Origin of the sequence: Shewanella sp. BJSY2023SW001 (assembly GCF_047314685.1) — a bacterium.
GTDB classification, from domain to species: domain Bacteria; phylum Pseudomonadota; class Gammaproteobacteria; order Enterobacterales; family Shewanellaceae; genus Shewanella; species Shewanella indica.
In genome coordinates, this window is sequence record NZ_JBKORF010000082.1 from 55,634 (window position 1) to 225,000 (window position 169,367).

General features: G+C 51.1%; 129 protein-coding genes, 3 tRNA genes, 1 rRNA gene, 1 other RNA gene, 2 pseudogenes and 1 other annotated feature (2 of these 137 running past the window's edge). Of the genes and pseudogenes, 74 read left to right on the plus strand and 62 right to left on the minus strand.

Annotated features, from left to right (window positions below):
• Both ACMHXH_RS18975 and ACMHXH_RS18980 read right to left on the minus strand, forming a co-directional pair.
• Positions 1 to 389 carry the 5' portion of an AraC family transcriptional regulator gene (locus tag ACMHXH_RS18975; RefSeq protein ID WP_234501446.1) on the minus strand. 145 nt of this gene lie to the left of the window's left edge, so only the first 389 of its 534 coding nucleotides appear in the window; the start codon lies at positions 387 to 389; its stop codon lies off the left edge, out of view.
• A 258-nt stretch (positions 390 to 647) separates the two neighbouring features.
• Positions 648 to 1,109, minus strand: a complete 462-nt coding sequence (locus tag ACMHXH_RS18980) for a carboxymuconolactone decarboxylase family protein (RefSeq protein WP_144361134.1) — start codon at positions 1,107 to 1,109, stop codon at positions 648 to 650.
• 242 nt (positions 1,110 to 1,351) lie between these two features.
• Here ACMHXH_RS18980 and htpG point away from each other — a divergent pair, with 242 nt between their 5' ends.
• The 5 genes from htpG (at position 1,352) to ACMHXH_RS19005 (ending at position 7,584) form a co-directional block, all read left to right on the plus strand.
• Positions 1,352 to 3,265, plus strand: coding sequence for a molecular chaperone HtpG (gene htpG / locus ACMHXH_RS18985; RefSeq protein WP_226683873.1), 1,914 nt, complete (start codon positions 1,352 to 1,354; stop codon positions 3,263 to 3,265).
• A 70-nt stretch (positions 3,266 to 3,335) separates the two neighbouring features.
• Positions 3,336 to 4,181, plus strand: coding sequence for a tetratricopeptide repeat protein (locus ACMHXH_RS18990; RefSeq protein ID WP_071476472.1), 846 nt, complete (start codon positions 3,336 to 3,338; stop codon positions 4,179 to 4,181).
• Positions 4,182 to 4,368: 187 nt separating this feature from the next.
• Positions 4,369 to 5,013: an adenylate kinase gene (adk, locus tag ACMHXH_RS18995; protein WP_039033860.1), complete on the plus strand. Its 645-nt coding sequence runs from the start codon at positions 4,369 to 4,371 to the stop codon at positions 5,011 to 5,013.
• A gap of 112 nt (positions 5,014 to 5,125) precedes the next feature.
• Positions 5,126 to 6,130 carry a ferrochelatase gene (gene hemH / locus ACMHXH_RS19000; RefSeq protein WP_335912038.1) on the plus strand — a complete coding sequence of 335 codons (1,005 nt, stop codon included), beginning with the start codon at positions 5,126 to 5,128 and terminating at the stop codon, positions 6,128 to 6,130.
• A gap of 149 nt (positions 6,131 to 6,279) precedes the next feature.
• On the plus strand, positions 6,280 to 7,584 hold the full coding sequence (locus tag ACMHXH_RS19005; protein WP_039033862.1) for an inosine/guanosine kinase: 1,305 nt from the start codon (positions 6,280 to 6,282) through the stop codon (positions 7,582 to 7,584).
• 109 nt (positions 7,585 to 7,693) lie between these two features.
• Here the strand turns inward: ACMHXH_RS19005 and ACMHXH_RS19010 are convergent, their stop codons facing one another.
• Positions 7,694 to 9,046, minus strand: a complete 1,353-nt coding sequence (locus ACMHXH_RS19010) for a dicarboxylate/amino acid:cation symporter (protein ID WP_039033863.1) — start codon at positions 9,044 to 9,046, stop codon at positions 7,694 to 7,696.
• Between the two features lie 220 nt (positions 9,047 to 9,266).
• Here ACMHXH_RS19010 and ACMHXH_RS19015 point away from each other — a divergent pair, with 220 nt between their 5' ends.
• On the plus strand, positions 9,267 to 11,711 hold the full coding sequence (locus ACMHXH_RS19015; protein ID WP_335912042.1) for an Ig-like domain-containing protein: 2,445 nt from the start codon (positions 9,267 to 9,269) through the stop codon (positions 11,709 to 11,711).
• Positions 11,712 to 11,969: 258 nt separating this feature from the next.
• Positions 11,970 to 12,605, plus strand: coding sequence for a hypothetical protein (locus tag ACMHXH_RS19020; protein ID WP_335912045.1), 636 nt, complete (start codon positions 11,970 to 11,972; stop codon positions 12,603 to 12,605).
• 396 nt (positions 12,606 to 13,001) lie between these two features.
• Here the strand turns inward: ACMHXH_RS19020 and panP are convergent, their stop codons facing one another.
• From panP to ACMHXH_RS19095, 15 genes are all read right to left on the minus strand, one after another.
• A complete protein-coding gene (gene panP / locus ACMHXH_RS19025) occupies positions 13,002 to 14,648 on the minus strand; it encodes a pyridoxal-dependent aspartate 1-decarboxylase PanP (protein WP_335912047.1) in 1,647 nt (548 codons plus the stop codon).
• 140 nt (positions 14,649 to 14,788) lie between these two features.
• Positions 14,789 to 15,949 (minus strand): glycerate kinase, encoded by a 1,161-nt coding sequence (locus ACMHXH_RS19030; protein ID WP_319619894.1) that lies wholly within the window; start codon positions 15,947 to 15,949, stop codon positions 14,789 to 14,791.
• Between the two features lie 54 nt (positions 15,950 to 16,003).
• Positions 16,004 to 17,362 carry a GntP family permease gene (locus ACMHXH_RS19035; protein ID WP_039033868.1) on the minus strand — a complete coding sequence of 453 codons (1,359 nt, stop codon included), beginning with the start codon at positions 17,360 to 17,362 and terminating at the stop codon, positions 16,004 to 16,006.
• Positions 17,363 to 17,518: 156 nt separating this feature from the next.
• Complete coding sequence (locus tag ACMHXH_RS19040) at positions 17,519 to 18,667, minus strand: sugar diacid recognition domain-containing protein (protein WP_071476467.1); 1,149 nt, start codon at positions 18,665 to 18,667, stop codon at positions 17,519 to 17,521.
• A gap of 216 nt (positions 18,668 to 18,883) precedes the next feature.
• Complete coding sequence (locus ACMHXH_RS19045) at positions 18,884 to 19,504, minus strand: uracil-DNA glycosylase family protein (protein WP_144361129.1); 621 nt, start codon at positions 19,502 to 19,504, stop codon at positions 18,884 to 18,886.
• Between the two features lie 78 nt (positions 19,505 to 19,582).
• Positions 19,583 to 20,161 (minus strand): hypothetical protein, encoded by a 579-nt coding sequence (locus ACMHXH_RS19050; RefSeq protein WP_335912050.1) that lies wholly within the window; start codon positions 20,159 to 20,161, stop codon positions 19,583 to 19,585.
• 200 nt (positions 20,162 to 20,361) lie between these two features.
• On the minus strand, positions 20,362 to 21,450 hold the full coding sequence (locus ACMHXH_RS19055) for a M35 family metallo-endopeptidase (RefSeq protein ID WP_226683864.1): 1,089 nt from the start codon (positions 21,448 to 21,450) through the stop codon (positions 20,362 to 20,364).
• A 186-nt stretch (positions 21,451 to 21,636) separates the two neighbouring features.
• Entirely contained in the window at positions 21,637 to 23,724 is a 2,088-nt protein-coding gene (locus ACMHXH_RS19060) for an MtrB/PioB family decaheme-associated outer membrane protein (protein ID WP_039033872.1), read from the minus strand.
• Between the two features lie 12 nt (positions 23,725 to 23,736).
• Positions 23,737 to 24,735 (minus strand): DmsE family decaheme c-type cytochrome, encoded by a 999-nt coding sequence (locus tag ACMHXH_RS19065; protein WP_039033873.1) that lies wholly within the window; start codon positions 24,733 to 24,735, stop codon positions 23,737 to 23,739.
• A 58-nt stretch (positions 24,736 to 24,793) separates the two neighbouring features.
• On the minus strand, positions 24,794 to 26,773 hold the full coding sequence (locus ACMHXH_RS19070; protein WP_335912051.1) for an OmcA/MtrC family decaheme c-type cytochrome: 1,980 nt from the start codon (positions 26,771 to 26,773) through the stop codon (positions 24,794 to 24,796).
• Between the two features lie 310 nt (positions 26,774 to 27,083).
• Positions 27,084 to 29,222, minus strand: a complete 2,139-nt coding sequence (locus ACMHXH_RS19075) for an OmcA/MtrC family decaheme c-type cytochrome (RefSeq protein WP_335912052.1) — start codon at positions 29,220 to 29,222, stop codon at positions 27,084 to 27,086.
• A 302-nt stretch (positions 29,223 to 29,524) separates the two neighbouring features.
• Positions 29,525 to 31,711 carry an OmcA/MtrC family decaheme c-type cytochrome gene (locus tag ACMHXH_RS19080; RefSeq protein ID WP_052248033.1) on the minus strand — a complete coding sequence of 729 codons (2,187 nt, stop codon included), beginning with the start codon at positions 31,709 to 31,711 and terminating at the stop codon, positions 29,525 to 29,527.
• A 95-nt stretch (positions 31,712 to 31,806) separates the two neighbouring features.
• Positions 31,807 to 33,738 carry an OmcA/MtrC family decaheme c-type cytochrome gene (locus ACMHXH_RS19085; RefSeq protein ID WP_413738477.1) on the minus strand — a complete coding sequence of 644 codons (1,932 nt, stop codon included), beginning with the start codon at positions 33,736 to 33,738 and terminating at the stop codon, positions 31,807 to 31,809.
• A gap of 19 nt (positions 33,739 to 33,757) precedes the next feature.
• A complete protein-coding gene (locus tag ACMHXH_RS19090; protein ID WP_335912054.1) occupies positions 33,758 to 35,869 on the minus strand; it encodes an MtrB/PioB family decaheme-associated outer membrane protein in 2,112 nt (703 codons plus the stop codon).
• A 10-nt stretch (positions 35,870 to 35,879) separates the two neighbouring features.
• Entirely contained in the window at positions 35,880 to 36,863 is a 984-nt protein-coding gene (locus ACMHXH_RS19095; RefSeq protein ID WP_039033877.1) for a DmsE family decaheme c-type cytochrome, read from the minus strand.
• A gap of 428 nt (positions 36,864 to 37,291) precedes the next feature.
• On the opposite strand from ACMHXH_RS19095, the gene ACMHXH_RS19100 reads away from it, so the two are divergent.
• From ACMHXH_RS19100 to glnS, 3 genes are all read left to right on the plus strand, one after another.
• On the plus strand, positions 37,292 to 37,531 hold the full coding sequence (locus tag ACMHXH_RS19100; RefSeq protein ID WP_039033911.1) for a FeoA family protein: 240 nt from the start codon (positions 37,292 to 37,294) through the stop codon (positions 37,529 to 37,531).
• Entirely contained in the window at positions 37,524 to 39,818 is a 2,295-nt protein-coding gene (gene feoB, locus ACMHXH_RS19105) for a Fe(2+) transporter permease subunit FeoB (RefSeq protein ID WP_071476457.1), read from the plus strand. The genes ACMHXH_RS19100 and feoB overlap by 8 nt, the downstream gene beginning before the upstream one ends.
• Before the next feature lie 163 nt (positions 39,819 to 39,981).
• Positions 39,982 to 41,652, plus strand: coding sequence for a glutamine--tRNA ligase (glnS, locus tag ACMHXH_RS19110; RefSeq protein ID WP_335912056.1), 1,671 nt, complete (start codon positions 39,982 to 39,984; stop codon positions 41,650 to 41,652).
• A 63-nt stretch (positions 41,653 to 41,715) separates the two neighbouring features.
• On the opposite strand, the gene ACMHXH_RS19115 is transcribed toward glnS, so the two are convergent.
• Positions 41,716 to 42,312, minus strand: coding sequence for a Yip1 family protein (locus tag ACMHXH_RS19115; protein ID WP_039033881.1), 597 nt, complete (start codon positions 42,310 to 42,312; stop codon positions 41,716 to 41,718).
• A gap of 187 nt (positions 42,313 to 42,499) precedes the next feature.
• Between ACMHXH_RS19115 and miaE the strand changes: the two genes are divergently transcribed.
• The gene (gene miaE, locus ACMHXH_RS19120; protein ID WP_234501451.1) at positions 42,500 to 43,264 is read left to right on the plus strand and encodes a tRNA isopentenyl-2-thiomethyl-A-37 hydroxylase MiaE; all 765 of its coding nucleotides are present in this window, start codon (positions 42,500 to 42,502) and stop codon (positions 43,262 to 43,264) included.
• 153 nt (positions 43,265 to 43,417) lie between these two features.
• Here miaE and ACMHXH_RS19125 read toward each other — a convergent pair whose 3' ends face one another.
• Positions 43,418 to 44,155 carry a UDP-2,3-diacylglucosamine diphosphatase gene (locus tag ACMHXH_RS19125; RefSeq protein WP_071476455.1) on the minus strand — a complete coding sequence of 246 codons (738 nt, stop codon included), beginning with the start codon at positions 44,153 to 44,155 and terminating at the stop codon, positions 43,418 to 43,420.
• 10 nt (positions 44,156 to 44,165) lie between these two features.
• Entirely contained in the window at positions 44,166 to 44,660 is a 495-nt protein-coding gene (locus tag ACMHXH_RS19130) for a peptidylprolyl isomerase (protein WP_039033884.1), read from the minus strand.
• 144 nt (positions 44,661 to 44,804) lie between these two features.
• On the opposite strand from ACMHXH_RS19130, the gene cysS reads away from it, so the two are divergent.
• A complete protein-coding gene (gene cysS, locus ACMHXH_RS19135) occupies positions 44,805 to 46,184 on the plus strand; it encodes a cysteine--tRNA ligase (protein WP_162206698.1) in 1,380 nt (459 codons plus the stop codon).
• 101 nt (positions 46,185 to 46,285) lie between these two features.
• On the opposite strand, the gene folD is transcribed toward cysS, so the two are convergent.
• Positions 46,286 to 47,140, minus strand: a complete 855-nt coding sequence (gene folD, locus ACMHXH_RS19140; RefSeq protein ID WP_039033886.1) for a bifunctional methylenetetrahydrofolate dehydrogenase/methenyltetrahydrofolate cyclohydrolase FolD — start codon at positions 47,138 to 47,140, stop codon at positions 46,286 to 46,288.
• Between the two features lie 238 nt (positions 47,141 to 47,378).
• Here folD and ACMHXH_RS19145 point away from each other — a divergent pair.
• The 9 genes from ACMHXH_RS19145 to ACMHXH_RS19185 all read left to right on the plus strand — a co-directional run bounded on the left by ACMHXH_RS19145 (position 47,379) and on the right by ACMHXH_RS19185 (position 56,389).
• Positions 47,379 to 47,455, plus strand: a tRNA-Pro gene (locus tag ACMHXH_RS19145).
• A gap of 67 nt (positions 47,456 to 47,522) precedes the next feature.
• A tRNA-Arg gene (locus ACMHXH_RS19150) sits at positions 47,523 to 47,599 on the plus strand.
• A 9-nt stretch (positions 47,600 to 47,608) separates the two neighbouring features.
• Positions 47,609 to 47,684 (plus strand) — tRNA-His (locus tag ACMHXH_RS19155).
• Between the two features lie 246 nt (positions 47,685 to 47,930).
• The gene (tig, locus tag ACMHXH_RS19160) at positions 47,931 to 49,235 is read left to right on the plus strand and encodes a trigger factor (RefSeq protein ID WP_039033887.1); all 1,305 of its coding nucleotides are present in this window, start codon (positions 47,931 to 47,933) and stop codon (positions 49,233 to 49,235) included.
• Positions 49,236 to 49,326: 91 nt separating this feature from the next.
• Positions 49,327 to 49,935, plus strand: coding sequence for an ATP-dependent Clp endopeptidase proteolytic subunit ClpP (clpP, locus tag ACMHXH_RS19165; protein WP_039033912.1), 609 nt, complete (start codon positions 49,327 to 49,329; stop codon positions 49,933 to 49,935).
• Between the two features lie 88 nt (positions 49,936 to 50,023).
• A complete protein-coding gene (gene clpX / locus ACMHXH_RS19170) occupies positions 50,024 to 51,304 on the plus strand; it encodes an ATP-dependent protease ATP-binding subunit ClpX (RefSeq protein ID WP_039033888.1) in 1,281 nt (426 codons plus the stop codon).
• Between the two features lie 129 nt (positions 51,305 to 51,433).
• Complete coding sequence (lon, locus tag ACMHXH_RS19175) at positions 51,434 to 53,791, plus strand: endopeptidase La (protein ID WP_039033889.1); 2,358 nt, start codon at positions 51,434 to 51,436, stop codon at positions 53,789 to 53,791.
• Positions 53,792 to 54,048: 257 nt separating this feature from the next.
• Complete coding sequence (gene hupB, locus ACMHXH_RS19180) at positions 54,049 to 54,321, plus strand: nucleoid-associated protein HU-beta (RefSeq protein WP_025010704.1); 273 nt, start codon at positions 54,049 to 54,051, stop codon at positions 54,319 to 54,321.
• Between the two features lie 208 nt (positions 54,322 to 54,529).
• Entirely contained in the window at positions 54,530 to 56,389 is a 1,860-nt protein-coding gene (locus ACMHXH_RS19185; RefSeq protein ID WP_071476453.1) for a SurA N-terminal domain-containing protein, read from the plus strand.
• 117 nt (positions 56,390 to 56,506) lie between these two features.
• On the opposite strand, the gene ACMHXH_RS19190 is transcribed toward ACMHXH_RS19185, so the two are convergent.
• The 9 genes from ACMHXH_RS19190 to pspF all read right to left on the minus strand — a co-directional run bounded on the left by ACMHXH_RS19190 (position 56,507) and on the right by pspF (position 65,207).
• Positions 56,507 to 56,848: a hypothetical protein gene (locus ACMHXH_RS19190; RefSeq protein WP_335908757.1), complete on the minus strand. Its 342-nt coding sequence runs from the start codon at positions 56,846 to 56,848 to the stop codon at positions 56,507 to 56,509.
• A gap of 3 nt (positions 56,849 to 56,851) precedes the next feature.
• Complete coding sequence (locus ACMHXH_RS19195; protein WP_025010701.1) at positions 56,852 to 57,064, minus strand: TOBE domain-containing protein; 213 nt, start codon at positions 57,062 to 57,064, stop codon at positions 56,852 to 56,854.
• A 229-nt stretch (positions 57,065 to 57,293) separates the two neighbouring features.
• The gene (gene fabV / locus ACMHXH_RS19200) at positions 57,294 to 58,496 is read right to left on the minus strand and encodes an enoyl-ACP reductase FabV (RefSeq protein WP_039033891.1); all 1,203 of its coding nucleotides are present in this window, start codon (positions 58,494 to 58,496) and stop codon (positions 57,294 to 57,296) included.
• A 116-nt stretch (positions 58,497 to 58,612) separates the two neighbouring features.
• Entirely contained in the window at positions 58,613 to 59,398 is a 786-nt protein-coding gene (locus ACMHXH_RS19205; protein WP_039033892.1) for an ATP-binding cassette domain-containing protein, read from the minus strand.
• Entirely contained in the window at positions 59,379 to 60,386 is a 1,008-nt protein-coding gene (locus ACMHXH_RS19210; protein ID WP_039033893.1) for an oligopeptide/dipeptide ABC transporter ATP-binding protein, read from the minus strand. Before ACMHXH_RS19210 ends, ACMHXH_RS19205 begins: the two co-directional genes overlap by 20 nt.
• A 2-nt stretch (positions 60,387 to 60,388) precedes the next feature.
• Complete coding sequence (locus ACMHXH_RS19215; protein ID WP_039033894.1) at positions 60,389 to 61,279, minus strand: ABC transporter permease subunit; 891 nt, start codon at positions 61,277 to 61,279, stop codon at positions 60,389 to 60,391.
• Positions 61,266 to 62,297, minus strand: coding sequence for an ABC transporter permease (locus ACMHXH_RS19220; RefSeq protein WP_039033913.1), 1,032 nt, complete (start codon positions 62,295 to 62,297; stop codon positions 61,266 to 61,268). Before ACMHXH_RS19220 ends, ACMHXH_RS19215 begins: the two co-directional genes overlap by 14 nt.
• The gene (locus ACMHXH_RS19225) at positions 62,297 to 63,901 is read right to left on the minus strand and encodes an ABC transporter substrate-binding protein (RefSeq protein WP_226683883.1); all 1,605 of its coding nucleotides are present in this window, start codon (positions 63,899 to 63,901) and stop codon (positions 62,297 to 62,299) included. The genes ACMHXH_RS19220 and ACMHXH_RS19225 overlap by 1 nt, the downstream gene beginning before the upstream one ends.
• A gap of 226 nt (positions 63,902 to 64,127) precedes the next feature.
• Positions 64,128 to 65,207, minus strand: a complete 1,080-nt coding sequence (pspF, locus tag ACMHXH_RS19230) for a phage shock protein operon transcriptional activator (protein WP_039033896.1) — start codon at positions 65,205 to 65,207, stop codon at positions 64,128 to 64,130.
• 179 nt (positions 65,208 to 65,386) lie between these two features.
• Between pspF and pspA the strand changes: the two genes are divergently transcribed.
• The 6 genes from pspA (at position 65,387) to ACMHXH_RS19260 (ending at position 70,657) form a co-directional block, all read left to right on the plus strand.
• Positions 65,387 to 66,070: a phage shock protein PspA gene (gene pspA, locus ACMHXH_RS19235; RefSeq protein ID WP_039033897.1), complete on the plus strand. Its 684-nt coding sequence runs from the start codon at positions 65,387 to 65,389 to the stop codon at positions 66,068 to 66,070.
• A gap of 20 nt (positions 66,071 to 66,090) precedes the next feature.
• Complete coding sequence (gene pspB / locus ACMHXH_RS19240; RefSeq protein ID WP_025011223.1) at positions 66,091 to 66,324, plus strand: envelope stress response membrane protein PspB; 234 nt, start codon at positions 66,091 to 66,093, stop codon at positions 66,322 to 66,324.
• A complete protein-coding gene (pspC, locus tag ACMHXH_RS19245; RefSeq protein WP_039033898.1) occupies positions 66,317 to 66,706 on the plus strand; it encodes an envelope stress response membrane protein PspC in 390 nt (129 codons plus the stop codon). The genes pspB and pspC overlap by 8 nt, the downstream gene beginning before the upstream one ends.
• Positions 66,707 to 66,760: 54 nt before the next feature.
• Entirely contained in the window at positions 66,761 to 68,197 is a 1,437-nt protein-coding gene (locus tag ACMHXH_RS19250) for a YcjX family protein (protein ID WP_215774217.1), read from the plus strand.
• 3 nt (positions 68,198 to 68,200) lie between these two features.
• Entirely contained in the window at positions 68,201 to 69,334 is a 1,134-nt protein-coding gene (locus tag ACMHXH_RS19255) for a TIGR01620 family protein (protein WP_335912070.1), read from the plus strand.
• 129 nt (positions 69,335 to 69,463) lie between these two features.
• On the plus strand, positions 69,464 to 70,657 hold the full coding sequence (locus ACMHXH_RS19260) for a trans-sulfuration enzyme family protein (protein WP_039033900.1): 1,194 nt from the start codon (positions 69,464 to 69,466) through the stop codon (positions 70,655 to 70,657).
• 48 nt (positions 70,658 to 70,705) lie between these two features.
• Here the strand turns inward: ACMHXH_RS19260 and ACMHXH_RS19265 are convergent, their stop codons facing one another.
• A complete protein-coding gene (locus ACMHXH_RS19265) occupies positions 70,706 to 72,100 on the minus strand; it encodes a DASS family sodium-coupled anion symporter (RefSeq protein ID WP_039033901.1) in 1,395 nt (464 codons plus the stop codon).
• Positions 72,101 to 72,478: 378 nt separating this feature from the next.
• On the opposite strand from ACMHXH_RS19265, the gene ACMHXH_RS19270 reads away from it, so the two are divergent.
• From ACMHXH_RS19270 to ACMHXH_RS19290, 5 genes and pseudogenes are all read left to right on the plus strand, one after another.
• Positions 72,479 to 72,787 (plus strand): ComEA family DNA-binding protein, encoded by a 309-nt coding sequence (locus tag ACMHXH_RS19270; protein ID WP_039033902.1) that lies wholly within the window; start codon positions 72,479 to 72,481, stop codon positions 72,785 to 72,787.
• Positions 72,788 to 72,930: 143 nt separating this feature from the next.
• Positions 72,931 to 73,027: signal recognition particle sRNA small type (gene ffs, locus ACMHXH_RS19275), an RNA gene on the plus strand.
• Positions 73,015 to 73,281 (plus strand): annotated as a pseudogene (locus tag ACMHXH_RS19280) (DUF6538 domain-containing protein); the annotation flags it as partial. The gene ffs and the pseudogene ACMHXH_RS19280, both read left to right, overlap by 13 nt.
• Positions 73,282 to 73,419: 138 nt before the next feature.
• On the plus strand, positions 73,420 to 74,340 hold the full coding sequence (locus tag ACMHXH_RS19285; RefSeq protein ID WP_413738503.1) for a site-specific integrase: 921 nt from the start codon (positions 73,420 to 73,422) through the stop codon (positions 74,338 to 74,340).
• Between the two features lie 854 nt (positions 74,341 to 75,194).
• Positions 75,195 to 79,616 (plus strand): SslE/AcfD family lipoprotein zinc metalloprotease, encoded by a 4,422-nt coding sequence (locus ACMHXH_RS19290; protein WP_413738482.1) that lies wholly within the window; start codon positions 75,195 to 75,197, stop codon positions 79,614 to 79,616.
• A gap of 346 nt (positions 79,617 to 79,962) precedes the next feature.
• Here the strand turns inward: ACMHXH_RS19290 and astB are convergent, their stop codons facing one another.
• Positions 79,963 to 81,297, minus strand: coding sequence for an N-succinylarginine dihydrolase (astB, locus tag ACMHXH_RS19295; RefSeq protein ID WP_039035874.1), 1,335 nt, complete (start codon positions 81,295 to 81,297; stop codon positions 79,963 to 79,965).
• 337 nt (positions 81,298 to 81,634) lie between these two features.
• Here astB and topA point away from each other — a divergent pair, with 337 nt between their 5' ends.
• Positions 81,635 to 84,274 carry a type I DNA topoisomerase gene (gene topA, locus ACMHXH_RS19300; protein WP_039035873.1) on the plus strand — a complete coding sequence of 880 codons (2,640 nt, stop codon included), beginning with the start codon at positions 81,635 to 81,637 and terminating at the stop codon, positions 84,272 to 84,274.
• Positions 84,275 to 84,516: 242 nt separating this feature from the next.
• On the opposite strand, the gene ACMHXH_RS19305 is transcribed toward topA, so the two are convergent.
• Entirely contained in the window at positions 84,517 to 85,296 is a 780-nt protein-coding gene (locus tag ACMHXH_RS19305) for a hypothetical protein (protein ID WP_039035872.1), read from the minus strand.
• 227 nt (positions 85,297 to 85,523) lie between these two features.
• Here ACMHXH_RS19305 and cysB point away from each other — a divergent pair, with 227 nt between their 5' ends.
• From cysB to ACMHXH_RS19320, 3 genes are all read left to right on the plus strand, one after another.
• A complete protein-coding gene (gene cysB / locus ACMHXH_RS19310; RefSeq protein ID WP_039035871.1) occupies positions 85,524 to 86,498 on the plus strand; it encodes an HTH-type transcriptional regulator CysB in 975 nt (324 codons plus the stop codon).
• Positions 86,499 to 86,806: 308 nt separating this feature from the next.
• Positions 86,807 to 87,970, plus strand: coding sequence for a nucleotide sugar dehydrogenase (locus tag ACMHXH_RS19315; protein WP_039035870.1), 1,164 nt, complete (start codon positions 86,807 to 86,809; stop codon positions 87,968 to 87,970).
• Positions 87,971 to 88,010: 40 nt separating this feature from the next.
• Positions 88,011 to 89,012, plus strand: coding sequence for an NAD-dependent epimerase (locus ACMHXH_RS19320; protein ID WP_039035869.1), 1,002 nt, complete (start codon positions 88,011 to 88,013; stop codon positions 89,010 to 89,012).
• A 79-nt stretch (positions 89,013 to 89,091) separates the two neighbouring features.
• Here ACMHXH_RS19320 and ACMHXH_RS19325 read toward each other — a convergent pair whose 3' ends face one another.
• A complete protein-coding gene (locus ACMHXH_RS19325; RefSeq protein WP_039035868.1) occupies positions 89,092 to 89,565 on the minus strand; it encodes a copper resistance protein NlpE in 474 nt (157 codons plus the stop codon).
• 210 nt (positions 89,566 to 89,775) lie between these two features.
• Here ACMHXH_RS19325 and rfbC point away from each other — a divergent pair, with 210 nt between their 5' ends.
• The 3 genes from rfbC to ACMHXH_RS19340 all read left to right on the plus strand — a co-directional run bounded on the left by rfbC (position 89,776) and on the right by ACMHXH_RS19340 (position 93,522).
• Positions 89,776 to 90,339 carry a dTDP-4-dehydrorhamnose 3,5-epimerase gene (gene rfbC, locus ACMHXH_RS19330; RefSeq protein WP_039035867.1) on the plus strand — a complete coding sequence of 188 codons (564 nt, stop codon included), beginning with the start codon at positions 89,776 to 89,778 and terminating at the stop codon, positions 90,337 to 90,339.
• 303 nt (positions 90,340 to 90,642) lie between these two features.
• A complete protein-coding gene (gene katG / locus ACMHXH_RS19335; protein WP_335912091.1) occupies positions 90,643 to 92,886 on the plus strand; it encodes a catalase/peroxidase HPI in 2,244 nt (747 codons plus the stop codon).
• Between the two features lie 387 nt (positions 92,887 to 93,273).
• Positions 93,274 to 93,522, plus strand: coding sequence for a DUF3297 family protein (locus ACMHXH_RS19340; protein ID WP_025011888.1), 249 nt, complete (start codon positions 93,274 to 93,276; stop codon positions 93,520 to 93,522).
• 418 nt (positions 93,523 to 93,940) lie between these two features.
• On the opposite strand, the gene ACMHXH_RS19345 is transcribed toward ACMHXH_RS19340, so the two are convergent.
• The 10 genes from ACMHXH_RS19345 to ACMHXH_RS19390 form a co-directional block, all read right to left on the minus strand.
• Positions 93,941 to 94,585: a DUF799 domain-containing protein gene (locus tag ACMHXH_RS19345; protein WP_039035865.1), complete on the minus strand. Its 645-nt coding sequence runs from the start codon at positions 94,583 to 94,585 to the stop codon at positions 93,941 to 93,943.
• Positions 94,582 to 94,941, minus strand: coding sequence for a DUF4810 domain-containing protein (locus tag ACMHXH_RS19350; RefSeq protein ID WP_039035864.1), 360 nt, complete (start codon positions 94,939 to 94,941; stop codon positions 94,582 to 94,584). The genes ACMHXH_RS19345 and ACMHXH_RS19350 overlap by 4 nt, the downstream gene beginning before the upstream one ends.
• On the minus strand, positions 94,938 to 95,258 hold the full coding sequence (locus ACMHXH_RS19355; RefSeq protein WP_335912092.1) for a hypothetical protein: 321 nt from the start codon (positions 95,256 to 95,258) through the stop codon (positions 94,938 to 94,940). Before ACMHXH_RS19355 ends, ACMHXH_RS19350 begins: the two co-directional genes overlap by 4 nt.
• Positions 95,258 to 96,226 (minus strand): CsgG/HfaB family protein, encoded by a 969-nt coding sequence (locus tag ACMHXH_RS19360; protein WP_039035862.1) that lies wholly within the window; start codon positions 96,224 to 96,226, stop codon positions 95,258 to 95,260. The genes ACMHXH_RS19355 and ACMHXH_RS19360 overlap by 1 nt, the downstream gene beginning before the upstream one ends.
• A gap of 364 nt (positions 96,227 to 96,590) precedes the next feature.
• Complete coding sequence (gene trpA / locus ACMHXH_RS19365) at positions 96,591 to 97,394, minus strand: tryptophan synthase subunit alpha (RefSeq protein ID WP_335912093.1); 804 nt, start codon at positions 97,392 to 97,394, stop codon at positions 96,591 to 96,593.
• A complete protein-coding gene (gene trpB / locus ACMHXH_RS19370; RefSeq protein ID WP_062793538.1) occupies positions 97,391 to 98,620 on the minus strand; it encodes a tryptophan synthase subunit beta in 1,230 nt (409 codons plus the stop codon). The genes trpA and trpB overlap by 4 nt, the downstream gene beginning before the upstream one ends.
• Positions 98,621 to 98,678: 58 nt before the next feature.
• Complete coding sequence (gene trpCF / locus ACMHXH_RS19375) at positions 98,679 to 100,067, minus strand: bifunctional indole-3-glycerol-phosphate synthase TrpC/phosphoribosylanthranilate isomerase TrpF (protein WP_335912094.1); 1,389 nt, start codon at positions 100,065 to 100,067, stop codon at positions 98,679 to 98,681.
• Positions 100,064 to 101,140: an anthranilate phosphoribosyltransferase gene (gene trpD / locus ACMHXH_RS19380; protein WP_335912095.1), complete on the minus strand. Its 1,077-nt coding sequence runs from the start codon at positions 101,138 to 101,140 to the stop codon at positions 100,064 to 100,066. The genes trpCF and trpD overlap by 4 nt, the downstream gene beginning before the upstream one ends.
• The gene (locus tag ACMHXH_RS19385; RefSeq protein WP_071477071.1) at positions 101,133 to 101,735 is read right to left on the minus strand and encodes an aminodeoxychorismate/anthranilate synthase component II; all 603 of its coding nucleotides are present in this window, start codon (positions 101,733 to 101,735) and stop codon (positions 101,133 to 101,135) included. The genes trpD and ACMHXH_RS19385 overlap by 8 nt, the downstream gene beginning before the upstream one ends.
• On the minus strand, positions 101,732 to 103,291 hold the full coding sequence (locus ACMHXH_RS19390; RefSeq protein ID WP_335912096.1) for an anthranilate synthase component 1: 1,560 nt from the start codon (positions 103,289 to 103,291) through the stop codon (positions 101,732 to 101,734). Before ACMHXH_RS19390 ends, ACMHXH_RS19385 begins: the two co-directional genes overlap by 4 nt.
• 59 nt (positions 103,292 to 103,350) lie before the next feature.
• Positions 103,351 to 103,464, minus strand: a sequence feature (Trp leader region).
• A gap of 182 nt (positions 103,465 to 103,646) precedes the next feature.
• Between ACMHXH_RS19390 and rnm the strand changes: the two genes are divergently transcribed.
• From rnm to ACMHXH_RS19435, 9 genes are all read left to right on the plus strand, one after another.
• A complete protein-coding gene (rnm, locus tag ACMHXH_RS19395) occupies positions 103,647 to 104,507 on the plus strand; it encodes an RNase RNM (protein WP_025886778.1) in 861 nt (286 codons plus the stop codon).
• Positions 104,504 to 105,124, plus strand: coding sequence for an L-threonylcarbamoyladenylate synthase (locus tag ACMHXH_RS19400; RefSeq protein ID WP_025010668.1), 621 nt, complete (start codon positions 104,504 to 104,506; stop codon positions 105,122 to 105,124). The genes rnm and ACMHXH_RS19400 overlap by 4 nt, the downstream gene beginning before the upstream one ends.
• Positions 105,125 to 105,201: 77 nt before the next feature.
• Positions 105,202 to 105,993 (plus strand): segregation and condensation protein A, encoded by a 792-nt coding sequence (locus tag ACMHXH_RS19405; RefSeq protein ID WP_071477069.1) that lies wholly within the window; start codon positions 105,202 to 105,204, stop codon positions 105,991 to 105,993.
• Between the two features lie 11 nt (positions 105,994 to 106,004).
• On the plus strand, positions 106,005 to 106,595 hold the full coding sequence (gene scpB, locus ACMHXH_RS19410) for an SMC-Scp complex subunit ScpB (protein ID WP_025010666.1): 591 nt from the start codon (positions 106,005 to 106,007) through the stop codon (positions 106,593 to 106,595).
• Positions 106,596 to 107,468 (plus strand): 23S rRNA pseudouridine(2605) synthase RluB, encoded by an 873-nt coding sequence (gene rluB / locus ACMHXH_RS19415; protein ID WP_144361107.1) that lies wholly within the window; start codon positions 106,596 to 106,598, stop codon positions 107,466 to 107,468.
• A gap of 306 nt (positions 107,469 to 107,774) precedes the next feature.
• Positions 107,775 to 108,749: a sialidase family protein gene (locus tag ACMHXH_RS19420; RefSeq protein WP_335912098.1), complete on the plus strand. Its 975-nt coding sequence runs from the start codon at positions 107,775 to 107,777 to the stop codon at positions 108,747 to 108,749.
• 707 nt (positions 108,750 to 109,456) lie between these two features.
• Positions 109,457 to 109,822, plus strand: coding sequence for a cupin domain-containing protein (locus ACMHXH_RS19425; RefSeq protein ID WP_071477067.1), 366 nt, complete (start codon positions 109,457 to 109,459; stop codon positions 109,820 to 109,822).
• 117 nt (positions 109,823 to 109,939) lie between these two features.
• Positions 109,940 to 111,556, plus strand: coding sequence for a TIGR04141 family sporadically distributed protein (locus tag ACMHXH_RS19430; RefSeq protein ID WP_413738489.1), 1,617 nt, complete (start codon positions 109,940 to 109,942; stop codon positions 111,554 to 111,556).
• 531 nt (positions 111,557 to 112,087) lie between these two features.
• Entirely contained in the window at positions 112,088 to 113,077 is a 990-nt protein-coding gene (locus ACMHXH_RS19435) for a transposase (RefSeq protein WP_413738491.1), read from the plus strand.
• A gap of 410 nt (positions 113,078 to 113,487) precedes the next feature.
• Here ACMHXH_RS19435 and ACMHXH_RS19440 read toward each other — a convergent pair whose 3' ends face one another.
• From ACMHXH_RS19440 to dinG, 6 genes are all read right to left on the minus strand, one after another.
• Positions 113,488 to 113,778 carry a late competence development ComFB family protein gene (locus tag ACMHXH_RS19440; RefSeq protein WP_039036194.1) on the minus strand — a complete coding sequence of 97 codons (291 nt, stop codon included), beginning with the start codon at positions 113,776 to 113,778 and terminating at the stop codon, positions 113,488 to 113,490.
• 63 nt (positions 113,779 to 113,841) lie between these two features.
• Positions 113,842 to 114,747: a histone deacetylase gene (locus ACMHXH_RS19445; RefSeq protein ID WP_071476155.1), complete on the minus strand. Its 906-nt coding sequence runs from the start codon at positions 114,745 to 114,747 to the stop codon at positions 113,842 to 113,844.
• A 3-nt stretch (positions 114,748 to 114,750) separates the two neighbouring features.
• On the minus strand, positions 114,751 to 115,446 hold the full coding sequence (locus ACMHXH_RS19450) for a DUF2057 domain-containing protein (protein ID WP_335912836.1): 696 nt from the start codon (positions 115,444 to 115,446) through the stop codon (positions 114,751 to 114,753).
• Between the two features lie 9 nt (positions 115,447 to 115,455).
• Positions 115,456 to 116,118: a primosomal replication protein gene (locus tag ACMHXH_RS19455; protein ID WP_039035593.1), complete on the minus strand. Its 663-nt coding sequence runs from the start codon at positions 116,116 to 116,118 to the stop codon at positions 115,456 to 115,458.
• Positions 116,115 to 116,888 (minus strand): TSUP family transporter, encoded by a 774-nt coding sequence (locus ACMHXH_RS19460; protein ID WP_039035594.1) that lies wholly within the window; start codon positions 116,886 to 116,888, stop codon positions 116,115 to 116,117. The genes ACMHXH_RS19455 and ACMHXH_RS19460 overlap by 4 nt, the downstream gene beginning before the upstream one ends.
• Before the next feature lie 21 nt (positions 116,889 to 116,909).
• On the minus strand, positions 116,910 to 118,982 hold the full coding sequence (gene dinG, locus ACMHXH_RS19465; protein ID WP_039035595.1) for an ATP-dependent DNA helicase DinG: 2,073 nt from the start codon (positions 118,980 to 118,982) through the stop codon (positions 116,910 to 116,912).
• A gap of 86 nt (positions 118,983 to 119,068) precedes the next feature.
• On the opposite strand from dinG, the gene ACMHXH_RS19470 reads away from it, so the two are divergent.
• The 9 genes from ACMHXH_RS19470 (at position 119,069) to ACMHXH_RS19510 (ending at position 131,664) form a co-directional block, all read left to right on the plus strand.
• On the plus strand, positions 119,069 to 121,438 hold the full coding sequence (locus ACMHXH_RS19470; protein WP_335912834.1) for a DNA polymerase II: 2,370 nt from the start codon (positions 119,069 to 119,071) through the stop codon (positions 121,436 to 121,438).
• A gap of 214 nt (positions 121,439 to 121,652) precedes the next feature.
• Positions 121,653 to 122,861 carry a porin gene (locus ACMHXH_RS19475; RefSeq protein ID WP_039035597.1) on the plus strand — a complete coding sequence of 403 codons (1,209 nt, stop codon included), beginning with the start codon at positions 121,653 to 121,655 and terminating at the stop codon, positions 122,859 to 122,861.
• A gap of 418 nt (positions 122,862 to 123,279) precedes the next feature.
• Positions 123,280 to 126,033 carry a TonB-dependent receptor gene (locus ACMHXH_RS19480; RefSeq protein ID WP_101053414.1) on the plus strand — a complete coding sequence of 918 codons (2,754 nt, stop codon included), beginning with the start codon at positions 123,280 to 123,282 and terminating at the stop codon, positions 126,031 to 126,033.
• Between the two features lie 674 nt (positions 126,034 to 126,707).
• Positions 126,708 to 127,490, plus strand: a complete 783-nt coding sequence (locus ACMHXH_RS19485; protein WP_039035598.1) for a DUF3450 domain-containing protein — start codon at positions 126,708 to 126,710, stop codon at positions 127,488 to 127,490.
• Positions 127,490 to 128,845, plus strand: coding sequence for a MotA/TolQ/ExbB proton channel family protein (locus tag ACMHXH_RS19490; protein WP_039035599.1), 1,356 nt, complete (start codon positions 127,490 to 127,492; stop codon positions 128,843 to 128,845). Before ACMHXH_RS19485 ends, ACMHXH_RS19490 begins: the two co-directional genes overlap by 1 nt.
• Positions 128,845 to 129,372: a MotA/TolQ/ExbB proton channel family protein gene (locus ACMHXH_RS19495; RefSeq protein WP_082014355.1), complete on the plus strand. Its 528-nt coding sequence runs from the start codon at positions 128,845 to 128,847 to the stop codon at positions 129,370 to 129,372. The genes ACMHXH_RS19490 and ACMHXH_RS19495 overlap by 1 nt, the downstream gene beginning before the upstream one ends.
• A 13-nt stretch (positions 129,373 to 129,385) precedes the next feature.
• Positions 129,386 to 129,790 (plus strand): ExbD/TolR family protein, encoded by a 405-nt coding sequence (locus ACMHXH_RS19500; protein WP_025011238.1) that lies wholly within the window; start codon positions 129,386 to 129,388, stop codon positions 129,788 to 129,790.
• A 1-nt stretch (position 129,791) separates the two neighbouring features.
• Positions 129,792 to 130,412 (plus strand): energy transducer TonB, encoded by a 621-nt coding sequence (locus tag ACMHXH_RS19505; protein ID WP_039035600.1) that lies wholly within the window; start codon positions 129,792 to 129,794, stop codon positions 130,410 to 130,412.
• A gap of 1 nt (position 130,413) precedes the next feature.
• Positions 130,414 to 131,664, plus strand: coding sequence for a tetratricopeptide repeat protein (locus tag ACMHXH_RS19510; RefSeq protein WP_039035601.1), 1,251 nt, complete (start codon positions 130,414 to 130,416; stop codon positions 131,662 to 131,664).
• 663 nt (positions 131,665 to 132,327) lie between these two features.
• On the opposite strand, the gene ACMHXH_RS19515 is transcribed toward ACMHXH_RS19510, so the two are convergent.
• The gene (locus ACMHXH_RS19515; protein WP_335912831.1) at positions 132,328 to 134,970 is read right to left on the minus strand and encodes an SO2930 family diheme c-type cytochrome; all 2,643 of its coding nucleotides are present in this window, start codon (positions 134,968 to 134,970) and stop codon (positions 132,328 to 132,330) included.
• 238 nt (positions 134,971 to 135,208) lie between these two features.
• Between ACMHXH_RS19515 and ACMHXH_RS19520 the strand changes: the two genes are divergently transcribed.
• Positions 135,209 to 135,928, plus strand: a complete 720-nt coding sequence (locus ACMHXH_RS19520; RefSeq protein WP_234501168.1) for a suppressor of fused domain protein — start codon at positions 135,209 to 135,211, stop codon at positions 135,926 to 135,928.
• Between the two features lie 96 nt (positions 135,929 to 136,024).
• Here ACMHXH_RS19520 and ACMHXH_RS19525 read toward each other — a convergent pair whose 3' ends face one another.
• On the minus strand, positions 136,025 to 137,086 hold the full coding sequence (locus ACMHXH_RS19525) for a DUF3083 family protein (protein ID WP_039035604.1): 1,062 nt from the start codon (positions 137,084 to 137,086) through the stop codon (positions 136,025 to 136,027).
• A gap of 277 nt (positions 137,087 to 137,363) precedes the next feature.
• Here ACMHXH_RS19525 and ACMHXH_RS19530 point away from each other — a divergent pair.
• A pseudogene (locus ACMHXH_RS19530) lies at positions 137,364 to 137,794 on the plus strand (GNAT family N-acetyltransferase).
• A 63-nt stretch (positions 137,795 to 137,857) separates the two neighbouring features.
• Here the strand turns inward: ACMHXH_RS19530 and ACMHXH_RS19535 are convergent.
• A complete protein-coding gene (locus ACMHXH_RS19535; protein WP_052248247.1) occupies positions 137,858 to 138,532 on the minus strand; it encodes an arylesterase in 675 nt (224 codons plus the stop codon).
• Here ACMHXH_RS19535 and ACMHXH_RS19540 point away from each other — a divergent pair.
• Both ACMHXH_RS19540 and ACMHXH_RS19545 read left to right on the plus strand, forming a co-directional pair.
• Positions 138,471 to 139,283: an ABC transporter ATP-binding protein gene (locus ACMHXH_RS19540; protein ID WP_082014356.1), complete on the plus strand. Its 813-nt coding sequence runs from the start codon at positions 138,471 to 138,473 to the stop codon at positions 139,281 to 139,283. The genes ACMHXH_RS19535 and ACMHXH_RS19540 overlap by 62 nt on opposite strands.
• A complete protein-coding gene (locus ACMHXH_RS19545) occupies positions 139,283 to 141,736 on the plus strand; it encodes an ABC transporter permease (protein WP_335912829.1) in 2,454 nt (817 codons plus the stop codon). Before ACMHXH_RS19540 ends, ACMHXH_RS19545 begins: the two co-directional genes overlap by 1 nt.
• Positions 141,737 to 142,315: 579 nt before the next feature.
• Here ACMHXH_RS19545 and ACMHXH_RS19550 read toward each other — a convergent pair.
• The 3 genes from ACMHXH_RS19550 to ACMHXH_RS19560 form a co-directional block, all read right to left on the minus strand.
• Positions 142,316 to 142,849: a hypothetical protein gene (locus tag ACMHXH_RS19550; protein WP_413738495.1), complete on the minus strand. Its 534-nt coding sequence runs from the start codon at positions 142,847 to 142,849 to the stop codon at positions 142,316 to 142,318.
• Positions 142,850 to 143,003: 154 nt separating this feature from the next.
• The gene (locus tag ACMHXH_RS19555) at positions 143,004 to 147,251 is read right to left on the minus strand and encodes an EAL domain-containing protein (protein ID WP_413738497.1); all 4,248 of its coding nucleotides are present in this window, start codon (positions 147,249 to 147,251) and stop codon (positions 143,004 to 143,006) included.
• Between the two features lie 286 nt (positions 147,252 to 147,537).
• Positions 147,538 to 150,327, minus strand: coding sequence for an insulinase family protein (locus ACMHXH_RS19560; RefSeq protein ID WP_215773032.1), 2,790 nt, complete (start codon positions 150,325 to 150,327; stop codon positions 147,538 to 147,540).
• A 172-nt stretch (positions 150,328 to 150,499) separates the two neighbouring features.
• Here ACMHXH_RS19560 and sixA point away from each other — a divergent pair, with 172 nt between their 5' ends.
• Positions 150,500 to 150,970 carry a phosphohistidine phosphatase SixA gene (gene sixA / locus ACMHXH_RS19565; RefSeq protein WP_039035609.1) on the plus strand — a complete coding sequence of 157 codons (471 nt, stop codon included), beginning with the start codon at positions 150,500 to 150,502 and terminating at the stop codon, positions 150,968 to 150,970.
• Positions 150,971 to 151,140: 170 nt separating this feature from the next.
• Here sixA and smrB read toward each other — a convergent pair whose 3' ends face one another.
• Positions 151,141 to 151,671 carry an endonuclease SmrB gene (gene smrB, locus ACMHXH_RS19570; RefSeq protein ID WP_039035610.1) on the minus strand — a complete coding sequence of 177 codons (531 nt, stop codon included), beginning with the start codon at positions 151,669 to 151,671 and terminating at the stop codon, positions 151,141 to 151,143.
• A gap of 84 nt (positions 151,672 to 151,755) precedes the next feature.
• Between smrB and prmB the strand changes: the two genes are divergently transcribed.
• The 6 genes from prmB to ACMHXH_RS19600 all read left to right on the plus strand — a co-directional run bounded on the left by prmB (position 151,756) and on the right by ACMHXH_RS19600 (position 157,913).
• Positions 151,756 to 152,700 (plus strand): 50S ribosomal protein L3 N(5)-glutamine methyltransferase, encoded by a 945-nt coding sequence (gene prmB / locus ACMHXH_RS19575; protein WP_039035611.1) that lies wholly within the window; start codon positions 151,756 to 151,758, stop codon positions 152,698 to 152,700.
• Between the two features lie 96 nt (positions 152,701 to 152,796).
• On the plus strand, positions 152,797 to 153,891 hold the full coding sequence (gene aroC / locus ACMHXH_RS19580; protein WP_335912881.1) for a chorismate synthase: 1,095 nt from the start codon (positions 152,797 to 152,799) through the stop codon (positions 153,889 to 153,891).
• A complete protein-coding gene (locus tag ACMHXH_RS19585) occupies positions 153,892 to 155,079 on the plus strand; it encodes an MFS transporter (protein WP_039035613.1) in 1,188 nt (395 codons plus the stop codon). It begins immediately after the preceding gene.
• Positions 155,080 to 155,121: 42 nt separating this feature from the next.
• Positions 155,122 to 156,249 (plus strand): ATP-NAD kinase family protein, encoded by a 1,128-nt coding sequence (locus tag ACMHXH_RS19590; protein WP_071476167.1) that lies wholly within the window; start codon positions 155,122 to 155,124, stop codon positions 156,247 to 156,249.
• Positions 156,250 to 156,252: 3 nt separating this feature from the next.
• Positions 156,253 to 156,522 (plus strand): YfcL family protein, encoded by a 270-nt coding sequence (locus ACMHXH_RS19595; protein WP_039035615.1) that lies wholly within the window; start codon positions 156,253 to 156,255, stop codon positions 156,520 to 156,522.
• A gap of 374 nt (positions 156,523 to 156,896) precedes the next feature.
• Entirely contained in the window at positions 156,897 to 157,913 is a 1,017-nt protein-coding gene (locus tag ACMHXH_RS19600; protein ID WP_335912880.1) for a DUF3137 domain-containing protein, read from the plus strand.
• 156 nt (positions 157,914 to 158,069) lie between these two features.
• On the opposite strand, the gene rnt is transcribed toward ACMHXH_RS19600, so the two are convergent.
• Complete coding sequence (rnt, locus tag ACMHXH_RS19605; RefSeq protein WP_039035617.1) at positions 158,070 to 158,738, minus strand: ribonuclease T; 669 nt, start codon at positions 158,736 to 158,738, stop codon at positions 158,070 to 158,072.
• Positions 158,739 to 158,879: 141 nt separating this feature from the next.
• Between rnt and ACMHXH_RS19610 the strand changes: the two genes are divergently transcribed.
• A complete protein-coding gene (locus tag ACMHXH_RS19610) occupies positions 158,880 to 159,752 on the plus strand; it encodes a flagellar protein MotY (protein ID WP_039035618.1) in 873 nt (290 codons plus the stop codon).
• A 231-nt stretch (positions 159,753 to 159,983) separates the two neighbouring features.
• Here ACMHXH_RS19610 and ACMHXH_RS19615 read toward each other — a convergent pair whose 3' ends face one another.
• The 3 genes from ACMHXH_RS19615 to ACMHXH_RS19625 all read right to left on the minus strand — a co-directional run bounded on the left by ACMHXH_RS19615 (position 159,984) and on the right by ACMHXH_RS19625 (position 164,403).
• Positions 159,984 to 161,060, minus strand: a complete 1,077-nt coding sequence (locus tag ACMHXH_RS19615; protein ID WP_039035619.1) for a ketoacyl-ACP synthase III — start codon at positions 161,058 to 161,060, stop codon at positions 159,984 to 159,986.
• Between the two features lie 87 nt (positions 161,061 to 161,147).
• Positions 161,148 to 161,819: a GntR family transcriptional regulator gene (locus ACMHXH_RS19620; RefSeq protein WP_039035620.1), complete on the minus strand. Its 672-nt coding sequence runs from the start codon at positions 161,817 to 161,819 to the stop codon at positions 161,148 to 161,150.
• Between the two features lie 256 nt (positions 161,820 to 162,075).
• Positions 162,076 to 164,403, minus strand: a complete 2,328-nt coding sequence (locus ACMHXH_RS19625) for an OmcA/MtrC family decaheme c-type cytochrome (RefSeq protein ID WP_335912879.1) — start codon at positions 164,401 to 164,403, stop codon at positions 162,076 to 162,078.
• Positions 164,404 to 164,744: 341 nt separating this feature from the next.
• Here ACMHXH_RS19625 and ACMHXH_RS19630 point away from each other — a divergent pair, with 341 nt between their 5' ends.
• The 5 genes from ACMHXH_RS19630 to ACMHXH_RS19650 form a co-directional block, all read left to right on the plus strand.
• Positions 164,745 to 165,389 (plus strand): 4Fe-4S dicluster domain-containing protein, encoded by a 645-nt coding sequence (locus ACMHXH_RS19630; RefSeq protein WP_039035623.1) that lies wholly within the window; start codon positions 164,745 to 164,747, stop codon positions 165,387 to 165,389.
• A gap of 14 nt (positions 165,390 to 165,403) precedes the next feature.
• The gene (locus ACMHXH_RS19635) at positions 165,404 to 167,527 is read left to right on the plus strand and encodes an aldehyde ferredoxin oxidoreductase (protein WP_071476170.1); all 2,124 of its coding nucleotides are present in this window, start codon (positions 165,404 to 165,406) and stop codon (positions 167,525 to 167,527) included.
• 3 nt (positions 167,528 to 167,530) lie between these two features.
• Positions 167,531 to 168,055, plus strand: a complete 525-nt coding sequence (locus tag ACMHXH_RS19640) for a hypothetical protein (RefSeq protein ID WP_071476171.1) — start codon at positions 167,531 to 167,533, stop codon at positions 168,053 to 168,055.
• A 193-nt stretch (positions 168,056 to 168,248) separates the two neighbouring features.
• On the plus strand, positions 168,249 to 168,803 hold the full coding sequence (gmhB, locus tag ACMHXH_RS19645; protein ID WP_039035626.1) for a D-glycero-beta-D-manno-heptose 1,7-bisphosphate 7-phosphatase: 555 nt from the start codon (positions 168,249 to 168,251) through the stop codon (positions 168,801 to 168,803).
• A gap of 327 nt (positions 168,804 to 169,130) precedes the next feature.
• Positions 169,131 to 169,367 (plus strand): 16S ribosomal RNA (locus ACMHXH_RS19650); it runs 1,308 nt beyond the window's last position.

Below are 169,367 nucleotides of genomic sequence, written 5' to 3' on the forward strand. Positions count from 1 at the left end.
GATGTTGATGGTGCCAGCCGGAGTTGTTCCATTGCCTGCTTGACCCGAATAACGCGTTGATAATATTTAGGGGTCATCCCCATCCAGCTCTGGAAGTGGCGTTCTATTTGACGTAATCCCAAAGTGGTTTCTTTGGCATGCTTGTGGTGTGTATGCCGGAGGACTTCCTGGACCCTTTGATGGCTTTCACTACGGCTGACGATATGTTGCCGAGTAAACTGATACATGGTGCGGATGCGGGGATAGTGGCCACTGCAGGCACAGAGCTGCAAATATAGTGGGCTAAGCAGAGTATGGATATCAGTTTCCCGCTCACTACGGACAGGGTTGTCGAAGCGTTTTCCCAGGCATTGATAGCCCATAGCTGGATGAAAGCGGATGCCTGCCATTTGGGTCCCCGGCGGCATGATGATGTTTTGGGAAGTCTGGCTAGTAGGCAACAAAATAATCCCCGGAGGATGCCATATCCCATCAAAAAACACCTCTGGGCCAAAATTGAACAGGATACCGCTGCCGGCGTCGCCCAGCAGTAATCGAACAATCGGCTCCCTATGCCTTGTCGATACGCCAACAGACCATATAGCTTGAATATCTGCTGCGATATTGCCTTTGGGGGAAAATAGTTTTAAGTCCATACGCAACCTGAATCACTTGGGCTGGTAATTGCCGACCTCGGGTTTAAATACTTTAACGATACGGTTCCAACTATTGATGGCATTGATGGCTATGGTCAAATCTGTCATCGCCTGAGGGCCGAAACAATCCAGCACCTGTTGGTACTCTTCATCGCTGACACCCAAACCTGCGGTCAGTTGCTCGGCCCAACCGAGGGCAATACCTTCCGCAGTGCTGTAAATAGGCATGTCCCGCCAGGCATTGAGACCAAAAATTCGTTCGGCTTTTTCACCATACTTCAGCGCGTCTTTACTGTGCATGTCAATACAAAAGGCGCATTGATTAATCTGTGAGACTCTGAGTTTGACCAGTTCCCAGATGGTTATAGACATGGTCTTCGATGAACTGAATTGGTGGTGGAAGTAGCGTTCCTGTTGGTATAGAAGTTCCAAGGCTTGTGGCGCAGCATTAGCATAGTTGAGTCGTTTCATCATGATATCTCCTGAGAGGGGTTTCCAGACGATAACCGGACAAAGCGGACAAAGATTGCATATTTTCGACACAGATGGAAAACGGCAATTGGTGCTGGACTATTTTCAGAGTTCACTTCGGGCTATTTTTTCTGCGGCTGTTATCGGTCTGTGTCATCCCGCCCTTGAATTTGAAAATCGCATCCCCATTTAATTAAACAACTCAAGTTGGTTTAACCTATTGCGATAAACAAGGGAAGCTATTCATGTCACATCAAGAAACTCATGGTTTTCAAACTGAAGTCAAACAACTTTTGCATTTGATGATCCACTCTTTGTACTCCAACAAGGAGATTTTCTTGCGTGAATTGGTATCCAATGCCGCCGATGCCGCCGACAAACTGCGTTATCTGGCGCTTACCAACGACGCGCTTTATGAAGGTGATGGCGAGCTCAGGGTACGTATCAGTACCGATAAGGAAAAGGGCACTATTACCATTGAAGACAATGGTATAGGTATGACCCGTGACGGCGTTATCGAGCATTTGGGTACCATTGCCAAGTCAGGCACGTCAGAATTCTTCAAAAACCTCTCCGGCGATGCCGCCAAAGACTCGCAGTTGATTGGCCAGTTCGGTGTGGGTTTCTACTCGGCCTTTATTGTGGCCGACAAGGTAACGGTAAGAACTCGCGCTGCCGGTCACAAGGCCGATGAGGGCGTGCAATGGCAGTCTGCCGGTGAAGGCGACTTTACCGTTGAAAACATAGTTAAAGAGAGCCGCGGTACCGAGATTACTTTGCATCTGCGCGAAGAGGAAAAAGAGTTTGCCGATGACTGGCGTTTGCGCTCTATCATCACCAAGTACTCAGATCATATCTCCATTCCGGTAGAGATGTGGCAGGAAGGTTCGCCCGAGTCCGAAGGCCCGGATGGTGAAAAAATTCCGGCGACTGAAGGTCAATGGCAAGTGATGAACAAGGCCACCGCGCTTTGGACCCGCAACAAGTCTGAGATTTCCGATGAAGAATATCGGGAGTTTTACAAGCATATCTCCCATGACTTCAGCGATCCTCTGCTGTGGAGTCACAACCGGGTTGAAGGTAAGCAGGAATACACCAGCTTGCTGTACATTCCTTCCAAGGCGCCTTGGGACCTTTGGAACCGGGATCGCAAGCAGGGTCTGCAACTCTTTGTTCAGCGCGTATTTATCATGGATGACGCCGAGCAGTTTATGCCTTCTTACCTGCGTTTCGTCAAAGGTCTTATCGACTCCAACGATCTGCCGCTGAACGTCTCCCGGGAGATACTGCAGGACAACAAGGTGACCCAAGCCATGCGCACGGCCATTACCAAGCGGGTGCTGGGCATGTTGGAGAAACTGGCTAAAGACGACAGCGACAAGTACCAGCAGTTCTGGGCTGAGTTCGGCCAGGTACTGAAAGAGGGCCCGGCAGAGGATTGGAGCAACCGCGAGCGTGTGGCCGGCTTGCTGCGTTTTGCCTCGACCCACAATGACACTGCGGCGCAAACTGTATCGCTGGATGATTACATCGGCCGCATGAAGGAAGGTCAGAGCAAGATTTACTATATTGTTGCCGACAGCTATGAGGCGGCGGCCCACAGTCCGCATCTGGAGCTGCTGCGTAAGAAGGGCATCGAAGTGCTGTTGATGTCTGACCGCATCGACGAGTGGCTCATCAACCACCTGACAGAGTACAAGGAAAAGGCGCTGCACTCTGTGACTCGCGGCGAGCTGGATCTCGGTGAGCTGGAAGATGAGAATGAAAAGGCCGAACAGGAAAAACTGGCGGCCGAATCCGAGTCTTTGCTCAAGCGTATCAAAGAGGCGCTGGGTGATAAGGTCAAGGATGTACGGGTGACCACGCGTTTGACCGACACTCCAGCCTGTGTGGTGGCCGGTGAAGGCGAGATGTCGAGCCAGATGATCAAGCTGATGCAGGCCGCCGGCCAACAGGTGCCGGAAGTCAAACCAACATTTGAGCTGAACCCGACGCACCCGCTGGTGGCCAGACTCAATGACGAGACAGATGAAAGCCGCTTTACTGACTGGAGTAACCTGTTGTTGCAACAGGCAATGCTGTCAGAAAAGGGCAGCCTGGCTGACCCATCTGAGTTTATCCGCTTGATGAACCAGATGTTGCTTGCCAACCTTAAGTAAGCCAATCAAAAAAGGGCCTTTATGGCCCTTTTTTACTCGGGTATAGCCCGACCATCCAACAAGGATTGCTATGGAAACACGTATCGAACTGACCCGCGACAACATTCAACAGGTGGTGGAAGCCTCGAAACAACAGTTGGTCGCGTTGGTCTTCTGGGCGCAGCAAAGCCCGGAGAGTCTGGGGCTACTCGGCACCATGGAAACATTGGCAAACCGTTATCAGGGGCAACTGCTGCTGGCGGCCGTCAACTGCGAAACTGAAATGGAAATCGCCTCCTATTTCCAGATCCAGAGCTTGCCGACCACTTTGTTGCTCAGTCAGGGCCAGCCGGTTGATGGCTTTGCCGGGGTGCAGGACGAGTCGCAAATTCAGGCCATGCTGGATAAACATCTGCCTGCCGCCTGGGAGCTGAAACTTGCTGACGCCAGAGAATTACTCGCCGGAGGCGATGCCGCCGCAGCCCTGGTGTTGCTGAAGGAGGCCTATGGCGAGCACAATGGCGCCGAGGTGGCTTTGCCTTATGCTGATGCATGCCTGTTAAGCGGTGATATTGCCGCTGCCAAAAGCCTGCTTGCCGGCATCAAGCTTGAAGATCAGGATGCTTATTACGCCAGTTTGCAGGCCAAACTCAAGTTGGCGGAAGAGGCGGCTGATACGCCGGAAATCCGTTCTTTACAACAAGCGCTCGAAGCAGCTCCGGGAGACCTGGGTTTACTTGGCAAGCTGGCAACGGCATTGCATCAGGCGCACAGGGATGAAGAGGCCCTTGAGTTGCTTTTTGCTCAACTGCAGCAAGATCTCAACGCCGGTAATGGTGAATTGAAACAGCAGTTTCTGACGATACTTTCAGCCCTTGGTCAGGGGAATACACTGGCGAGCAGCTATCGTCGCAAGCTTTATAGTTTACTCTACTGATAGAGTTAAGCTTGGCAGGCCAAGCCTCTGCCTGAGCGGTTTTGACCGCTTTTAACAGGTCAGAGCTGTCAGGTTTTTTTGGCGTTTCTGTGGCTAAAGTCGAAGCCAAAGGCCTTCTCATGGGCGGCCAGATGTGCGAAGATCGCCGCCCTAACAAGAATATCAATGCGAAAAGAGGACTCTTGATATGCGCATTATCCTATTGGGCGCCCCTGGTGCCGGTAAAGGTACCCAGGCTCAGTTCATCATGGAAAAGTATGGCATTCCACAGATCTCAACCGGCGATATGCTGCGTGCAGCCGTAAAGGCCGGTACGCCTTTGGGACTGGAAGCCAAGAAGGTGATGGACGCCGGACAATTGGTTTCAGATGAGCTGATCATAGGTCTGGTTAAAGAGCGCATTACTCAGGACGACTGCGCCAAGGGATTCCTGCTGGATGGTTTCCCACGCACTATTCCACAAGCTGATGCCATGGTGGCTAACGGTATCCATGTTGATCATGTGATTGAGATTGATGTACCGGACGAAGAAATCGTTAAACGTATGAGCGGTCGCCGGGTGCATCCTGGTTCTGGCCGGGTTTACCATGTGGTCTTCAATCCGCCAAAAGAAGACGGCAAGGATGATGTAACAGGTGAAGAACTGGTTATCCGCCCGGATGATGAAGAGAGCACAGTACGCAAGCGCCTGGGCATCTATCACGAACAGACCATGCCGCTGGTGGATTACTATGGTGCCATGGCGGCCAAGGGTGATACCAAGTACAGTAAATTCGACGGTACCCAAAGCGTTGCTTCCGTCAGCGAAGCCATTGTGAAGGCGCTGGGCTGATTAATTATCAGAACCGGTTCTCATAATCGAAAAAAGCCCGCAATTGCGGGCTTTTTTTATGGTTTTAGCGGTGTTAACTTGGCGCCATCTCTCTCGGAACAGGAATAATACAGTGCAGGATACCCGTCCTCCATTCGGTGTGCTTTTGGTTAACTTGGGTACTCCCGCTGCGCCAACCAAAGCGGCAGTACGTACTTTTTTGAAACAGTTCCTCAGCGATCAACGTGTGGTGGATCTGTCCCCTTGGCTGTGGCAACCCCTGTTACAAGGTATTATTCTCAATACCCGTCCGGCGAAAGTCGCCAAGTTGTATCAATCTATTTGGCAGGCGGAAGGATCACCTTTAATGGTGGTCAGTAAACAGCAGAGACAAGCTCTGGCAGATTTGCTTCGGGAGCAAGTTGGCTGTCATATTCCTGTTGAGCTGGGGATGAGCTATGGCTGCCCATCTTTGAGTGATGGCCTAACGGCATTGAAAGATGCCGGTGTTGATAAGGTTTTGGTGTTGCCTCTTTATCCTCAATATTCCTGCTCCACTGTGGCCAGTGTGTTTGATGGTGTTGCCGCGGCGTTGAAAATGGAGCGTAATCTGCCTGAACTGAGGTTTGTGCGCGATTACCACGACAAGCCAGGTTATATTCAGGCCCTGGCCGATAGTGTTCGTACCCATTGGCAGCGAGAAGGGCGGGGACAAAGGCTGCTGATGTCGTTTCATGGGGTGCCCGAGCGTTACATTAAGGAGGGGGATCCTTATCGTAGTCAATGTGAAACCACGGCTAAGTTGTTGGCCACCGAGCTTGGCCTGGGGGAAGGTGAATGGCAGCTGTGCTTCCAATCCCGTTTTGGCAAGGAGCCTTGGCTAACGCCCTATACCGATGAGCTGCTCGAATCTTTGCCGGGACAGGGGGTTCATTCGGTCGATATTATGAGTCCCGCCTTTGCCGCCGACTGCCTGGAAACACTGGAAGAGATAGCTCAAGGAGGCCGCGAAAGCTTTCTTGAAGCCGGTGGGAAACAATATCAATTTATCCCTTGTCTCAATGCGCAATCGGCTCATATGTGTTTTTTGGCCGAGTTGGTGAAGTTTCACACTGAAAATTGGTATCAAGCCCGTTAGCGTACACTGGTGTGGCGGTGGATTTGTGATAGAATCTGCCGCCATTTAAAGTGGTCGCTGGCAGCTCCGTCAGCCTGACTTAAGATCATTATCAGGAAAGTGTACCCAAACGGTACACTACTCAGGGACGATGAAAATGAGAGCCCAATATGAAATTTCCCGGTCAGCGTAAATCCAAACACTATTTTCCGGTCAAAACCCGTGATCCTTTGCTGGCGCAGTTGACTCAGCAGCCACAACCTTTCAGTACCTGGATTTCAGGTATAGATCAAACTTTGGTGGATATCGAAGCCAAGGTCGAAGATGAACTGCTGCAGCGTTACAACTTACCCAAAGGCAACTCGACTCTGATTGATGATGCCAGTGCCCACCAGCTGTATCATGAGCTCAAAAGCCGTGAGTTGGTCAGCGATGAGTTTGCCGGCGGCACTATCGGTAATACCATTCACAACTACTCAATTCTGGCCGATGACAGATCTGTGCTCTTTGGTGTGATGAGCAAGCATATTGAAGTAGGTAGTTATGCCTACCGCTATTTGTGCAACACTTCGTCCAAGGTGGATCTTAACTACTTACAGCCGGTTGAAGGTCCGATAGGTCGCTGCTTTACCCTGATCTCCGATGACGGTGAGCGTACTTTTGCCATCAGCAAGGGCTCAATGGACAAGTTAAGCCCGGAGTTTATCGATAAAGAAGTGATCCAGGGCAGTTCTGCTTTGGTGTTGACCGCTTATCTGATGCGGGCCAGTGATGGCGATCAGATAGGTGAAGCGGCGCTGACAGCCATTCGCTACGCCCAGGAAGCCGAAGTACCTGTGGTACTGACCTTGGGAACCCGTTTCCTGATTGCCGAAGATCCCAAATGGTGGCAGGATTTTATTCGCCAACATGTGACTGTGCTGGCAATGAATGAAGATGAAGGTGAGGCGTTGACCGGATTTGCCGATCCTTTACTGGCCAGTGAAGCGGCACTTGAATGGTGTGACATGGTGTTGACGACTGCGGGTGCTTCGGGACTTTACACCGCAGGTTATACCGATGACGCCGAGAAACGCGAGACGGCCCATACTCTGCTGCCCGGCGCTATTCCTGAATTCAATCGTTATGAGTTCTCCCGTCCGAAATTGAAAAATGATTGTGATAAACCCATCAAGGTATATGCCCATATTTCGCCTTACATGGGCGGGCCGGAGAAAATTCACAATACCAACGGCGCCGGTGATGGTGCTCTGTCTGCACTCCTGCATGACTTGGCAGCCAATACTTTCCACAAGACCAATGTACCGGGCTCCAGTAAGCATAAGCGCGATGGCTTGTGTTATTCCTCATTTTCACAGATCTGTAAGTATGCCAACCGGGTCGCTTATGAAGTGTTGGCTCAGCATAGTCCGCGCCTATCAAGGGGGTTACCCGAGCGGGAAGATAGCCTGGAAGAAGCCTACTGGGAGCGTTAAGTTTGGCTCCGCTTATCTCGATGGGTTAAATCAAATCCGTTAATATAGAAGAGGGCGTCCGAATGGACGCCCTCTTTGAATTTTGCTTTCAGCGAATTCAGCTTACTCCTTACATGGGAGTATGGTGTTCCTTATGGAAGCTGACATTGGTTTTACCGGCTTTTGGGTCGTTGAAGGTTTCTTCATTGAACTCATTTTCCGACTTGGCGATCACCACGGTTGCGACAGTATCACCTGTGACGTTCACCGCGGTGCGGACCATATCCAGCAATCTATCGACCCCGATAATCAGTGCTATACCATCTACCGGCAAGCCTACTTGATTGAGCACCATGGCCAGCATCACCAGACCCACTCCCGGTACCCCGGCTGTGCCGATAGAGGCCAGGGTGGCCGTGACAACCACGGTAATATAGTCGGTAATCGTTAGGTCGATACCGTAAACCTGAGCGATAAATACCGTTGCCACTCCCTGCATGATGGCTGTGCCATCCATATTGATGGTAGCGCCCAAGGGTAAGGTGAACGAGGCTATCTTGTTATCGACGCCCAGGCGATGCTCGGCCGTCTCGATAGTGACCGGCAGAGTGGCGTTGGAACTGGCAGTACTGAAGGCAAACAGCTGCACGTCGCGCATCTTACGGATAAAGGTGAACGGATTCAGTCCTGACAGTAGATTGAGCAGAATAGGATAAGTGACAAAAGCATGGACCAGCAGTACACCCAGTACCACAAAGAAGTAAGCGACCACACTACCGAAAGTTTCTACGCCGAGTGTCAGTGCCAGTTTACCCATAAGGGCAAATACCCCGTAAGGCGCTAGATGCATGATTAGGGTCACCACTTTCATGATGACTTCATTGAGGTCTTCAAACAGCGCCGCAACCCGCTTGCCTTTGTCGCCCACATGAGAGATGGCAAAACCAAAGATCACCGCAAAGATAATGATCTGCAGCATATTGCCTTCGCTCATCGCCTGCATCGGGTTGGTGGGTACTATGTTAATCAATACTTCCGCCAGGCTGGGAGCATCTTTGGCTTCAAAACTGTTGCCTGCGGTAGACATGCTGCTGTGGCCGGGATGGATCATCACTGCCGCCATAATTGACAGTGTTAGAGCTATAGCGGTGGTAAAAAGGTAGAAAGCGATGGTTTTGCCACCCAAACGCCCCAGTTTTGAGGGATCACTGAGTGAGCTGGTACCGCAAACCAGAGAAATAAAGACCAAGGGCACTACCAGCATTTTCAAGCTGGAAATGAAGATAGTACCGACGACATTAAGAAAGCCTTCGGTGATGTAATCCCGCACAAAGATGAAATAGGGATCTTGCTGGACTTGAGGTGAATCCAGCTCACCAGCGGGGAAAAAAGCTCTCAGAAGAAGACCGACAATGATACCGGCTGCCATGCCAATAAGGATCTTACCTGTCAGGCCCATTTTCTTGGTTGGAGTGAATGCCATAAATTTTCCTGTTTAATTCTTGTACTTTTGTAATTTGGCGCACTAAAGCCTAGCAAGAAAGCTCTCTTGAGGAAATGGCATGCAGGTTAAATATTGATATTGATAATTGCCAGCTATGCTCACATGTTGTGGAAATGTTTACTGAAAATTATACAATGTTGCTCTATAAGTAATACAGATGAATGTAATTTGTGATTATTGAGTAATGGGGAGTCTGACAATGAAGTCAGCGTTTAAGTTTTGCTTCACTCTAATATGTAGTTTTCTTTTATTTGCCTGTGGTGGGGGTGGCAGTATTTCCGACGGTGGAGATGGCACAACGCCGACTCTGCCTACAGATACTTATACCATCAGTCTCAAGTTAACCGATGCCAATGGTGATCCTTTATCGGAAGTCTCCAATGCCGTACCGGGGAAACTGGTTGCTACGTTGAGCAAAAACGCTGTGCCATTCCAGGGCGGAAGAATTGTCTTCTCCGTTGAAGGTCAAGGTGTATTGGCTTCCGACAGTGGGGTTTCGGATGCACAAGGTGTGGTGCGAATAGATCTCTTGCCCGGCGATAAGTTGGGTTCGGGGACTGTAACAGCCCGGTATACTCCTGGCAGTGGCGATGGTGCTGAAGCTCAAGTCTCATTCAATACCAAAGGTGATGGTGGCGTCGATACCGGGGGAGCTCAGATATCCTTGGTGCTTGTTGCTAATCCTGACAGTACAATCCCTTTGGAAGCGATCACCTCATTAACGCCGGGCTATTTGGTGGCCAATGTCACCGGGATTTCCAAACAGACCATTGTCAAGTTTACCAGTGACAGGGGGGAAATCCCCATAGATACGGCGGCCACAGATAATGGTAAGGCCTATGTTCAGATCTTGGCCGGTACTCAGCCTGGAGCCGGGATTGCAACCGCGACTTTACTGTCCGGTGAAGAGACATCCCTGGTATTTAAAGTCGGTGCAACCAATGTGTTTATGGGCAGCGGCTCGCCATTTCAGGATGGGGTGGCAGCTGTGGCACCAGCCGTTGTCTCTGCTGGTGGTACAGCGAGTGTCAGCGTGACATTGCAGGATGATAACGGTAATCCTTTTGTCGAGCCTGCCGAAGTTATGTTTACTTCAGTCTGTGCCGGTAAAACGCCTTTGGAAGCGGAAATCAGTTCACCTGTTATTGCAGTTAATGGTGTCGCTACCAGCACTTATCTCGCCAAAGGCTGTGTCGGTGATGATACTATCAATATCAGTGCTAATGTCGGAGGCAAATCACTGACGGCCAAAGCTGTGGTCAATGTGTTACCGGCGAGTGTGGGCAGTATCTTTTTCATGGATGCGACTCCGCAAACTATCCGCTTAAAAGGCACGGGTGGTGCGGAATCGTCAACTGTTAGATTTAAAGTGCTGGATAAGAACAACAATCCTGTAAGTAATCAAAGAGTTAATTTTTCCCTCAATACAGACGTCGGTGGTATAGAGATAGATCCTGTTTTCGCGACGACTAATGCACAAGGGATAGCCCAAACTGTGATTAATTCAGGAACCGTATCGACTTCAGTCAGGGTAACCGCTGAAGTGGATGGCAGTTTGCCATTGATTTCGTCCCAGTCCAGCCAATTGGTGATTTCGACCGGCCTTCCGGATCAGGATTCCTTCTCTCTTTCTGCTGATAACTATAACCCGGAAGGTTGGAATTATGATGGCGTTGAAGTCAAAGTGACTGCCAGGTTGGCAGATGCTTTCAACAACCCGGTTCCGGATGGCACTGCAGTTAGCTTTACCACAGAAGGTGGCGTCATTGAGTCTTCATGCACAACAGCAGCCGGTGCTTGTACCGTGACCTGGACCAGCCAAAACCCTCGCCCTACAGGCAACACCCTTGGGGGGGGAGAACAACCCTCCCTGGATAACCTTGGTCAACCCTATGGCGGACGGGTAACTATTTTGGCCACGGCAATTGGAGAAGAGTCGTTCCCGGATCTCAATGGTAATGGACGATTCGACCTTGATGAATGGAACGACTTCAAGAGTAAACCAGATGTTTCCGGCCGTCCCTTTGATTTATCGGAAGCCTTCGTCGACCATAATGAAGATGATATGTATGACAGAGCGCTAACCGGTGGAGAGTTAGAGACTTTTGTGGACTTTAATAATAGCGGTAGCTTTGATGGGGCGGATGGCGTCTATAACGGTAGTCTTTGCCGGCTTGATGACAGTAATAATCCTCACGAAGGGTGCTCAGCAACCGACAAGTCGCTCAATGTCAGGGCTTCTATTGTATTGGTGATGTCGGGTAGTGACCCGGTTGCTTCAACTCCTGAAATTACGGATAGCTGTACTGATGATAAGAACCAAGTGGATGTTTGTGACGGCCTCAATGACAACCAGACCTTGGATATCATAGGTAAATCCGTTGGCGCGGTATCAATCATTGTCGGGGATCTTCATAATCAACCCTTGCCATCCGGGACGAGTATCACTTTCAGCACCTCAGCAGGTAGTTTGGCGAGTAAGGGTAACTTTACTGTACTCTCAACCAATCAAAATAGCGCATTGGAGTATAGTGTGATGGTGAAAGGTGCCGACCAAGCCGATGCCGGAAGTCTGCTGATTGAAATCACCACCCCTAATGGAGTCTCTACCATCCTGCCCAGTATTCCCGTGGTTATTCATTAAGGGAACAGATAACTCTCTGATAAGCGACCCAAGTGCCTGATGGAAAAATCAGGCACTTTTTTTGAATTCATCGTGGCACTCCGGCCTGCAATCTACCAAGAGTTATGGGGGGATCAATTTTAATATCTCGGTTTTAATCTCTTTGTTTTGTCCCTTTGTTTTGTCTCTTGGTTTTGTTACTGTTCCGGCCCATTGTTGAGTCACTAAAGTCCGTGGACTACTGAATTTTCAAACCTTCAGATATTTAAGGGAATAAAAATGAGTGTTTCGATGTATCGCAATATGATTTGGTTGGTCGTAGAAAGCACAGATCTGGATGGAATCGTTGACCAGCTAAAGGGAGAGGCGGATATCAGGTCCATCAGCGATTTTGGTTCTGCAGGCGATCTGAAGCTTATCTGGAAAACTTCACATCTGGTTGTCGCGGATCTTGATGGGCTTATCTACCTTGGTGGTTGGGGCTTGCCGTTTCGCCAGTATGGCCTCAGGGACAGTATGGAAATGCTGGATGAATGCCTACGCAACCTTTCAGAGTTCGCCGCTAGGTTAAGCCAGAGATTTGGAAAAACTTATGGCTTCGGTGACCATCAGGGAGGTATATACAATTTTTGGTTTATGGCGGAAGACGGTCAGGTAACAAGAAAATATGCCGTGTATCATGACGGGCTTTATGAATATGACCAAAGCTACATCTCGGCGGGTGAACCCACGGAGGCAGAGGTACAAGCCGCTAAACATTGTTATATTAATGGCTTGTCTACAGGGGGATGTTATCCGGATGACGCGAACGTTCGGGAAATTGCCACCAATTGGGTGCTTGATCCGCAGCAGTTTTCGCAACGGTTGATCAGAGCCAAGTTGATTGAGTGGAGCCTGAGAAAGCCCGTGGTATGAGAAGGTGAAATATAAGCAGTGGGCAATCCAGGTGTGGCTTACAGACCTGTCTGCTATGTTGAACTTCTTGCAAAGGACTAGGGCCATTTGCTGCGAACCACGCCTTGCATCCAGGCCCGTAAGCCGACGCATAGCACACATGGGACTTGTTCGCACCTTCCTTAGATGAGTGCACTTGCAGTAAACATGTTTATTTTTAGAAGAGTAAAGAGTTTATTGCCTGTGTTCATTTAAGCGGCAGTTTTCAAGTCAACCCAGAGTGGCAAGATAGAGATCAAGGACTTTCCGTAGATGCGCCCTTGAATGCCACCGATATGATAGTGGGGCTGCTCAAAAGTGTACGGGGGCGGGAAAACGGCATGCAGGGCGTGACTCGGCACCGCCCTCAATAAATGTTCAGTTGCAAGCTTGTTTTAGTACTTGAAGTAGCCCGGTTTCAGAAGCTGCCAGCTCAGTTTGTTCGTTTAATACATCTGCCAGTATGGTGTCTGTGGTCAGCGGGTTGGCCAGCACCACCCGGAATACAGTCACGGTTTCTCTGTGATAACGGGCGGGTTGGATCCGGGTGCGGGACACAAAAGATTTGCCTTGTTCACGTTGTTTCTTCTGAATGGCACGAGTCAGGTCATCAAGAATGCCATTGATCTCTTTGACCTTTTCAAGATTACCCTGGGCCAATTGCCGGTTCAGAGCGGTTTGTGCCCAAGAGGGGCACCAACGGTAGGTGAGCAGACACAACTCGGGCGCACTCACCAGTTCAAATTCGCTGTGTTGCTCAATCAAGCCGGCAAAGAAACGGGCCTTTTCCAGCGAATTATTGATCAGTATTTCATAGCCTTCCTTGCCGATTATCTGCATGCAGGCATGCACCAGCATGGCCATTCCGGGACGGGAACCTTCCAGAGTCTGGCTGCCCAAATCCTTGGAACCTTTACGCAAAATATATTCGGCATGATGCACTATCGCCCGCGCCAGTTCAGGCTGTTTGAACAGCACCATACCGGCACCCATAGGAACATACATCTGTTTATGGGCATCTATGGTCACTGAGTCTGCCAGTTCTATCCCTTTGAGCAGATGGCGATATTTGCTGGATAACAAGCTGGCTCCGCCCCAGGCGGCATCAACATGAAAGTGGCAATTGAGCTCGGTTGCCAACTCGGCCAGCTCAGGCAGAGGGTCTATATTACCGGTTTCTGTGGTGCCGGCGACGCCGACTATCGCCATGACTCGGATGCCCTGTTGGGCCAGCTTGGTGGCCGCCTCGCGCATGGCGTTGACATCGACCTTATTGTTGGCATCGGTCGCGATTGAAACTATGTTATCCCGGCCAATGCCCAACAGATCGGCAGCTTTGCCCAGGGAGTAATGGCCGCGCTCGGACACCAGTATCGCCAGGCTCTTCCAACCGTAGTGGCAGAGCGCCGCGCCCAAGCCTTCGCGATTGATACCGCGAAATTCACCGTCAGCCTTGAGCAGTTGGTTACGGGCAATCCACAGGGCGGTGATATTGGCCACAGTGCCGCCGGAGCAGAAAGCTCCCAGAGCATGATTGGCGCTGTGCATCCACTGGTGGTAGAAGTCGGTGGTTTGGCCATAAATGAGGTGATGCATCATCCCCAGCACCTGCCGCTCCAGGGGAGTGAAGGCCTTGGAGGTTTCGATTTTGACCAGATTCTGATTCAGGCCCACCATCATTTTCGACAAGGGCAACACGAAGTAGGGCAGCGCCGATGTCATATGGCCGATAAAGCTGGGGGCGGCGGTGTGTACTGAATGCGCCACCAAATTCTGCATCATCTCTTCAGTGTAGTCAGAAACAAATCTGGGTTGACGCGGGATTTCAAAGGCCTGGAAATCCTTTTCGATTTCACTCAGGGGCTTTTCCAGCGCGGCAATATTTTGGGTCAGGAAACCGGCGAGATCTTCAGACAATGCCTGCTCTATGCGGCTCAGGGTCGATTCCGGTGCTTCGGGCACGGTAAAGATACGCATCAGAGAGTTTTCTGAGGCGGTGGCCTGGCGTTGTTTGCTGGCGGTCATTGGGCTTTGGTCTCACACTGTATCTGCCTGTGTCTGCACAGGTCTTGAAATGGCAGCTCACTTTACTGCAAGGATTGCGGTCAGACAAGTTGAAACTGAAGCGAAAAAGCAGCGGGCCAAGGAGGTTGACCCGCGAAAAATCAATTGGCGTTATTCAGTTGCAGAGCCAGCAGAGCGGCGATATTGCTTGAGGTGCGCTGCAGATTGGCTCTGGCTTCGGCCAGCGCCTTGGGCAAGTTGCAGGCCGAGGGAATGATATCAAAAATGGCGCTCATTCCCTGCTCCAGCACCAGCTCTGAACCCGCGCCCAGACAGCCGGCAATACCAATCACGGGAATGTTGCGCGCCTTTGCCAGGCGCAAAACTCCCATGGGTGTCTTGCCATAGATGGTTTGTCCATCAATGCGTCCCTCGCCGGTGATAACCAGTGCGGCGCCTTCAAGTTTGGCATCAAGTCTGACAGCCTGCATGACTATGTCGATACCGGGGCGCAGCTCTGCGTCCAGAAATGCCATCACCCCAAGTCCCATGCCACCGGCGGCGCCGGCACCACTTTGCAGGCGCTTATCTTCAAAGCCGCTCTGAACCAGAATATCGGCAAAGTGGCCAAGGGCAGCGTCAAGCTCGGCGACCATTTCCTCAGTGGCTCCCTTTTGCGGCCCGAATACCGCCGAAGCGCCGCGCTCGCCACATAAAGGGTTGTCCACATCACAGGCCACTTCAAAATGGCAGTCAGTGAGCGCCGGATGCAGTTGGCTGCAGTCAAGTGTTGCCAAGGCCGCGAGTGCCGCCCCCCCCGGGCCTATCTCCAGCCCGGCACTATCCAATAGTTTAGCGCCCAGCGCCTTGGCCATACCGGCGCCGCCATCATTGGTGGCACTGCCGCCAAGGCCGATGATGAAGTGGCGAATGCCACGCTCTATGGCATCGATAATCAGCTCGCCGGTGCCGTAACTTGTGGTCAGCCTTGGATTGCGAAGCGCCGGGCTGACATGATGCAGCCCGGAGGCGGCCGCCATTTCGATAACTGCAGTTCTGGCGCCATGAGTGCCTTCTGTACCCAGAATACCGTAATGGGCCTTCACAGCTTGTCCGAGTGGGCCACAGACTTCAAGCTCGACCAGGTGACCGTTGGTCGCATCGACCATAGATTGCACTGTGCCTTCGCCGCCGTCGGCCACCGGCACTTTGAGGTACTCGGCATCCGGCAGCCTGAGTTTAAAGCCTGCTTCAATTTCATTGGCTACTTCGAGGGCGCTCAGGCTTTCCTTGAAGGAATCCGGTGCTATCACTATTTTCATCTGATTTCCTGTACAACGGGCTGCCGGTGAAACCGGCAGCAGCAAGGGAAGAGTTTAGAGCAGAACCAGGCTAAGCAGCCAGACGAAGATGATGGCGGTGATCCCCTGAATTAGGGTCGCCATAGTCTGAGCCCGGTAGGCCTGGGCTACGCTCATACGGCTAAACTGAGTGACTACCCAGAAGAAGCTGTCGTTGGCGTGGGACACTGTCATGGCTCCGGCGCCTATGGCCATGACGGTCAGCACCCGGCCCATTTCGCTGCCAAGGCCGATATCACCCAACATGGGAGCCACCAGAGCCGAAGTGGCTACCAGCGCCACTGTGGAGGAGCCTTGAGCCGACTTCAGTGCCGCCGCCACCAGGAAGGGCATAAAGATACCTATACCCAGAGCCGACAGTGAAGTACCGATAAAGTCACCGATAGGCGTGGCTTTGATTACAGCGCCAAAAGCGCCGCCGGCACCGGTAATCAGCAGTATGGGGGCGGCAACGGCCAGGCCCTGTGAGATACGCTCGGAAAACTCTTTGACCTTGTTGTCGCCCTTGAGCAGCAAGAGTGACAGCCCCAAGCCTATCATCAAGGCATTGAGTGGTTGGCCGAGGAAATGGAACAGGCTGAACAGCATGCCTTCACCCATGGGCTTGGAAGGGAAGGCGGCGATAGAACCAAGGCAGATCAGCAAAATAGGAACAAAAATAGGTGAGAACGCCGCCAAGGGGCTTGGCAGCTTGCCATAAGCAGCCTTGAGTGTTTCAAATTCTTCGGCAGAAGCCTTGAGCTCTTCGGCGCCTTCGCCATCCGGCTCAGTGTTCATAAAGCGGTTGGCCCAGAGCAAACCTGCGAAGGCGGCAACGGCAGAAACCAGAATGCCTACTGCAATCACCAGCCCCAGGCTGGCTTCCAGTTGCAGGTTACCGGCGGCGGCAATCGGGCCGGGAGTAGGCGGCACAAAGGTGTGGGTAGCATAGAGGCCGGTGGCCAGGGCGACGCTCATGGCAACGCTGGAAACCTGCATTCTATTGGCCAGAGACTGTTTCAGGCTGTTGAGGATCACAAAGCCTGAGTCACAAAACACTGGGATGGAAACGATATAACCTATGATGGACATGGTCAGAGTCGGGAAGCGCTGCCCGAGCACCTTAATGACCACATCGGCCATGGTGATGGCCGCGCCGCTCTTTTCCAGCACTGTGCCTATGATAGTTCCCAGGACTATCACCAGTCCTATATAACCAAGAATACCTCCAAAACCACCACTGATGGTTTTGGCGATTTCCCCGGCGGGCAGGCCGAATCCGAAGGCGGCGATAAATGACGCCAGCAGCAGCGTCAAAAAGGGGTGTAGTTTAAATGTTGAGGTGGCGATGACAATAAAGATGATCACCGCCAATAGTACTAGTACCAGGCTCATAAGTGTCCCTTATTGGGTCGTTATTTATGTAGGGGTTGGGGCGCCGGCGCGAAGGCGGGCTGGCGATTATTATCCCAGTTGCCGCGCCGTGATGGCTTTAGGGGAAAATACGGAATTCCCCCCTGAAAGTGGTTAGTTTTTTGTGCGTATGCACAATTATTTGTGTTCCAGGCGACTGAGGACCTCTCCCAGGTAGAGTTGCAGTAATCCATCCAGGCTTTGCAGCTCTATGCCGGTGATCTCACTGATACGTTCCAGACGATACCTCAGGGTATTACGGTGAATAAACAATGCCTTGGCACATTGTTGCTGGTCACCGAAGTGTTGCAGATAGGCGCTCAGTGTACGCAGCAACAGCCCCTTTTTGTCATGCTGCTGCAGTTTGCGAAAGGGCGCTGCCAGCTCCTGACCGCGCCAGCTATTAACCAGCCCGGACAACAATACTGCCAGCGCGTGATCCTGATAGAGGTACTTGGTCTTTTCCGGCGCGCGCTTTTTCCCTAATTTCAGGGTTTCCAGCGCAGTTTGATATGAACGCCGAATACCGCCTTCACCGGGAAAAAAATGCCCCAGCGCGATTTTGAGTCGGCCTTGGGTGTCGGCCGGCAAACGGGCAAGCAGTTTCTCGATTCGCAGATCCTCAAGCGCCGGATCCCAGCTACGACCATCGAGAAAGGCGGGTTTGAGGATCACCAACTGATCCATGGCGGTCATGGCCACCAGGTTGTCCCTTTGCGGATACTCGAGTAAACGCTGGATTTCCTTGAGATCAGTGGCCTTGCTTTCGCCTTTGGCGAGTTCTATCACGGCGGCAACTCTGGGTTTTTGCAGATCTATCTGCAGCTGGGCGGCCCAGGCACAAAAATCGCTTTCGCTATAACTGTCACGTTTCAGCAGTTGCAGAATAAACTCTTCCCGCTGGCGTTTATGCCAGAGATCCAGCTCGAGGGAGTTGGCTTGCTCGACCATCATTTCGGCGGTCATTTTCAACAGCTCACCATAGTGCAGCAGCTCTGCCGGATTACCGGTAATGCCGACAACGCCGATTATCTTGCCGTGGTAGTGCAGCGGCAGGTTGATCCCGGGTTTGACGCCGTGCAGGCTGTGGCGACTGCCTTCATCTATCACCACAGTGCGGTTTTGGGCTATGGCCAGAAGGGCGCCTTCATGGACACTGTTGAGTCGCTGCTTGTCGCCGGAGCCGAGGATCACCCCTTGACTGTTCATCACATTGATATTGTGGTCGATGATATTCATGGTGCGATCCACTATCTGCTGCGCGGTCGCGGCGTCGAGAAAATACATGCGAGCCTCTAGGGTCTGTTGACCTTTCATGGTTGAATTTTGCTCGTACTAGACGCGTTTTAATCGCGACGCAAGGTATGCAGCCTAGGGGCCTAGGTAAATACCTTGCAACAAAGAGTAAAGCGCGTCTAGCCGAGCCCTTTGGGTAGCATTTGTCGTTGTTTGGTATAAAAAACGACAAAAGCTGCAAAAACCATCTTCAAGGGTCAACAGACCCTAATGTGCTAATAACTCGGCGACTCTCTGCCTGAGCCTGGGTAACAGGTTTTGCTCAAATTCCGGGTGCTGTTTAAACCAGAGGCGATTACGCGGACTCGGGTGAGGCAGCACCAGTTTTGTCGGCCACAGCGAGTCAGCTTCTGCCACGGCGGTACTGACAGGCGCCTTGGCCAGTGGACTGCCCTTGAGGTGCCAGGCCATGGCGTATTTGCCGAGGATCAGTGTCAGCTCGATATTGGGCAGGGCGGCAAAAAGCCTTGGGTGCCAGGTGGCTGAGCATTCTGGCCGCGGCGGCATATCACCCTGTTTGCGCCCCTGTTTTTCAACCGTTCCCGGATAGCAAAATCCCATGGGAATGACGGCAAACAGCCTGGGGTCATAAAACTGCTCGCGGCTCACCCCCAGCCACTGCCTTAGTCGGTCGCCGCTGGCATCGTCAAAGGGCAGGCCACGCTCATGGGTTATCCTGCCGGGCGCTTGCCCCGCGATTAAAATCCTGGCGTCAGGGTGGGCCTGCAGTATCGGCTTGGGCAGCAATGGCAGTTTATCCCGGCACAGGGTGCAGGCTCGCACCTCATCGAGTAGCGGAAAATCACTGGGCAGAGCGGCAGTTTTCATTATATTTCCTGGTTTTTGATGGATATCAGACCCTACTTAGGCTTCGAAAACTTGGCTCCGAAAATCAGGCTTCGAAAATCAGGCACCGAAAAAGTGTTGCCAGGCCTGAAAGCCTTCATACAATGTCAGCCCCAGCGCCGCCAGTATTAACACTATCCGGCTGAACTTAAAGCCGTTTTCTTTACGCTGTTGCCAATCGCTAGCACTCCAGGCGATAAGCATCGCCGGGATAGTCAGTGGCCAGATGATATTGGCCAGCAGCAACAATAAGGCAGAGGTTGCCAGCAAGCGCCAACCGGCCTGAGGCCCGGCGACTTTGGCCGAGTTTTTCAGTTGCAGTGGCAATAACGCCAGTGCCACGGCTATCAACACCAGACCGAAGTTCATACTGAGATCGGCAACAGAGGCATGATCCCAGAGGACAAGTAACAGGGTCATGAGCGGAATGGGCAAGGCCCAATAGATATGGCTGCGGACAAACCCTGGGCGGCTATATTGGCCGTTGAAGTAAAAAACCAGCTGCAGTAGCAGGTTAACCAGAGTAAAACCACCCAGCACCAGTATGGTAAACACCCCGGCCATTAAACCCTCGGGTTGTGCGGCAATGGCCGATAGCGGAAAAAGGGCGACCAAGGCACAAGGATATTTCAACTTCATCAATAGATTCTCATCATAAAGGCTGCGCCTTACATTGGCTTAAAGGCGAAAGGCTTGCAAGTGCTTGATGGCCGTTATGGGATGGCTCTGAGACTATGAGGAAAAAAGGGGCAGTTCCGTCCGCCCAAGCTCACAAGGTAACAGGGAGGTGGGCCGGGGGAACCGGCCCACGAAAGGTAAACTAATCTGCTGTAGCTTCCTTAATTTTGAAAGGGAGTATTTTCAGCAAAGTATTCGTGACTGTCGGCGTTTTGAATCGCCTGGGCCGGGTTACTCAGGGCCAGCGATTTGGCGCCACTTTGGCCGTAGACAATGTCATCGGTTCCCGCCACCACATTGAAGTGGCTCATTTCATGGACTATGGTGCCGCCCTTGGAGTCGGTGCCCGATACCGGTGCGCTCCAGAAGGCGTTACACATGTAGATCTTGTAGGGTTGAGTCGGGTAAACGTAGGCGTAATAACTCTTCTTACAGCTGCAATCGAAGGTGAGTGGCTGATTGTTCAAGGCCGAGTCTATGGCACTGAAGTTACTGCTGACGCTATTCCAGCGGCTGCTGTTGTAGCTGCCAAACCAGGTGGCATAACGCACCGAGCTTGAAGGGTTGTTGTTGCTCGCGAGGTATTGCTTGCTGTCGGCCGCCATGGTACGGGCGGCGTCCAGTCCCGCCAGAATATCGCTCTGTTGGGAATTGCTGCAACGGCCGGTAAAGCTGATACCGTCAGGCGCCGCGTTGCCATCGCCACTGCCGGGTTTACCCTTGTTGACGCCGGACTTGAATTCACGGCCTTCCACATAGAAGCTGACCGGATCTGAATGTATCCCTTCTATCCCTAAGCGGGCCAGCTTCTTTTGTTGGCCCGGGTTGGGGGAGAAGAGTTGCAACGAACTGACATCATAGCTTATCTCGTAGTTGCCACTGCTGCTCATGTCGTAAAGTGAGGACAACTCTACCTGATAGGACACACTCTCACCGGATTTGAGCTTGATATAGTCCTGCTTGCCGGGCGCCGGGCGTTTGAAATGGGCGCCCAGATAGTGGCGCTCAAGGCCATCGGCATTGACTTTGAACAGGGATTCTTCCACTCCATCAGCGGCTGTGTACCACTTGAGCAGTTTTACCGGCTGGTTGGCGTCATTGGTCAGGGTCACAGTGACCAACACGTTATCACTGGCCTTATAGCTCTGCTGGCTCATCTCCAGGCTGGCACGAATGCCATCGGCCAGCACGCTGGTACTGGAAAGGGCCGCGAGCAAGGCTATTCCTTGTAGTGTATGAGTGATTCTCATGCCATTGTCCTCAGGTCATATAATCTTAATTGTTATATTTGTTACAAAAATGTAACGCTTGCAGTGTAAGCTGCAAAAAGGGCCGCTGGCAAGAGGAATTTTACCGAATGCTTGTTGGTTTGAGGTGAAGGCGGGAAGAGATAAAAAAGCCCGCGAAAGCGGGCTTTTGAACGTTAAGAGTGAGAATTACAGACGGTAGTTGACGCTCAACATGATCAGGTGAGCCGTGTAGTCATGGCTGTTGTCACCAAAGCTGACCAGGTTCCAGATACCATCCGGGGCGATATCGTTACCTGCGTCGTTGTCCTCGTATTTCTCCATCTTGTAGTCAAGACGCAGCGCCATTTTCTCAGTAGCCTGATACTGGGCATAGAGGTTGACGTTGTGCACTTTGGCATAGTAATCGCCATAGTCGCCTGTGATGCCTTGGCGTACCTGAGTGCTGGAATCCGAGTCAGAGTAGGTGTAATCCAGCCCCAGACGCAGTTTCTTCTCCAGCAGGTTGTCGTAGGCCAAACCGGCCCCTATGACATCTACCTTGTCTTCCACGGTTCCTGTCCAGGTGACAGTGCTGAAGTTGCTGCTGCCGGCCTGATCTGAGTCTATGGTCTGATGGTTGTAGAAGGCGCTCAGGCTGAGATCGTCTGTCAGCAAATAGCTGATACTGGCGTCATAGCTGAGGTCTTTGGATTCAGTCAGACCGATAACCGTGTTGTTGTAGTCATCCAGCGCATAGCGGGCACCGAAATCCAGGGTCAGGGTGTCGGTAGGGCTGTGAGTTACCCTGGCTTCAACCTGAGTGCGCTTGCGGTCGGCCAGATTGTATTTGCGCAGCAACTTGTTGGACTCGGAAGAGGTCCACTCAGATGCTTCGTACTCTGAGCCATCGCGCTTGCCATAGCTGCCCTTGATCCACATATTCCAGTGTTCAAAGCTGTTGAGACTGAAACGGGCCCAAACGCTGTTCTCGTCGGTGATTTCCCTGTCCTGATAGCTGCGTTCATCACGACGGTAGTCATAACCTGCGTCCAACTTCATGCCGTTGGCAATCCGGTAATCCATGGCCAACTTGGCCTTGTGACTGGTGTTGTCATAAGGGGTGTTGTAGGCCACACGACCACTGACGTTATTGATACTGATCTGGGTCCATTCCTGGATCTGGGTCTGGTTGTCCCTGTCATAGTAATCATAACTGCCGCTGATCCGCAGATTGCGGGTGGCGCGTTTGACCGCCTTGAGGTTCATCCCCAGGATATCGACTTTGCCGTCCAGGGATTCCTGCGGCAATTGATAGCCGTAACCCGAGGTGATAAAGGCTTCATCCTGGGTCATCTGTCCGGCAAACAAACGGCCGCTGACCACGGCGCCTTTCTGGGAAAATTGGCCGCTCAAGGTCACAGTGTGGGACTCGTTATCCGGATCCAGGCTCATATAGCCCGCCCTTTGGGCACCAAAGGTTGGGTTGAAGGCGTTGTCGAATCTCAAGGTCTGGATATCATTCTTGAAGAATGAACCATTGTAGTTGAGTGCGGTAAACCAGTTGTCACCCTTGAGTTTGATCCCTGCCTCGACGGTATCTGTGGTGTAATCCACAGGCTCGGCCAGCATCATTGACTGGTTGAAGAAGCTGCCGGACGCAGTTTTCAGGCCGGTTTTTTCTTCGCGCATATAGGTGACATAGGTGCTCCACAGCTCCTCACCCTGATATTCAAGACCCAGGCCTGCGCGCTTGCGCTTGAGCGACAGCTCCAGTGGGCTCAGGCTGTCATACAGCATGGGCATTTCGCTGCTGCCACCGGCTGTCTGCCAGTTAGCCGGCAGTGTCAGGTTGCCGCTGCCTGCTCCCAGGTAAGGACTCATAGCAGAGTCAGTTTTATAGGTGTGGATCTGACGGTAGTTCAGGTTGATGTTGTACTGCCCGAGTTTACCGGCATTGATATCGACCCGGCCGTTTTCCATCCCCAGGTTATCGGCTTCGATACTGGCTCGATAGCCGTTTTCACCGCGATAGCTCAGGTCAGCGTCCACCTTGCCGGCAAAGTCATCTTCGGCGGCAAAGGCGTTGGCAGAACGGATATCGTCAGAGTCGTTATAGCCAACTCCGGCGCCAATAGTGCCGGATACACCGGTTTCACTGACGCAGCCCTTACAGCTCCAGGCCGAGAATTTAACCTTTTCGGTATTGGCGTTGGCCAGGTCATAACCGTCGGCGGCCATCGCCAGGCTGGCAGGAGCCAGCAGAGCCAGGGTGATCAAATTAAGTTTGAATTTCATCTTCCCGCCTCCTTAGCGTTGGAACAACTTGCCGGATGGATGGTTGGAACCATGGATCTGGCTGTGACAGTTCAGGCAACTGCGACCACCGGTAAAGGCGTTGTCGTTGACCTGAGAACCCATGCCTGTGTTACCCAGATAGGCACGGCTGGCGTGACCATCGCTGGCGTGACACTGTTGACACAGTTGCGGCGCACGGGTCTTCAGCATGCCATCGTTAACACTGCCGTGTGGGTTGTGGCAAGTGACACAATTCTCAGTGACGGGTGCATGCTCCCAGAGTTTTGGGCCGCGCTTCTCCGCATGGCAACTGTAACAAGTGTCATTGACTGATGCCTTGTTCAGATCGGCGTCTGTGGTGCTACCGTGAGGATTGTGACAGTCGCTGCACACCATCTGTGCCCACTTCAGCGGATGGCTGGAACGCTTGTTCATATCAGCCTTTTGCTTGGTGTGACAGCTGGTACAGACTTCCATCTCAGTGTTCTTGGAGAGCACTGGGTCTTTGGCGGTATGCACGCTGTGGCAAGAAGCACAGGCGACATCGGCATTGTCATGGTGACCGCCGTTCCAGGACATACGCTTGTCATCCTGGTGACAGGAAAGACAGACGCTGTTCTGCTTGTCGGCCGCCAGGGTTGAACCCTTACCGAAGGTAATCATGGGTTCGTTACCGCCACGGTTGTGTTTGCCCATAGGGCCGTGACAGGCTTCGCACTGAAGTCCGGCCATAGGACTCTTGCTGGAGTCGATGGCGCCGTGAACCCCTTTGAACAGGTCCATGACTTTCTCTGATTTCTTGTGGCACATCAGACAGGAGTCGGCACCCTTGGGAGAGTAGCTGCCTTCGGCAAACTTCTGATCCAAGGTAGCTTCCACTTCTTCCGGGCTCATTTTGGCGTCCCACTTGGAGGCGTGAGCCACCTGGGTGATACCAAAAGATAACACTGCCGTCGCCAGGAGGGCGCTTAGCAGTGTTGGTATATTTTTGCTGATTCTCATATTAGGCATCCTTAATTTGTCCAAACCCTTGAAAGACGGGGGAGGGGACTCCCCCGGCCTGGGCAAATTACATCTTCACCTGAGTGTGATCTGCGGCGGTTGGCTTGTGGCAGTAGAAACAGGTTTCCAGCTGCGCAGCCTGGTTGGCAGCGGTGTAATCACCATCTACCACAGCGCCGTAGGCTTCCAGTTGCTCCTTGGTATGTACCATGTAGTCACTACCCACAACGTGGCAGGAGGTACAAGTGGCCGTGATAGGCGTGGTGTACATTTCTTTTGCGGTTGCCAGAGCGCCCTTGTTCTTGAAGGCGTCAAGATTCAGGTCGTTGTGACAGGCTGAACAGTTGCCACCGATCAGGCCGTGAGCCTTTTCAATGTGGGTCTTGTGCAGTTTCATCTCCAATGCGCCTTTGTTGGCACCGCTGGCGTATGTACCATCAGGAGTATGACAGGCCACACAGCCATCAACACCGACGGTGAGCTTGCCGTTTACTTCGCGGCCCAGCTGTTCTGTCATTACAAAGCCTGAGTGGTGGCCTTTGTGCAGTTCGAAGGTGTCACTGTGACAGCCCTGACAGGTAGCGAAGTCCACTGAGTCGATATGACGGTGACTAGGTGCATCACCTGACTTGGTACCGAAGGCCAGTTGAGCTTTCATGCTGGTAGTGGTAACACCATCGGCGCAGGCGATGAGCTCGCTGCCTTGGCTGCACATTTCCAGACCGATAAAGCTGAAGGCGGTATCGGCATCACCGGCACCGAAAGGCAGATCCTGAACGGTGAATTGCAGCTTGCCGTCAACCAGAGTCACGGCGTCCTGCAGCTGGCCGTCTTTAACCAGATCTTTGGCAACCTTGGCTTTACCGCTTCCAGGGCTGACGTTGTAGCCCATGACAGGGAAGTTAGGGCCCACGTTGGTGATGGTTTCCAGACGCTTGATCTTGGCCAGTTCCTTGTTGGCATCCAGCGCATTGCCGGCCTTGTCCAACAGGGTCACAGTCAGAGTGGCACTGTTGTCGGCGCTGCCGGTCAGTTCGGCGGCCAGACCGCGCTGAGCGATAACGGCGCGCTTATCAGCGGTTACACCTGTATGCAGTTCTTCTGTCCACTTGCTGTTGTGACAGGCGATACAGTTGGAGTTGTCGGTTTGTTGGCTGTGGCCTTGGCCTGCAGCAAAATCTATGTTGCTGTGGCAGCTACCGCAACTTGCCGCAGTAGGCACTTTGGACCAGTTGCCCCAATCGGGCGTCAGCTCGACATTGGTGTCGTTGTGACAGGATTGGCAGCTGTTAAGCGCATCCAGCCCCAGGTCCTTGTGCTTGGCGTGAATAAGGGCATTGAACTCTTTTCCTTCACCAACCCGACCAGGAGTGTGGCAAGTGGCGCAATAGTTGACGTCAGGATAGGCACCTTTATGTTTGACGTCGGCCAAGTCACCGTGACAGGTATTACAGCTATCAGTACTCACCAGCATGCGGCTGTATGCGGCAGCACCTGAGTTGGCACTGAAGTCGACGAAGGCGTTGCTGTTGGGGATCAGAGTGCCGTCAGGCAGTGGTGTGTTGTAAGCGCGCAGCAGTACCCGCTGGGCCAGCTCAGGGTTGAAGCTGATGCTATCTTTACTCAGTTCATTGAGTGTCTTGCTGAAGGTGTAGCTGTAGCTACCGTTTTTGTGGTCAACGAAAGTACCTGCGCAGCTGCTGCTTACAGTGCAGTCTTCGTTGCCGAAATACTGCCACTGAGAGGCGTTACCGGCACCGGTTGCGCCTTCCGGCAGCAACTGAGCGGCGGCGAAGCGGAACTTCTGCAGGCCAACTACCGGCATATCGTCTTCGTTGGTCACGGTAAATTCAACCGTTGGGATACCGTCTTTGACAACGGCCTGCTCAAAGCTGAAATGCAGTGCTTTGATTTCGCCAGCCGGCTCGCCGCCTGGGTTACCTGGATTACCATCGTTGCCATCATCGCCACCACAGCCACCTAAGGCCAGAGTAGCTGCACTGGCTGCCAGCAGCAGTGCGATTCTGGTTTTTTGTGCGTTCATCATCTTGTTCCCTGCAATAGTGGAAGTATCTGGTTTAGGGAGTGGTTGATTTGAGTCAACCAAATTGATTATGTAATTGGCCCTTAACCCGATACCGGAAATAGGATTTCCCCTTGAAAAGGCTAACTCAAGCAGGGCCGAAAAGCTGCATAACTGGTGTTAATGTGTGACTTGGATCTTTCTATTTATAAAGAGGTATTTGAGCTGGTAGGAAAAACTTAATCTCGATCAAAAAAACGCTGTTTTTTAATTCGATTTTAACAATTTGGCAGATAAAAAAAGAGAGGCCGCAGCCTCTCTTTAGGGTTAAGTTTTAGTGGCTGAAGCCCCAGTTGGAGTGAGCTTCCAACAGCTGGGAGTCTGTATGACAGGTAGAACAGGCTTCTTGGCCTTTCTGGGCGTCATAATCACTTGCAGCTACACCGTGGCCTGTACCTATCACACCACCATTGGTCACTATGTGGTTGATAGTGGTTTCACTCAGGCCGTATGGCGGCTGGTGACAGCTGGCGCAGGCGGCAGTCTGTGGTGATACCAGAGTCTGTTCTGTGCCATCGTCAGTCTTGCCGAAGGCAACCGGAGCGGCATCGGCGGCAATTTTCTTCAGTGAGAAGCCGTCTTTACCGTGACAGGTCTGACAGTCTGTCTTCTTGAAGAAGCCGTTGTCTGAGCTGTCATACAGGTAGTGCTTGGAGTGCACTATATACGCCAGGTTGGATGAGCCGTCACCCTTCTTGTCGCGGGTTCCGTTATGGCAGGAGGCACAACCGTCGATGTCGTTGGAGAAACGGTGCTTGATGGCAGTAGTGTGACACTGCTGACAAGCTGTCATGTCGGCATGTTGCACCCTTGGCGTCTTGTCGACTTTGCTGCCATCCAGATTGAAGTAAACCGTGTCAGATGGTACGTAAGGGCCGGAGTTAGGGATAACACCGTCTGCGATTGGCTCGCAGTCGGCTACAGCGCCTTTGCCATCGAAGCAGACATGCAGCTGGCTGCTCAAGGCCACTTTGACCTCAGGTGTACCCATGACTTCGGCTACTTTAAAGTCGCCATCGCTGAAGGTGACATCTATGCTGCCGTCGGCGCCTGCACTGAAATAGCGATAGCCAACTTTTTGGTAATTAACCAGGAAGTCGTCTTTGACCACGCCGTTGAAGACGATGGCGCTGGTGTCACCACCATATTTATATGGGCTGGAGTCTATCTGCGCCAGCGTTACATTGGTGTCGCCGTGTTTGACCGTCATATTGGCCGTGACTGTTTTGCTGGCCTCATCATAGGTCATGCTATTGAAAATGACGCGGGTCTTGGCAGCTTGGGCACTGTCGTTGTTGCTGTAGTGAGCGCGCTCGGCACCACGGGCACCATCAGGATCATTGTGGCAGGAGACACAGTTCAGTTTGTCTTCTTTAATCTGGCTATTTTCCGCATCCCAGTGCCAGGAAGGTACGGCATATGGGCTGTTGTGACAGTTCAGACAGGTTGCGGAATCCTTGTCGGCTTTCCAGGCATCGGCCATCGCCAGGTTTTCATCTGGTTGGTGGCAGGTCTGACAGTTGCTGGCTGATTGCGGGAAAATACCGTTGTAGAAGGCATGACTGTGCACTTCGTGTGCCATGCCCTTGATGGAGCCATCGAGTTTGTGGCTGCCGATCACTTGGCCATTTTCGTCCTTGTCATCCTTCATGTAGCTGTTGTAGTCGGTGTGACAGAAGGTACAGCTTTCCAGAGTGACGTGTTTGCCGCCGTGCATAGCCAGTGCGCCATCATGACCGGGTCTGTGACAGCTTTGGCAGGTTTCATCGGCGATAATCGGCTTGGGTTTGGCCTGAGTAGTATCGGAAGAGGGTTGCCAGTAGAAGAAACTGTTGTTAACCAGATTAACGTTGGCTGCATTGGCTGTCTTGATGCCAAGATAAATACCGTTGACCATGTCGGCCTTGTAGTCGTATTTACCCAGAGTATCTATGGCTTTGTTCAGTTTCAGTGTGTAGGTGCCGTCCTGATTGTCGGTCAGACAATCTTCACAGTTTTTACCCTGGAAGTAGGAAGAGCCAGTGTAGAAGCCATCACCTTTGTCTTTGTTAAAGTAGCTCAGCCAGATTTCTCTCGCTTGGCCTTCTTTATCGGTCAGACCTTCAATCTCATCTTCGCTGCCGACACGGCCGAAGGAGACTGCACCTATGTCAGTGTTTTTCAGACCAAAGACGGCGGCGCCGTTGGCATCAGACAAGCTGAAGTTGATTGTCAGGAAGCCGTTAGTGTCTACAGACGCGGAATTAATCTTGGATTTCAGCGTGTTGACTTTGCTTATAGGTGTGCCGACAGGACCTGGCTTACCTGGTTCGCCATCTGAACCGTCGCTGCCACAACCGGCCAGCATCAGAGACAGCAAACCGGCACCCAACATCGCTTTCGTCGCGGCATTGAAATTAAACCGTTTCATCATGATATTTCCCTGCAAGTGATTTTAATCATCACTAACCAGAGGTTAAATAAGAATAAATCTCATCAACCATGGAAAGTGTGTGGAATTATTTTTCCAAGGCCAAGGCTACCCAAGTGGTGGGGATTAATCAGTCACTTTAGATGGGTTATGTGATTAAGATCCGACTATTTCTTTAGGGGTATACCGCTAGATCAAAAAAAGTTAATCCTGATCAAAAAAACGTGTTTTTTGAAAGAGTTTTTAACGAATTTTGCTGCATAAAAAAGGGAGGCAAAAGCCTCCCTTTGGTAGCAATGTTGAGTTTAATTGCCGTGTGCGTTCATCAGCTGAGCCGGGGTGTGACAGGTGGCACAGGCCTCTTTGGCACGGTTACGGACATCGGCTTCATCCATGCCATCCAGAATACCGCCGTTGGCCTGAATATGCGATTTGGCGGCATCACTCAGGTACTGTTGGTGGCAGCTCAAACAGGAGCCGGCATCTGAGGAAACCCAGATATCCGCGCCGCCATTGCTGATGTCACCATAACGCCAGACGCGATCCGGTGACCGCCCCAGAGTGATACCTGTGACGCTGCCGGAAGACTCGGCATGACAGGTGGCACAATCGGTTTTCAGCACAGTGCCGGACTTAAGCCCTGCATACTTGAGGAAGTGGCCCTCACGCTCGTGTGCCTTCCAGGCGAAGCTTGAAGGGATTTTTCCGCCGGGATAATCGGCGTCATTACGCAGTGTCTTATCCGGTGTATGACAGGTCTGGCAGTTGACGCCATTGTCATAGTGATGGATCTCCTTGCCATGACAACTCTGACACTTGGTCGGATCTATGATGGCGCGGCGGGCCATGGCATCCATACTGCTGTCGACACCATTGTTACCCCAGACAAAGCGGTAGGGCTCCTGCTGGATAGCCACAGAGCGAACTCCATCGGTTGCGCAGTCCGTCAGTTGAATATCGGCAACACCATAACCGCCGTTATTGAAGCAGGCTTCCAGTGCCGACCAGATTTCAAAGCTCTTGCCATCCGGGCTTGCCGGCATATCAAACGCCGGAGTCAGAGTATAGCTCTTGCTGGTGGCGTCAAAGCTGCCTTCACTGAGACGAATACGGCGCTGGCTGTAGGAGGCTTCGTTATAGGCAGGGTAGTCCTTGTCTATATCCCAGCCGACTATCATACGGCTGCTCTGATCGATAAAGCTTTGCTCCATGGCGTTACCGTCTTTATCCAACACCTGCACTTTAAAGGTCATCTTACCGGCGTTGCTGCTGACCTCCAACACCTTGACGCTCAGCTCTGCCGCCAGAGTGTAAGCTTGCATCACATCACCGTGGCGTTTGGCTGCGCTGCCGGTACCGTGATAGGTATTGTCAGTGTTGTGGCAAGCCATACAATCAGTGCTGGAGTGGTGGGATGAAGGTTTTTCTGTGTGACAGGCGACACAGGCAGTATTGCTCTTCTCGGCCTTGAATAGGTCGGCATTGGCCGGAGCGCCACTGCCTTCCTGGTGACAGACGCTACAGTCTGAAGCCGGCTTACGGGGGAAGCCGACCACACCATAGTCGTGGACGCTGCCGCCATAACCGACGATCTTGTATGGCGCTGGCACTTCGTTGCCGTCGGCATCATAGGTGTGACGCTCTGCGCCGCGGTGAATGGCGTGGATCAAATAGGTGAACTCCACGCTGTTACCCGACTCAGGATCTCCTGAGGTCGCAGTATGGCAGGAGGCGCAGTTTTCCAGCGCTATCCGCCGTCCGCCGTGCAGCTCCAGGCTGTCCGGTTGGTGACAGGTGTAACAGGCATCTATGGTGACTACATTGCGGGTCTGAATGCCTTCTGTCTTGCCGCTGGACGGTTGCCAATCATAATGGGCATTGGCGGTAATTTGAGGCAGTTTCAGTTCCAGCGTGGCCCTTTGAGTGGCATCGGCATCATAAGCTATGGCCAGTGGCTCTGTGACTTCGGCAATATTGACCTGATAACTATAGCTATAACTGCCGTCACCATTGTCGACCAGGCAGGTTTCACAGGCACTGGCGGCTTCGACTCCAGCCTGATACTGAGGCGATGGACTGAGGTTGTCCACCCCATCGGGAACCGATGATGGTTGTTTGAGGCTATTGATATAAGCTTGCCATTGGAATCCCCAGTCGGCTTCTCTGGCTTCTTCGCCTTCACCTATGGTTTCGGTCACATGTGTCAGCTGAGCGATACCAAATCTGAGGTCATAGTCTTTGTTCAGACCCAGCACTGCCACACCATTGGCGTTGGTCAACATAAAGTCGACCGTGACCTTACCTGCTTCCACTTTGGCGTCGGTAAACTTGACCTTGAGTGTGGGAGTGGCATCGATATTCACTCCGATCACGCCGTCCTTACCGTCTTCGCCATCCTTGCCGTCACTGCCACATGCCATCAGCGTCAGCGACATCAGAGTGGCCAATGCCAGGCGGGTATGCCCTTTAACCAGTCTTGAGCTTTTCATCATTATTTCCCTGCATTGCTTTGATTGCACGACTGAGCCAGTGTTTAAAGACCGGCTCTTTCCTGTTATTGCCGCCCTTAAAGGGCGGCTTATTGTTGTTACTGAGCGATAGGATGCACCTTGGTGACATCGGCCAGGCCACCCTGCCCATGACAGGTGGCGCAGCTTTCCGTTCCTGCCTTGGCATCGGCTTCAGCGCCTTGGAACACGGCCCCTTGTTGTGTCATATGGTTGCGGGCACTGTCGCTCTGGTGGCAGTTACTGCAGATTGCCGCCGTGGGGCTGGTGAAGCTGCCGTCATTCAGGCTCAAGGGTTGCACTGCCGATTTGAGCGGCAGCGCCATACTCAACACGCCATTTTCATCTTTGCTGTGGCAGTGAGCACAGTTGCCTATGTTCCCTGGGAACTGCAGCGTCTCGAATCCTTCGTAGCGTGCCGAGTGCAACGCATGGATCAGCTGTTTGAAGTCGGCGCTGCTCGCTGATGGATTGGCAGCAGTGGCATCGGCTTGCATATTGGGGTTGTGGCACAGCTGACACTGACCGGCCAAGTCGTTGCGAGCACCGTGGAAGTTCAATTGCTGATCGCCATGACAGCTGCCACAGGTTTCATTGCTGACCACCTGGCGCCTCCCGGCCGTGGTGAGCCCGGCCATGTTGAATGACTGGTGGCTCGACTTGATAACCAGCACACTGGCGGCGTTGTCACTGCAGTCGACCAGCATGCCTTGGCTGGCACAGACGCGACCCTGAATCGCCAGGGTACCGGCATCGGCTTCACTGCCGGCGGGAATGGTCAGTCCATCCAACTGATACTGATAGACACCATTACTGCCGGACAGCGGCGCCACTTCATGTACCCTAATTGAACGGGCAGAGCGGGTGGCATAATCAAAGCTGGTGCCCCAGTTGGCATAGACTCTGAGATCGCTGACAAACACCTGTTTTTCGGCGCTGTCGTTATAGGCTGCACCTGTCTGCGGGTTACTCAGCTTGAGCGAGAAACTCAAACTGGTGCCGCTGACACTGGCGTTGGTGACCTCGGCCTTGAATTGCCCAAGGGCCGCCAGGTTCTCCTGATTGGCGTGGACTTCACGGGTCCAATCCGGATTGTGGCAGGCGACACAATTGCTGTTATCCGCTTGCGCCGGGTGACCTTCGCCTTTGACGAAGTCGATATCGTTATGACAGCTGCCACAGGACTCCATAGTTGGCACCCGGAACCAGTTGTGTTGTTCGCTGAGGGTTTCGTCCTCTTTATGACAGGTCTGACAGTCAGACAAGGGTTTGGGGAATCCGGCCAGGTGCTTGGCATGGATCATTTGCGGGAAGATGTTTTCCGGATTGCTAACCCGAGTGGCATTGTGGCAGGTGACACAGGTTTCCACCTGGTTATAGTTACCGCCGTGAAACGCCAGGTCATTGTGACAGCTGTTACAGGTGTCGATGGAGACAATGTTGCGGCTGTAGGCCGGAGCACCCGCAGGTGGCTGCCAGTCGTAATGGTCATTGGTTACCGGCAATGCGGTGCCATCTGCCAGCGTATCACCACCGAGTTTGATCACCACTCTGTGGGTGGCGCCGGTGATTTCAGCTATCTCATTCATACCGTCGAAAGGGGCACTGAAACTGTAGGAGTAGTTGCCATTTTTATGGTCAACATAGGTGCCCGGACAGCTGCTGGAGCAAGTCTCTGAAGTGAAATACTGCCATTCACTGCTGTTGCCGGCCCCACTGCTGCCTTCCGGCAACAACTGCGCGGCAATGAAGCGCCCTGAGGGGATACCGACTACCGGCTCATCATCCTGATTGGTGACCCGGTAATCTACCCGGGTAATGCCCTCTTCGAGGGCTGTTTCCTTGACCTCAATATTGAGCTTACTGATATTCATTGCCGGTTCGCCGCCCGGTTCGCCGGGGGGGCCCGGGTTGCCATCATCACCACCGCAACCTGAGAGAGCCAACATGGCGGTCAGCAGGGGCGCGCCTAGGTAAAACAGGGGAGTTTTTGGGGTGTATTCCTTTGACATCGCTCTTCGCCTCTTGCTCTTATAGGGAGTAACTCAGTGTCAGCCCCAGATAGTGGGCGTTATAGTCCTGGCCAAGATCTCCAAAGCTGAGTACGTTGGGGATGCTATCCGGGGTTAATCCCTGATTGAGCCAGTCACTGTCCTGATAGTGTTCAAACAACCAATCCAGCCTCAATGCCATCTTGTCGCTGAAGTGATACTTGGCAAAGGCGTTGAAGGTATGGCGACGTGAATAGTAATCGCCGTAATCCAGAGTGAGCCCCTGGCTGACATCCGTCTCGCTTTCGCCTTTTGAATATTGCCAGTCGAAGCCCAGATCCAGTTGTTTATCCAGCAATTCGTTATAGTAGATGCCGAACCCGGCGACAGTGCTGCTGTCGCTGGCACGGCTGTACCAACCGCTGGGGCCGAAAGAGGCAGAGCCGGTTTGATCTGTATCCTGCCAGTCCTGATTGAGCCAGGCATTGAGGCCAAACTGGGCTGAGAATTGATAGTTGCCACTGAGGCCGTAGCCCCAACTGCTGACTTCATCCAGGCCGATAAGCGTCTCATCGTAGTCCTGCTGCTTATGATTCAGCGCCAGGCTGAACGACAGGGCATCGCTGAAGCGGTAATCGTTTTGCAGTCGCAAGAGGGTTTGTTTTCTATCCGCCAGCCAATACTGACGCATCCAAGGATTATTGGGGCTTTGGCTCAGCTCGGATGTCTGATAACTGCCGCCACTGCGCTCACTGAGTTCACCTTTGAACCACAACTGCCAATCGCGGCTGGCACGCAGGTTCAGCTTGGCAAACACGCTGGATTGGAACAGGGATTCGCGCGCCAGATCGCTATAGCTGTGGTGCTCATACTCGTAACCTGCGTCAAGAGACAGGGCGCGGGTAAAACGGTAGTTGAAGGCGATATCGGCTCTTTGGCGGGTGTGGTCATAGGCCGCGGGCGTGGCGCTGCCCTGGTGCCAGCTGTCACTGCTCACCTGCGGCCAGTCTTTAAGTTGTGTCTTGTTTTCCCGGTCGCGATAGTCGTAACCACCGCGAACAGACAAGCCTCTGCTGAGGCGAGCGGCATACTTGAGTTTGAGTTCCAGTACATCGACCTGCATGTCGCCATCGATTGCGGGCAACTGAGGTGAAGGACCATTGATGGTGGCCGGTAACAGCGCCTGATCCTGAGTCATGCGGGTGAATGCCGTGTGCATCAATATTTGATGTCCGGCCTCGGATAACTGCAGATCGGCGCCGACTCTCAATGCCTTGTTATCCGGATTGTCGGCGAGTTGGCCATTATAGGCGGCCCCGAATGTGGGAAAGAAGGCGTTTTCCCAATAGAGTGCCTGATAGTCGTTACTGTATTGGCTCAGGGTCGAATTGAATCCGGCCAGCCAGCCTTTTCCTTTGAAATAGAGTTTGGCTTCAAGCTCGTCGGTACTGTCATCCACTCGGGTGGCCAATGCCATGGAGTTGGTAAGAAAGTTGCCGTTGGTTTGGCGGGTGCCATCGCGTTGCTCGTGACGGTAATTGAGCCCCGCCTTATAAAAGCTGCCCAGGTAATGGGCATCCAGCGTGAAGCGATCCCGCTTCATTTCCAGTCGCTGGCTTGTCAGGCTGTCATAAAGCCCAGGCATTTGCGAAGTGAGGGCTGCTGCTTGCCAGTTGTCCGGCAACATCAGTCTGTTGTCCTGATTGATATAGGGGCTCATGCCATTGTCCGGGCCGAAGTTGGCCAAGGCGCGATAACCAAGACGGATATCAAATTGGCCGGGTCTTCCCATGCTCAGGCTGGCGCTGCCGGTGTCGTAGCCCAGTTTGTCGGCTTCAATGTGGGTGCGGTAACCCCGCTCACCATAAAAGACGACATCACCGCCAAGGTGCCCGGTGGCGCCATCGGCATCTGTGCCACTAGTATTGGCAAACACAGCATTGTCGCCGTCATTGTAGGCCACACCGGCTTCAAGCGTGCCGCGGCTTTCCTGTGGCAACTTGCACTGGCCGCAACTCCACTTGTCCTGTTTGAGCTCGGTGCGATTGACCTGTTGCAGCGAATAGCCACCGGCCCAGGCAGGCTGCATCACGCAGGCTATGGTGAGCGCCAGCAGTGACAGTTTCATCTGTGTCTGTTTCTCGATAACCATACTCAGCTCCTTATCGCTGCAAGAGTTTGCCGGATGGATGGTTGGAACCATGCACCTGGGTGTGGCAGTTCAGGCAGGAGTTGCCGGCGTTATAGGCGTTGGGCATCAAGCCGGTTTGCTCATTGGCCGGGAAGTAGGCTCTGGCTGCATGGCCGTCGGAGGCATGGCACTGCTGACACAACTGAGGCGGTTTGGCCAGCAGCATGGCTTCGTTGACGCTGCCATGAGGGTTGTGACAGCTGGCGCAGTTGTCTGTAACCGGAGCGTGTTCCCACAGCTTGGGCCCACGCTTCTCGGCGTGGCAGCTGTAACAGTTTTCGTTGACCGTCATCTGTTTCAAGCTGGCATCCCCCAAGCTGCCGTGAGGATTGTGGCAGTCGCTGCAGACCATCTGCTCTGTGCGTATCGGATGAGCGGAGCGTTTGTGAATGTCGGCACGTTGCTCTGAGTGACAACTGCTGCAAACGGCGACTTCGGTTTCACGGCTCTGGATGGGATCCTGGCCTGTGTGCACTTGGTGACAGCTGGCACAGGAGACTCCGGCGGTGTCGTGGTGGCTGGCACTCCAGCCCAGGCGTTGTTCATCCTGGTGGCAACTGAGGCAGACGCTGTTCTGTTTGTCGGTCGGTACCGGCGAGTCGGCACCAAAGGTGATCATCGGCTCCTTACCACCGCGGTTGTGTTTTCCCATGGGGCCGTGGCAGGCTTCGCATTGCAGATCGGCCATCGGAGATTGAGCAACATTGGGGTTGCCGTGGACACCATCAAAAAGCGCCATCACTTTCTGGTTCTTTTTGTGGCACATCAGGCAGCTGTCAGCACCCTTGGGAGAATATTTTCCTTCAGCAAACTTGGCATCCAGAATGGCTTCAACCTCGGTCGGATCCTTGTCGTCCCATGGGGTGGCTTCGGCCACAAAGGCCAACAAAAACAATAAGGGGAGAGCGCAACCCAACCCCCAAAGGTTTGGTTTACTCGAGTTATCCATTTTCATCATTCCATCCTGAGCGCGTTCATTGCCGATTTATAGTTATTGGGCATGCTTCAGTAATTTACTGAATTGCTAATGTTAAAGAATAGAGCAAAAAAATGACAAGGCGATAACTTTTTAATGATGCTTATGTATAAAGAAGGCTGATTTAAAAAAGAAAACAACAAAGTGTGATCTGCGCCACATTTTGTTGTGCCGCTCTTTAAGCTGAAATTGGGATCTGAAGCAGAAAAATACCGGATTCAGTTTCGGTTATTTGCGCTTAAGCGGTTTATTCCCGAGCGCTTTTGTCTCATAATAGCCAACACAATTGAAAACTATTATCGTTACCAGTTGAAAAGCTTGATCCAGATAAAGTTCTTATTTGACGGTTTCAGGTAAAATCGAATCATTACCCGCATGCTTGCATGCTGTTTTCAGTGGTAGAGGCAATGAAGTTAAGTGAATTGAAACCCGGTGATCGCGCCATGATTTCCGAAGTTGGCCATCTGGATCTGCCTGCAGTGGTCAAACGCAAGCTCCTGTCCATGGGGATCACTCCAAATACCCGTTTTTCTTTGATCCGTCGAGCTCCCATGGGATCCGGGTTGGAATTGGACATCCGCGGCAGTAAGTTGTGCATGCGTCAGGATCTGGCACAGATTATAGAGGTGGAAAAGGCCAATGACTAAGCAGTTTCATTGTGTCACTGTCGGCAACCCCAATGCCGGTAAGTCGACATTGTTCAATGCCCTGACAGGTGCCAATCAACAGGTGGGTAACTGGTCCGGGGTGACAGTTGAAAAGAAAACCGGTCACTTTTCGCTAAACGGTGATGATGTCTTTCTCACTGATTTACCCGGCATTTACGATCTTCTTCCCGCTGGCAACAACTGTGATTGCTCGCTGGATGAGCAGATTGCCCAGCAGTATCTGGCCAGCCAGAAAGTCGATGGCATCATCAATCTGGTAGATGCCACCAATATCGAACGTCACCTGTATCTGACAGTGCAGCTGCGTGAACTTGGCATACCCATGGTTGTGGTACTCAATAAAATGGATGCGGCGGTCAAGCGCGGCATTCGGGTCGATACCCAAGCCATGAGTCGAGAATTGGGTTGCCCTGTGATAGGCGTGACTTCTAGAGAAGCCCAAGACGTCGAGCGGGTCAAGGAACAGGTGATAGCACTGCTGGAAGGGCGGGTTTCAGAGTCGCCTTTGATGCTGCAGTATGATGCCACTATTGAAACCGGCGTCGCTGCCATTATGGGCAGTGACGCTCAACTGAGTCGTGGCCGAGCCTTGGCTATGTTGGCTAATGGTCTGGGTTGTGGTTCCTGTCAAAACAATTTACTCGATGAACAAGTCTCCAGAGTGACAGATCAATTGACACTCGAAGGCAAAGATATAGAGATCATGGTCGCCACAACACGTTTTGACTTTGTCGAGCGCGTTTACAAGGGTTCTGTCAATGCCGACGGTCAACTGACCTTGAGTGACAGGCTTGATAAGTTGGTATTGCATCCTGTATTGGGTATCCCGGTATTTTTGCTGGTGATGTACCTGATGTTCATGTTTGCCATCAACGTGGGCAGTGCCTTTATCGACTTCTTCGATATCAGTGCCGGTGCACTGTTTGTTGATCATTTCGGGGCCTTGCTGACCAACATAGGTGCTCCTGCCTGGTTGGTGACTCTGCTGGCCGGTGGTATAGGTCAGGGTATTCAGACGGTATCGACCTTTATTCCGGTTATCGCGGCGCTGTTTTTGGCTTTATCAGTGTTGGAAGGCTCCGGCTATATGGCCCGTGCCGCTTTTGTGGTTGACGGTTTGATGCGTCGCATCGGCCTGCCCGGCAAGGCTTTTGTGCCCATGATTGTTGGTTTCGGCTGCTCTGTGCCTGCCATCATGGCGACCCGCACCCTGGGTAGTGAACGTGAACGTATCGTCACGGGTATGATGGCGCCCTTTATGTCCTGTGGTGCCAGATTGCCGGTATACGCCTTGTTTGCGGCGGCTTTTTTCCCTGACTCAGGTCAGAACCTGGTGTTCGGTCTCTATCTTATAGGTATTTTGGCGGCGATAGGCACAGGTCTACTGCTGCGTAATACCTTGCTGCCAGGGAACAGTAGTGCCGTGGTGATGGAGCTGCCAAGCTATGAAATGCCCAAGCTAAAAGCTGTGGCTTCCCGCACAGGTAAGCGTACCAAGAGCTTTATTCTCGGCGCCGGCAAGACCATTGTGGTCGTAGTAACACTGCTTAACTTTATCAATGCCATAGGCGTTGACGGCAGCTTCGGCCATGAAGACAGCCAGGAATCGCTGCTCAGTGTCGCCAGTCAAAAAATCACCCCGGTGTTTTCACCTATGGGGATAGAGGAAGACAACTGGCCGGCCACGGTTGGGATAGTGACAGGGATCTTCGCCAAAGAAGCGGTAGTGGGTACGCTCAATAGCTTGTATAGCACGGCTGATGGCGGTGATGGTGAGCTTACTCCTTTGATGGACAGCTTCTCCGAGGCGCTGGCGACCATTCCGGCCAATTTGTTCGGCATAGTGATGGAAGATCCGCTCAAGTTGTCTGTGGGCCATGTTGAAGATAAAAACCTGGCTGCCGAAGAGCAGGGGGTTGATCAGTCAACATTCGGGGCGCTGCAGGCAGGGTTCAGCGGACAATTGGCGGCCTTCTCTTATCTGCTGTTTATTTTGCTCTATACCCCTTGTGTGGCCGCTATGGGCGCACTGGTGAATGAGTTTGGCAGTCGTTGGGCTACTTTCGCGGCTACTTGGACCTTTGCACTGGCTTACGGCAGTGCCACTGTGGTCTATCAAGGTGCGACTTTTGCCGAGCATCCATTGCAGTCCAGCGCTTGGATTAGCTTCTTTGTTCTTGCCCTGATTGGTTTCTATATGTGGCTGAAGCGCAAAGGTCGCAAGACCCAAGAGATTATTCCGGGTATCAAGATAGTGACTGAGTAAAGTCACAAGCAAGAAAGCAGCCTTTGAGGCTGCTTTTTTGATCACGGCGCCGGGTTTGACGAAGTGCGCCGCAGTTTTTATTCTAGAAGGATTGTAACCGGGCATGATCTGTAGGATCATGCCTCTTTTCGTTAGACTGCCATTGTTCGCAAAGAGGAATTTCATGAGTCATGTGGACACCGAAGTACGTCCAAGTAACTTCATTCGCAATATCATAGATGAAGATTTGGCGAGCGGTAAGCACACCAATGTGCACACCCGTTTCCCACCAGAGCCTAATGGCTTCCTGCACATAGGTCATGCTAAATCTATCTGTTTGAATTTTGGTATTGCCAGGGATTATCAGGGCCAGTGTAATCTGCGCTTTGACGATACCAATCCGGAAAAGGAAAATATCGACTATGTGAATTCCATTAAAGCGGACGTGCAATGGCTGGGCTTTCAGTGGGCAGGTGATATCCATTACTCGTCAGACTACTTTGATAACCTCTACGGCTATGCCGTTGAGTTGATCAAAAAAGGTTTGGCTTATGTGTGTTTTCTCAATGGCGAGCAGATGCGCGAGTATCGCGGCACTTTGAAAGAACCCGGCAAGAATAGCCCTTATCGTGACACCGGCGTTGAAGAAAACCTGGCGCTGTTTGAAAAGATGCGCGCCGGTGAGTTTAAAGAAGGCGAATGTTCACTGCGGGCCAAGATAGACATGGCATCACCTTTCATGTGTATGCGCGACCCGGTGATCTACCGAATTAAGTTCGCTCATCACCATCAGACGGGTGATAAGTGGTGCATCTATCCCATGTACGACTTTACCCACTGTATTTCTGATGCGCTGGAAAATATCACTCACAGCCTTTGTACGCTGGAGTTTCAGGATAACCGTCGCCTCTATGACTGGGTGCTGGATAATCTGGATGATTTCAAGATCCCCAACCGTACCCGTCAGTATGAGTTTTCACGCCTGAATCTGGAATATACCCTGATGTCCAAGCGTAAGCTCAACGAGCTGGTGGTGCGTCAGTTGGTTAATGGCTGGGATGATCCCCGCATGCCGACTATCGCCGGTCTGCGCCGCCGTGGTTACACCCCAGCCTCCATCCGTGAGTTCTGTGATCGCATCGGCGTGACCAAACAGGATAACCTGGTGGAAGTGGGCATGCTCGAAGCCTGTATCCGTGAAGAGCTAAACGACAATGCCCCAAGAGCCATGGCGGTTATCGACCCGGTTAAGGTGATCATTGAGAACTATCCAGAAGGGCAGTTGGAGCATGTCAGTGCGCCGGTGCATCCCAATAAGGAAGAACTGGGTAATCGTGAGCTGGCCTTTGGCCGTGAACTTTATATCGATGTGGCCGACTTCCGTGAAGAAGCCAACAAGCACTACAAGCGTCTGGTGATGGGCAAAGAGGTGCGTCTGCGCAACGCCTATGTGATTAAAGCCGAGCGTTGCGACAAGGACGCTGACGGTAAGATCACCACCATATACTGCAGTTATGACCCTGAGACTCTGGGTAAAAACCCTGCCGATGGCCGCAAGGTTAAGGGCGTGATCCACTGGGTCGAAGCCAGCAGCGCTGTACCTGCCGAGTTCCGTCTCTATGATCGCTTGTTCGTTGACGCTAATCCGGCCGCGGCAGAAACGGTGGATGAAGTACTGAACCCGGAATCTTTGGTGGTTAAGCATGGTCTGGTTGAAGCCGGTCTGGTGCAAGCAGAGGCCGAAAAGGCCTATCAGTTTGAGCGTGAAGGTTACTTCTGCGCCGACAGCAAGGACTCAAGTCCAGATAAGCTGGTATTTAACCGCACTGTGGCATTAAGAGATTCATTCGCTTAATACTTCGAGGATACAGATAGAAAAGGCGCTCATTGAGCGCCTTTTTCATGTCAGCCGCGTTTACTATTGCAGTATTGGGCCGAGTCCCATGCTCCAGAGGATCACACTGCCGGCCATCAGCGCCACCAGGAGCACCAAGCCTGCGGTGACAACAGAGCTGGCATAGATAAAGCCTTTTTCTTCGGGAATGTTCATTATGATAGGGACCCCGGTATACAGCAGGTATACGGAGTAGCTAAGACCTATCAACCCTATCACCATAATAAACCAGAGTTCAGGGTAAAGCGCCGCCAGCCCCACCATAAACAGCGGCGTGGCGGTATAGGAAGCCAGTTCCAGACACTGGGTAAAGTCCGGGTGGGCATCAAAGGTTTGACCCATCCAATAGGCCAGATAGGCGAGGGCAAATACGCCGAATACCAGGCTACAGTACATACCGGCACACATAAAGAAGCCGCTTTGGGCCGTTAGAAAAAGAGGTTCGCCGGCACCGGGATTCCAGCCGATGTGCACAGCGGCGATATAACTGCAGATAGAAGGGATGAGCGCAATGAGTAGCAGGTGACTGAGACAACTTTTCAATGCCTCATGGTTTTGTTCTATGGTTTGCCATTCCTGTTTAGGATGGGTATACAACCCCATTAAGTGATTCAATACCATTATAATTATCCTTATTCCGCTTTGACTTTTGCTCGTCAAACTGCAGACGAGCGTTTTACCGCTCTGAGTCTATTTATTGAACAAAAATGGCGGGGCGTCAAGTTTGCGCGCCGAGAGGCAGTGGGCATAGCATTGGCTTGCTGGTAGACTTGGCGGCCTTGAAAACTCTTGTGGAAGCTTGACCTCAATGCAACAGTTACTCGCCCCTGTAAAAGAATTCCTGGCCTGTGAAACCCCGGACAGCTGGATAGCAGCTGCCAAAGAGGATCATAGACTGGCCGAATTGCTGATAGATCACTGTAATTGTGAGCTTAAGGCGGCGCAGACGGCGATGTTTTTGGTACGCAAGTATGCGGTGGATAAGCAAAGTGGCGAGCAGTTGCTGATCTGGGCCAAGCCCTACGAAGAGTTTGTTTATCGAAACGACAGGGATATGGCGGCATTTCTGGCCAGAGAAGTGAAGAAGAACGAGTTGATTGGTGAGTTGACACCCAGGGCGGGGTTCACCCATGGCCCTGAACTTATCGCCAAGATGATCCGCCTTATCAAAGAGGAGTTTCATCACTTTGAACAGGTGCTGGAGCTGATGTTGGCGCGCAATATCCCATACAGCAACATCCGCGCCGGCCGTTATGCCAAGGGGATGATGAAGCATGTTCGCACCCATGAGCCAGCGACTCTGATAGATAAACTCATAGTGGGCGCCTTTATCGAGGCCCGCTCCTGTGAACGTTTTGCCAAGCTGGCACCCTGGCTTGATGATGAGCTTAAACGTTTTTACATTTCGCTGCTGCGTTCTGAAGCGCGTCACTATCAGGATTATCTTTCATTGGCCGAGGCGATTGCCGGCGAGGATATCAGCGCCAGAGTGGCTTATTTTGCCGAGGTGGAAGCAGAGCTTATTCTAGCGTCGGATGATGAATTCAGGTTTCACAGCGGCGCGCCGCTTTAAACTACTCGATGTTGCGCCAATACTAGGTAAATGCAGATGCCGACAGGGTCGGCAGCTGACTGATTGGATGGGTTTTATCGGTTACCAGGGCAGGCCAGATTCAATGCGGGGCGACACAGCCACACAGATAAAACTGGGGCTGAATGAGCTCAACTAAAGTCGGGTCTGTTGGCTTTTCTCTATAAAAGGCAGGCTGGTCAGTTCTATGTTCTCGGCACTGATACTCAAGACACTTCCCTGCTCATACCAGTCTCCCACCACCAAGCGCTGCCTATTAGCCACTAATTGATGGATATCCGGTCTATGGGTGTGACCGTGGATCATCAACTCGGCGCCGGTACTGGCAAACAGTTCATCCACAGCACTCGGCTCAACATCCATTATCTCAATACTCTTAAGCTGATTTTGCATCTGGCTGTTTTGCCTGAGCTTGGCGGCAATATTGCTGCGGGTCTTTTTCGGCAGATGGCGGTATATCCAGCGGGGCAATGCCATATTGCGAAACCGGCGAAAACGCTGGTAGGCCTTGTCCAGAGTGCAGAGGCTGTCGCCATGCAGCAGCACTGTCTTGTGGCCATAGAGCTCCAGTCGATACACTTCGGGCAGTAAGGTCATCCCCGCTTTGGCGGCGTATTCTTTCCCCAGCATAAAGTCGCGGTTGCCGTGGATAAAGTATACCGGCAGGGTGCGGCTGACTTCATAGAGACGCTCGGCCAGCGCCAGGGCAAAGGGCTCAGCCAAATCATCACTGACCCAAACCTCAAACAGATCCCCCAAAATATAGAGGGCGTCGACCTGTTCAAGACAGGTATCGAGGAAGTGATAGAAGGCGTTGAGGATATCTTGGCGATCGGCACTTAGGTGCAGATCGCCGATAAAGAGAGTGCGCATTCAGAAGTTATCAGTCAGCTATGGTCACTTTCTCGATGATCACGGCTTCCAGAGGCACATCCTGGTGCATGCCGCGGTTGCCAGTGCTTACGCCTTTGATGGCATTAACCACGTCCATACCTTCTACCACCTCACCGAATACACAGTAACCCCAGCCTTGGATTGACTCGTTTTTGAAATCCAGGAAGGTGTTGTCGTTGACGTTGATAAAGAACTGCGCGGTGGCGGAGTGAGGATCAGAGGTGCGGGCCATGGCTATGGTTCCTGTCTTGTTTGACAGACCGTTGTTGGCTTCGTTACGCACAGGGGCATTGGTAGGTTTCTGTGACATCTGCTCGGTAAAGCCGCCACCCTGAACCATAAAACCATCGATAACGCGGTGGAATATAGTGCCATCATAGAAGCCTTCCTGGGCGTACTTGATAAAGTTGGCCGCAGTCAGAGGGGCTTTTTCACTATCCAGCGCCAGTTTGATGTCGCCGTGGTTGGTGTGCAATGTAATCATGATCGGATCCTCAGGATAAATTTTGTTGGCGGATTCTAACTTATCCGACTCCGGCTATAAAGGGCAGTATTCAAGAGCTTGTGGCAATGTTAAACTGCCAGATTCGTTTTACCCACTAATCCTATATTGTTGAAGAGAAAGTCAATGTTGAAGATATACAACAGTCTGAGCCGCCAAAAAGAGGAATTTAAACCGATTAACCCAGGTAAAGTGGGTATGTATGTATGTGGTGTCACCATATACGACTTGTGTCATATCGGTCATGGCCGGACCTTTGTTTCCTTTGACATGATAGTACGCTACCTGCGTTACGCAGGTTACCAGGTTAACTTCCTGCGCAATATTACAGATGTGGATGACAAAATCATCAAGCGCGCCAATGAAAATGGCGAGAGCTGCGATAGCCTCACCGAGCGTCTCATCGGCCAGATGCACCAAGATTTTGATGCCCTGAATATGCTGCGCCCCGATATGGAGCCAAGGGCGACTCTGCATATTGCCGAGATTATCGAAATGGTGGAGGCGCTGATCGCCCGTGGTCATGCCTATGTAGCCGATGATGGCGATGTACTTTTCAGCGTTGCTTCTTTCCCTGAATACGGCAAGCTTTCCGGGCAGAACCTGGAGCAGTTGCAGGCCGGTGCCCGGGTCGAAGTGGACGAACATAAGCGCGATCCTATGGACTTTGTGTTGTGGAAGATGTCCAAGCCTGGCGAACCCACTTGGGATTCACCTTGGGGCCCGGGTCGTCCCGGTTGGCACATTGAGTGCTCTGCCATGAACAGCAAACACCTGGGATTGCATTTCGATATCCATGGCGGCGGCAGCGATCTGCAGTTCCCGCATCATGAAAATGAAATCGCCCAGTCTTGCTGCGCCCATGACACGCCGTATGTGAACTACTGGATGCATACCGGCATGGTGATGGTCGATAAAGAGAAGATGTCCAAGTCGCTGGGTAACTTCTTCACCATTCGCGATGTGCTGGCACATTATGATGCCGAAACTGTGCGCTACTTCCTGTTGTCCGGCCACTACCGCAGTCAACTGAACTATTCGGAAGACAACCTCAAACAGGCCAGAGCTGCGCTTGAGCGAATTTACACAGCGCTCAAAGATCTTGACCTGAGTGTTACAGCCGCGCCTGCCGAAGAGTACGTTGAGCGCTTCAAGGCGGCGATGGATGATGACTTCAATACTCCCGAAGCCTACTCTGTGTTGTTTGAGATAGTGCGTGAAATCAACCGCCTCAAGGGCGTGGATATGGCGGCCGCCTCGGCCCTTGGCGTGTCACTGAAACAACTGGCCGATGTTTTGGGAATTGTCAGCTCTACACCTGAAGCCTTCTTCAAAGGCGAGGGCAGCGACGATGAAGTGGCTGAGATCGAAGCGCTTATTGCCGAGCGTAACCGTGCCCGTGCCGAAAAGGATTGGCCTGCTGCCGACGTTGCCCGCAACAGATTGAATGAGCTGGGGGTGGTGCTGGAAGATGGCCCACAAGGAACCAGCTGGCGCAAGAAGTAATCCTTCTTTGCCAATAATCGAAACGAAAACGCCGGCTGTTGAAGCCGGCGTTTTTTATCGCTTGAAATTGAAACCAAACTGAGGTTGGTTTCAATCTACCCTTAGTCGTGATATTGCTCCGCGGCAAACAGGGTGTTTTCCAGCAAGCTGGCTATGGTCATTGGACCCACGCCACCGGGAACAGGGGTGATGTGGCTGGCGCGCTCACAGGCAATATCAAAGTCAACATCGCCCACCAAACGGCCGCTGTCTAGACGGTTAATGCCCACGTCTATGACTATGGCGCCTGGTTTGATCCAGCTACCGGGGATAAAGCCGGGTTTGCCGACGGCAACCACCAGAAGATCGGCGCGGCTGACCTTATCCTCGAGATCTTTGGTGAATCTGTGACAAGTAGTTGTGGTGCAGCCGGCCAGCAGCAGCTCCAGAGTCATGGGACGGCCCACGATATTGGAGGCGCCAACCACAACCGCATCCAGTCCATAGGTATCGATACCGGTAGACTTGATAAGAGTCATGATCCCCATAGGAGTGCAGGAGCGCAGTACCGGGATCCGTTGAGCCAAACGGCCGACATTATAAGGATGGAAACCGTCGACATCTTTGTCGGGACGGATCCGCTCAATGACCTTGGATTCTTTAATATGTTCCGGCAGCGGCAGCTGCACCAGAATGCCATCTATGGCGGCATCTTCATTGAGCGAGTCTATCAGGGCCAGCAGTTCTTCTTCACTGGTGGACTCAGGCAGATCATAGGAGCGGGAGATGAACCCCACTTCTTCGCAGGCTTTACGCTTACTGCCGACATAAACCTGAGAGGCAGGATCAGCACCCACCAGAATAACAGCCAAGCCTGGGATACGTTGTCCCGCTGCTTGACGTGCAGCGACTTTTTGCTTTAGCTGTTGTCTTATGGATTGCGCAATCGCTTTGCCATCTATTAGTTGGGCTGTCATGGGTGTAGGATATCCTTTGTATGGCGCGATGATGTTGAAAACGGCGCCATTTTACCAGTGAGGCTTGGGAGTGTCATGGACAAACAGGGTCCAGAACACAGAATTTCGTTAAAGCAGCACGTAATTTCGCCAAGCAGATAAAGTGCTTAAAAAAATCGTTGACGCTTGTCGGGTGAGGGGCTAAGATGCGCTCCGTTCTCGAGGCGAGCCGGTTGTAACCGCGCTTGGAGAAAATTTTCGGTGATTAGCGCAGCCTGGTAGCGCATCTGCTTTGGGAGCAGAGGGTCAGAGGTTCGAATCCTCTATCACCGACCAGATTTCAAGGGCAGTGTGGATAGCATTGTCAGTACCGCTTAGGATGCAAATTGAATTTGCAGGTCCTGCGCCCGTAGCTCAGTTGGATAGAGCATCCGCCTTCTAAGCGGATGGTCGCAGGTTCGAATCCTGCCGGGCGTACCACTTTCGGTGGTGATTGTAGCTCAGTTGGTAGAGCCCTGGATTGTGATTCCAGTTGTCGTGGGTTCGAGCCCCATCAGTCACCCCACTCTTTATTAAAAAAAGCGACCTTAGGTCGCTTTTTTTATGCCCTTTTCTGTGGCATTGAGGCTCGACTCCACTAAGAACGGTCGATATAATGCTGCGTCTTGATAACAATCAACAATGTGCGACCGGTGCCGGAATTCACTTCTGATGGGCATTTAAGTCAAGTTAAAGATCAAGAAACGAATACCTGAATAGTTGAAACAATCGGCTATTGCAAAGGACGTTAGACACATTTCGAGGTAAAACAATGCAAGTTTCTGTTGAAACAACCCAAGGCCTGGAGCGTCGCCTGACCATCTCTGTTCCTGCAGAGCAGATCGAAAAACTGGTTAAAGACAGCCTGCAACGCGAAGCCAAGCGTGCCCGTATCCCAGGCTTCCGTCCAGGTAAAGTCCCAGCAAGCGTGATTGAAAAGCGTTACGGCAAAGCGATTCGCCAAGACATTACCGGTGAAGTAATGCAGCGCAACTTCATTGAGGCCATCATTGCCGAGAAGTTGAACCCTGCCGGTGCTCCTACCTTTACCCCAGGTGCCACTGACGCCGAAAAGTTTGAGTTCACCGCGACCTTTGAAATTTATCCAGAAGTTGAAATCAAAGGCTTGGACGGTATCGAAGTTGAGCAGCCTGTTGCCGAAGTACAACAAGCCGACGTTGATAACATGATCGAAACCCTGCGCAAGCAACACGCGACTTACGAAGCGGTTGAGCGCGCTGCCGAAGACGGTGACAAAGTGGTTATCAACTTTGTTGGTAGCGTTGACGGTGAAGAGTTTGAAGGCGGCAAGGCCGAAGACTTTGAACTGCAATTGGGCAGCGGTCGCATGATCCCTGGTTTTGAAGAAGGCGTTAAAGGCCACAAAGCCGGTGAAGAGTTCGACATCGACGTGACTTTCCCTGAGGAATACCACGCTGAAAACCTGAAAGGCAAAGCCGCCAAGTTCGCTATCACAGTGAAAGAAGTCAAGGGCGCCAACCTGCCTGAAGTTAACGACGAGTTCGCCAAGCTGTTCGGTATCACCGATGGTGGCATCGACGCTCTGAAAGCTGAGATCAGCAAGAACATGGGCCGCGAGCTGGAACAAGCTCTGAAAGCCAATGTGAAAGAACAAGTTCTTGAAGGCCTGCTGGCTGCCAATGAAATCGAACTGCCAAAAGCGCTGATCGACGGTGAAGTTGACGTTCTGCGTCGCCAGGCCATGCAGCGTTTCGGTGGTCAAGGTGCCAACATGCCTGAACTGCCTGCCGAGCTGTTCACTGAACAAGCCGAGCGTCGTGTTAAAGTCGGTCTGCTGCTTGGCGAAGTGATCAAGTCCAACGAGCTGAAAGCTGAAGAAGAGCGTGTACAGGCGTTGATTGCTTCCATGGCTTCTGCCTACGAAGATCCAAAAGAAGTGATCGAATACTACAACGGTAACGAAGAGTTGATGCAGAACATGCGCAACCTGGCTCTGGAAGAGCAAGCTGTTGAAGCGGTTCTGAAATCAGCCAAAGTGACTAAGAAAGATGTCGCTTTTGAAGAATTTATGAACAAGGCTACCGGCCGCGCATAACCTAAGCTTGACTTGCTTGGTTGTTCGCCATTTATAATGGCTCGTATGAGGTCCCTCATGCGGGCCGTTTTTTATTTAGGGAAAGTTAATGATGCATAACGCGCCAGAATCAGTACTTAATGCACTCGTTCCTATGGTGGTTGAGCAAACCGCCAAGGGAGAACGCTCTTACGATATCTATTCACGTTTGTTGAAAGAGCGGGTGATCTTCCTGGTTGGTCAGGTTGAAGAGCACATGGCCAACTTGATCGTGGCACAGTTGCTGTTTTTGGAATCAGAAAACCCGGATAAAGAGATCTCTCTTTATATCAACTCACCAGGCGGCTCTGTCACTGCTGGTATGGCTATTTATGACACCATGCAGTTTATCAAGCCGGATGTCAGCACTGTATGTATCGGGCAAGCGGCCAGTATGGGCGCCTTCCTGTTGGCCGGTGGTGCCAAGGGTAAGCGTCACTGTTTGCCGAACTCGCGGGTGATGATCCATCAGCCTTTGGGTGGTTTCCAGGGCCAGGCATCGGATATCGCTATCCATGCCCAAGAGATCCTGGGGATTAAACAGAAGCTGAACCAGATGTTGGCCGAGCACACAGGCCAACCACTGGAAATCATTGAGCGGGATACTGACCGAGATAACTTTATGAGTGCTTCTCAAGCCATGGAATACGGTTTGGTGGATTCGGTTCTGACCAAACGTTAAAGCTGATTTTTGCTTATGGCTGGGCTATGCTCAGATTGAAGACGCTTAAGTGTATGGCAGTAGAGCAGACTGCAAAAGAGGTAGAGTAATGGGTGACAACAAAGGCAACGGTGATAGCGGCAAATTGCTGTATTGCTCTTTCTGCGGAAAAAGCCAGCATGAAGTTCGCAAGCTGATCGCCGGGCCATCTGTATATGTATGCGACGAATGTGTCGAACTGTGTAACGACATCATTCGCGAAGAGATAAAAGAGATTTCGCCCAATCGGGATCAGGACAAACTGCCGACTCCCCATGAACTGCGCGCTCATCTGGATGATTATGTTATCGGTCAGGAGCAGGCCAAGAAGGTGTTGTCTGTTGCGGTTTATAACCACTACAAACGCCTGAAAAACAGCGCCCCCAAAGATGGTGTGGAGCTTGGCAAGAGTAATATTCTGCTTATCGGTCCAACCGGTAGCGGTAAAACCTTGCTGGCAGAGACCCTGGCGCGGTTCCTGAATGTGCCTTTTACCATGGCGGATGCCACCACATTGACTGAAGCCGGTTATGTGGGGGAAGACGTTGAAAATATCATTCAGAAGTTGCTGCAGAAGTGCGACTATGATGTTGACAAGGCACAGCGTGGTATTGTCTATATCGATGAGATTGACAAAATCAGCCGTAAGTCAGATAACCCTTCCATCACCCGAGACGTGTCCGGTGAAGGGGTGCAGCAGGCACTGCTGAAACTGATTGAAGGCACTGTTGCCGCCGTGCCTCCTCAGGGCGGTCGTAAACACCCGCAACAGGAGTTCCTGCAGGTTGATACCTCCAAGATACTCTTTATTTGTGGTGGTGCCTTTGCAGGCCTTGAGAAGGTGATTGAGCAGCGCTCCCATGTGGGTAGTGGCATAGGTTTTGGCGCTCAGGTTAAAGGTCAGGCTGAAAAGGCCACCATCACAGATACTTTGTTGCAGGTTGAGCCGGAAGACTTGGTCAAGTATGGCCTTATTCCTGAGTTTATCGGGCGTTTACCTGTGGTTGCGACCTTGGGTGAACTGGATGAAGCGGCTCTGGTGCAGATCCTGTCCGAGCCCAAAAACGCCATCACCAAGCAGTTTGCCACTTTGTTCGAGATGGAAAATGTCGAACTTGAGTTTCGCGATGACGCTCTCAAGGCGATAGCACAAAAAGCCATGTCCCGTAAGACAGGGGCCCGTGGTTTGCGCTCCATCGTTGAAGCGATACTGCTTGATACCATGTATGACCTGCCGTCCATGGATAATGTGGTCAAGGTGGTTATCGATGAGTCTGTGGTGAAAGGTGAGTCAGCGCCTATTCTTATCTACGAGAATAATGACTCCCAGGCTGCTGCCGGTGACCAATAACTGAGCAATAAGCTATCAGGTTGAAAATTAAGGAGTCCACTGGGGCTCCTTTTTTTATCTTTACCATTGAAAGCCGGGAAAGCGTCCCAATATACTCAATGTAATCTTTAACTGAAACGGAATCGAACTATGACCCTAGAGCGTGAAGCGCGAATCGAATTGCCCGTGCTGCCACTGAGAGACGTGGTGGTCTATCCCCATATGGTAATTCCGTTATTCGTAGGACGTGAAAAGTCCATCCGTTGTTTGGAAACTGCCATGGCGCAGGATAAACAGATCATTCTTGTGGCGCAGCGGGATGCGGATCTGGACGAGCCTGGCATAGACGATATTTTCGACGTAGGTACAGTCGCTTCCATTTTGCAGCTGCTGAAGCTGCCTGATGGCACTGTCAAGGTATTGGTCGAAGGCGGTAAGCGCGCCCGCATAGAACGTTATACCCAGGAAGAAGAGTTCTTTGTTGCCACCGCACACTACCTGGAGTCAGAAGCGCTGGACGACAAGGAAGAAGAGGTGCTGGTACGCAGCGCAATCAGTCAGTTTGAAGGCTATATCAAGCTGAACAAGAAAATTCCTCCCGAAGTGCTCACCTCACTCTCAGGTATCGAAGAGGCCGACAGACTGGCCGATACCATGGCGGCGCATATGCCGCTCAAGCTGGCAGACAAACAGTCTGTACTTGAGATGGTCAAGGTCGGTGAGCGGCTTGAATATCTGATGGCCATGATGGAAGCGGAAATCGACCTGCTGCAGGTAGAAAAACGTATCCGCTCTCGGGTCAAGAAACAGATGGAAAAGAGCCAGCGTGAGTATTATCTCAACGAGCAGATGAAGGCTATTCAGAAGGAACTTGGCGATCTTGATGAGGGCCATGATGAATTTGAAAGCCTGGGCCGCAAGATTGAAGAAGCCGGCATGCCGGAAGAGGCCAAAGAGAAGGCGTCTGCCGAGCTTAACAAGCTGAGAATGATGTCTCCGATGTCGGCTGAAGCCACAGTGGTACGCAGCTATGTTGACTGGATGACTTCAGTGCCCTGGAAACAGCGCTCCAAGATTAAGCGTGACCTATCCAAGGCCGAACAGGTGCTGGATACAGATCACTATGGTCTGGAGAAGGTTAAAGAGCGGATCCTCGAGTATCTGGCGGTACAGAGCCGGGTGAAACAGCTCAAGGGCCCTATCCTGTGTCTGGTTGGCCCGCCGGGGGTCGGTAAGACATCTCTGGGGCAATCTATTGCCAAAGCAACCGGCCGTAAGTATGTGCGGGTGGCATTGGGCGGCGTGCGTGATGAAGCGGAAATCCGTGGTCACCGCCGTACCTATATAGGTTCTATGCCGGGCAAGATTATCCAGAAGATGGCCAAAGTCGGGGTGAAGAACCCACTGTTCCTGCTCGATGAAATCGACAAGATGAGTTCGGACATGCGTGGCGATCCGGCCTCGGCTCTGCTGGAGGTGTTGGATCCAGAGCAGAACGCGACCTTTAACGATCACTACTTGGAAGTGGATTACGATCTGTCCGACGTGATGTTTGTGGCCACCTCCAACTCGATGAATATTCCTGGCCCCTTGCTGGACCGGATGGAAGTTATCCGTCTTAGCGGTTACACCGAAGATGAGAAACTCAATATTGCCAAGCAGCACTTGCTGCCGAAGCAGATTGAACGTAACGGCCTGAAGAAGACTGAAATCACTGTCGATGACAGCGCCATTCTCGGGGTGATCCGTTATTACACCCGTGAAGCCGGGGTGCGGGCACTGGAGCGTGAGTTGTCAAAGATCTGCCGTAAAGTGGTGAAGCAGATCATGCTGGAGAAAGACACCAAGCATGTGGATGTCAATCAGGACAACCTCAAGTCTTTCCTCGGGGTACAGCGTTTTGACTATGGCAAAGCAGAATCCAAGAACCAGATTGGCCAGGTGACAGGTTTGGCCTGGACCGAAGTGGGCGGCGACTTGCTGACCATCGAAGCCACCTCAGTGGCCGGTAAGGGCAAACTCACCTATACAGGTTCGCTGGGTGATGTGATGCAGGAGTCTATCCAGGCCGCTATGACTGTGGTTCGGGCGCGCGCCGAGCAGTTGGGGATCAACCCTGACTTTTACGAGAAGCGTGATATCCATGTGCACGTACCCGAAGGGGCAACCCCGAAAGATGGTCCATCTGCCGGTGCCGCTATGTGTACTGCCTTGGTTTCCAGCCTGACAGGTAACCCGGTCAAGGGTGAAGTCGCCATGACAGGTGAAATTACCCTGAGAGGTGAAGTACTGCCAATCGGTGGCTTGAAAGAGAAACTGCTGGCGGCCCACCGAGGTGGTATTAAACTGGTATTGATACCCAAGGAGAACGAACGGGATCTGGAAGAAATTCCGGCTAACGTAGTGGCAGACTTGGATATTCGTCCGGTTCGTTGGATAGACGAAGTGCTGCAATTGGCGCTTGAGCGACCAGTCGAAGGCTTTGAAGTGGTAAAAAATTTGGGCTAACGCAAGAAAATGTCCTATGCCACTAAAAAAAATGAAAAAAGGGGCTTAACAAAACCCAGACCTGTGGTAGCCTAGGTCTGTGGAGAGCCAGTTGTGCCAAGCCCTTGGGGCAACTGGCTTTGAGCTGTATCCAATTTAAATTCTTTGGTTTTCCAACTGAGCTTGAACTTTGGTATCAAGCTTGTTATAAAAGCCTCCGCAGACCGCTCTAGAGAAGGATTTGGTTGCGGCGCGAAAACTACATTCAAGGGGATGACATGAACAAATCTGAACTAATCGAGAAAATCGCTTCTGGTGCTGACATTTCTAAAGCCGCTGCCGGCCGCGCACTGGACTCTTTCATCGCAGCTGTGACTGATGGTCTGAAAGAAGGCGACAAAATTTCTCTTGTTGGTTTCGGTACTTTTGAAGTGCGTGAGCGCGCTGAGCGCACTGGTCGTAACCCACAGACCGGGAAAGAGATCAAAATCGCTGCAGCTAAAATCCCTGCATTCAAGGCAGGTAAAGCTCTGAAAGACGCTGTTAACTAATTAACATCGTAGCCTTTGTAGGCTTTCGTAAAGATTAAGCACTGCCAGGCAGTGCTTTTTACGGATTGAGAAACGCCGGATTAGCCGACGTTTCGGAGTGTGAGGATAGGCTGAAGTAGCGTCTGCAGACTCCATTCATGTTACAGATAGGCGCATCCCACAAGAGATGCGCCTTTTTTTTACTATTAATCGCTAAGCGAGACGTCTGATGTTAGAGAAGATTCGCGAAGGGTCACAGGGCGTAATAGCCAAAGCTATTTTGGTGCTGGTGATACTTTCCTTTGCATTTGCTGGTGTAAGCAGTTACCTGGGTTCCTCCTCAGTGGCTCCGGCCGCCACAGTCAATGGTGAAGAGATTTCCACAACCGAACTGGACCAGGCCTATCAAAGCGAGCGTGCCCGTCTGGAACAACAGTTGGGTGAGATGTTTGACGCCCTGGCGGCCAATGATGCTTACTTGGCCAGTATCAAGCAAGGCGTGCTTGAACGTCTGGTAGCGCAAAAGCTGCTGGATCAAGCCGCCGCTGAAATGGGCTTGCGAGTGTCCAATGCTCAAATTGCAGAAGCCATTAGACAAGAGCCGGCCTTCCAGACTGAAGGCAAGTTTGACAATGATCGCTTCGAAGCCATTCTGCGCCAACTGGGCTATCAACAAGCGACTTTCCGTGAAAGTATGCGGGTGGATATGACTCGTCGTCAGCTGATCAGTGCCTTGATTGGCAGCGAGTTTGTTCTCAACGGTGAAGCCGAAGCTCTGGCTAAGCTGCAGGGACAAACCCGTGATATTCGCTATCTCCTGGTTGACGCTGAGCCTTTCCTGGACCAAGCGACAGTGACCGAAGAGGAAGTTAAATCATTCTACGACACCAATCCGGCCCAATTTGAACGTCCGGAAATGATCAGCCTGGAATATGTTGAGCTTGATGCCAAAGATTTGGCCGATAGCATTCAGGTCAGTGATGAGCAAGCCAAGACTTACTATGATGAGCATCAGAATCAATATCAGACAGCCGAAAAGCGTCTGGCAGCCCATATTCTGATCGATGCCTCGACCGACAACGCCGAAGCCAAGGCTGAGGATCTTCACAAGCAACTGGAAAACGGCGCTGATTTTGCTGCGCTGGCCAAGTCAGACTCTCAGGATACCCTGAGCGGTGAGAAGGGCGGGGAATTGGGTTGGTTTGAGCCTGGTGTGATGGATCCTGCTTTTGATGACGCCCTGTTTGCACTGAGCAAGGGTGATGTCTCTAAAGTGGTCAAGACGCCTTTCGGTTTCCATATCATCAAGCTGCTGGATATCCAGAGCGGTCAGACTGCACCTTTCGCCGAAGTGAAAGACAAGATAGTCGCGCAGCTCAAGCAAGATGAAGCAGTCAGCCAATTCTATGGTCTGCAGCAGAAATTGGCCGATACCAGCTATGAAATCCCTGATAACCTGCAAGAAGCGGCCAAGGCTGTTGGTGCAGAGATCAAGACTACCCGACTGTTCGGCCGTGACAACGCGCCAGCACCTTTCGATAAGCCGGAACTGTCCAAAGCCGCCTTCTCCAGTGATGTACTGGGAGGTATGAACAGTGAGCTGCTGGAAGTGGAGCGCAACCATGTCGTGGTTATCCGCGTTAAGGAACATCAGCAAGCCGGCACACTTGAGTTCGCCGAGGTTAAGCCTGCCATTGAAGTACGTCTCAAGCAGCAAAAAGCCAATGAGATTGCTCGTGACAAGGCGCAGGAATACATGGTCAAGCTCAAAGAAGGTAATGCTGATATCGCGCTGCAGAGCCATGCCAACTTAGGACGTTTCACCCAGGATGTAGATTCGGCTTTGGTGAGCAAGGCATTCCAGATGGCCAAGGCCAAAGAGGGTTTGAGCGTTGATACTGTGTCGCTGGCGACCGGTTATGCCGTGGTGGTACTGGATGCCATTCATGATGCAGAAAGTACACCGGCCGATCAGGTTGCGGCCATCAAGCAAGGTCTTAACAGTCAGTACGGTGAGAATGACTATCGCGCCGTTATCAATATGTTGAAGGCCAAAGCTGAAATTGTTTACCCTGAAAGCGATGAGTAAATAACTTCAATGATTTAGCCTAGAAGCCGGTCCAAATGACCGGCTTCTTTATGTCTGGCATTTATCTCCTAGGGTTACCATGAAGCGAGAGTTCCACGAGGACTTATTCGCCCCCCCCTAAACCCCGGGACAGTATTGGCCCGCTCCTGAAATATGTTCTGTAATGATGGCGGTGGCACCACCTCTTTGGGCACTGAGAAGCACAGGCCGTGGGCTTGATGGACCATGATAGGGATCTTGTCCCAGGAGCACTACTTTGACTTCTGATAATGGCGTATAACGCAGAGCGTTGAAGGTGTTAGTTTTGGGAGGCTTGATGACCTTTCCCCGGGCACGCTCGGCGTTGATATAGGCCAGCGTCTCTTGAAAATAGGCTTGTTGTTTTTCAGGGCCCACTACTTTGGCCCAATAGATATCCGTATATATAACAAAAAAACAGCGCCTTGCGGCGCTGCTCATTGATTATTCGTCAACACCCAGCATTACGCTGCTGGCTTTGATCAGTGCGTATGCACTGTCACCTACTTTAAGCCCCAAACGCTCACAGGAGGCTTTGGTGACCACAGAGGTGAGCTCAACACCCGGAGCCAGTTCAATGGTGACTTCGTTGTTTACAGAGCCTTCTTCGATGGCTTTGATGGTACCGCCAAGACAGTTGCGTGCACTGATTTTCATGGTTTTCTCCTGGAAGAATAATTAGCAAGGTAAAGAGTATAAACTCAATCGTCCTCGAGATGGATGCCTAAGCGACAAATTTGGGCTCCAAGCGCTGATTCTGCAACCATAGGTAAAATGCCCACAGTCGATTCATCGCCTGAAAGCTTATAATTTACCCTTTACTTGTGGTGGTAAAAGAAAACGCCGCTTGATAGCGGCGTTTTTCGGTCAGCGTTATTGTTTCAATTTAGAGTTCAATCACGTCAAACTCAACGGCTGGATTAACGTCGGCATCATAGTCTATGCCTTCGATACCAAAGCCAAACAGCTTGAGGAATTCGGCCTTGTACTCACGGTAATCGGTCAGCTCACTGAGGTTTTCTGTGGTGATTTGTGGCCAGAGATCACGGCAATGCTGCTGGATATCTTCTCTCAGTTCCCAATCGTCCAGGCGCAGGCGGTTGGCATCGTCTACTTCTGGCTTGCTGCCATCGGCCTTGTATAGGCGCTCGCTGAACATACGGTAAATCTGTTCCATACAGCCTTCATGCAGGCCTTCTTCGCGCATCTTCTTGAAGACCATGGCGATATACAGTGGCATTACCGGAATAGCCGAACTGGCCTGAGTGATCACACTCTTGAGCACAGCGACATTGGCGCTGCCACCCTTGGCGGCCAGTCTTTGGTTTAGCTCACTGGCGGCGCGGTCGAGATCCATCTTGGCTTTACCCAGAGCGCCGTGCCAGTAGATAGGCCAGGTCAGCTCTGTACCTATATAGCTGTAAGCAACTGTTTTGCAGCCATCAGCCAGCACACCGGCCTTGTCGAGGGCATCTACCCACAGTTCCCAATCCTGCCCCCCCATCACAGTAACAGTGTCGTTAATTTCCTGCTCTGTGGCCGGCTCAACCGAGGCTTCAATGATGGTGTCTTTGTTGGTATCTACCGCGGTAGAGCGATATGACTCGCCGATAGGCTTGAGGGCCGAGCGGATCACTTCTCCGCTGTCAGGCAGTTTACGCACGGGTGAGGCCAGTGAATAAACTATCATGTCTATCTGGCCCAGATCGGCCTTGATCAGCTCAATTACCTTGGCTTTGGCTTCATGGCTGAAGGCATCACAGTTGATGCTTTTGGAATACAGGCCTTCAGCCTTGGCAAACTTGTCAAACGCCGCCGAGTTGTACCAACCGGCTGTGCCGGGTTTGGTCTCAGTGCCGGGTTTCTCAAAAAAGACCCCGATAGTGGCAGCGTCGGAACCAAAGGCGGCGGCAATACGGGAGGAGAGACCATAACCACTGGAAGAACCTACCACCAGTACTTTCTTGGGGCCATTGGCTATCTTGCCTTTGGCCTTGGTGGTGTTGATCTGTTCCAGCACGTTGGCTTCACAGCCCAGAGGATGAGTAGTGGTACAAATGAAACCACGAATTTTAGGTTTAATAATCATGTCTTAGCTTCTTCTTCCGAAAACTGTCATTAGGATAAGTATTTCAACTTGAATTGGTACTGATTTTTTCAAAAAGCCTGCCAACAGGGTAGTGGTTGGAGCAGTTCGACTTATTCTCAACGCTTGCGGGTCAATTGTGCCTGCTCCTGCAACAATCTTTGGGTGTATTCGTGTTGCGGATCATTGAACAGGGTCTCGGTGGCGGCCTTTTCCACCATCACGCCCTTGTGTAGCACCATGATCTTGTCGCTGACATGACGAATAACATTGAGATTGTGGGACACAAATATATAGGAAAGCCCCATCTCTTTTTGCAGCTTGAGCAGCAGGTTGAGGATCTGGGCCCGCACCGAGAGATCCAGGGCTGTCAGAGCTTCATCGGCGATAATGATCCTTGGGTTGAGCATCAAGGCTCTAGCCACCGCCACCCGCTGCTTCTGGCCTTCGGAAATCATGTGGGGGTAAAACTCCACATGTTCCGGCAGCAAGCCCACTTTACGTAAAGTCTCAACCACCTGCTCGCTACGGGCATGGGCCGACAGCCGGGTATTGAACCTCAGCGGCTCATTGAGCAGTTCCCCTATGGTTAGCCTTGGGTTGAGTGAGGTGTTGGGATCCTGGAATATCATCCGGATAAGTCTGCAGCGGTGTTTCAGATCATGGCTGTCGAGCGGCTCGCCATTGAACAGAATTTCTCCGCCGCTGCGATACTCGGCGCCGACCAAAATGCGGGCCAAAGTACTCTTGCCTGAGCCGGCTTCACCGGCAATAGCCAGGGTTTCGCCACTGTTGAGTTCGAAAGAAATGGGCGCCAAGGCCTCAGTATATTGGCGGCGAAAGCCCTTGTAACCGCTGAAATAGCGTTTGCTCAGGTCCGTGACTTTAAGCAAGGGAGTCGTCATCAATAGGCTCACTCTGGTAGGGGAAATGGCAGGCGTAGTATCTGTCTTTATGATGGCTCAGCTGCGGTTGCACCACACATTGTTTACGGGCTTCCGGACAGCGAGGCCCCAGACGGCAACCTATCGGCAGATGTTGCAGCGCCGGTACCGAGCCCGGCAGAGTCGGCATCAGTGTTTTGTGGGCTGCAGGACCGGAGTAGTCCGGCATATTGTCCAACATCGCCTTGGTATAGGGATGATAAGGCTGTTCAAGTAGCTCTGCGGTAGGTCCGGATTCCATCACCTGGCCGCTGTAGAGCACTGTTAGCCGGTTACACCAGTTCGACAGTGTGTCCAACTCGTGGCTGATCAGCAAGATGGCGACGTTCTGCAACTGATTGAGCTGGGTCAACAGGCGGAATATCTGCGCCTGGGTACTGGGTTCCATCGAAGCCGTGGGTTCATCGGCAATCAACAGCTTGGGACGGTTGGCCAGCGCCATGGCGATCATCACTTTCTGGCATTCACCTTCGGAGAGCTCCCAGGCATAGCTGCCCAGCACCCGCCGCGGTTCCTTGACTCCCACCTTGTGCAGCCATTTTTGGGCAGTGAGGCGCCGCTCTTTACCGCGGCGAAAGAAAGGTATCTGCCTATTTAACGGCATGGCTTCAATCAATTGGCTGCCCACAGTGAGTGCCGGGTCAAAGCTGCCGGAGGGGTCCTGAAATATCATCGACATATCAGAGCCCATAAGGCTGCGCCGCTCCGACTGGGTCATCTCCATCAGGTTGCGGCCATCCCACATCATGCGATCGGCGGTGACAGTCCAGTTGGGGCCGGGGATCCCGAGAATGGCCCGTGCCATAAGAGAACGGCCCGAGCCGGATTCACCGACCAGACCATGGATTTCACCGGCATTGACCGTCAGGCTGACTTTTTCCAGCGCCTTGACTCGTCCCTGAGGCGTGTCCAGTTCTATGGTGAGATTTCGTATATCGAGTAACGGCATAATCAGTTTCTGATGGGCGCAAGCGCCGATCTCAGTCCATCGCCAACCAGGTTGACGGCCAACACACTCAACAGGATAGCGGCTCCCGGAATGGTCACAGTCCAGGGGGCGGTCAGCAGATTATCCAGTCCCTGGAATACCATGGCGCCCCATTCGGATTTGGGTGCCTGGGCGCCGAGGTTGAGAAATCCCAGCGCGGCGATATCCAAAATGGCCGCTGAAATTGCCAGCGTTGTTTGAATAATCACAGTCTCCCAGACATTGGGCATAATCACAAACCAGAATATCTGTAGACCGTTTGCGCCATCCAACTTGGCGGCGGTGACATACTCTTTTTGTAACTCTTCATGCACGGCCTGATGTATGGCGCGCACAAACTGAGGGGTGAGTGCAATCCCCACGGCCCAGAATACGTTCATCAGCCCGGGGCCCATTACCGCGACCACCAGAATAGCCATCAAGAGTGATGGAATCGACAGCAAGGCATCAAGTAGGTGCCCTAGGATACTGGACTTGAGGCCGCGCATCATCCCCGAGAATGAACCTATGATAAATCCGACCAGGAGCGCGGTGGCGACAATTGCCAGTGCCATGCCGAAGGTATAGCTGGTGCCGTGTAGCAGGCGGGAAAAGATATCCCGGCCGAGATCATCTGTACCGAGAAAGTGCTCAACCGTGCCGAGATCGTCCCAGGATGGCGGTAGTAACAGGGCATTGGGATCTTGAAAATCGGCCGGGTAGGGGGCCATCATGGGCCCGAACATAGTCAGGATCAGCAGACAGAGCACGCCCCAAAGCCCGGCAAGCGCAAAAGGATTGGCGGCAAAGGTACGCCAGAGCTTGAGGCTGGGGGATGGAATATCGTCTTCCTGATAAATCTTAATTTGAGGCATAGAGTTCCTTCCTGCTGAGCGGATTGGTGGCCGTGTGCAGCACTTCAATCAAAATGCTCAGAAAGATAATCAGCAGCGCCACCGCCAGTGTGCCGCCCTGGATCACAGTGTAATCCCGCTGATAGATACCAGATACCAGCCAGGAGCCTACCCCGGGCCAACTGAAGATCACTTCCACCACTATGGCATAACTGGCAAATGGCCCCAGCATAAGTCCCAAGTGCTTGAGCAGGGGGATCAAGGCGTTGGGCAGGGCGTGGCGCAATACGATTTTACTGGTTGGCAGGCCTCTTGCTTCGGCGGCGCGGATATAGGTCTGGTTCATCACATTCATCATCGCCGAGCGGGTAATACGTACCACCACGGTAAAGGGCAACACAGACAAGGTCAGCGCCGGCAGGATTATGTGCAAGGCGGCATCCTTAAAGGCGGATAAGCGATATTGCGAGTCGGACAGCAGGGTATCTATCAGCATAAAGCCAGTCACAGGCTTTATTTCATAGAGCAGGTTTATCTGCCCTGAAATTGGCAGCCAACCCAGCCTGACCCCGAACCAAAGTGATAGGGATAGCCCGAGCCAAAATACCGGAATCGAGTAACCTGTCAGTGTTACCGCCATGATGGCATTTTGGGTCAGTTTCTGTTTACTCAGCGAGGCCAGCACTCCGAGCGGTACCCCGAAGATGATGGCAAATAAACCGGATACAGTTGCCAGCTCGAAAGAGGCCGGCAGTACCGCCAACAGCTCTTCTGCTACCGGCCTTTGAGAGGTCACCGAAATACCGAGATCGCCACTGAGTCTCTGGGTTAAATACCCCATAAACTGGGCCAAAGAGCCGCCATCGAGATGATAATCGGCGATGATTTGCGCCTCCTGGGTATCACTCGGTGCCTGGATCCCGGTCAGGGCGTAAATGCGGTCAACCGGAAACAAACTGGTGGCATAGAAGAGTACACCAATCAGCAACAGAGAGGTGGCGACAAAGAGGTTGAGTCTGCGCAATAGGTAAGCAGCCATCATTCTTGATCCTTGGCGGGCGGCATTGGGGCATCTGCTGCCGCTTTATTGCTGTGGCCTATGTTGGCAAAGGCGATGCCGCCAAAAGGCGTTAGGCTGGTTTCGGTTACACTGGCATTTTTTAGCGCCATACGTTTGGCATGTGCCAGGCTGACCAGCGGCATATCTTGTGCCAGAATCGCCTCGGCCTGGCGGTACAACAAACTGCGACTTTCTCTGTCTGTCACGCGTCTGGCCTGGTTGAGCAGGGCGTCAAATCTGGGGTTACACCAGCGGGAACGGTTGTTGTTGGAAGCGATGGAGCCACAACTGAGCAAGGGGGTGAAGAAGTTATCCGGATCGCTGTTGTCGGCGTTCCAGCCGATGAGTACCGAGTCATAGTCACTGCGTGCCAGTTTTTGGGTAAAGACACTCCAATCGTAGTTGACGATATTGACCTTGACACCTATGGTCGCCAAATCGGCCTGGATCAGCTCGGCGGTCTTCAGCGCATTGGGGTTGTAAATTCGTGCCACAGGCATAGCCCAGATATCCAGTTCCAGTTTCTCTATGCCGGCTGCGTCCAGCAGCGCCCTGGCTTTGTCCGGGGCATAGTCATAACTCTTGGCCGAGTCGGAATAAGCCCAGGAAGAGGGCGGCAGTATACCGGTTGCCTCGACGGCGGTGTCCTGATAAACGGCCCTTAGCAGGTTTTGCTTGTCGATGGCGTAAGCCAGCGCCCGTCTGACCCTGACATCGTTGAATGGCGGCTTTTGGGTATTGAAGGCCCAATAGGCCACGTTCATTCCGGGGCGACTCTCCAAAACCAGGTTGTCGTGCTGCTCAATCACCGGCAACTCACCGGCCTTGGGCAAGGCCGAGACGCTGCAATCGCCGGTGATCAGCTTGGCCAGGCGGGTGGTACTTCGCGGCGTGATATCGAACACCAACATTTCAGACTGCGGCATATTGCCCCAGTAACCTGGGTGGCGTCGATAACGGATATATTCATTCTTAACATACTGCACCAGCATAAAGGGGCCTGTCCCAACCGGCTGGTTATCCAATTGCTGCGGGCTGCCTTGGGCGAGAAGCTGATCGGCATATTCTTTGGAAAGGATCACCGCAAAGTCGGTGGCCAGGTTGGACAGGAATGAGGCGTCGGGCTGGGTGAGTTCAAATCTGACTCTGTATTCGCTCAGTTTGCTGATGGATTTTATCAGCCCGGCAAAGCCTATACTTTGGAAAAAGGGGTAACCGCCTTGGGCCACGTCGTGGAAAGGGTGCTGTTTGTCTATGATGCGATTGAAACTGAATAGTACATCATCGGCGTTAAAAGGCCGACTGGGGTGAAAGTAGGGCTGCTCGTGAAACCGGGTACCCTGGCGCAACTCAAACTCATAACTGAGCCCATCTTCGCTTATTTGCCACTCGGTTGCCAGTGCCGGGGTGATATCGCCGTTCTCGGGATCATAATCAACCAAGCGACTGTAAATCTGGTGCGAGGTGGCATCGATAGTGGTTCCTGAGGTCACCAGCTGTGGGTTGAAGGACTCGGGATTGCCCTCGGAGCAGTATACCAGGCCGGAGGGCACTTTCTGTTGACCACAGCCGCCAAGCAGCATTGTCAGAGCCAGGCCGGTCAATATGCTCCCGGTCAGCTTCAGGCGCCGGCATGAGCGGAATAATCGCCCTGCCACAAGATCTCCGTAGAGCTTGCTCCTGGAGACTTGCGCTATTGCTTCAGAGCTTCGCCCGGGGCGTAACGTCAGCAGATTCATTGCAAAATCGTTAGTTATTCAGATGTTGACCGAACATTTTAGCAGTGCAGCCGTTACCTGGGCAATCGGCTTATGCCTTATCGAGCAAATTGTATTTTTTCAGTATGCCTCTGAGCTGATGGTAGCTAAGTCCCAGTAGTTCGGCGGTTTTCTTTTGATTGAACTGGCTGGCACTGAGCGCACGTTGAATCAGGTCGGTCTCGAAGTCTTCACAGCACTGTTTGAAGTCCACCGGGAACTGTATCTGGTTTGCCGAAGGTTCCGAGCTATCGTTTGTCGCTGCGGCGGCACTGCCGTTAAGGACTTCATTGCCAACTTCAGCGGTCACCAGCTGGCGACTATGGGTCTTGACCCGCTTGGTGGGCCGGTAGGGCGAGGCAAAAGGGTCGAGCACTATGTTCTCAATCGGTTCGGGGTTATGACCATGGCGATAGACGCTGCGCTCTATGGCATTTTTCAGCTCCCGAATATTACCCGGCCAGCTGTGATCCATCATGGTCGCCACGGCTGCGGCGGCAAAACCGGTAAACAGCTCCAGCTTGAGCTGACGCGCCATCCCCACGGCAAAGTATTCGGCCAATGGCAGAATATCTTCCCGGCGGCAGCGCAGCGGCGGCAGGGTGATCACATCGAACGCCAAACGGTCGAGCAGATCGGCTCGAAACTCGCCGGCTTCCGCCAGACTGGGTAAGTCTTCATTGGCGGCGCAGATTAGGCGGACATCGGCATTGAGAGTCTTGCTGCCGCCCACCCTTTCATATTCGCCATATTCAATGACCCGCAGCAGCTTCTCCTGAATGAGGCCGGACGTATTGGCCAGTTCATCGAGAAACAGGGTGCCGCCGTCGGCGCGCTCGAAGCGGCCTTCATGACGCCCCTTGGCGCCGGTAAATGCGCCGGACTCATGGCCAAACAGTTCACTTTCCAGTAGATTTTCACTCAGAGAGGAACAATTGAGTTTGATAAAACTCTGATCCCAGCGCTGGGAAAGATAGTGTAGACGTTCGGCGATCAGCTCTTTACCCGTCCCCCGCTCGCCTATGATAAGCACAGGTTTGGACAGAGGTGCGATTTGGGAAACGTGCTCCAACACCTCCAACAGGGCATTGGATTGACCGATAAGATTGTCTTGTTGATAGGGATTGGCCACGATAACAGTTAGTCTTAAACGCTAATAATTGGTGAAAATCATAATATGCGGGTAGGTTAAATAAATAAAGTAAAAGTTAAGTTTTATATTATGCAATTGATATTATTGATAAATTAAAAGTTGGCACGGGATCTGTATTACAAGAGTCGAGACCCACAATAAATGTAGAGGACAGGATTATGGGAATTTTCACACGTTTTGCCGACATCATTAATGCCAACATCAGTGCCTTGCTGGACAAGGCAGAAGATCCGGAAAAAATGGTGCGCCTGATCATTCAGGAAATGGAAGATACCCTGGTTGAAGTACGTTCTACTTCGGCTAAAGTATTGGCAGAGAAGAAAGAGTTACTCCGCCGTATTGGCAAAGTGCAACTTCAGGTGCAGGATTGGCAGGAAAAGGCCGAGCTGGCACTGACCAAGGACAGGGAAGATCTGGCCAAGGCCGCGCTGGTTGAAAAGCAAAAAGCCGCAGCGCTGGCGCAAACCCTGGAGCAAGAGCTCGAGGTGGTTGAAGAGCATATCGCCCGCCTGAAAGAGGAAGTGGGTCAACTGCAGGAAAAGCTGGCCGATGCCAAGGCTCGCCAGAAGACCATCATAATGCGCAAGCAAACTGCTTCTTCACGCCTGGAAGTGAAAAAGCAGCTGGATTCCAGCAAAATCGACAATGCCATGCTCAAGTTTGAACAGTATGAGCGTCGCATCGAAGGTCTGGAGGCTGAAGTTGAGTCCTATGATCTGGGTGGCAAGAAGTCCAGTCTGGAAGAGGAATTTGCGGCACTCAAGGCCGAAGATTCTGTCAGCGCCGAGCTGGAAGCCTTGAAGGCCAAGGTGAAAGGCGATAGCGCCAAAACCAAAAAATAATACAGACTCAGAGGTGATTTATGGATATGGACTTACTGCTGGCACCCCTGATTATCTTCATGATCTTTGTGGCGCCAATCTGGTTGATTCTGCATTACCGCAGTAAACGTCAGGTGAGCCAGGGGCTTACCGAGGCAGAGTTCAAACAGCTTAACGACTTGATAGACACAGCTGACAAGATGGGCCAAAGGATTGAAACACTGGAAGCCATCCTGGATGCCGAGTCCCCGGAATGGAGGCAACGTCATGACTGAATCAGGCAAGCGTACTCTTTACCGCATTCCCCAGCAAAGGAAGATAGCCGGGGTCTGTGCCGGGGTAGCCGAGTACTTTAATCTGGAACCTTGGTTGGTTCGGGTCGCTACGGTTTCAATCCTTTTACTCGGTGGCTATGGAATGGTGATTATCACCTATCTGGTGCTGTGGATGATACTGGATGTCAAACCTTGGACAGCCAAAGACACCCATAAGGACATTGGGGTCAAGAAAAAGGTCTGGCAAGCCGGGGAGCCCGCCGGGCAAGCGCTCAGAGATGTAAGCAATCGCTTTCAATCGCTGGAGCATAGGCTCAGGGCACTCGAACAACATGTCACCTCTGAGCAATTCGAGTTGAAAAGACAGTTCAACAACCTATAAATCCTTGTTCAAGGGGCGGTGCTTACCGCCCCGTTTGTTTGTATCAGGAGAATTATGGCAAGCGTCAGGCAAGAGTTCGGCAAACTCAAACACAAAACTCGTGAGTTGGCACAGCGCACCACAGACAGGCATCTTAGGTTGGCGGTTACCGGCCTTTCCGGCGCCGGCAAGACGGCCTTCATTACCGCGCTGGTGGATAGACTGTTGCGCGCAGGCACCGAGCCTGATGGCAGGGGCTTACCCCTATTTCAGGTGTGCCGCGACGGACGGTTACTCGGGGTAAGGCGGGAGCTGCAGCCGGATTTGACCATAGCCAGTTTTGATTTTGATGCGGCGATTGCCAGTTTGACCGCGGCCAGGCCCAGTTGGCCGGCATCGACCCGCAGCATCAGTGAGCTGCGGCTGACGCTCAAATATGTGCCTACCAAAGGGATGTTGGCAAAATTGGCCGACAGCGCCAAGCTGCGTCTGGACATAGTCGATTATCCCGGGGAGTGGTTGCTGGATTTGCCCATGTTGAGCCAGGATTTTAACCGCTGGTCTGAAACCCGCTTTGCCCGGCAATCAACCCTGGAATCCTCGCCTCTTTACCCTAAATTTGCTGCGGCGCTGGCGACGCTGGATTTGTACGCCGATGCCGACGATCAGGCGCTGGCCGCCATTGCCGAAAGTTATCGGTTACTACTGCTGGATCTGGTGCATCAACAGGGGTTTTATCAGGCACAGCCGGGGCGAATGTTGCTGCCCGGAGAGCTGGCCGGTACGCCACTTTTGGCCTTTTTTCCCCTGTTACCCGAGCAACTCAAAGACAAGCAGCAACTGGCATCGGCCGGACGTCGCAGTAATTATCAGGTGCTCAAGCACAGATATCAGCAATATCTGGCCAAGGTGGTCAAGCCCTTCTATCAGGAGTATTTTGCCGGTTTCGACCGTCAGTTAATTCTGGTGGATTGCTTCAGCGCCCTTAATCGTGGCAAGGCCCAGTTTGAAGATATGGCCGAAGCTCTCAATGCCATCAGTGCCAGCTTCCAGTATGGGCAGTCCAATTTGCTGCGACGTTTGTTTGCTCCCCGAATAGATACCCTGCTGTTTGCTGCCAGTAAAGTCGATCAGGTGACCCGGGATCAGCAGGGCAATGTGTTGTCACTGCTCAGCGCTATGTTGGCACCCAGTCGGCAACAGGCCGGATTTGCCGGCAGTCGGGTTGAAACCATGGCCATCAGCGCCATCAAGGCGACTCGTCACGGTATGGTCAAAGATGCCGATGGCGTGGAGGTGGAAGTGGTCTGTGGCCGGCGCATGAGCGATGGACAGAAGGTGACCCTGTATCCGGGCGAGGTGCCCAGAGCCTTGCCTGAAAAAGCGTTCTGGCAAAGGCAGGGATTTCATTTCTGTGAGTTTGCGCCGCCCGACAGTCAACCGGAACAAGGCTATGAACATATCCGGCTCGATCACCTGCTGGAGTTTCTTTTGGGCGACAAGTTGAGGTAAGTCGTGGCAAAACACAGTTCAGAAAAGCATGTTGATAATGCTGCCGACAACGGCAGTCACGCTGATGAGGCGCAAACCACAGAGTTGGCGCCACAGAGAATTTTCAGTCATCAGCCGGAATCCGCCGTCGAATTGGCCGCGGCCAAGGATTTCCAAGGCGATGACTTTGTTGAATACCCCACAGAAGCCGAACTGGAGCAAGTGCTGAGTGCACAGCCCAAGGCGGATGAACTCATCTCCCTCAAGCCCAAACGCTGGTCCTGGTTGGCGCGTTTGGCCCTGTTGGGCGTGATGGCGGCAGTGGTGCTGCAGACACTGCTGGGTCTTATCGATGCCTGGCGCGACAGCCCTTGGCTGTTTGGTTTTTACAGCCTGGTGCTCGCTTTGGTGCTGGCCTGGGTAGGCAAGCTTTGTTTCGGGGAATGGCGCAAACTCAAACGCCTGCGCCAGGTGGAAGATACCCAGCAAACCGGGCAACGCCTGCTCGGCAGTATGCAGATGGGCGAAGCGCGCGATTTTATCTATGGTATTTGCAAGCAGATGCCCAAGGGGCCGGAGCAGGACAGGCTGCAGTCGCTGCTGAATCCGGAGCAGAATGACGCCGAGCAGTTGCAGCTGTTTGATCAGGTAGTGCTGACCGAGCGTGACAAGGTTGGCATGAAGCTGGTGCGCCGTTATGCGGCCGAATCGGCCCTATTGCTGGCGGCCAGCCCGCTGGCGGTACTGGATATGGCGCTGATCCTCTGGCGTAATCAGAAGATGATCCAGGATATTGCCCGCTGTTATGGGGTTGAACTGGGTTATTGGAGCCGTATTCGGCTGATCCGCGCGATCCTGGTCAATATTCTCTATGCCGGCACCACAGAGCTTGCCACCGACTTGGGCACCCAATTGCTGTCGGTAGAGATGTCCGGCAAGCTTTCGGCGCGGCTCGGTCAGGGACTGGGGGGCGGTTTGTTGACGGCGAGACTTGGCTATCAGGCGATGGCGCTTTGTCGGCCGCTGGCATTTTCCAGTGCCAGCAAGCCCAAACTGTCGCGGATCCATAAAGAACTGCTGTTGGAGCTAAAGGATTTTTCCGCTTCTGTGCTGGTGAGGAAACCCGAACGTAACAAAGATTTTACAACCAAGGAGTAATGATTTTTGCTTGCCGATTTGGGCAAGTCTTGCTGACTCAGTATGTTGGTGACAGGACAACTGAATCATCCCGGGCGATAAGCCGAATAACAATATAAGGGATGGTCGGACTGACATGGGGAGTTAAGCATGCAACACAAGCAGCCAAAAGCACTGCACTCAGCCACACTGGCTATTCATGGCGGCCACTCTGGCGAGCCTTCCGGGGCACTGGTATCGCCTTTATATCAGAGTGCCACCTTCTGTTTTGATACCGCCCAAAGCGGTGGTCGCCGCTTTGCCGGTGAAGAAGAGGGCTATATCTACACCCGCTTGGGTAACCCAACGGTTGCCGAGCTTGAGCGGCGTTTGGCGTTGCTTGAAGGCGCTGAAGCAGCAGCTGCTGCCGCGTCCGGCATGGGGGCGGTATCGGCGGCCTTGCTGGGATACTTGAGCTGTGGCGATCATCTGCTGGCTTCCTCGGCCGTCTATGGCTGTACTTTTTCTTTGATGACAGAGCAGTTTGCCCGCTTCGGTATTGAGGTTTCTCTGGTGGACTTTTCCGATCTCGCGGCGGTCGAGGCGGCTATTCGTCCCAACACTCGGGTGATTTTCTGTGAAACCCCGGTGAACCCGCATCTGGCCGTATATGATCTCTGTGCCATAGCCGCTATTGCCAAGCGCCATCAACTGACCAGCATAGTGGACAACACCTTTATGACCCCGCTGTTGCAGCAGCCTCTGCAGTTGGGGATTGATCTTGTGGTTCACAGCGCCACCAAGTATCTCAATGGCCATGGCGATGTTATTGCCGGTATCATCTGTGGTTCGCAAGCGGCGATAACGGCCATCAAGCAACAACAGCTAAAAGATATTGGTGCCGTGCTATCGCCTTTCGATGCCTGGTTGATTTTGCGAGGCCTGAAAACCCTCTCGGTGCGACTCGAACGTCATTGCGATAATGCCGAGCGCTTGGCGCAGTATCTCGAATCCCATCAAGCCGTGGCCAAAGTACATTATCCCGGGTTGGTTTCCCATCCGGGCCATCAGTTTATCGGCTCGCAGATGCGTAGGGCCGGTGGGGTGTTGGCGTTTGAGCTTAAGGCCGATTTGGAGCAGTCCATGGCCTTTGTCAATCGACTGAGACTGTTCAAAATTGCTGTGAGTCTGGGGGATTGTGAGTCACTTATTCAGCATCCGGCGTCCATGACCCATTCACCCTATACCCAGGAGGCGCGTATTAAAGCCGGTATAGGTGACAGTCTGCTGCGAATTTCGGCCGGGCTTGAGGATGTGGATGACCTGATAGCTGATCTGGAGCAGGCACTGACAGTGATCAGTTAAAAGAGACAAGGCGAGCATGGCTCGCCTTGTTTTTCGGGCTTTAGAGAATCAAATGCCCCAGAAGGTGTGGGCTATGATATAGAGCACCAACATACTGATGAAGTTGATGATAACACCGACTCGCATCATTTCAGATTGCTTTATGTAGCCTGAGCCATAGACTATGGCGTTGGGGGGCGTGGCCACCGGCAGCATAAAGGCGCAGGATGCCGAAATACCTATGAGCACTGACAGCATTACGGGCGATAGCCCCAATGCTTCGGCTATGGCAGCAAACACAGGTACCAGCAGAGCGGCACTGGCGGTGTTACTGGCAAACTCGGTCAGCATCACCACAAAGAAAATGACCGCGAACACGAACAGCGACATATGGGTACTGCCGAAGATGTCTGTCATCCAGTGTGCCAGAAAGACGCTGGTACCCGTGGTTTTCAGTACGGCGCTCAGGGTTAGACCGCCGCCAAACAGTATCAGTACACCCCAGTCGGTGGTTTTTTCTATCTTCTTCCAACCAACCAAGCCAAGTCCTGCCAGCAAAACCACTGCAGAAAGCGCGACTATGGTATCAAACTGGCTGATACCACCGAGCGCCTCTGATAAGGGCTTACTGAAGATCCAGCAGCAAACTGTGGCCAGGAAAATAAGCAGAGTCAGTTTTCCCTGAAAACTCAGTTTCTGATCTTCGATATCCAGTTTACATTCCACCGATAAGTCCGGTTTGAAATACAGATAGAGGGCGATCAGCATGGTTGGCAACATCAAAGCCACGGTCAAGAGGCCAAACTCCAGCCAGTCGCTGAAGCTCAAGCCGGCTTGGGCGGCGGCGATGGCGTTTGGCGGACTGCCCACCAGAGTACCTATGCCACCAATGTTGGCCGAATAAGCGATACCCAGCAACATAAAGACATAGGTGTTGTGCTGGCTCTCTCTATCCAGTTGCTGCAAAATTCCCAACGCCAGAGGCAACATCATGGCTGCGGTGGCTGTGTTGCTGATCCACATAGACAGCAACGCGGTTACCCCGAACAGCATCATACAGGCGATACTGAGTTTACCCTTGGAAGCCAGTAACACCTTTTGGGCGATAAGGGTATCGATTTTTTGATGGTGCAGGGCTGCAGCCAATACAAAACCACCAAAAAACAAATAGATAATTGGATTAGCAAAGTTGCTCATGGCAGCTTTGGTTTCAAACACACCGAAAAATACCGCCAGAACCGGAATGAGTATCGCCGTGATACTCAGATGAATGGCTTCAGTAAGCCAGAGCACAGCGGCAAATACCAAGATAGACAGACCGGTATTTACCCCGGGTTCAAAAGGTAAAAAATTGTGCAATAGAAAAAGCAGCAAGATATCTGCGGCCAAAATCAACATGTTACGTTGTTGGGTGCTCTTCTCTGTCTGCGAAGGGGGTAAGCTTTCCGTTTGTTCTAAAGACATTGTTAACTTCCTCGTCTTGTTTTTATGGCAAGCAATTTAGGGTATAGCTCACATTTGGCAAAGGGCTTTATTGGGTAACTTAACCACCTTGCCTAATACATTTGTATGAGGAATCTATCACGAAATTGGTAAATTGGAGAGCTGGATCACTTAAATTTGTCGCCTTTGGGCGTTTTTTTGTTTCAAACGGTTAGCTAAGAGGCGTTGCCTTTATATTACTGAAAGAGAATGAAAGTTTGAAACGGTGATCTGTGTCACATTAGGCTGTTGTACTAATGTCTAGTTGCAATAATTTGGCAATATCCGTGCGCTGGTCTACATTTCTTTTAGGCCAAGGAAAGGGATCTCGGCCTCAATGACCATGACAAGGAGTCTTCAATGAAAACACCATTCTATGCTTTATTACTTGCAACCAGTCTGAGTTTCCCCCTGTACGCCGGAGAGCCCACTAAAGACAAAACTTCACAAACGTCACCAGCCGGACAAGCACAGGTTCACCAAATCAATATTAATACTGCCTCGGAATCTGAGTTGCAGCTACTGAAAGGGATAGGAGAGGCCAAGGCCAAAGCGATTGTGGAATATCGCAGCAGCCAAGGAAAATTCAAATCCATTGATGAGTTGGCTCAGGTAAAGGGGATTGGGCCTAAACTGGTCGAACAGAATAAACATCTATTGGTACTTTGACCATAAGAGAAACACAAGCTTTTGTTTATCTTATGTTCACTTAAAAGCAATCGCGGCCAAACGGAGGTTATTTCCCTTGATCCAGACGAGGGCATGATGGATAATCCACGGCGTTGCAGCAAGGCTGCAAATCTGTGGTGACCCCAGGGTCCCCCCGCAATGATAACTTGTGAACCCGGCCAGGCCCGGAAGGGAGCAACCGTAGCAAGTGACTCATGTGCCGGGGTGTGGCTCTGGGGGAACCTCCAATTCCAAACCTTTTCAAATGGTTAGCTCTGAAAGTACCTAAGGGGTCCACAAGGTGGTCCACTTTGAGTCTAGCTAAAGCCTCTAATCCAGCTCCTTATTTGTATCGATCCCGACATGGTGTCTGGTATGCCCGTGTAGTCGTTCCTGAAGACCGTAGAGATGCCATAGGGAAACGTGAACTCCGCAAGACACTTGCCACTAAAGACAAGCGCGAGGCTGTCCTGAGGTCTTGGGATGTGCTTAAGGCTCTGCATGCCTTGGCTAAAGGCAAAGCATCGGCGACACAATCCCCAGCAGCCAGCTTGGAGTCTTCTCAAGGTCGTGCTGTGGTATCGGCCCCAGTCCCTCCTGAGATTCCCCCCGTATCCCCCCAGTTACCTAAGTTGAGTCAGATAGCGGATGAATACAGCCGGGAAAAGGTCTTGGGTGGTGCATGGTCGAAACATACTGAGAGCGTCAACCGCAAGACATTCAGAGACATGATTGCCTTGCTGGGCGACCTTAGGATTGACCAGTTCACCAAGGACCTGGCTCAGAGGTATAAGCAGCACTACAGTGCCAAGACTGACCTGTCTGTAGCGACAATCAACAAGTACCTGACTCGGGTCACTGCCTTGTTGCAGTGGGCCTCAGCTCACTATGGGACACCCAATCCCATGGCAGGAATGAGCATTCGTGTGTCGGCAAAGGTGAAGGTGTCTAAAGAGCGGGAGGCGCTGACTCCATTCCAAATCAAGCAGTTATTCCAAGCACTGCCCATAGGCAACGCCAAAAGGTATGCCTACAGGTACTGGGTGCCTCGGCTTGCGGCGTACACTGGGGCCAGAGTCGGGGAGTTGGCTCAGTTGTATCTGGATGATTTCACGGTAATTGATGGTCATCCGTGCATCCTTATCCGAGCCAGTCACCCAGACCAATCAATTAAGACCTCAAGCAGCGAGCGGGCCATCCCCATTCACCCTAAGCTGATAGCTCTGGGCTTCCTGCATTTTGTTGAGAGACAGCGAAGCCTAGGTCATCAGCGCCTGTTCCCTGAGTTGCCTAAACAGGAGGCTCGGGGTTACTCCCATGCTGTTTCTAAGTGGTTCCACAACTTCAAAAGGAAACTGGACTGGGGAGAGCGAGAGACCTTGCACGGTATACGCCATGCGGTGGCAACCCAGTTGAAGCGCAAGGAGTTTAGCTCTGATTTGGTCGCCGGGTTATTGGGGCATCCCCATGGCTCAATTACCTTCGACCGCTACGGGAAGGAGTACAAGGTAAACAACCTGCTCAGAGTGGTTGAGGCTCTGGATTGGGAGTAGCGCTTAGTGTCATTCAATAGCTTGGCAGTTGATAAAGCTAAATAGTTGATAGCAAAAGGTGTATGCCTTACGTCTAATGGCGATTAGTTAAGACAGAACGCTTGACGATCTAATTGAAAGGATCAAAATCGGAAGACCTTATGTCATCGGATTTTTTGTATAGAGAAAATGCCGTTCACACTAAGTGAACGGCATTACGCATCGTTGCGGACTTTTTTGTTTCTAAACCTCACTCAGTCGGTAGTGGTTGCTCTTTGATGAAGGTGGCAAGTATTGGATAACACAGGTGCGTAAAGAGAACCCTTTATTCGCCACAAGGTAAGAGGTAATTGGAGGGGATAAACGTGGGGTATTATATTTGTTGTAAACCACTTTTCCGATGTTGCGTCTTTAACAAATGCATGTACGATTGTGACAATAAGTACGATTCTACAACTGAAGTCTAGTCAAAAATCGGATGTGCGGTAAAGAAGTTATCGACATGGCCAAATAGTTTTATTAAATTACGCGCGCCTGGTTTTTTGCGATAGTTTTTGGGTCAAAATTTCTGTTCGCAGAGCCAGTTAGAGCTCGGGTTAACTGATGAGTCAATATAATTTATCACTATACCACAAGGCGACTGTTCTCAAACGTTTTGCGTCTTGAGATCGGTTGGCTTGGAATATGTTTCGATAAAGTTGGTTTAACTGTTTTTTATGGGTTTTAAATAGGTCGTCAATATTTGTTACTGTTCAATAACAAGGTTTTCTTGCCAAGAGGTAAATGAAACTTGTTGTTTCAGTAAGCCTTATTTTAATGCAAGGCGAGCGAGTATTTAACACGAGTACTTTGTCAATAATCTCTAGAGAAACTAAATGAAGAAAAGTATTATTTCTATAATGGTTTTATCTGCGATGCTGGCAGGATGCAATAATGATGATTCATTGGGTGAGGTGCCACCTACGGAGGTTATTCCTCCGACAGATGTGGTTCCACCTACAGAGATCATTCCACCAATAACTTATATAGGTCAGCTCCAATCATCAGGACAACTCATTAAAGGTGAAGTGGACTGTAATGGGCAGCGAGTTATTGATGGTAGATTCGCAGTCCTTCAAGGGATTTCCTTTGACTGTCGTGTGGGCAATGTTGTTCTTGGTGAATTTACCGCTCCATTTCCGAATGAGACTCGTGATCAGATCCAAAATGGCAAGATAGAAACCTCTTTTGAACTGACTCGCCTGCACGGTAAGCGGGTCACTGAAGTCTTACAATCAATCGATGCTTGCGAGAATGAAGATGCAATCTGTTTAACAGAGATTGATTCATTTGATATCGAAGAAGTGTTTAGTCAAGGTCTAAGTGATGAAGTCATTGATGCCTACTTTGCCTCGAAAGAGGAGGCGGCCACGGACCAAGTCGGTAAGGCGCCAAGCTCTCACGTTGATAACAAAGTGACACCAGCGGTTGACGCAGATGCTGATAGCGATCTGAATGCAAAGTTTGTATCTGCTAATGCTGAGTCGAGCTACGCTTATAAACCAACTGCAGAAGGCAAAGTTCTTACCCGCAGTAAGCTGACGGATATAAATGGTCAACCTCTTGTTGGTGTAAGTTATTTCTCCGCAAACTCTATAGGTTTAACGGATGATAATGGTGAGTTTGAATACCTTTGGGGTGATACCTTAACCTTTGGTATTGACACTTTTGAATTTGGTAAGGTTGTTGGTAATAAAGTTGACTATAAGCTAACCGATGTAACGGATAATGATGTCACGAAAGCCAATATCCAGGCACTCATTGAGCGTTATGCTGTAAACTTGAATGGTAAGTTTGAAATTACCACAGAGATCAGGGATACGTTTGCTATGTATCCAAACGTAATTAATGAGCTTATCAACCTTTCACTGCCAAATGGCGGAAAGCTTGAGGGTTCTGACTTTAATTTGCCCAATGAGTTCGATGAACAGTTCAGTAAAGGTTTGACTGCCTGGATAGATCAAGAATTACGTCAGCCGATGGCATTCAGTTATTCGCAATCTCAACCACAGGTTTTTTCGTTAGATAATAGTAAATACGTAACTGAATCATTAAACGCCATTTTTCGCGATGTAAATACATTCCATGTATTTAATGATAACGGCAGTTTTTACGGTGCAACCGGTTATACTCGTGGCATGCGGGCATTGAATCTTTCCAATCGCGCGTTTCCTGTGATGATGCCGCGCTCTGATATAAACCGTGAACTTGATTTTGGTGAACCACAAGCGTGGACCCGCGAGGGGCGCCCTTATATCGCGACTTGGCCGGGTATTGATATGCCCGCGATTCCAACAGTGAGTAAAGACAACGCAACCTTTGGCTTCCCATTTGTTACAGCAGGTGAGATTGGCCAAGGTAAGATTGTGATGATGGGAAATGGATTGTACCCAAGCATTCTTTCATGCCCGGACAATTATTGGAATAACCGTTCTGTTAAGATCGACAGTTCGGCTAAGAGCTGTACTTCCACTAAGGTTGAAAACCCAAAGCATGATGACCATGGCAGTATGAAGCAGTTCTTTGTTAACTTGTTCCAGTGGTTTAATAATAATAACCCAACACAAGGTATCGCTATTGGTACTAACATAGATAAAGCATATTTTGCTCATGCCAATAGTGGCTTAGGGATGCAATATGACTTTTTTGTTAGTCCTGATTTCGGTTTTGGTGAGCTTACTCAACTGAGTAAAGGTAGCTTTAACAATATTTCAGCCAAAGCCACCCCGATTTTGATTTTGCAGGCATATCCACCAAAACTGATCCAAGATGGGATGACAAATCAGTTCGTGGCAGATTTGGATAATCCGAACCTGACTCAAAGTGATGTTACGGCACTAATCAAGTATGTGAATGACGGCGGTAATATCTTGTTTATGGATGCCATTCAAACCGCAAACCCAGAGCCGATTGGCCGATTGGCCGATGCGGCGGGTATCTCTGTCGGCGGCCAAAATGTGACCCCGACAAATCAAGCATTTTGTGGCAGTTCTTATTATTGTCAGGAAGCCTATCCAAACCTGCATGTAAAAGGTGGTTCCGAGATGGTGGTTTTGGAGCGCTTTCAAGACCATGAGGGTAAGCAGCCATTTACTGTCAATCAGGATGGCACTGTCGAGTGGCTCAAAGATGAAACCAAGATCAAATTTGAGATCCCGACCTACGAGGTACCTAAGTTAAATGCCGACGGTAATCCAGAGTTTGATCCGCAGGGCAACCCTGTAATGTTGAAAAAACATGCTCGTATCTTTGTCAATACAGCTGAAGAACGTGAAGCGGCAATCGCAGAGCTTCAAGCTGCCTTTGAAGGCACGCCTGTGTGTAACAATGCCTACGAGTATGAGTTTAACTGTATTGAAACTCGTTCCGGGCATGGTTACACAGTTCGTGGTGCCTATCACCGGCCGGATTTTGACCGTTATGAAGTAAGTAAAGATGTTGTCGAAAGTATGGTGAAAGCCGCAAACCTGGGCGCGAACTTTACCGCATTATACAAGCATGAGCTTTACTACCGCACCAAAGGCAAACAAGGTAGTCGTTTATCAGCGACCGAGCTGAATCAAACTTACGATAATCTGGCGATTTGGATGTGGAATGACAACCCTTACCGTTATGAGACAGAAATTCAAGATGAACTGGGCTTTAAACAAGCGGTGCAGTTCCTGAACTGTTACACGGACGATAAGCATCAAGCTGATACCCAGGAAGCCAAATGTCCGCTGGATTTGAAAGCCTCCCTGGTCAGTAACGGCATGATCTATGGTGCTGGTGACCTCGAAGGTCAAATGAATCCCAGTTATCCATTGAACTATATGGAAAAACCATTAACCCGAATCATGTTGGGACGTTCATTCTGGGATCATGACATTGTTGTCGATACCACTCAATATCCGGGACGCACCCCCGGGGTGGTGTCTAACGGCACAGCTCACATTCAAACGGATGGTAAAGCTGTCACCTACTCTGCAAGTAATAATCAATCCACAGGTTACTGGGCTCCTCAACTGCAAGAGGTGACCATTACCGGGGGAGTGGAAGCGACCATTACTGTCATGATGGCAGATGATCTAACGGGTAGGCCAAACCATGAGTTGGGTTTAAAGCGTCCACCACGGATGCAAACCAGCTACGACTATAATGGTGTACGTAAGTCCTTTAAAACGCCTTATGGTGGTTTGATTTATATTCAGCCCAAAGAGCAGGGGCTAGGCGAAGTTACCTTTAACCTGGAAGGAGTAGAAACCGCTGCATGGTGGAAGGAGGGGCAATGGATACACAGCCTGGAGTCCGCAACGGCACCTATTGCTGAAATTGATACCGGGTCATTTATTTACACTACGCCGGTACAGAATGTGCAGTTGATGAATGTCGATAAATTCGCTGCGGATATGAACCGTTTTGCTGAGGCAGCAAGCGATTTCTATGGTCGTGATGAAAGAACTGATGAAGGCCGGCATCGCCGCTTTACCTACACAGATCTGAAAGAGTTCCGTCATCGCTTTGTTAACGATGTGCAGATCTCCATTGGTGCTGCGCACTCGGGTTACCCTGTGATGAACTCTGGCTTTAACGCCGATGCCACTAGTGTTCCAACCAATGCCATAAATGATTGGTTGCTGTGGCATGAAGTGGGGCACAACCTAGCTTCTGCTCCTTTTAATGCTCCCGGCAGTACAGAAGTTACCAATAACCTGTTGGCGTTGTATATGCAGGAGCTTGAGGGCCGTAATGACAATCCTCGAATGGATCGTATAGCGGCTGATATCCAAAAAGCGCCATTGTGGCTTGATGGCAATGCCGGTCATGCCTGGTCCCATGGTGATGCGGGGATGCGTTTGGTGATGTTCGGTCAACTTAAACTTTGGGCCAAAGCACACTTTAAAATTGATGACTGGTACTCAGATTCGGAGGATAAACCATCCATCTATGGTGCAGATGAAGGTTGGAATATGTTCAAGTTGATGCATCGTAAGGCTCGCGGCGACGTGCAAGGTGATAATGGCGGTATAAACTACTGTAGTTCACAGGCAACGGGCTTATCTAACGGTGATCTTATGATGGTATGCAGCTCATACGTGTCCGGTTACGACTTACGTGACTTCTTTACCACTTGGAATGTTGGTGAAACTTCTATGACCAACCCGGATGGGAGCAAAGTGTACAGTGGTGGGATCAGCCATAAAGGTCTTAGTACACTAGACCAACTCAAGTTGAGCAAGCCAACAAAGGATCCGCTGGCAGTTAACTCCCTCAATTAGGATATTTAATTGATTAACGATAAATCCCTCAACCTAGGTTGGGGGATTTTTATGCATTTTGATTACCTGAGGTGAACCAATCAAAATAGCGCAACGGAGTGCTGAGTGGCGGTTGCTGGTGCCGAATAGACAGATGCCGACAGGTTACTGATTAACGTCACGACTTCCAACGGATTAATCATTCACCTGCCCATTATTCTTTTGGTTACTCATCAAGGATATAGATGGCGCTCTGACAAGAGCCCCAAGTGCCTGACGGAAATTTTTTAGTGGCAAAAAGTCGGCCTCAAGAACAGAGGCCGATATTGTGCGGAAGTGATTTGAAATGTAGAAATTAAGCTAAAACTTATCTCTGGAACTGATAAACACTGCCGAGTTTCATTATCTGAGTCAGTTCATCCAGTGCGGTACGGGACTCGACTATCAATTGTGGGTCGGCCAAGTCTGCGGGTAACAAGCGATCGCGGTAGTGTTTGTCCACCCAGGCGTTGAGGCGAGTAAACAGGTTATCGTCGAGCAGAACGTGCTGATTGATGGCTGCCAACTCGGCATCATTCATAGCCACCCTCAGGCGAAGGCAAGCTGGGCCACCACCGTTTTGCATGCTTTGTTTAACATCAAAGTATTCAACTTTCTGAATTGGTGTATCCAGAGTCAGCAATTCATCCAGGTAGGCTTTTACCGCTGGATTCTCGGCACAGTCGGTTGGCGCTATGATAACCATCTTGCCGTCACTCATGCTCAATAGCTGAGTGTTAAACAGGTAGGATTTGACCGCATCCTGAATACTGACTTTGGCGGTCGGTACTTCAATGAAATGGATATCACCTTCCAACTTGGCGCGGATCTCTGCCAGCTTGGCCTTGGTATCGACAAAGGCCTGCTCGTGATGGAAAAGCACATTGCGGTTACCGACAGCGATCACATCGTTATGGAATACGCCTTGATCTATCACCTCAGGATTTTGTTGAATAAAGACAGTGTTGTCTTCATCGAGACGATGTAAACGGGCGATTGCCTGCGAGGCTTCCAGCGTTTGTCTGGCGGGAAACTTCTTCGGTCTTATGGCCTGAGGGTTGGTAGCTTCCTGGCCGTAAACAAAGACTTCGACTCCGGCATGACCATATTCCTGACACAGGCGGGTGTGGTTGGCAGCGCCTTCATCACCAAAACTGCTGTGTTCCGGCAGGTGCTGGTGGTGTACAAAATAGCGACTGTCGCTGAAAATGGCCTTGAGAATGTTGCCCGTGGTTTGCGGCTCGATTGAGCGATGCAACTTATCCACCAGGTTGGCCGGCGTAAAGTGCACGCGGCCATCATGGGTATCGGCACTTGGGGATACGGTTGCCGCATTGGCGGTCCACATGCTGGAAGCACTGCAACAGGCTCTGAGAACAGCAGGTGCCTGCGCGGCTGCCTTTTGCAACACTTCTTTATCCGTGCCACTGAAGCCTATTCTGCGCAGTGTATGTAGATCAGGGCGTTCTTGCGGCGCCAGAATGCCCTGGACCATCCCCATGTCGGCCAGGGCCTTGGCCTTTTGCAAGCCCTGTTTGGCCGCCGCCTTGGGGTTGGCTGCCTGGGCGGCATTGTTCAGGGAGGCGACATTGCCGAACGACAGGCCTGCATAGTTGTGGGTGGGGCCCACCAATCCGTCAAAATTCGCTTCAAAATGCTTCATTGCTTGTCCTTTTGGGGTATTTGAGGTTGTTATAGAGGCCCAATCCAGGCCTTGGACTGGCTCCAGTATACTTGAGCCCCAAGGCTTCACAAGTCGACCAGGAAGGCTGCAAAAAGTGCTTTTTCATCACAAATGCATAACTATTACTTGCTTGCCGTGAAATAATGAAATATTAGTTTTTAATTACGCAATATTATTTTGTACAATTTTTTAACCCTGCTTAAAAATTGAGTCGCCGGTACACATAAAAGAGGGATTAACTTGAAAGTCCGTGGACAACCCTCTATATATGGTGCCAATTTTCACCGTTCTGAGATCGTTTGGCGCAAATCACACTATGGGTAAATCGCTAGTTATTGTCGAATCGCCGGCCAAAGCCAAGACTATCAACAAATATCTTGGTAAAGAATTCATCGTTAAGTCGAGTGTGGGTCACATACGTGACTTGCCGACTTCCTCCTCCGCCGACGCCAACGGCAAGGCCAAAAGCGCCGCTGAAGTGCGTAAGATGTCACCTGAAGAAAAGGCCAAGTACAAGAAGGTGAAAGAGAAAAAGGCTCTGGTCGCCCGTATGGGGGTTGATCCTGAGCACGGCTGGAAAGCCAACTACCAAATTCTGCCTGGTAAGGAGAAGGTGGTAAAAGAACTACAAGCGCTGGCCGATTCTGCCGATGAAATCTATCTCGCGACGGATTTGGATAGAGAAGGGGAAGCGATTGCCTGGCACTTGCAGCAGGTAATAGGCGGCGACAATTCGCGTTATAAGCGGGTGGTGTTCAATGAGATCACCAAGAGCGCTATTCAGGATGCTTTCAGCAAACCCAGTGATCTTGACAACAACATGGTCAATGCTCAGCAGGCGCGGAGATTCCTCGACCGAGTCGTGGGCTTTATGGTTTCGCCACTGCTGTGGAAAAAGGTCGCCAGAGGCCTTTCTGCCGGGCGGGTTCAGTCGGTAGCCGTGCGTTTGGTGGTTGAGCGGGAAGCCGAGATCAAAGCCTTCGTGCCGGAAGAGTTCTGGGATCTGCATGCACAATTGGCGACTGCTACCGATGATGCCCTGACCATGCAAGTGGTCAAGCAAAACGGCAAAGCATTTGAGCCGGTTAATGAATCCCAGGCGCTGGCCGCGGTGGCCGCACTGCAATCGGCCAGTTATGAGGTAATTGGCCGCGAAGATAAGGCCACTCAAAGCAAGCCCAGCGCTCCCTTTATTACCTCGACACTGCAACAAGCTGCCAGTACCCGTCTCGGCTTTGGAGTGAAGAAGACAATGATGATGGCCCAGCGTCTCTATGAGGCGGGTCATATCACTTATATGCGTACCGACTCTACCAATCTGAGCCAGGAAGCGCTGGATAACGTCAGAACCATGATTGCCAAAGAGTTCGGCGACAAGTACCTGCCGGATGCACCGATTCGTTATGGCAGCAAAGAGGGCGCACAAGAAGCTCACGAAGCGATTCGCCCTTCAGATGTGTCTGTACACGCTGCGTCACTGACCGACATGGAGCGTGACGCTCAGCGGCTCTATGAGCTTATCTGGCGCCAGTTTGTTGCCTGTCAGATGACTCCTGCTCAATATGATGCCACCAGACTCACGGTCAAGGCCGGTGAGTTTGAGCTGAAAGCCAGCGGTCGCACCCTGAAATTCGATGGTTGGACCCGGGTACAATCTGCCGTCAAGCGCAAGAATGAAGAAGAAGTCACTCTGCCATATCTGGCCAAGGGCGATAAACTGGATCTGAAACAACTGGATCCCAAACAGCACTTTACCAAGCCACCGGCGCGATACAGTGAAGCCTCTCTGGTTAAAGAATTGGAAAAGCGTGGCATAGGTCGCCCCTCTACTTACGCCACTATTATTTCCACCATCCAGGATCGTGGTTATGTGAAGGTGGAAAACCGCCGTTTCTACGCCGAGAAGATGGGTGAAATTGTCAGTGAACGTCTGGTGGAAAACTTCTCCAACCTGATGAACTATGACTTTACCGCCGGTATGGAGCAGACCTTGGATAACGTCGCTCAGGGGCAACTCGACTGGAAACAGGTGCTTGATGGCTTCTACAAAGATTTTACCAAGCAGTTGCAACATGCTGAGCTGCCACCGGAAGAGGGCGGTATGCGCCCCAACCAGATGGTGCTGACAGATATAGCTTGTCCTACTTGTGGTCGCCAAATGGGGATCCGAACTGGTACTACTGGTGTGTTCCTGGGATGTTCCGGCTATGAGCTGCCACCCAAAGAGCGTTGTAAGACCACGCTGAACCTGACTCCGGGTGAAGAAGCGATTAGCGAGAGTGAAGATGCCGAAACCGAGGCACTCAGAGCCAAGCATCGCTGTGGCATCTGTGGTACTGCCATGGATAGCTATCTGTTGGATGAAACTCGCAAGCTGCATGTTTGTGGTAACAATCCTGCTTGCCCTGGATATGAAGTCGAGAAGGGACAGTTCAAGCTCAAGGGCTACGAAGGCCCTGTAATAGAGTGTGACCGTTGCGGCAGTAATATGGAGCTAAAGAACGGTCGTTTCGGTAAGTATTTTGGTTGCACCAACAGTGAGTGCAAAAATACCCGTAAGCTGCTTAAAAATGGTGAAGTGGCGCCGCCTAAGGAAGATCCTATTCCCTTACCTGAGCTCAAGTGCAGCAAGTCAGACGCTCATTTTGTCTTGCGTGATGGGGCTTCAGGCATCTTCCTGGCTGCCAGTACTTTCCCGAGATCCCGCGAAACCCGTGCACCATTGGTCTCTGAGCTGGTGGAGTATCGCGAGTTGCTGTGGCCCAAATATCAGTTCCTGGCCGATGCGCCGGTGAAAGATGATGAAGGTAATCCGACTCTAGTGAAGTTCAGTCGCAAGACTAAAGAGCAGTATGTGGCCAGCGAAGTTGACGGTAAGGCTACCGGCTGGGTTGCTCATTATCGTGATGGCAAGTGGTTTGCTGAAAACACCAAGAAAAAGAAAGCCAAGAGTTAAGTTTCAGGTAAAGACCTGAGTTAAGAAGAAGGCCCTGCCGTTGCAGGGCTTTCTTGTTTCCGGAGGCCTATGTTTGGTCGTCATTGGAAACAACTGTTACCCGCTTGGATTATTCAAGATGGATTTGGCAGAGAGGTAATCGGAGAATAGAGTCTTGATTGGACAGGATTAAGCCAAAAAGCACCCTGAAGGCGCTTTTTGAACTGTGCTTGCCTGAAGCTACTTTAGGTCAAGTTGACGGCTTACCATTTCTTCTTAGGCTGGAACAACACGTCGATATCATCTTCATCACTTTTGGTTTTTGGGGCACTGGGCTGAGCCATCTTTTGTGCCCCCATGATTTCATCGAGTAGTTGCTTGGCTTCATCCACTTTGCGGGCAATGAAAGGATCGTTCGGGGTTTGCGCCTTGATGGTATGCAAGGTGCCGAGGGCCTTAGTCACCATCTGCCTCGATGAGCCATATTGTTTCATATAACTGGCGGCACGGGCGCGGGATAGCATACTCTCGACATTGATCCTGAGTTGCAGGCTATCGATACGGCCTTCTTCAGTGGAAAAAACAGTAGGATCGACTTTGCCCTTGTTATGCTCGGCACGCAAAATCGCCTTGAGCTTTTTCAAAGTCTGTACCAGTACCAATACCTGACGGTCGTTGTCCGGCAGACGAAAACTCTCTATCGCAGGTGTTTGTTGGGGACTGTTTTGCAGATTGGTGATCAGCGCGTCAAGGTCGGTCAGCCGTCGTTCATAGTCACTCTTTTGGTTGGCTTTACTCAGGGTAACGGCAATTCTTGCGGCATCCTGAATGCGCTTGTAGAGCACCAAAACGATTTGTGAAGAGCATGGAAACATGCCGGTATTGGAGAGAACTTCTTCAGTTTCGTCCAAAATCGCTCGTTGACGAGCCAACTCAGTACGACGTTCGGCCTCGACTCGCTCTTTTTGTTGCTGAATAACATTGATACCGATAACCAGCAAAAGAAGCGCACCTATCAGCAGCAGTACGAGAGTAAATGCCATAGCCTGTCCGTAAATTTTATCATTATGTTAATGCTACAATAAATCAATAAACTAGCCTAGTTATCTTAGCCCAGCACCAGGTATCTGTCCTGAAGATAGCTCGCATTCGCGGCTATATTCCTGTTTGATTTAGTTATTGCTTTATACTATAACCATTAATTATAGATGTCCGGTATTCCAACACTCAATTCTGCTCCTGAATGGGGCTGAAGTTCAAGGATCTAAAGATGAAACTGCAACAGCTCAGATATATTGCAGAAGTGGTTAATCATAACCTCAATGTTTCCGCGACCGCTGAGAACCTTTACACCTCTCAGCCAGGGATCAGTAAGCAGGTACGCATGCTGGAGGATGAACTGGGGATCCAGATCTTCGGGCGCAGCGGCAAACACTTGACTCATGTGACACCGGCCGGCGAGCTGGTCATTAAAATTGCCAACGATATCCTGGGTAAAGTCGAAAGTATCAAGAAGGTGGCTGAAGAATACACTAAGCCGGATCAGGGGGAACTGAACATTGCCACCACAGATACTCAAGCCCGCTACGCTTTGCCACAGATTATCCAGCATTTTATCGAACGTTACCCCAAGGTGAATCTACATATGCATCAAGGTACGCCTTCACAGATAAGCGAAGCAGCTGCCCGTGGTGATGCCGACTTTGCCATTGCCACCGAGGCGATGCATCTTTATTCCGACCTCATCATGTTGCCTTGTTATCACTGGAATCGTTCTGTGGTGGTATCCAGGGATCACCCGCTCGCCAGCCGTAGCCGGATCAGCATTGAAGAATTGGCGCGCTTCCCTCTGGTCACTTATGTGTTTGGTTTTGATAAGGCCTCGGAAATTGAGCGTGGTTTTCATGGGGCGGGGCTTGAGCCCAGGGTCGTTTTCAGTGCCACCAGTGCCGACGTGCTCAAGACGTATGTCAGATTGGGACTCGGGGTGGGCGTAATCGCCTCCATGGCGATCGACCCTGTAATCGATAAGGATCTGGTCGCCATAGACGCCAGCCATCTGTTTGCCCACAGCACCACCAAGATAGGCTTTAGAAAGGGCAGTTTCCTGCGTAGCTACATGTATGATTTTATTGAGCGGTTTGCGCCGCATCTGACCCGGGATGTAGTGGAGAAGGCAGTGGCCCTGCGTGATGCACAGCTGATAGAACAGATGTTTGCTGATGTCGAATTGCCGCTGCGCTGAAACCGCTGCATGAAAGCCTTGTCTTCGGTCTGAGCCGGTTTTATAGACTGACGACAAGTATCAGTTCCGTGCTTTCAGCTTCAACCCTGTAATAGGGAGATTTTTCTTCTCTTTATGCAAAGTCCTTGCTCATTGCTGCGCTATGGTTCGGTTATCCCGGCTGTGCCATGGCGTAAGTGGACGGTGTTTGTCAATAATTAGCATAGCAGCCACCAGTCTAGTCCCCTTAGGGGCTAGACTCGTTGTGTATATCTCTGGTTTCACCACTGTGTTAAGTTAGCGTACAGCGTAAGCAGTTGGGGGAAAAAATGAAGATAGTGGTTGTTGGAACAGGTTATGTTGGCCTGTCAAACGCAGTTTTGCTGGCACAACATAATCAGGTGTGGGCGTTGGACATCTCATCAGAAAGAGTGGCAATGGTCAATGCCGGTCGCTCGCCCATAGCCGATGAGCTTATTGAGCAATACTTGGTGAGCAATAAGTTGCAGTTAACTGCCACAACGGACAAAGAGGTCTATCGGGGCGCAGATTATGTGATTATTGCTACGCCAACGGATTACGATCCCAAGACCAATTACTTTGACACCAGCACAGTAGAAGCCGTGGCAGAAGATGTGATAGCGGTTAATTCTGCCGCTTGTATCATCATTAAATCTACTGTGCCTGTTGGTTTTACCAGAGCATTGCGAAACAGGCATGGTACGGCCAATATCATATTCTCACCTGAGTTCTTGCGAGAAGGTAAGGCTTTGTACGATAACCTTTATCCTTCTCGAATTATTGTTGGTGAACGCTCAGAGAGAGCCGAACGATTTGCTCAATTGCTTGTTGACGCAGCGTTAAAGCCAGATATTCCCGTGCTCTTTACCGGTAGTACGGAGGCTGAAGCTATTAAGCTCTTTGCCAATACATATTTAGCTATGCGAGTCGCATATTTCAATGAACTTGACTCTTATGCGGAAACCAATGGCCTGGATCCAAAGCAGATAATAGAGGGGGTGTGTTTGGATCCCCGTATTGGCGGTCATTATAACAATCCTTCATTTGGTTACGGTGGCTACTGTTTGCCTAAAGATACCAAACAACTACTGGCTAACTACAACCAGGTTCCCAACAACCTGATAGCGGCAATCGTTGATGCCAACCGAACCCGTAAGGATTTTATTGCAGATTCCGTCATTGCCAAAAGACCCAAAGTAGTTGGCGTATACCGACTGATCATGAAGTCCGGATCTGATAATTTCCGCGCTTCGGCGGTGCAAGGTGTGATGAAACGAATTAAGGCCAAAGGGATTGAAGTGGTGGTGTATGAACCTGTGCTGGAAAGTGATGAGTTTTTCCGCTCTAGAGTGATACGCGATGTTACTGAATTTAAAAAAGTTTCAGATGTCATTATTTCGAACCGTATGGTTGATGAACTAAAAGATGTTGCGGATAAAGTTTATACCCGGGATCTCTTTGGTAACGATTGAAAGCGGCTTCCCATGCTGAAAGTTAAATGAGAACAGTGGTATGAAATATTTGGTTACCGGCGCAGCCGGTTTTATCGGGGCCCGCGTCTGCGAACGTTTGTGTGAAGCGGGGTTTGAAGTTGTTGGTATCGATAATCTCAATGATTACTACGATATCGGTTTAAAGCAGGCCAGATTGCAAAAACTGGCTGACTTTAACCATTTCCATTTTCAAAAGCTTGATTTGGCTGACAGGGAGGCTATGGCTGAACTCTTTGCCAAAGGTGGTTTTAAGCGGGTCATCCATTTGGGGGCTCAGGCTGGGGTTCGCTATTCAATTGAAAACCCCTATGCTTATGCGGACAGTAATCTTATCGGTACGCTTACTGTGTTGGAGGGCTGCCGTCATCATGGCATTGAACATCTGGTATATGCCTCTTCCAGCTCGGTTTATGGCCTCAACAAGAAGATGCCATTCGCGACGAATGATTCGGTCGACCATCCGGTGTCTTTTTATGCGGCGACTAAGAAAGCCAATGAGATGATGGCACATAGCTATGCGCATCTTTATGGCTTGCCCACAACTGGACTGAGGTTTTTTACTGTCTATGGCCCTTGGGGACGCCCGGATATGGCACCTATGCTGTTCGCCGATGCCATTACTTCTGGCAGGCCCATCAAGGTGTTCAATCAGGGGAATATGAGCCGTGATTTTACTTTTATCGATGATATCGTCGAAGGCATCATCAGAGTGGCAGATAAAGTGCCAATACGGCAGAGCGAATGGACGGTAGAACAGGGCTCCCCGGCAACCAGCAGTGCGCCATATCGTGTTTATAACATAGGTAATGGCAGCCCGGTTCGTTTATTGGATTTTATCAGTGAGCTTGAAGCAGCGCTCGGGCAAAAAGCTGAAAAAATTATGCTGCCTATGCAAGATGGTGATGTCCAGGCCACTTGGGCTGATACCGAAGATCTATATAGTGCCGTGGCTTATAAGCCTAGAGTTGGGATCCGTGAAGGGGTCAAAGCCTTTGCCGATTGGTATAAAGCCTTTTATTGATAAAAGAGCCATAGCGCGCTTCAGAACTGAAACGCGCTATGGCTTTATCTCATCATTTTGCAGTATTCATGCGCCGTATTTAGTTCTCTTTATTTAACCTGTAGTTATCAGCCAGGCTGCCGGTGATGCGGTTGCCTTCTCTGTCCAGCATAAACAGCTGATTTTCCCCTACCAGATATTTACTGCCATCCTCCAGGGTGATTTTGCTGCCGCTGGCATCCCAGGTGAACTTGCCGGTTTCGCTGAATATGCTCTCGTCCTTACCTTGATACACTTGCTGCAGGCGATAGCTGTTATCTTCTTTGAGCGTCAGCGTAGTTTCTATTCCTGAGCAATCTGCACAGGGCAGCAGTCCTTTATAGCTTCCGTCCCAGTCCAGCGAGTTTTGACTGGTATCACCCATTGGTATTTGGGCTGTTTGTTCAGCCGGGGCCGTAGCGGTTTCTGCTGGGCCGTTTGTCCCTGGAGATTGGCTTTCCTGATCTTGGCAAGCAGCCAGACCCAGCGCCATACCACTTGTCATCAACAGCGCAAAAATAGTGGATTTGTTCATGGTTTATTCCCTTAAGTTACCTAAGTTGGCCTTCAGGCTAGCACAGCTGTTTTACCGGGTGTAAGGCTTTTGTCACACCATCTTGGTTATGGTTCAGAGCCTATTCAGTCACGTAACCGGCTTGTTTAAGCAATGCAATCGAAAGGCTATCGTCTTACCGCTTTGACTCCTGCTACAATCCTCATCAATTAATGTTTTTTGTGTACCTTAATGAAAGTTCAATCTCTCCCTTTATCCGGTCTGATATTGTTTACGCCCGAGATTTTCAGTGATGCTCGGGGCTATTTTATGGAGTGCTTTCGAGCCTCTGTCTTTGAAAAAGCCTTGATGGATTCCGGCCAAGATCCAGTCACTCTGGTGCAGGAGAATCACAGCTGTTCTGGCACGGGCGTGCTTAGGGGGCTTCATTTTCAGCGCCAATATCCCCAGGGTAAGTTGATTCGGGTTATCAGCGGTGAGATATACGATATCGCCGTCGATATTCGTCCCCAGTCTCCCACCTTTGGTAAATGGCACGGTTTGCTTTTATCGGCACAAAATCGCTGCCAGCTATGGATCCCACCGGGGTTTGCCCATGGTTTTTATGTGACCAAGGGCCCAGCTGAGGTGCTGTACAAGTGCAGTGATTATTACCAACCTGGCGATGAAGGCGCCATTGTCTGGAACGATGCCGAGTTAGCGATTGACTGGCCGCTGAATATCGCACTGGGTGAGCCATTACTCTCAGCCAAAGACAGACAGGCCAAGCCCTTTAGCGCTCAACACTGGGCTTGAAAACGAACATTTGATAGCAACCACTGACTTCCAATCTTTGGCTTAGAAAATGGTTGGACAACTGCAGAATGCCGCCCCCTAAATTAGTATTCGCTTCTTTTTAGATTACAATAATCTGATTTAATCGTTAGTCGCGAATAGGTTTCCTCACTACCTTGGAATAAGCAGCGACAGGCTGTATCCGTCGCTGCTTAACTGTGCCCGTTTGTTAAGGCGCGCTAACCAAAGGCGCCGGCATTCGCGGCACTTGAATCGGGGGAGTGGCTTATCCCACCCCCTTCACCAAGGAAGAGGACTTCCAACATGAAATCAAGTATCCCATCTTTGACCGCGGTGGCGCTGTCTGTTGCCATGGTATTTGGCGCAGCCAGTACCCAAGCGGCGCAGTCGCCATCGGCCGCTCAGCCTCAGGCCGCAACAACCAACGCCTACTGGTGGCCGCAGCAACTGGATCTATCGCCACTGCGTCAGCACGGCGCTGAATCCAATCCCTACGGCACCGATTACGACTATGCCAAGGCTTTTGGCTCTTTGGATTTGGACGCCGTTAAAGCCGACATCAAAACCACGTTGACCACTTCCCAGGACTGGTGGCCTGCCGACTATGGTCACTATGGCCCTTTCTTTATCCGTATGGCCTGGCACAGTGCCGGTGTTTATCGCATCTTTGACGGTCGCGGCGGTGCCAGTGGTGGTCAGCAACGTTTTGAGCCTCTCAACAGTTGGCCCGATAACGTCAGTCTCGACAAGGCTCGCCGCTTACTTTGGCCAATTAAGCAAAAGTATGGCAGCCAGATCTCCTGGGCCGATCTCATGGTACTGGCCGGTAACGTATCCCTGGAGTCCATGGGCTTTAAGACCTTCGGTTTTGCCGGTGGCCGCACTGATGACTGGGAAGCCGAGAAGGTTAATTGGGGCGCCGAGAAACAGTGGCTCGACAATAAACGCCACAATGAAAAAGGTGAGTTGGCAAAACCTTTGGGAGCCACCCAGATGGGACTCATCTATGTGAACCCTGAGGGGCCCAATGGCGTGCCCGATCCCTTGGCATCTGCCCAGGAAATACGCGATACCTTTGGCCGTATGGCCATGAATGATGAAGAAACCGTGGCGCTGATCGCCGGTGGTCACACCTTCGGTAAGGCTCATGGCGCCCATGACCCAGCCAAGTGTGTCGGCGCAGAACCCGCTGCCGCCGGAATAGAGGAGCAGGGCCTTGGCTGGAAAAACCGCTGCGGTAAAGGTCACTCGGAAGATACGGTTTCCAGCGGCCTGGAAGGCGCCTGGTCTTCCAATCCCACCAAGTGGACCATGGAATACTTAACCTGGCTCTATACTTTCGATTGGGTACAAACCAAGAGTCCGGCCGGCCACATTCAATGGATCCCTGCCGATGGCAAGGCCGCCAATTTGGTGCCAGATGCCCATATTCCCGACAAGCGTCATGCTCCTATCATGTTCACCAGTGATATCGCGCTGAAGGAAGACCCTATTTACCGCGAGATCACGACCCGTTTCCTCAATAATCCGGCCGAGTTTGAGCTGGCCTTCGCCAAGGCTTGGTTCAAGTTGACCCATAGAGATATGGGGCCGAAGAGCCGCTACCTGGGTAAAGATGCGCCTTATGAAGATCTGATCTGGCAAGACCCTATCCCAGCCGTCGATCATCAACTGATCGACGCGGCCGATACCAAACAACTGAAAGCGGCTATTTTGGATTCAGGCCTCAGCGTGCCTGAACTGGTGAAAACCGCCTGGGCCGCGGCGTCATCTTTTCGTGGCACAGATATGCGTGGCGGCGCCAATGGTGCCAGAATCGCCCTGAAGCCCCAGCGCGATTGGGCGGCTAATGATCCCAAGGCATTGGCGAAAGTCATTGGTAAGCTTGATAAAATCAAAAAGGATTTCAATAAGAAAGCCAAGGACGGTAAAAAGGTGTCGCTGGCTGATCTCATTGTATTGGGCGGCAGTGTCGCCATAGAAAAAGCCGCAGCCGATGCCGGGGTTAAAGTCAATCTTGCCTTCCATCCCGGGCGGATGGACGCGACTCAGGCCCAAACGGATGTGAACTCCTTTGCCGTGCTAGAGCCCAAGGCCGATGGTTTCAGAAACTATTTCAGTGATCAAAGCCCGGCATCACCGGCCGAAGCTCTGATTGAAAAGGCGAACTTTCTTAACCTGACGGTTCCTGAAATGACGGTATTGGTTGGCGGTCTCAGAGTGCTGGATACCAATAGTGGCGGTAGTAAGCATGGGGTGTTCACCCAAAGCCCCGGCAAGCTCAGTAACGACTTCTTTGTAAACCTGCTGGATATGTCTACTCGTTGGGAAAAGGGCGAGGAGCCAGGTCTCTATCAGGGGCTTGATCGTCAGTCCGGCAAACTCAAATGGACGGCTACGCCTGTCGACTTGGTGTTTGGTTCCCATTCAGAACTCAGAGCCGTTGCTGAAGTGTATGCCGCAGACGATGGCAAGACCCGCTTCGTTGAGGACTTTGCCAAAGCCTGGACCAAGGTGATGGAGCTGGATAGGTTCGATTTGCAGTAATCGCTGACGGCTGATGTAAACAAGTCATAGGGGGATAACCATCCCATGAAATCGGCGCAGGCTTTGGCTTTGCGCCGTTTTTTGCTGGATTTTTCCAAATGCCATTTCCATTGGGTTTGAGGATGAGGTATTTGGCCGAATATCCAACTTAAGCTGCCGGCTCGTTGCATACGCAGTTAATTTTTTGGAACCTGACTCTATTGATTCGCTTATCAACGGGCGTGCAATCGAGTCAGATAAAGTTTAGCTCATGGCCAAACAACCAAATTGGCTGATTGGATTGATAAAAAGGGTATAATCCGTGTGGATAAAGCTATTCGCCACTATTGAGGTGGATTGGGGGATTGCCTACAATATCGCGAGTTTTATTTACCCAAGATGAAGATTATGACCGATACCAAAGTACCACCTGCTCTGCCGGATCGCCTTTCTATCAACCCACGCAGCCCACACCATGTGGCTGAAGTGTTTGAGTTCGATGTGGGCATTCGCATCAATGGCAAAGAGCGCAATGACGTGGAAGAGTACTGTATTAGCGAAGGCTGGATTAAAGTCGCTTCTCACAAAGCGCTCGACCGCCGTGGCCAGCCCTTGTTGATGACCATCAAAGGCACAGTAGAAGCCTTTTATAAGTAAGCTTTTTTAACTGTAAATATTTAATAAAGGGCCATCTGCAAAGATGGCCTTTTTATCAGTGAGTACCTTGCTCTGAAATAGTCTTCCATCTTGGTTGCTTGGATGAAACTGGAAGCAGCTTGCTTCCAATTAATCATTTTCTCTGACTTAATCATCTCCCCAAAGACTCAGTTGAGAAATTCGCTCAATTAATATCGTAAAGTATCCATTGTTTGGGCGGAAATGCGTAAAAATCTAATAAAATTCAGATATTTGTTTAATACTGTTCCGGCTGCGGTGCAGAGCTCTCGACAAGGTTTGCATGGTTCAGAAAACGCCCCGGATTGAAACCAGCTTAGGCTTTTGTCGTTTGCGATGCCTAAAAAAGCCAGGGAATACCCTGGCTTGAGCAAGAAAAAAGCTTAACTGATTTTTTGAGCTACTTAATCTCTTTGGGTTTGTATGGACCATTAGGTAAGTAGGTCGATTGATCGCTATAGAAAACCTGGTAGTTAGCCATCCGGGTCAGAGGCATATAATCGGGAGCCGCGCGGTTAATTGTTGCTGTGATGACAGCCCCTATGAGATCGGCCAACGGGTTACCGGTAGAACTATTTTGGGGCGTATATTGCATTTTTTTTGAGGTTTGCCAAATCGTATCCCCGGTTTTGTTTTTGAATGCGTATGTAAACTCTACTTCTGTCGTACTTGAAATAAGCATATATGTGGTATCCCACCGCTCTATCGTGACATACAGAACCACATCTGCACCAAACATTTGTACCAAAGAGGTCACGGGTAGCTGATGTATCTCTTGAGGCTCGTAAAGACCTTCATATTCAAGAATTGTCTTCACTGTATTCGATGGATAGACATAGTAACCTTTCTCTGCAAGCATTACAGGTAAAGAGCTATACACCGCAAGCGGCGCATCGACATCAACGCTGTGGTTTATGACTGGGAGTATCAGAATTGAGCTTGGATTGTGTTCTTCAAAACCAGTTTGACGTGGAGCTGTCGTTGTTTGACATGCGGAAAGTAAGGCAACTAACGCAACTGAAAAAGTTAATTTGATAAATCTCATTGCTTATTACCGTTTTGACGTTGAAGGTTTTGCACTAGAGTCTTCATTAAGGCAGCGCTTTCCGGCCATGTGTTCGCTTCTTTTTCATAAAAGGATATTGCTCCGGTTATATCGCCTGATTTTAGCTTGAAAGTTCCGACTTCAGCATATAACCCAGGTGCTGGTCGTTGTTTATTATCTTCAATTTGTTTCAGGTGATCTTCAAGTGCTATAGGGAACTCCTTAGCTGCGACGGGATCGTGATAGTATTCGTACAGGCCTTCATCATAAACTCCCCAGTTATATAAAGTTGTCGATTTACAGCCAGCTAAGCCAAGCACTACCAATACACATAGGCCAAGTTTGAGACGGTTCATTTGATCAGAACCTCTTTTGTCACACCATCGGATACATAGATTTTCTGCGATGAAATAACAGTATCACCATTCAGGATTTTAATAATGTGAGTACCAGGAAGAATACGCAAAGCTTGAGTACCATTAGTGAATGGCGCGACAGGTCCATTGTCGAGTCCGTCAACGATTACACGCATTCCTTCTACATCAGAAGTATCGCTTACTTTAAATACAATTTGAGGACGATTGTCTACAGTTGAACTGCTAGTGGTTGGCATTTGTACACAACCTACATTGAGGGATAAAACACTCAGTATCAGGGCTAATTTTAATTTCATTATTTTGCCTCCACCACATTAAGTTCTGTGTATTTAAGACCATCAATTGAACCGCTGGAAATACTGGTTATTGCGCCTTCGTTTGTTTCATTGTCGCCAAAAAGCTGTATTACTGAAACAGTAGCGACTTTCTTTCCAGGTAATGTAATATCGAAACCAGTTTGTTTGGACTTTATGACTTTTCCCTGAGTTTCGATATTAAAACTCATTCCTTGTTTTATACCTTGTGACTTACCGCCACTGATGTAAATCATCCCATCTTCAACAGCTAGAATATCGGTTTGCCAAGGACGGGTTTGCATTTCGGCGGTCAATTTGCTGATAGCATCGGATATCGCGTTAGATATCGCAGCATCATTGAGTGTTCCATCGTAGGCAGCTTTAGAACCAAAGCCTGCAACAGAAGCAGCCTCAGAACTACTTTCCCCTGCTCCTGATAGAGAATGGTAAACCAGCCCAGTTTTGCTATCGACTAAGCGTAAGTCAACTTTAGCAAAGGCGACTTGTTTTTTAGTGGAAGAAAGGAATCCACTTTTCCCTTCTGTTTTACGGCCAAACTCAGTGAGAGAGCCGATTATTAAAGTATCAACACCTACTAGGTTTAGCTTTTGTCCAGTAAGCTTTGCCTCATCTTTAAGGCGCTCAATATCTGGACGTTCAAATACGAGATATTGGCCTGACTCTGTCAGAGCTTTTGATAACATGTCGGTTACTTGCTTACCAAGTACATCGCCTTTGTCATCTCGCAAAAGGCTTTTGCCGTAGATGGTTTCATTAGTAATTCGGCCAAGAGCTAATTTACGTTTTAGGATGGGATTGGTAACCGATGCCTCCATGGCTGCTTTTTGTGCTTCAATTTGAGCTTGTTGAGAGTGAGGGCTTTCCTGGGACTCAACTTGTGGAGATTGGGTTGCGCATCCACCTAGAGCTAAAGCGAGTGTACCGGCAGTAAATAAACTGCGTTTCATTTTTGTGTTCCTTAATCTATTGGTTACATTTTGCAACGTAAGTTTATTTAATGTGAATATTTTTTTGTGGGCTAATGTTCACATTTTATATTGATACTTTGGCCCTGCACCTTCCCAAGGTTTGGGAGCATTAATAGAGTGCTTAACCTATAACTTTAAGAAACAGTGTGAGACCAAGTACCCTAAGGTGTTAAAAAAATGACTCTTTTATTTTGCTTATCTTACAAAAGATGATATTTGAAGATATCCCGTTGCTCGATTGAAAATCAAGTGTAAATAAGTGTATTGGGTTGTGCGTGACATAAAAAAGCCAGGGAATACCCTGGCTCGAGGATTAAAGAGGGAGGGGCGAATAAGTCCTCCCTTAGCTGGCGTCCTTCATGGCACGGGTAAAGTCGGCCAGAGTGCTCAGTAGCATATCGGGTGCGTCTTGGTGTTGCTCAATGATCCTGACCACGGCAGAGCCCGAGATGGCACCGGCGGCGCCGGCGGCAATTGCGGCGCTGACCTGAGCCGGCTCGGCGATACCGAACCCCAACAGTGGAGGCGGCGCATCGAAGGCTTTAAGCTTGGCCAGTACCTCATCCACCGGCATACCTGCCTTATTGTCGGCGCCAGTTACCCCGGCGCGGGACAGCAGATAGGTGTAGCCTTCAGCGGCTTCACTCACCGCCTTGAGGGTATCATCATCGGCATTGGGCGGCGCAATAAAGATAGGCGCTATGGCATGGGCCTTGGCGGCTTCTATAAAAGGCACAGCTTCCTCAACCGGCACGTCGGCTATCAGCACTGAATCCACCCCGGACTCGGCGGCGCGGCGATAGAAGTTGTCGATGCCGTTGGCGTATACCAGATTGGCGTACAACAGCAGGCCGATGGGCAACTCGGGATGACGGCTGCGTACCTCGGCGATAAGCTCGAAGCACTTGGCCGGCGTGGTACCTGCCGCCAGCGCCCGTAAGTTGGCGCCCTGGATCACCGGGCCATCGGCCAACGGATCGGAAAAGGGGAAGCCCAGCTCAAGGGCGTCGGCACCGTGGGCAATCAGGGTGTCGATAATCTGCAGCGACAGCTCAGGGCTTGGATCGCCCAGTGTCACAAAGGGAACAAAGGCGCCGCGACCTTCGGCCTGCAGCCGGGCAAAAGTGGTTTGATAACGTGTACTCATGCCTGTGACTCCTGTGATTTATCTGACTGCGCAGATGCAGCCTGGCGCTCTGCCAGGATATCGGAAACGGTAAATATGTCTTTATCGCCGCGGCCGGAGAGGTTAACCACCAGTATGGTTTCTTCGCGGCACTCTTTGGCCAGCCTGATGGCATAGGCCAGCGCGTGGGCCGACTCCAGCGCCGGAATAATCCCTTCGCAGCGGGCCAGTAACTGGAAGGCCTCCAGTGCCTCCTCATCGGTGGCCGACTCATAGGTGGCGCGTCCGGTGGCGTTGAGGTGGGCGTGTTGCGGGCCCACAGAGGGGAAATCCAACCCGGCAGAGATGGAGTAAGACTCTTCTATCTGGCCGTTGCTGTCCTGCATCAAGGGCGCCTTCATGCCAAAAAAGATGCCAGTCTTGCCGTGCCGCAGCGGCGCGCCGTGCATCGGCGTATCTATGCCTTTCCCGGCCGGCTCGACCCCTATGAGGCGCACCGAGGCTTCATCTATGAAGTCGGCGAACATACCTATGGCGTTGGAGCCGCCGCCGACACAGGCAATGACGGCGTCCGGCAGTCGGCCTTCACGCTCGAGGATCTGCGCCTTGGTTTCGGCGCCTATCATGCGCTGGAACTCCCTGACTATGGTAGGGAAAGGGTGAGGCCCGGCGGCGGTACCCAGCAGGTAGTGCGCCTTGTCATAGCTGCCGGACCAGTCGCGCATCGCCTCGTTGCAGGCATCTTTGAGAGTGGCCGAGCCTGAGGTGACAGGAATGACCTCGGCGCCCATTAAACGCATGCGGAACACATTGGGGCTTTGGCGCTCCACATCTTTGGCGCCCATGTAGATTTTACACTTAAGACCCAGCAGGGCGCAGGCCAGGGCGGTGGCCACCCCGTGTTGACCGGCGCCGGTTTCGGCGATGATCTCTTTTTTACCCATACGTTTTGCCAGTAGCGCCTGTCCCAGCACCTGGTTGGTCTTGTGGGCGCCGCCGTGCAGCAGATCTTCCCGCTTGAGGTAGATTTTCACCTTGTCATTGGGCGACAGGTTACGGGTCAGGGTCAAGGCGGTGGGACGCCCGGCATAGTTTTTCAAAAGCTCGGTGAACTCGGCCTGAAAGGCGGGATCATTCTGGGCCTCGACAAAGGCACTTTCCAACTGCTTCAGCGCCGGCATCAAAATCTGCGGCACATACATGCCGCCGTATTCCCCGAAATAAGGGTTGAGTTTTAACTCGCTCATACTGCTTTCCTTAGGATACTTGTTGCGCCTGTCTGACAGGCGAATGCTGTTGTTCTTGTCAGGCTTTGAGTTGCTTAAACACCGCCTGCAGTGCTGCTCTATCTTTGATGCCTGGGGCGCTTTCCACCCCTGAGTTAAAGTCCAGCCCGAAAAAGCCTTGGGTGGCAGCCAAAGCGGCGTTGCCCGGACTCAGGCCACCGGCAAGCATGGCGCGCTCACGCTGGGCAAGCCTTTGCTGCCAATCGAAATGTCTGCCGGTACCACCAAAGTTGTCGCCGCTTTTACTGTCATAGAGATAGCGGTCGGCGCCTTCCGGCAAGGCTGGCAGCTCGCCGCCGTCGACATTGACCGGAACAGCCTTCCAGATCTCGGCCTGGTGCCCATTTTGCTCAAGCAGCTGCTTGAGCTTGGCAATATCTTCGCTTGATTCACTGCCATGAAGCTGCAGCGCGCTCAGTTTCAGTTCATTGGCCAGCTCGGCCATCTGCGCCGGTGATTCATTGACAAATACCCCCACCATCGCCAGTTTACGCGGCTGCTCGGCGTTATAACGGCACAGCTCGGCGGCGTGGGCGCGGCTGACACAACGGGGGGACTTGGCGGCGAAGATGAGGCCGCCATAGACGGCGCCGGATTTTGCCGCATCCAGCAGATCCTGCTCCCGGGTCAGGCCACACACCTTGTTGTTGCCATAGATAAGGCGGCGACAGGCCAGATCCAAATCGGCCTCGGCCATAAGTGAGCTGCCCACCAAAAAGCCGTCGACCAGCGGGCTGAGGCGGCGTACATCCTCACGGCTGTAGATCCCGGATTCGCTGATGATCAGTGTCCCCTCGGGGATCTTGGGGGCTAAGTATTCTGTCATCGCCAGATCTGTACTCAGATCCCTGAGGTTGCGGTTGTTGATGCCAATAATCGGCGCGCCCAGAGCCAGCGCCCGCTTGAGTTCTTCCTCGTTGGAAACTTCCGTGAGGGTGTCGAGGGCATATTGCTCGGCTTCGCTCGCCAGCAATCGATACTGCTCATCGCTCAGTACCGACAGCATTAGCAAGATGGCATCGGCACCCTGATGGGCCGCTAACTTAACCTGATAAGGCGAAACAAAAAAATCTTTGCACAATACCGGCTGTTTGATTCTGGCGCGCACCTTGGGCAAATAACGAAAGTCACCCTGAAAGAAGGCTTCGTCAGTCAGTACCGACACCGCGGAGGCGTAGCGGCTGTAAACATCGGCAATGGCAACCGGATCGAAGTCTTTGCGGATAAGCCCTTTGGAGGGGCTGGCCTTCTTGCATTCCAGAATAAAGCCGGCGCCTTTTGCACTGAGTGCCTGATACAGGCTGCGATCCGACGTCTTGGGCGTCAGGTTATCTTCGGGAAAATGCAGCTTGAGGGCTTCAATATGCTGCTGCTTGGTGGCGACGATACGCTCAAGCACGTTACTCATGATATAGCTCCTGCCTTGCTGGGTTGTGGTGAGTTGGCGTCATTGTTTTCAGTTTGGGTTTGGTGGGCCTTGTCCGCCAGGGCATTGAGTTTGGCGCAGGCGCGGCCATCATCCAGGGTGGCCAGTGCCAGTTGGGTGGCCTGCCTGAGATTGTCAGCCTTGCCGGCGAGATAGAGCACGCAGGCGGCATTGATAGCCACGGCGTGACGCTGGGCGGCGCTGCCTTTACCGGCAAACAGCGCTTGGGTAATCAGGGCATTTTCTGCCGGGGTACCGCCTTCCAGCTCGGCCAGCGTAGCCTGCGGCACGCCAAAGTCTGCTGGGGTGAGGCGATATTCCACTATCTCTTCACCCTTGAGTTCAGCCACCTGGGTTGCGCCGTGCAGTGCCACTTCATCCAGGCCGCTGCCGTGAACGACCATGGCGCCTTTGACGCCAAGGGCCCGCAACACTTCGGCGATGGGGCGAACCAAGCTCGGGCTGTAGACCCCGAGCAGCATATAGTCGGGGCGAGCCGGATTAATCAGCGGGCCGAGTACATTGAACAGGGTGCGGGTCTTGAGCGCCTGGCGCACAGGCACTGCGTGCCGCACTCCACCGTGATAATGGGGTGCAAACAGAAAACACAGGCCGTTGTCTGCCAAGTGTTTGGCGGCGCATTCGGGCGACATGGTCAAGTCTATGCCGAACTGTGCCAGCAGATCGGAAGAGCCCGACTTACTGGACACTCCGCGGTTGCCGTGTTTGGCAACATTGACCCCGGCCGCTGCGGCAACAAAGGCGGCCGTGGTAGAGATATTGATGGTGTTGTGGCCGTCACCGCCGGTGCCGACAATATCCACTACCCTTTGACATTGGTGCGGAAACGGCTTGGCGGCGGCCAGCAGGGCATCGGCGGCGCCGCTGATCTCGTCTATGGTTTCGCCCTTGAGCTTGAGCGCGATCAGCATGGCCGCCATCAGGCTTTCACTGAGCTTGCCGTCGATAAGCTCGGCAAACAGGCTGGCGGCCTGGCTACGGCTCAAAGACTCGCCCCGGTACAGGCGGTCAAACAGAGGTTGCAGTTCAGTCATGGCAGGTTTCCTCGCGGCTCATGGTCAGGTATTGCAGTGTTTGCACCAGCAAGGTGCTGCCAAGGGTGGTGAGAATCGATTCGGGGTGGAACTGGAAACCGACGGCGGCATCACAGCGATGGCTGATGGCCATAGGCATGCCTTCTGTAGTGGCAATCACCTCCAGGCAGTCGGGCACCTTGGTTGCCACCAGTGAATGATAGCGGGCCACAGGCAAGGGGGATGGCAGGTTGGCAAACAGGCCATCGCAGTTGTGCTCTACCGGGCTGGCCTTACCGTGTACCACTTGGGGGGCACGCTCAACCTTGCCGCCGTAATGTTCAACCAGGGCCTGGTGACCAAGGCAGATACCGAGAATCGGCAGTTTGCCGGCCAGCAGCGCAATAAGCTCCATCATGCAACCGGCTTCTCCGGGGGCGCCCGGGCCGGGAGACAAAATAAGCGCCGCCTGACCCGGTTCCGCCAGCATCCGCTCGGCGAGCAACTGGGCACTGACATTATTGCGGTACACCAGCACTTCAAAGCCCAGGCTGCGGAACTGATCCACCAGGTTGTAGGTGAAGGAGTCGAAGTTATCCAATAGATAGAGTTTCACAGGCCACCTCCCATCTTGATTGCACTGATCACTGCCTGCGCTTTTTGCGCGGTCTCGTCGGCCTCGGCCTGGGGATCTGAATCATAGACCACTCCGGCCCCGGCCTGGATGTGCGCCATGCCTTCGCTGACGAAGGCGGAGCGGATCACTATGCAAGTGTCCATATCGCCAAGGGCGTTGAGATAACCTACGGCGCCGCCATAGCTGCCGCGGCGTTGCTGCTCGGTTTCACGAATGAGTTGGGCGGCGCGCACCTTGGGGGCACCCACCAGGGTGCCCATGTTCATGCAGGCCTGATAGGCGTGCAGGGCGTCGAGATCTTCCCTAAGCTGCCCGGTTACCCGGCTGACCAGATGCATCACATGGGAGTATCTGTCTACCTTCAGCAGCTCGGCCACTTTACGACTGCCACTCTGGCTGATGCGGGCGATATCGTTGCGGGCCAAGTCCACCAACATGATGTGCTCCGACAACTCTTTCTTATCTAGTCTCAGCTCCAGCTCTATGCGGCTGTCGAGATCGAAATCTATCTCGCCATCTGGGGTCTTGCCGCGTTTGCGAGTACCGGCGATGGGGTAAACCTCAACCTGATTGCCCTCGGCTTCATACTTGAGGGCGCTTTCCGGAGAGGCGCCAAACAGGGTGAAGTCGGCGCTGCGCAGGTAAAACATATAGGGGCTGGGGTTGGTCAGTCTCAGTGCCCGATAGGCGCCCAGAGTATTGGGGCAGGGCAGGCTGAAACTGCGTGATGGCACAACCTGAAAGATATCACCGGCGCAGATATGCTCCTTGAGGCGGCTCACCTGGCGGCAAAAATCGGCGTCACTGATATTGACGCTGGCCTCGGCATGTACACCGCTTAAAGGGGCGACATCTTCCAGCAGCTGGCAGTTGGTTTCTATGGCATCCAGTCTGGCGCCAAGCTCGGCCTGCACCTCGCTGTTGCCATTAAACTCCATCACCACGGCTTCGGCGCAGCCCTTTTGGTGATCCACTGTTATCAGGGTTTCAGCCAGATAAAACAGATAGTCGGGGCAGTGGTTCGCGCCCTGGCTTACGCTTGGCAGCGGCTCTGTGCTGGCGATAAGGTCGTACCCCAAAACGCCGCCCAGAAATCCGGTTTCAAACTGGCTCTCGTTTTCATCAACCAGACCCTGCTGCAGCAATCTCAGGCCATCGAGCGGCGAGCCTGCCTTGAGTCTGGCATCTTCATCCAGCTCGGTAGTGATGGGGCGCAGCAGGACCTTGAGGCTCTGCTGCTCCAGGCTGACCTCACCGCGCGAGTTAAAGAAGTCGTGAATCGCAGGCAATAGTCCGGCGCCGTTGTCTGTCAAAGCCTCGAAGCTCAAGGTCGACCCGTCACAGCGAATGGCCAGCGCCGCGTGGCTGAGGATAATGCTTTTCAGGTGATCCTTGCTGTCGATTTCGGCCGACTCCAGCAACATGCTGTGAGGCTTGTCCCGCGTCAGTTGCTGATACAGTTTCAGGGGATCGTCGTAATAGGGCAGTGACCGCGTCTGGCGGTGTACTCTGGCGATTGGCTCGATTCTGTTCATCTGTTCTTCCTGTTGTTCCGCTGTTTAGCCTGGCTGCGGGGTTTTCCTGACCGTTAAGCACAAAAAAGCCCGCAATCTCTTGCGGGCTTTTTGTTGAATTTGGCTGCGTTATTTTCAATCGTGCACAGCGCTTCACACTACCCGCGTTAAGGGAAGTGCCACCACCAGATGATGTTGAGTGAAGCGTTGAAGTGTGTCATTGAAAATTTGTCCTCTCGACGTTTGACCTATAGAGAAACCCAGCTGTCCGCCAATGTCAATTGAATATTTTTAATTTATGCAAATTTATGCCAATTTGCCGTCGCCCAGCGGAGATAAATCGCATTTTACCAACAAAACCAAGTAGAATAGCGTTATGATAACTGAAAATACTTTGGCCGATCTTCACAGCCATACTACAGCCTCAGATGGCCAACTGACACCATCTCAGCTGCTCGAGCGCGCCTTGGAAAAGGGGGTTGAGCTGCTGGCGATTACCGATCATGACACAGTCGCCGGGCTGGATGAGGCCCATGCTTTCAATGCCGGGCAGAGCGCGCCTTTGACTTTGGTGGACGGGGTTGAGATCTCTACCCGTTGGCACGCCTATGATATTCATATCGTGGCGCTGGATATCGATCGCCACGACGAAAACCTGCTTGCCTTTCTCGAGCGGCAACGTGAGCTCAGGGAAGAGCGGGCTCGCGAGATAGGCGCAAGGCTTGAAAAGGCCGGTATTCCCGGGGCCTACGAAGGCGCCAGGGCGCTCGCCGGTGATGCGGCGCTGAGCCGTGGTCATTACGCCCGTTTCCTGGCCGAGCAGGGGCACGCGCCGGATAGTGCCAGCGTGTTCAAGAAGTTTCTTGGCCGCGGCAAAACGGGCTATGTGCCCAACAACTGGGGCGAGATGGCGACGGCCATAGAGGTGATCCACAACGCAGGTGGAGTGGCCGTGTTGGCCCACCCCAGTGGCTATCAACTGTCGGCCAAGTGGCTCAAACGCCTGGTACGCGAATTCAAGGCCGCCGGTGGCGATGCCATGGAGGTGGTGCTCGGGCAGCAAACCACAGACGACAGAAATAATTTAGGGGCGCTCGCCACTCTCAACGGCCTCTACGCCTCGGTGGGATCCGATTTCCACTTTCCCGGCCGCTGGCTGGAACTGGGCAAGAATCTGTATCGGCCCCAGGGATTGAACTGGGTCTGGCAATGCAAGCAATGGACAATAACTAAATGAGTCAATTTTTCTACGTACATGAGGTGAATCCTCAAACCCGTCTGATAAGCCAGGCGGTGAGCATTCTGAAAAGCGGCGGGGTCATAGTTTATCCCACAGATTCCGGCTATGCGCTGGGTTGTATGATTGGCGATAAAGACGCCATGAGCCGTATCGCCAGAATTCGCCAGATAGACAATGATCATAACTTTTCGCTGATGTGCCGCGACTTATCTGAGCTGTCGACCTATGCCAGAGTCGATAATCAGGCGTTTCGCATTCTGAAGAACAACACACCGGGTTGTTACACCTTCATCTTCAAGGCCACCAAAGAGGTGCCAAGAAGACTGCAGAATGAAAAGAAACGCACCATAGGCATTCGGGTACCGAACAATGTTATCGCCCTGGCACTGCTGGAAGCTCTGGGTGAACCCTTGATGTCCACCAGTCTTATTTTGCCCGGCAACGACTTTACCGAGTCGGATCCCGAGCATATCCGCGATATTCTCGAACATCAGGTAGATGCCATTCTCCACGGCGGTTACCTGGGTGAAAAGCCCACCACAGTGATAGACATGTCTGAAGGCGAAATGGTCATAGTCCGTGAAGGCAGTGGCGATATCAGCCCATTTCTTTAACCGCTCAATAAAGGTATAATCGCGCGTTTGGTCGGCCTATGCCGCCTTAAAGATGCTGCCAGAGGAGAGAAAACGGCTTGAGTGAAGGCGTTCAACAGAGTCTGCCGCTTGCCGTAGTGCGGGGTGAGGCGCTTAGAGAGCTGCCTGCCGATCTCTTTATTCCTCCCGAGGCGCTTGAGGTGTTTCTTGAGGCGTTTGAAGGGCCGCTCGACTTGCTTTTGTACCTGATCCGCAAGCAAAAAATGGATGTGGTAGATCTGCCCATCCACAGGATCACCGCCCAGTATCTTGAGTATATCGAGCTGCTGCAGGGCGCCAGGGTAGAGCTGGCGGCCGACTATCTGGTGATGGCGGCAACATTGGCGGAAATCAAGTCGCGTTTGCTGTTGCCAAGGCCGGAGCTGGAAGCCGAGGAAGAGGAAGACCCCAGAGCCGTGCTGATCCGCCAACTCAAGGCTTATGAAGCCATAAAAGAGGCGGCGGTGCTGCTGGATGAACTGCCCCGGCTCGAGCGGGACGTATTCCAGGCCAAGGCGGGCAAGGCGCCGGATATCAAGCCCTTGCTGGTGCCGCCGGATGTGTCTTTGGCTGAACTGGCCCGGGCCTTTGGCGAGGTACTCAAGCGGGTGGAAGCCGGCACTTCTCACCAGGTTCAGCGCGAGCAGCTCTCTACCCGGGAGCGGATGAGCCAAATTCTGGCCATGCTCTCCAGTGAGCATTACACCCCTTTTGAAGCCCTGTTCAAGGTGGAAGAGGGGCGCGCCGGAGTGGTGGTCAGCTTTCTGGCGTTGATGGAATTGGTAAAGGAACTGCTGGTGGAACTGATCCAGGCCGAACCTTTATCGCGAATTTATCTCAAGGCGTACTGACGGGAGCCGACTTGGCGAAGATTAACGACCTTCAGCTGAAACAACTGATCGAGGCCAGTCTGTTTGTGCTGGCCAAGCCCATGACCTTGAAGGCGCTGAGAGAAACCGTGCTGGCCGATTTCAGTGTCTCCCGCGAGCGTATTCGCGCCGCGGTGGATGAATTGACCCTGGATTATCAGGAGCGCGGAGTACAGCTGGTCAAGGTCGCCGGTGGTTATCGGTTTCAGACCCGCGACAGCCTCAGCCCCTTGCTGCAACCTTTGTGGCAGGAGCAGGCGCCCAAGTATTCCAGGGCAACATTGGAAACCCTGGCGGTTATCGCCTACCGTCAGCCTGTGACCCGCGGCGAAATTGAGCTGGTCAGAGGGGTGGCTGTCGGCAGCCAGATTATCAAGAATTTAACAGACAGACGCTGGATCCGCGTTGTGGGGCACAAAGAGGTGCCGGGAAGGCCTTCGTTATACGCCACCACTACAGAGTTTCTGGCTTACTTCGGTCTGGACAGCATAGCGGATCTGCCGCCTCTGTCTGACGCCGAATCATTAGAGGCGGTATTTTCGGGGATGAAAACACCGCCGGAACCCTTAGAAGAGTCAACTTGAATGAGCGAAAAATTGCAGAAAGTCTTGGCCCGTGCAGGCCATGGCTCCCGTCGTGAGATGGAGGCATGGATTGCTGCAGGTCGCGTGAGTATTGACGGAGAAATCGCCAAACTGGGTGATCGCATCGAAGCCGACGCCAAGGTACGTATCGATGGCCGTGCGGTATCGCTGAAATCTGCCGATGAGGTGATCTGCCGGGTACTGGCCTACCACAAGCCGGAAGGGGAGATCTGCTCGCGCAAAGATCCCGAAGGCCGGCCCACAGTATTCGATCGTCTGCCCCGCACCCGTGACAGCCGCTGGGTTGCAGTGGGACGTTTGGATATCAACACCTCGGGTTTGTTGCTGTTCACCTCGGACGGTGAGCTGGCCAACCGCCTGATGCACCCCTCCAATGAAGTGGAGCGTGAATACGCCGTGCGTACCTTCGGTGAAGTGCCGGAAGCGGCGCTGCAGCGTTTGCGCAGCGGCGTTATGCTGGAAGATGGCCCGGCCCAGTTTGACCATATCAAGGCCGCCGGTGGCGAAGGCATCAACCAATGGTGGCACGTTACCCTGCGTGAAGGGCGTAACCGTGAAGTGCGTCGTCTGTGGGAATCCCAGGAAGTGCAGGTGAGTCGCCTTATTCGGGTGCGTTACGGCATGATAGAACTGCCCAAGAGCCTGCCACGTGGCGGCTGGGTCGAACTGCCGCTGGAGCAGGTCAACTACCTGCGCCAATTGGCGGGCATGGATCCGGAAACCCGCTCCATGCTGGGCGCCGACAAACACAGCGTGGCCCGTAACAAGGTACGCAGTGCAAAGGTGCGCCGCGCCGTGCGTAAACACAAGACGGCGGCGGGCAAGCCCAAGCCAACCCGGCAGCGCAGCTGATGCCGCCAAGGCCTTATCGGCAGTGTGTTAAAGCTTGTCGATAGCCTGTCTAATCCCATCTAAAGATGTGATTCCAATGCAATGAAAGGTCGCCGCGGCGGCCTTTTTGTTGCTATTTTTCTAAGCTTTTTGGCACTGTTTCTCGCTGCTTTTGCATAGTTTTTGTCGTTGTTTTTGTCGTTGTTTTTGCCATAGCTTTTTACCAAAGTTTTTTGCCATCACTTTTTACCATAAGAAAGTCCACTTACCTTGGCGCAGTTCAGTAATGGTATAAGATAAAGGAACAGCAACTCAGGGAGCCAAGGCATGCAGCTGATCTCACACACAAAAATTTGGGACCAAGGCGAACACAACGCCTTTTGCGATCTATGCCGCTGGCAGGGGGCGCTCTACTGCGTCTTTCGGGAGGGCCAGGCCCATGTGTCTGATGATGGTGCACTGAGAGTGCTTAAATCCAGCGACGACGGTCAAAGTTGGCAGGCCGAGGCGCTTATTCAAAGCGAGCTTGGCGATCTGCGCGACGGCAAACTGCTCGCCCATGCTGGCCGTTTATGGCTTTTTGGCGCAGCCTCCAAACATGGCAAGGCGCCGCTGCAGTCCTTGATGTGGCACTCGCTGGATGGCATCAACTGGTCGGCGCCCGAAAAAGTCGCCGATAGCGGATACTGGCTCTGGCGGGTGACCGAGGCTGAAGATGGCCTCTACGGCGTGGGTTATCGCCCAGGCGCCGATGGTGATGTCAGGCTCTATCGTAGTGAGCGCCTGCAAGCATCACAAACCGGTAAACTGCAATTTACGCCCTGGGTCGCCCCCTTGCAAAATGACGGCTATGTCAACGAATCATCACTGCTGTTTCGAGTGTTTCGGGGCGGCGAGCAGAGTCGCTCTAATCAAACCTCTTCAGATACAGAAGCGCTTTGCCTACTAAGGCGCGATCCTGTGTGGGACGCACAAGAAACCGGGTTGCTCGGCAAGGCCAAGGCACCTTTCAAAACCTGGCAATGGCAGCAGCTCAGTTGCCGTATCGGTGGCCCGGTCGCCTTTGTCTATAACGACCGCCTGCTGGCCGTGGTGCGCCTCTATGACAATAAGGTGCGCACCTCGCTGGTGGAAATCGATAGCGCCACAGCCAAGGTCACCGAGCTCTTAACCTTGCCATCCGGCGGAGATACCAGCTACGCCGGTATCGAGCTGGACGGCGATGAACTCAAGCTGGTGTATTACTCAAGCCATGAGGGCAAAACCGCCATCTATTTCGCCCGTATCGGGCTTAAAGGCTAAAGTTCCAGGCCATAATACCAGTGTGCTCGACACCAGCCAGCGTGACTGAATCAGGTTTAATAACAGGGAAAATCGCTTTAGATTTCAAAGCCAGTCAATTCTATTGCAAAAAGCAGCCAAATCAGGGTTTTGTGGCCTTTGTCAAAAACTTGACCTTTGGCTAATTGTTTTAACATTCAGTACTGGGTATTGTATAACTAATTCAACCGCTTAGCTTTAGCACTTCCTTAAGCTCAGCGGCTCAAAGTCGGCGACAGTGGTATTTTTCCGTGCTCAGCGGAATGTAGGGACGAGCAGAGTTTGGACTTGTGGGGTAGCTTTGGTTTTATTTAACGTTTTTTGTAGGGCCTGGGTTGTGGGGCCCTTGGTTGTACGACTTGAAGCGCTCATGACAAGCACCTCAGAACTGATTTTTATACAGTATTATTGACGTTATGGACAAAATGCCGGAAATTTGCAGCTAAGTTTGCGCGTTATTTCTGTAACATTTTAGAAAATAGCTTTAAATTCATAAAGTTAAAAAATACAGCAGGTAGATAATAGGTTTGGAAACCGCGCATGCGCGTTTAGCTGCAAGGGATATTTGGACTAAATGGTATTATATCCAGCTAATACAAACAGATAGCGATGCGCGTTTACACTCCTCCGAGGACTGAAACGCGTATGCGCACTATACAGCTGTTAACTGTCACCGAAAAGGAGTTCACATGAGCCATCAGGCAATAAATTTCAAGGACAAGCTGGGCCTTTTCGACGAGCAATGGTCACCGAAGGTCATTGCCGAGATGAATGACTATCAGTTCAAGGTCGTTAAAATTCAGGGCGAGTTTGTGTGGCATGATCACAAGAACACGGATGAAACCTTTATAGTCCTGGAAGGCAGTCTCAGAATTGATTTCAGAGACGGGCATGTTGAACTGGCCGAAGGTGAAATGTACGTGGTTCCAAAGGGCGTAGAACACAAGCCGTATGCGGAACATGAAGCAAAGGTCTTGCTTATTGAGCCACGTGGTGTCGTGAATACCGGGGACGAGACTGGTAGCCAAACCGCAGAAAATGATGTGTGGATCTAAACCAGTTAACAAAGCCATTAAGTCTGTTCCGGGCCTCTGGCCCTCCACCGGACGCCCTTATCAGGGCGCCGCTTATGGCTGGCGTTAGTTTTACAGCGCTGAGCCGAGAAGGGATTTATGGCAAAAGTAAAGAAAATCAGAAAAGAAAAGCTATCTATCTATTTGGCGAGAGATGGGAGCAAGCCAGATTCTGATGTTATAAAGCTAGAAAATGCTAAGCAACCTATTGAAATGGACTTGCCAGAAGCAGAGTCAGCCCGTCTTTACATAAAAAAGCAGCCACCTAAAAATTCTCCGCCTTGGACTAGATTGTTTACAACAGATAGCCAAGTTGATGTTTCTGAATTTGGCACCTCTTCAAATGTGGGGGCTGTATTTATTGTAAGAGTATCAGGAGCTACATTTGTACTGTCTTTTGGCACTGGTTTTCATCTTTTAAAGCAAGAGTCTATCGAGCGTGACTTCGGTCTAAAGGTGACGCTGAACTCGGTAGATCCTGACAAGCTGAGAAGTTTGGATAAAGCCAGCTATGATCACAATCCATTGAATTCAAGAACTCAAAGCACTCGGGATGTTGACATATTCAATCTCCATTTAGATTCTGAGATGGAGATGCTTTACGCAGTAACAGGCGCATCACTAGTAAAAGAATTTGGTAGTCATGTAACTGGTAGGGATGCCTTTACAATAGCAGTAGAAGCCAATCTTTCAGATATACCCGCGATTCTTTCAAAATCAATCAAGCAATATCGTTCTAATCTTCCGGACAAATTTAGCTGGGTAGAAAATATCAATAGGGTTCGGGACTATGACGAAATTGAAATACTAGATTTGGAACTAGATCAATACTTAAGCAATAACAATTTTTCTAATTTCTGGTTAGGAGAACCGGAAATAGTAGACTGGGAAGGTCAAATCGGCTATTCATTTGATATGTACCAGAAAACACTTCGTCATGTGGTTTTATCTTTCGATGACTATATAACATACCTTGGTGGCGTTACTCCTACGGTTGAGTTAATGAAGAGCAATGTTGTTCACGTAAACAACAATGAGTATCAGTCTGTAAAAAATTGGCCTGTCTACCGCTGTTTGTATGCTGAAATTAAATTTGGGAAAGATCATTACATTTTAAGAAATGGAGTATGGTACAAAATAAACTGTGATTTTGTGTCAGCAGTTGATGACTACCTCAGCGATATTGATATTCATCCATTCTCATTTCCCATATATTCTCATGATGATGAGGGCGACTATAACGAGCTAGTTGCTAAGACAAAAAGCGGTTTTTGCTTGATGGATAAAAAGAATATCCAGATTGGTGGCCTTTATGACAAGCTAGAGCACTGTGACTTGATAAAGGGTGGAAATGAATTTGTTCATGTCAAGTTATACAGAAGCTCTAGCACACTCAGTCACCTATTCTCTCAAGGCTTTGTGGCTGCGGAAGCGTTTATAAAAGACTCTGACTACAGAGAAAAATTGAACCCAAAATTGCCTGCATCAATCAAATTGGCCGACCCAAAACCAAGGCCAGATCCAAGTAAATATAGGGTGGTTTATGCAATTGCTACAACCAAAGATATACCGAAAGAGCTCCCATTCTTTTCAAAGGTGACATTAAAGAATTCTTTAAAAACACTAAGGGCGCTAAATTACAATATTTCTCTATCTAAAATAGATATTGACCAAAATTGGTTAAAGACTAAAAAGTGCAAACCAAAGAAAAACTAACAAGGCGCTGCCGCCGGACAAACTTTCCGCTGCGCTCCAAATTTGCCGCAGCACAGAATACAGGACAGCCAAATCTTTTGAAAGAAAAGTTAGGACAGCCATATCTTTTTGATGTTTCGCCCAGGCTTGACTAGGCTTTGAAATACCCATCAAAGCTCAGTCGAAAAAGAAATACAGGACAGCCATATCTTTTTGACAAAAAAGAATACAGGACAGCCAAATCTTTTTGATGTTTCGCACAGCTTTGACTAGGTTTTGAAATACCCATCAAAGCTCAGTCGAGGTTGGTTGTTACCACAGCCCGTCGTCAGTTGATAGAGGGGGAGGGTGTTCAAAATTCTGTGTCACGTTAAAAATCACAGATCGATGTGAGCATCCAGTCGTCCTTCAAAATGGATGGACAGCTGAGATAGCGTTAAATTCCAGTTTTGAATCGGGTGTCAGCTTTATAGGACAGCCATATCTTTTTGATGTTTCGCCCAGCCTTGACTAGCCTTTGAAATACCCATCAAAGCTCAGTCGAGGTTGGTTATGACCACAGCTCGTCGTCAGTTGATAGATGCAGAAAGTACGCCCTTTTACCACGTGATTAACCGTTGCGTTAGAAGGGCATTTTTGTGTGGTGAAGATGCACTGTCGGGGCGCAGTTACGAGCATAGACGTGGCTGGATAGTGGATAAAATCAGGCAGTTGTCGTCAATATTCTGCATCGACGTTTGCGCTTATGCGGTTATGAGTAATCACTACCATTTGGTGCTTAAAATCGACCTTGCTGCGCAACAATCGTTGTCGCCATTTGAAGTCGTTGAGCGTTGGACAGGGCTCTTTAGGGGCAATCCTGTGGCGGCAAAGTTCCTCAAGGGCGATAGTCTCTCAGACGGTGAGCGAATACTGTTGGATACGCTGATTAGCGATTGGCAGGAACGTCTTGGCAGTATTAGTTGGTTTATGCGCTGTTTAAACGAAGATATCGCCCGCAAGGCCAATCGAGAAGATGGTTGCAAGGGCGTATTCTGGGAAGGACGCTTTAAGTCGCAGGCGCTGCTCGATGAACAGGCGCTGCTGGCCTGCATGATGTACGTGGATTTAAATCCCATTCGCGCAGGTATTGCAGATTCACTGCAAACTTCTGATTACACATCCATTCAGGAGCGCATAGAAGAAGTTGCTGAGCCAGCAACTGCCAACGCTTCACTTAAGCCACTGCTGCAATTTGATGGTGCAGCCACTGCCACCGAACAAAGCGGCATCCCATTTCACTTTGCCGACTATCTGGAGCTGATTGATTGGACAGGCCGGGCGGTGCGGGAAGACAAGCGTGGCTTTATTGCCTCTACCAGGCCCAAACTACTGCTTGAGCTTGGTATCAGTGACGATGCCTGGATAACTTCTGCCAAGGAGTTTCGCCGTCAGTACAGTGGCATGAGTGGCCGATGGGATGCAATGTGTGCCATGAAGGCCAAATATGGCGGTAAGTGGTGCCGGGGTAAGCAACAAAGCCAAGCAATACATCCCCATTAACCTTAAACCCTTGGTGATATTGCAGCAACAGGCTTAAGCCTGCTGTAGGCATGCCTGGTAACTGCAGTTTTTGTATGAAGCATGCAGATTACTCGTTTCAGAGAGTCTACTTCCAATAATTCATCGTCATTTATAAGAGATTGAGACCGCAAGGTATGCTTCCAGGTGGTCCGTAAAATGTTTAGGATGTCCTGATTTTCTGTGTGATTTCTGTGCTGATTTTCTGTGGGATGTCCTGATTTTCTGTGATTTTTCTGATTTTTTTATGATGATACTTTTATCGGGTTAATAGCTGGCCCGGAGCGATGGTGGAAATGTACTTTCCAGAAGCACAGTTCGCAAGAGATATAAGCTCTCTTGGTGAGCCCTGGATTCAGGAAATGCACCTTCCTTGATTGCAGATGCCTGTGTTACCCCTGCGCTTGCTGATCGGTTTCCAGTTTCGGGGGTAGTTTGGATTTCAAAAACGCCCGTGACTTCTCTAATGCCTGGTAGATTTCGTTGCGCATTCTATCTTGTTCTTGATAGTCGCCGTAGAAATAGGTGTCCACCAGATGGTGAATGTAGCGCACTGGTAGTTGATTGAGCGTGATACAAGCCAGATCGGCCACATAGTCGGTTGGCAGCTCATCCATCAACCCCTCTTCAGCGAGGATTTCCATTAACATCACTTCGTAGTAGTTGCGGATTTCCAGCTGCATAGGTGACGCTCCCAAAGTTCTTTGCTGTGTTCGGTTTGGTTGGTAACAATTGGTTCGTAGCCTTTAGCGATACAGCGTAGTCGCGGCGCGAAATAATTGACTGTGTCTGAGTGTTAATTGTAGAGGGTCTTTGCAGTATCCGCCTCCCGTGACACAGGCTATTGGTATTGCCGCTTCTCTGGCATGACCCAATACGCTCATATCCCGCCGGGATATGCCCTCAAGGCTGAGCCGCAACAAGCCGAGTTCATCTTCAGCATGTACATCGACTCCGGCGTCATAAAGAATGAGATCCGGTCTATGAGTCAAGATCAGCAAAGGCAGTATCTGCTCCAGCGTTGAGAGGTACTCGTCATCACCGGCGCCGTTTTCAAGCTCGATATCATAGTGAGAGTCTGCCTTCCGGGTAGGGAAGTTTTGCCGGCAGTGTATTGAGCAGCTGATGATGTTCGCATCGCCGGCTGTCATGGTGGCGGTACCGTCGCCTTGATGGACGTCGCAGTCGATAATCAGAACCTTGTCTGCCAGCCCTTGGTTTATCATGCGTCTGGCACTGTAGACTAGATCGTTGAAAACACAGTAACCGCTGCCAAAGTCCTGGTGAGCGTGATGGTAACCGCCGCTGATATGCAGCGCTATGCCGTGCTCAAGTGCTTTTCGTGCCGCAAGCTCGGTGCCTGCGACCGAGTGCAGTGTCCGAGCCAGCAGATGCTCGCTCCAGGGAAACCCTATGCGGCGCATTGCCTTGGGATCTAGTTGGTTGTGAATAAACCCGGCAACATATTGAGGACAATGCACAGAGGCGAGAGCGATTTGTTTTACAGGTTTTGGGGAGCAGAGGCTAAATTGCCCGGAAAAAGGAGTTTGGCACAGATACTCAAACAGGCGTTGATATTTGCTGATGGGAAATCTGTGCCGGGATGGTAACGCCAGTTTGGAATAGCTGGCGTGATACACCAAAGGGATCATTTATCAGAGCTGTTTGATGGCCCAGCTCATGAACTCTTTGCGAGTTGCTTCATCGGCCTGTAACCACCAGTATTGCAGCATTTGCTGGGCATGGGCGGCACTGTCACCCCCTTGGCCACCGGCCTTGGAAGCCGCTGGCATTGTCATGGCACTGACAGGTGATGGCTGGGATACAGGTGCCACAGGTTGGTTGGCGGCCATGTTGCCTGAGGTTACGGCTGCAGCAGCGGTTTCAACATCTGGCCCCTTGTTGCCATTGAATAGCTGTGACAGGAAACTGGTTTCTTTCAGTTGAGTCAGTTCCACCTGGTAGTTGACCTGGCCCTTATCGGCGCGGGTAATGACGACCTTGGGAGTTTTGGCAAACTCTTTGGGCTTCTTGACGTAGTCACCATCGGCAGGCTTAAGGATGTACTCGTTGTCGCCTTCGGCTTTCAGGGTCAGAATGAAAGGAGAAGATTTAACGAAGCTCTGACTGTCGGAAAACTCATCATCGACCATGTCATGATAACGAATAGCAATTTTGTGGACACCTTCGGATAGTGCCAGCTCAGATTTGTGGTTGAAGTTGCTGGTTTCAATTTCTTTGCCATCCAGAGCCAGATATTCAAAAGACATAGGGATGGTCAGATTGGCCGCAAATACCGAGGAAGTGCTGAGCAGGGCCAGTATGGCCGAGGCGGTCAAGCGTAGTTTCATTGTTGCTCCTTAACGATTGTAACTCTGATGCGGACGTTCGAATGCCTGAATGCGATCTTCAATATAGCTGATCGCCTGCCTGCACTTACCGAGGCGGCGATGCATCAAAAGGATGTCATTCTGGACGGGGATTTTGTCAGTACTATGACAGTTTTCAAGCTTTGATTGCAATTGTTCAATCTTTTGTTCTATTTTTTTGGCCCAGTTCAGATGTTTGTTCAGCTCTTCGTACAATTGATGGCTGTTTTGCATAACACCCGCGGCTATCCAGCCAAAACCACTTTCCTGGTGTCGGCGGCCCTGACGTTGTTGGTAGCTTTGCCGCTTACTGGTCTGCTGCAGCTTTTGGATCCTGGCGTTGAGACCTGTGGTTCCCAAGGCCCGTTTCAGGGCGACAAACCTGTCCTGAATGCGTTCGCAGCTTAAGGCGATAGTGTGTTGGGCCAACTGATGGCGTAACTGTTTTTCCAACTGATCTATGCTCTTGTGCAGCTGTTCCACACAGGGATAGAGTTGGGCACCATGCTGAATAAACAACTCGCTGTTGAAGCGTTCAGTATCCTGCAGTAGTTTGCGCTGTGCCGCTGGCAAAGAGGCATCATGTTGCAGCACTTCTTGCTCCAACTGCCTGAGCTGTTCCCGCAGACGTTGTACCAGTTGATTGGTGTTCAAAACCAGGCACTCCAGGCTAGATTAGCGGCGATAAGTACCACAATAGCAATAAAGAGTGGCCTGATAAACGGCATTCCGAAGCGGATAGCCGAGTGGGCGCCGATATAAGAACCCAGCATCATACACAAGCCCATCACCACGCCTACCAAAAGGTGCACTTTACCTAGCAGCAAGAAAATCATCAATGCCGTGATATTGCTGACAAAAGTCATTGCCCTTGCCAAGGCACTGCTGTGCAGGAAGGGCAGGCGGTACAGCGCGGTCGAGCTGACGGCCCAAAAGGCGCCAATGCCCGGGCCGGCAAAGCCGTCGTAGGCGCCAAGCCCCAGCCCTTGAAGTATCTGTTTATGCTTGGCCGGCGTTTCGGTGACGGGTTTACATTGGCTGCAGCCCATGGCTCCGGGTGAAAACAGCGAATAGAACGCGATGGCGATAATAAGCAGTGGCAGAATTTTTTCCAGCCAACGGGTGTCGATGAGATAAACGGCAATACTGCCGATAACGGCGCCTATGGCGGTAGCAATAAAGGCGAACAGCCAGAACTTGGGGGTCAGCAACTGCTTGCGGTAATAGGTAAATGCCGCCATGGAGGAGCCGAAGCAGGCAGCCAGTTTATTGGTCCCCAGCGCCAGATGAGGTGGCATGCCCACTGTCAGCAAGGCGGGAATGGACAGTAGACCGCCACCACCGACTACGGCATCAATAAATCCGGCCAGCAGGCCGACTGCGGCCAATATGGCCCAGCTGCTGGGTTCGAGCAGAATATCCACTTTACATCCTGATTGAGCGCATCATTCGATAACGCGACGGTAAGGCGGCAGGGCATCAAGCAGCGACGACCCGTATCTTTTGGTTACCAAACGCCTGTCTAATATGGTTATTCGGCCATAGTCCTGCTCTTTTCGCAACAGGCGGCCGCAACTCTGGATGAGTTTCCGTGACGCATCCGGAATAGTCAATTGTAAAAACGGGTTACCGCCTTTCATTTTGACATATTCTGCGTGGGCCTGCTCTACCGGCGAGGTTGGCACGGCAAACGGCAGCTTGGTTACTATCAGGTTAGTCAGGTAGTCGCCGGGAAGGTCGAGACCCTCGGAAAAACTGCCGGTACCAAAGATAATGCTGGGCTCACCTTTGTCACATTTTTGCTTATGTTGCTCGAGCAAGTGCTGGCGTGGGGCACTGCCCTGGATCAGCGGTTCGGATACCAATTTGTTGCGCAGTAAATCGGCTACCTTTTCCATCTGCCAGTAGGAGGCAAACAGCACCAGAGTGGCCATTTCACCCTCTACCAACTGCTTTATCTGGCTGGCGAGTTCTTCTGTGTAGGCGTCTTCGGTTGGCTCGGTGCGCATTTTCGGCAGGTAGAGAGTGGCGTTGTTCTCAAAATCGAAAGGCGACTGCAGCGCCAGGTAGCGACTGCCATCATTGAGTGACAGGCCAACCTGATAGGCAAAATGCTCAAAGCGGTTCAGCGCTCTGAGGGTGGCGCTACATAGCACGACACCGGCGGCTTTTTCCCACAACATATGTTCCAGCATATAGCCGACTTCGATTGGCGATGCACTGAAAAGGTAGTCCTGCTGCTTGCCGCTGAGGGCTTCAATCCAGCGGGCGGTGGGGGCACCTTTGGGGCTGTCCTCCTTGGCCATCATTTTCCAGAGCTTTTGCAGGTTTTCCAGGCGCTGCATCATAAAGCCGGTTTCACTCAATAGGGCTTCGGCCTGATGCCTTGGTAATTCACCATCCTTGACGCTTTCGCTGAGAATAGCCTGCATCTTGTTGAATTGCTTGAGGGCATCGTTGGAGGCCGTGGCCAGGTTTTCTGCCTGAATCAACAGGGCGTCCGGCAGCTTGCCATGTTCGAACCGCAGGCGGTTTTCCGGGTTGGCAAAGAGTTTGGGCTGGGTATCACAGTAGTGGGCAACCTGATTCAGCAGGCCGGTTAATTCTTCGATGCGATCCAGCATCGCCTGCGCCGGGGCAATAATATTGTTGCTCTTTATTTGGTTTTGCAGTTTGGCCGTGGTCTTGCTGACTTTCTCCAGCCAATCACAGGCCCCTCTGAGCGTAGCCTGGGCGCTGGAGAAGTCCCTGGCTACATTCGGCAGGTGATGGGCTTCGTCGATAACGTAATAGACTTCTTCCGGATCCGGCAGAATCACACCGCCACCCAGTTCAAGGTCGGCCAGTAACAAACTATGGTTGGCAATAAGCACATCCCAGGTATCAATATCTTCGCGGGCCTTGTGGAAGGGGCAGTGGCTGTGACTGGCCAGTTGGCGATGACAGCTGTGTTTGTCACAGGCTATCTGTTGCCACAGGTGGTCCGGCAGCGGCGTTTTGAGGGTATCAAGTTCACCATTCCAGCGGCCATCCTGATAGTCTTTGAGCAGCGCCTGCAACTGCTCAACCTGTGAGGTATCCGGCTTGGTTTGCCACATGGCCATCTGGCTGCCGTTGCCGTCACCTACCAACATCTCAAGCTTGGCCAGGCACACGTAACGCTGGCGCCCTTTGACCAGACCGTAACGGAAGTTGAGTTTGGAGTGTTGCAGAAAAAACGGCAGATCTTTATGCAGCAACTGCTCCTGCAGCGCCACAGTGGCGGTGGCGATACAGACTTTTTTCTTGCTGGCCAGCGCCAGAGGTATGGTTCCCAGAATATAGGCCAGGGATTTACCTATACCTGTGCCCGCTTCAATCACCATGATGCGCCGCTGCTTGTCGTATTCACCGGCAAGTGTCTTGGAGATCTCCGCCACCATATAATTCTGCTCCCGGCGGGAACGGAAGTTGGGCAGTGCGGAGGCAATGTCCTTGTAGATCTCGCGGATCTGGGTCTTTACATGGGCTGCTAGCATGAGACTCGGTTCTGGAAAATTATCCTGTATATAATACCAGTAATTTCTTATGCTAATAAACCTCTAAAACACGATTGTCCCGACTCATGCCCCAAAACACGCCGCAAACCCTGAAAGGCCGTATTCTTACCCGTCATCTGGTTCAGAGAGACGAGGGGGTATGCCTGCAATACTATCTGGCCACCGAGCAGGGGCCTGTGTTGGTTGAGGTGCCGGGACAGGAGCAGATTTGCTTTGCCAAAGAGAAGGATGCGGCGGCTTTATGTCAAAGTTTAAGCCAGGTACGGACCCAGCCGCTGGCGCTGAGAAACTTCGCTAAAGAGAAGGTTGCGGCGCTTTACAGTCGCAGTCGGCAACAGATGCGGTTACTGCAAAAGCAGGCCCAGGATCAGGGAATGCCCTTGTATGAAGCCGATCTTAAACCCCAGCAGCGTTTCTTGATTGAGCGCTTTATTGCGCTCGATGCCGAGTTTTACGGTTATTTCAGCGAGGAAAGCGGCGCACTGACACGGTTTGTTGCCAGCCGCGCCAGGAAAGCCTCGCTGAACAATGTAGGTTTGGCTGTTATTTCCCTCGATCTTGAATGCAGCATGCAGGGCGAGCTCTATTCCGTCGGACTCTACGGTCGTGACCGCAATGGAGCACTGTTTCAGCGCGTGTACATGATAGGTCAAGCCCAGGACGGGCCAGACTATATCCACTGGGTCAGGGATGAAGCAGCCTTGTTGCAGGCTTTGATTGACTGGTTTTGTCTCTGGGACCCGGACATTATCATAGGTTGGTCGGTTGTCAATTTTGACCTGGCACTGCTGAGCCGACGCTACGCCCATCATGGTATTGAAGCACGGCTTGGGCGCGGAGGCGTGCCCATGTCCTGGTTGGTGGAAGGCAAGTATCGGCCGGAAACCCTCTCTTTGCCCGGGAGAGTGGTATTGGACGGCATAGACTGGCTCAAGGCCGCCTTCTATCAGTTTGAGCGCTATTCGCTCGAGTTTGTCTCCCGCGCACTCTTGAGCGAGGGTAAGGCGATAGATCAAGTTGAAGATCGCGGCCAAGAGATAAGACAGCTCTTTCAAGAGGATAAATTGGCCTTGGCCCACTACAATCTGACCGATTGCCGTCTGGTGCTGGATATTTTCGATAAAACCGATCTATTGAATTTTGCCCTAGCCCGGGCGCAGCTGACCGGGTTGGAGATTGGCCGGGTAGGGGCTTCGGTGGCGGCGTTCAATCATCTCTACCTGCCACACTTGCACCGGTCCGGATTTGTGGCGCCGGCAGCACCGGCCAGTGATGGCCTGGAGAGTCCCGGCGGCTATGTGATGGACTCCATTCCGGGCCTTTACCGGGACATTCTGGTGCTGGACTTCAAGAGTCTATACCCTTCGATTATTCGCACTTTTTTGATCGATCCCATGGGGCTGGTGCAGGGCATGGGTGAACCCGAAGCCGAGACGGTACCCGGCTTTCTCGGTGCTAGATTCAGCCGCAAACAAGCTATCTTGCCAACGCTTATCGCTAAGTTGGCCCAAGAGCGGGAAAGCGCCAAGGCTCAAGCCAATGCGCCCTTGTCTCAGGCAATCAAGATCATCATGAATTCGCTTTATGGGGTGCTGGGGTCTCGGGGTTGTGTGTTTCACGATGCCCGGTTGGCAAGCTCAATTACTATGCGCGGTCATGAGATAATGCAGCAGACCAAACGTTGGATTGAGGACGAAGGCATGAGTGTCATCTATGGCGACACAGATTCCACATTTGTTTGGCTGGGACAACAGCATGACATCACAGAGCCGCAAGCCTTCGGCAGAGAGTTGGCCGCCAGGATAACCGCCAAGTGGCAACAGCATTTGGCGGAGCATTTTCAGTTGCAAAGTCATTTGGAACTCGAGTTTGAGCGTCATTATGAACAGTTTCTGATGCCCACTCTCAGGGATTCAGAAGAAGGCTCCAAAAAGCGCTATGTCGGTGCCAGTCGCAATAGTCAAGGTCAATTGGATATTATTTTCAAAGGCATGGAGCAGGTTCGCAGTGATTGGAGTCCTCTGGCCAGACGGATTCAATACGAGCTGTACCGGCGTATGTTCAATGACTTGGATGTGGTGGGCTTTCTGGCTACGGAAATAGAAGCGCTTAAACGCGGCGATTATGATAACGAGCTTATTTTCTCCAAGCGACTAAGGCGTAAATTGGATGCTTATCAGGCCAAGGCGTCACCCCATGTCAAGGCGGCCAGACAATTGTTGGAGCAGACCTGTGATCCGCGTTATGGTCGTTTGGGCACCCGTATAGACTACCTGATCACAATCAATGGCCCCGAAGCTGTTTCCCTCAGACGTTCAGCCATTGATTATAACTACTATATTGAAAGACAAATCAAGCCGATAGCCGATCCAATACTTTCTATAATGAAAGAAAGTTTTACCTCTATCAGCACGGGACAGTTGAGTTTAATCTAATACCAAAATTGTTTCAAAAAGTTAACAAGGTTAATGGTTGGTTTTATTTCTGGATTTTTACGGCCTTTATGGTTTTTTTTAAGGCAAAAGTAATAAAAAATGTGATTTTTGTCTTTGCCGCTTTACTGAGCTTTTGCTAATCTTCGCTCCCCTTGGAAGGAAATAAAACAACGGAATGGGGTAGGCAGACTGAAAACACTTAAGGTTACAACAAATGAACAAGACTCTCATCGCATCCGTCCTGGCAGGACTCTTGGCCGTTCCATCGGTTCAAGCTATTGAAATCTATAAAGATCAGAAAAATGCAGTCTCAATCGGCGGTTTCGTTGATGTCCGAGTAATCAATACTCAGGGTGAAACGGAAGTTGTCAATGGTGCTTCCAGGATTAATTTTGGTTTTAGCCGTGAGTTAACCCACGGTTGGAACACATTTGCCAAATTGGAATGGGGCGTGAACCCTGTTGGCAGCAGCGACATTGTTTATAACAACCGTTTCGAATCGGTGCAGGATGAGTTCTTCTACAACCGTCTGGGCTATGCAGGCATTAGCCATGATAAATATGGCACTATTACTATTGGTAAACAATGGGGTGCTTGGTATGACGTGGTATACAACACTAACTACGGTTTTGTATGGGATGGTAATGCTGCTGGTGTATACACTTTCAACAAAGACGATGGCGCGGTAAACGGTGTTGGTCGTGGTGATAAAGTCGTTCAATACCGTAACAGCATCGGAGATGTGAGCTTTGCGGTCCAGGCACAATTAAAAAATAGCAGTTTCTATACCTGCGACATCGAAAACATCACTGAGAGTGCCTGTGAAGCAGAATGGAATGCAGGTAAGAAAGAAGCGCAACAAGTTACTTACGATTACACCTATGGTGCATCTTTGACCTACAAGGCTACTGATAAATTCAGCTTAATGGCGGGTGTTAACCGTGGTGAGTTTGATGTGGTCTATGGTACAGGTGAGCAAAAAACAGCTGTTGATTTAATCTATGGTGTGGGCGCGACTTGGGGTGATTTTGACCAGAATGGCTTATATGTTGCCGCAAACGTTCACAAAGAAGAAAACCATGATACTGATAACATCGGCCGCTTGATTAAAGATGCCTATGGTGTTGAAACTTTAGTTTCTTACAAGTTTGATAATGGTCTACGTTCTTTTGTGTCTTATAACATTCTGGATGCAGGGAAAGACTACGTTATTCAACCAAACTTTAATGCCGATCCTAACGATGTGTTCAAGCGTCAGTTTGTGGTTGTAGGTTTACACTTTGTTTGGGATCTGAATACGGTTCTCTATGTTGAAGCACGTAAAGATTACAGCGACTTTACCAGTGCCGACAAAGCGCAAGAAGCCAGAATGTCATTATCAGAGGATGATGGCATCGCTATTGGTATTCGTTACACCCTTTGATTGTTAATAGAACTGTTTAAAAAAGCGCCGAAAGGCGCTTTTTTATTGGAAAAAAAAGTGTTGGCACAGCTTACCAGAAAGAGATGTGTAACGGGTTTGTTACGTTTGGGTGAGTGGGGACGGGTTTTGATAAACTCCATTTACTTCATGGCCTTACATAACGATATTCTGGTTAAGATAAGCTATTACTGCTGTAAGAGACACTATATTCATACTCAATGAAATAATCTTATCTCTCTTTTGTTGTTGGTTTTATGTGCAATATTAATGTTTCAAATGTTGATAAAATGTTTGTTATGTGATTTTATTTGCGTGAAATTGTTGCTGGTCACTCGTGTATGCCTGCAAACAACTAAAGGATCCGGACAAAGCATTTGGATCCGTTACCAAGACACAAGATGTCGAAAGGGAGATAAGTATGTATAAGAATAATTCGTTAACCAACGCAGTGCGTCTGGCATTGGTTGGTGGTGTTGCAGCGACTGCTTTTAGCGCTCCAACCGTTTTGGCGGCCGAAGAAGGTGCTGACAATGTAGAGCGTATTCAGGTTACAGGCTCTCGTATCAAGCGCACCGATATGGAAACCGCAAGCCCTGTCAGTGTGATCGATGCTTCATCTATCATAGCGTCAGGCGCAGTGAATATTGACGACGTTCTGCAAAAAATGACCTCAGCCGGTGGTGCCATGACCAACGCCGGTATCAACAATGGCTCAGGCGGTAACTCGCGCATTAACTTGCGTGGTTTGGGTGATAACCGTACTCTGGTTCTGGTGAATGGTCGCCGTATGATTGCATCCGGTACCGGTGCGGCGTCTTCTGTTGACCTTAACACCATTCCGGTATCTATGATCCAGCGTGTCGAAGTACTGAAAGATGGCGCTTCTGCCATTTATGGTACCGATGCGATTGCCGGTGTGGTTAACATCATTCTGAAAAGAGATTTCGACGGCTTTGAAATCAACGTTCAAACAGGCCTTTCCGGTGAAGGTGACGCTGACGAGTCCAGCATCGACATGACACTGGGTAACACCTTTGAGAAAGGTAATGTCGTTGTTAATGCTCAATACACCAAGCGTGGTGATGCCAGCCAGGCTGACCGTGATTTCTCAAAGTGCCCGATTGCAGAGACAGGTCCAAAGGGTGAGCGTAGCCTGTACTGCGGCGGTAGTAGCTATTCTCAAGGCGGTCACATCTGGGGTGACAACAACTTTGGTATCGTGGGCACAGGACCAGAAGGCGCTTATGCCATAGGAGACAAGGGCTACTATGGTGAATATGTTGATAACGGTGAGGGCAAGCCTAAGTTCCAATACTTTGATGGCATGTCTGAGGCGGATCTGAGCGGCTTGGGTGGAACTTATCATGAGTTCAGCGATGCCGACAGATACAACTACGCCAAGGACAGTTACCTGTCGACGCCAATGGAGCGTTTGAACCTGTCCATGGCGGGTACTTATGAACTGACCGAATCGATTCGTTTCTTCACCGAAGCCATGTACTCCAAGCGTTGGTCCAATCAGCAGATGGCGCCTCAGCCAATCTGGAACAACTCTGCTTGGGTTTACAATCCTAAGTCAGCCGGTGGCTGGATGACCGATGAACTGCTGCCTTGGGTTCAACCCGGTGAAGCACTGGCTTATGGCCGTCGTATGGTTGAGTCCGGTACCCGTGACTTTGACCAAGTAGTAGACACTATTCGTATCGTTGTTGGCTTGGAAGGTGAGTTTGAAAACGGCTGGACCTGGGATGCTTCTTACAACAAAGGTAAGAACGACTCAACCGATACTCTGGCTAACCTGCACAACTTGGGCTCCATCAACGCTGCGGTTCTTGAGGGCACTTTTGATCCTTTCCTGCAATCATCATGGGAAGGTGAGAGCATCAAGCCATACATATATACCGAAGTGAACAGCGGTGGCAGCGAGTTGGATATTATTGCAGCGACTCTGTCCGGAGATTTGTTTGAACTGCCTGCCGGTATAATGGGCTTTGCAGCGGGTTACGAGCATCGTAAAGAGGCTGCGCATTATACTCCTGATTCCCTGACTTCCCAGGGCTTGGCAAACGATCCTCGCGTAGAGCCAACCTCCGGTGACTTCAGTGTTAATGAATTTTACGCAGAATTGGCAATCCCACTGCTTAGCGAATTGCCTTTGGCGCAGCAAGTGGATCTGAGCGCCGCTATGCGTTACTTCGATTACAGCACTTTCGGTGATGATACTACCTGGAAACTGGGTCTGACCTGGCGTGTTTATGATGACCTGATGATCCGCGGTGGTATGTCCACTGCCTTCCGTGCCCCAACTGTATATGAACTGTATGGTGGTAAGTCACCATCATTCGAGCAGATTGTTCACCCTGCTACCGATCAGGATCAGGCTGAAGTGACTGTTGGTGGTAACGAAATGCTGACCCCTGAAGAAGCTGATATCACTACTCTGGGTCTGGTGTATTCACCAAGCTTTGTAGAAGGTTTGTCTCTGACCGTCGATTACTATGACATCGAGATCTCCAACACTATTACTTCAGTTGACAACAACTATATTGCCAACCAGTGTCTGGATGCCGGTGGTAACAAGATCAACACAGGCACTGCGCTGTGTCAGTCTTCCAACATTGAACTCGACAATAGCGGTCGTATTAAGTTCGACAACGGTTTGCAGAACATAGGTGCTACCAATACCTCAGGTTACGACATCAACGTTGCCTACGTATTCGATGCCTTCGGTCTGGACTGGAAGGCCGGCTGGGACAGCTCTATCCTGAGTGAGTATGAAGAGTTTGACCCGGATGGTAATGCAGTTGACTATCGTGGCTATATCACAGGTGGCGTGGGTGCTTATGCCAAGTTCAAGAGCAACCTGAACATTACCGCTGCCGGTGATGATTGGACTGTCACTTATGAAGCTCGCTACATCGACGGTATGGACTCGTTTGCTTGTAAGAAAAATGATGGCAGCTGCTACGCGCCTTCAGTAGACAGCGTGGTTTACCATGACCTGTCAGGTTCTTACGATATCACCGACCGCATCCGTGTATCCGGCGGTGTTAACAACCTGTTTGACAAAGAGCCTCCGTACTACACTGGTAACAACGACTCGAATACCGACCCTTATACCTATGATATGTTGGGCCGCTACTTCTTCGTTCGTGCCAGCATGAAGTTCTAATGACACACTTCATCTTTGGATGAATTAAGTTAGCTTCAAAGAATGAAACCCCGGGATGATACCCGGGGTTTTTGTTTTTCATACTACATATAGGTAGCGGATCCATCCAAACTCACAAAACACTATTACGTAACAACTGGAATAAGCCCCGGTTGCCAATTGATTCTTTGACCAGTGAATAGGGCGAATGAGTTTGTAGTGAAACTGGCTTCCCCTGGATAGTAATCGTTTGGAAAAAGTGGATTGCCATCGGTCTGCAGAATTGATTCCTTCAAAGATTTATAAAATATAACGCACCGCCTTATGCTTTTTAATTATAAATAAATCATAAGGTTAAATATTAGCTTGTGCTGTTTTTGCGGTTATTCTTGGCTCAGGAAGGCGACACATATTTGATCACTAAATGTAAAAAAAAGCCATTGATGATTAATCACACAGTTAGCCTTAGTTTCCAGCGTTTTCGTCTCATTTCAAATGTTGACACAGGTCAACATTTTGTGAAATGATGCCAGCGGGTCTATGCCTTCAGGGGCATAGGAAAGGGAAGATAAAAAACTAACAATCACAAGAGAAAGACATACTTGATAGCATCATCTGCCGTTGAAATAGGGATATTCGGGGCGCTGTTGCTGAAAAGTTAAACCTTTTTAATCACTTCAAATTGGTTGGGAACTATGTCCAAGGTAAGCAATAGAACAAAAATCGCTTCTGCGCTTGTTGGCGCGCTGGCACTCGCCAGCAGCAACTTAGTCGTTGCAGATCCTCTTACCGACGCGCAAAAAGCCGCGGGTCGTCTGCAGTCAGACGCCGTTGCGTCACAGAAGAAGATCGATAAGTATTTTGACCAGGCTCAAGATATGCTTTTCGAATATTCCGCCGTTGCTGACGAGCGTGAATCTCTCAAAGCCTACAATGATTATCTGGCTGGTCTGGTCGCTGACCAGGAAGCCACAATGAAATCCATTCAGGACGATATCAATGGCGTAGACAAACTGCGTCAAGGTGTTGTTCCTTTGATGTTTAAAATGGTTGATGCCCTGGAGCAGTTCGTGGCTCTGGATCTGCCATTCAAATCTGAAGACCGTGCACAGCGCGTTAAAAACCTCAAAGACCTGCTTAACACTGCCGAAGTGACTCTGGCTGAAAAGTTCCGTTTGATCCTGGATGCTTACAGCATCGAGCGTGAGTACGGCAGCTTTGTTGACGTTGAAACCGGTAAGCTGAACCTTGATGGTAAAGAAGTGCTGGTTGATTTCTTCCGCTTGGGCCGCGTAGCTCTGTATGCTCAGAGCCTGGACCAGAAGACTGCCTGGATGTACAACTCTGAAACCAAGGGTTGGGATAAGCTGGATGACAGCTATCTGCGTGACATCACCAAGGGTATTCGTATCGCCCGTAAACAAGGGGCTCTGGATCTGTTCGCACTACCAATTCCAGCTGCGGAGGCTGCACAATAATGAAAAAGCTAATCACTACCGCCGTCGTTGCTGCCAGTTTCTCACTGTCTGCCGGTATGGCCAGTGCCGCAGAGGCGCCTAAGACGATTGATCAACTGCTGCAGCAAGTTAAAGTTGAACGTGCCGCTCAAGGCAAAATCAATGCTAAGCGTGAACAAGAGTTCCAAGCTGAGCGTGGCGACAAGGCCGCCCTGCTGAAGCGTGAAAAAGATGCGCTGGCTGCTGAAACTCAACGTGGTAAAGACCTGAACCAGGCCTTCCTCGATAACGAGCGTAAAATTGCTCAACTTGAAGAAGACCTGAAAACCGCTCAGGGCGACTTGGGTGAAATGTTCGGTGTAGTTAAAGGCGAAGCTGGCGATTTCGCCGGTAAGCTGATCAACTCCAACGTCAGTGCCCAGTATCCAGGACGTGACAAGTTCGTTCAGGACCTGGGTGCCCGTAAGCAACTACCTAAGATTGAAGAGCTGGAACGTTTCTGGGAAGAGCAACTTTTCGAAATGGCCGAATCCGGCAAAGTCGTTAAGTTTGAAGGTTCTGTAACTGACATTGATGGTAACGTGAACAACACCACCATCTATCGTGTCGGTGCTTTTAACCTGTTGGCTGATAACAAGTATGTGGTTCTGAACCACGAGCTGGGTCTGATCCAGGAGCTGTCTCAGCAGCCGGAAGGTTATCAGGTTAAGCCTATCGCTGACTTCGAAAAAGCCACTTCAGGTACAGCCAAGCTGTATGTTGACCCTGCCCGCGGTACTCTGCTGAACATCTTCACTCAGAAGGCCAGCTTCCAAGACCGTATTGAGGCCGGTGGTACCATTGGTTACATCATCATCGCCTTGCTGGCTCTGGGTCTGCTGATCTCGCTGGAGCGTCTGGTGACTCTGACTGTTATCGGTGCCCGTGTTAAGTCTCAGGCCAAGAATGTTGCCAACCCAGGTAACAACGCTCTGGGCCGTGTACTGAAAGTGTACCAAGAGAACAAAGATGTTGACGTTGAGACTCTGGAGTTGAAACTGGATGAAGCCATCCTGAAAGAAACACCAGCGCTGGAAACGCGTATCTCCATCATCAAAGTATTGGCGGCTATCGCTCCTATGATGGGTCTGCTGGGTACCGTAACCGGTATGATTGCAACCTTCCAGAGCATCCAGTTGTTCGGTACGGGTGATCCAAAACTGATGGCCGGTGGTATCTCTATGGCACTGGTAACGACAGTACAGGGTCTGATTGCGGCTCTGCCACTGATGCTGTGTCATGCTATTGTTGTGGCTCGCAGTAAGTCTATTGTTCAAATCCTTGAAGAGCAAAGTGCCGGTATTATTGCTGAACACGCAGAGAAGAGGGCTGACTAATGATGCTATACCTGATGGACATTTGGGATTCCGTCAGGGGCTTCATGGCCTCCGGAGGCGATGTCCTCTGGCTTGTAGCGGCGGTGCTGTTTCTCATGTGGGTATTGATGCTTGAAAGATTCTGGTATCTGAACTGGGTATCACCTAAGAATCATAAAGAGATCATTACTGCATGGAATGCCAGGGAGGAAACCACCTCCTGGTATGCACACCGTATCCGTGAAGCTTGGGTATCCCAAGCGAAGCAAGATATGAATGCACGTATGCTGATCATCAAAACATTGGTAGCCATCTGTCCTATGATAGGTCTGCTGGGTACTGTGACAGGTATGATTTCAGTGTTCGATGTTATGGCAGTTCAGGGGACGAGTAATGCTCGTCTGATGGCAGCTGGTATTTCTATGGCCACTATGCCTACTATGGCTGGTATGGTCGCGGCATTGTCCGGGGTGTTCTTCAGCACTCGTTTGGACGCCAAGATGAAAATCAGCTTGGAAAAGCTGAAAGACAGCCTGCCACACCACTAGAGAGAGATTGAACATGGCACGTAAGAAGCATTCCAGTGTAGAAGAGGAAGCACAGATCGATATGACCCCGATGCTCGACATCGTGTTCATCATGCTGATCTTCTTCATTGTGACCACCTCGTTTGTGAAGCCATCCGGTTTGGACTACAACAAACCCAAGGCGTCCACAGCGACTTCAAAACCTTCGGCGAACATCTTTATCGGCGTCAGTAAAACAGGCGTAATTATGATGGAAAACCGTCAGGTTGATATTGAACGAGTAACAGCTAACGTAGAACGTATGTTGGCAGAGGCACCAGAAGCCGCCGTTCTGATCCAGGCAGACAAAGAAGCCCAACACGGCTTGGTTGTTAAAGTACTGGATCAGGTGAAGGCTGCTGGTATTGATAAGGTCTCGGTATCTGCGGGGAACGACTGATATGTTAAGAGCACTAGTATCTATCATTATTGGTGCTGCTGTGACTTTTGGTCTGTTCTGGTTTATGGCATTCCTGGTCGGAGGTGGCGCTCAACGTGGCGACACCTCAACCGAAACGCCAGTTATCGAGATCACAATGGACAAGCAGGATTCGAAGGCACAGAAGAAACCAAGGGTGACACCTAAGCCACCCCCACCACCAGAGCAGCCACCGAAGCCAGCGGAAACGCCACCGGATAGCTCTTCTGATATTGATACCAATATGGCATTCAATATGGGTGGAGTAGAAGCAGGCGGTCCAAGCACAGGCTTTAAGCTGGGCAACATGATGACCCGCGATGGTGATGCAACACCTATAGTGCGGATTGAACCTCAGTATCCCATTGCTGCGGCGCGTGACGGTAAAGAAGGTTGGGTACAACTGCGCTTTACCATCAACGAACTCGGTGGTGTTGATGATGTTGAAGTTATCCAGGCTGAACCAAGAAGGATCTTTGATCGTGAAGCGGTTCGTGCACTGAAGAAGTGGAAGTACAAGCCGAAGATTGTTGACGGTAAGCCGATGAAGCAACCCGGTATGACAGTTCAGCTGGACTTCACCCTGAACCAAGGAGACAGATAAGATGCAAAAAGTGAATAAGCTTGCTGCAGCCATGCTGTTGACTTTGTCAGGCAGTGCAGTACTGATGGCGCCAATCGCCCAGGCCGCTGAGAAGTGTCCTATCGACCAGCGTCAGGCGAAGGCGGTGGGTCAAACTGCTGCCAAAAAGGTGCAGAGATCCTTTGAAGCCTATCAGGACGGTAATCTGGACGAAGCAATTGCAGTATTGCTGGAAGCCAACGCCCGTAATGACTTCGACAAGGCCTATATTGCCCGTATGCTGGGTAACTTCTACGCTGAAAAAGGTCAGATGGGCACTTCCATCAAGTACCTTAAGCAGGCAGTAGAAGCCGATATCCTCGGTGGAACCGACCACAGTGCAACTCTTAAGTTGTATGCGGATCTGCTGCTGCAGGAGAAGAAGTTTAAAGAAGCTATCACCTACTACAACAAGTGGATGGACTTCTCCTGTAAGCAAGATCCTGTGGTCTACCGCCGTATCGGTATTGCTTATACAGAACTGAAAGACTATCCAAACGTGCTGAAAACAGCGGACAAAGGTTTGTCATTGGCCGAAACGCCCGACAAGAACCTGTACCAGCTTAAGTTCCAGGCTTACTTCAACCTCAAGCAGTACAAGAAAGCGGTTGGTGTTCTGGAAACTATGGTACCCCTGTTTCAGGATGATAAGCGTCTTTGGGTTCAGTTGGCTCAGCTCTATCTGCTGACCGAGGACTTCGACAAGGCTACAGTGACATACGATCTGGCCTATCAGAACGGTTTCCTGGAAACTGCTGATAACATCACTCGTTTGTCGCAACTGTTGGCGTCCAAAGGTTCCGCTTATCGTGGTGCGGTGATTTTCGAGAAGCACATGAAACAAGGGCTTATCGAAAAAAGTGAGAAAAACCTGTCTATGTTGGCCGGTTTCTTCCACAACGCCAAGGAGCTGAAGAAGGCCGCGGCCTATTATGGTCAAGCTGCTGCTGTCGGTAATGATGGTAAGTTGTACCTGAAACAAGGTCGTTTGCTGGCTTTGGATCAGCAGTTCAAGGAAGCGATTCCAGTATTCAAGCAAGCGCTGGATGCCGGGCTCGAAAACCCTGGTGAAGCTCAGTTTGAGCTGGCACTGGCCTACCTGAACCTGAAAGACTATAAGTCGGCTTACCGCCGTGCTGAATTGGCCTCAAAAGATTCCAAGACAGCACGTAGCGCCACTAGCTACCTGTCATACATAAAAGAGAAAGCGCGGATCCATAACGTTTCACTTTAATGCGATGTCAGCCAAATGAAGCCCCGTAAGGGGCTTCATTTTTTTGGTTCATTACGGATCTGCGGCGAACGCCACTTTGATTTTCAAAACGCTACTCTGACGTCGAAAAAAATTAGGCGGTATCCAGCTATCCATGCCCCCATTAGCTTCGGCAGTTTGTTTTTGTTACTCACTCCTGTTAATCGATTTTCGGTACAGCTCAACCAAGGGCATTAGTCATTTGCTGTCAGCATTGGCCTAAGGTTCTGCTTGGTCAACCTAAAACCATATTGCTTTAGTTATGTTTTTGTAAGGTTATTGCCTCGTATCACGTCTGTTTATCAGTTAGCTTGCGGTTGTTTTGAGTAAGCTGTAGGCCAGGTTATCCATACTTAGACCGACAATTTTGCCTGAGAGCGGCATTGCCAATGGCCCCTGCTGTACTTGGCAATAATATCAAGCCGAGCATAGCTATTTTGAGACAAGGCATCAGGTGCGCTAACTTGAGGGCAGTATTCATATTTATGACTATGACTTCAAAGCTTGAACAAAGATTAGACAGAAAAACGGCTGGAGTCTTAGTATTTGTTACTTGGTAACGAACCAATAACTTCTCAACCGTTTTCATTTCTGGATACGAATTAATCTATGATTTACTTTTTATACGCCAGCTTGGCTTCAGCTTTATTTTGAACAGCTGGCCGCAGGCAAGCGTTTGATCCATTCGCTTATCAGCGCAACTCCTTCATCGTGGCTGAGGCTACGGCCAATTTCGGGCATTCTGTCGCCCGGTTCATTGCTCTGCATCCGGAAATGCATGATGGACTCGGCCGGATTACCCGGTACCACATCGTAGCCCAGGGTGCCGCCGCCATAGGCGACAGGCGATTTACAGGTGCCGTGGCTGAAGCCGTTGTCTTCATCATAGCTGCGCTGATATTCCAGTTTCAGCCCGGTATTGGAGGCATTGCCTTCGGGTCTGTGGCAGTGGGCGCAGTTGATATCCAGGTAGCCCTTGGCCGTTTGCATCAACTCGCTGTCACTTAGCTGAGTCAAAGTGGCTTCATCACTATCCACATAGGCTGGTACCTTATCGACGCTGGTAAGGGGTGGCAGGCCGCTCAGAATACCTGCGCTTTGCCAATGAAGCAGTTGGTTGGCGCTGCCATCCTGGTAGGGGTAGTCACGGTTCAGATGGCGGGCCTTGGGACCAATCGGCATAAACACCGCCTGGCTGGCGCTGTCGGCCTTGAACTGATGACACTGCTTGCACTGATTCATTGACGGGACAACATAGTCAAAGTTCAGGGTTTGCCCCTTGTGCACCACGCTCTTGCCTTGAATGGCACCGGCCTTGGCCAAAGAGGCATCTGTTTGCTCGGCATTCCAGACATAGGGCAGGGCGGTCCAGCCCGACTCCCTGTGGATCAACAACCGGGTTTCAATCAGAGTTTCATTGTCCATGCCTCTGGTTGCGGTATCGGCGGGCAGGGCAAATGTTTTCACCAGTACTGTGCCTACCGGGAAGTCAAAGGCCTCATTGCTGCTGTAGTTGGCTTGTTTCCCTTCCGGCACAAACACATAGCGATACTTACTGGCATAGTCGGTAAACAGCGGTGTGTTGAGTTTGTAAGGGATCCCGCCACTGTTTGACATGGCCGCCGGCATAGAGGCGTCGGCAAACAGGCGGTACTTTGCCAGGCTGCTGCAATTGGCACCTGTCAGAGCATCCCAGTTCACACCAGAGCCTTGAGCGCTGCACAGCGACTGGTCGCCATCGCCTTCAAGGCCGCCTTCACCTTCTCCTATAGTACCGCCACCGCCGACCAGCACGCCGCCATCACAACCTTCAGTATCATCATCCACGCCGCAGCCGAAGATCTGTTCGCCGAAAGTGACGGTATGCACAGGTAGGCTGACCAAAGAGCATTGCAACAGTTGCTGCTGCTTGGCTTCATACATGACATCGGGAATGCTGACATCGGTATTGCTGTTGCCGTAGAGCCTGCCAACGCTGACATCTCCATTGTTGCTGGCACAGACATTTTCACTGCCGTCAGGGTTGAAGGGGAGTTCACCAAAGCCGAGATAGGCGCCGGTACCATTATTGGCGAGCAGTTCACCCAGGCCATCGTAGAGGATCCCCGGGAAGCGGCCATGGCTGTAGATGTAGGCCTTGATGATATCCTCGATAAGATAACCGTTGGGCTTGGTGGCAAAACCGCTTATCTGGTTGTCATGGATATAGATGTTGCGTGGTGTGGCGCGCCAGCCATCTTCAATGGCCTGACCCGGCAGGGCATAGCTGGCGGCAAAGGCGGAGACATCCGGCTCGGCGATGAAGAAGCTGGAGACAGTGACCGCCAGGGTATCGTGGTTGCTGATCTGGTTGTTGAACACTTCCACATCGTTGGTGGACAGTATGATCACCCCGGTGCCGGGAGGAACAATATGCACTCCGGCCGGGTTGGCAGAGGCGTTGGCGAAGTTGTGGGTATTGTTGTCATAAACCTTGTTGTTGAATACCCGTACGCTGGAGCCGTACTTGTGGTTGCCTATGGGAAGGTCGAACACCAGAATACCACCGGTATTGCCCATGGCCTCATTGTTATAGACATCGGCAAAGCGCGAGTTTTCCACTTCGATACCGGCGACGTTTTCCTTGGCGACATTGCGTCTGACGACTATGTACTCAGACTGACCCACATAGATACCGGCATCGGCGCTGCCGCGGACATAGCTGTCTTCAATCAAAATATTCTCGCATTCCACCGGGTAAAGGCCGTAGGCGCCATTGCCTTGATCCAGCTCACCTTCCCACACGGCGGAGACATTGCGCAGTATGATGCCATTGGTATTTTTCAGCTTGATGCCGTTGTTTTTGGCTTCATAGACCGACAGATCCTTGATGGTGATATTGAGGGCGTTTTGCACAAAAATACCGTCACCGGCGTTGGCGTTGGCAAAGTCGAGAATGGTTTCATCGCGGCCATAGCCCATGACAGTGACATTGCGGGCATAGCTGCCGTCACCGTCGACATCGCCGTCAAACAACAAGGTGGCATCTATCTCAAATCGGCCCTTTGGCAACACGATCACAGCGCCACTCTGGGCGTTGATCAGAGCTTCCTGAATTCGGGTTGTCAGATTGTCTCCGGCTTCAACCATGATGGCGCCTTCGGGGAAGGGGCTGGTTAGCGGCGGTGGCGTCACGACCTGTGGTTCAGTGGTTTGAGATGTATTGTCGTCATCCGAGCAGGCAATGAGTCCCAGGGTTAACCCGGCTGCCAGCAACGCCAAAGTCAGGGGGTTTTTCTTGTTGAACATAATCTCTCCTGATAATTGTTACTATTCCGTTAACAAGATCCCGATTCATTTCCCGACTGACAATGTGAAATCCGGCCAAATTAGCGTCAAATAATGCAAGTAGCAGCAGATAACAGATTGAGGCATTATCGCCATATATAAACACTATTTTAACAACCATTTGTTTTTCATCATTTATTCTGGATTTCGTTCGCAGGCAGTGATAAAACCTCAAGCGTCAGAATCAAAAGGAGTTGGCATGAGTAAGGATGAACAAGAATACAGCCTTTCCGGTGATCCCATTTTCAGATACACGGATGGTGAAAAGGAATGGCAGTCACCTATGGGTGAAGAGTGTATCGTCCAGATAAGCGAACATATTGAGCGCCATATTGGTGAAGTCACCTGGGTCTTTCATGAAGTTATCTCGGATACTGTGCATATTGATGTGCATTATGTGGCACCGACAGACGAGCGACCTTTCCATACTCTGGTGACTTCCGGCATGAGTGACTTGCCTATGAGTACCCCCGAAGGGGCGGATATCCCCAGGTTTATGGAGCTGATGATCACTTTGCCAGCGCATTGGCAGATAAGTCAGGAAGCCTTCAGCGATGAAAAGTGGTACTGGCCTATAAGGCAGCTTAAGTTTTTGGCGCGCTTTCCGCATAAATACGACAGCTGGCTGGGCTGGGGACACACAATACCCAATGGTGATCCTGCCGAACCCTTTGCCGAAAATACCCGTCAAAATGGCATGATAGTTCTGCCGTCACTGCTACTTGATAATGCATTCCACACCTTGGAGATTGACCAGGACAAGTGCATCAATTTTTATAGCCTGGTGCCGCTTTATGAAGAAGAGATGATGTTGAAACTGGAGCAGGGCAGCGATGCTTTGTTGGATCTGTTCGACAAGTATCAGGTGAGCGATTTGGTGGATGTTGCCAGAATCAATGTGGCCACAGGGCGGAAATAGCCGAGCCCTGGGGACTCATTCATAGCACACTCATAATAACAAAGTAAAAAGCCGGGCTGAGCGGTATTGTACAGGCTAGCCCGGCTTTTTTGAGTCTTAACGCTTGTAACTGATGTGCTGATGGAATCTCAGCACCAGTTCATGGCGCTCCGGATCCAAACCTATGGCTTCGGCAAAGTCTTTCAAAGCTGCTTCCACCTGGTTCATATAGCGGCCATAACCTGGCTCTGTGTAATCCTCTTTACCGGCGACCAGCAAAAAGTGCACCGATTCCACCAAGTTACCTCCATCCCAATGGCTGACAAACTGGGTGTCGGTTGCCGCAGGATCAAAGCCTATCATCTGGGCTTCGGCAGTGCTTTCCACCTTCTCGAACTTACTGTTGCGAACCAAAGGCATCAAGCCATTGGCTACCATGGCGGTGCGGTGTAATTGCTTGCCTGCCGCCGCGCTGCGGAACTTGTCCTCAAGGAACTGGTACAGCGGGCTGAAGTCTTCGGTATGCTCCTCTTCCAGTACGCTCTGTTTCAGGCGGCGGCTCAACGGCAGGCTGACGGTGACATAGGCCAGTGAGCTGTGATCTTCCGGCAGTTTGCACCTGCGCGACTTGTAGCGCTGATAGATATCTCTTAGTTTGTAGCCATAGGTCTTTTTCTCACCCTTGGCACGGGCGAAGAGATCGTAGGCCATGTGCTGGTGATCGCGGACTTTGACCTTTAACTCCTGCTCCGGCAGGTTGTCCAACACCCCATTCAATACGGCGTTGACCCGGTTGTGGAAGTTGGCAGCGTTGGCGCGAATCTCCTTACCGGTAGCCAAAAACAGCAGTCTTAACTTGCGGGCCTTGTAGTCCGGCTGGAAGAAAAGATTCTGGGCTTCATGGTAGGCTGGGTTGTAAAAGAACAGGATCTGTTCGGCAGTTTGGAAGCAGTAGGCCTCGGTGTGAAAACGCACCACAGGCAGTTTGTCATTGGCGATCACATGAATGTTGTGCAGATCTTCCTTTTCTGCCAACTGGAATACTAACTTGCTGATCTCGCGGTAGCAGTTTTCGTAACTGGCATAGTGACTGAGCAGCGCATCTGTCATCAGTATTTCAGCCATGATGTACTGGCTGGTACGGGTGGCCAGGGGAATATAGACTTTTTGCAGGGACATATGCTTTCCTTGTTTCATGTTATCACGCTGGTATGGGCATACTAGCCGGGTTGCACAGCACTCTCTTTGCGACAAAACAACTTTCAATCCGATCGGCTATAGACTTATCGCGCCCGCCCTAGTGTAATCTATGGTTATGATTTATTAAACATTAATAAAATTTAGCCAACCTTAAGGCAACAAGCTGAACCACAAGGAGTCATTAATCTTGATTATCGAAAGCCCCAGATTAATTTTGAGACAGTTCCGTGATGGTGATCAGCAGGCCTTGTTCGCCATGAACAGTACTTCCGATGTCCTGAGATATATCCCCGGCGAGCCGTTGAAGGATGTTGAAGAGGCCAGTCAGGTGCTTGAAAAGGTTATTTTTGCCGACTACCGCAAGTATGGCTATGGTCGCTGGGCGGTTGAGCATAAGGCCGACGGCAAGGTGATAGGTTTTGCGGTCCTAAGTTTCTGCCGGAGTTCGGCAAGGTTGAGTTGGGATACAGATATCTGCCTGAATACTGGGGCCTGGGGCTGGGTTATGAAGCCGCCAGCCATGCATTGCCAAAAATAAAAGCGATTTGCGCCGTGGATGAGTTGATAGCCCTGATCATGGATGGCAACCTGGGTTCGGAAGCGATAGCCCTTAAGTTAGGGATGCTGCCGCAGGAAGAAAGTGAACTGATGGGGCACAAGGTGAGGGTATTCAGGTGCAGCCTTTAGTCGTTTTTAACGATGTCGTCCTGCGGCTATTATGTCCGGCTGCTATTATGTCCGGTGATTGCCTTATCCGCCTGTTGCCGGCGCAGATGCGTCTGTGGTGGGGGCTTTGATAGATTCGATTGCCGATTCAACCCAGGGCAGCACAAAGGCGGTGATCTTGGGCTGGGCCTTTTCGTTCGGGTGCAGCCCATCGGCCTGCATCAATTCGGGAAAGGGCGCTATCTCTGTCATAAAGAAGGGCATCAGGGTGACGTTGGGCTGCTTGGCCAGCTCACTGTAAACGGCGCTGAAGGCGTTGGCATATCTGGGGCCGTAGTTTGGCGGCACCATGACTTCGGAAAGCAGCACTTTGGCGCCGGATTGCTGGGCCAACGCAATGATTTTTGTAAGATTGTTTTTTAGCTCCGTTGGCAAAAAGCCTCTCAGACCATCATTGCCGCCTAGCTCCACCAACAGCAGCGAGGGTTTTACCGACTCCAGCAACTGAGGCAATCTTCTGAGGCCTCCGGCCGTGGTTTCGCCGCTGACAGAGGCATTAACAATGTTATGCTCGGGCAGGGCTTGTCTTAGCCCTTCGACCCAGCCCTGTTTCTCGGCCATGCCGTAACTGGCTCCTAGGCTGTCACCCAGGATCAGTATATCAGCGGCCTTGACGGGCTGCGCAGAGAACAAGAATATGAATGGTATCAATGCCAGCGGACGCAAGCATAAGGAAGTAATTTTGAAGAACAGTGCCATTAAGGTTTCCCATCTCGTAAAAACTGTCACTACCCAGGAAGGTGACCTGACTATCCTGAGTGGCATCAATTTGGATGTCAAGCCGGGCCAGAGTGTGGCCATTCTTGGGCCATCAGGTTCAGGCAAATCAACCCTACTGGGCCTACTGGCTGCATTGGATACCCCCTCGTCCGGTGAGATTTGGCTCGATGGCAGTGCCTTGGCCGGGCTGAATGAAGAGCAGAAGGCTGCGCTGCGTAAGCAGAAAGTCAGCTTTATTTTTCAGTCTTTTATGTTGGTTGATACCCTCAATGCCCTGGAAAACGTCATGCTGCCGGCTGAACTTGCGGGTATCAGGGATGCCAGAGAGCGGGCCAAAGCCATGCTGGAGCGAGTTGGTCTTGGGCACAGGCTCAATCATTACCCGAAACAGCTTTCCGGCGGTGAACAGCAGCGGGTTGCTATCGCCAGAGCCTTTATCAGCGAACCCAAGGTGCTGTTTGCCGATGAACCCACGGGCAACCTGGACAAACACAACGCCGACAGGGTTGCCGACATGCTGTTTGAGCTCAATCGCGAGAGTTCGACCACCTTGATTTTGGTGACCCATGATATGCAACTGGCCAGTCGTTGTGAGCGCCAGTTGGAGATGCACGAAGGGCGATTGTATGAACAGGGGCAGCAAACCCTGCCGGAAGAGGCCGGTTTGCATGAGGCCAAGACAGAAAGCCAGGTTCTGGCGGCATCGGTAACGGCAGAGGAGGGGCGCTGATGGAATGGACGCTGGCATGGCGCCTGTTTCGCCGCGAACTCAAGCAAGGGCAGTTGGTATTGATAGTGCTGGCCTTGACCCTGGCGGTGTTGTCTGTGACCGGTCTGGCCCGGGTCAGTGACAGATTGCAGCTCGCTATCAACGGCCAGGCGGCCAAGTTTATCGCCGCCGACCGAATCATTAATTCACCCGTCCCCATAGATGCAGGCATACTGCAGCAGGCCAACGCGTTAGGGCTGAAGCAATCGCATAGTTTGCAGTTTAACTCTATGGTTTACAGCGGTGATGCCTTTCAGTTGGTCACTGTCAGGGCAGTTGATAGTGCCTATCCGCTCAAGGGCAAAATTGTCTTGCGTCAAGGGGAAACCAGTGCCTTGCCGCAGCCTGGTGAATTGTGGTTTGAAATGCGTCTTGGGGGATTGCTGGGGTATCCCAAGAGTGTTGAGCTGGGTAACGCCCAGATGGCGTTGGCCAAGGAGATAGACAGGCTGCCCGATGCCGGTTTCAATCCATTTGCTTCTTCCCCCCTGGTGTTGATGCGCCTTGATGATGTGGCGGCAACCGGGGTCATTCAGCCCGGCAGCCGGGTGACATATCTTTATCAGTTTGTCGGGGACAGCCAGGCGCTGAGCCGTTTTGAAGAATATGCCAAGCCACTGCTGACCAGTAGCCAACGTTGGGTGGATGTACAATCCGGCGATTCGCCGATTGCCGGGGCGGTGCAGCGGGCAGAGCGGTTCTTGCTGCTGGCGAGCTTGCTGGGGATAGCCCTTGCCTGCGCCGCTATAGGGATTGCTGCCCAGCGTTATTGTCAGCGTCACTATGATGTGGTTGCCATGCTGAAAACCTTTGGCGCCAGTGCAAGACAAATCCGTTTATTGTTCGGTCTGCACTTGCTGCTGGTGACCTTTCTTGGAGTGATCTTGGGGATCTTCGGTGGTCTGGTGCTGGATTATCTCATCAGCCGAGCCTTGCCTGCGGAAATTGCCGCCTATTCTCCGCCTATGCTCAGACCGCTTCTCTTGGGGCTGGCTACAGGGTTTATCAGCGCCTTTATGTTCAGTGCCTATCCGCTGATGCGACTGCTGGCTATTCCGCCGCTCAGGGTGTTGCAACGCCAGCTTGAAGGAATACGTCTGGGTATGTGGTTGCATCTGCTGCTGAGTTTGGCGGCTATGGGATTGCTCGGCTGGCTTTACTCGCGCTCTTTGCCTTTAACTCTGACCGTGGTGGCCAGTGTGGTGTTGCTCGGGGTGCTGCTCAGCCTGATGGGTTTTTTGTTAATCCGCCTGGGGCAGAGTGTTGGTATGCGCACGACCAACCCCTTGTCGCTGGCACTGGCGGGCCTTCGGCGCCGCGCCAGACAAAACGCTGTACAACTGGTGGGCTTTTCCAGCGCCTTGGTGTTATTGCTGACCATAATGGCGTTGCGTCAGGACTTGCTCAGCGAATGGCAGAAGCAGTTGCCTGAGGATGCGCCGAACTATTTTCTGGTTAACATAGCCCCGGACGAAGTAGAGCCGCTGGCGGACTTTATGGCTCAGCGCCAGATTGCTGCCACAGATATCTATCCTGTTATCCGCGGTCGGCTCAGCGCCATCAATGGTGAGGAGGTGATCACTGCCGAAGAGCAGGAACAGGGGCAGAGAGGGCGCCTTGGGATTTCAAGGGAGCTGAATCTCACCTGGCGAAATACCTTGCCGCCCAACAATGAGATCCTTGACGGCCATTTTAATCGGCAAACCGATGAGGTGTCAGTGGAGTCCGGGGTGGCCGAGCGTTTGGGTATTACTGTCGGAGACAGCCTGAGTTTTGTTATCGATAACCAAACGCTGACTGTCAAGGTGGCCAGTATTCGTTCTGTGCAGTGGGAAACTTTGCAACCCAACTTCTTTATGATTTTCAGTCAGGAAGCCTTGGCGCCCTTTGCTTATACCTCAATGGCCAGTTTTCATCTGGATGATGGTCAAAAGGCCGTTGTGCTTGAGATTATCCGTAATTTCCCCACTGTCTCCATCATAGATGTGGGGGCCATGGTGGCTCAGCTCAAAGAGATAGTCGCCCAGGTATCTTTGGCGCTGACGCTGGTGTTGGTGCTGGTGGTATTGGCCAGTGCCCTGGTGATGATAGCGCAGACCGAAGCCGGCATGGCCAGTCGCCAACGAGAACTGGCGGTTCTACGCACCTTTGGCGCGCCGGGAAGCTTGCTTAAGCTTGCCACGGCGTTGGAGTTTGCACTGCTAGGTGCCGTGGCGGGCATTCTGGCGGTCACAGTGGCGGAGTTTGCGCTCTGGCTTTTGAAAACTCAGGTGTTTGAACTCAGAGTCAGTCCTCACTGGCAATGGTGGCTGTTGGCTCCCCTCAGTGGCGCCTTGTTGGTGGCACTACTTGGCTTGTGGCGTTGTCGCAGTCTGCTGCAAAAGTCCTGTGGTGAGCTGTTAAGGCTGGAGTAGCGCCAGGGGGTAGGTTGTCAGGCAATTTTGTCGAACCATTTTTTTGCCTGCCTCGGGTGGCGAATTACTGACCTTTTGCTGTTATTTTGAGCGTTGCTGGGGTAGTATTCCGACTTTCTTTTGGACAGTGAAGGGATGCGCTGCAACAAGTGAGGTGAGGCGAATTGACACTGATACTGGCAGGCGCGATGGCTTTGGCGGGGACTATGGGCGTCTCCGCTTACACTCTGGGACATTCAGCCTTCAAGGCAGGAATGGGGGTTAAACGTTGGGTGGCTGCTGGGTTGTTTTTGGGACCCGCAGCCATGTTGTTATTTAATGCACATAGGCAATTGGCGCACCGCAAAACCACTCGACCCGGCGATAGCAAGCATGCTTTCTAGAGTTGTCTATTGATTCCAAATCACAGCAAAAGGGAGCATAAATGCTCCCTTATTTTTTCGCTGTTCCATTAGTTCCACCAGCCTCTGGCTGGCACCACTTCCAGGTGACACAGACCCTCCGGCAGTTTCACTCTTTTACGCTCTGGTTTGGTCAGACCCAATAACTTTTTGATTGATATGATCATATTGGAACCCCTTACGCAATGTTCTCAACAGAGTTAACGACTTTGATATGTGGCACTGCTGCAACTTGAGTCTCCAGCACCTTGATGTGTGGTACTGCAGCGATTTGAGTCTCCAGCACCTTGATGTGTGGCACTGCGGCTATTTGAGTATCCAGCACTTTGATGTGTGGTACTGCAGCAATTTGAGTATCCAGCACCTTGATGTGTGGTACAGCAGCGACCTGGGTGTCCAACACTTTGATGTGTGGCACAGCAGCGATTTGAGTATCCAGCACCTTGATGTGTGGCACTGCGGCTATTTGAGTATCCAGCACTTTGATGTGTGGCACTGCGGCTATTTGAGTATCCAGCACTTTGATGTGTGGTACAGCAGCGATTTGAGTATCCAACACTTTGATGTGTGGCACAGCGGCGACTTGAGTGTTTAGCACTTTAATGTGAGGTACTGCAGCTATTTGAGTATTCAACACCTTGATATGGGGAACTGCGGCAAAAGCCAGTGAACTGGTAACAACGGCGGCGGTAGCAACTATAAATTTAATCATTATCTTATCTCTCTCAGGGTAGTGGTAACAGTCAGCGGTTAACTTCTTGACGCTGAGAGAGATAAAGCAGGAGTCATGCCAGAAATGTTGTCTTAACTTTAAATTGGTTTTGCTTTGATGGTTTTTTGGTTTTTATGCTGTTCGAGCTTGGTTGCTAAACTGTGTTCTTTTTGCTTGATAATTCAGGCATATTTTGTTTCAGATATTCAGAAAATTCAGCCTCAGAAACCGCCTTGCTATAAATAAATCCTTGTATTTCCTCACAATTTAATGCTTTCAAAATACTGAGTTGTGAGGGTTCTTCTACGCCTTCGCCCACAACGGAAAGCCCCATATTGTGGGCTATGGTGATGATGGAGTCGACCATCTTTAAATCTCTGTCCGATTTATCGATATCGTCAACAAAGGCTTTATCTATTTTCAAGCTGTGAATGGGGAATCGCTTCAGATACGACAGGGACGAATAGCCGGTGCCAAAGTCATCAAGTGCCAGACAGACTCCCATTTTTGCCAGTTGTTGCATGACTTTGATGGCTTTTTCAGGATGTTTGATAACTGTCCCTTCAGTGATTTCCAGTTCCAGATTAGCAGCAGGTAGGCGGGTCAGACGTAAAATTGACGCGATTCTTTGCTGCAGATCGGGTAGGGCGAATTGTCGCGACGACAAATTGACAGCCACACGGCCATCAAACAATCCCTGTTCACGCCACTGCTGGGCGGCAAAGCAGGCCTTGCGCATAACAAGGTCGCCTATTTCAATAATTAGACCATTTTCCTCTGCCAGCGGAATAAAATCATTGGGTGGGATTAATCCATGCTGAGGATGATTCAAGCGGACCAAGGCCTCCATACCCGACACTAAACCGCTACGCAGATTTATTTTGGGCTGGTAATAGACTTCAAACAGATCGTCTTTCAGGCCTTCGCGGATGAGATTCTCTACCTCCAACTGCCTAATTGCATTGCGGTTCAAGGATTCAGAGTAGAACTGATAGCGGTTACCTCCGGCAGACTTGGCATGGTACATGGCAATATCGGCCTTTCTCAGCAGTGCCTGCTCATTTTGCTCGTCTTCGGGATAAAGCACTATGCCTATACTAACGCCGACAACCAGCTGTTCGCCTACCAGTTCAAAGGCTTGACCGAAGGCGTCTATGACCCGGCTGGCTATCACTGCACTGGAACCTATGTCCGGATTCTTGTCCACCAGAATGGCAAATTCATCCCCACCTAGGCGATAAAGATTGGTGTGTCCGGGTATAGATTGCTGCAGCCTCTGTGCTACCAGGATCAAAAGCTCATCACCTATCTGGTGACCAAGTGAATCATTGATTTTTTTGAAATTATCCAGGTCAAGCACCATCAGGGTGTGGTGATGATCTTTCTTCACCAGGTTGCCTAGGGTGACTTGCAAGTTGGAGCGGTTGGGAAGACCGGTCAGGAGATCATTGTTGGTGAGCTTACGCAGCTCTTCTTCCTGCTGTTTACGACGGGAGATATCGGAAAACACCCCAACATAATGGGTCAGGATCCCTTGCTCATCGTAAATCGCATCTATGGTGAGCTCCATCAGGAACTCTGAACCGTCGCCCTTAATGGCTTCTATATCGTTGCTCCAGCGACCGTATTGTTGCAATAACTGCTTTATTTGTTGATTGTAATTGTCAGGATAACGGCTGAATTGCAGCGTTGTGCCGAGCAACTGGTTGCGGCTGTGTTGGGTGAGTTCACAGCAGGCTTCGTTAACCTCAACATAATGGAAATCGGCATCCAGAATAAACATGCCTTCCGAGATATTCTCTATCGCTCGCTCGAATAGGCGTAGCTGCTCTTCTGCTGTCTTGAAACTGTTGATGTTTTTGATGGTTCCCGTCATACGCAGGGCATTGTCATGCTCATCCCGCTCAACAATTTTGGCTCTGTCGAGGATCCACAGCCATTCACCATTTTTGCTTTTAACCCTGTAGGTTGCTTCAAAATGATCTGTTTCACCGTAAAAGTGTTTGTTGAGTGCTTCTCTTACCCGCTCTCTATCTTGAGGGTGAATATTGCTCTCTTCACCATGATGGCCGGAACGCTGGCCGTCGCGGGGAAACTCGAGGGAGCCCCAGATATTGGAGCGGTATATCTGACCAGTTTCTATATCCCAGTCCCACATCTCATCACCGCTACCCCAGAGGGAGAGCTTTAGCCTCTCCTCACTCAAGGCTATTTGGCGCTGGATCTCTCTCTTGCGCAGCACGGCTTTGGTGATAACCGTCAGTATTAGCAGCATTATCAAAACATAGAGCGCCTTGGCAATGTTGGAGAGCCACCAAGGCGGGGTTATTTCAATTTGCAGTGTTCTGGTGATGCCTTGCTGCTTAGTCAAAGGATTAATCGCATAAACATGAAAGCTATATGTACCAGGAGATAAGTTGGTGTAGGTTGCTGAGTTTGTTCCTTTCGATGAAATCCAGTCATCAGAAAGTCCCTCCATGCTATACATGAATTCGATATTATCTATATCGCTGCTGGGTGCACTGAATTTTAGAGTGAAGGGGTAGTCTGAATGCTTTAATACGACTTTCTCTGTATGTTGAATAGATTTATTCAGCACACCGTCGCCAATATTTTCTTCTATGTTGAATATTAGTAAAGAGTCAATGGTTGGAATGATTCTTTCTTGTGAGTTGATGTATTCAGATAATTCGCTAATGTCTAGTATGCTTGCACCTGAGTTACCCCCGAATAGTAACTTGTCGTTAATTAAGGCGCCACTTTGAGAGTTATATTCCAGTTGGGCGCCATAACTCGAGTTGATTACAAATTCATGGTTGTCTTTAAATACTATAACTTCTTTTATTGATGATGCGGCAATTAATTCATCTGTTGCAACTATCGAGAATATAGACTTATTGTTAGAGTAAAATAATGAAGTATTTTTTCCATCATATCTAAGTATGTTTTTAGGTGTTCCAAAATAAACGCTATTCTTGTTTGCCGATAAGCAGAAAACCATATCATGAGAGTAAATGTTATGGATGCCACTGGTGTCTTTTTTATACAGACCACCTTGTGTTGCAATGTACAAGTCATTGTTATAAATGGCTATATCAAAAACTGGGAATTGACTGTCTACAGTAAAACTTTCGATCTCGGTTAGATTTTTCGCATCTAAAGATATTATCTGACCACCTACTGTGCCAATTAAAAACTGATCTTTTATTCTTTTTACAACGGATACAGGAGTAGCCATTAACTTTTTAATGGACATAGTATCTTTAGATAGTTGGAATAACCCTTCACTATTTCCAATTAAGAATCTGTTATTGTCACTCAACACTGACTTTGGACCAGTGAGTTTACTATCAAAACTTTCACTTTTAACAAGGTCGCCGTTTAGAATTCTTATTTTATCACTTTGGTCTGCAATAACTATGTTATCGCTATTATCTAAGCTTAATGACCAAGTTGGCTTGTTAGTTATATCAAGCTTCTTTAGCAAGTTTTTACTACTCTTCAAATAAATGAATCCTTCGTTTATATTTGAAAGTAGGATTCCATTTTTAACCTTTTTTATATATGGGCTTTTAAGAGAGTACTTTTTTGATGATATTCTTCCAATATAAGAACTTGAATTATCTTTGTTCAGCTTGAAGATGCTATTTCCATAGGTATAGTAAAGGTGCTCACTGTCACCCCCTAAAGAGTCGTATGTCCCAGGAATGGAGTTTACTCTATTCCCATCAATAAACTCAATGACTTCATCTTTTTTGGCTGCATACAGGGAATCAGAAATTTTTTCAATGTTTTCAATATTTAGGCTGATAGTTTTATTGTTATGTAATAACTCACCCGAGTAGGTGAGCAGATACTCACTATTATTTATTAAGATACCGGATTTAATATTTTTTACAGATGTTGCGTTCTTATGGATAGGTTTTTCTGATATATCATTGAAAGTATAGGTGTTTTTTGGTGTAGTGATAAAGAGTTTTTCTTCATTTTCATCTATGCTTAGTACTGGTTCTGAGACATTTACATCAACAAACCTTTCAGTTTCAGGGCTGTACTTTGAGAGTCCAGAATCTGTTCCGACAATGAGTGCTTGGTATTTTTTTGAATAGATCAAAGAGCGGATGAATGAGCTGTTTAATCCAGAGCCATCGTTGGAAAAAAACTGTTTGAAGGACTTTCCATCAAACCTATTTAACCCATTTACTGTACCGACCCAGATGTAGCCATCCGGATCTTCAGCGACTGACGTAACTGTGCTTTGCGATAGTCCTTCAGGAACGCTGTACACATCGGATTTCAACTGGATTGGAATAGCTGAGGCCGGAGGCGGCGATACCAAAGAGAATAAAACGGCAAGCACCAGTGAAAAGGAGAGTGTGAGGCCGTGCAGGAAATTAGGCATAAATTTAGTAAATTTTATAATGAGTGATGCCAGTATCGTGAGTGATAACTCTTTCAGAAAGTTACCTGATTGTCAAAATTAAACCTTTCTATCACATAAGCTTACCTCAAATTTGTTCAATGTTACTGTTGGTAGATTGAACTGTAATGACAGCTAAAAAGCACGCTGTGCTGATATTGAATATAATACCTTTTGTTTCCAGCTGCTGATTTACTTACTCTTGGGATAATCTGCGATACCGATTGGGGATGAAAAAATCCCCGTTTAAGCAAGTGCAGCCCAGAGATTAAAGGTTAAACTGCTCAGCCTGCTGTTTGAAGGCACGTAAATCAGTGATCAAGGAACCGGCTTGTAGGCGTTCCAGGTGCCTGTGTTGCTCTCCTGTGCTGAACAGCACCAGACGGTCACTGTGTTTGGTACGCATTTTATCCATCATAAACTTAATCAGCCCGGCCCGGGTTTGGCGCTTGATTTGTGCCACCACCAGTTCACGCTGATTAAAGTGGTAATCCTTATTGCCTATGCTGACCCAATAACGTTGGCTGCGGGTCTTGAGGTTGGCGTCATGTTCCATGACTTGGTTGATCAGTCCCTGCTTGGTGCTTTCCCACTGCTCATTGGTTATCTGCATCACGGCGTAGTTAAAGTCGGCGATAAACTCATCTATGGCTTGCAGTAACTGCAGTGGCCCGGCGGTCGGTGACTGTACATAGAAGATCATTCCCGGGTGGCGGTTCAGCGGCAGATAACCAGTGCCCACCATATAACCGAGCTGTCTTTGGGTTCGCAGCTCGTGGAAGAAAGTCGATGACATGGTGTGATTCAAAAGGCTGAACAACGCCATTTTCTCCGGAGTGGCAAACACGGATTGGTAATAGACTATGATGGCGCTGTCCGGGTGAGCTATGTTCAGCTCCCTGAGTACGGTTCCTTTCCCCTGAAGGTTGACCAACTCCCTTGCCGATTCACGGCTGGGCTTGGAAACCAGTGACAGAATATGGCTGAGTCGTTTTCCCAGAGACTGGGCTTCTTGCTCCAGCCAGTCACCATAGACCAGGCCTTCCAGATAGATTTTTTCATAAAAGGCGCTCACATGGTCGTGCAGATCGTCCAGGGTGATATCTTCCAATAACTCTGCCATCCGCAGTGGTTCATAACTGCGTTTTTGCAGGGTTACCGTCAAGCTTGTGAACAGCTGGGAGATGGGTTTCGCCTGGGCATGGTTATACCAACTGCGTAGCAACTGGCGTTTGATAAGGTTGAATCTCTCTTGGGTAAAACTGCGCTCCCGGGCCTTATTTATCAGCAGCGACAGCAGGGTTTCCTGATTGCCGGTAAAACCGGTTAAATGTAGGGTCAGCCCGCCTTGATGGGGGTAGATGTTGTAGCTGAGGCCAGCCACTTCCGCCTGGTAGGTGTGTTCGGTCAGATGATCGAGCAGCATCTCCACATACAGCCGGGTCAAGGCGGCATGTCTTGGAGTGGGGCTGGCCTGATCCGAATCGAGAGACAGATACAGATGCCCCTTGGGGACATTGAATTCATCATCTTTCTTGTGCCAGATACGATAACCGGCGCCTTCGGCGACAATCACCGGCTCAGGATGCCGACTGGGTTCACTTCGGGCTATGGCGTCTTCAACGATGAAAGGATTGGGTTTTGGCAGCTCCATTCCGGTTTCAGCCTCGGCGCTGCGCCACAGTGCCAGCCTGGCGTCTTCTATGGGCTTAATTTGATACGGGGTGTGATACCAGGCCGCCTGTTGTTCGGTATCCAGATCCTGGGCCACCAGTTGCAGGCGCATATTATCCGGAGTCATCAGGCTCATCAGTGCCCTGGCTTCAGCGACATCCAGGCCATCCATGCGATAGTCGCCATAGACGGTATCTTCAACCTGATAGTGCTGCATATTGATGCTTAGGTGACTGGCCAGATCCAGTGCTTTTATCTGTTCCTGGTAGCGAAATGCCAGTTTGAGTAGATTGGCTCTTTCCTGATAGCGCCAATCTTCCAATCCCTTATCGGCAATGAGTTTGATATAACCGAAGCAGGCTGCAACCACCCTGTCGGTTTGGTTCAAACCTTTGTCGGTCAGCTGAATACTGATGCTGTATTCCTTGAAGTTGTAGCCGTTGATGCCACCACCGGCAGATAGTCCGTTGATAAGGCCGGCGTCCTTGAGTTTGGAAAACAGGCTGCCGTGGCTCTCGCTTCCTAGTAGGTGACTGATAAAGGTCAGTGGTTTACTGCGATAGAAGCGATCGATAGCGGGCAGGGCAAAGCTCAGGGTCAGGCGCTTTTGCTCTTTAAGCGGCACTATGTGGATCTGCTTTTGCAGTTGCTCACAGGAGAACAGTGGCACTTCGGGATAGGATTTTTGCAGGTCATGATTTTTTATTGACGAGAAATAGCGTCTGGCATACTGCTCCAGCTCATCAATTGCCATCGGAGCCACCAGACACAGGGTCATCAGGTTGGCGCTGTAATGGCTGTTGTAGAAGGCAAGCAGTTCTTCCCTGAGCTGTTGCTCGTCTCCGCCCAGCGTTTGTAGATTCCCGACGGAAAATTTGCAAAAAGGGTGCCCCGGATTAACCGTCTCTTTCAATACCTGATAGATACGGCGGATATCGTCTTTCTGCTTGAGACTGAACTCAGATTCTATGGCGTGTCTTTCTCTTTCAACCAATTCCTGATTGAACAGCGGCGCAATAAAGAACTGGCTGAATCTGTCCAGCGCCTCGGCAAATACCAAGGGATCTATGGCAAAGAAGAAGTTGGTGTGCTCAGTACCCGTCCAGGCATTATTGCTGCCACCATGTTGGTTGATAAAACTGTGATAGCCTCCGGCCTCGGGAAACTTGGCTGTCCCCAGGAACAACATGTGTTCAAGAAAATGCGCCATTCCGGGGCGGGATTGGGGATCATCGAAGTGGCCGACATTAACCGCCATGGATGCGGCGGCCTGGGCAGAATGCATATCTTGCACCAGCAATACCCGCAGGCCGTTGGTCAGAGTCAGATGACGATAGCTGCGGTGGTCATTGGGGCTGGAAATGACAGACTGGCAAGTGCTCAAGGGATAACTCCCGTATAGACAGATTGTTATATATTGATAGCCTTATGCTTTTTTGGCAAATATCTCTTGGATTTTTCGACTAAAGATTGAGAGCTGTGCGGTTTGTTGCCGCGCTATAAAGGGCTACAATTGACAAAGAACCATAAGAACTTTTTTCTGTAGTGAGTGATGTATGCAGCTTTTTCTAATGCGCCATGGTGAGGCCAGTTTCGACGCACCCTCGGATCGGGAGCGAATACTGACTGATGCCGGACGCCTCCATACGATACAGATGAGCAACTGGCTGAATGATTCAGTTTCTGCCTTTGATCTGGTGCTGGTGAGTCCTTATCTCAGAGCACAGCAGACCTGGCAGGAGCTGGGAAAGCATTTTCCTGAACCGCGTAAATGGATGGTATTGGATGAATTGGTGCCATCGGCCGACCCGGAAATGGCTGCCAGCCTGGTTAAGGCTTACGCCGAACAATTTAAGGCAGACAAGGTGTTGGTGATAGGCCACATGCCATTATTGGGTTATATGGTCAGTGAATTGGTGGCCGGTATTGAGCCGCCGTTATTTGCAACTTCGTCAGTGGCACTTATCGATGTGCATGGGCAGCAGGCAAGTGTGATGTGGCAACAAGGACCGCACAATATCGCCTAGTGGTTCCAGATTAAAGCAGCCTTCAGGGCGGCGATTAACCTAAACTCAAGCGCCTTAACTGATTAAAAAGGTGACTCTTGGGTAAAGTATCAGCAAAACAAGCAACCCGGCCATGACCGGGTTCTTTGCATTTATAGTGCTAAGTCTGTAAAGGGGCAGCTCAACTGCGGTTAGCGTCGGTGGGGATGTTCGCCAATATCTATCAGTATCAGCAGCGCCGCATCGCCGCCCCATTCTTTGGGGGCCTGATGAAAGGCTTTGACCTTGGGGTGCTGCGCCAGCCACATGGGCAACTGTTGTTTGAGAATGCCGGTGCCGTAGCCGTGCATGACACTACAGCAAGGGCTGTGTTCACGGATACAGGCCTGGATCAAGGCCGCCAGTTCCAGCTTGGCTTCGGTTTGGCGGTAACCATGCAGATCCAAAAGAAAGTCAGGCACATAATCGCCTCTACGCAGACGTTTGACTTCCATGGCGTCTACATCGTCCCGACACCAACGCATAGGGCCGTTAACTGGCAATAATGGCTGGTAAACGTCTGAAAAATAACTGTCCGCCTGGATCTGAACTTCTTTTTCAGCCAGTTGCTTCTTGGTTTTACTCGGCGGGCGGAAATGGCGCTTATCCTGGTCGAGCGGGGTGATCCCGGATACCAGTGCCTGAAATTCCGCCAGGCCTTCTTTGTCGTTTTCTTCGTTCATTAGGCTATTTTATTGAATCCTGTTTCTTCTGAACAGACTTCAGTTACAATGGGGGCGGAATAAGAATAAAGCCGGAGTCAGATTTTGGATAAGATCTTTGTGGATGAAGCCGTCACCGAATTGCGGACGGTAGGCGACATGTTGCGCTGGGCCGTCAGCCGTTTCAATGACGCCAATGTTTATTATGGTCATGGTACAGATAACGCGTGGGACGAAGCGGTTTCCCTGGTATTTCACGCCCTGCATCTGCCCGATGACATTGGTCAGCAGGTGATCCACGCCAATCTCACCAGCAGCGAAAAACACAAAATAGTTGAGCTTATCATTCGCCGGGTACGCGAGCGTTTACCCGTGCCTTATCTGACCAACACCGCCCGTTTTGCCGGGCTGGACTTCTATGTGGACGAAAGGGTTCTGGTACCGCGTTCACCGATTGCCGAGATGATCCAAAACGGATTCGGTCCCTGGCTGTACAACAAGCCGGTAAGACGGATCCTCGACCTTTGCACCGGCAGTGGCTGTATCGCCATCGCCTGTGCCTATCAGTTTGAAGAAGCCGAGGTCGATGCGCTGGATATCAGCGAGGATGCACTGGAAGTGGCACAGATAAACGTTGAGTCGCTCGGTGTGATGGACAGGGTGTTTCCCATGCAGTCCAACCTTTTCAGCGCAGTGCCACGAGCGCCGCAGTACGATCTGATTGTGTCCAACCCACCTTATGTCGATGCCGAAGATATTGCCGATATGCCGGATGAGTATCGCCATGAGCCGGAAATTGGTTTGGCGTCCGGTCGAGACGGCCTGGATATCACCAAGCGCATTCTGGCCAACGCCGCCGACTACCTCACAGATGAGGGTATTCTGGTGGTGGAAGTGGGCAACTCCATGGTGCATCTGATTGAGCTTTTCCCCGATGTACCTTTCACCTGGGTCAGCTTTGAACATGGCGGCGATGGGGTGTTTGTGCTGACAAAAGATCAGTTAGTTGAAAATCAATCACTGTTCGCCATCTATAAAGACAGTGAATAATAAAGCGGCCCATTAGCCAATGGGCCTGTAAAGCCGAGGTTCGGATGGCCGAACCTCTACGGCCGGTCACTTTATCTCTAGGGGGAAATTAAGCGGATGTCGGGAAACAGCATAGGTCAGAACTTTGTCGTCACCACTTTTGGTGAAAGCCATGGGCTTGCACTGGGCTGCATTATCGATGGCTGCCCGCCAGGGCTTGAGCTGACTGAAGCCGATATGCAGCAGGATCTCGACCGTCGCCGTCCGGGGACTTCCCGTTACACTACCGCCAGGCGAGAGCCGGATCAGGTGCGTATTCTCTCCGGCGTGTTTGAGGGCAAGACCACAGGCACCTCCATCGGCCTGTTGATTGAAAATACCGATCAGCGCAGTCAGGACTACTCTAATATCAAAGATCTGTTCCGTCCCGGACATGCCGACTATACCTATCAACAAAAATATGGCCTGCGCGATTATCGCGGCGGTGGCCGCTCCTCGGCGCGTGAAACTGCCATGCGGGTGGCGGCAGGGGCCGTGGCGAAGAAATACCTCAAGGCAGTACACGGCATTGAGATCCAGGGTTATCTCTCCCAGCTTGGGCCTATCTGCGCCGACACTCTGGATATGACGCAGGTGGAACAGAACCCCTTTTTCTTCCCCGATGCCTCCAAGTTGGAAGCGTTGGATGACTATATGCGCGAGCTGAAAAAATCCGGTGATTCCATCGGTGCCAAGGTCAGTGTGGTGGCCACCAATGTGCCGGTCGGCCTAGGCGAACCGGTATTTGACCGGCTCGATGCCGATATTGCCCATGCACTGATGGGGATTAATGCGGTCAAGGGCGTTGAAATCGGCGATGGCTTTGCCGTTGTTAACCAAAAGGGCTCAGAGCACAGAGATCTGATGTCGCCTGCCGGGTTTGACAGCAACCATGCCGGCGGTGTGCTCGGGGGTATCTCTTCCGGGCAACCGATAGTGGCCCATATGGCGCTGAAACCCACGTCCAGTATCAGCGTGCCAGGCAAGAGCATGACAGTGCAGGGCACAGAGGCCGAAGTGGTGACCAAGGGGCGGCACGACCCCTGTGTCGGGATCCGCGCCGTGCCCATTGCCGAAGCCATGTTGGCGATAATCTTGATGGATCACTTGCTGCGTCATCGGGCCCAAAACCAGGATGTCAGCAGCCTTACACCTGTACTTGGAATGCGATAAATGCGCGGACTGTTTCCCGCAGGGGGACAGCTCGCCTGGCTTTCTGCCTGCTATTTCTTTTTCTTTGGCATACTCGGTGTCATGGTGCCCTATCTGGGGGTATTTTTTGACAACCGCGGTTTCGATGCCGCCGAAATAGGCTTCCTGCTGGCCATACTCATGGCAACCCGCATAGTCGCGCCCAATGTCTGGGCGCTGGTGGCGGATCGCACCGGCATGCGCTCTGAGCTTATCAAGCTCGGCGCCTTTGCCGCCGCCTTGACCTATCTGAGTTTCTTTTATCATGGCGGCTTTCTCTATCTGGCGCTGAGTCTGGCCCTTTATACCTTTTTCTGGAATGCGATTCTGGCGCAACTTGAGGTGATCACCCTGGAAACCCTGGGTACTGAAGCCAACAAGTATGGCCTCATTCGAAGTTTCGGCAGTGTCGGCTATATCGTGCTGGTGGTGGGTACTGGCTGGGCCATCAAGGAGTTTGGCCCCGAGGTGCTGCTCTATGTGGGGCTGAGTCTGTTTCTTGGGTTACTGGGCTGTGCCTTACCTTTGCCTTCGAATCGCGCCTCGGCGGGGGCCGGGCAGGATAAGCCGGCACTTAAACTCGGGCGGCCGCTGCTGTGGTTTTTACTGTCTGCCATGTTGCTACAAGCCAGCGCCGGGCCTTTCTACGGCTTTTTCGTGCTTTATCTCAAACAGGTGGGTTACACAGAGGCCAGCGCCGGTATTTTTGTGGCGCTAGGGGCTGTGGCGGAAATCTTCATGTTTATGATAGCGCCCAGGTTACTCGGTCGCTATGGGGTCAAGACGCTGCTGCTGGTGAGCATAGGCATGACGGCGCTGCGTTGGCTGCTGGTGGCTTTTGGCGCCGAAAGCATGTTGCTTTTGGGGCTCAGCCAACTGCTGCATGCCTTTACCTTTGGTTTGACCCATGCGGCATCCATCCAGTTTGTGCACCGTAATTTTGATATCAGTCACCGCAGCAAGGGCCAGGCACTTTATGCCAGTTTGAGCTTTGGCGTCGGCGGCGCTTTGGGTACCTGGATCTGTGGCCTGATTTGGGGCGATGGCAGCGGCGCTTTCTGGTGTTGGGTGTTTGCCGCCGCGTGCGCCTTGCTGTCCATGTTGGCCGTGCTGGCTATTCCGGGTAGCGACTCCAGGCGTCAATCACAGAGTGACCCCATTGACGCCTGATGATTTCTTACAAGAGCAGAGCATCATTTGCCGGAGAGAGTTATGAGTAAAATGTTTCGACTGGGCCTTATCATTAATCCGCTGGCCGGGCTTGGAGGCAGTGTGGCCCTCAAGGGCAGTGACGGTGTGGCAAAAGAGGCGCTGAGCCTGGGTGCCACCCCCAAGGCCGGTCTGCGAATGGAACAGGCCTTGGCTGTGATAACACCTTTTGCCGAGCGCCTGCAAATCTATACCGCCTCGGGGAACATGGGCGCCGACTTGGCGCAAAAGCTGGGTTTTCGCACCGAGGTGTGTTACCAGGCGGCAACGGATACCAGTCGCAGTGATACCCAGGCTGCCGCCAAGGCCTTGATGGCGCAGGAGCTGGACTTGCTACTGTTTGCCGGCGGCGATGGCACGGCAAGGGATATTTACGGCGTTGTCGGTGAGCACTTCCCCGTACTCGGTGTACCGGCCGGGGTCAAAATTCATTCGGGTGTTTACGGCATTACTCCCCACGCATCCGGGCTGGTATTGAAGCAGCTGCTGGAAGGTGCCCTGGTGAGTCTGATGAGCGCCGATGTGATGGACATAGATGAAGAGGCCTTCCGCCAAGGCACGGTAAGGGCGCGGCGTTATGGTGAAATGACAGTACCTGCCGAGCCGCGATATATCCAGGCGGTGAAGATGGGTGGCCGCGAGGTAGATGAACTGGTGCTGGCGGATATTGCCGCCGAGGTGGTCGGCGATATGGAAGATGAGCTCTATATCATGGGCTCCGGCAGTACAGTGGCGGCCGTGATGGAGGAGCTGGGGCTCGATAACACTCTGCTCGGGGTGGATCTGGTGCAGAACAAGACCCTGCTGGCCTCGGATCTTAATGCGGCGCAGTTATTGAGCGCCACTGAAAATCAAAAGGTTAAGTTGGTCATTACCCTGATAGGTGGCCAAGGACATATTCTTGGCCGTGGCAATCAGCAGTTGTCGCCCGAGCTTATCCGGCGCATTGGCAAGGAAAATATCATCATTCTTGCCACCAAAAGCAAACTAAAAGCACTTGAAGGCAGGCCGCTTATCGTGGATAGTGGCGACCAGAAATTGGATAGCGAACTTAGTGGCTATTATCGAATTGTGACAGGTTACCGGGATTACGTGATGTATCAGGTGGCCAACCCAGACTTAGCGGAGTAGAGCATGTTAGAGAAGTACGAACAGGCATTGGAGCAGTGGATTGGCGAGATAGTGGCCGGCGGTGACGATGATGCCCTGTTTGCCAGCGGTTACCTGCAGGGGCATTTTGCCGTGGTGCTGGCCGAGCTGGAAAACGAGTCAGAGCAAGGGCTGGATGCCTTGAATGAGCGGATGCAACAATGCCTGAAACTGGCAGCTAAAGAGCTTGAAGATGCCGACTATCGTCTGGTGGATAACGCTTGGTTAGAACTGAAACAACGAATCGCCGCCTGAGTTTTGTCGGCACAGCGAGACAAGTTTGTTGTTGTTCCGGGTATAAAACCCGCAGTGGCTCCTTGTTGAAAAGGAAAGCTGTAATGCCGTCAATATTATCGAAATAAATATTATCCGATGACAAGAGTCATCGGATTTTTGTCTCTTTAAAGCCCTACGTAAGAATAGTTTTATTCGACAGCGTTTTTGTTCTCTGGAGCACGCCGGGTTACCGGAGTAAAAGAGACCTTTGGTGAACTGCTGCGGTTAATGGGGGAAGTGTTAGTCTCAGTGTTCGTTGTGCATTTTGCCAACTGCTTAGTCTGAGGCTTAGAGACTATTGTCGGATAGTCACGGGCTGGCTCGGCAAAAATGGCAAAAATAAAGAAAACAGGATGAATTCAATGGAGTTGGAGATCCCGGAGCAGGACAAGCTGGCCTTCGGCCAGTATTACGGGAAAAAGATTGCCCCCAAGTGTCGGCGTTATGAGTCGGTACGAGAGGCCGCCGCTGCCAGGTATAAAGAGCGTAGAAAGATAGTTGCGCCTCTCACCTTTATCGGCATTCCGGCATTTTTGCTGTTTTTTGTCATGAGTTTCTATGGCGCTTTCATGCTGGATTTTAAAGATGGGGTGTTTTTCATTGGTTTTGGCGGCGCCTTGGTATCCCTGGGATTGGTGGTGTTGGCCAATATCTGGGCAGGCAGTGAGATAGGTGAACTGCGTACCCAGATAGTCGAGGAGATCTATCCTTTACTGCTGGGTTATTTCGGTAAAAGCTTTGCGTTCAATCCTCCGGGATTGCCTGAACTGGAAAGCTATAAAGACTATGGTCTCTTTCCCGACTATGACAAAGGTTATTTTCAAAACTCAGTCAGAGGCAAGTATCTTAATGTGCCTTTTCTGCTTAGGGAACTGACGTTACTCGAACGCACAGGCAAGAACGATAATGGTCCCCAATATAAGACGCTATTCGATGGCATAGTGATAGAGTTCGAGCTGCCAAAGAGATTTTCCGCCACCATCCAGGTGCGCCGCGATAAAGGTTTTATGGCCAATGGCTTGGCGCAGTTTAGAAGCAAACTCACGCGGGTAAAGCTGGAAGACCCGGACTTTGAGCGTAGATTTGAGGTTTACAGTGACGATCAGCTTGAAGCCAGATATGTGCTTAATACAGTGACCATGGAACGTTTGTTGTCACTATCAGGATTTTATCAAGGTGAGCTGGAAGCCTGTTTTAAACAGGGGCGATTGTTTGTCAAAATAGCCTGTCAGCATAGCTATTTTGAGCCGCAACTTGATCTACTCAAGCCGCTGGATCTCAGCGCAGACATAGAGCAAGTGTTTAAAGAGATCCATGAAGTGTTCGATTTGATTAAGGCTCTTAAACTCGACAGTCGCACCGGGCTTTAAATATGAGGCTCAAGAGCTTGGTTTTGAGCCGGGCTGTCTTTGTTTTCTGGTCACTGGTCGGTGGTTGCTGATGCACCCTCAAGCCAAACGCTCAAATAGTTTGGCTTGAGGCCAGGAAATCCCAGAGTTTTAGTCGGCTTATATGTCTGAGCCGGTTTAGATATCCCCTTGCGGGGTGTCGGTTTCGGCAGTGGCAGGCAAAGGCCAGCCGCCAAGAGCTTTCCAGCGGTTCACTATGTAGCAGAACAGCTCGGCGGTGCGCTCTGTATCATAAAGCGCCGAATGGGCTTCTTTGTTGTCAAAGGGGATCCCGGCCAAGCTGCAGGCCTTGGCCAGTACTGTGTGTCCTATGGCCAATCCGGCCAGCGTGGCGGTGTCAAAAGTAGCAAAGGGATGAAACGGCGAGCGCTTGATATCATTGCGCTCGATTGCTTTGCTGACAAAGCCGTGATCGAAGGCGGCATTATGAGCCACTATGATAGATCTGTGGCAGTCGGCTGCTTTCTGCGCTTTTTTCACCGCCTTGAATATCTCCAGAAAAGCTTCTTTCTCGCTGACGGCGCCCCTGAGGGGGTTGTTGGGATCTATGCCGTTGAATGCCAGCGCCTCCGGCTCGAGGTTGGCGCCTTCAAAAGGTTCGATATGGTAGTGCAGGGTTCTGTCTATTCCCAGATTGCCCTCGGCATCCATCTTCAGCAGACTGACGGCAATCTCCAGCAGCGCGTCTGTCTGCGCATTGAAGCCAGCGGTCTCCACGTCGATCACCACAGGGAAATAGCCCCTGAATCTGTGCTTGAGTTGGTTGGCTAGGCTTGGCTGAGTCATGCATTTCCCCTGGAAAATAACGAAGCGGCTATTATGCTAAAACATCAACAGGGTGTCATGTTCGATTGTTGTTTTTATAGGCTAAAGGAATGAATTTCTTTGCCGATAGAGACAACATGGTGTGTGAAAAGAGAGATTTCTATGTGGCGTAAACTGTTTCTGCTGTCGACTCTTTGTCTGCCGTGGTCGGCGATGGCGGATCTCAGGCACTATGTGGCGTCACTCGACGACTCTCATTGGCGTGTGGCGCAAAACACCCCCATAGGTTGCAGCCTCGAGCACGATATTCCCTCCTACGGCAAAGCTGTGTTTTCCAGTCATGCGGGTAAAGAGCTGAATCTGCAGTTTACTCTGGACATGTGGCAAAAGCCTGATGCAGTGACTCATGCTCGCTTGATGAGCAAAGCGCCGGCCTGGCGTCCCGGGGTGACATCAAAGGCGATTACCGAGTTGAGCTACCAGAAATACTTCAATGGCGAAGTGCCGAAACAGGCCGCCTGGTCCATGCTGACTGAGCTGGATCGCGGCATGGAACCCACTTTCTACTACAGCGATTGGTACAACCAAAGCCACACGGTGGCGGTCGGCCTTTCCGCGGCCAACTTTGCCCAGAAATACCGCGAGTTCAAGCAGTGTCTGGCCAATCTACTGCCTTACAGTTTCGATGATATCGCCTTTACCGTGCTTACCTATGAGATGGGGGGGACTGAGTTGACCCGTTATTCCAAGGCGCAGCTGGCGCGGGTGCAGGAGTATCTGGCCTATGATCCTGAAGTGGAGCTGGTGCTGATTGATGCCTATACCGATAGTTATGGCGGCCGCAGCATTAACCAGAAGGTTTCACAACAGAGAGCTGATTCCGTTAAAGATTTTTTTGTCGCACGGGGTATCCCGGGAGACAGGATCCATACTGAAGGACACGGCGAACGGCGGCATGTGGCATCCAATGATTCCAGTGATGAACGGGTCCGTAACCGTCGGGTAGTCATCCGGATAAGCAAACCGCTCAAGTAGGGCCAAGAACTGACCTAAGAGAAGGTGCGAATAAGACCTCGAGGCCTTCTCTTTTTTAGAAAGCGGTATAATTGAGTGAGTTTATTTCGGCAAGCATTTTACTCTATATTCGTCAGCGCAACTTTTTGTTGCGACCGGACATGTTATTCCTGGCCAAGTATGGCATCTAAAAACGAAAATGCCGTTCATTGAAAGTGAACGGCATTTTGTTTGGGGTTCTGCTTAATTCGTTTAAGCCTTATCGCGATGGCAGAAATAGTCTACTGCGCGTTTTACCAGTTCAATACCTGTCTGCTCGCATGGCGGCAGCTCGGCATCGCTCTGTTTCAGCGGTGTGACTCTATCACCCCATTTCAGCAGCAAGGCCGCGCTGGTGAGGCCAGCGCCGAAGGCACAGGACAGAATGTGTTGTCCTGGCTTGATCATGCCTTTTTCCAACGCATCACAGATAGCGATGGGAATGGTCGCGGCCGAGGTGTTGCCATAGTTGGCTATATTGACGAAGGCCTTCTCTTTGGGGATCTTCATTCTGTGTACCAGAGTGTCGATGATCCTCTCGTTAGCCTGATGGGGGATTACCCAATCGACTTGTTCTTTATCCAAGCCACATTTATCCAATACTTGGGCGCTGAGTTTACCCATACCGTTGATGGCACGTTTGAAAATCTCCTGGCCGTCGAACTGAATGTAGAAGTCCAGCGACTCGGCGACAAATCTATCCATACCCGTCCCGAAACTGGCCTTCAAAATATCGCGGCCACCTGGGTCATTGTTGAGCTCATAGCCCAGTACGCCACATGGGCTGTCTGTTGCTTCCAGCACCACAGCACCGGCACCATCACCGAACAGTACTGCGGTCTCTCTTCTTGACCAGTCGAGATAGAAGCTGAGACGCTCGGCGCCGATAACCAGGACTTTCTTGCATTGACCACTCTTTATCTGGGCGGTGGCCAGGCCTACGCCATAGAGAAAGCCACTGCAGGCGGCGTTGATGTCAAAGGCGGCACAGGTTGCGCCTACATTGGCCTGCACGGTCGAGGCTATGTTGGGGATCAGGGTGTCCGGGCTGGCGGTGGCCAGGATAATCATGTCCAGTTCGCTACCTTCTATGCCGGCGGCGGCCAGTGCATGCTGGGCAGCGACTGTGGCCAATTCAGAAGTGTTGACGTGGCTTATATGACGCTGGCTAATCCCTGTTCTGGGTTTAATCCATTCATCGGAAGTATCGATAAAGGTGGCCAGATCATGATTGGTCAGTACGGCAGGGGGAACGCACTTTCCCCAGCCGGTAATAGTGGCGTACTGCATTGAATTTACTCTCAAAATAAAAAGACAGAAGCCAGATCTGTCTTTTGGACAACTAAAGCGCTATTGCTTGGAAAGGGTCGTGATTTTTCAGCTCACCTGTTGGGCTACCAATTCGCGAATGGCATTGGCAGCGTGCAGTATGTGGGCCCTCAACAGGACCACGGCCTCATCTATTTTCTTTTGCCGACATAATTGCAGTAGATCCCTGTGATCCTGTTCGGCTCGGGGGATCCCGCCTGTCAGCAACAACTGTAAGCGGATATAGCGATCACAGTTGGTGTTCAGACCATGTACGACTTCCATGGTATGGGGACGGTTGGCGGCGCGGTACAAACTTGTGTGGAACTCTGTGTTGAGTTCGCTCCAACTGCCCACGGCATCATCCTGTTTAAAGGCGGATTCCAGTTTGTCCAGTACGGCTTCGGCCTGACGCAGATCTTCATCCTGCAGGTTTGGAATGGCTTTGGCAAGGAGATCAGTTTCAATCAGTGCTCTGAGTTCAAATAACTCGCTGACTTGTTCAACCGATAGTTCGGTAGCCGTGGCGCCTTTATGGGCTTCAAACTTGACCAACCCCTCGGCTTCCAGTTGCAAAAGGGCTTCCCTGACCGGAATCCGGCTGACATTCATCTCTTCTGCCAGGGCGCTTTGACGCAACGGTTCACCGGCTGCGATTTCCCCTGAAAGAATTTTTTCCCGCAACACTTCGACCACAACCTGAGTGCGCGTTTTATGAACGATGGGGGTAGTTCGACTCATAGATCCCGTCTTTGTATACGTTATTCGGTTTTGATCCGATTAAGACTACAGCGAATATTCAGATAAATAAAGGGAAACCACTAGGGCTTCCTGTTTCTGCATCGATCAAGATGATGGTGGATTTCGAGCAGAGCAGTGCTCAGTTGGCGCTATCATGGCAGCTGTGTCGGATTGGCAGGTTTGAGCTCCTGAATTGATAAAAACTGCATATAAAAACGGCGCCGAAGCGCCGTTTTGGCCGATAAGGCAATGAGGCTCAATCCTCGAGGCCGTGTACCTTGTCGACACCGTTATTACGTCCCTCGGCATGACAGATGGCGCAGCTTTCGCTGCCGCTCTGATACACAGGTCCACCATTGGCATCCTTTTGGAAAACGCCACCGAAGGCTTCGGCATGGCTGGCCCAATCGTCCACCTGGACATGGCAACCACCACAGGCTGCAACTGTGGGAGAATATTCGGCTATTTGGCCTTTCTCGGTGGCGCCGGGAGTGGCGACCAACACGGAGGCGCTCTGGCTCAGTCCATCCAATGTAAGTTGACCCTTGCTATGGCAGGCGCGGCAATCATTGGCTGGCTTGGGATAAGTGGCTGTTTCTCGATCGCCACCCATACCGGCCACAGTACGGGTACCACTGTGCAGCGAATGCACCATTTCCCTGTAATTCAGGCTGTTATTCAGGGTACGGACAGCTTTTATCTGCTCCATGCCCGGAGTGTGTTTCAGCCCGGCATTTAAGTACATATTGGTGTCATTGTTGTGGCAGTCGTTGCAGCTCTTGTCGGTCAGCGCCGTGGCACCTTGAGGCGCATGACAACTGCCGCAACTGTCATTACCTGGCTGGAAATGACTGGCCAGAGTATGAGCACTGACAACCCGCTGCTGCATATCGTTGTCATGACAGCGCTGGCAAGCGGTTTCATCGGCAATGGCTTTGCTGCTCGCCGGGGCGCCGATGAGCGACAAGGGGTTAGCGGCAATCACTTCGATTCGGGTAGAGCTGGTATCGCAAGCCACCGCAAAACCTGTATTGGGATCGGCACAGACAACCAGTTTTGCCCGAACTTGAGTCTTGTCCGGCTCACCGAAATCCGCTATCTGAAGCGGGCCTATGGCGGCGTTGAGACTGTGCCCCTGCATGGCCAGGGTGACGTCATCCCCAGGGTTGGTCAAATTCCAAATCTTGCGCTGACCATTGTTGAGCGGACGATTAAGCGGCTCAGGATCGCCACTGACGGTCAGCCACAAAGACTCAATGGCCGGATCGTCTGCAGGCAGGCGGCCTTGACTGCGAAAATCCAGGCTGATACTCAGCTTGTCGCCATTGATAGCGGCGGAGGAGATCGCAAAGGCGTACTCCTGTTTGATGAGTTTGCTTGTCCTGCCAAGGCTCAGGTGGATTTTACCTGCGCCCTCAGGATTACTGGCGTCCGGATGGCAACCGGAGCAGCTCTGTTGCCACCCTCTGGGGAAGAGTTCTCTATCGTGGAATAACGCACTGGCACTGCCATTCCAGTCATCCGGGGCATCTTTACTGTGACAGCTCAGGCAACTGTTACTGCCGGGAATAAAGTATTGACTGGCCTGCGGCGCCGCATCAGGAATATGGCAGCTTTTACAGTCGTTGATATCACCGGGATAGTGTAATTGGCTGTAGTCATATTCATGGCCCCGATAGCCAACGACCTTATAGTCGCCCTGGTGAATTTTGTGTGTCAGGGTCGCCATATCAAGCGCTGAGCTGGTTTCAGGGTCGCCCGAATAACTGGTGTGGCACATGACACAGCCTTCAAAGGCAAAACGCTTACTGCCGTGCATTAACAAACGCGCCTCACTGTTATCCCTGTCACTGCCGTGGCAGCGATAACATGCCTGCTGCTGATCCATCAGTACCCGGCTGTCTTCGGCTGCGGCGGCTTGGCCGGTTGCCGGAATAAAGTCATAGACACTGTTGATAAGCATACTGCTCGGTGAACTGTCGGCAGCGGGTTTGAGTTCCAGATAGACCCTGTGAGTCTTATCACTCTCATACTGGGTATCGAGCCCTTCAAAGCTTGGGTATTGATTGAGTGCTTTGCTGAATTGATAACGGTAACGCCCCTGGCCCAGGCTTTGCAAACAATCGAGTTTGCAGTCACTCTCAATCCCGGCTTGCCACTGCGCTGCGGCCTGTGCTGTTGCCCCTGTCCCCGGCTCAACCAGTTTATTGATATAGCTTATCCATTGGGGGGCGCGGCTTATTTCATAGCGTCCCTCCACTGGCTTTGAATCGCCGTACATGGGCTGGGCGCTGCCCAACTTGGCTATGCCCATGGCCAAGGCTGAAACCTGTTCCAGTTGTTCCAGTCCTGTCACGGCAACACCGTTGGAGTCGCTTAAGAAAAAGTCGACCGAAACCCGGGTTTGCTCATCTATGGTGACGGCTTCGATATTGGCCTGCAGTGATTTGGCTTTGGCAATATTGATCCCCACTTCGCCCGGAGGACCCACTTGGCCGTCATCGCCATCGGAACATGCAGCCAATAAGCAAACCACCAGTGGAGATAGTTTCCACCAGGCGTTTTTAGGCTTGAATTTCATCATTTCCCATTCCTTTAAGTTTTTAGATTCTGTCGGGATTTCTAATTAGGAATGTATGCGAGGCTTAATCTATTTGATTTGAATAATTTGTCTGTGACCATCGTCAATATGTTCCAGCTATAACTGATAAGCGCAGGTTCAGTCTAAGTTGTATTTTTCTATTTTGAGAAGATTGTAATTTTAATATTTGATTATGGTTTTAGATAATGAGATTGGCTGGCTTACTTGTGAGTAAATGTGACTCAGATTGGGAAAAAATGTCTGGATTTAATTAGCATGAGTCGTCGGGTTTTTGGTGTATGCATATTTAAATAATATTTCTTAAACTAATTAAGGAACGCAATATGATTACCAGACGAGGAATGCTGAAAGGGAGTATGGGAGCTGCCGTAGGCACTGTCTATGGTGGAACGCTTATCAGCTTTCTTACCGGTTGTGGCAGCGACAACGACAGCGATGAAAAGGTTGAGGTGTTACCCGGTGGATTGATGGTGGTTAATCCGGTTATCTGCGTCAGTTGCCGTCGCTGTGAAATCGCCTGTGGCTGGAACCATGAAGGTGATTGCAGCCCAACCCTGGCAAGGGTCAAAGTCGAACACAACATGAACTATGGGCCTCATGGTGTGCAATTCAATTACACAGAGCAGCGGGGTGAGTGCGGCGATCGCACTGTGGTGCCGGCCACTTGTCGCCATTGTGAGGTTTGTACAGAGGTCTGTCCGCAGCAGGCTATTTCAACTCATCCGGAAACCGGCGCTAAAGTGATAGATGAAAAGCGCTGTGTCGGCTGTGGTTATTGTGCCGATAAATGTCCGCAACAAGTGATCAAAGTTGTGCGTAGCAAAATGAAAGCCGTGAAATGCGACCTGTGTCAGGGCGAACCGGCTTGCGCCCAGGTTTGTCCAACCGGTGCGATTAAGTTTTATACCTGGGAACAGGCGGAAGCTGCACTCGAACAATATGAAAAATATACTGGCCTGATCGGTTAATGAGGTAATAGAAAATGACAGATAAACTTGGCGGATGGGCCGGTAAAGTATTAAGAGTTAATTTAACAACCGGTGATATTACAACAGAGTCAACAGATAAGTATCATGATTATATTGGTGGTATGGGGATAGGCTATAAGATTCTTTGGGATGGCCATAAAGATAATATCAAGGCCACAGATCCTGAAAATATTATTGTATTCTCCGCCGGCCCGCTAACCGGTTCTGGGGTGATTTGTACTGGTCGTACAACTATTACTTCCCGCAGCCCGGTGATTAAAGATCATCTGATTTCTGATGGACATTTCGGTGGTCATTTTTCACCGGCAATGAAATATGCCGGATTTGATGCCATCGCCATTGAAGGTCGCGCCGCCGCACCTGTATGGCTCAGAGTTGAAGACGGTAAAGTTACATTGGAATCAGCCGCCGCGCTCTGGGGTAAGGGGATTTTTGATACCCACGCAATGATAGCCGAAATGATGGGCCCCAATGCCCAGGTGGCTGCCATAGGCCAGGCGGGGGAGAATCAGGTGCCGCTGTCAGTGATTATGACTCAGGGAGGGCATTCTGCCGGTGGGCATGGCGCCGTGCTCGGGTCAAAGAATTTTAAAGGGATAGGCATCATAGGCACAGGGGCTGTGGCTATTGCCGCCGATAATGCCAACATGCGTCGGCTCGATGACCATATTCTGGGGATAATAGGTGCCAACAACCAAGGGGTTGTGCCTTCAACTCCGCAATCCTGGGCCGAATATTCCAATGGTATCAGCCGCTGGAAAGCGCGTCCGGGGCTCAAATGGGGGCAGTCGGATCAGCAGATTGAGCTGGGCGAGGTGCCGTGGAATGAACGTAACAAGGTAGGCTTCCGTACCTCAATGGCCGAGATGTACTTCGGTGAAGAGTACGCCAACAAATGGATGAAGCGTACCGGTGGCTGTCATGCCTGCCCCATTCGCTGCTTCTGTGAACTCAAGGTGCCTGAGCTGAAACAGAAATATGGTCGTAAGAGCGAACATATCTCCAACGTCTGCATGGGATTCCTGGCGCCTCAGTATCTGATGGATACCAAGAAGGGCTCGGAAGAACATGCGATGACAGGTGCTCTGGGGGGCAACCTGATCGACGATTATGGCATCTGGTGTAACTATGGTCTGATTTCGCACCTGTTCAAATACCTTAAAAAACACGATATGTTCCAATATCTGTTGCCTAAAGAGGAGTTTGACAGCATCCCATGGGATCTGTGGGACAAGAAAGATCCGGCGTTTCTTATCGATTTTTACCGCCGTATCGCCTATCGCGAAGGGGAAATTGCCCATATGGCCGATGGCATGTCGGATCTGATTGAGCGCTGGAAACTGGATGGACGTAATCCGGATCTCGGTTATTGGGATATCCACAAAGAATCCTCGGTGAAAATTTTCAATAAGAAGACCAACGCCGCTGTGCACCATGCCAGTGAGACCGCAGGGCAGGTGGGCACCCTGATCAATATGGTGTTTAACCGCGATGCTCAGTGTCACTCCCATATCAATATTGTTAACTGTGGCTTGCCTCAGGACATGATAGAAACCATAGCCGCCGAATTCTGGGGCGAAGGTGCCTTTGATAAGGTGAAATGGTATACCCCAATAAACCCGGCCAAGGTTAAGTTTGCCAAGTGGTCTTTGGTGAAAAACGTGCTGCACGACTCATTGACTCTCTGTAACTGGATGTTCCCCTTGCTGGCTTCGCCGGACAAGAATCGTAACTACCGCGGAGACAGCACCATAGAATCCCAGATGTTCTCTCTGGTTACAGGTAAAGAAGTGACTGAGACTGAGCTCGACTTTATGGCCGAGCGGGTACTGCATCTGCACCGGGCGCTGACTATCATTCAAATGAATGAGATCAATATGCGCAATGAGCACGATGTGCTCTGCGATTGGGTTTACGACCTGGACCCCGATAAAGCCTTCGGCGATGAAGGCACCATCAAGATGGACAGGGACGATATTCAAAAGGCGTTGGATATGTTCTATGACGATTTTGGTTGGGACAGGCAAACCGGGGCACCGCTGAGATCAACCCTGGAAAAATTCGGCCTGGGTTACGCAGCCGATGCTCTGGAGGCCCGTGGCTTGTTGCCGGGATAAAGCATGCTGGAACTGGTGGACTTTATCCGGTTGTTCAGCCAACACGGACGCCTGGTTTCCCTGCCGCAGTTGTTGGCTGTGGCGGGGGATGACTCAGAGAAGACTGTGGATGCGGTGCAAGAGTATATCCGTTTGATCCTGGCGCCTGAACACAAGGACCTGAAGATGCGTGTATCAGAGGGAGAACACTTCTTCTATTCAGACCGTTACATGGTAGACAGTTATGCCAACCGTTGGTTGGCACTGCAACGTGGGGAAGTTGCCTCGACCCTGGCGCAGCAGATACGCGAAGCCAGTTGTCGCCATACCGCTGTGCTTGAGGCTTCGGTTTTGGGCTATCCCCCTTATAGCTTGGATGCCGAAGCGCAGCAGGCGCTGCAACAACAGTTATTGGCGATGCCGGAATATGACGACATACGCTATGACATAGGCAACGATGGCAAGGGGTATTACTTCTCCACCGATGGTCTGAGTCCTGAGTATGCCAGAGTGCTCGCTGATTACGACCCGTTTGAATGGTCATGCTGAGTCTGGATGTCTGATGCCTCCCTGCGGGCGTGCTCCCGAGCATCAGACATCCGGGCGAGGCACCTATCCCGGGCTCCAATGCCCGGTTTTTCTTATCCTCTGCCGTCAAGCTCACAACATAAGCCTGTTCTCACAGTGCATTTTGCCGCAATGAGTGGAATAATATTGCCATTCGCTTTCTGGGAGGCAAACAGTGAACCGAGCGGTTTTTTTGGATAGAGATGGTGTAATCAATGTCGATCACGGCTATGTACATCAAATAGATGATTTTGAATATATTGAAGGTGTCTTCGATGCTTGCCTGGCGTTGAAGTGCCAAGGCTATAAGCTGGTGGTGGTGACCAATCAGTCGGGAATTGCCCGTGGGCTCTACACTGAAGATCAGTTTGCCAGTCTCACCGAATGGATGGATTGGAACTTTGCCGACAAGGGGGTGGATCTCGATGGCATCTATTACTGCCCGCACCACCCGGAGAAGGGCATAGGTGAATACAAACAGGATTGTGACTGTCGTAAACCCAAGGCGGGAATGATCAACAGTGCAGCCAGTTTCCTTAAGCTGGAACTTGCCGCCAGTGTAATGGTCGGTGACAAGGCCGATGATATGCGCGCTGCCAAAGCGGCGGGGATCCCGGTGCGGATCCTGGTCAGAAGTGGTAAAGAGGTGACTCAGGAAGCTATGGATGAGGCGAGCGTAGTACTGGATAGCATTGCCGATGTACCTAAATACTTGGCATCATTGGCCTGAGTTGGTCGATTAGCGCGCGCCTTGGCGCAATAGTGAACACTTGAAGACTTTGATAAGAAAAATCGCCTTTTAGGGGTTGCGCAAAAATTCAGGCTCCCTATAATGCGCAACCACTGACCCGCGACAGGGTCTGGAAGTCAAAGGTTCAAACATCGAATGCTTTAAGCTAAAATGTTTGGCTGGCTTCCTTTGCTCTTTAACAATCTATCAAGCAATCTGTGTGGACACTCACAGGCATTGAGAAATCGACAAAACGATTTAACTCGATGAAGAGTGTTCATACGAACAGAATTCATTGAGTCGATTCTTCGGAATCAACCAAAACTTTAATTGAAGAGTTTGATCATGGCTCAGATTGAACGCTGGCGGCAGGCCTAACACATGCAAGTCGAGCGGTAACATTTCAAAAGCTTGCTTTTGAAGATGACGAGCGGCGGACGGGTGAGTAATGCCTGGGAATTTGCCCATTTGTGGGGGATAACAGTTGGAAACGACTGCTAATACCGCATACGCCCTACGGGGGAAAGCAGGGGACCTTCGGGCCTTGCGCTGATGGATAAGCCC

Excerpts from the sequence above, each read along its gene's own strand:
- ACMHXH_RS19065 (WP_039033873.1), bottom strand. The coding sequence starts at position 24,735 with ATGCCTAATATGAGAATCAGCAAAAATATACCAACACTGCTAAGCGCC.
- ACMHXH_RS18990 (WP_071476472.1), top strand. The coding sequence starts at position 3,336 with ATGGAAACACGTATCGAACTGACCCGCGACAACATTCAACAGGTGGTG.
- glnS (WP_335912056.1), top strand. The coding sequence starts at position 39,982 with ATGAGTCATGTGGACACCGAAGTACGTCCAAGTAACTTCATTCGCAAT.
- aroC (WP_335912881.1), top strand. The coding sequence starts at position 152,797 with ATGTCGGGAAACAGCATAGGTCAGAACTTTGTCGTCACCACTTTTGGT.
- ACMHXH_RS19615 (WP_039035619.1), bottom strand. The coding sequence starts at position 161,060 with ATGCAGTACGCCACTATTACCGGCTGGGGAAAGTGCGTTCCCCCTGCC.
- trpCF (WP_335912094.1), bottom strand. The coding sequence starts at position 100,067 with ATGAGTAACGTGCTTGAGCGTATCGTCGCCACCAAGCAGCAGCATATT.
- ACMHXH_RS19475 (WP_039035597.1), top strand. The coding sequence starts at position 121,653 with ATGAACAAGACTCTCATCGCATCCGTCCTGGCAGGACTCTTGGCCGTT.
- ACMHXH_RS19585 (WP_039035613.1), top strand. The coding sequence starts at position 153,892 with ATGCGCGGACTGTTTCCCGCAGGGGGACAGCTCGCCTGGCTTTCTGCC.
- ACMHXH_RS19095 (WP_039033877.1), bottom strand. The coding sequence starts at position 36,863 with ATGAAAATGGATAACTCGAGTAAACCAAACCTTTGGGGGTTGGGTTGC.
- ACMHXH_RS19490 (WP_039035599.1), top strand. The coding sequence starts at position 127,490 with ATGAAAAAGCTAATCACTACCGCCGTCGTTGCTGCCAGTTTCTCACTG.
- trpB (WP_062793538.1), bottom strand. The coding sequence starts at position 98,620 with ATGAGCGAGTTAAAACTCAACCCTTATTTCGGGGAATACGGCGGCATG.
- ACMHXH_RS19315 (WP_039035870.1), top strand. The coding sequence starts at position 86,807 with ATGAAGATAGTGGTTGTTGGAACAGGTTATGTTGGCCTGTCAAACGCA.
- adk (WP_039033860.1), top strand. The coding sequence starts at position 4,369 with ATGCGCATTATCCTATTGGGCGCCCCTGGTGCCGGTAAAGGTACCCAG.
- cysB (WP_039035871.1), top strand. The coding sequence starts at position 85,524 with ATGAAACTGCAACAGCTCAGATATATTGCAGAAGTGGTTAATCATAAC.
- ACMHXH_RS19005 (WP_039033862.1), top strand. The coding sequence starts at position 6,280 with ATGAAATTTCCCGGTCAGCGTAAATCCAAACACTATTTTCCGGTCAAA.
- ACMHXH_RS19085 (WP_413738477.1), bottom strand. The coding sequence starts at position 33,738 with ATGTCAAAGGAATACACCCCAAAAACTCCCCTGTTTTACCTAGGCGCG.
- ACMHXH_RS19060 (WP_039033872.1), bottom strand. The coding sequence starts at position 23,724 with ATGAAATTCAAACTTAATTTGATCACCCTGGCTCTGCTGGCTCCTGCC.
- ACMHXH_RS19270 (WP_039033902.1), top strand. The coding sequence starts at position 72,479 with ATGAAAACACCATTCTATGCTTTATTACTTGCAACCAGTCTGAGTTTC.
- rluB (WP_144361107.1), top strand. The coding sequence starts at position 106,596 with ATGAGCGAAAAATTGCAGAAAGTCTTGGCCCGTGCAGGCCATGGCTCC.
- ACMHXH_RS19630 (WP_039035623.1), top strand. The coding sequence starts at position 164,745 with ATGATTACCAGACGAGGAATGCTGAAAGGGAGTATGGGAGCTGCCGTA.
- ACMHXH_RS19035 (WP_039033868.1), bottom strand. The coding sequence starts at position 17,362 with ATGAGCCTGGTACTAGTACTATTGGCGGTGATCATCTTTATTGTCATC.
- ACMHXH_RS19430 (WP_413738489.1), top strand. The coding sequence starts at position 109,940 with ATGGCAAAAGTAAAGAAAATCAGAAAAGAAAAGCTATCTATCTATTTG.
- ACMHXH_RS19185 (WP_071476453.1), top strand. The coding sequence starts at position 54,530 with ATGTTAGAGAAGATTCGCGAAGGGTCACAGGGCGTAATAGCCAAAGCT.
- ACMHXH_RS19480 (WP_101053414.1), top strand. The coding sequence starts at position 123,280 with ATGTATAAGAATAATTCGTTAACCAACGCAGTGCGTCTGGCATTGGTT.
- ACMHXH_RS19350 (WP_039035864.1), bottom strand. The coding sequence starts at position 94,941 with ATGAACCGTCTCAAACTTGGCCTATGTGTATTGGTAGTGCTTGGCTTA.
- ACMHXH_RS19225 (WP_226683883.1), bottom strand. The coding sequence starts at position 63,901 with ATGCTGCTTGGCGGCTGTGGTCAACAGAAAGTGCCCTCCGGCCTGGTA.
- ACMHXH_RS19590 (WP_071476167.1), top strand. The coding sequence starts at position 155,122 with ATGAGTAAAATGTTTCGACTGGGCCTTATCATTAATCCGCTGGCCGGG.
- rnm (WP_025886778.1), top strand. The coding sequence starts at position 103,647 with ATGATAACTGAAAATACTTTGGCCGATCTTCACAGCCATACTACAGCC.
- clpX (WP_039033888.1), top strand. The coding sequence starts at position 50,024 with ATGGGTGACAACAAAGGCAACGGTGATAGCGGCAAATTGCTGTATTGC.
- ACMHXH_RS19080 (WP_052248033.1), bottom strand. The coding sequence starts at position 31,711 with ATGATGAAAAGCTCAAGACTGGTTAAAGGGCATACCCGCCTGGCATTG.
- pspB (WP_025011223.1), top strand. The coding sequence starts at position 66,091 with ATGGATATGGACTTACTGCTGGCACCCCTGATTATCTTCATGATCTTT.
- astB (WP_039035874.1), bottom strand. The coding sequence starts at position 81,297 with ATGAAGCATTTTGAAGCGAATTTTGACGGATTGGTGGGCCCCACCCAC.
- lon (WP_039033889.1), top strand. The coding sequence starts at position 51,434 with ATGACCCTAGAGCGTGAAGCGCGAATCGAATTGCCCGTGCTGCCACTG.
- htpG (WP_226683873.1), top strand. The coding sequence starts at position 1,352 with ATGTCACATCAAGAAACTCATGGTTTTCAAACTGAAGTCAAACAACTT.
- ACMHXH_RS19440 (WP_039036194.1), bottom strand. The coding sequence starts at position 113,778 with ATGCAGCTGGAAATCCGCAACTACTACGAAGTGATGTTAATGGAAATC.
- ACMHXH_RS19015 (WP_335912042.1), top strand. The coding sequence starts at position 9,267 with ATGAAGTCAGCGTTTAAGTTTTGCTTCACTCTAATATGTAGTTTTCTT.
- ACMHXH_RS19325 (WP_039035868.1), bottom strand. The coding sequence starts at position 89,565 with ATGAACAAATCCACTATTTTTGCGCTGTTGATGACAAGTGGTATGGCG.
- ACMHXH_RS19100 (WP_039033911.1), top strand. The coding sequence starts at position 37,292 with ATGAAGTTAAGTGAATTGAAACCCGGTGATCGCGCCATGATTTCCGAA.
- ACMHXH_RS19070 (WP_335912051.1), bottom strand. The coding sequence starts at position 26,773 with ATGATGAACGCACAAAAAACCAGAATCGCACTGCTGCTGGCAGCCAGT.
- ACMHXH_RS19555 (WP_413738497.1), bottom strand. The coding sequence starts at position 147,251 with ATGCCTAATTTCCTGCACGGCCTCACACTCTCCTTTTCACTGGTGCTT.
- trpA (WP_335912093.1), bottom strand. The coding sequence starts at position 97,394 with ATGAGTACACGTTATCAAACCACTTTTGCCCGGCTGCAGGCCGAAGGT.
- feoB (WP_071476457.1), top strand. The coding sequence starts at position 37,524 with ATGACTAAGCAGTTTCATTGTGTCACTGTCGGCAACCCCAATGCCGGT.
- ACMHXH_RS19540 (WP_082014356.1), top strand. The coding sequence starts at position 138,471 with ATGAATGGTATCAATGCCAGCGGACGCAAGCATAAGGAAGTAATTTTG.
- ACMHXH_RS19010 (WP_039033863.1), bottom strand. The coding sequence starts at position 9,046 with ATGGCATTCACTCCAACCAAGAAAATGGGCCTGACAGGTAAGATCCTT.
- ACMHXH_RS19520 (WP_234501168.1), top strand. The coding sequence starts at position 135,209 with ATGAGTAAGGATGAACAAGAATACAGCCTTTCCGGTGATCCCATTTTC.
- ACMHXH_RS19210 (WP_039033893.1), bottom strand. The coding sequence starts at position 60,386 with ATGCCGTTACTCGATATACGAAATCTCACCATAGAACTGGACACGCCT.
- ACMHXH_RS19045 (WP_144361129.1), bottom strand. The coding sequence starts at position 19,504 with ATGAAAACTGCCGCTCTGCCCAGTGATTTTCCGCTACTCGATGAGGTG.
- ACMHXH_RS19345 (WP_039035865.1), bottom strand. The coding sequence starts at position 94,585 with ATGAGATTTATCAAATTAACTTTTTCAGTTGCGTTAGTTGCCTTACTT.
- ACMHXH_RS19420 (WP_335912098.1), top strand. The coding sequence starts at position 107,775 with ATGCAGCTGATCTCACACACAAAAATTTGGGACCAAGGCGAACACAAC.
- ACMHXH_RS19215 (WP_039033894.1), bottom strand. The coding sequence starts at position 61,279 with ATGCCTCAAATTAAGATTTATCAGGAAGACGATATTCCATCCCCCAGC.
- fabV (WP_039033891.1), bottom strand. The coding sequence starts at position 58,496 with ATGATTATTAAACCTAAAATTCGTGGTTTCATTTGTACCACTACTCAT.
- ACMHXH_RS19505 (WP_039035600.1), top strand. The coding sequence starts at position 129,792 with ATGTTAAGAGCACTAGTATCTATCATTATTGGTGCTGCTGTGACTTTT.
- topA (WP_039035873.1), top strand. The coding sequence starts at position 81,635 with ATGGGTAAATCGCTAGTTATTGTCGAATCGCCGGCCAAAGCCAAGACT.
- ACMHXH_RS19625 (WP_335912879.1), bottom strand. The coding sequence starts at position 164,403 with ATGATGAAATTCAAGCCTAAAAACGCCTGGTGGAAACTATCTCCACTG.
- ACMHXH_RS19635 (WP_071476170.1), top strand. The coding sequence starts at position 165,404 with ATGACAGATAAACTTGGCGGATGGGCCGGTAAAGTATTAAGAGTTAAT.
- ACMHXH_RS19190 (WP_335908757.1), bottom strand. The coding sequence starts at position 56,848 with ATGAGCAGCGCCGCAAGGCGCTGTTTTTTTGTTATATATACGGATATC.
- ACMHXH_RS19075 (WP_335912052.1), bottom strand. The coding sequence starts at position 29,222 with ATGATGAAACGGTTTAATTTCAATGCCGCGACGAAAGCGATGTTGGGT.
- ACMHXH_RS18980 (WP_144361134.1), bottom strand. The coding sequence starts at position 1,109 with ATGATGAAACGACTCAACTATGCTAATGCTGCGCCACAAGCCTTGGAA.
- ACMHXH_RS19390 (WP_335912096.1), bottom strand. The coding sequence starts at position 103,291 with ATGAACAGAATCGAGCCAATCGCCAGAGTACACCGCCAGACGCGGTCA.
- folD (WP_039033886.1), bottom strand. The coding sequence starts at position 47,140 with ATGACAGCCCAACTAATAGATGGCAAAGCGATTGCGCAATCCATAAGA.
- ACMHXH_RS19265 (WP_039033901.1), bottom strand. The coding sequence starts at position 72,100 with ATGTCTTTAGAACAAACGGAAAGCTTACCCCCTTCGCAGACAGAGAAG.
- ACMHXH_RS19510 (WP_039035601.1), top strand. The coding sequence starts at position 130,414 with ATGCAAAAAGTGAATAAGCTTGCTGCAGCCATGCTGTTGACTTTGTCA.
- ACMHXH_RS19040 (WP_071476467.1), bottom strand. The coding sequence starts at position 18,667 with ATGTATTTTCTCGACGCCGCGACCGCGCAGCAGATAGTGGATCGCACC.
- ACMHXH_RS19290 (WP_413738482.1), top strand. The coding sequence starts at position 75,195 with ATGAAGAAAAGTATTATTTCTATAATGGTTTTATCTGCGATGCTGGCA.
- dinG (WP_039035595.1), bottom strand. The coding sequence starts at position 118,982 with ATGCTAGCAGCCCATGTAAAGACCCAGATCCGCGAGATCTACAAGGAC.
- ACMHXH_RS19305 (WP_039035872.1), bottom strand. The coding sequence starts at position 85,296 with ATGGCATTTACTCTCGTACTGCTGCTGATAGGTGCGCTTCTTTTGCTG.
- ACMHXH_RS19495 (WP_082014355.1), top strand. The coding sequence starts at position 128,845 with ATGATGCTATACCTGATGGACATTTGGGATTCCGTCAGGGGCTTCATG.
- ACMHXH_RS19445 (WP_071476155.1), bottom strand. The coding sequence starts at position 114,747 with ATGATCCCTTTGGTGTATCACGCCAGCTATTCCAAACTGGCGTTACCA.
- ACMHXH_RS19620 (WP_039035620.1), bottom strand. The coding sequence starts at position 161,819 with ATGAGTCGAACTACCCCCATCGTTCATAAAACGCGCACTCAGGTTGTG.
- sixA (WP_039035609.1), top strand. The coding sequence starts at position 150,500 with ATGCAGCTTTTTCTAATGCGCCATGGTGAGGCCAGTTTCGACGCACCC.
- ACMHXH_RS19600 (WP_335912880.1), top strand. The coding sequence starts at position 156,897 with ATGAATTCAATGGAGTTGGAGATCCCGGAGCAGGACAAGCTGGCCTTC.
- katG (WP_335912091.1), top strand. The coding sequence starts at position 90,643 with ATGAAATCAAGTATCCCATCTTTGACCGCGGTGGCGCTGTCTGTTGCC.
- ACMHXH_RS19545 (WP_335912829.1), top strand. The coding sequence starts at position 139,283 with ATGGAATGGACGCTGGCATGGCGCCTGTTTCGCCGCGAACTCAAGCAA.
- clpP (WP_039033912.1), top strand. The coding sequence starts at position 49,327 with ATGCATAACGCGCCAGAATCAGTACTTAATGCACTCGTTCCTATGGTG.
- ACMHXH_RS19425 (WP_071477067.1), top strand. The coding sequence starts at position 109,457 with ATGAGCCATCAGGCAATAAATTTCAAGGACAAGCTGGGCCTTTTCGAC.
- rfbC (WP_039035867.1), top strand. The coding sequence starts at position 89,776 with ATGAAAGTTCAATCTCTCCCTTTATCCGGTCTGATATTGTTTACGCCC.
- ACMHXH_RS19400 (WP_025010668.1), top strand. The coding sequence starts at position 104,504 with ATGAGTCAATTTTTCTACGTACATGAGGTGAATCCTCAAACCCGTCTG.
- cysS (WP_162206698.1), top strand. The coding sequence starts at position 44,805 with ATGTTGAAGATATACAACAGTCTGAGCCGCCAAAAAGAGGAATTTAAA.
- ACMHXH_RS19250 (WP_215774217.1), top strand. The coding sequence starts at position 66,761 with ATGGCAAGCGTCAGGCAAGAGTTCGGCAAACTCAAACACAAAACTCGT.
- ACMHXH_RS19260 (WP_039033900.1), top strand. The coding sequence starts at position 69,464 with ATGCAACACAAGCAGCCAAAAGCACTGCACTCAGCCACACTGGCTATT.
- ACMHXH_RS19360 (WP_039035862.1), bottom strand. The coding sequence starts at position 96,226 with ATGAAACGCAGTTTATTTACTGCCGGTACACTCGCTTTAGCTCTAGGT.
- ACMHXH_RS19525 (WP_039035604.1), bottom strand. The coding sequence starts at position 137,086 with ATGTCCCTGCAAAAAGTCTATATTCCCCTGGCCACCCGTACCAGCCAG.
- tig (WP_039033887.1), top strand. The coding sequence starts at position 47,931 with ATGCAAGTTTCTGTTGAAACAACCCAAGGCCTGGAGCGTCGCCTGACC.
- ACMHXH_RS19595 (WP_039035615.1), top strand. The coding sequence starts at position 156,253 with ATGTTAGAGAAGTACGAACAGGCATTGGAGCAGTGGATTGGCGAGATA.
- ACMHXH_RS19320 (WP_039035869.1), top strand. The coding sequence starts at position 88,011 with ATGAAATATTTGGTTACCGGCGCAGCCGGTTTTATCGGGGCCCGCGTC.
- ACMHXH_RS19055 (WP_226683864.1), bottom strand. The coding sequence starts at position 21,450 with ATGAGAATCACTCATACACTACAAGGAATAGCCTTGCTCGCGGCCCTT.
- ACMHXH_RS19515 (WP_335912831.1), bottom strand. The coding sequence starts at position 134,970 with ATGTTCAACAAGAAAAACCCCCTGACTTTGGCGTTGCTGGCAGCCGGG.
- ACMHXH_RS19435 (WP_413738491.1), top strand. The coding sequence starts at position 112,088 with ATGACCACAGCTCGTCGTCAGTTGATAGATGCAGAAAGTACGCCCTTT.
- ACMHXH_RS19205 (WP_039033892.1), bottom strand. The coding sequence starts at position 59,398 with ATGACGACTCCCTTGCTTAAAGTCACGGACCTGAGCAAACGCTATTTC.
- ACMHXH_RS19550 (WP_413738495.1), bottom strand. The coding sequence starts at position 142,849 with ATGATTAAATTTATAGTTGCTACCGCCGCCGTTGTTACCAGTTCACTG.
- ACMHXH_RS19470 (WP_335912834.1), top strand. The coding sequence starts at position 119,069 with ATGCCCCAAAACACGCCGCAAACCCTGAAAGGCCGTATTCTTACCCGT.
- miaE (WP_234501451.1), top strand. The coding sequence starts at position 42,500 with ATGCAACAGTTACTCGCCCCTGTAAAAGAATTCCTGGCCTGTGAAACC.
- hupB (WP_025010704.1), top strand. The coding sequence starts at position 54,049 with ATGAACAAATCTGAACTAATCGAGAAAATCGCTTCTGGTGCTGACATT.
- ACMHXH_RS19485 (WP_039035598.1), top strand. The coding sequence starts at position 126,708 with ATGTCCAAGGTAAGCAATAGAACAAAAATCGCTTCTGCGCTTGTTGGC.
- ACMHXH_RS19610 (WP_039035618.1), top strand. The coding sequence starts at position 158,880 with ATGTGGCGTAAACTGTTTCTGCTGTCGACTCTTTGTCTGCCGTGGTCG.
- pspA (WP_039033897.1), top strand. The coding sequence starts at position 65,387 with ATGGGAATTTTCACACGTTTTGCCGACATCATTAATGCCAACATCAGT.
- rnt (WP_039035617.1), bottom strand. The coding sequence starts at position 158,738 with ATGACTCAGCCAAGCCTAGCCAACCAACTCAAGCACAGATTCAGGGGC.
- ACMHXH_RS19090 (WP_335912054.1), bottom strand. The coding sequence starts at position 35,869 with ATGGTTATCGAGAAACAGACACAGATGAAACTGTCACTGCTGGCGCTC.
- ACMHXH_RS19125 (WP_071476455.1), bottom strand. The coding sequence starts at position 44,155 with ATGCGCACTCTCTTTATCGGCGATCTGCACCTAAGTGCCGATCGCCAA.
- panP (WP_335912047.1), bottom strand. The coding sequence starts at position 14,648 with ATGACCGCCAGCAAACAACGCCAGGCCACCGCCTCAGAAAACTCTCTG.
- ACMHXH_RS19050 (WP_335912050.1), bottom strand. The coding sequence starts at position 20,161 with ATGAAGTTGAAATATCCTTGTGCCTTGGTCGCCCTTTTTCCGCTATCG.
- ACMHXH_RS19640 (WP_071476171.1), top strand. The coding sequence starts at position 167,531 with ATGCTGGAACTGGTGGACTTTATCCGGTTGTTCAGCCAACACGGACGC.
- ACMHXH_RS19030 (WP_319619894.1), bottom strand. The coding sequence starts at position 15,949 with ATGAAAATAGTGATAGCACCGGATTCCTTCAAGGAAAGCCTGAGCGCC.
- smrB (WP_039035610.1), bottom strand. The coding sequence starts at position 151,671 with ATGAACGAAGAAAACGACAAAGAAGGCCTGGCGGAATTTCAGGCACTG.
- ACMHXH_RS19450 (WP_335912836.1), bottom strand. The coding sequence starts at position 115,446 with ATGAAACTACGCTTGACCGCCTCGGCCATACTGGCCCTGCTCAGCACT.
- ACMHXH_RS19130 (WP_039033884.1), bottom strand. The coding sequence starts at position 44,660 with ATGATTACATTGCACACCAACCACGGCGACATCAAACTGGCGCTGGAT.
- trpD (WP_335912095.1), bottom strand. The coding sequence starts at position 101,140 with ATGACTGAACTGCAACCTCTGTTTGACCGCCTGTACCGGGGCGAGTCT.
- ACMHXH_RS19535 (WP_052248247.1), bottom strand. The coding sequence starts at position 138,532 with ATGGCACTGTTCTTCAAAATTACTTCCTTATGCTTGCGTCCGCTGGCA.
- ACMHXH_RS19115 (WP_039033881.1), bottom strand. The coding sequence starts at position 42,312 with ATGGTATTGAATCACTTAATGGGGTTGTATACCCATCCTAAACAGGAA.
- ACMHXH_RS19500 (WP_025011238.1), top strand. The coding sequence starts at position 129,386 with ATGGCACGTAAGAAGCATTCCAGTGTAGAAGAGGAAGCACAGATCGAT.
- ACMHXH_RS19195 (WP_025010701.1), bottom strand. The coding sequence starts at position 57,064 with ATGAAAATCAGTGCACGCAACTGTCTTGGCGGTACCATCAAAGCCATC.
- ACMHXH_RS19340 (WP_025011888.1), top strand. The coding sequence starts at position 93,274 with ATGACCGATACCAAAGTACCACCTGCTCTGCCGGATCGCCTTTCTATC.
- ACMHXH_RS19020 (WP_335912045.1), top strand. The coding sequence starts at position 11,970 with ATGAGTGTTTCGATGTATCGCAATATGATTTGGTTGGTCGTAGAAAGC.
- ACMHXH_RS19355 (WP_335912092.1), bottom strand. The coding sequence starts at position 95,258 with ATGAAATTAAAATTAGCCCTGATACTGAGTGTTTTATCCCTCAATGTA.
- pspC (WP_039033898.1), top strand. The coding sequence starts at position 66,317 with ATGACTGAATCAGGCAAGCGTACTCTTTACCGCATTCCCCAGCAAAGG.
- ACMHXH_RS19220 (WP_039033913.1), bottom strand. The coding sequence starts at position 62,297 with ATGGCTGCTTACCTATTGCGCAGACTCAACCTCTTTGTCGCCACCTCT.